Below are 230,686 nucleotides of genomic sequence, written 5' to 3'. Positions count from 1 at the left end.
CCTTCGCCGAACCAGGCGCCGGGCACGGCATCCGACTCGCGCCAGGCCAGGCCGTTGATCACCAGCCCGATTCCATCGCGAATCGCATCGACCGCCGCGATCGACGGCGCAATGTCACCGAGATCGTCGAGCGAATACGGACCGGGCGTTTCGGGGCGGCGATAAAAGAAGTAGTCGGTATTCATGACGCGGCTTCATGAAGGGGGACTCCGAAAATTAGCGCGAGATGCGGTAGGAATGGAATAGGCACGTTGTCATTCTGTGGTGTGGTGGAAACAGCTTCACGAAAATGAAAGCTTTTTGTCATGTTGATGCCCGAAATTCACCGATTTTCGAGATAGAGCGCGGTATCGCCCGCCGTCTCGCGGCGGGTTTGATTGATGTTAGTGGACATTCACATCGAAGCCGGATTTGCTGGCGGGAACCGGCAATCGCGCCGACAATCGCGTCTCGATCCCACGTAGCGGCCGCCCCATCCAACGAGAGGAGACACCCCTTTGAACGGTTCCGATCCGCACCGCGCACCTCGTGACGAAGCCCGTCTGCCATTCGTGCTGGTGCACGGCGCCTGGCATGGCGCATGGGCCTATGAACGGGTCGCCGCGGCGCTCGCGGCGCACGGCCATGCGAGCCTCGCGCGCGACCTGCCCGCTCATGGAGTGAGTGCCGGCTATCCGGATTCATTCGGCGGGACGGACCTCGACGCGTTCGCGCAGGAGCCCTCGCCGGTCGCGGCCGTCACGCTCGACGCCTACGCCGACCACGTTCTCGATTCCATCGAGCGCGCCTGCGCGCTCGGCCACGAACGCGTCGTGCTAGTGGGTCACAGCATGGGCGGGCTGGCGATCACGGCGGCGGCCGAGCGGGCGCCCGAGCGCATCGCGGCCATCGTTTACCTGAGCGCCTTCATGCCGGCCTCGGGCGTGGACGGCCTCGATTACGTACGCGCGCCCGAAAACCGTGGCGAGATGCTGGCCTCGCTGATGTGCGCCAGCCCGCGCGCGGTCGGCGCGTTGCGCATCGATCCGGCCAGCCGCGACCCGGCTTACCAGGCCCGCCTCAAGGAAGCGCTGTTTGCCGATGTCGACGACGCCACGTGCCGCGCAGCGGTGCGCCTGCTGTCGTGCGACGTGCCGGCCGCGCCGTTCGCCACCCCGATCGTCACCACGCCGGCGCGCTGGGGCGCGATCGCGCGGCACTACATCGCCTGCTCGCAAGACCGCGTGATCCTGCCGGCGCTCCAGCAGCGCTTCATCGCCGAAGCCGACGCGTTCACGCCCGCCCGACCGACCCGCGTTCACCGGTTCGACAGCAGCCACTCGCCGTTCCTGTCGCAACCGCAGGCGCTGGCCGACCGGCTGGCGGCCATTGCGCGCGAAGCGGCCGCCTGACGCCCGACACGCGCACGCCGCGCGCATCGCACGGGAATGCCCGGAATCGCCGGGGGCCGCCCGCGAGTCGTTTATGATGGCGATCATTCGATACAGGCCATCCCACGCTGCGGTTCCCATCATCATGACGCCCGACCGGCACGACGCCACACGCTCATCATCCGCCGCCGATTGGCAGGACGAGGAGGCGTCGTTTTCGAGCGGCGCGCCCGAGCAGGATTTCGCGGTACGCCGCATCACGCTGATCATCCTGCTCGCCGCGGCGATCGTGCTGCCGTGCGTCTACGTCGCCGTGATGGCGTACAACGACCTGCGCGCGCGAGAAGCCACCGCGCGCGACGTGACGATGCGCACGGTGCGCGTCGCCGAGGAACACGCGCTGAAGGTGTTCGACCTGACCGAAACGCTCGACGCGCGCATCGTCGATCTCGTGCAGGACCTCGACGACCCGGCCATCCGCAACGCCGAAGCCGACATCCACGACACGCTCAACACGATCGGCGGCGGCTACCCGCAGGTGGCGGCCGTGTCGATTTTCGGCGCGAGCGGCATGCTGCTCGCCAACAGCCTCTATTACCCGGCGCCGCACGCGTCGATCGCGAACCGCGACGATTTCATCGGCGTTCGCGACGGCAAGGTCATCGAGCACATCTCGCGGCCGATGCACGGGCCGCTGCGCTCGACCACGCCGAGCCTCGTCTTCAACACCGGCGTGCCGCGCCTTCACAGCGACGGCAGCTTTGCCGGCATGGTGTCGATCGCGCTGAAATCCTCGTACTTCAACGCGTTCTACCGCGACCTGCTCGGCGGCGACAAATCGCCGATGTCGATGGCGCTCACGCGCAGCGACGGCTCGGTGCTCGCCTCGTATCCGCCGCCGCCCGACACCGGCGACGAAAAGCTCGACGAGCACGACGCGCCGTTCGTCAACGCCGACGCCCGCAATCCGCGCTCGGGCATCATCCACGTCGAGCACGAGAACGGCTCGAACGAGATCGTCGCGTATCGGCAGGTGGGCTCCTATCCCGTCTACGTGACCTGCGCGTATCGCACCTCGGCGATCTGGGGCGCGTGGTACGAGCACCTGAGCGTGCTGTTCATCTCGATGTTCGCGCCGTCGCTGGCGTTGTGGTGCGTGATCTGGCTGTCGCTGAAGCGGCTGCGCGTCGAGGAAGCAGCGTGGGATCGTTGGCAGGCCGAAGCATCGATGCGGCGCTCGATCGAATCCGCCTACCGCCAGTCGCGCAAGATGGAAGCGCTCGGCAACCTGGTGGGCAGCGTCGCGCACGATTTCAACAATCTGTTGATGATCATCTCGAGCAACATCCAGATCGTCCGGTTGCGCGGCACGGCCCTGATCGATACGGAATTGACCGCCATCGAGCGCGCGTTGAAGAACGGCCAGTCGCTGACGCGGCAGTTGCTCGGCGTCGCACGCAAGCAGCCGCTGCGCAGCGAGACGATCGACGTGCCGCAATGGCTCGGCTCGTCGTGCCGCGAACTGCTGAAAACCTCGCTCGGTTCGAAATCGGCGCTGATCATCGAGATGCCGCCCGGGATCTGGCCGATTCGCGTCGACATCGCCGAACTCGAACTCGCGGTGATCAACCTCTCGGTCAACGCGCGCGACGCGATGCCGAGCGGCGGGCGCTTCACGATCGACGCGCAGAACATCACGTTTCGCCGCGAGGATCGCTTTCCGCTGACTGGCGATTTCGTGCGGATCTCGCTGTCGGACACCGGCAACGGCATGGCGTCCGAGGTGCTCGCGCATGCATTCGAGCCGTTGTTCACGACCAAGCCGAAGGGCATGGGCACCGGGCTCGGGTTGCCGCAGGTGTTCGCGTTCTGCGAGCGTTCGGGCGGCATCGCGACGATCGACAGCGAGGTGGGGAAGGGCACGACCGTGCGGCTGTATCTGCCGCGTGCCGGCGAAAGCAAAAGCGACGGCGTATTGGCGGCCGCGCCGTTGGTGCTCGAAGCCGCTGCGCCCGACGCCGAAGCGCCGAACGAAGGCCTGCGAATTCTGCTCGTCGAGGACAACGGCGATGTGGCGGCCGGCACCGAAGCGCTGTTGAGCCTGCTCGGCCACCGCATCACCTACGCGGCGAACGCCGACGATGCGCTCGTGCTGATCGACGCACCCGCCGATCCCGACGACGACGCGCGCCCGTTCGAACTCGTGATCTCCGACATTCACATGCCGGGCAAGCTCAACGGCATCGATCTCGCCGAAGCGATCGAGAGCCGCCCGGGCGCGCTGCCCGTGATCCTCGTGACCGGCTATGCGGAAGAATTGGACCGCACACGGCGCGTCAGCGCGCGTGTGCTGTCCAAACCGTTCGATATCGGTTTGCTCGATGAATTGCTGCGCGAGATCCGGCAGGCGCGCGATGCGCGGAAGGCTGCGGCCAGGGCCTGAGTGGGGGCGTGGTTCGTTGCGTTCGTGGCGCAGCGCGCGGACGCTGAAGCGGGTTTGCCGTCAACGCCCGCCGCGCACGAACCCGGGTCAGGTCAGACGCTCGCGTGACGGCGCACCCAGGCCACGTAGCGATCGACGAACGCCTGCAGGAATTTTCGCGTGTCGTCGTTGACGATCTTCCCATCCGCATCGATGCGGCTCGTATCGTGCTTGATGAACATCTCGGGCTGGCCGAGCGTCGCGATATCGAGGTAGGCCAGCACATTGCGCAGATGCTGCTGCGCCAGCGCCGTGCCGGCCGCGCCCGGCGACGTGCCGAGTATCGCCCCCGGCTTGCCACTCCACGAATTGTGTCCCCACGGACGCGAACCCCAATCGAGCGCGTTCTTCAGCACGCCCGGAATCGAGCGATTGTATTCGGGCGTGACGAACAGCAAACCCTGCGCCGCTTCGATCTGCTGCTTGAACGCGGTGGCCTCGGCGGGAAACGCCGAGTCGTAATCCTGGCTATAGAGGGCAAGCGCACCGATGTCGGCGAACTCGAACGAGAAGTCGTCGGGGGCCAGCGAGATCACGGCCTTCGCGAGCGCCCGGTTGAACGATTCGCGTCGCAGGCTTCCGACAACCACGGCAATTCGATAAGTCATCACGTTCTCCTTCCGTTCATTTGAGAATCCGGCCGGATTCGTTCGCGAATGCGCCGTAGCGGCCCATTTACAGGCAAACCAGCGCAAGTCCTGACCCGCGGGCGATCGGGGCCGGCTTTCCACAAGGTTTTCCACAGAAACTGTGGATAACTTTTCGGCTGCGCATGCCAGGAAATCGGTATTGCCCCGGCGATCGTGGCAGCAGCCCCCTGCGCCGGGACAGCATAGCGCACAAGTTTGACGATGAAATGCGGTGGGAAATCAGGTCGAAAATGGGGGAAGAAAACGGATGAGAAAGCTGCGACGGGCGATTTCGGACCGACGCAGCAGTTTTTTAAAAACTATAAGAATTATTCGAACAAGGCAGCGACGGATTCCGGGGGACGGCCAATCGCGGCCTTGCCGCCGCGCACGACGATCGGGCGCTGCAACAGGATCGGGTTGGCGGCGATTGCCTCATAAATCGCGGCATCACTGACGCCTTCAGCGCCGAGCCCGAAATCCTTGAACGGAGCTTCATTGTCGCGAACCATGTCGATCAGCGGGCGCCCGAGTTGATCGTGGAGCACCTTCAACTCGGCGACGGTCGGTGGCGTCTTCAGATACTCGACGACCCGCACGGCTTCGCCAGCCTTGTTCAAGGTATCGAGCAGCGCCAGCGTTTCGCGGGACTTCGAACAACGTGGGTTGTGGTAGATCGTGATCATTCAGGTGGGCTCGCCAAGGAAAACAGGATGGGCGCCTATTGTAGCGATGCGGCAGGGGAGGGCAGTTTATGCGCATAAACCGATCCATTTTCCACCATCGATACAGCGAGCCAACTGCCGACAGGCGCCAAGCCAGCCATCTTTATGCGCATAAACCTCCCCCGAATGGCTAAATCTTGAGCCGACACACACTTAAAGATTGAAATAAGAAATTCATCGGGTAAAATTTCGACGACCAAAACAGGAGTGAAAATTGGCAGCCGAAATCATTGCGGTCACTCAGCAGAAGGGTGGTGTGGGCAAAAGTACTATCGCCATGCACCTCGGCGCGGCATTTCATGAGAAAGGTAAGCGCGTCCTCGTCGTCGATGCCGACGGCCAAAACACACTCATCCACTGGTCGAGCGCGGCAGGGGAGAGCGACAACGGTATCCCGTTTCCGGTCGTCAACCTCGCTGAAGCCGGTGGGCAGATCCACCGTGAGATCAAGAAGTTCATCAACGACTACGACATCATCGTCGTAGATTGCCCTCCGTCGATCACCGAAAAGGTCTCGGGTGTCGTGCTGCTGGCAGCCACGGTTGCCGTGATTCCGACGTCGTCGTCGCCGGCCGATTACTGGTCGAGCGTTGGCCTGGTGAAACTGATCCAGCAAGCGCAGGTCATGAATGAAGACCTGCGCGCGGTATTCCTGCTGAACAAGACCGAAGAGAAACGCATGCTGACGCGAGAGCTGAAGCGTGCGATTGAAGAACTTGGCTTCCCGCTGCTGAAGACCCAAATCCCGACGCGCGAAGCTTACAAGCAGGCGATGGCGCTGGGGCAGACCGTCCTGCAGATGAACGATCGTGGCGCACGACTTGCCGCAGCAGAAGTTCGCGCATGTGCCGACGAAATCGTCGCCATGCTGCCCTGAGTTTATGCGCATAAAGGACCCTGAATGAAACCCTCCCAATTTGCCAAAGGCTTCCAGGCGCGCCCCGATACCACCACCAGTGAGAAGCGCACGGCGCTCGATCGGCTCAATGCGATCGACGGATTGGTGAAATCGGACACGTCCACACCGGCAAAAGCACCGAAGAAGGACATCCCCGTCACGATCGTCGCAACGCCCGCGACCGAGGAGTCGGCCGACGAATCCGCGCAATATCGCGCGTGGCGCAGCGAGAACCACTATCAGTCAGGCCAGATCATCGAGCTGCCGCTGAAGGCGATCAAGTCCAGCCCGTTCAATCCGCGCCACTTCTATCTGAAGTCGTCGATCGCCGAACTGGCCGTCAATTTGGCAAAGCAGGGGCAGCAGCAGGCGATCCACGTGATCCCCGACTATGAAAACCCCGGCATGTTCTTCGTCAGCGACGGCGGCCGCCGCGTTCGCGCATTGAAGGAAGCGAACAAGGATTCGGTGAAGGCGATCGTGATCGACATCCCGATCGGCATCGAAAGCTACAAGCTTGGCTACGACCTGAACGTCCAACGCGATTCACAGACGGTGTTCGATAACGCAGTCGTCTGGCGACGCTTCATCGAAGAAAGCCATTTCCAGAGCCAGAAGGAACTGGCCGAGCACCTCGGCATCGACGAATCGACCATTGCCGTCGCGCTCTCGATCGGCAAATTGCCGGAAGCCGTGATGCAGGAGATGGTCGCGCGCACCGACCGTTTCGGTTCGAATATGGCGTATCAAGTCGGCCGGTATCACACCGCGCGCGGTACCGATGCCACGCTGCGGTTGATCAGCAAAATCCTGGCCGACGACCTGAGCACACGCCAGGTGGCCGACATCGTGAAGGGCAGGGCGAACGCGCAGGAGAATACGAAACCGGCCGGCCGGCAACGTTACGCGCAACGCCACGAGATCAAGATGAACGGTTCGACGGTCGGGGATCTGAAGTCCTACGGCGACGACCGGCTCGAGCTGCGTCTGCGTGGGCTGTCGCGGGAAAAGCGCGACGAAATCTTGCAGCAACTCGAAAAGATGCTGCTCAACTGAGCGAGCACGGCGCCTGATAACTGGCGCCGGCTCCGCCAACACCCCGAAGTCCGATCGGACCTCGGGGTGTTTTTCTTTGTGGTGTAAAGAAGGGGAGCGGACCCGCCGCACAACGTTGACAGCACGGCACCGCAAAAAGCACAAAGGCCGAGCCTGCCATTCGCAGGGTTCGGCCTCCGGATATTTCGCTACGCGTTTCGGCGCCATCGATCGGCAAGGTGCCGATTCAGCGGCTCGTGAAATCAGGCCGCGCGCGAGTGGGTCAACGTGAATGCCAGCAGATCGCCGTCGGTCGGTTCGCCCCAGGTCTTGAGCGCAAGCCAATCGAAGAATGACGTTTCGACGAGCTTCGATTCGAGACCACGTCGGCGCCAGTCGTCGCGCAGATGCGAGCCGAGCGCCGGCAGCACATCGGTCTCGAACGAGTTGCGCGCGAGATCGCGCGCATCGTCGCCTTGTTCCTCGTACAGCGCCTTGGCTTCCTTGCGGCGGTACGCATCGTATTCGCCACGCAGGCGCGCCTTCGGATCGTCGGCCGCGCCCGACGCCATCGACGTGAGCTTGCCCGCGGCCGTACCCGGCAGCGCATCGGGATCGGCCACCGGCGGGGCATAGCCTTTCTTCAGTGCGTCCTTGAACAGGGCACCGGCGCTGCGCACCGGCGGCAACGTCGTGCTGCGCATGCGTTGCTCGGTCATCTGCAAGGCCGCGCGAATCCGGTTTTCCTCGCTGTCGGCGTAGAGCGTTTGCGCTTCCTTCAACGGGATACCGAGCTTGACCATGCGGTCGACGAGCGTGCTGTCGAACACGTTCGGATGCTCGTCGAGCGCCAGCATCGGCTGCTTGCGCTCGGACACGCGAAACTGGATTTCAGCCACGCGCCGGCCTTCGCGATGTTCGATCAACTCGACGAAGATGTTCGTGACCGCGTTGACTTCGGCGATCGCCGGGCGCAAGTAATCACGCTTGAAATACTTGTACTCGCGCTTTGCCTCGTCGCCGGCTTCCGTATCGGGCGTGCCCGACAGGATCGGGCGCCACCATTCCCACGGCTCGCGCATCGTCAGATGGCTCGGGTTCGTCAGATAGCGCACGCAGATTTCATAGAGCGCCAGGCCGGCGCTGCTGCGCAACTGGCTCTGGAACTGAAGGCTCAGGCGAGCGTACTGCACCGGGTCGAGCAACTTCTTCTTGATCTTCGGCGCGAACGAGAATTCCACCCAGACCCGGCGCGTAGCCGGATCTTCGAGAATTTCCGCATCGGCGATCAACGTGGAAATGCCCCACTTGCGACCGGGCTTCTGGCTCGACGTGCCGGTGCTCCACTCGACCTGGACCGACACCATGCGACGCAGGTGCTCCTTGACGAGCGCGGTGTCGTTGGAATCGAAGGCGGAGTTCGCGACGATATCGGACAGCAAGGCCCGATACGTGTCGCCGGAATCGTCGGCTTGCTGGGCAACGGCGAGCAGCACGTTGAACAGCTTGCGCGTCAGCAGGGTGATCTTGCCGCTCTTGGGCTGGATGGCGATCGCCTCGACCGCCTTTCGCAACTCGGCGGAGCTGGCGTTCACCACATCGACATCGGTTTTCTTCGCGCGCTTGGTGGTCGTGGCCATGCTTCGGATCGGACAGGGTAAGTTTCCCGCAAGGATAGCGACTGTGGTGATACGCGTCTATACACGCCAACTCACCTTGGGGGGTGAAGTCGGGCGATTCGCATCGCCTCACCCCAAGCGAATTCCTGCAAAAGCTCACCGGTGGAAAAGCCGACCGTGCGCGCCTCACCTTTGCTGTCGCGGGTGACGCGGACGCGCATGATAGCCGCACCGATCCGAAGCCGTCGAGACCTCTCCCGGATTTCCTCACCTTAAAAATTTTCTCGTGGACATCCGGGGAAAATTCTGCACAGGAAATCAGGGCAGTGGCGGGATAAATGAGCGCAATCGGAGGGCTGTGTCCGCTATCCGAGGAAGCGCGCTGTGCTGTGGGCACAGGATCGCGGCGCCGGCCGTGCGCGCGGCGGGCTACCGAGGTGATGCAAGCATCACCGACGCAATCGGGAACGCTCGAACCACCAGATCGCCACTCGCGCCGTGGCCCGACACAGGTGACGGTGCCCTGGCGGCGTCACGGCAAGCTCACCCTCAAGCCGTTGCACGCTGCTCCCGCTCCACAGGGCGCAAGTCGCACCGATGCAAGCGAACCGGTTCCCGACCGAGGCTTGTCCCGCTCACCGTTCCTGTGAGAGATCACGAGTGTGTCTTCGCTCTCGCACGGCGCCCTCGGTCGGCCTCTGCAAGCCTGCGGCAATGCCAGGGCCTTCGCCTTGTCTCACCAGCCCGTCATACGGCCCCATAGCGCTCCTCGAACGTAACGGAACCAGGCACGCCCTCACAGGGCTCTCCCCGGGGAGTTCACAGTGCCCCATCGGCCTCACCGTTGGGCGGCCCCTCAGCCCTGGAGTGAGCACGCGCCTCACTCTCGACACCAATCTGCTCCACCGCCTCTCGTTCGGCCGCGATTCGCTCTCCTTGCACAGCCCCGCGCGACAGCCCCGTCCCATCCTCCCAAACCCGCCAAACGCCCTGCCAGCAAGGGTTGTCCACAGCCTCACGGCTTCTCGAAACAACCCATCGCCACCACATCCGCACAACAGCTCCCGAAAAATCTCACCTTTCGCGAATCACAGGTGACCCGGGGCATCCAGGCGAAAGCACCGACATACGGGGCCTCACAGCGCCATCGATCCCGAAAAGCCTCACCTTTGCCACAAACAGCCGATCACCGAAGCGCGTTCCGAACGTCCCGAAAAATCTCACCTTGGCAAGGAGAGGCGATAAAATCATCAATAATTTCATACACTTAACCCGTATCAGGCAATGCAGCAGCCATTTCTCGAAGATCCCGGAAATGCTCACCTCAACGCCAAGCGTCGAGATCCTGGCCACCCCCAATGCCCCCGAAAAATCTCACCTGTCACGAAATTTGCGGCGAAAAGCACAGCGTAAATCCCTGTATCGGCGCGGGTTTACGGCTAAGTGGACGCCCACTGCTCCCGAAAAGCCTCACCTTATGCATTTTTTGGCCTGTGAAACGGTCCCGAAAAGTCTCACCTCAGCCTATTTTTGGCGACTTCCGCACGACTCCCGAAATCCCTCACCTCTGGCCGAGCTGGCGCTGAAATTGCAGGCATCGGCTCCTGAAAAACCTCACCTCAAGCCTGTGCCGGGCCTCAAGACGCCCAAATACGGTACTTTTTCCCGTAAAAGCTCACGTCACCTGGCCGCCGGGTCCCGAGAAACCTCACCTATGCCCAATAAATGGGCAAATCGGCGCTGGAATTCGGCCTCGACCCGCCCCCCGCAAAGCCTCACCTATGGGTTTACGTCACAGAACCGTTCGATTCAGGCACCATGCGGGATCGCCCCGGCAAGGCCTCCCGAAAAGCTTCACCTTTCATACCAGGCCAAAAATGCTGTGCTCCTGAATCCGCTCACGATCTTTCCCGCAAGCCCTCACGCTCGCCCCCGAACTCCATCACTTCGCGTCCCGGAAAAGATCACCATGCATCCCGTAAAGCTTCACCTGATCGGCGGGAATCCCTTGTCCAGTAAGGCTGTGCGGTGGCGTTAACGTTTTTAACAAGGGTTTCAAGGGTGTTTACTTCTATTACTCTCTACTAGGCGCCCCGCGAGTCGTCTGAAACATCTTCCTTCTTCCACCTCCGCTGTGTGAAACATCCCCAAATATTTGGAAAGCACAGCTTAGGTCTATAGAAACAATGGCTTAGCCTCGATTCTTCGTTTTGTTTCACGGATTTTCATGAGGTAGATGGATCCACCGCGACTGTGGAACGCAAGAAGCCAGGCTGTACAGCACCACTGTGGTATTTCGAACGGATCAGTATCAATTGATACGTGTTTCGTTATGATTGACACATTCGTGTTTTCCTACGGCTTCCCTCATGACCCTCGACGACATTCGCCAATCGATACGCGACGAGCTCGATGCCCTGCGCAACAGCGGTGCGCGCCGGCAAGATCTCTCGCTGCACGCCTGCAAGCGCCTCTTTTTCGATCTCGGCATCCGACCGTCGGCCGCCAATGTGCGTGACCTGACCCAAACAGGCAGCGCCAGCGACATTCCGAAAGACATCGATTTTTTCTGGGAGCGAATCCGTTCGGCATCGAAGGTGCGCCTCGACGGCAGCGCCTTACCGAAATCGCTCGAAGGAAAAGCCGGAGAATTGCTCGGTGCACTCTATGAAGCCGCGTTGAGCGAAGCGCGGGTGGCACTTGAAGGCGAACGACAAGCCGCAACCGACGAAATCGCGGCCGCTGCGCAGCAGGTTCGCGACGCACATATTCGCCACGAAACGCTCGAAGCCGCACTGGCGCGAAGCGAGAACCGTGCGGAACAATTGCAGGCGAAACTCACCGAAGCCGAAATCGAGCGCGCCACGGCCTCGACCCACGGCGCCGCGCATCAGGATTCGCTGCAAGCGCTGACCCGACGGCTCGAGAACGAAAACGAATTGCTGAACAAGCGTTTCGAAGCCGAACAGCAACAAAATGCGTCTTTAAGGGAAAGAATTGACGCTTTGCACGTCGAATCTCGCCAAAACACCGAACATTACGCGCAGCAAATCAAGGATGCGGTGGCCGAGGCCGAACGCCGCGTCAAACCGATGCTTGTCGAGCTCGATTCGCTGCGCAGCATGGCTGGCACGTATCAGGCGGGGTTGCGTGACGTGAACCGCAAGGAATTCGAATTCCTGCAGCAATTGAGCGCGACAAAATCGCGGGCAGATCGGCTTGACGAACAACTGCGCAGCCAAGGTGACGAACTGAGCGCCGCCACGCGAGAAATCGAAACCTTGCGCGCGGCACAGGGCATACCGCCCGAAATCGCGGCGCTGTTGCAGCGCCTGGCCGTCGCCGGTCAGCTCGACACAGCGGCGTTTGCCGCAATCGGCGTGTCGGTGGACGCCCATATCGGCGTGCCGGCGCATTGCCCGAAGTGCGAAGAAGGCGAACCGGAACTCTCGAGCACGTCCGACGGCTTCGAATTACTGTGCCCCGAGTGCGACCACACGTCGGGCGACTGTGCTTCGCGCTTCGAAGCCGTCGCACAGTTCAATAGACGGGCCGGTTGATATGCGCTGTGGCGCGAAAGGTGAGGAAAAACGGGAGGCCAAAGGTGAGGTCTTGCAGGACCTGATCGATCACGGATTCAGGCCAGACGCAGGCTTTCGGCCGGCAACGCTACCGATTCGTCCGTGCGGTTCGACACTTTTTCGAGATTTTCCCGCCAGGTTCGCCAGGCGCGATGCAGGCGATTGGCCGACACCGGTTGCATGAAGCCGAGCCAATGGCCGACGCGCTCCGGCTCCACGCCGTTTTCGAACAATTCGGCCGCGAACGTGTTGCGCAGGGTTTGCGGGCTGGCGCGCTCGACGCGCGACGCGGCGATGTCGGCCGCCTCGATGATGGCATCGACGGCGCGCAGCATCGTGGCCTTGTGCATCGGCCCGCCGGCGAGCGAAGACGGAAACACCAATTCGCCGGGAATATTGCAGCGGCGGCGTTCGGCCAGCCAGGCATCGAACAGCGCGATCGCGAACGAGGACAGATGCGTTTCGCGCTCGAAATCCGGATGGGCGGACGGAATCCGCACAGTCGGCTCGCCGGTTTGAATGCAACTAATGGTAATGACGCGTGCTTCGCCGGTTTTCAATCCGCCGCCCAGGAATGCGGCAATCAGCGCCCGGTCGCGGCGCTCTTTCCATTGCGACATGCCGGCCGCCGGCAATGGCGAAAACAGATAGGCGAGCAAGGCCGCGCGTTCGGACGGCAACAGGAAACTGGTGGGCTCGTTATCGCGTGCGCGGCGCCACGTTGCTTCGCCATCCTGAGCGATGAAGCGTGCCGGGTTGGTCGAGCCGAATTCGTTGCGCCGCACGTGATCGAGCACGCGCTCGATCAACCGTAAATAACGGACCCGTTGCGTTTTCTTGATCGGCAGCTCGCCGACGAAACGGGCGATCGCCTGCGTGTCGACAGTGGCCAGCGTTTGCTGCCGTTCGCCGAGCCAGGTCAGAAACGCACCCCACTGCGCACGATAGACGTCGGCCGACGAACGGCGGAAATCCTGCGTGGCGAGCCAGGCGTCGAACGACGCATCCGGTTGGGCGACCCAGTCCGCTTCGCTGCCGTCGAACAGATCGCGTTCGGCGCTCGCGTGCGTTCCGGCAGGGGAAGGTGTTGGGTGAGACATGAGTGTTAATCCGTTAGTTGCTAAATGAGCGTAGTGCATCGCGCCGTGAATATCCAGGGGCACTCGCTCCGACCGCGCGGTTTCAGCCGCCCCAGATCCGCACGCGCCGCGGGCGCGAGGTCGGCACCGGATCGGCTGGGCCGAGCAGCGGTTGCCGCAGCGAGGCCTCGAACGCCGCCACGGCGTACGACAACACCGCCGGCAAGGCATTCGATTGCGCGACGTCGATGGGATCGTCGGTTTCGGGAAATTCGAAATCCACCGGCCGTTCGAACAGGCAGCGGATGAATGGGTCGTGCCGCGCGGCAAAACCGAGATCGGCCAGCGCTTCGGCCTCGATGGCGTGCAGCAGCCGCCAGGTCAGCGGCACTTCCAGCCGGATGTAGCGCGTGGCGATTGCGCGGACGATCGTCTCCATATCTTGCGCCGCAGCCTTGAAGCTGAGCGCGGCCAGGTCCTGTTCGGTCATAGCGGCTCCCTCGTGAGCATGTACTGTACAAACATACAGTACATTGCGCAACTGCCGGATACGACAGGACGGGCGCGGGATCTCAGCGATGGATCACGATCAGCAGGGCCTTGGCCTCGCCGCGGCCGGCGTTGCGGATGGCGTGCGGCGCGTCGGCCGCGTAGCGCGCGGTTTCGCCCGTCTTGAGCCGGCGCGCGTGGCTGCCGGCCTCGATTTCGACCGAGCCGGCCAGGACCGTCAAGTGCTCGCGCGTGCCCGGCTCGTGCGCGTTGGACACCAACGCGCCGCCGGCCGGCAGCGTCAATTCGTACCACTCGAAGCGGCCGGCCAGCTCGATCGGCCCCCACACGCGCAACTGATATTGGCTGTCGTGGCCGGCCAGCGTCGGAATGTCGTGCTGCCCATCCACGCGGATCGTTTCCGGCGATTTCGGCGGTGCGAACAGCTCGTCGAGGCTGATGCCGAGCGCGTTGGTCAGGCGCCAGGCCACGGCGATGGTCGGATTGGCCTTGTCGCGTTCGATCTCCGAGAGCATCGATTTCGACACGCCGGCCGCACGCGACAGGTCGTCGAGCGTGAGCTTGCGTTCGTTGCGCAACCGCTGGATCGTCTCGCCCACGCGCGGTGGCGTGGTGGCGGCGTCGGCCGGGGGCAGCGACGCGCGGCGCGTGCCGGAAGAACTTGCCATTTAGATTCCGTTCGCTTAGAGTCCGTTCGATATCTCGAACTCGTGTTCGAAATACAGGAAAAATACGATAAACCCAACGGGCGACTATAACAGTAGCAGGCCGCGCGGCCGCCGCCACGAGCGCAAGCGCCGCGCGCCACGACCCATTCAGGAGCGAACAGATGCGTGATGCCTTCCTCGCCCACGTGCGCGGGACAATCGACCAGATCCGCGCGGACGGTTTCTACAAGACCGAGCGCGAGATCGCCAGCCCGCAGGCCGCCGACGTGACGCTGGCCGGCGGCGCCGGTGTGCTGAATTTTTGCGCCAACAACTATCTCGGCCTCGCCAACGACCCGCGCCTGGTTGCGGCCGCACGCACCGGCCTCGAGCGCGACGGCTTCGGAATGGCCTCGGTGCGCTTCATCTGCGGCACGCAGACGGTGCACAAGCAACTGGAAGCCGCGCTGTCCGCATTCCTCGGCACCGACGACACGATCCTCTATTCGAGCTGCTTCGACGCGAACGGCGGCCTGTTCGAGACGCTGCTCGGCGAGGAAGACGCGATCATCAGCGACGAGCTGAATCACGCCAGCATCATCGACGGCGTGCGCCTGTCGAAAGCCAAGCGTTTCCGCTACAAGAACAACGATCTTCAGGATCTCGAAGCAAAGCTGATGGAGGCCGATGCGGCCGGCGCGCGCTTCAAGCTGATCGCGACCGACGGCGTGTTTTCGATGGACGGCATCATCGCCGACCTGAAGGGCGTGTGCGACCTGGCCGACCGCTACGGCGCGCTGGTGATGGTCGACGATTCGCACGCGGTGGGCTTCATCGGCGCACAGGGGCGCGGCACGCCCGAGCATTGCGGCGTGGCCGATCGCGTCGACATCATCACCGGCACGCTCGGCAAGGCGCTGGGCGGCGCATCGGGCGGCTACGTGGCGGCACGCAGGGAAATCGTCGAATTGCTGCGTCAACGCTCGCGCCCGTATCTGTTCTCGAACTCGCTCGCACCGAGCATCGCCGAGGCGTCGCTGGCCGTGCTCGAACTGCTCGCCAGCGGCGAAGGTGCGCGGCTGCGCACGCGCGTGCGCGAAAACGGCGCGCATTTCCGCCAGCGCATGAGCGAGGCGGGCTTCACGCTGGTGCCGGGCGAACACCCGATCATCCCCGTGATGCTCGGCGACGCGCAGGTCGCCACACGCATGGCCGATGCGCTGCTGGCCGAAGGCATCTACGTGGTCGGGTTCTCGTTCCCGGTGGTGCCGCGTGGCCGCGCCCGAATTCGCACGCAGATGAGCGCGGCGCATTCGCTGGAGCAAATCGACTGCGCCGTCGATGCGTTCGTGCGCGTCGGCAAGACGCTCGGCGTGATCTGAGGAGAACGAAGCATGAAAGCGCTGGCGAAACTCGAACGCGGGCCGGGCCTGCGGATGACCGACGTGAAGAAGCCCGAGGTGGGCCACAACGACGTGCTGATCAAGATCCGTCGCACGGCGATCTGCGGCACCGACATTCATATCTGGAAGTGGGACGACTGGGCGCAGAAGACGATCCCCGTGCCGATGCACGTCGGTCACGAATACGTGGGCGAGATCGTCGAGATGGGGCAGGAGGTGCGCGGCTTCGAGATCGGCGATCGCGTGTCGGGCGAAGGGCACATCACCTGCGGCTTTTGCCGCAATTGCCGCGCGGGGCGGCGGCACTTGTGCCGCAACACGGTGGGCGTGGGCGTGAACCGCGAAGGCGCGTTCGCCGAATACCTGGCGATCCCGGCGTTCAATGCGTTCAAGATCCCGCCCGAGATTTCCGACGATCTGGCCGCGATCTTCGACCCGTTCGGCAACGCCACGCACACCGCGCTGTCGTTCAACCTGGTGGGCGAGGACGTGCTGATCACGGGCGCGGGGCCGATCGGCATCATGGCCGTGGCGATCGCCAGGCATGTGGGCGCGCGCAACGTGGTGATCACCGACGTCAACGATTACCGGCTCGGCCTCGCGCGCAAGATGGGCGCGACGCGTGCCGTGAACGTGTCGCGCGAATCGCTGCGCGACGTGATGCACGAACTGCACATGACGGAAGGCTTCGATGTCGGCCTGGAAATGTCGGGCGTGCCGAGCGCGTTCACGAGCCTGCTCGATGCGATGAACCACGGCGGCAAGGTGGCGTTGCTCGGCATTCCGCCCGCGCAGACGGCGATCGACTGGAACCAGGTGATCTTCAAGGGCCTGGAAATCAAGGGCATCTACGGGCGCGAGATGTTCGAGACCTGGTACAAGATGGTCGCGATGCTGCAAAGCGGGCTGGATCTGTCGCCGATCCTCACCCACCGCTACGCCGTGGACGATTACGAAGCCGCCTTCGCGGCGATGCTGTCGGGCGAGAGCGGCAAGGTGATTCTCGACTGGACGGTGTGATCGGCGCGTGGCTTGCCGTTGACGAAAAATGCCGGTGCATCGCTGCACCGGCATTTTTCATTGAAGCGCGGCGTTTTGCGATGCGTTCAGCCGCGCCGCTTGCACGACGACACGGTCACGACGCGCGGCCCCGTGTCCTGCAGCGCGATCGGCAGCGCCGTGGGCCGGCACAGCAGTGCGCTGTCGTAGCCGCGCCCGGCGAAGCGGACGATGTCGGCGATCTCGAAACCAAGACTGCGGTAGAACGCGATCAGGTGCGAGGCCGGATGCGGCGTGTCGAGCGCGAGCCGCGCATGGCCGCGCGAGGCGGCCCAGCGCAGCGCGAACGCCACCAGCGCACGGCCCACGCCGCGCCCCTGCCACACCGGATCGACGCCGAACTGGCGCAGGCTCGCCACGTCGCGGCATCGGTAGACATCGTTGGTGGCGGCGGCGTCATGGTCGTGCAGCGTCATCGTCGCGACGATATGGCCGCGGCAGATCGCGACGAAGCAGGTGCCCGCCAGCGCGCGCTGGCGCGTGGCCGAGGCGGGCTGATCGATGCATGGGCAGTTCAGCCCCATCGCGCCGAGCCGCGCGAACGCGCGATGCAGCAGGTCGGTCAGCGTGTCGTAACCGTCGAGCGCGGGATCGAAGCGCCGCAGCACGATGCGATCGTGCGGGGTCGGCACGTAGCCGGCGGGCCGGGCGGTGGACGGAACGGGGGCGAGGCGGGGCGTCGACATGGCGTTTCCTGAACCGGGATCGATGGTTCGCAGTGTAGGAACGCGCGGCCGCGGTGATCAAGAAAAAATGTCGTAAACGCGGCGGCGTGAAAAGCCCCGCCGCCGCGCCCGCAAGCCTTACTGGGCGGCGCTTGTCGCGCTGCTTTCGGCTTCCGGCGGCAGGCTTTCGAATTCGCCCTCGATTCGCACGCGCACGTCGTCGCCGACGGCCGGATACCAGGTCGGGATGCCGAACGCCGCGCGGCTGAAGCTGCCGCTCGCCGAGAAGCCGAGCGTGGGCGCCTTGGTCAGCGGATTGCGGCCGTAGCCGTTGAAGGTGGCGTCGAGCGTGACGGGTTGCGTCGTGCCGCGGATCGTCAGGTTGCCGCTCAGTTTGCCGGTGTGGTCGCCGGTCGGCGTCCAGCCGGTGCTCTCGAAGCGGATCACCGGATAGCGCGCGACGTCGAGCGCATCGCCGCCCTTCACGATGGTGTCGAGCGCCGGCACGTTGGTGTCGAGGCTGGCGGCGTCGATGCTGGCCGACACCTGGCTGGCGGCCAGGCCGCCGGCGCGCCAGTCGAGCACGGCGCTGGCCTTGTCGAAGCGCATCGTGAAGCGCGAATAGCCGAAGTGCGAGACGTCGAAGCTGACGCTCCAGTGGTGCGGATCGAGCGTGTAGCGGCCGGCCGGCACGTTCGCCACGTCGGTCGACACATGATGCGTGAGCACCGCCACCGGCGTGCAAGCCGCCGCCAGCGCCATCGCGCCGGCCAAAACGCCCTTCAGCGCAAGCCTGCGCGTGTCGGAATACCAAGCCATGCCGTCTCCTTGAAGTGTCTGCGCACCATAGCGCGAGCCGCACGGCTTGACAAAGGAGAATGATCGTTCTACCTTGTGCGGCATGAACGATACGACACGACGATCCTCAGCGCTTTCTCAAGGCGCCGACGCGCCATCGGGCGGCGCGCGCGAGCGACTGCTGGAGGCGGCCGAGCAACTGGTGTACGCGGGCGGCATTCATGCCACCGGCGTCGACGCGATCGTCAAGCGCTCGGGCGCGGCGCGCAAGAGCTTCTACGCGCATTTCGAATCGAAGGAAGCGCTGGTGGAAGCGGCGCTGTTGCGACGCGACGATCGCTGGATGGCCTGGTTCATCGGCGGCACGCAGCAGCGCGGCGCGACGCCGCGCGCGCAGTTGCTGGCGATGTTCGACGTACTGCACGAATGGTTCGAGCAGCCGAATTTTCACGGCTGCGCGTTTCTCAACGCGGCCGGCGAGATCGGCGACGTCGAGGACCCGATTCGCGGCGTGGCGCGTTATCACAAGGAGCGCCTGCTGGCGTTCGTGCTGGAAACGTGCGAGGCCTATGCCGACGTGCACGGCGTGGCGGCGAGCGAAGCAGCACCGTTGGCGCGCCAATGGCTCGTGCTGATCGACGGCGCGATCGGCGTGGCGCTCGTCAGCGGCGAGGCCGCGGCGTCGCGCGACGCGCTCGCGGCCGGCGAGGTGCTGCTCGACGCGTTCGAGGCGCGCGCGGCACGGGCCGCCTGACGGTTTGATGCAGAGGCCTTGCCGCGCTGGATACCGGTGGCAAGGCAGGAATATCTGCCGGCGGTTGCGCGGCAGTCTATTTGGTAATCCTTACTAAAAACGCAGTCCCACGAAACCAGGAGCAAGCGATGTCCGAAGTCAGCGAAGTCCGTCCGCCGGTGCCGCCGTTCACGCGCGAAACCGCCATCCAGAAAGTCCGTGCCGCCGAAGACGGCTGGAACTCGCGCGATCCGCAGCGCGTGTCGCTCGCCTATACGCGCGACAGCAAGTGGCGCAACCGCGCCGAATTCGTGACGGGCCGCGAAGAGATCGTCGGCTTGCTCACGCGCAAGTGGGCGCGCGAGATCGACTATCGCCTGATCAAGGAGCTGTGGGCGTTCGAAGGCAACCGCATCGCGGTGCGTTTCGCCTACGAATGGCACGACGATGCGGGCAACTGGTTCCGCTCGTACGGCAACGAAAATTGGGAGTTCGACGAGAACGGCCTGATGGCGCATCGCCACGCCAGCATCAACGATCTGCCGATCCGCGCGCAGGACCGGCTGTTCCACTGGCCGCTCGGCCGTCGCCCCGACGATCACGCAAGCCTGTCCGATCTCGGTTTGTAAGGTGCGCGGGCGTGTTGCCGGCGGCTCACCCGAGCGAGTTTCGCGGCAACACGTTCAGCGCAACTAACGACTTGCCTATCGATGCGCGCGCAAGCATTGTCGGTGCGCGTTGCATGACGATGCCACTTCACCTTTCGCAGTGCGCGCATCGTTATCCGTTAGCAATTCACGCTGACGCAGCTCACCTTGAATCGCGCCAACACCGCGTCGTGTCGTTTAAAGGTGAGGGAATTCGGGAGTCGGCCTCGGTTGAGGTGAGGTTTTTCGGGATATGGTAAGCGGTGCGTGATAAACAGCGTTGCACGTCACCGCTCGCATTTGCGCACCGTGCGGCACAGAAAAAGGGCGAATCGTTGCAAAACGATTCGCCCTTTTTGCTGCGCGTGAAACATGAAACGTGAAACGCGTCAGGCTCTCATCGCTTCATGCGATCACGCCAGCAATTGCGCGACCACCGCCTCGCCCACTTCCTGCGTGCTGGCCTTGCCGCCCAGGTCGCCCGTGCGCGGGCCGTGCTTGAGCACATGCTCGATCGCCGCGAGGATCGCGTCGTGCGCCTCGCGTTCGACGCCGGCGCCGTGGCCGAGGAAGTCGATCATCATCGCCGCCGACCAGATCATCGCGATCGGGTTGGCGATGTAGCGGCCCGCGATGTCGGGCGCCGAGCCGTGCACCGGCTCGAACAGCGACGGGAAATCGCGGTCCGGGTTCAGGTTCGCCGACGGTGCGATGCCGATCGTGCCCGTGCAGGCCGGGCCCAGGTCGGACAGGATGTCGCCGAACAGGTTCGACGCCACCACCACGTCGAAGCGGTCCGGGTTCAGCACGAAGCGCGCGCAGAGGATGTCGATGTGCTGCTTGTCGACCTTGATGTCGGGATACTGCTGCGCCATTTCGGCCGCGCGCGCGTCCCACCACGGCATGCTGATCGCGATGCCGTTGCTCTTGGTCGCGACCGTGAGCTGCTTGGCGCGCGTTTGCGCCAGGTCGAAGGCGAACTTCATGACGCGTTCGGTGCCGATGCGCGTAAACACCGCCTGCTGCACGACGAATTCGCGCTCGGTGCCTTCGAACATGGTGCCGCCCACCGCCGAATATTCGCCCTCGGTGTTCTCGCGCACGATCATGAAATCGATGTCGCCGGGCTTGCGGTTCGCGAGCGGGCTGGGCACGCCCTCGAACAGGCGCGCCGGGCGCAGGTTCACGTATTGGTCGAATTCGCGGCGGAACTTCAGCAGCGAGCCCCACAGCGAGATGTGGTCGGGCACGGTGTCGGGCCAGCCCACCGCGCCGAACAGCAGCGCATCCATGCCCGACAACTGGGCCTTCCAGTCGTCCGGCATCATCTGGCCGTGCTGCGCGTAGTAATCGCAACTGGCCCAATCGATATGGGTGGCCTCGAAACGAATCCCGAACCGCTTGGTGACCGCATCCAGCGCGCGGATGCCTTCCGGCATGACTTCGCGGCCGATGCCGTCGCCCGGAATCACCGCAATCTTGTAGACCTTCTCGCTCATCGCCAGCGCTCCTCGTCCTGATGGTTCGCAGCCCGATGCCATCGGGCGAAAAGTGCGCGGCAACTGGCCGTGTCGCGCACCGCATGACTGCATTCTATTGATTCCGTTACGGATTAGAATCGAGTTCCGGTTAAACGACCTTACACACTTCGTGAATAATCCCGTGACCAAGGCGCCCAATCTCGACGACCTGCGCGTGTTCAGCGTGGTCGTGCGCTTCGCCAGCTTCAGCGCGGCGGCCGAGCAATTGGGCGTGTCGCCCGCCTATGTCAGCAAGCGCATCGCGCTGCTCGAAACCCAGCTCGGCACGCGGCTGCTGCACCGCTCCACGCGGCGCGTGGCCGTAACCGATTCGGGCGAGCGCGTGGTGGCCTGGGCCGAGAAGATTCTCGACGATGTCGATCATCTGGTCGAGGACGTCTCGATCACGCGCACGGTGCCGCGCGGCACGCTGCGCATGTCGAGCAGCTTCGGTTTCGGGCGGCACGTGCTCGCGCCGGCGCTGCTCGATTTCAGCGAACGCTATCCGCAGATCAATGTGCGGCTCGATCTGTTCGACCGGCTCGTCGATGTGGCCGCCGAGCGTTTCGATCTCGACGTGCGGATCGGCGACGAGATCGCCGAGCACCTGATCGCCAAGCGGCTCGCGTCGAACTACCGCGTGCTGTGCGCGTCGCCCGCGTACCTCGCGCGGCACGGCGCGCCGCGCCAGATCGCCGATCTCGGCGCGCATCAGTGCCTCGCGATCAAGGAGCGCGATCACCCGTTCGGCGTATGGCGGCTCACGCAGCGCGGCGAGACGAGTTCCGTGAAGGTGGGCGGCGCGCTGTCGACCAATCACGGCGAGGTGGCCGTGCAGTGGGCGGTGGCCGGGCGCGGCATCGTGCTGCGCTCGATCTGGGAAGCGGGGCCGCTGCTCGATAGCGGCGCGCTGAAGCGCGTGCTGCCCGACGTCACGCAGCCCGCCAATGTGTGGGCGGTGTATCCGGCGCGGCTGGCGACCTCGGCGAAGGTGCGCGTGTGCGTCGATTTTCTGACGGAAGCGTTCGCGAGCTGGAGCGCGCAGGCCTGAGGCCACGCGTGGGGCGCGACGAACGCGGTTCGCTGGCGAGGCGCGCGGTGAAGAAACCCTTGGCAAACACGTCACCATCGCGCTTCACCGCAGTGTGAGGCGAGCGGGTTTCGCGCCGTGCCACGCGCGAATTCGCTTGCCGACCCACAGGCGATGATTGCCACCGGCCCCAGCGTGCGCATGCGTCATCCGCTGTCTGCGGGCGCAAAGGTGATACTTTTCGGGACCCCATCGGCATTGCCGTCGTGGAGTGCGTCAGGATGCGCACGCCGGCTCACCGCAACGTTTCGGGATGCGCCCGCACGACGAGGCAATCTGCCTGCCAAGGCCGTCTGGCGGGCGTTAGCGCCGACTGTTGCACAGCAGGCCGTGCGATGCGTGCCGGGAACAGGGTGAGCGCACTCACCGTTGCGCGCGCACGCAAATCGCCGCGCGGGCGCGAAAGGTGAGGTTTTTCGGGAGCTTGAAACGCTGTGCTTTCAGGCGTCGGGATGGCTCGTGTCGTGCGCCTGTTGCAGGCGTTCGCGGCTCTTGCTCAGGTGCACGCGCATGGCCGCGCGCGCATCGTCCGGGTCCTGCCGCTCGATCGCGTGATAGATCCAGCGGTGCTCGTCGAGCACGCTGCGCAGCCGGTCGATCTGATCGAGTTCGGCGATTTCCGCGCTGCCGAGCCGCGTGCGCGGGCTGACCGAACGGCCAAGCTGGCTCAACACGTCGACGAAATAGCGGTTGCCGCTCGCCTGTGCGATATGCAGATGGAATTCGATGTCGTGCGCGAGCGTGTCGGTGCTGCCGCGTTCGAGCTCGGCCGCGAAGCGTTCGAGTGCGAGCTGCATCTGCCGCAGGTTCTGATCGGTGCGCCGCTTCGCTGCGTGCGCCGCCGACGCCGCTTCCACGTCCATCCGGAATTCGATCACGGCCATCGCGTCGAGCATGTTCGACAGATCGGCCACGGGCAGCCGCATGGGCGCGTCGTTTTGCGGCGCGAGCACGAAGGTGCCCACGCCGTGCCGCGTCTCGACCACGCGCGCGGCCTGCAGGCGCGAGATCGCCTCGCGGATCACCGAGCGGCTCACCGACAGCTGTTTCATCATCGCGACTTCGGTCGGCAGCCGGTCGCCCGGCCGCAACGCGCCGCGGCGGATTTCTTCGGACAGGGAGGTGACGACCTTCTCGGACAGGCTGCTCATGGACGGGTGTGGGCGGAAGCGGTGTTGAAACGGATTGAGGAAAACGGGACGGACCGCAATGTCATCGGATGTCCCGAATCCCGGCATCATAGCCGCAAACCCTGGCAATGAGGCCGTTGCAGGCCGATTCGACGGCAGATATGGGGAAATCACGGACAGATCGCTGCCGTTCAAGCGCCGGCCACATCATGCGATCTCATCGGACAACATCTCGCCTTCGTTGTCAGACGAGATCATACGAGCTATCGGTAATTCGATGTTGTCTGATGTCCTAGCAGGGCAATGGGTGAACCCCTGTCAACGCCCTGAAAGCGTCCTGTCATACCCTTCAGCGTTGAATCGAACGATTTCAGGGTTAACGCTGCTAACGAGCGAGAAGGTTGTCCGACTACAATGTTGTCAGACGACGTATCACAGAAAATCGCCAGCGTGCGACTCACGGTGTTGCGTCCTGTCGTTCAGGCCGGTCACGGCCGATTCAGGAGACATCGTTGACAGCAGCTCTCGGTACGGCAGCGGCCCCGCTCGATTCGGCGGTCGCGAAGGTAATGCGGCATGTCATGCCGCTGTTTCTGATCATGTTCATCGCGAACTACATCGATCGCGTGAACATCGGCTTCGTCAATTCGCACATGCATGCCGATCTCGGCATCGGCGCGGCGGCCTACGGGTTCGGCAGCGGCTTGTTCTTCGTCGGCTATGCGCTGTTCGAGGTGCCGTCGAACCTGCTGATGCAGAAGTTCGGCGCGCGGGCGTGGCTCACGCGGATCATGGGCACCTGGGGCATCGTCGCCGCGGCGATGGCGTTCGTGCAGAACGAACAATCGTTCTACGTGCTGCGCTTCCTGCTGGGCGTGGCCGAGGCCGGCTTCTTCCCCGGCGTGGTGTACTACTTCACGCAGTGGCTGCCGCAATCGTCGCGCGGCAAGGCCGTGGCGATCTTCCTCGGCGGCTCGGCGTTTGCGTCGGTGCTGTCCGGCCCGATCACGGGCAGCCTGCTGTCGATCAGCGGCTTCGGGCTGAAGGGCTGGCAGTGGATGTTCCTGATCGAAGGCGGCTTCTCGATCCTGCTGTGCGGCGTGAGCTGGATGATGCTGAAGTCGCGCATCGACGACGCGCCCTGGCTGACGGGCGACGAAAAGCAGGTGCTGCGCACCACCATCGCGGCCGAGCAGACGGCGCGCGACGCACGCGGCAACGCGCACGTGCCCACCCTGAAGCTGCTGCGCGATCCGCAGATCCTCCTGTTCTGCTTCCTGTATTTCGCGATCCAGTTGACGATCTACGCGGCCACGTTCTGGCTGCCGACCATCATCCGCAAGATCGGCGGGCTGTCCGATTTCCAGGTCGGGCTGCTCAATGCGATTCCGTGGCTGATCGCGATGGTGGCGATGTACGGTTTCGCGATGGCGTCGGCACGCTGGCGCCACCAGCGCGCGTGGATGGCCACCGCGCTGGTGATCGCCGCGTGCGGGCTGTTCGCGTCGACCACCAGCGATCCGACGCTGTCGTTCGTGGCGATCTGCTTCGCGGCGATCGGCTTCAAGGCGGCCTCGTCGCTGTTCTGGCCGATTCCGCAGGGCTATCTCGATGCCCGCGTGGCGGCCGGCGTGATCGCGCTGATCAACTCGCTCGGCAACCTCGGCGGCTTCTTCGCGCCGGCCGCGTTCGGGTATCTGCAGCAGCACACCGGCTCGATCAAGGGCGGCCTGTACGGGCTGGCGGTCGCCTCGCTGATCGCGGCGGTGGCGGGCTTCTTCGCCCGCAGCCGGCCGGCCGATTCGACGCAGGGCGGCGGCACGCTGCAAAGCCGCTCGCAGTAACGCCCGGCTCATGCATTCATGAACGAGTGGCGGCGCGCGAGCCGCGCCGCCGATTTTCAAACCGTTTTTCCAGCGCCGATGCCGGCGCCTTTTTCAGGTAACGCACCATGTCATCGAATTCCGTCCAAGCGAACGCCACCCCTGTCGTGACCGAGCTGCGCGTCGTGCCGGTAGCCGGCCGCGACAGCATGCTGATGAACCTGAGCGGCGCGCACGGCCCGTTCTTCACGCGCAACATCGTGATCCTGCGCGACAGCAGCGGCCACACCGGCATCGGCGAAGTGCCGGGCGGCGAGGCGATCCGCAAGACCATCGACGATGCCCGCGAGATCGTGGTCGGCCAGTCGATCGGCAACCTGCAGGCCGTGCTGAACCGCGTGCGCTCGACGTTTGCCGATCGCGATGCCGGCGGCCGCGGCCTCCAGACGTTCGACCTGCGCACCACGATCCACGCCGTCACCGCGCTCGAGGCCGCGCTGCTCGACCTGCTCGGCCAGCACCTGAACGTGCCGGTGGCGGCCCTGCTCGGCGAAGGCCAGCAGCGCGACGAAGTGGAAATGCTCGGCTACCTGTTCTACATCGGCGATCGCAACAAGACCGACCTGCCCTACGAGAACGGCGCCGCCGGCCGCGACGATTGGGAACGCCTGCGCACCGAAGTCGCGCTGACGCCGGACGCCGTGGTGCGCCTGGCCGAAGCCGCGCAAGCCCGTTACGGCTTCAACGATTTCAAGCTCAAGGGCGGCGTGCTGTCCGGCGACGAGGAAATCGAGGCGGTGACGGCGCTGGCCGAGCGCTTCCCGAACGCGCGCGTGACGCTCGACCCGAACGGCGCGTGGTCGCTGGCCGAAGCCGTGCGCCTGTGCCGCGACATGCACGGCGTGCTGGCCTACGCGGAAGATCCGTGCGGCGCGGAAAACGGCTACTCGGGCCGCGAGGTGATGGCCGAGTTCCGCCGCGCCACCGGCCTGCCGACGGCCACCAACATGATCGCCACCGACTGGCGCCAGATGGGCCACGCGATCCAGTTGCAATCGGTCGACATTCCGCTGGCCGATCCGCACTTCTGGACCATGCAGGGCTCGGTGCGCGTCGCGCAGATGTGCAACGACTGGGGCCTGACCTGGGGTTCGCATTCGAACAACCACTTCGACGTGTCGCTGGCGATGTTCACGCACGTGGCCGCCGCGGCACCGGGCAAGATCACGGCGATCGACACGCACTGGATCTGGCAGGACGGCCAGTTCCTGACGCAGGACCCGCTGCAGATCGTCGGCGGCAAGGTCAAGGTGCCGGCCAAGCCGGGCCTCGGCATCGAGCTGGACATGGATGCGCTCGAACGCGCCAACGCGCTGTACGAACAGCACGGCCTCGGCGCGCGCGACGACGGCATCGCCATGCAGTACCTGATCCCCAACTGGAAGTTCGACAACAAGCGCCCGTGCCTGGTGCGCTGAGCGCCGCCCACGACCGTTCGAATTTGCCCATCACTCTCGACTTTGAAGCAGGCAACGCCATGACCACGCCGCAAGAACTGAAGCAGATCATCTCCGAAGGGCTGCTGTCCTTCCCCGTTACCGATTTCGACGCGCAAGGCAATTTCCGCGCCGATACGTTCATTGAACGCCTCGAATGGCTTGCCCCGTACGGCGCCTCGGCACTGTTCGTGGCCGGCGGCACGGGTGAATTCTTCTCGCTGACGCAAGCCGACTATTCGAATGTGGTTCGCACTGCCACGGAAACCTGCAAGGGCAAGGTGCCGATCCTGGCTGGCGCCGGCGGCCCGACGCGCGTGGCGATCGAGTACGCGAAGGAAGCGCAGCGCCTCGGCGCGAACGGCATCCTGCTGATGCCGCATTACCTGACCGAAGCGTCGCAGGACGGCATCGCGCTGCACGCGGAAGAAGTGTGCAAGGCCGTGCCCGATATCGGCGTGATCATCTACAACCGCGCGAATTCGAAGCTCAACGCCGACATGCTCGAGCGCCTGGCCGAGCGTTGCCCGAACCTGATCGGCTTCAAGGACGGCGTGGGCGAGATCGAACCGATGGTCACGATCCGCCGCCGCCTCGGCGAGCGCTTCGCCTACCTCGGCGGCCTGCCGACCGCGGAAGTGTACGCAGCGGCCTACAAGGCGCTGGGCGTGCCGGTGTACTCGTCGGCCGTGTTCAACTTCATCCCGAAGACGGCGATGGATTTCTACCGCGCGATCGCCGCGGACGATCATGAAACGGTCGGCAAGCTGATCGACGATTTCTTCCTGCCGTACCTGAAGATCCGCAACCGCCGTGCAGGCTACGCGGTCAGCATCGTCAAGGCCGGCGCGAAGCTGGTCGGCCATGACGCCGGCCCGGTGCGCGCACCGCTGACGGACCTGACCGAAGAAGAAGTGGCCGAACTCGACGTGCTGATCAAGAAGCTCGGCGCGCAGTAAGCCAGGCATTCGACGCCGACGTCACGGGACGCCCGGCCGCCGCTGCGCGTCATGCAGCGTGCGGGCCGGGCGTCCCGTTTTTCATTGGCGGTGCGCTGGCTGGCAGAGCGGCAGGGGCTACAGCTTGCCGGCCTTCGCCAGCGTGATCACGCGCGCCCAGCGCTTCGCCTCGCGCTCGCTCGGCATCGGCAGCGCCCACGCCGGATGTTGTGTATCGCGCAGGTCGATCGCGAGCTGCCAGCGCTCGCCGTCGGGATGCGCGCGGCAGCCGGCCACGTCGGTGAGCGTGTAGGTGCCGGTGGCGCCATCCTGCGACAGCGCCAACAGCCCCTGCGTCGACGACAGCTTCAGTTCCACCGCGCCGTGACGCACCGCATGGGTCCAGCCGCCTTCCTTGGTGTTCGATGCGATCTCGCGCCGACTGCGCAGCCAGGCCGCGACGGCCAGTGCGAGCAGCACCGCCGCCACGCACGACACGCCGATCGCCACGCCCGCGCCGAATTGCGCGGCCAGGGCATGAAACGCGGCAATCGCACCCCAGACGAGCGCGGCGAACACGATAAGAACGATCAGGATCGGCATGGCGAGAGGCGGCGAAACGAAAGCAGGGAGAAGGAGAGACATCGCATGGCCGACGAAGCCGCCGGCCATGCGATGTGAGGGCAGGCCGCGCGCGGGGCGCGGCTTGCCTGAACGGCTTCAGCGCGGACGGTGGATGTCGTGCGTGACGAACCCGGCGTCGTTGGTCGGCAGTTCGAGCGCATCGGGCACGCCGAGCGTGTTGCGGATATCGACGAGGCCCGCCGACCAGTGGTCGCGCATCGTCGAGGTGCCGAACTGATAGTCCTTGTAATCGTGCTCGTAGGACTTCTGCTGATAGATCAGATGCTGGACGTTGTAGCGCTTGCCGGTGGACAGCACGTCGGCCTGCTGGCACCACGGATCGCTGTTGCGCACGTCGTCCGGCACCAGGTCGAGCACGCGGCGCAACACGTTGCGGAAGCGCTGTTCGCGTTGCAGCGTGTCGGTCACCAAACGCGTGCGGCTCGAATACTGCACGTCCTTGGTTCGCTCGGCGACATCGGCGAGCGTGCCCGGCAGCGGCCCGCGCGCATTCCACAGGTCAACCTGGAACGCGAGCGTGTCGCGGCGCGGCGAGGCGCGCAGCACTTCCATCAGCGGCGTGTTCGACACGATGCCGCCATCCCAGTAGTACTGACCATCGATCTCGACGGGCGGGAAGGCCGGCGGCAACGCGCCCGAGGCCATGAAATGCTCGGGGCGCAGCGTGATCTTCGTGTTGTCGAAGTAGGTGAAGTTGCCGGTGGCCACGTTCACCGCGCCCACCGACACGCGGATATTGCCCGAGTTGATCAGATCGAAATCGCAGAACTCGAGCAGCGTTTCGCGCAGCGCCGACGTGTCGTAATAGCTGACGCGGGTCGGATCGTCGTCGCGCACGCCGGGCAGCGGCGGCGGGAAGCGCGGCACGAAGAAGCCGCGCTGCCCCTGCAGCATCGCGCTGGCCGCCTGCGAGGCGGTGAACGCCTGCCGGATCGACTCGATGCTGTTGAACAGCGCGAATTCGATCGCAGGCGGCAGCGCCGGGAAGAACGCCGGCTGGCAGATCGTGTTCCAGAACTCGCGCAGCCGCTCGACCTGCCGCTCGGGCGGATTGCCGGCGATCAGCGCGGTGTTCAGCGCGCCGATCGAAATGCCGGCGATCCAGTTGAGCGGAATGCCCGCTTCGTGCAAGCCTTCGAACACGCCCGCCTGATACGAGCCGAGCGCACCGCCGCCTTGCAGCACGAGCGCGACGGTTTCGTACGGCAGCGTGCGCGCGACCGGCTTGCCGGCTTCGTGACGGAGGTCGGGGTCGCTCGCTTGTTTCTCGGTACGGGCGTGGGGCTTCATTGCATGAACCAGCCGTGGCTGACGACGAACGACTGGCCCGTGAGCGCGGCGCTCGGGAATGCCGACAGGAACAGCACCGTTTGCGCGACGTCCTGCACCGTGGTGAACACGCCGTCCACCGTATCGCCCAGCATCACGTTCTTGACGACTTCTTCCTCGGTGATGCCCAGTTCCTTCGCTTGTTCCGGGATCTGCTTGTCGACCAGCGGCGTGCGCACGAAGCCCGGGCAGACCACATGCGAGCGCACGTTGTGCTTCGCGCCTTCCTTGGCGAGCACGCGGGCCAGACCCAGCAGGCCGTGCTTGGCCGTGACATAGGCCGACTTCAGCGGCGACGCTTCGTGCGAGTGCACCGAGCCCATGTAGATCACCACGCCGCCGCGATCGCCCTTGTACATGTGCTTGAGCGCGGCCTTCGTCGTCAGGAACGCGCCGTCGACGTGAATCGCCTGCATCTTCTTCCAGTCGGAGAACGAATAGTTCTCGATCGGGTTGACGATCTGGATGCCGGCGTTCGACACCAGGATGTCGACCGAGCCGAATTCGGCGGCCACCTTGTCGATGCCGGCGTTCACGGCGTCTTCGTTGGTGACGTCCATCGCCACGCCGATCGCCTTGCCGCCCGCTGCCTTGATCTGTTCGGCGACGGCGTTCGCGCCGTCCTGGTTCAGGTCGGCGATCGCCACCGCCGCGCCGGCCTTGGCCAGCTCCAGTGCGATTTCCTTGCCGATGCCGCTTGCGGCGCCCGTCACGACAGCGGTCTTGCCTTTCAGATTGCTCATGATCGTTTTCCTGATGAGTGGTTGGAGGAGTTCAGGTGAGGCGATGCGTTACTTCGCGAGGTAATCGTGGACGACTTCGCCGAGGCCCAGCGTCAGGTCCGCCATGATGTGGCGGGCCTCGACGATTTCGAGCACCGGCAGGTCGGCCACCGGCGCGAGCGCGTGCGGCGCGAGATGCAGCGAGGCCGGGCCGGTCCACGCGCCCTTCATCTTGATGTCCTGCAGGTAGTAGCGAACCAGTTCGCAGATGCGCGGGCTGCCGTCGACGTGCGGAATGATCTTCAGCAGATAGTTCGCGCCGGCCAGGCGCTGCTGCTGTTCGACGAGATCGAGTTCCTTGTGCTTGTAGCCCATCGTGCCGGTGGCCACGCGCACCGGGCCGTAGTCGAGCGTGCCGAGCAGCGTGTCGATGTGGGTTTCCAGCGTGGGCTGTGCGAGTTTCTTCGGGAATCCCCACAATTCGCGGCCGCCGGCGATCGGCGGGTGATCGTTGAGGTACATCGCGAGCGTGTAGCTGCCGGGCTTGCCGTCGAACTCGACCGGGATCACCTGGCCGCTTTCGGTGTAATCGCCGAAACCCGTCGAGTCAGGCATGCGAATGAATTCGTAATGCACGAACGGCTGCGTGACCTTGAGCGGTTCGGGGACGATTTCGCGCAGCCGGTCCAGATCGGTGCGATACGTGATGATCAGAAACTCACGATTGATGAAGCGGTACGGCCCCATCGGAAAAGCCGGACTCGTGAGCGGCATCGCGAACGCATTGGACAGGACTTGACTCGGATTCATGCGGGCTCCTTGTGGATCGCTGCTGATGGATGAGTGTCGCTATCCTATGCCGTTGCAGATCGATTGTGCGCCGCCGCAAGCGGAAAAGATTATTGCTTAATTCGTAGCGTTTCGGCAGGAAAACGCAAAATCGATTTAAAAATTCGATGGAATCAAACGACTTAACTCGCATCTTCCGGTGTGCCGATGACGTTCTTGTGAGCGCCGACGGTGAGCCTTTGCGGGATATGAGGTGAGAGGATACGGGATCGCGAGGCAATCTGCATCGACGCGTGCATCGAATGTTTGATGAACTTTTTGCAGTGCGCAATAGGCGAAGCGCCATGCCTCGGCATGGCATTTCGAAATGCTTTCGTTTCGGCTTTCAAATGCGACGCAATGCGGCGGTGCAATGCGCGTGCGAGGCGGCAGCAATCAGCCCGGCGATTTCGCGGCGGCGGATTCGGGCGCCACGTCCGGCGAGCTGCCGGTGCCGCTGTGCAATTCGGGGGTGTCGGTGGCCGAGCCGCGGGCGATTTCGCGGTCGAGTTCGCCGTCGTGCAGGATCGCGCACATCGCCACGAACAGCGCGAGCACGATGGCGGCGAGCACGCCGTAGCCGAGGATTCGAAGCGACCGGGCGAGCGTAGCGTGCATGGTGTGATCCGTGTTCATGGTCGTGCGCCGAAGCGATGAACGCGTGTTCGCGAAGGCGAACACCGGTTGTCGTTCGCAGCGATCGCGGCCGGCCCACGTGCCGTCGCGCCCTGCGTACCGGCTGCGCCGTGGCCCACATCGGCCCGAGCGGCGAGCAATCCGACGATATATACCACGGCGGCGGGGCCGGCAGAGGGCGGCAAGCCGGCTGCGATGCCGATTTATCACACGCCGTTTCAGATCTCCACAAGCTTTCCATGCGAAAGCCGGCCCGAGCGGCCGGCTCGATCACGCTCGCCGTGGCGTCAGTCGTCGAGCGATTCGTGGACGCCTTCGGCGCCGCGCTTCCAGTACGCCGAGGCGCGGATGCGCGACTTGTGCACGCCGCGGTCGTCGCACAGGTGCTGGCGCACCGCGCGCATCGCGGCGGCTTCGCCGGCCGCCCACACGTAGCCGTCGCCTTGCGGCAGCGGCAGGTCGCGCAGGGCCTCGACCAGTTGCGCGCCGGCCGCGCCGTTGCCGGCCGCCGGGTTGTCGCGATAGCGCCAGATCGCGTAGACCTCCGCCTGCGTCGCGAATTCGAGCTGCGCCGAGGCATCGGCCACTTCCACCACCACGGCGGCGCGCGTGCCGGCCGGCAACTCTTCGAGGCGGCGCGCGATGGCCGGCAGCGCGGTGTCGTCGCCGATCAGCAGATGCCAGTCGAAATCCGTCGGGACAACGAACGACCCGCGCGGCCCGCCGATCGCGAGCGGCTGGCCGACGGCGGCCAGCGCGGCCCATTGCGAGGCCGGGCCCGGGTGATGCAGCACGAATTCGAGGTCGAGCTCGCGCGCCGCGCGATCGTAACGGCGGGGTGTGAAGTCGCGCATGATCGGCTTCGGCGCGCCTTCGGGCAGCACCAGGCCGTTCGGGCCGAGTTCGGGCAGCGGCGCGCCGGCGTCGCCCGGCGCGGGGAAGAACACCTTGACGTGATCGTCGAACGACGCGCTGACGAAGTCGTCGAGATCGTCGCCGGTCAGCGTCACGCGCAGCAGGTGCGGGGTCACGTGCGTGACCTGCTTGACGGTCAGTGCGCGGCGTTTGAGGGTATGGCGTACGCGCGTCACGGCGCGTTCAGTCGGGTTCTGCATGGTTCGATTCTCCGGGTTGGGTCGGGCCGCGCTCAGGCTTCGGGCGTGCCGTCGATGTCCGCTGCCGCGCGGCGCAGGATCGCGGCGATGCGTTGCTGTTCGTCGGCGGCCACGGCGCTCTTGCGGAACAGCGCCGCCTTGAGCGCCATGCGTGCCTCGACGAATTCGGGCAGCCAGCCGCCGTCGGGCGTGCCGTCCGCCGCGTCCGTCTGGCCGGCCATCGCGCGGCGCATGAATTCCATCTTGCGGCCGAGGTGTTCGAGCTTCGCGAACAGCAGGTTCACGCGCTCGCGTTCCGTATCGAGTTGCGCGCGGCCGGCTTCGGCGAGCGCGTAACGCTTGCGGTTGCCGTCCACTTCCACGGTGACGTAGCCGACTTCCTCGAGATAGGTCAGCGCCGGATAGACCATGCCGGGGCTCGGCACGTAGAAGCCTTGCGAGCGCGTGTCGAGCGCCTTGATCAGCTCGTAGCCGTGGCTCGGCTGCGCGGCGAGCAGCGACAGCAGCATCAGTTGCAGATCGTCGGAATTGAACTGACGGCCGCGCGGCATGCGCGGATCGTCGAAGCCGCCAGGGCCGCCGAAGCCTTCGGGAAAGCCGCCGCCGAAGCCGTGACGGCCGCCGCCGCGCCGGCCGCCGGCCATCGCCCAGAGCTTGTGCAGGGCGTGGCGGTGGCCGTGGTGATGGCCGTGGCCGTGATGGGGGTGCTCATGGCCGTGGGCATGGCGGGTGTCGCCGTCGAAGGCCTCGTGGCTCGGGTGGTGGTGGGAACGACGCATGGTGTTCTCCTTCGTACATGTCTAAAGATGTATCGAAAGATATATATCGAAAGATATACGGTCAAGAGGAAAAATGAGGGAGCGAGCGGGGGAGGGAAATGAGGCGGCGATGATTGCCGCCTGGAGAGAACGTCGGCCGGGAGGTCGGCCAGCGGGAAATCGCGCGCCGAGGGCCGGCGCGCGGGCGACACATCCGTCAGCGAGAAGCCGCCAACCCCGCCGCCTGCTCCGCCACCCCTCGCAGAATCGCCGCGAATTCCTCCGGCGCTTCCGCACAGCTCGTATGCCCCGTCTGCAACACATGCAGCGTCGCACCGGGAATCGCCGCGGCCAGTTCCTCGGCGTGGGCGAGCGTGCGCGCGACGTCGAACTGCCCGTGCACCACCGCCACCGGAACCGGCGGCAGGCCCGGCAGCAGCGGCAGCAGGTCCGTCTCGATCTGGCTGCGGATCGCCTGCGCCACCGCCTCGCCGCGCAATTGCTTGGGATAACCGACGATCTCGTCGAGCAGCGGCGGCGCGGGCAGCGTTTGGAAGCAGCGCGTGGCGAACGCCTGCCACATCGGCTCGCCCCATTCCGCCTCGATGCGCCGCACGATGCCCGACGCGTCGCCGTGCCCCCTGGTGTTCGCGCCGCTGTTGGCGAGCACGAGGCCGCGAATGCGCACGTCCGCGCGCCGGTGCGCGGCGAGCGCGCTCAGGACGGCCAGCGGCGTGCCGAGCGAATGTCCGACCAGCACCAGATCCCGCCCGGCCGGAACGGCATCGACGATGCGCCGCGCGATCGAATCGAGATCGAACGCGCCGTCGTCCTCCATCCATGCCAAGGCGGCGGCATTCAGCCCCGACAGCCGCGCGGCATCCGCGTAGACGAGCGGGCTGCACATCGCGCCGGGCAGGCAGATCAGGGTGGGCAGGGCGGCGGAGGACTGGGCCAGCGGAACGATGCGCATGGGAGCGGTGGAAGACGGCGACGCACGAGCTTACTGCACACCGGCGCCCGGCGCGCCCCGCTTGTTAGAATGGCGACCTTTTCCTGGGAGAAAACCATGTCCTGGTTCATCTACGAAGTGCCCGAGTATCACGAAGACGGGGCGCGGATCGAGCCCTTCACCGATCTGCGCAACCGTGTTCTGAAAGTCAGCGGCCAAGGCATGGCCGACGAGCTGGAAAGCGTGCGCGAGAACGCGGCGGCCACGGCGAACACGCCCGAGCATCCGCTGCGCAACGCGGACAACCCGCACGTGTTCCCGATCCCCTATGCCGATTCGATGATCCTGGTCGGCTTCATCTTCGAGACGAAGCGCGATGGGCAGCAACTGGTGGTGTCGCCGGTGGACATGCCCTGGCTCGACGACGCCGACACCGACGCATAAGCGATGACGTCGGCAATCACGCGAGCGAAACACCCCGCATGAAATCGTTCGACGGCAAGCTCGCCGTCATCACCGGCGCGGGCTCGGGCATCGGCCGCAGCCTCGCCCGCGCGCTGGCGAATGCCGGCTGCCGTCTGGCGCTGTCGGATCTCGATCCGGCCAGCCTGGCCGACACGGCCGCGCTGTGCGCCAAGGCCGGTGTCGCCGTCTCGCAGCACTGCGTGGACGTGGGCGACCGCGACGCCATGATGGCCTGGGCGCGCGACGTCAAGGCGCGCCACGGCGCGATCCATCTGGTCTTCAACAATGCCGGCGTGTCGCTCACGGCGCTGGCGGCCACGATGTCGATCGACGATTTCGAATGGCTGATGCGCGTGAATTTCTGGGGCGTGGTGAACGGCACCCAGGCGTTCCTGCCGTACCTGATCGAATCGGGCGACGGCCACATCGTCAACCTCTCCAGCATCTTCGGGCTGGTGGCCGCACCGACGCAAAGCGCCTACAACGCGAGCAAGTTCGCGGTGCGCGGCTATACGGAATCCTTGCGAATGGAACTGGAGCTGATGCGCGTGCCGGTCAGCGCGACCTGCGTGCATCCGGGCGGCGTGGCGACCAATATCGTCAACGCGTCGCGCATCGACCCGCGCGTGGCCGAACTGACCGGTCGCGACGTGGCGATGCATCGCCAGAGCGGCAACCAGACCATCAATGTCACGTCGCCCGACGCGGTGGCCGAGCGCATCCTGCGCGGCGTGCGCCGCAACGCGCGGCGCGTGGTGATCGGGCGCGATGCGCGCCTCGTCTACTGGCTCAGTGCGTGCCTCGGAGCGGCGTATCAGCGGATCTTCGTGAAGGCGTATCGGCGCGGTTCGATGGCCGGCGGGCGCGACGCCTGATGCCGCGCGGCCTCACTTCCCGGGATCGAGCAGATTCGACGTGAAATCGCATGACTGCGCCGCGAGCTTCGCCACGGCGGCGCTCAGCGTATGCGGCTCGTCGCCGCGATGCATGGCGAGATAGCGGATCGGCGGCAAGGCCGGCGTGGTGGCCACCTCGACCAGCGCGCCCTGTTCGAGCATGCGCGAGAGGCAGGCGCGCGGCAGGTAGGTGATGCCGAGCCCCGACAGCGCCAGCCCGATCTGCGCGATCAGGCTGCTGCTGGCCAGCGTCTTCTGCAAGGCCACGCCCTGCGTTTCGAGGAAACGGCTGTAGACATGGCCGGTGCCGGACAGGCCGCCCTGCAGGATCAACTGGAACTGCGCGATGTCGGCCAGCGCGATGCGCCGCTTGCGCGGCGCGAGGTGGGCCGCGCACATCCACGCGTTCTCCACGTGGCCGACGAGCGTGGCCGAGAACGCCTCGACCTCGTGCGTCTGCGGCACGATGATCACGTCCACCGTGCCCGCCGCGAGCCGCTCGCGCAGCGTGGCGTTCAGGTCCACCTCCGCTTCCACCGTGACCTTCGGATATTCGGCCTGGATCGCCGCGATCAGGCGCGGCAGCCAGGTCAACGCGGTCAGCTCCGTCACGCCGATGCGGATCTGGCGCACCAGCGACGTTTTCGAGCTGATGCGCTCGACCACCCGGTCGCGCTGTTCGAGCAGCGCCTGCGCGTAATCGAAGAATTCGCTGCCCTTTTCGGTCAGCCGCGCGCTGCGGTTCGCCCGGTCGAACACGGCGATGTCGAACGCGCGCTCCAGCTCCTGCACGCGCTTCGAGATCGCCGATTGCGTGGTGTTCAGCCGCGCGGCGGCGGCCTCGAACGAACCGAGCTTGACGATCCAGTACAGCGCTTCCATTTGCTTGAAAGTCAGCATGGCGAACACATGGATGAATTAAAGCGATAGTTTCCCATAACTAAATATCGCTTTTTTCGTTTCTTTTGGCTGCTTATGTTTGGCCCATCGCATGCCGCATGCATGCCAACCGCCAGCCTCTGGAGACACCATGGACTCCGTCATCGACACCCCTCACTCCGCCCGGGCCGAGCGCAAGCCGCGCATCAGCCTCGCCTGGCAAATCCTGATCGGCCTGGTGGCCGGCATTGCGGTGGGGGTGGTGCTGAACCACATGCCGCAACTGCGCGCCCAGGCGATCGACGGCCTGCTGCAACCGGCCGGCGACATCTTCATCCGCCTGATCAAGATGGTGGTGGTGCCGATCGTGTTCACCAGCATGGTGGTGGGCATCGCGGGCGTGGGCGACGGGCGCTCGCTCGGCCGCATCGGCCTGAAGACGCTGATCTACTTCGAGATCGTCACGACGCTCGCGATCGTGATCGGCCTGGTGCTCGGCAACCTGCTGCATCCGGGCGTGGGCACCGACCTGTCGCCACTCTCGCACACCGATATCGCGCGCTTCCAGCAGACCTCGCAACAGACGCAGGGCCATCACGGCTTCATGGCGCTGTTGCTCGGCATCATTCCCGACAACATCGTGATGTCGATGGGGCGCGGCGACCTGCTGCCGGTGATCTTCTTCTCGGTGCTGTTCGGGCTCGGCCTGCAGACGGTGCCGGCCGAATATCGCGCGCCGGTGCTGGCCACCTTCAAGGGCATCGGCGACACCATGTTCAAGGTGACCGGCATGGTGATGCGCTACGCGCCGATCGGCGTGTGCGCGCTGATCGCGATCACGGTGGCGAACTTCGGTTTCGGCTCGCTGCTGCCGCTGATCAAGCTGGTGGCCGTGACCTATCTGGCGATCGTGCTGTTTGCCGTCTGCGTGCTCGGTGTAACGGCCCGTTTGTTCGGATTCCGTATCTTCACGCTGCTGCGCGTGATCAAGGACGAACTGATCATCGCGTTCTCTACCTGCAGTTCGGCCTCGGTGCTGCCGCAACTGATGAAGAAGATGGAGGACTACGGCGTGCCCAAGAGCATCACCGCGTTCGTGGTGCCCACCGGCTACACGTTCAACCTCGACGGCGCATCGATCTATCTCGGCATCGGCACGCTGTTCGTCGCGCAGCTCTACGGCGTGCACTTGGGCCTGCAGGAGCAGCTCGTGCTGGTGCTCACGATGGTCGTGACGTCGAAGGGCGCGGCCGGCGTGCCGGGCTTCATGTTCGTGATCCTGCTGACCACGCTCGCCAGCGCCGGCCTGCCGCTCGAAGGGCTGGCGTTCATCGCCGGCGTCGATCGCATCATGGACATGGGCCGCACCGCGCTGAACGTGGTCGGCAACGCGCTGGCCCCGCTCGTGATCGCGAAATGGGAGCGCCAGTACGACGCCGAAAAGGGTCGGGCCTACCTCGCGTCGCTGGACGCCTGAGGCGCGCCGCCCGCGCTTCGTGCCGACTTCGTTTTTACCGGATTCACTTTCAGGAACCACTCAGATGAACAGCCAGGGACACCTGTTTTCCGATTCCCTCATGGAGCAGATCAAGCAGCGCTTTCATTACGTCGATCGCGATATCGACGGCAGCGAGCGGCTGTTTTTCGACAACGCCGGCGGCTCGTTCCGCCTGAAGGCGGCCTCCGAGGCGTTCGCGCGCATCGACGCGCTGCCGGATTGCCCCGAACGCATCCATGCGCGCGCGCGGTTCCTGCAGGACGTGCAGGCGAAGGGCGAGGCCGACGTGCGCCATATCTTCAACGCGCGCGGCGGCAGCGTGTACCTGTCGCTGACGGCGTCGGCCGCGATGTTCGAGATGGTGCGCGCGGTCATGGAGAACGTGCCCGGCAACAACGCCGTGACCACGATCCTGGAGCATCCGTCGTCGTTCGACGCGATGCAGCGCTACTGCGAACGCACCGGCAAGGCGCTGCGCGTCGCGCCGAGCAACCCCGAAACAGGCGGCGTGGATGCGGACGCGATCGTCTCGCTGATCGACGACGACACCACGCTGTTGAGCGTGATGTATGCGTCGAACATCTCGGGCGCGAAGCTCGACATCGCGGCAATCGTCGAGCGCGCCCGCGCGCGCAAGCCGGACTTGTTCATCATCGTGGACGCCGTGCAGCACGCGCCGCACGCCGCGATCGACCTGCAGAAGACGCCGGTGGACGGCATCAACTTCGCGCCGTACAAGTTCTTCGGCTGCCGGGGCGCGGGCGTGACCTGGCTGTCGGAGCGGCTCGCGACGCTGCCGCATCACCGGCTCGACGCGAAGGCGCCCGACGTGTGGGAACTCGGCAGCCCGACGCCGGCGCATTTCGAGGTGGTCAGTGCGATCGTCGATTACGTGGCGTGGATCGGCGCCCAATTCAGCGATGCGCACGAGCGCCGCGAGCAATTCGTGCAGGGCATGCAGCGCATCGAGGCGCACGAGCGCGCGTTGCTCGTGCTGCTGCTCGACGGCACGCCGGTGCAGCGCGGGCTGCGCGCGATTGACGGCGTGTCGGTGTTCTGGGATCACGACGACCTGACGCGCCGCGACCTGATCGCCGGCATCGGCTTCAAGGGGCTGGACCCGACGGCCGCCGTGCGCGAATACGCGAAGCGTGGCGTGATTGTCTACGAGCGGATCGGCACGAGCCTTTACTCGGGCCGCATGCTGCGGTCGTTCGGCCTGGAAGGGGCGGTGCGCATCTCGCCGCTGCACTGCCACGCGCCGCGCGACATCGAACGCTTCCTGGCCGTGACGGCCGAGATCGCCGCCGCGATCTGAACCTGCCTCACCCCCGCGGCCCCGCCGTGGACCCCCGCACCACCAACCACGGCGCCGACGTCACGCGCGTGCGCGCCGGCCCGGCCTGCGGATCGGCGCCGTTGGCTTCGGCCTCGATCAGTTCGCCGAGCAGTTCCACCGCCAGCGCGGCCGCCTCGGCCGTGGGCACGGCCACCGTGGTCAGCGCGGGCCGCGATTCGCGCGCGAGCTGGATGTCGGTGATGCCGACCACCGACAACTGCGCCGGCACCGCCAGCCCCGCATCGGCGGCGGCGTGCATCGCGCCGAGCGCGGGCAGGTCGTTGGTGGTGAACAGCGCGGTCAGCTCCGGGTGCGCGTCGAGCAGCGCGCGCGCGGCCTCGTAGCCGCCCTGGATCGTGTCCGGCCCGTAGCGCAGCGGCGCGGCCGCGCCGTCGAGGCCGGCCGCCGCCAGCGCGTCGAGAAAGCCCTCGTAGCGCGCCGCATGGATGCCCGTCACCTTGCTGCCGACGATCGCGCCGATCCGGCGATGCCCGAGTTCGAGCAGATGCCGCGCGGCCAGCTCGCCCGCGCGCCGGAAATCCACCGCCACGCTCGGCAGCGCCGGCGCGGCCTCGGGGCGCTCCCACATGCACAACACCACCGGCGTGCCGCGCTCCATGGTGCGGTGCAGGTCGTCGAGATCGAGGTTGGCGTTCATCACCAGCACGCCCTCGGACAGCGTGCCGGCGATCTGCTGCAGATACGCGCGCCCGATGTCGGGATCGTTCTCGGTGTTGCAGATGATCAGGAACCGCCCGCTGCGGCGCAGCGCGTGCTCCACGGCGAGCGCGAACTCCGGGTAGAACGGGTTCGCGATGCTCGACACCATCAGCGCGAGGGTGGGCGCGCGCCCTTCGGCCAGCGCGCGCGCGGCCAGGTGCGGGCGGTAGCCGAGCGCCTCGACGGCGGCCAGCACGCGCTCGCGGGTCTTCGCGCCCACCCGGCCGCGGTTGCGCAATACGTTGGAGACGGTCGCGGGCGTGACGCCCGCCGCCTGGGCGACTTCGTTCAGCGTGGTCATCGAGGTGTTTAGTATCTGGGACGGCGTGTTCAGTATTTGCATGGCAATGCGGCGCCGTTGCATCATGGCCCGGCAATCAGAACGCATGACAAGCAATACGGAGACGAAACAACCGATCGGCCACAGGTCGGTTTTTTCGATTGCAAGTGATTAAGCGCTTAACCAAGATGAGCGCGATTACATCATGGAGACGCAGCAATGGCGAGCATTTCGTTGGCCGGCGTGCAAAAAGCCTACGGGCACGGCGCGCCCGTCATCCACGGGATCGACCTGGAGATCGGCGCGCACGAGTTCTGCGTGTTCCTCGGCCCGTCGGGCTGCGGCAAATCCACCTTGCTGCGGATGATCGCGGGGCTGGAGGACGTGACCGAGGGCGACGTGCATATCGACGGGCGGCGCGTGAACGACGTGCCGGCCGCGCAACGCGGCGTGGCGATGGTGTTCCAGAGCTACGCGCTGTTTCCGCACATGACCGTCTACGAGAACATCGCGTTCGGCCTGCGCCTGGCGAAGACGCCGAAGGCCGAGATCGACACGCGGGTGCGCGACGCGGCCCGCATCCTGCAACTCGACGCGCTGCTCGAGCGCTATCCGAAGGCGCTGTCGGGCGGCCAGCGCCAGCGCGTCGCGATCGGCCGCGCGATCGTGCGCGAGCCGGGCGTGTTCCTGTTCGACGAGCCGCTGTCGAATCTCGACGCGACGCTGCGCGGCCAGACCCGCATCGAAATCGGCCGCCTGCACCGGCAGTTCAAGGGCGCGAGCGTGGTCTACGTGACGCACGACCAGATCGAGGCGATGACGCTGGCCGACAAGATCGTGCTGCTGCAGGCCGGCGCGGACGCCGAGCGCCACGGCAGCATCGCGCAGGTGGGCGCGCCGCTGGCCTTGTATCACCGGCCGGCGAGCCTGTTCGTGGCGGGCTTCATCGGCTCGCCGCGCATGAACTTCCTGCGCGCGACGGTGGAAGCGTCGGCGCCCGGCGCGGTGACCGTGCGGCTCGACGCGAGCGGCGAGACGGTGGCGTTGCCGGTGGATGCGGCGCGCGTCGCGCCCGGCGACGCCGTGACGTTCGGCGTGCGCCCGGAACATCTCGAATTCGACGGCGCGGCGGCGCGCCCGCACGCCGCGCCGGGCCTCGCGCTGACGCGCCGCGTGGCCCTCGTCGAAGCGCTCGGCGAGCACAGCTACGTGCACCTGGAGCAGCACGACGGCGGCACGCTGATCGCCAAGGCCCCGGGCGAATGGCGCGTCGCGCCGGGCGACACCGTCACGGTGCGCGCGCCCGCTACCGCCTGCCACCTGTTTGCTGCCGACGGGTTCGTCGTTGCGCCGCTGGCGGCGCGCGCGCTCGAACCGCTTCCCATCATCTGACGCTCACCAACGAGGATCGACCGATGCGCCTTGGCGTTTGCTATTACCCGGAGCACTGGCCCGAAGCCATGTGGAAAGACGATGCCGCGCGCATGAAGGCGCTCGGCATCGAGCAGGTACGAATCGCGGAATTCGCGTGGAGCCGGATCGAGCCGTCGCCCGGCGAATTCGACTGGGGCTGGCTCGACCGTGCGATCGACACGCTCGGCGCGGCGGGCCTGCAGGTGGTGATGTGCACGCCCACCGCGACGCCGCCGAAATGGCTGATCGACCGCCATCCCGAGATCCTGCCGGTGGGCGCGGACGGCCGGCGGCGCGCGTTCGGCTCGCGGCGTCACTACGATTTTTCGTCGCCCGATTACTTCGAGGCGTCGCAGCGGATTTGCGAGGCGGTGGCGCAGCGCTACGGGCAGCATCCGGCCGTCGCCTACTGGCAGACCGATAACGAATACGGCTGCCACCACACCGTGCTCAGTTATTCGCCGGCCGCGGTGGCGCGCTTCCGGCTCTGGCTGCGCGAGCGTTACGGCAGCGTCGATGCGCTGAATCAGGCCTGGGGCACGGTGTTCTGGAGCATGGAATACCGCAGCTTCGACGAGATCGACGCGCCCGTCGGCACGGTGACCGAGGCGCAGCCGTCGCACCGGCTCGACTACCGCCGCTTCGCTTCCGACGAAGTGCGCCGCTACAACCGCATGCAGGTGGACATCATTCGCGCGCACTCGCCGCAGCGGCCGGTGGCGCACAACTTCATGCAGTTGTTCACGGAGTTCGATCACTACCCGGTGGCCGCCGATCTCGACGTGGCGAGCTGGGACAGTTACCCGCTCGGCGCGCTGGAGGAGCAGTGGTACGCGCCCGAGGTCAAGGCGCGCTACCTGCGCACCGGGCATCCCGATTTCGCGTCGTTCAATCACGACCTGTATCGCGGCATGTCGAAGCTGCCGTTCTGGGTGATGGAGCAGCAGCCGGGGCCGGTGAACTGGGCGCAATGGAACCCCGCGCCGCTGCCCGGCATGGTGCGGCTCTGGAGCTGGGAGGCGTTCGCGCACGGTGCGGGCTGCGTGTCCTATTTCCGCTGGCGGCAGGCGCCGTTCGCGCAGGAGCAGATGCACGCGGGGCTGAACACGCCCGACAACCGGCTCGACGTGGGCGGCAGCGAGGCCGCGCAGGTGGCCGACGAGTTGCGCGCGCTGCTGGCCGAACACGGCGGCGATGCCACGGCGGCGGTGCCGGCGCGCGTTGCGCTGCTGTTCGATTACCCGGCCAAATGGCTGTTCGAGATCCACCCGCAGGGCGCCGATTTCCACTATCCGCGTTTCGCCGTGGAGTATTACTCGGCGCTGCGCTCGCTCGGCTTCGATGTGGACGTGGTGCCGGTCGACGCACCGCTCGACGGCTATTCGATGATCGTCGTGCCGCCGCTGCCGATCGTGTCCGACGCGCTGGCGCAGCGGCTCGCGGCCAGCGGCGCGCAGGTGGTGCTCGGGCCGCGCACCGGCTCCAAGACGCCGAGCCTGCAGATCCCCGCCAACCTGCCGCCCGGCGCGCTTGCCGCTGGCCCGCTGCCGATCCGCGTATGGCGCGTCGAATCGCTGCGGCCGAACGTCGAAGAGCCGGTGCGGATCGCAGCGGCCACCGACGACGCGGCGTTCGACGGCCGCGTGCGCCACTGGCGTGACCTGCTTGAGGCAGGCGACGCTGCCACCGAAACCCGCGCGCAGTTCGGCGACGGCCATCCGGCCTACGTGCGTCACGGCGCGTTCCACTACCTGGCGAGCCTGTTCGACGACGCCACCACCGCGCGGCTGTTCGCGCGCATCGCACGCGAAGCGGGCCTCGCGCCGGCGGCGCTCGGCGACGCGGTGCGCGTGAGCCGGCGCGGCGCGCTGACCTGGGTGTTCAACTACGGCCCGGCCGCGCACGAACTCGACGCGGCGGTGCCCGACGCGGCGATTCTGATCGGCACGCGGCGCATCGAGGCGGCCGGCGTGGCCGTCTACCGTTCGCCCGACGCCGCCTCGGCCCGATGATCTTTCGCGGCACCCACAACAACCGAAACAGGAGACAACCGATGAAAACCCAGCTTCGCTTGCGTACCACCGTCGCGGCGCTCGCCGTGGCGGCCCTGGCCGGCGCCTGGACGGCGAGCGCCGCGGCCGGCACGCTGACGATCAATATCGCGTTCAAGGGCGCGAGCCAGCGCACCGTGTGGACGCAGGTGATCGAGCAGTTCCGCAAGGCGCACCCCGGCACCGAGGTGAAGACCGCGTTCGTCGACGAGGAAGCCTACAAGGCGCAGTTGCCGAACTGGCTGATGACCGCGCCGCCCGACATCGTCACCTGGCACGACGGCGAGCGCATGGCCTACTACGCCAAGCGCGGCCTGTTCGAGGATCTGTCGGCCGACTGGCAGGCCAATCATTGGGACGGCATGTACGCGTCCACCAAGGAGGCCTCGTCGTACAACGGCAAGCCGTACGCGGCGCCCACCGTGTATTACGCGTGGGGCATGTTCTATCGCAAGAACCTGTTCAAGAAGGTCGGGATTGCGAACGAACCGGCCACCTGGGCGGAATTCCTCGACGATTGCAAGAAGCTGAAGGCGGCCGGCATCACGCCGATCGCCGTGGCCGGGCGCGATGCGTGGACGCTGGCCGGCTGGTTCGACTATCTCGACCTGCGCCTGAACGGCAACGCGTTCCACCAGCAACTGATGGCGGGCACCATCCCCTACACCGACGCGCGCGTGAAGAAGGTTTACACGGCGTGGCGGCAACTGATCGACGCGGGCTACTTCATCGACAACGCACTGTCCTACGATCTGGACGCCGCGCAGCCGTTCCTGTTCCAGGACAAGGCCGCGATGATGTTGATGGGCACCTTCATCACCGGCGGCTTCACGCCGGCGGTGCGCCAGGACATGGGCTTCTTCCGCTTCCCGGTGATCGACCCGAAGGTGCCGACCGCCGAGGATGGCCCGGTGGAATCGCTGCACATTCCGTCGAAGGCGAAGAACAAGGCCGACGCGCACGCGTTCCTCGCGTTCACGCAAACACCCGCGATCAGCGCGCAACTGGCCAAGGGGCTCGGCTCGCTGCCGGCCAACAGCCAGTCGCCGGAGCCGGACGATCCGATCTCGAAGATCGGCTTCCATATCCTGTCGAGCACGACGGGCGGCATCGCGCAGTTCTACGATCGCGACATGACCAAGGAGATGGCCGACGAGGGCATGAAGGGCATGCAGCAGTTCCTCGCCGATCCGTCGAAGATCGACGCGATCCTGGCCCAGCTCGAAGCCACGCGCCAGCGCATCTACAAAAAGTAAGCCGCACCGGCCGGGCGCGCGCCCGGCCGCCCAGGAGGTGATTCGTGACCCGTTCCGTGCTTCATACCCACGCCGACACCCGCGCCCCGGTGCAGGCCGGGCCGCGCAGCGACGGCGCCCGGCCCGAGCGTCCGGCCGCGCCCCACGTGGCGCGGCCTCGTCGCCGCCGTGCGTCGCCCACCGAGCGCCGCCAGCGCCTGACCGCCGCGCTGTTCCTCGCGCCCGCCTGCGTGATGTTCGCGTGCTACGTGGTGTGGCCCGTGCTGTCGACCCTTCGCCTGTCGTTCTTCCAGTGGGACGGCATGAGCGATCCGGCGTTCGTGGGCCTGGCGAACTACGTCGAGCTGCTGCACGCCGACACGTTCTACACGGCGCTCAGGAACAACCTGATCTGGCTCGTGCTGTTCCTGCTCGCGCCGCCGTTCGGGCTGGCCGCCGCGCTGTATCTGAACCAGGCCGTGCGCGGCATGCGGCTCGTCAAATCGCTGTTCTTCGCGCCGTTCGTGCTGTCGGGCGTGGTGGTCGGGCTGATCTATTCGTGGTTCTACGATCCGACCTTCGGCCTGCTGCGGCTGATTTTCGGGCACGGCATTCCGGTGCTCGGCGACCCGCGCTACGCCACCTTGGGCGTGATCTTCGCGGCGCTGTGGCCGCAATCGGCCTACTGCATGATCCTTTACCTGACCGGGCTGACCACCCTGAGCAGCGAGCAGATCGAGGCGGCGCGCATGGAAGGCGCGAAGGGCTGGACGCTGCTGTGGCACGTGATCCTGCCGCAACTGCGGCCCACCACCTTCATGGCGATCGTGGTGACCGTGATCGGCGCGCTGCGCAGCTTCGACCTGATCTCGGTGATGACCTCGGGCGGCCCGTTCGACAGCTCCACCGTGCTGGCCTATTACATGTACGACCAGGCGATCAAGTATTTCCGCTTCGGCTATGCCTCCGCGATCGCCGTGGTGCTGTTCGCGATCATGCTGCTCTACATCGTCTATCACCTGCGCCATCTGCTGCGCAGCGAACACTGACCGTTGCCGGGAGACGCCCATGTATCCGTTGCCGATCGACCGCTGGAAACCGGCCACGCGCCGCCTCTACCGCCTGTCGCTGCCGCTCGCGCTGCTGCTGTGGCTGCTGCCGCTGATCGCGGTGCTGGTGACCTCGGTGCGCTCGTCCGAGGAGCTGGCCGCCGGCCATTACTGGGATTGGCCGCACCGCTTCGCGCTGGTCGAGAACTACCGCGAGGCGCTGACCGCCTCGCCGATGCTCCATTACTTCTGGAACAGCATCCTGATCACGCTGCCCTCGGTGGCCGGCGCGATCGTGCTGGCGGCGATGGCCGGCTTCGCGCTGGCGATCTACCGCTTTCCCGGCAACGCGGCGCTGTTCGGCACGTTCGTGGCGGGCAACTTCGTGCCGATCCAGGTGCTGATGATCCCGGTGCGCGACCTGACGCTGAAGCTCGGCCTCTACAACTCGGTGGGCGGGCTGATCCTGTTCCATCTGTCGTTCCAGACCGGCTTCTGCGCGCTGTTCCTGCGCAACTTCATCAAGCAACTGCCGTTCGAGCTGGTCGAGGCGGCGCGCATCGAGGGCGCGAGCGAGTGGACGGTGTTCTTCCGCATCATCCTGCCGCTGATCCGCCCGGCGCTCGCGGCGCTGGCGATCCTGGTGTTCACGTTCGTCTGGAACGATTACTTCTGGGCGCTGTGCCTGACGCAAGGCGACGACGCCGCGCCGATCACGGTGGGCGTGGCCGCGCTGCGCGGGCAATGGACCACCTCGTGGAACCTGGTGTCGGCCGGCTCGGTGCTGGCGGCGCTGCCCTCGGTGGCGATGTTCTTCGCGATGCAGAAGCATTTCGTGGCGGGGCTGACGTTCGGGGCGACCAAGGGCTGACGGGGTGGTGACGGGGTGGTGACGGGGTGGTGACGGCGGGGCGGTCCGCAGCGGCGGCGGCACCCACCGCTGCACTGCCGCAAAAAGCCGATGCCGGTAAGTCCGCGGTAAGTCGTCCGTTTCTACAGTCACGGTGTTTCTTCCACCCTTGGGCGCGATACCGTGACATTCCCTTTCCTTCGTACTGCTTGCCTGCGTGCCGGCGCGATCTGCCTGACCTGGTCCGCCACCGTTTCCCTCGCTTCGGCGCAATCGCTGTCGGCTCCGCCGCAGGACGCCGACGCCGACGGCTTCACGATCCTCGGCAACGCCACCAACGTCACGCATTGGGGGCTGGGCGCGGGCGTGGGCGTCGAGGCTTCGCCGTATCGCGGCGACGGCGCGAAGGTCTCGCCGATCCCGCTGCTCTATTTCGACGACAAATGGGTGCACGTGCTCGGCACCACGCTCGACCTGAAGGTGGGCCAGTGGAGCGGCCTGAGCGTCGCGCTGCGCGCGCGCTTCGGCCTGTTCGACGGCTACAGCGGCTCCGACGCGCCGATCCTGAACGGCATGCAGGACCGCAAGGGCGCGCTCTGGTATGGTCCTGCGCTGGCGTGGCGCAACGCGTTCGGCACGTTGTCGGGCGATTTCCTGCTGGGCGGCAACAAGGGCGAGCAGGCCAAGCTCGAGTTCTCGCGCACGTTCCACGCGGGGCGGTTCTCGATCGAGCCGCACGTGGGCGCGCAATGGCTCGACCATAGCTACACCGATTACTACTACGGCGTGATGCCGTCCGAGGCCCGTGCGTGGCGGCCCGCCTACACGGCCGGCTCGACCTGGCAATATTCGCTCGGGTCGCAGTTCACCTACGCGCTCGATGCGCATCAGCGCGTGCTGCTCGACGTGGGCGTGACGCGGCTGGGCGGCAGCGTGGCCGACAGCCCGCTGGTCGGGCGGCGCTACGTGCCCGATGCGCGCATCGGTTATCTGTATCAGTTCAAGTGAGTCGTCCGAAATATGTCGAGAGTCGCGATCGTTGAGGATCATGAACGGCTGGCCGGGATGGTGCGCCAGGCGCTGGCCGCCGCCGGGATCGAGGCCGACCTGTTCGGCAGCGTGTCGGAGGCGCGCTACGGCGTGAATCGCGCCGATTACACGGTCGTGATCGTCGATCGCGGCCTGCCCGACGGCGACGGCCTGAGCCTGGTGCGCGACCTGCGCCGGGCCGGCACCATGACGCCGTGCCTGATGCTGACCGCGCGCGACGCGCTGCACGACCGCGTGGAAGGCCTGGAAAGCGGCGCCGACGACTATCTGACCAAGCCGTTCGCGATGAGCGAACTGGTGGCGCGGGTGCGCTCGCTGATGCGTCGCCCGGCGGTGCTGGCCGACCTGACCGCCGGGTTCGGCGACCTGGGCGTCGATCCGCAGCAGCAGACGATGCGCTGCGGCGAGCGCGCCGTGCAGCTCGGGCCGGCCGAGCTGCAGGTGATGCTGTGCCTGATGCGCGCGGGCGGTCGCACGGTGCGGCACGCCACGCTCGAACATGCGGCGTGGGGGCTGGGCGAGAGCGTCACGCCGAATGCGCTGGAGGTCACGCTGCACCGGCTGCGCCGGAAGCTGCAGGCGATGGCGTCGCGCACGCGGCTGGAAAACGTGCGCGGCGCGGGCTTCGTGCTGCGCACCGACGCTCCGGGCGCGGCCGATTCCGCCACGCCGAGCGACGCCCCGGAGGATCGCGCATGAACACCTCGAATCGACCCGCCGGCCGGCGGCTGCGCACGCTGTCGGCGCGGCTCTGGCTGACCAACGTGATGGCGCTGGCGTTGAGCCTGGGCGTGCTGGCGAGCGTGGTGCTATGGGCCTGCGACCGCAATCCCCAGCACGTGCTCGGCCGCGCCGAGCAGATGGATGCCGTCAACGACATCGTGCACGGGCTGCGCTTCGACGCGACCGGCGCGCCGGTCGGTGTGCAACTGTCGGAACGGCAGACCTGGCTGTTTCGAGTCGCGCCGACCGAGGTACGCTACCGCGTGCTCGACGCGCATGGCGCGGTGGTGGCCGCATCGGGCACCGGCGCGGCCGACGCGGCGTGGCTGCCGGGGCCGCCGAGCGAGGTGCCCGACGGCTACCGGCGCACCGTGATCGACGGCCGGCCGTTCATCGTCGCGATGCGGCGCGTGCCGTGCGGCGCGGCCACCTGCTTCGTGCAGACGGCCACCAGCGTGCAGTTCCTCGACGCGCTCGCGAGCCTCAAGATCAAGCCGATTCCGCGCGTGGTGGCGGTGATCGTCGTGATCGCGACGATCGTGTTCGGCCTGACGCTGCCGCTGACGATCCGCCACGTGTTGCGGCCGTTGCGCGACGTGTCGGCGGCGGCGGCCGCGATCACCCCGCAGAACCTGCGCGCGCGGCTGCCGGTGGCCGACGTGCCGGGCGAGATCCGCCCGCTGATCGACGGCTTCAACGACGCGCTGGCCCGCCTCGAAGCAGGCTTCACGGCGCAGCAGCACTTCCTCGCGTCGGCCGCGCACGAGTTGCAGACGCCGCTCACGCTGCTGCGCGGCCAGATCGAGTTGCAGCCCGAGATCGCCGACAAGGCGCTGCTGTTTCGCGAGATCGATCTGATGGCGCGCCAGGTGCGACAACTGCTGCATCTCGCGGAAGTGCGCGAGTCGCAAAACTTCAGCTTCGAGCCGGTGAATATCGGCGACGTGTTCCATGACGTGCAGGCCTATCTGACGCGCAAGGCCGACGCGAAGCGGGTGACGCTCGGCATCGACGAGCATGGCGCGGGCGCGTCGATCCGCGCCGACCGCAGCGCGCTGTTCATCCTGCTCAAGAACCTGGTCGAGAACGCGATCAACGTCTCGTCCGATGGCGCGATCGTGCTGATCCGCTGCACCGACGACGGCCTGCACGTGATCGACGAAGGGCCGGGCATCGACGCCGCGCATCTGCCGAAGCTGTTCGAGCGCTACTGGCGCGCGCCCGGCGCCGGTTACGACGGCGCGGGGCTGGGCCTGGCGATCTGCCAGGAGATCGCGCTCGCCCACGGCTGGACGATCGGAGTGCGCAGCTCGCCGATGGGCACGCGGTTCTCGGTCGCGCTGCGACCGGCCCCGCTGGTGGTGGGGCGGGATGCAGGCCGCGATGCGCGCGATGCCGCCCGCGCCGACGAGGCACACGGCGCCACGCCGGGCAGGTCGGCCGCGATTCCAACCTGATGGCGTTCTGACAAAACGCCGCACCGCCTTGGCGGCCGTCACGCCCGCCGCACTTTCAGACACATTTCCGAGTCGCTTCGGAATCGGCCCGCACCGAATTTCAGATGCGGCTGATTGTGCGCGCTCGGGCCGCACGCAGACAATGGCGTTCATCGAGATGCCCTGCCTGCAGGGCGCTTCGAGTTCTCTCACCCGGGATCCACACCGCGTATGCACGCCCCGCTCGGGGCGCCGTGTGTCACGCATGCCGCGGCACGAAGCGGTACGGGCGGGTCGACAGCGATGAGTGCCCTGCGGCGGCCGGTGGGCGCGGTCGCACGGCTGTTCTCCGTGAAGTTGATTGTCGGAATCACGCTGCCATATGCGAACGCAGGGCACTCATCGCTGTCCGCCCGCTGTCCGATCCCCCATCAAGGACACGCTCATGAACACCCGCACCCTCGCTTCGGTGGCGCTCGCCTGCGCGGCCGCCACTTCCACCCTGTCCATCGCTTCCGCTACCACGGTGCCCGCTCCCATGCCCCTGTCACCCCACATCAACCACACGCCGATCACCAGTTCCGCGCCCACGCGGCTGCCGCCGAATGTGGCCGCGATCGTCAACCATGTGCCGATTTCGCAGCACCGCCTCGACGAGGCCGTCAAGGCCAGCGGCCAGGCCGATACGCCGGTGCTGCGCGAGCGCCTCAAGCGCCAGATGGTGGTCGGCCAGCTCGTCGAGCAGGCCGCCGAGCACGACGGCTACGACACGCGGCCGGAAGTGCTGGCCGTGGCGGCCCGCGCGCGTTCGCAGGCCGCCGCCGATCTCTATTTGAGGGAGCATGCGCGGCCCGAGCAGGTCACGGCCGAGCAGGTGATGGCCAGCTACCAACGACTGGTGGCCAGCGCCGGGCAGTTCGAATATCACCCGCTCGTGATCGCCGTGGGCGATGCCGCCACGGTGCAGGCCGCGCAAGCGGAACTGCGCGGCGGCGCCGATTTCATGGCGGTGGCGCAGAAGTACAACACCGCCGCGAACGGCGGCGTGACCACGCCGCTGTGGCTGAAGACGCCGCTCGTCGACGGCCACACCGGCGGCTTGCCGCTCGCGCTGGCGCAGCAGATCGTCTCGATGGACAGCGGTGCCGTCAGTGCGCCGATCGCGCTCGGTGGCGCCTATGTGATAGTCCGCCTCGACGACAAGCAGCCGACCGTGGTGCCGACCTTCGAGCAAGCCTCCCCGGTGCTGCGTCGCAACCTCGAAGTGGCCGCGCAGACGCACGCTTCGAGCGCGTTGATCGAGCGGCTGATCGCGCAGGCCACGATCGAGCAGTAAGCCCCCGCGCGCGGCGCGTTCTGCGCCGCGCCATTCGAATCGTTCCTGTCAGCACGCGTCAAACTGGCAATACCGCCGCTTCGGCGGCCAGTGCGGCCTGCACCGCATCGCGTTGACCGACGCGCGCCATGAAGCGCGCAAGCGCCGGCCATCGTGCGATGTCGATCGAGAACGCCGGCAGCCACGTCAGCACCGTGTACAGGTAGGCGTCGGCCACGCCGAAGGTTTCCATCAGGTAATCCCGTTCCGCCAGCGTGGCGGCCAGCAGATCGAGGCGCTTGAACAAGCGCGCCTCGATCTGCGTTGTCACGCGCTCGGGCAGTTCGCGGTCGAACAGCGGGCTGCAACCGGCGTGGATTTCGGTGCTGATGAAGTTCAGCGTTTCCTGGAGCCGCACGCGCGCCCAACTGCCGTTCGGCGGTGCGAGTCCGGCCTCGGGCTTCAGGTCGGCCAGATACTGGACGATCGCCGGGCCTTCGGTCAGCACCTCGCCGTTGTCGAGCGTCAGCGCGGCCACATAGCCCTTCGGATTCACGTCGAGAAAGCTGCCGCCTTCGGCGGTACGCTTGCTGCGGTTGTCGACGCGGACGAGTTCGAACGGCAAGCCCAGTTCCCGCAACACGATGTGCGGCGACAGCGAGCAGGCGTGCGGAGCGAAGTAGAGTTTCATGGCGCGGCATCCTTCATTTGACGGGGTATCGGCGTGCATCCGGCGTACAGGATCGCAACGATTCGACGGCCCGGCAAACGACATCTCGCGTGCTAGGATATGAAAAATTCTCATGCCGGCCCGCCCGGCGCCGCTTTCTTCCCTCTCCCTCCGCACGCACGTCATGGCAGGCAAGCTTCCTTCGCTGAACGGCCTGAAGGCCTTCGAATGCGCGGCGCGCCATATGAGTTTCACGCGGGCCGCCGCCGAACTGAACGTGACGCAAACCGCGGTCAGCCACCAGATCAAACGTCTCGAAGATGAACTCGGCGTGCGGCTGTTTCTGCGCCTCAAGGAACGGCTCGAACTGACCGTGCCGGGGCAGGCCTACCTGCAAGGCGTGAGCCTCGCGTTCGCGCAACTGCGCTTCTCGACCGATCAACTGCGCGCCGGCACCGATGCGCCCACGCTGACGCTGTCCACGCTCGCGAGCTTCGCCTCGAAGTGGCTGCTGCCGCGCCTCGGTGCGTTTCGCGCGGCGCATCCGGGGATCGATCTTCGCGTCGGCGCGTCGACCGATCTCGTCGATTTCGCGGCGGGCGGTGCGGACGCGGCGATTCGCTACGGCAGCGGCGACTGGCCGGGCCTGCGCTGCGACCGCCTGATGGACGACGAGATTTTCCCGGTGTGCAGCCCGGCCTTGCTGGCCGGTCGCGATCCGCTTACCGAGCCGGGCCGGCTTGCGCGGCACACGCTGTTGCAGGTGGGCGGCATGACGCACGACGATTGGCCCGTCTGGCTCGCGGCGGCGGGTTTGCCGACCGATCTCGCGGGCCGCTCGTGCGAGCGGCTCGATTTCGATCTCGCGCTGCTGGCCGTGCAGGCGGCCGTGGATGGCCTCGGCGTCTGCATCGGGCGGCGTGCCTACGTGGAAGACGATCTGCGGGCGGGGCGCCTGGTCGCGCCGTTCGACACGCGCGTGGCGACCGGGCGCGGTTTTTATCTCGTGTCGCCGCCCGAGCGGGCCGACAGCCGCGCGGTGGCGGCGTTGCGTGAATGGCTGATCGACGTGGCGGCGGCGTGACCCGCTAAACCGGCCACACCCCCGAACTGCCGCGCCGGTGACTCTCGACCAGATGCGTATCGACGATGCCGATCGCCTCCATCAACGCGAACATCGTGGTCGGGCCGACGAAGCGGAAGCCGAGCTTGCGCAACTGCTTGCTCAACGCGGTGGATTGCTCGGAGACGGTCGGCACCTCGGCCATGGTGCGCGGCGTGGGCGTGAGCTCCGGCTTGAACGACCAGACCAGCTTCGCGAGGCCGCCCTGGTCGCGCAGCGCGAGCGTGGCGGCGGCGTTGCCGATGGTGGCGAGGATCTTGGCGCGATTGCGGATGATGCCGGCGTCGGCCATCAGGCGTTCGACGTCGGCATCGGTGAAGCGCGCGACGCGCTCGGGATCGAACCGCGCGAACGCCGCGCGGAACGCCTCGCGCTTGCGCAGGATGATCGCCCACGACAGGCCCGACTGAAACCCTTCCAGGCTGATCCGCTCGAACAGCCCCTGTTCGTCGCGCACGGGCATGCCCCATTCGGTGTCGTAGTAGGCGCGCAGCATCGGATCGCTGACGGCCCAGGGCGGGCGCATCAGGCCATCTTCGCAGCGCACGGCATCGGTGGGTTTGTCCTTGCCGGGGGGGCCGGCGGGGGCGGTGGCGCGTTTCGCATCCATGGCGGGGAGGGGCGGGCATTGATCGAAGCGGCCAAGCCTAGCATGGCCTTCGCCGCCCCGGATTGCGGACTTATGGGTGGATGGATTGGCGCTCGGGCAGGAACCAGTTCATCAGCAGCGCGCACAGGCCGCCGGTGGCGACACCCGAGGCCAGCACGTTGCGCAGCGCTTGCGGCAGGCTGGTCAGGATCTCCGGCACCTGCGCGACGCCGAGCCCGAGCGCCAGCGACACGGCGATGATCAGCAGCGCGCGGCGGTCGAGCGCGACGCCGGCCAGGATGTTGATGCCCGAGGCGGCCACCGCGCCGAACATGACCATCGCCGCGCCGCCGAGCACCGGCTCCGGCACGGCCTGCAGCACGCCGGCCACGGACGGGAACAGCCCCAGCACCACCAGCATCGCCGCGATCCAGATGCCCACGTGGCGGCTTGCGATGCCGGTCAGCTGGATCACGCCGTTGTTCTGCGCGAACACCGAGCTGGGGAACGTGTTGAACACCCCCGCGATCAGCGAATTGACGCCGTTCACGAGCACGCCGCCCTTGATCCGCTGCATCCACAGCGGCCCTTCCACCGGCTCGCGCGACACCTTGCTGGTGGCCGTCACGTCGCCGATCGCTTCGAGCGAGGTGACCACGTAGATGATCAGCATCGGCACGAACAGCGACCACGAGAAGCCGAGCCCGAAATGCAGCGGCGCGGGGATCTGGAACAGCGCGGCCTCGCGCGCGCCGGTGAAATCGAGGCGGCCCATCGCGGCGGCGGCCAGATAGCCGATCGCCAGCGCGATCACCAGCGCCGTGCTGCGCACCCACGCCACCGGCACGCGGTTCAGCACGACGATGGTGCCGAGCACGAGGCACGACAGCGTCAGGTTCTGCACGCTCGCGAACGTGCCCTTGGCCATCGCGCCGTAGCCGCCGCCCATGCTGATCAGGCCGACCTTGATCAGCGTCAGGCCGATCAGCAGCACCACGATGCCGGTCACGAGCGGCGTGATCAGCCGCTTGATGAACGGCAGGATGCGCGACACCGCCATCTCGACGAACGAGCCGGCGATCACCACGCCGAAGATCGCCGCCATCACCGTTTCGACCGGCGTGCCCTGCTTGACCATCAGGCTGCCGCCCGCGATCAGCGGCCCGACGAAGTTGAAGCTGGTGCCCTGCACGATCAGCAGCCCCGCGCCGAGCGGGCCGAGGCGGCGGCATTGCAGGAACGTGGCGATGCCCGAGATCACCAGCGACATCGACACGATCAGCGTGGTGTCGCGGGTCGGCACGTTCAGCGCCTGGCAGATCAGCAGGCCCGGCGTGACGATCGGCACCAGGATCGCGAGCAGATGCTGGAGCGCGGCGACGAACGCGACGGCCGGCGAGGGGCGATCGTTCGGGCCGTAGACGAGATCGTGGGCAGGGGCGGGGGCGTTTGCGCCGGAATGTGCGGGTTGCATCGCTCGGAAGGCCGCTCGAAAGAAGGAAAGTGCGCGATTTTAACGGTTCCGGCGCGGGCGATCGATCACCCGCGCCGCCGCGCCGTGCCGTGCCGTGCCTTTCCGGATGCAACGTCAATCCTCGTCGCGGTGGCCCGGCTTCAGGTGGTCGGGCACCACCAGCAGCAGCGCCTGCATGTCGACGCCTTGCAGCGGGCCGCCCGGCTTCATCATGTCCAACGCCTTGCCGACCGTGTCGGTGATGAACGCGCCTTCCTCCGGCGGCAGCTTGCCGGCCTCCTGCATCAGCTCGTGCACCAGCGGCTGCCAATGGCTCGGCGGGGTGTTCGCCATCATGTCGGGCATCCAGCCGGCCATCGTGTCGAGCACGATGGCCGTTTCGTGGGGCGTGCGCATGTCGGGCGGCACGTGCGCGAGATGGTTCATCACGGCGCGCATGTTGGCGGCGGCATCCTGGCCGGCGCCGGGCGAGTCGGCGAATTCCGGGTGGAACGCGTTCAGGGCCAGGCCGTTCAGCACCTGCATGCGGTCTTGCGGCGGCAGCAGGTGGACCTGATCGCTGATCGCGCGGAATGCCGACTGGTGCGCGCCGCGCGAATCGACCTTGTTCAGCATCTTGGCCAGATCGCCGAGCAGCACCGCGCGCTGGGCCAGCGGCGTGACGTGCTGCGCGGCCGCGATCGCGCCGTGCACGTCGCGCGCCTTGAGCGTGTTGGGGGGCATCGATGCGATCGTCTTGCAGAGCGTCTGCACGGCTTGCTCGGCCACGGCGGCCCGTTGCGCCGGGGGCAGGTCGGGCAGGCTCACGTGGCCCGCGTTGGCCTCGCTGATCGGACGGCTGCCCATCAGCTGCAGCAGGTCGTCGATGTGGGCGGCCGGGTCCGGCGCGTAATTGCTCATCACGTTGAGCTGGCCCGCCCACAGGTGGGCGTTCTGCACCGGGTCTTGCGGCAGCGCCGTGTAGGCCGGCGGCGCGTCGCCGGCGGGCGCCAGATCCTCCTGGAGCAGCGCGGCGAGGTCGTTGTCGGGGCGTGGTTGAGCGGCCGCCGGTGGCGCGCCTTGCGGACGCGTGGCGTGCGGAATCGGCGGCGGCGCGCTTTGCGGGCGCGTGGCGTGCGGGATCGGCGGCGGTGCGCCTTGCGGGCGCGTCGCGTTAGGAATTGGCGGCGGCGCGCCTTGCGGACGCGTGGCGTGCGGGATGGGCGGCGGTGCGCCTTGCGGACGCGTGGCGTTTGGAATCGGGGGCGGTGCGCCTTGCGGACGTGTGGCGTTGGGAATCGGGGGCGGCGTGCCTTGCGGACGCGTCGCGTTGGGAATGGGCGGCGGCGTGCCCGACGGACGCGGACGTGCGGGAAGCGGGGGCGGTGTGCCGGGCGGACGCGATGAGGCCGATGGCGGGCGCGGCGGCGAACCGGGGCGCGGCGGCACGGCCGGTGCGGCCGATTGCGATGCCGTGGGGCTCGCCGACGCGGTGGCGGCGGCCGATTCCGGGCGCTGCTGCATGGCCGGTGCCGAATCCTGCGAATCCGGCTTGGATTCTGCCTCCTGCTTGGGCGGCGTCGGCGTGGCGGTCGTTTTGTCTTCCGCGCCCGCCTTGCCTTCCGAACCTGCCAGCAGCGCGGCCATGTTCGCCGGCATCGACAGTTGCGCGTGATCGCCCGATGACGACGCTTCCTCACGCGCCTCGCTGCCCGCCTTCGCCTGCCCCGCGCCGGACGTCTTGGCACGCTGGGGCCGCCGCACCGCGCCGAGCCGTTGCAGCGTGACCGAACCGGATGCCTGCTGGCTTGCCGCGCCGGTGGGCGTTGGCGTCGGCGCGCCGGCATGCCCGTTGCCCGGGCCGGTCGTCGGCGTGGACGGCCGGTCGATTCTGGACGAATTGTTCAGCGAGTTGAGGGGCATCGGGCGTGATTCCGGTAAAGAGCCGGGTGGCGCGGTCTCGCCCGGCCGATGCGTTCGATGCAATCGAGGCGGGGCGCGGCAGTCCGGCGTCTTGCGGCGAGACAAGTTCGGTGACTTAACACGTTTAACCCGGCCGCGCGCCTCGCGCCGGCCGAAAGCCGAACCCCGATCCCGAAACCCGAAGTTTCCCGGCAGCCAGGCTCGACCCGCCGACCGCCGACCGCCGACCGCCGACCGCCAACCGCCAACCGCCAACCGCCAACCGCCAACCGCCAACCGCCAACCGCCAACCGCCGACCACCGACCCGCCAACCCGCCAACCCGCCAACCCGCCAGAATCGCGCCCCCGAAACCCCTCAGACCACCCCAGTCGTCATCGGCAGCGCCTTCACCCCACGCAGCGTGTTGCGATGACGCCATTCGAGCGCGTCGAGGTTCACCGGCTGCAAGTTCGGGAAGCGCGCGAGCAGCGCGCCGATCGCGATCTCCATTTCCATCTGCGCGAGCCGCGCACCGAGGCAGTAATGGATGCCGCCCGCGAACACCGGCGCGGCCTTCGCATTCGCGCGCCGGATATCGAACCGGTCCGGCTCGGGGAACACGGCCGGATCGCGGTTGGCCGAACCGATCAGCATGAACACCATCGTGCCGCGCGGCAGGATCTGGCCGGCCACCTCGATATCGTCGAAGCTGGCGCGCACCGTCAGTTGCACCGAGCTGTCGTAGCGCAGGCATTCGGCGATCGTCGACGGCAGCAACGCCGGGTCGCCGCGCAGCTCGGCCAGGCTGTCGGGGTGGCGGAACAGCGCGATCATCGCGTTGCCGAGCGCGTTCGAGGTGGTTTCGTGGCCGGCGATGAACAGCAGCATGACGTTGGCGATCACTTCCTTTTCGACGAAGGTCTCGCCTTCGTCCTCCACGCTCAACAGCGCCGAGATCAGGTCGTCGCCGGGCTGGCCGCGCCGCGCCGCGATCACGCCCTCGAAATAGCGTTCGAGCGCGAGCGCGCCTTCGTTGGCCTCGTTCAGCATGACCGCATCGAGCGGCGCCAGCTCGAACGCGGCGGCCATGCAACTGGCCGCGTGGCCGAGCCGCGTGCCGTCGTCGAACGGGATGTCGAGCAGGCGGCAGATGATGTTCAGCGGCAGCGGCTGCGCGTATTCGGCCACGAAGTCGAACGCGGGCTTGGCGGCGATCGCGTCGAGCAGCTCGTGCGTCGAGACCTCGACGATCTCGCGCAGGCTTTCGACCTGCCGCGCGTTGAACGCCTTCATCAGCAGCGTGCGCAGGCGTGTATGGCTCGGCGGATTCATCATCAGGAACATCCGGCTCAACATCTGGAACACCGGCATGTCGACCTTGTCGTCGCCGTAGCGCACGCGCACGCTCTCCAGATAGGTGCGGCCGGCGCGGCGCTCGCGCAGCAGCGTGTCGATCACGGCGTAGTCGCCGGTCACGCGCGCGTTCGGCGCGATTTCGAGCAGGGGGCCCTTGGCGCGCAACTGCGCGTAGAGCGGATACGGATCGGCGAAGAACGCCGGCGACGAAAACATCGAAAAATTCATGGAATGGGCAGGCGCGGAGGGGGACGGTGACCTCTATAACACCAAGCCGGGCCGATTTATTCCATCGTCACATCAATTTTCGTATGGCAGGCCGGCGCTTCGCATGGCGTGCGTATCCCGCATCGCGGAACCGCGCCACGCACCCCGCCATTTCCGCCGTGCCCGACGACATCCCCGCTTGTAAAAACCGCCCGCGCGGATTCCGCCGCGAATCCGGAGCAGTGCAGCATGCGTCGCAAACCTTTGCCGGACAAGGCTCGCCGGCTGTCGCCCGAGCGGGCCTGCGATTTGCTGCGCAGCCCCCATGCCGCCTCGCGCACGACCGTGCGAGGCGATCCTGCCCTGGAGTGCCGTGCGATGTCCGAAGTCATCCTGTTTCCGTTGCCGCCCGATCCGGCCGCTGCCGCGCGCCGCATGCTGGCGTGGCTGGCCGCCCTCGTCATGCCGCGCACCACGAACCGCGACGACGAGGCCGACGGCCGCCCGGCCCCGCCCGGCGGCGCGCGCGCTCACGATGCGAACGACGGCCCCGGGCGCGAGGCCGAGGCGCACGACGGGGGCGGAGGCGGCCGCCGCGACGGGCCGCGCGACGGCGACGACCGCCGCCACACCGGCGGCGATGGCGATGGAAATGGCGGCGGAAATGGCGATGGCGGCCGCGACAGCGGCAAGGCCCGCGACGGCGATGGAAAAGGCAACGACGGCAACGGCAACGGCGACGACAACGACGACGCCCCCAAACGCAAACGCCCCGGCAAGAAGCCGCTGATCATTCTCGCGATCGTGGTGGTGGTGCTCGCGATCGGCGCGCTGGTCTGGTGGTTCCTGACGCGCAACGAGGTCAGCACCGACGACGCCTATACCGACGGCAACGCGATCACGATCGCGCCGCATGTGTCCGGCTACGTGACGCGCCTGAACGTCGACGACAACCGCTTCGTGCATCGCGGCGACGTGCTGGTGCAGATCGATCCGCGCGATTACCGCGCCCAGCTCGAATCGGCCGACGCGCAACTGGGGCTGGCGAAGGCGCAACTCGATTCGGCGCGCGTGCAGCTCGACATCGCGCGCGTGCAGTACCCGGCGCAGTACGCCCAGGCGCGCGCGCAGATCGAATCGGCCGATGCGGCCTACAAGCAGGCGCAGGCCGCGCAGCAACGCCAGCACGCGGTGGACGCCCGCGCCACCTCGAAGCAGCAGGTGGACGCGGCCGACGCGCAACGCGCCAGCGCCGATGCGAACGTGGCGATGGCGCGCGCGCAGGCCCGCACCGCCGCGCTGGTGCCGCAGCAGTTGCGCCAGGTGGAGAGCACCATCGAGGAGCGCCGCCAGCAGGTGCTGCAAGCACAGGCGCAGCGCGATCAGGCCGAGTTGAACCTGTCCTATTGCGAGATCCGTGCGCCGTCCGACGGCTGGGTCACGCGCCGCAACGTGCAGCTCGGCGCGTTCCTGCAAACGGGGGCGTCGCTGTTCTCGCTGGTCACGCCGCGCGTGTGGATCACGGCCAATTTCAAGGAATCGCAGCTCGAACGGATGCGCATCGGCGACAAGGTGGACGTGTCGATCGATGCCTATCCGAGCCTCGACCTGCACGGCCACGTGGACAGCATCCAGCTCGGCAGCGGCTCGCGCTTCTCGGCGTTCCCGGCCGAGAACGCCACCGGCAACTTCGTGAAGATCGTGCAGCGCGTGCCGGTGAAGATCGTGCTCGACGGCACGCCGCCGAACAATCCGCCGCTCGGCCTCGGCCTGTCGGTGACGCCGACCGTGCATCTGCCGTGAGCGCCGCCATGCCGCTGTCTTCCCTGTCTTTCCTGCCGTTTCTGCCATTGCGTCGCGAGGATTGCCGATGAGCACCGCCCACCCCGCCGCCAACGAGCGCGCCTGGCGGCCCGCCGCGAACCCCTGGCTGATCGCGATCGCCGTCACGCTGGCGGCGTTCATGGAGGTGCTCGACACCACCATCGTCAACGTCGCGCTGCCGCACATCGCGGGCACCATGTCGGCCAGCTACGACGAGGCCACCTGGACGCTGACCTCGTACCTCGTCGCCAACGGCATCGTGCTGCCGATTTCCGGCTTCCTGGGCCGGCTGCTCGGGCGCAAGCGCTACTTCGTAATCTGCATCGCCGCGTTCACGGTGTGCTCGTTCCTGTGCGGGATCGCCACCAACCTCGGCCAGCTGATCGTGTTCCGCATCCTGCAGGGCCTGTTCGGCGGCGGTCTGCAGCCGAACCAGCAATCGATCATCCTCGACACGTTCCCGCCCGAGCAGCGCAATCGCGCGTTTTCGATTTCGGCCATCGCGATCGTGGTCGCGCCGGTGCTCGGGCCGACGCTCGGCGGCTGGATCACCGATACGTTCTCGTGGCGCTGGGTGTTCCTGCTCAACGTGCCGGTGGGGATCCTGACGGTGCTGGCCGTGATGCAACTGGTGGAGGACCCGCCGTGGCGGCGCGACGGCGAGCGCGGCATCCGCATCGACTACATCGGCATCGGCCTGATCGCGATCGGGCTGGGCTGCCTGCAGGTGATGCTCGACCGCGGCGAGGACGAGGACTGGTTCGGCTCGAACTTCATCCGGATCTTCGCGGTGCTGGCGGCGGCGGGGATCACCGGCGCGATCCTCTGGCTGCGCTACGCGAAAAAACCGGTGGTCGATCTCGCCTGCCTGCGCGACCGCAATTTCACGCTCGGCTGCGTCACCATCGCGATGTTCGCGGCCGTGCTGTACGGCAGCGCCGTGATCGTGCCGCAGCTCGCGCAGCAGCAGCTCGGCTACACGGCCACGCTGGCCGGGCTGGTGCTGTCGCCCGGCGCGATCCTGATCACGATGGAGATCCCGATCGTCAGCAAGCTGATGCCGCACGTGCAGACGCGCTACCTGGTGGCCACCGGCTTCGTGCTGCTGGCCGCGTCGCTCGCCTATTCGCGCATCCTGGTGCCCGACATCGACTACCGGCACCTGATGTTGATCCGCTGCGCGCAATCGATGGCGATCGGCTTCCTGTTCGTGCCGATCACCACGCTCGCCTACCTGACGATCCCGCCGCGCCTGAACGACGACGCCTCGGCGCTGTTTACCATGTTCCGCAACGTGGCCGGCTCGATCGGCATTTCGGTGTCCACGGCGATGATCCGCGAGCGTGCGCAGGCGCGCATGGCGCACCTGTCCGAGCACATGTCGCCGTTCTCGCAGAACTTCCAGGACGCCTTGCAGCGCAACGCGCAGCAAATCACCGCGCTGACCGGCGCGTCGCCTTCGGCGGCGTTGCAGACGGCGAACGGGCGGCTCTACGAAACCTTTGTCTCGCAGGCCACGATCCTCGCGTATATCGACGTGTTCGCGATTCTCGCGATCTTCTGCGCGGCCTGCATTCCACTGACATTCCTGTTCACGCCGGCGAAGGCGGCGGGCGGACCGGGAGGACATTGACGATGAGGCACGGCATGAACCTGCGCGCGATCGCCGCCGCCGCTACTGCGGCCATGGCCGGATGCGCCCTGCTGGGGGCCTGCACGGTAGGGCCGGATTTCAAACCGCCGCACGCCAACGCGCCGGCGCAGTGGCACGACCTGGGCGTGGCGAGTGGCGCGGAACCGAACGCGGGAGCATCGGCTTCCGCTTCGGCACCGGCTTCGGCACCCACCTCGACCACCAACGTCGCCTCCACCCCCGTGGTCGATGCCGATCCGGACCCGCGCTGGTGGCGCGCGTTCCACGATCCGCTGCTCGACCAGTTGATCGAGCGCGCCGCGCACGACAACCTCGACGTGCGCACGGCCGTGACGCGCATCGCCGAGGCCCGCGAGCAACTGCATCAGGCGGCGGCGCAGGGCCTGCCGAACGTGCGTGCGACGGCCAGCTACCAGCGCGAGCAACTCGGCGTGAAGGGGATTCTGGAGGACGAGGGCATCAACGACCGGATCGACAGCCTCAGCGCGCCCGGCTCGGCGCTGGCCGGCGCGGTGCCGGGCGGCGGCGCGGCGGTGCGGCAGGGTGCGCAGAGCGCGCTCGATTCGATCTCGTCGCCAACCAATCTCTGGCAGGCCGGCTTCGATGCGTCGTGGGAACTCGACCTGTTCGGCCGCGTGCGGCGTTCGGTGGAGGCGGCCGGCGCGCAGGCGCAGGCCGCGGTGGCCGGCCGCGACGACGCGCTGCTCTCGCTGGAGGCCGAGGTGGCGCAGACCTACCTCCAGTATCGCGGCGCGCAGGCGTTGCGCGCGCTGACACTGTCGCTGGCCGATTCGCAGCAGCAGTTCCTCGACCTGACGCGCGAGCGCGCCGCGCACGGGCTGACCAGCCAGCTCGACGTGCGCAGCGCCGACGCGCGGCTCGCGCAGATTCGCGCGCAACTGCCGCAATACGAGCAGCAACTGGCGACCTTGCGCAACGGCCTGGCCTATCTGGTGGGCGGCGCGCCGGGGGCGCTCGACGACGTGCTCGACGCGTCGGGCGCATTGCCCGCGCTGCCGCCCACGGTGCCGGTCGGCATGCCGTCGACGCTGGCGCGCCGGCGGCCCGACGTGCGCCGCGCCGAACTCGACCTGCACGCGGCCACCGCCGAGGTCGGCGTGGCGGTCGCGCAGTTCTATCCGGATATCTCGCTGACCGGGCAGATCGGCCTGCGCTCCACGCACGCGCGCGAGCTGGCGCAGTGGTCGCATCTGTTCTACTCGGCCGGGCCGGCGATTTCGTTGCCGATTTTCCAGGGCGGCGCGCTGATCTCGAACCTGCGGCTGTCGAAGGCGCAGCAGAAGGAGGCGGCGCTGGCCTACCGGCGCGCGGTGCTGGTGGCGCTGCGCGACGTGGACAACGCGCTGGCCGTCTATCGCACCGATCAAGGCCGGCGTGCCGCGCTCGACGACGCGGCGCAAGCCGAGCGCGGCGCGCTCGATCTCGCGAACGACAGCTATCGCAAGGGGATCGTCACGTATCTCGACGTGCTCGACGCCGAACGTCAGTGGTCCGAATCGCGCCAGCAGGCGGTGCAGGGCGAATTGCAGGCCACCACCGATCTGGTCGCGCTGTACAAGGCGCTCGGCGGCGGCTGGCGCACCGGCGACACGCGCGAGGTGGCGACGGGCGGCACGCCGCCCGAGGCGGCCGGAAGCGGGAGCGGAGACGGAAGCGGGACCGGGGGCGATGCGGCGGCGCATTGACCGTCAGGCGCCAGGCCGCTCGTTCGAAGCGGAGGCCCGGCGGATGGCCCGCGCCCGCTTCTGCCCGTTACTCCTTGACCGACCAGCTCGCGCCGCCGTGGCTGTCGCGCACGAAGGCGTCGATGGCATTTTCCACGGGATCGGGGCCGTTGCCGGCGCGCGCGGTCCAGGCCAGTTCGAAGCGGCGGCAGATCGCGCCGGTGGCGGCGTGGCATTGCGTGCCGGTCAGCCGGATGCGGCAGCGCAGGCCGCCGAGCCGATCCAGCATGATCGTGGTGCGCGGCGTGTCGCCCGCGTCGCCGCGCGTCTCGTCGATCGACAGCCACGCGTGACGCCGGTGCGGCAGGTGCAGTTCGAGCCGCTTCAGGCCGACCAGCACCGCCAGCCCCAGCGCCGTGCCGAGCCCGGCCAGCACCAGTTGGCCGCCGCCCGCGCACAGGCCGATCATCGTCACGAACCAGAGCGTGGCGGCGGTGGTGATGCCCTTCACCAGCCCGTCGCGGCGCAGGATCGCGCCCGCGCCGATGAAGCCCATGCCCGACAGGATGCCCAGCGGCAGGCGCATCAGGTCGAGCACGGCGAACGACTGCGCGCCCTTGCCCGATTGCATGAGCAGCGCGTTGACCTCCAGCATCGCCAGGCACGCGGTCAGACACACCAGCATGGTGGTGCGCAGGCCGGCGGCCTTGCCCGATTCCCCGCGATTCAGGCCGATCAACAGGCCCGCGACGAGACAGACGGCAAGCCGGGCGGCGATATCGGCGAAATCGAGGACGAGCGGCATCGGATGCATGGGCGAGAACCTGTTGCGAAGAGATAGCGTTGTTCGCGCAAGGGGCATGCCCATCGTGGCTTCGCCCCGAAGCTTGCCGGCACGGCAGCCGCCCACGAAAAAAGGGCGCCGCGCAAGACGACGCCCATCGAACGCCTCGCTGTCGACACGAGGCGGCAGCGGCGCCGGAGCGCCGCCTGAGAGACTAGTTCGGCCCGCGCGGGTTGCGCACCGGCGAGCGCAGGCCCAGCTCCTCGGCGAAGCTGCGCGCGCGCGAGGCGGGGGGCGCGTTCAGGCCTTCGTAGTGGCGCACCACCTGCGCCTCCCACACGGCATCGGCGGAACTGAGCCAGCCGTTCAGGTCGAGTTGCGGCGCGCTGCGCACGGTGGCGGCCGGCGCCGCGATCATCAGCGTGGCCGCCTCGGTGTCGAGCGTCACGTAATCCCACGGCACGGCCGCGAGCTGGCGCACGTGCGCCAGTTCGGACGTCGGCGCGAGCGCCACCAGCGCGTAGGCGATGCGGCCGGTGCGCAGGTCGAGGATCGCGTCGCTGACATGGCCGATCGCCTCGCCATCCGAGGTGCGCGCGATGGTGCCGTCGAGCAGATGGGCCAGCGCGGAGCCGCGGTGGGCGTAGCGCGCGTCGGGATGCACGGCGTCGCGTTCGGGTTCGGGACCAAGGGGAATCATGCGGGCCTCCTGTTCAAATCAACGATGACGGGATGAAGTTGCCTCGGGCGCGGCCGCATCAGCGCGGCTGCGAGACGTAATCGAGTGTTTCGCCGATCGCGCTGCGCGCCGACACGTCGCAACGCGTGGCCACATCGCCGATCGACACCATGCCGACCAGCCGCAGGTCGGGAGAGATCACCGGCATGCGGCGCATTTGCGTGGACGCCATGCGTTGCAGCACGACATCGACGGCTTCGTGTTCGCGGCAGGTCGCGATCGGCACCGAGGCCACTTCGCGTACGCTCGCGCCGCCGTCCTTGCCCGAGGCCAGCGCGCGCGTGACGAGGTCGCGGTCGGTCACCATGCCGACCACGCGCGGGCCGTCGCACACGGGCAGCGCGCCCACGTCGTGTTTCGCCATCAGTTGCGCGGCGTGATGAATCGTGTCGTTCGGCGCGACGTGCACGATGTCCTGCGACATGATCTGGCGGATGCGTTGCATCGCGGTCTCCGTTGTCGGGCTGGTGAACAACAGGACTATGCAAGGGCCGTGCCGGGCGGTGAAATGCTTCGAAACGCCCTGCATTGCGTTGAAAAACCGTCAGCCGCCGCGCTGAGAGGCACAACGGCACGAACGATTTACAAGCGATGGTAAGGATTGCGTGGTACCGCCGGATACGGGGGCGGATTATTTCGGATGCCGCATGATGGGAAATCGGCCAGGACACCGATAAGTTTTCGTGCGATGCTTGGCATCCCGAAACGCGCGGAAATCGCCGCCGGGTGATCGGGTACTGTCGCGAAATGATGTGCTGCGCGCGGCTTCGATCGTTTTGCCGGCCGGCACGATCATGTAAAGATGCCGATCGGGAATTGATTTTTACAATGTGTTCGCGCTACCCAAATAGAAATAACTGATCGCAAGCCGCGGCGCGATCTGCTTTCCTTTAGGCTGTGCTTGTTCTTTCACCGATTGCGCCTTCCGGCGCGATGCCCATTTGTCCGTGTCGCCTGTTCCACTGGCTTCCCCGAGCGTTCGTGCCTGCCGCGTCGTCGTGCGGGCCGGCCGTCATGCATCGGACAAGGAGATCTCATGCCCCGTCTGCTCATCGTCGATGACGATGCCGACACCCGTGAAATGCTCGTCGCGCTCGCGCAGACGCGCGACTTGCCGTGCGACGCCGCCGCTTCGCTCGGCGAGGCGCGCTCGCGCATGCTGACCCAGCGCTACGACCTCGTGCTTTGCGACCTCGTGCTGCCCGACGGCAACGGCATCGAACTGTTCGACGATTTCCCCAAGCAGGACAAGCCGTTCGAGCTGGTGTTCGCCACCGGCCACGCCACGCTCGACACCGCGATCAACGCGATGCGCCAGGGCGCGTCCGATTACCTGATCAAGCCGTTCAACATGGCGCGCCTCGATACGCTGTTCAAGCGCGTCGCGCACGTGGAGGCGCGGCTCGACGAAGTGCAGGCGATGCGCGCCGAACTGGAGCGCGCCGGCCGTTTCGGCCGCCTGATCGGCAATTCGCCGGTAATGCGCACCATGTACGACGCGCTGGCGCGCGTGGCCGCCACCGAGGCCTCGGTGCTGCTGACCGGCGAATCGGGCACCGGCAAGGAAGTGGCCGCGCAGACCATCCACGAACTGAGCTACCGCAGCCGCAGCCCGTTCGTGGCCGTCAACTGCGGCGCGATTCCGGCCAACCTGGTCGAGAGCGAGCTGTTCGGCCATGACCGCGGCAGCTTCACGGGCGCCGACCGCCAGCACAAGGGCTTCTTCGAGCGTGCCCACGGCGGCACGCTGTTCCTCGACGAAATCACCGAAATGCCGGTGGAATTGCAGGTCAAGCTGCTGCGCGTGCTCGAAACGGGGCAGGTGATGCGGCTCGGCTCGTCGCGCGAAACGCCGGTGGACGTGCGCATCGTGGCCGCCACCAATCGCGATCCGTCGGGGGCCGTCGAGGCCGGCACGCTGCGCGCCGATCTCTATCACCGCATCAACGTGTTCCCGCTGGCGATGCCGCCGCTGCGCGAGCGCGGCGACGACATCGTGTTGCTGGCCGATACGTTTCTCACCAAGCTCAACCTCGATAGCGGGCGCGAGATGGCGTTCAGCGCCGGCGCGAAGGCCGCGTTGAGGCAGTACGCGTGGCCCGGCAACGTGCGCGAGCTGCGCAATTTCGTGCAGCGCGCCTGCATCTTCAGCGACGGCGCGCAGATCGACGTGCTGCCGCCGCCCGTCATGAACGCAGGCGGAAAGCACGAGCACGACGGCACGGTCAAGGCGCAGGCCGAGGAGATTCTCGGCGAGGGCCTGCGCACCGTGCAGGACGGCATGGCCGCGGCGCATCGCGGCGGCGGCGAGCGCGACTGAGCGTTGCCGCGCCGCCTTCGTCGGCATTTGTCGGCATCCGTCGGGATGCGAGCGGCGCGCCCGCGCCGCGCGCGTTCAAGGCTGCGCCGGCGTGTCTTCGTGGGCGCGCGCCAGATATGCGTTGACGATCTCGGGCAGGTGCTGTTCGAGCCAGTGCGCCATCGCGATTTCTTCCGGCAGGATTCGTTCGCACACGGTCAGCGTGGCCGTGTCGCCGGCCGTGCGCGCGGTGGAGATCAGCGTGCGATACGCGGCGATCTGAAAGTTCTCGAAGGCGAAGCACGAGATCGCGTTCTTGATCGGCTCGTCCGCCGAGAACATCGCCGTGAAGGCCTGCAGCGCGGCCAGGCTGCGCGCGCCGAAATCCTTGATTGCCGAGACGTCGCTGCCGCGCCGCCCCACGCATTCGCGAATCAAACGAGCGTGTTCCTGCGTTTCGCGCAGATGCTGCTCGAGGCGCGCTCTCAACGCCGGATAGTGTTCGAGCCGCCGCGCCATGGCGGCCAGCATCGTGCCGGCCTGTTCTTCCATCGCGTGCGCGTCACGCAGCCATTCGTCCAGATGCTCGTCGACCGAGCGCTTCGTTTGGGCCATGTCGGACTCCTGTCGATTGAGGTTCGGGCCGGCGAGCGGCGCCGGCAAGCGCGGCGGGGCGGGATCGGCCGGTCGTGCGCAACGGGATCGGACACGCCGGCTCCTCCGGGAAAGCGCCAAGCGCGCCACGCGTGAGAGGACGCAAGCGGCGGGCCCGACTACGGCACGCGGTGAGCGCGCGATCGGGCCGGCGCTTTTTGCAATCGCTTGTCAAAGTCTCCCGGCGGGGCCGGCATGCGCGGGGCCTGCGGGCCGGGCATGGCCTATGCGGCCCGGCAGGATGGCCGCGTGCGGATGAAGGCGTCCGCCTGCATGCCGACGATGGTGGATGGCCGCCGCGCGCGCCGGCTCGTGATGGCCGCCTGCGTCGCGCGAATCGCCTGACCGCCATCCCCGATCCCGTTTACGCACAGGAGCATCGATGACCGCCAACCCGTTGCCGTTGGGCCGCCGCCTGCACAGCCCCGAACCCGGCATTCCCGAGATTCCCGAAACCGATCCCGAGCCGTCGCCCGATCCCGGCCAGCAGCCCGACGAGGTGCCGCCGCCGTATCGCGAGCCGGACGGCGACCCGGTGCCGCCGGTGCGAGGCGCGACCACGCCGTAACGTCGTGACGCCACGCCGGGTGGCTGTCGAGCGCGCCTTTCGATGCTCTCGCGCGTCTTGCGTCGCGCTCGGCATGGCCCCGTTTGTTCCGACAAAACCCTCAGGGTCGCCAGCCGTTCGTTCTGCGTAGTTTTTGCACGGCACACGGATTACCGCCGCCGCGTCGCTGCATTGCCGTTTGCGCAGCAAAAACTGCCGGGCGGAATTGCCGCCCGCCGTCTCCTTCTTCTCTCGCCTGCCGGTCACTTCGACCGTTTCCCGCTCAAACCGAAAACGCACGCCCGGCGCGGCATCCGGAGCTTCCCTTACGTCCGCTTATTTTGGATTTTTTTATATTTTTTTCTCCCGATCATGTCGTCCGATAGAAAGCTTCTTTGCAGAAGGCCATCGTTTTCCTTTCGAGCGGATGTGCATGATGAGTCTCTCCCATCTCAAAGTTTCAATCTGCATTCCTACCTACCGGCGTGCCCATCTGATCGGCCAGTGTCTCGATTCCTGCCTGGCGCAGACCCATCGCAACCTCGAGATCGTGATCGGCGACGATTCCCCCGACGACCATACGGAACGCCTGATTCGCCGCCGCTACGGCGAGGACCCGCGCATTCGCTACACACGCAACCAGCCGGGGCTCGGCCAGGCGCACAACGTCACGAACCTGTTCCGGCGCGCGACCGGCGACAAGATCCTGCTGATCCACGACGACGATTTCCTGCTCGATTTCGGTGTGGAGCGGCTGCTTGCGGAATGGACGCGCCATCCCGATCTCGACGCCGCGTTCGGCAACCAGTACGTGGTCGATCACGACGGCCGCATCAACCGCGCGGCCACGCGCCGGCTCAACCAGATGTTCCATCGCTCGCGCGCCACGGCCGGCTTGCAGGCGCCGCCGGGCCGAGTGGGCCTGGTGCAGATGTTCCCGAACAACGGCTGGCTCGCCAATGCCGAGCTGGTCAAGCGGATCGGTTATGAGGATACCTACGGGTCCTGTTGCGATTACGTGTTCAATACACGGCTGTGTCTGGCCGCGCGGCGCATCAGCTTCGTCGATGCGTTCGTGTCGTGCTATCGCGAAACCGATGCGTCGATCTCGCAGGCCACGCGCCACACGATGCGCTCGGCCTCGCTGATGGCCTGGCACTTCGTCACGGAACTGGATCTGCCGCCCGATCTCGAACCGGCGCGGCGGCTGGCGTTGCGGCGGCTGGTGCCGATCGTGGTGTCGCTGTACGCGCGCAATCACGAGCCGCGCACGAGCCTGGAGATCGCGCTGGGCAACCTCGATGCGTATCGCTTCGGCTTCAGCCCGCGCCTCTATTACCACTTGCTGATGATGTGGCGCGGGCGGCATGGGCCGGTGGCGGCAAGCCTGCCCTGACGACGGCGCGCGGCGCGCGCAAAAAAAACGCCGACCCGAAGGTCGGCGGCGTGGCCGGTGGAGGCGCGCAAAGGCCCGCGATGCGTCAGGCGAGGCGCATCTTCCGCCGTTATTTCGGCCAGCGCCAGGCCGGTTCGCTCAGATGTTCGGCGAAGTAGTCGGACAGCGCGCCGACCTTGGCCGGCCGCGCGCGCGCCGACGGCGTGACGAAGTACAGGCCGCCCTTGGTGAGCGACCAATCGGTGAGCACCGCTTCGAGCCGGCCGTCGGCCAGATATTCGCCCGCGATGAATTCGGGCAGCTCGGCGAGCGCCATGCCGTCGAGCAGCATCGGCAGCAGCGCATCCGCGTTCGTCACGCGCAGCGGGCCGTTCGGCATCACCGGCTCTTCTTCGCCGGCCTCGTTGGTGAAGCGCCAGACATCGCTGCGCGCGCGATACGCGTACGACATGCAGGGCCGTTCGGCCAGATCGCGCGGATGCGCGGGCCGCCCCTCGCGTTCCAGATAGGCCGGCGACGCCACCACGTATTGGGTGACCGCGCACAACCGCCGTGCCACCAGCGACGAATCGGGCAGCGCCGCAATGCGCAGCGCCGCGTCGAAACCGTCGGCCACCAGGTCGACGGTCGAATCGGCCAGATGCAGATCTACCGATACTTCGGGGAACTGACGAAAGAAGCCCGGCATCAGCGGCGCGACCCAGCGCAGCCCGAACGACATCGGCACCGCGAGCCGCACCAGGCCGCGCGGCTGCACCGACAACTCGCGCGCCGCGCCCTCGGCCGCCTCGGCCAGCCGATAGATGTCGCCGGCGCGCTCGCACAGCGTGCGGCCGAACTCCGTCAGCGCGAGCTGGCGCGACGTGCGATTGAACACGCGCGCGCCGAGCCGGTCCTCCAGGCGCGCCACGCCGCGCGACACCGTGGCCACCGAGACGCCCATCGCCCGCGCGGCGGCGGCGAACGAACCTTCCTCCGCCACCTTGGCGAACATCGCGAGTCCTTCGAAATCAGGCAGTTTCGACATGGGCATTCATCATTTCAATTTTGCAACGTTGGTTTGCGATCCATTCTATTTCGGAAGTTCAGGGGCGTCGATAAGCTTCATCCATCGCAGCACACAAGCCGCCGCGAACGCCGCCAACCGGTGGCGTCAACCGATTCGACCGAACTCAGGAGAAACATCATGGCACGCAAGCTCGACAACAAAATCGCCCTCGTCACCGGCGGCACCAGCGGCATCGGCCTGGCCACCGCGCAACGTTTCGCCGCCGAAGGCGCGCACGTCTACCTGACCGGCCGCCGCCAGGCCGAACTCGATGCGGCGGTTGCCTCGATCCGCGAAGCGGGCGGCGCGGCCACCGGCCTGCGCGTCGATTCCACCCGGCTCGACCAGCTCGACGCGCTGTATGCGCAGATTCGCGAAGCGCACGGCCGCCTCGACGTGCTGTTCGCCAACGCCGGCGGCGGTTCGATGCTGCCGCTCGGCGAGATCACCGAAGCGCACTTCGACGACACGTTCGACCGCAACGTCAAGGCCGTGCTGTTCACGGTGCAGAAGGCGCTGCCGCTGCTGGCCGACGGCGCGTCGGTGATCCTGACCGGCTCGACGGCCGGCAGCGCGGGCACCGCGGCGTTCAGCGTGTACTCGGCCTCGAAGGCAGCGGTGCGTGCGTTCGCCCGTAGCTGGATTCTCGACCTGAAGCCGCGCCATATCCGCGTCAACACCCTCAGCCCCGGCGCGACGCGCACCCCCGGCCTGCTCGATCTGGCCGGCGACGACGCCGCGCAACGCCAGGGCCTGGCCGATTACCTCGCGGCGCAGATCCCGTTGGAACGCCTCGGCGAGCCGGAGGAAATCGCCAGCGCGGCGTTGTTCCTGGCCTCCGACGACGCCAGCTTCGTGAACGGCGCGGAACTGTTCGTCGATGGCGGCCAGCAGCAGATCTGACGGCCGGGGCCGGGCATGCACCACGCGTTGCCCGGCTCTTCAGGAGTGCGACACATCATGATCGAACATCGTCCCTTTATCGAACATCGTCCGTTTACCGCGCTTGGCGCGATCTCGCGCGACTGGCTCGCCGCGCGGCTGCATTTTCGCCACGGCGAGATCGGGCGGCCCGAGCACGGGCCGCTCGGCCCGCTGCATGTCTGGAACGACGACGAATTCGCGCCGCATGCGGGCTTCGGCCTGCATGCGCATCGCAACGTCGAAATCGTGACCTGGGTGCGTTCGGGCGCGATCACGCACGAGGACGACGCGGGCAATCGCGCGCGCATCGTGGCGGGTTGCGTGCAGGCGATGAGCGCGGGTGCGGGCGTGCATCACGCCGAACGCAACGAGGAGGACGTGCCGGCGCGGCTGTTCCAGATCTGGCTGCACCCGCGCACGAGGGGCGGGGCGGCGCGCTGGGCGAGCTGCTGCTGCGCGCCGGCGCGGCGCGAGGGCCGCTTCGTGACGCTGGCCAGCGGCTGCCCCGACGACGTGAAGGCGGGCGCGCTGGCCGTCAATGCCGACGCGCGTGTGCGGATCGCCACGCTGCGCGAAGGTGCGAGCCTGCCGTATGAAGTGCCGCCGGGCGGCGCGGCCTATCTGGTGACCGATCACGGGCCGCTCGAACTGGGCGGCGTGCGGCTCGCGGCGCGCGACGGCGCGGCGATTCGCGGTGGCCCGGCGCTCGTGCTGACGGCGCGGGCCGATACCGATCTGCTGATCGTCGAGTGGCGGCCGTCGGTTTGACTGCGTTGTTCCCGCCGGGGCCGTCCGCCGCTGTGCGGTCACGACGGCAGCGTCAGATCCTCCAGCCCCATCTGCTTGAGGAAGGCGGCCTGCTTCTCGTGATACACGGCGTCGATCGCCTCGGTGCCCTTGCGCTGGCCGTCGATCGTCACGCGCAATGGCCGCTGCCCGCGCGGCATCGCCAGTACCTCGACGGCGGCTTCGCCGACCGCGGATACGTCGAGCGGCCCGCCGTGGGCCGCGTCGATCGCCTCGAGCCGCGCGCCGAGCGTGGCGGCGCGGCTGGGCAGCGTGCCGTATTGCTGCTCGATGGCGGTGTAGGCGGGCGGGTTCGCGTCGGCGAAATGTTCGGTTCCCGAAGTAAAGGCGCCGGGCACGAGGATCGTGCTGTCGATGCCCGAGGGCTGCACTTCCATCGCCATCACCTCGGCCAGTGCGTCGCCGGCCGCCTTGCTGGCGATGTACGGGCCGAGGAACGGCTCGTGCAGGCGCGCCGTGGTGCTGCCGACATACATCAGCAGCCCATGCCCCTGCCGCCGCATCGCGGGCAGCGCCGCGCGATTGACGCGCAGCCACGACAGCGCGTTGGTATCGACGATGCGCGCCACCTGTTCCACCGAGAACGCTTCGGTCAGGCCCGTCATCAACATGCCGGCGTTGTTGACTACCGCGTCGAGGCGCCCGTGCGTCGCGACGATCCGGTCGACGGCCGCGCGGCAGCCTGTCTCGCACAGCACGTCCAGTTCGAGCACATGCAGCGCGAGCCGTTGCGCCTCGGCGATCCGCAGCAGCGCATCGCTGCGCGCCCGGTTCTTGCCGAGCGGATCGCGCATGCTGGCGTGCACGCAGTGCCCGGCCCGCGCCAGCGACAGGGCGATCGCGCGGCCGATGCCGGAACCGGCACCCGTCACCAGCACGACCTGTTGCGTATCGTGTGTCATGGTGCGTGCCTCGCTCAGGGCCGCGTGCGGATCAGCACCTTGCCGCGCGCGTGGCCGGTGGCCAGCTTTTCGAGCGCGGCGCGGGTGTCGTCCAGCGGGAAGATCGAATCGGTCACGATCTGCAATTGCCCCGCCGAGAATTGGCGCGCGGCTTCCGCGAGGAACGGCGTGGCGCTCGCGAAGAACACGGCTTCGCCCGTCAGGTCGCCCCGCGATTCGATGCCGAACGCCACCAGCGTCACGATCCGGCCGCCCGCGCGCAGCACCTGCCATGACCGAGCCAGCGTGTCGCCGCCGTGCATGTCCAGCACGAGGTCGATGTCGCGCAGCGCCGATACATCCTGCGTGCGGTAGTCGATCACTTCGTCCGCGCCGAGGCTCCCGACCAGCTCGACATTGCGCGCCGACGCCGTGGCGATCACGTACGCGCCGGCCAGATGCGCCTGCTGCACGGCCATGCTGCCCACGCCGCCCGCGCCGGCATGAATCAGCACGCGCTGCCCGCGTTGCAGGCGGCCGCTGTCGAACAGCGCCTGACGCGCGGTGCCGAACGCGGTGGGCATCGCGGCGGCCTGCTCGAAGCTCATGCTGGCCGGAATCGCGTGCACATCCGCCGCCGCGATCGTGATGCGCTGGGCGAATGCGCCGCCGGCAGTGGGCGCGCTGCGGCCGAATACGCGCTCGCCCACTTGCAGGCCGGTGACCTGCCGGCCCACCGATTCGACCACGCCGCTGAAATCGCTGCCCGGCACGTACGGGAATGCGATCGGAAACACGGTTTGCAGCGTGCCGGCCAGGATCTTCAGGTCCAGCGGGTTCGCGGCGGCGGCCTCGATGCGCACGACTACCTCGTCGTGGCCCGGCTCGCGCTGCGCGGTGTTGCCGATGACGACCCCGTCCGGGCCGCCGAAGGCGGTGACGATGGCTGCTTTCATGGTGCGCTCCTCGTTATGCCGATCGATCAGGACTGCTGCGGAAACTGGCCAAGCTGAAGGAACAGGCCGAACCAGTCCTCCATGTGCCAGGTGGTGGTCACGCGCTGGCCGTCCAGCTCGTGGAATTCGTGCAGGCGGAAGCTGACGTGCTTGCCGCTGGCCGGAATGCCGAACAGCTCGCCCTGGTGCGTGCCGGTGATTTCGGCGCGCACGCCGATCCTGCCGGGCACCTGGATCAGGTCGTGAATCACGATCTTCACGTCCGGGAACGCTGCGCCGAAGCTGCGGATGATCGGCTTGATGCCTTCGGGGCCGGCGCCCTGGCCCGGGGCCAGCGGGATGTCGTCCCAGTCGGGGGCCAGCACGGCGTCGACGAGGTCGGGGTTCTTGTCGCCGAACGCGCGGTACAGCGTTTCCACGGCGTGGCGCTCGGCGCTCAGGCGGTCGGAGTCGGACAAGGCGAGTTCATGGGAGGTGGCCGTCATGGTGGGTCTCGTTTCGCTTCAGGGTGGGAGTGACTGAAGTGTGCTGGCGGCTGTAAAATCCGTCCAACAAATGAACGATATAAATGATTATTTGAATCATGGATTTTCATGGCATCGACCTGAACCTGCTGGCGGCCTTCGACGCCCTGATTAACGAGCGCAACGTCACGCGCGCCGCGACCCAGGTTGGCGTGAGCCAGCCGGCCATGAGCGCGGCGCTGGCGCGGCTGCGCCGGCTGTTCGACGACCCGCTGTTCCTGCGCAGCGCGGGCGGCCTGCTGCCCACGCCGCGCGCCCGTGACCTGGCCGAGCCGATTTCGCAGGCGCTGCGCCAGATCGAGGCCACGCTGGTGAGGAAGCCCGCGTTCGAGCCGGGCCACGCCGCGCTGCGCTTCAACCTCGGGCTGGCCGATTACCCGGCGTTCGTATTGCTGCCCGCGCTGTTGCAGGCGCTCGGCGAGCAGGCGCCCGGCATCGCGGTGGACGTGCACGCGTTCAACGATCGCGATCACGCCGTCGACCTGCTCGATGCGGGCGCGATCGACGCGGCCATCGGCGTGTCGCCCACGCGCGCCGATGGCCGGATCATGGTGCGGCCGATCCTGCGCGACGCGTTCGTCACGATCGTCGCGCGCGATCACCCCGCTGCGCGGCGGGGCATGGACATGAACACGTATCTGGCGTTGCCGCATGTGCTCGCGTCGCCCGAGGGCGAGCGGCACGGGCTGGTGGATCAGGTGCTGGCGCAGCAGGGCAGGCAGCGCACGCTCGCGCTGACGCTGCCGCAGATGTTCGCGGTGCCGCTGGTGGTGGCGCGCTCGCGCATGACGGCCACCGTCATGAAGCGCGTGGCGCTCAGTTCGCCGGCCGGGCGGGAACTGGTGCTGTTCCCGCCGCCGGTGGCGCTGCCGGAGATCGTGATCCATCTGATCTGGCATCGCCGCAGCGATGCCAGCCCGGCCCAGCAGTGGCTGCGCGCACTGATCGAATCGATCGCCGCGCAACTGTGAGGCGCGTGGCGGGTCAGCCGAGCGTCACGAGCGCCTTGCCGGAGAACGCGCGCTGACGCAGCGCGTCGAGGTGCGCCGGCAGCGCGTCGAACTCGACGGCCACCTGCGCCTCGGTGGCGAGGCGGCCCGCCGCGATCTGCTGCAGGATCGCCTCGCCGGCCTTGACGACGCGTGCCCAGTCGTCGTCGCTGCCGTGCGGATGCAGCGCGGCGAGCGCGACTTCGTGCATCGACAGCGCCTGGCCGAACGGCGGATTCGGCCAGGTCGCGGTGCGCCCCTGAATGCACACCAGATGGCCGTTCGCGCCGAGCACGGGCGCGAGCTGCGCCGCGTGCTCGTCGTTCACGCTGTCGATCACGGCGAAGTAGCGGCCGGCGTGGGCGTCGGGCCAGCGGCTGCTTGCGTCGAGCGGGCCGTCGAAGCGGCGTTGCGCGCCGAGCGCGCGCAAGCGCGCTTCATGGCGCGGGTGGCACATCACGTCCACCTGAAAGCCGAGCGCCACGGCGAACTGCACCGCATACAGCCCCACCGCGCCACCGGCGCCGCTGATCAGCACGCGGCCCTGCTCGCGCAGCGGCAGCTTGTCGAGCGCGAGCCAGGCCGTCAGCGCCGGGCAGGGCATGCCGGCGGCCGTCGCCAGATCCACGCCGTCCGGCACGCGCAACACCGCGCGCGCCGCGACCGGCGTGTATTCGGCGAAGCTGCCGGGCGTGGCCAGATCGGTGTGATAGGCCACGCGCGTGCCGATCCAGTCGGCCGGCACGTCGTCGGCCACCGCCACCACGGTGCCCGCGCCATCGACGCCGGGCACCTTGCCGGGCGCCCAGTCGACCAGATCGCCGCCGAGCACCTTCCAGTCCACCGGGTTCAGGCCGATCGCGGCGTTGCGCACCAGCATCCGGCCGGGCGCGAGCGGCTCGGCCGCCACGTCGGCCAGACGCAGCGCGAGGGGATCGGCGCTGCCGGCCCAGGTCCAGGCGCGCCAGGTCGCGGGGGCCGCTGCGGTTGCGATTGGGGTTGGGGTCGTCATCGTCGTGGTCATCTCAGCAGTAGGCCCCGGCCGAAGAGGTCGGCTTCTCGGTGTGGAACGTGACGGCGGCGTCGACGCTGGTGACTGGCAGGCCGATATGCGAGAACGAACGGCGGGAGGTGACGGACATCCTGGGCTTTCCTTGCGAGAGAGAAGGCGTCAAGGGTAGGGCGCGGCGAGCCATAAGGAAACGCAGGTTTCATGATCGATTCGATGAATTTTGCTTATCGGTGGGCGCCCCGAATCGATGAAAAGTTGTCTCCCAGGCAACCACAGTGTCGTGGAGATTAATTTTGACGCGAATTTTCCACGTGTACCATGGCGACACTTTTGTTGCTCCCGGATACGTACACCGCATGCCCCGCAAACCCGTCACCGCCGATACGCCCAGCCTGCCCGACGAGCCGTCCGCCGCCATCGACGCCGCGCGCCGGCCCGCCGGCCCGCTGCGCCCCGTGCGCGAGGAGATCAACCTCGGCGAACGGCTGCGGGCGCTGCGCAAGGCGCGCGGGCTGTCGATCGAGCAGGTGGCGAACAGCGTCGGCGTGACCAAGTCGTTCCTGAGCCGCTTCGAGCGCGACGCCGTGTCGGCCTCGGTGGCCACGCTGCTGAAGGTGTGCGACGCGATCGGCGTGCGGCCCGGCACGCTGTTCGATCCGCCGGCCACCAACCTCGTGCGCGCCGGCGAAGGCCGCCCGATCAGCCTCGGCGGCGAGGGCATGCACGAATACCTGATCGCGGGCGTCGGCAACGAGCACCTGATGGCGCTGCTGTCGGTGATCGAGCCGGGCGGCGGTTCGGGGCCGGAGCCGTACAAGCTCAACGCGGCCGTCGATTTCGTCCACCTGAAGGAAGGCGAACTCGACATGGTGGTGGACGGCGAAACCTATTCGATGAAGGCCGGCGACACGCTGACCTTCCCGCCCACGCTCGCGCACACGTGGCGCAACCCGTCGGCGACGCAGCCGGCCATCGCGATCTGGGTGATCGCGCCGCCGATCTGAGCGAGCCCGCCATGACGCGCCTTCATGCCGGCCCGGCCGGCGCACCGAGCCTCGACCGGATCGATCACGCGATTCTCGACGTGCTGCGCCGCGATGGACGGATCACCTACCAGCGCCTGTCGGAGTTGGTGAACCTGACGCCGCGCCCGTGCCTCGAACGCGTGCGCAAGCTCGAAAAGCTCGGCGTGATTTCGGGCTACGGCGCGCTGATCGACATGAAGCGCGTGGCGCCGAACCTCACGCTGTTCGTGCAGGTGGCCCTGTCGAACCAGAGCGGGCGCGCGGCGCAGAAGGCATTCGAGACGGCGCTTGCCGGCGCGGCCTGGGTGCTCGACGTGTATCTGGTCAGCGGCCAGTTCGATTATCTGATTCGCATGGAGTGCCGCGACATGAGCCATTACCGCGAACTGACCGAAACCTGGCTGGCCGACGCGCGCTTCCATATCGACAAGATCGCGAGCAGCCCCGAGCTGGCCGCGCTCAAGCGCACGCTCGCGTACTGAGGCGACGATGCGACAAGGTTCATCGTGCCTCGTGAAAATAGATTCGTTCTGCGAATCATTTGATCGACGGAATCGGCTGGACTGCGCCGAAATTGCGACAGAAAACGGCGGCGCGCCGCGCCGATTTCGACAGATCCGGCGCTTTTTTCGATCCAATAATGTTCGCCCGCAGCCGGCCTCCGGCGCAGTGGCGCACCGACTGCCCAACCACCCTGCCCTGACCTCGTGAGATGACCATGAAACGCCTTGCCCGCACCCTGCTGATTGCCGCCGCCTTCTGTTCCACCTTCGCGCAGGCGAAGGAGTGGACGCAGGTCAACGTCGCCACCGACGCCACCTTCCCGCCGTTCGAATCGGCCGCGCCGGACGGCAGCCTGACCGGCTATGACATCGACCTGATCCACGCGCTGTGCGATCGCGCGCAACTGAAGTGCAACGTGATCAACGCGGCCTGGAGCGGCATGTTCCCGGGCCTGCTCGGCAAGAAGTACGACGCGCTGATCTCGTCGCTGAACATCACCGAGGAACGCAAGCGCGTGATGGCGTTCACCGACGTGTACGAATTCCCGGTCTACCGGTTCGTCGGCCCGAAGGCCGAGCATCTGCAGATCACGCCGGAAGGGCTGAAGGGCAAGACGATCGCCGTGCAGACGGGCACGCCGATGGACAACTTCATCACGCAGCGCTTCGGCAGCGTCGCCACGATCAAGCGCTACGAATCGGGCAGCGAGCCGTACCTGGACCTGGCCGCCGGCCGCGCGGATCTGCACTTCTCGTATCAGGCGCAGATCGACGCGAGCTTCCTGTCGAAGGCCGACAACGCGAAGCGCTTCGAGCTGATCGGGCCGTCGTATACGGGCAAGGACAGCAAGGCGCTCGGCGAAGGCGTGGCGATCGCGGTGCGCAAGCAGGACGACGACCTGCGCATGAAGTTCAACGCGGCGCTCGCGCAGCTTCGCAAGAGCGGCGATCTGAAGAAGATCAACGACAAGTGGTTCGGCGCCGGCTCGAACGTCACGCAATAAATCGCAGTCCTTACGCTTACCGGCCGCCTCGCGCGGCCTTATCGGCATCGACCATGATTCAGGAATACTTCCGCACCGTCCTCGCGGCCGGCACCGTCACGCTGGCGCTGGCCTTCGTGTCGATCGCGCTGGCCACGGCCTTCGGCCTGCTCGGCGCGATCTGCAAGCTTTCGCCCGACCGCCGCGTGGTCTGGCTCGCCACGATGTACACCACGGTGGTGCGCGGCATTCCCGATCTGGTCATCATGTTCATGGTGTTCTACAGCCTGCCGGGCCTCGTCAACCAGGTGCTGACGGCGCTCGGCAGCGACGCGAGCTTCGAGCTGAACCCGTTCGTGGCCGGCTCGCTGACGCTCGGGCTGATCTTCGGCGCCTACATGACCGAAACGTTTCGCGGCGCGCTGTTGCGCATTCCGCGCGGGCAGGCCGAGGCGGGCTACGCATACGGCATGACCGCGCCGCAGGTGTACCGGCGCATCCTGCTGCCGCAGATGGTGCGGCTCGCGATTCCCGGCTTCACCAACAACTGGCTGGTGCTCGTGAAGGGCACCGCGCTGGTGTCGCTGATCGGCCTGCACGATTTGATGTTCCGCGCGCGCGGCGCCGCCGAGGCGACCCGCGAGCCGTTCACGTTCTACGTGTTGGCCGGTGCGTTCTATCTGGCCGTCACGATCGTCTCGCTGGCGGCGCTGCACTGGATCGGCCGCCGCTTTTCGGCCGGCACGCGCGAGGTGCGGGGATGAACTGGGACCTGATCTGGGATAACGCCCCGATGTATGCGCAGGGGCTGCTGGAAACGCTGTGGCTGATGTGCGCCTCGGTGGCGATCAGCTTTGCGATCGCGGTGCCGCTGTCGATCGCGCGCGCCTCGCACCAGCGCTGGATCGCGTGGCCCGTGGCCGGCTACACGCTGGTGATGCGCGGCACGCCGTTGCTCGTGCAACTATTTATCGTCTATTACGGCTTCGCGCAGTTCGACTGGATGCGCGAATCGTTCGTATGGCCGTGGTTTTCGAACGCGAGCTTCTGCGCGATCCTGGCGTTCGTGCTGAACACCACCGCCTACAGCACCGAGATTTTCGCCGGCGCGATCCGCACCGTGCCGCGCGGCGAGGTGGAGGCGGCGCTGAGTGTCGGCATGAGCCGGCCGCTGCTGATGCGCCGCATCGTGTTGCCGTCGATGCTGCGCGCCTCGATCTCGCAATACGGCAACGAAGTGATCATGATGCTGCAGGCCACCTCGGTGGCGAGCACGGTGACGCTGCTCGACCTGACGGGCGTTGCGCGCTACGTCAGCATGAACTACTACATCTCGTTCGAACCGTACGTGACGGCCGGCGCGCTCTATCTCGCGCTGACGTTGCTGCTCACGCGCCTGTTCCGGTTCGCCGAGGCGCGCTGGCTGCGCCATCTCGCGCCGCGCGCGCACTGAGGTCCCGCCGATGCGTGCACCGCTTCATCTCGACCGGGTCGGCAATTGCATCGGTGCGCATGCCGTGTCGAGCGCGCCGCGCCGCGAGCGCCCGCGTCAGTTTCCGAGCGGCGCGCTGACGTAGCGTGCCGTCGCGCGGCCCGGCACGCCGGCCGCATTTCCTCACCGATTTATCAAGGAGTCCTGCCATGTCTTCCGTTCCGTTCACTCAATGCGACTTGTGGGGCGTGCCGTTCGACGGCGAATCCTCGCTCGGCTACCCGGGCTCGCGCTACGCGCCGGAGCGCGTGCGCAACGCCGCGCGCTGGATCAACATGCGGATTCAGGACGGCAAGGTTTACTGCCTGGAAACCGACGGTTTCTTCGAGGTGGGATCGAGCCTGCTTGTCGATCGCGGCGACGTGACGGTGTCGAACGACACGCTGGCGACGTTCGCGGCCACCGAGACGGCGGTGCGCGAATCCTTGGCGAACCGGCGCATGCCGATCGTGATCGGCGGCGACGACAGCCTGCTGTTCCCGGTCGCCAAGGGCGTGCATGACGCGCTGCCCGGCAAGATCGCGATCGTCCACTTTGATGCGCACCTGGACCTGATGGATTCGAGCGAGGCGCAAGGCCGCTTCAGTCAGTCGAGCGGGATGCGCCGCGCGCTCGAACTCGATCGCGTGGATTCGGATCACTGCATTCAGGTGTGCGAACGTCATTTCAACTTCCCGGCATCGGGCCGCTTCAAGCACGACACCGGCCTCGTGCATCTGTCCGCGCGCGAAGTGCTGCGCCTGGGGCCGGCGGCCACCGTGGCGAAGATCCTCGAACGCACGAAAGGCGCCGATCACATTTTCCTGTCGTTCGACATCGATGCGATCGACCCCGCGTACGCACCGGGCGCCGGCGCGCACGAGCCGGGCGGCATCAGCTCGGCCGAGGCGCTGGAGATGGTCGAGATGCTCGCGCCGCATTGCGTGGCGATGGCGATCACCGAAGTCAACCCGACCACCGACGTGGGCGACATGACCTCGACGCTCGCGGCCTATCTGGCGTTCTCGTTCGCGGTGTACGGGAGCCAGCGCGGCGCCTGATTCCGGCGCAGCGCAATCGGCTGCGCAAGCCGCTTGCAACAGCGGTTTCAGGCAGGGCGGAGCGGGGAAAACGCCACGAAACGCGAGTGGGGATCTGCAAGAATGACCGGTATCGATCGCACGGATAAAGCGCATGAATCGATCAGTCATCCCAATCAGTTTTCGCTCCGCCATGTCCCGACAAACCACCGATACCGTGCTGATGGTGCGCCCCGCGCGCTTCGCGTTCAATCCGCAAACGGCGCAGGACAACGCGTTCCAGCACGACGAACCGGCGCACGAACACGTGCATCGCGCCGCGCTCGCCGAATTCGACGGCTATGTCGATGCGCTGCGCGTGCGCGGGGTGGAGGTGATCGTCGTCGACGACACGCCCGAGCCGCCCACGCCCGATTCGATCTTCCCGAACAACTGGTGGTCGTCGCACGACGACGGCACGCTCGTGCTGTATCCGATGCGCGCGCCGAACCGGCGACAGGAGCGCGACGGCCCGGTGCTCGGCGCGCTGGCGAACCGCGTGGCGTGGCCGCGCACGTTCGACCTCAGCGCCTACGAGCGCGAGAATCGCTTTCTCGAAGGCACCGGCAGCGTGGTGTTCGATCGCGACGCGCGGCTCTGCTATGCGTGCCGCTCGCCGCGCACCGATGCCGGCCTGCTCGACGCACTGGCGCGCCGGCTCGGTTATCAGGCGTTCGCGTTCGATGCGGCCGACCGGCACGGCACGCCGATCTATCACACCAACGTCATGATGTGGGTGGGCACGACGCTGGCCGGCGTGTGCACCGAGGCGATCGTCGACGACACCGATCGGCGCGCCGTGCTCGGCGGCTTGCGCGCGGCCGGCAAGGTGGTGATCGAACTGAGCCTCGCGCAGCTCGGTGCGTTCGCCGGCAACATGCTGGAGGTGCGCGGCCGCGATGGGGCGCCGCTGGTGGCCGCATCGCGCACCGCTTGGGCGGCGCTCGACGGCGCGCAGCGCGACACCCTCGCCCGTCATGCCACGCCGATAGTGGTGGCAATCGACACGATCGAGCGGGTGGGCGGCGGCAGCGCGCGCTGCATGCTGGCCGAGGTGTTCGCGCCGGCCGGCCGCATGCAAGGGGCGCCGCGATCATGATGACGGTGCGCATGGCGCGGCCCGGCGATGCCGGCGCATTGCTCGCGCTGGCTCGAACCACGGGCGTCGGCATGACCTCGTTCATGCCCGATGCGGCGCTGATCGAGGCGCGCATCGCGCGCAGCGTGGCGACCCTGGCCGGCAGCTTGCCGCCCGCGCAGCAGGGCTACCTGTTCGTGCTGGAAGACACCTGCAACGGTTGCGTGGCCGGCGTGTCCGGCATCGAGGCGGCCGTCGGGCTCGACGCGCCCTGGTACAACTACCGGATCGGCCGCTTCATTCATGCGTCGAAGGAGACGGGCGTCAGCAGCGATGCCTCGGCGCTGTTCCTGTCGAACGACCACACCGGCCACAGCGAGCTGTGCACGCTGTTTCTCGCGCCCGATTACCGGCGCGACGGCAACGGCGCGCTGCTCTCGAAAGCCCGCTTCATGTTCATCGCCGCGTTCCGCGAGCGCTTCGCACGCTCGCTGGTGGCCGAGATGCGCGGCGTGACCGACGCGGCGGGTCGTTCGCCGTTCTGGGACGCCGTGTGCCGGCCGTTCTTCCAGATGGAGTTCCCCGCGGCGGATCGATGGGTAGGACTCGGCCGCAAGTCGATCATCGCCGAACTGATGCCGAAGCATCCGCTGTATCTGGCGCTGCTGCCGGCCGAGGCGCGCGCCGTGATCGGCGCGGTGCATCCGCACACGGCCCCGGCGCGGGCCTTGCTGGAATCGGAAGGACTCCGATTCAGTCAATACGTCGACATCTTCGACGGCGGCGCCACGCTGCAGGGCGAGATCGACCGGTTGCGGATCGTGGCCGACAGCACGCACCGACCGCTCGACGCCGCGCTGAGTGTGCGACACGGCCCGCAATTGCTGGCCAACGACGCGTTGCACGGGTTCCGGGTGGTGATCGGCAGCGCCGATGGCGATCCGGCGCGGCTTGGCGATGCGCTGCAATGCGAGCGCCATGCGCCGGTGCGATGCGCGGCGCTGCGCGCCACGCCCTCGAACGGTGCGGGCCGCGCACCGGCGCGGCGTGCGGCCTGAGTGTGTGCGGCGGCCCGCCTTGCCGGGCGGGGCCGCCGCCTTTGGTTCGATTCTTGCGTAACAAAAAGGCGCGGCAGCCGCTTCGGCCGGCCCGATCCAAACCGGGAGGACTCCGATGTATCGATCGCCCCAACTCACGCCCGAGCTGTTGCTGCTCCAGCACGCGTCGAACGGCGGCGCGCCCGTCGAGCGCGCGCTGTTCGTCCGCCTGTTGCAACTGATCGGGCTGCGCCGCGCGGGGCAAGCCGCCTGAGCGGGGCCGCTCGCGCTTTCACTGCGTGCGCCGGAAGCGCCGATCGAGCCGTTGCGACGCGCGATCGACAGCGCGAGCGAGAACTGAATAAGGGAAACCACTCGTCAGCGTTTCTACCAGGTGTGAATCAAGTCTGATCATTTGGGGCCGTAATAACGACGTGCGCCGGAGAATGGGAACAACCATTCGTATATCGAACCATTTCACGGACCAAGAATGAGAACCGCACGGGTCCGGCGTCCGGGTTTCGTTCGACCAATCGATCCATTCACATGCTTAAAAACCTGTCGATTCGCCATTGTGTGAACGCGATCATCGGCCTGTTCGGCCTTGCATTGATCGTCGGTGCGTTGCTCGGTGTGGTGTCACTGAACGCGGCGAATCACGACCTGAAGCAGATGTACACGGTCGATACGCCGGCCGTGGCCAACCTCGAAGGCAGCTCGGGCCAGTTGCTGCGCCTGCGCCTGTCGCTCGCCACCTACGACTCGCTGACGAACATCGGCGACGCGGCCGGCGCCGATTCGGCGTTCAAGCGTTCGGACCAATACATCAAGCTGTCGAACGAGCGTTTCGCGGCGTATCGGGCGCAGGTCGGCGACGATCCGGGCGCGCGCGGCCTGATCGACGACATGCAGAAGCGCCGCGACGACTTCATCCATCTGGGCATCGAGCCGGCGATGGCCGCGCTGAAGGCCGGCGACAAGGCCGCGTTCGGCGAGATCCAGGGCCACAAGCTGTCGCCGCTGTATTCCGCGTACGAAAAGGCGATGCTCGCGCTGGAGAAGCATCAGGTCGATATCGGCGAGGCGCGCTACGAGGCCGCGCAGCGGCAATTCTCGATGGTCATCGTGGCGGTGGCGGTGGGCCTGGTGCTGGCGCTCGCGCTGTCGCTGTTCGTGCGGATCTGGCTCGTCAAGGCGATCGTCAAGCCGGTGGATGCCGCCGTCGAGAGCTTCGGCCGCATCGCCGACGGCGATCTGACCGGCAAGGTCGAGGTCACGGGCCGTAACGAAATGGGCAAGCTCAGCGAGGCGCTGCGCAATATGCAGGACTCCCTGACATCCACGGTGGGCGCGGTGCGCAGCAGCACCGAATCGATCAACGTGGGCGTGGGCGAGATCGCGGCGGGCAACACCAACCTGTCGCAGCGCACCGAGGAACAGGCCGCCTCGCTGGAGGAAACCGCCGCCAGCATCGAGCAACTGACCTCCACCGTGAAGCAGACCGCCGACAACGTGCGCCAGGCCAGTTCGCTGGCCGAGGGCGCATCGGGCCTGGCCGCCGAGGGCGGGCAGCTCGCGCGCGACGTGGTGGGCACCATGCAGGAGATCGTCGGCGATTCGCGCCGGATCGGCGACATCGTCGGCGTGATCGAGGGCATCGCGTTCCAGACCAACATCCTCGCGCTCAATGCCGCCGTGGAAGCGGCCCGCGCCGGCGAGCAGGGCCGCGGCTTCGCGGTGGTCGCCAGCGAGGTGCGCTCGCTCGCGCAGCGCAGCGCCACCGCCGCCAAGGAGATCAAGGGCTTGATCGTCGAATCGACGCAGCGCGTGCAGACGGGCGCCGATCTCGTGGAGCGCTCGGGCACCACGATGAACGAGATCGTCACCGCGATCGGCCGCGTGAGCGGCATCATGAACGAGATCGCCGTGGCGTCGAGCGAGCAGAGCGACGGCATCGATCAGATCAATATCGCCGTGTCGCAGATGGACGAGGTCACGCAGCAGAACGCCGCGCTCGTCGAGCAGGCGGCGGCGGCCGCCGCTTCGCTGGTCGATCAGGCGCAGCGCCTGGGCGATGCGGTGTCGGTGTTCCGGATCGAGCAGCAGGCCGGCGCGGCGTCGTTCGCGCAGGGTGGGGCGGCGGTGCGAGGCGGGATGCGGGCGGGCGTGCCGCAGTTCGCCTGAGCACGAGCGGCGTATCGAAAGCGGCGGCAAAAGAACGATAAAAGCGAGGAACGATAAAAGCGAGTTTTTCTTGCGAATCGCGTGCCGCTTTCGCTCAAAAATTGATCGGCCGGGCTTTTAACATGAGCGTCGTGAATCGCCGGGTTGCCGGCGATGCCGACTCATCGTGAAGGAGCCTCACCATGCTGGTTGTGAACGCGCGCGCCGAACGGCGCGCCTACCCGGACGCGCTGAAGGCGCTCATGTCGGTCGAACGCGCCGAGGAGAGCCGCAACTGGATCGCCAACTGGAGCGGCGTGTCGCGCCACGCGACGCCCTTGTACGACCTGCCCGATCTGGCCGCGCGCATCGGCGTGGCGCAGGTGTGGGTCAAGGACGAATCGGTCCGCTCCGGCCTCGGCAGCTTCAAGGCGCTCGGCGCGCCCATCGCGCTGGTCAGGCTCGTCATGCGGCTGAACACCGATGCGCAGCTCGATCCGGCCGGCTTGTTTCGGGGTGCTTATCGCAGCCGGCTCGACGGCCTCACGGTGGTGAGCGCGACCGACGGCAATCACGGCAAGGGCCTGGCCGCGGCGGCGCGCAGCATCGGCTGCCGGTGCGTGATCGTGCTGCATGCGAACGTCAGCGTCGAGCGTGAAGCGGCGATCGCGGAGCAGGGCGCACGGATCGTCCGCATCGCGGGCAACTACGATGCCTCCGTGGCGGAAGCGGCGCGGCTGGCCGGAGCGAACGGCTGGCACGTCGTGTCCGACACGTCGTACCCCGGCTACGAGATCATTCCGCGCGACGTGATGCAGGGCTATGGCGCGGTGGCGGCGGAAGTCGTCGAGGCCACGCGCGCGCCGCAGGGCGGCGGCGCGCCCGCGTTCAGCCACGTGTTCCTGCAGGGCGGCGTGGGGGGCCTGGCCGCCGGCATCTCCAGCTACTTCTGGGAAGTGTTCGGCGAGCAGCGGCCCACGGTGGTGATCGTCGAGCCGGAGCAGGCCGATTGCCTTTACCAGAGCGCCCTCACCGGCGTGGCGGAGAAGGCAACCGGCTCGGTCGATTCGATCATGGCGGGCCTGGCGTGCGGGGAGACCTCGCCGCTGGCGTGGCGCTTCCTGGCGACCGGCGCGGATTACTTCATGACGATTCGGGATGCCGACGCCATCGCCGCGATGCAGGTGCTGGCGGCCGGCTCGGGACGCGATATCCCGATCGTGTCCGGCGAATCGGGGGCGGCCGGGCTGGCCGGGCTGTGCGCGCTGGCGGCGGACGGTGCGCTGGCGAAGGTGGGTGTCGGCCGCGCGTCGCGGGTTCTCGTCATCAACACCGAGGGGGCGACGGCGCCGACGGTGTTCAGAGATCTGGTGGGGGAGCGGGCGGAGGATGTGTTGGGGCGGCAGGGGGCTTGGGCGAGAGCGCGGGTGGCTTGAGGCTGAGGCACCCGCTGCGGCGACCGCTGATCGAACCGGGCCGGCTAGGCGTTGCCGTGCGGCCTTTCTGCCGTTGCAATGAGATGCCACGGCAGCGACTCGTAATACTGGCGCACTGTCGTGAACGCGACGTCGAAGGGCGGAAGCTCACCTTCGATCGTGGGTGCGAGATCCGCATACTCCCGTTGCGAGCGCTCGCGGATCGCCGGAGCGGCCATCGACTGGCGATCGATGCGAAGCCCGCGCGATTCCGCCTTTTCGATCAGCAACCGCAGCACCCGCTCGATACGTTCGCGATCGGCACCCCAGTGAGTCAGAAAATAGTGCAGGTCGTAGATATCCTGACGCCGGGATCGTTGCCGTTCTTCCTGTTGCAGGATTGCGCGGAGCTTCTCGGCGAGCAGTGTGGTTTCGCTATATGTCTGGATTTCGAGCTCGCCATCGACTCCGAGGAAATCGACGTCGCCGATGATTTCATTGAAGCTGTAGTCGATCTGGACAATTTGCGGAGACTGCCGATCTGCCAGACGCTTCATCGCGCTTGCGTTGCCTTTGGGCGCGTAGCCGATACGAATTCTCAGCGTTTGAAAATTGCCTTCGGCGCGTGGTTGCAGGTCGGTGCTCTGGATACCGCAGGCGATGCCGTAGTTCAGCGCCTCCGCAGCTTGCCGGATGGCGGCGTTCAGGCGTTCGATGAAGGCGTCCTGGCCAGCGGCGAACTCGCGGTAGTGGGCTTGCGTCGAGAAGTCGACGTCGGTCGTGTGGCGCCCCGTGGCGTAGCGGATCGCCATCAATACGCCGCCTTTCATCACCATCACCGGTTTCAATTCGTGCGATGCGCCGATCGCGGAAAGCACGATGTGGACGACGTTGCGAAAGGCTTGTTCGCGCGCGTCGGCGGCGCCGGTTACCCAATCTTCTACAGTGGTCATCAACGGCTCACGTTAAGGGAAATCATCCATTTTTCCGAGAACGCTGGCCAGTACGCTTCAGCGGGATCGAGTTTGCGCGAGCCGCCACGTTGAGCGAACTGCGTCCAGGCCTCGATGCGCGGATTGCCTCGGATTTCGCATCGATCCTCCAAGATATATCCGCCGCGGACTTTTTCGATCGGTTCGCCGTGCCGATCTAACTCATCGATGATCAAGGGCAAATAAGCGCGTGCATGTTCGACAAACGTGTCGATTACATGATGAATGCCGCCGCACAGATCGGGGCGCCGCAGCATGTCGAGAAAGGTCCGGCCGACGCTGGCGACGCGTACCGGGCGATCGCGAAGCGAGATGAATGAGCCGGCTGCCTTGCTGGCAAACAGGTTGAGCTTGCGCTTGCCTGCCGTATCGAACGCAAGCCTTTGCAGGGGGGGCATGCGGGCCGCCTGGTAATCGGCCAGGCTGTCGCCCAGGTCCGCAGTCATTCGATCGGCTGCCTGTTTGCGCCACTCGGTTGCCGGGGAGGTGGTCGCGAAAATCAGCCGGGGTACCAGCTCGGTCAGGCCGTGATATTCCATGGCCGACAGATGGGAGAGATAGCTGAATGGATCCAGTCCACACAGGATGTCGGCGGGGTCCTTGAACGGCGACAAGGTCATGAGCCACGTGTCCTCGGGCAGGTCGTTGCGGTGTTCGAGGACACCGTTTTCGATCAGATCGTCACGGCATTTGAACAGGCTCGAACGGCTCGGTCGCGAGCTGCGTGGATTCTTGATGCGGTGCCCGGCATGCTCGCGCGTGGCATGAAGCTGCCAGAGCATCGCGCCAAGATCGTAGAGCGTCACGACACCGGAGCGATGCGCCTTGCCGAGCCGCAACGTGAGTGCACCGACGACTGAGAGAGTGGGTTCCATGAGAATGGGATGTAAAAAAGCACTGCTTGTCCTAAGGACAAGCAATGCTTTAATAGCATTGATTTCGCAAATCGTCAAGAAAATAACTAAATGAGACGTTAAAAACAGAGAGAAATTTGTTGATTTATTTAACCACGGCGTTTACGATGCGTCCTTAGGACGCATCGTAAACGCCGTGATAGAAAAAAATTGGTCCTGACCGTAACTGGACCCGTATTCGGCGGCGTCAAAGGCCGCTCGCAACTGCCGGGCACGGTGGAGGACGCGCTGCCCGGCAAGATCGAACTCGCGCCGTTCGTCACCCCTCCTTGCCGCTGTCGGACATCAACGCGGCCTTCGTGCTGATGCACGAAGGCCGCGTTGATCCGCACCGTCGTCAGTCTCGCGGCATGAACGCCGCGCTCACACCATCTCGTCGCCGGTCGGCTCCGCTGCGGGGCCGCGATGGCGCGACCGCGCGAGCCGGCTGACCGCCTCGGTGCCGCTCGCTACCGCCTGGCCGACCAGGCGCGCACCGGCGCCCGGCGCGCGCACCACGCCGTCGACGGCCATCGCCGTGGCGTTGGCGGTCGGCTTGACCACATAGGTGCCGGCCGCCGCCGCGCCCGCCAGCATCGCTCGGCCGGCCGGCGTGAGCACCGGCGCGAGCGCCTCGCCCGTCTTCTGCGCCGTCCACGCGATGCCCTGCCCCACGGGCTTCAGCGCATGTTCGTAGGCCGCGCCCGGCAGCGCCTGCACGCCCTGGCCGACCGCGCCGGCGTAATGCATGCCGTATTCCGCGCTTTTCTCGACCAGCCCCATCGCGCTGCCCAGTGCCACCGTGACGGCGTAGCCGAGTTGCGCGTTGCGCTCGCCGTACGGCCGCGCGATATGGTCGAGGTCGGCCAGCGATGTCTGGTCCGATTTCGCGATCTGGCCGAGCATGCCGCTTTGCTTGGCGGCGTCGGTGGTGATGCGCGCATCTTCCTGGCTCGAATCCGCGCCCACCCATTTTTCGGCTGCCATCGTCGACACCATGCTGATGACTTCGGTCGGCGTGGAGTACATCAGCGTGATCAACTGCTCGACCGTGCCCGGCAGCACGCCCGCGTGCGACAGCAGTGACAGCATCAGGCCGAGCGTCGCGGCGATCTCGCCGCCGGTGGCCATCGAGCGGATCGCCGAGCCGGTGCCGCGCCCGGCGCGCAACGTGGCGAGCGCTTCGTCGCTGACGTGCTTGAGCACGTCGTCCACTTGCGGGCGCGGCAGGGTGCCGGCCTCGATCATCGCCATCTTCTGCTCGACCAGCGCCTGGTGATCCTCCATCACTTCGAGCGGCACCATCGCGCCGGAGGTCCAGGTGGCGAGCAGGTTGGTGACCTGCTTGGCCACCAGCAGGCCGACCGCCAGCTTGTCGTGGCCGCTTTCCTTTGCGGCCTTCGCCAGCTCGCGCACGAAGTTGTTCGGCAGCGAGCCAACCGCCGCGATCGAGCCGGAGAACGCCGCGCCCTTGAGGTCGCCGAGCGCTTCGGACAACTGAGCGGGCATGAAGCTGCCGCCCTTCATCACTTCCATGAGCCGCTTGATGACCATCGAGTCGAAGGTTTCGGCGAACAGCGGCGTGAGCGAATCGAGCAGCGGGCCGTATTTGGCGGCGGCGGCCGGCCCGATCGCCGTCTTCACGCTGGCCCAAATGCCGTAGTCGAACGTCGCGCCGATCGCGCCGGTGCCGACCAGGCTCGCGCCGAGGCCGTAGGCCAGCTCCTTGTTGAAATCCTTGTTGGTGGCGAGCGACAGCATCGACATCGCGCCGAAATCGCCCCGGAATTTCGCGAGCCGTGCCTGCTTGGCCGGATCGTTCGGCTGGTGCGTGAGTGCGGCCTGCAGGCGCGCGCTTGCGCCGTGGTCGGGCGTCACGCGGATCTGGATGCCAACCTCGCGCAGGAAGGCGCTCGGATGCTGATCGGTGCCCGGCATGCGCGCCTCGGGCGTGAACGCGTTGTCGCCCTTGGCGATCGCGTCGCGCAGCAGATCGGTGGCCACCAGCATGTTGCCGCCGCAAAGCTTGCGGAAGCTGCCCATCTTCTCCATCAACTGCGCATCCCACTCGACATGAATCTGCGCGCCGGGCGCGATGTTCAGATGCTTGAGCGCTTCGGGATCGAGTTCACCGATCAGGTTCAGCACGCTCTGCACGCCGTGATCTTCCTTGCAGACGGGTGTGCCGTCGCTGCCGACGGTCAGTGCGCCGCCGCACGGCGACGGCAGCTTCAGCGTGATTTCGTCATCCTCATCGTCGCTCGATGCGATGCTCGGCGCCGCGCTGGCATGCGTGCCGGCCGCCGAGTGCGTGCGCGACAGGCGCGCCAGTTCGATCGATGGGTTGTCGCCGTGCGCGCGCGAGCTGGTCGGCGAGCCGGGGCGGTGCGGCGGCAGTGCGCCCTTGCGCAGACGCGAGGCGGTCTTGCTTGCGGTGGAGGCGGCATCGGAGCCGGCGCTTTCGCTCGGGCGGCGCGATTTCAGGGCCGAGAACTGGGCCGATGCGGCTTCCGCGTGCTTGCCCGTGGGGCGGCCGGCATCGGGCGTGGACGCGGTGTCGGGCGAGGGGGCATCGGTTTGGGCGGCGTGGGTGGACGGGGCGGGAGAGCCGGAACGAATCGAGGAGGGCATGGTGAATGCGCGTTGAGCGAAGGACGAACGTGGCCCGAACACTACGCGCGCCTCGCCGCGGTGCGCGGCGAGGGGGCGAAACGAGAGGTGGGTTTGCGAAGTGTTGAGGATTGGTCAGGATCGAGCGGGCAGGTGCCTCATCCCTGATCGTTGCGCAGTGAAAATATGAAAGGAATACTGACTTTTTCCCGCATCGCCCGGCCGTTCACGAGATACGGCTTGCAGGTCATGGCCAGCACGGCCTGGCGCGCGGCCTCGTCGAGGTCGTCGTGCTGGCTGCTCTGCACGATCGAGACGGATTCCGGCAGGCCCTGGGGCGACAGCACCGCGCGAATCACCACGCGGCCGCTCAGGCCGTGGCGGCGCGCGGAGGCCGGATACTCGGGCGCCGGAACGTGGCAGTCGGGGCGGTTCAGCGCGGCGGCGGCGGGCAGGTCGATCACGCTCGATGCGCCAGCCGGCGAGGCGCGGCTCGTGAGGGTGTTCGCGGTGTCCGTCGCGGCCGGATGCAGCAACAGCATGTCGAGCTTCTGCGTGGGCTGCGTCACATTCGATGTGTCGAGGCGTGCGGGCCGGTGAGCGTTGGCATCGGGCTTGAACGACGCGTAGCCGAGATTGAACGAGACGAAGGCGGTCAGCATCCAGAGCACGATGAAGGTCAGCAGGGTCACCCCGAGGCGCAGCCGCATCGAGGTGACGGGGCGATGCCAACCGCTGCGTACCCGATACCGGTAGGGGCGGCCGGCCAGCCATTTGGCGCGGAGTTCGGCGGCGTGCGCGGTCGAGCCGTGCGCGAGCGCATACGTCACGCTGATGGCCGCCACGATGGGCCACGCGAACAGCACGCCGAATTCGACGGGAACCAGCATGTTCAACGGAATCAGCGCCGCGAACAGCAACCACTGCTTGCGGGGCCGGCCCCACTCGACGATGGAGATGCTGGTCAGCGCGGCCGCCACGAGGAGCGGCAGGGCGAACGGCGCGGCGGCGTGAACCACCGCAGCCATGCCGAGCATCGATGCGGCCGCGCCCAGCAGCCCGGCCACGATCCACCACGCTGCCGCCGCCAGTTTCATGGTGTGGCGGTTCGTCCTGAGCGCGAGGGACAGCGAGGTTTGCACCGGCAGGAGCGCGAGGATCAACGGGCCGTTGATCAGGCTCCAGAGCAGGCTGCGCGCGCCGAACACCTCTGCATGAAAGGCCTGCGTGCCCAGCACCGGCGCCAGCATCAGGCTGCAGACGAGCGACATCGAATAGAGCGAAGCGGGCACGGCGGCCATCGCCCAACCGAGCGCGGCGATCAGGCCGAACAGGCCGCCAAGCTGGATGCCCTGCAGGTCGTGCAGCCGTCCTTCCATGAGCGTGATCGAGGCGATCGTCCAGAGTCCTATCCATCCATAGCGGAACGGCGGGCGATCCTCGACGCGCCGATACCATCGACGGGCACGGTCGGGCCAGAACAGCAGGGCGAGAGCCGGCACCAAGAGCGCCGTGGCGGCGAAAATCGGCAGCGCGGCGAAGGTCACCCAGGGCGGCGCCCACATCAGCAGCCGGAACGGGCCGGCGGCCACCCACACGATCGCCGCAAACCAGCCGGCCAATACGACGCCGGCCTGCCAGGCGGGTGCCTTCAGGCGCGAGTCGTATTGCGCTTCCCAGAACGCGAGCGTGGCCAAGTCGAAGCGATGCACCACGACATGCCGCGGATGGCCGCGCAGTGCCGCGAGTGCCTTGTTCAACTGGGTGGCGCGTCGGCTCGACAGCAGCATGAGCCGGGCGCGTTGCGGCGACACGGGCGCGTTGCTCAGGAGTGCGAATGCCTTGGGCAGATCGTGTTCGATGCGGCGGGACAGGCGATCGGCCTGCACGCGCGCCATCGCGAGGTGACCGACAGTCTGCAGCGCGCGCAGGATGAAGCTCGAATCGCGCTCCCATTGCATGATGTCGGCGATTTCGATGCGCAGCGCGGGGTCGGCGTTGTCGCGGGCGCAATACTGCGCGCACAACAGTTCGAACGCGTCGCGGGCCGCCAGATGGGTCAGCGCGTCGTCGCGGAGCATGGCGGCCAGCGCGATGGGTTGCGCTGGCGGGCCGCGTCGCGAGGCGATGAAGCGCTGCCACGCGGCCGTGGCGATCTCGTTGGGGGAGACCGGGGGCGTGGGTGGCGGCTCTGGCGGCTCGAACCGGGGTGGCGAGGGTGGGCTCGGGTCGGCCGGGATGGCGGGCGTCGTGGGCGGTGGAACGACTGCCGGCACCACCGGTGCCGCAGGCGGCTGAATTGCCTCCGGGATGACCGGTGCCGCAGGCGGTTGAATCGCTTCGGGCACGACCGGAGTCGCAGGCGGCTGAATTGCCTCCGGGATGACCAGAGCCGCAGGCGGTTGAATCGCTTCTGGAGCGACCGATGCCACAGGCGGCTGAACCGCCTCCGGCACGATCGGAGCCACCGGCGGCCGAGTCGCTTCGGGATCGTCCGCCACGTCAGGCGCTTGAACCTCATCCGTGCCTACCGGCCGTACCGGCTCCGCAGCCGCCCGAACCTCGACGTCATCCCTACGCGGTTCATCACGCGCTTCCCGTGCCGCCCGCGCCTGCGCGATCTGCCGCGCCCGCTCGTAGGCTTCGCGCAGTGCCTGGAACGCCACCGGATCGTCGTCGGGCCGCGTGGTCTTGAGCCGTTGGGCGTAGGCGCGCCGGATATCGGTTTCGGTCGCGTGGGCGGGCACGCCGAGCGTGTCCCAGATCGATGGTACGGAAGAATTCATGCGCGCCGGGTCAGAAGATCTGGCGGGTTTCGAAGTGCTCCAGCACCCGCTTCAGCGCGGCCTGCGCCTGGACGATCGTTTCGGGGTCCTGGGTTTCGAGCACGGACTGGAACGTCACGATCTGCTGCCCGATGAAATGGCGCGGATCGCCCAGCAATTCCTGGAACAGGCGATCGGCGCGCGCCAGCAGCGTGCGGTTCTCGGTGGTCTCGCGCGGATGGATCTTCATCTTGTTCAACGCCTGCAAGCGCGCGGCGATCTCGTCCGGGCTCAACACGCCCGGGTTTTCCTCGATCACCAGCGTGTGCGCCTGGCCGTCGGGCAGTTGCCGGGCGATTACTTCGAGCAGCCCGTTGACGTCGTACGTGAAGCGCACCTCGATCTTCACCGAGCCCGCCGGGGCGGCCGGCACATCGATCGGCAGGCGGCCCAGCAGGATGTTGTCGGCCACCGCGTGCGATTCGCCCTGATACACCTTCAGGTTCACGCGCGTCTGGTTGTCGTGCATCGTGTAGACCGTCTTCGCGCGGCTCGCCGGCACGGTGGTGTTGCGCTCGATGAGCGGCAGGAAGCTGCCTTCGCTGACGTGATTCGGCGTGACCTGCGTGGCGACCTCGACGCCGAGGCTGTACGGCGCGACGTCGGTCATCACGATTTCCTCCAGCGCCGCGTCGCGTTGCTTGAGCCCGGCCTGGACCGCCGCGCCCAGCGCCACGGCCTCGTCCGGATTCAGCGAACCCGCCGGCAGCCGGCCGAACAGCAGGCTCGCCATGCGCCGCACCACCGGCATGCGCGTGGCGCCGCCCACCAGGATCACGTCGTTGAGTTCGGCCAGCGGAATCCGGGCGTCGCGCAGGGCGCGCGTTACCGGTTGGCGCAGCCGGTCGAGCAGCGACGTGCACAGCGTTTCGAATTCGGCCGACGTGACGGCCATCTCGTAGGCGGTGCCGTCGAGCGTCGCGCGCATCTGCGCGCTGCCGCCCGCCGTGAGCGCGCGCTTGGCGCTTTCGGCTTCGTGCAGCAGGCGTTGCAGTTCGACGGGGTGCGTGCGCAGCCGTTCCGCGTCGAGCCGGTGCCGCGCGAGGAACGCGTCCACCAGCACGCCGGTGAAATCCTCGCCGCCGAGCATGTTGTCGCCGGCACTGGCGCGGATCTCCATCACGCCTTCGAAGATGTCGATGATCGAGACGTCGAACGTGCCGCCGCCCAGGTCGAAGATCAGGAATTTGCGCTCGGCGTCGCGCTCGTGCACGCCGTAGGCCAGCGCGGCGGCGGTCGGCTCGTTGATGAGCCGCGCGACGTTCAGGCCGGCCAGGTCGCCGGCCGCGCGCGTGGCCTTGCGCTGGGTGTCGTTGAAATAGGCCGGCACGGTGATCACGGCCTGCTCGACGGGGTGGCCGAGATACGCCTGCGCGTCGGCCTTCAGCGCGCGCAGCACGAATGAGGACAATTCCTCGGGCCGATAGCTGGCCTGCCCGAGCCGCAGCTTGCGGGCCGTGCCCATGTAGCGCTTGAAGTTGGCGGCGGTCAGATCGGGGTGCGTATGCAGCCGGTGCAAGGCGGCGCGGCCGACCAGCACGCTGCCGTCGTCGTCGATGCCGACGCAGGACGGAGTGAGAAACTCGCCGAGCGCATTGGGAATCAGAACCGGCGCGCCGTCTTTCCATACGGCGGCCAAACTATGCGTCGTACCGAGATCGATACCGATAATCGTATTCACCCCATTCCCTCGCACGATGTTCTCTCATTCACGGCATGGCCTGTGGCGGCACGCGCGTATTCGGCCTGACGCGCGAGGCTACCATGGAACGCGAAAGGCTTAATCTTCAATTTGATCGATTGTTTCGCGATTCAAACAAGGTTGAAGCCATTTGTAAAAATATTCTCTGCCTGTCATTAAGACGAAGCGTGTCGCGCGTCATGCCGGTCATTTATAGTCGAACGCGCGCGGGCCGACGTTGCGCCGTCTACGGGGATGCACCGACGGCCGTCACGGCGGCTCCGCGTATCGGCAGGCTGGACACATGCGCGCCGTGGGCCGGGGCGCATCGATCGTCGTTGGCCTGATTCGATGGGATTTTATTCGATCGTTATAAAACAGAACGTAAAAGGAAACGAATCATGTCGGAAACCGTTCATTTTGGCTGCGCATGCTGCAGCCCGCATATCATGCCGTCGTTCGATCACGCCTCACCGGAATGGAAAACGCATATCGCCGGTTTGCCGCCATTGCGTGATGGCGATGGCCGGGAGCCGGTTATCTTTTACGGCGGCGCCATTTATCCGGACCCCGAGCGGCCGGAATGGCGTGTCGAGGCGATCGGTATCGCCGACCGCAAGGTCATCGCCGTCGACAGCCTCGAGGCGGTGCGTGCGCAGATGCACGACCAGCAGTTCGCCGAGCCGGTGACCGAGTACGCACTCGCCGCCGGCCAGGCCTTGCTGCCGGGCCTGATCGATCCGCACGCGCACCTGATGACGAGTGCGCTCGTCAAATCGTGGACCGACCTGAGCCCGTTCAAGGGCCAGGAACTGCTGCACCCGTACAACAAGGACGTGATCGGCACGCGGCTTGTCGATGCGGTGAAGGCCGCGAAGGAGGTGACCCCGCCGGCCAATGTCCAGCGCTGGGTGTGCGGCTTCGGCGTGGACCCGTCGCTGATGCAGACGTGGGAGGAGCCCGATGCCGAATGGCTCGACGGCTTCGCGCCGGATACCGGTTTGCCCGACGATGTCGGCATCTTCCTGCTCAACGCGTCCGGCCACATCAGCTATGTCAACACGGTCGCGCTGAAGCGGGCGGGCATCGACAAGATCTATCCGACAGGTGTCCTGACCGAAGAGCATTCCAAGCTCGTGTCGAATCTGCTGCCGGTCGATCCGAAGCTCATGTTGGCGAACCTGCTGAAGGTGTTCGCGGAGGCCAACGAGCGCGGCATCACCACGATCTTCGACGCGGGCCTCGGCATGTTGAGCGGGCCTGCCGAGGTCGATACGATGCGCGCCCTGGCCAGCACGACCGCGTTGACGGTGCGGGTGGGCGCCGCGTTGTACGGCAACGATCCCGACGCGCTGGGCGGGTGGCTCGCGTTTTACCGGCCGGAACTCGACAGTCATCCAGAGGTGTTGTTCAGCCTGCGTGCGATCAAGCTGATCGCCGACGGGTCGAATCAGGGTTTGACGGGCCTGCAGAGCGCCCCGTATCGATGCTGCAACGAGCATGCGGTGCCGGGCGTCGGCAAGTACGGCCTGTTCAATTTCACGCCCATGCGGGGCCTGGCGAAACAGATGGCACGGGCGGCCGATGCGGGATGGCCGATCCTCACCCACGCCAACGGCGACGACGGGATCGTCAATGTGCTGGCCGCCTATCAACTGGCGCTCGACAAGGTGCCGCCGCCGGGCGCCGATCGCGACCCGGCGCCCATCAAGGCGCGCCACCGGATCGAACATGCCTCGCTGCTGCACGACAACGCGTTGCAGACCATGAAGCGCATGTCGATTTCGCCGAGCTTCCTGATCGGCCACGTCGGTTATTGGGGCAAGGCGTTCTGCGACACGATCCTGGGCTACGAGCGCGCGCAATTGCTGGATCGCTGCGCGTCCGCGCTGGCGGCCGGCATGCGCATCAGCCTGCACAGCGATCACTTCGTCTCGCCGTTCGGGCCGCTGCGATACATGGAGCAGGCGGTCGGCCGCGTGATGGAAGCCACGCGCGTGCCGCCCACGGGCGACGCCGCGACCGGGCCGGTGGAAGTGCTGAACCCGTCGGAGCGCCTGAGCATCGCGCAGGCGCTGCGCGCCGTGACGATCGACGCCGCCTGGCAATGTCACCTCGACACGCAGATCGGTTCGCTGCTGCCGGGCAAGCAGGCCGACCTGGTGATCCTCGACCAGGACCCGCTGACATGGCAGGCGCTCGACGCGGCAGGCATGCGCGACATCGTGGTGCGGGAAACCTGGGTGAGCGGGCGGCGCGTGTATCCGGCCGCGCAGTAAGCGCGCCGGCGGCCGCCGATCGAACGAGCGGCCGGCGCGGCGTGCGAAATGCGCCGGGCCGGCCGCATCGCATCGGGTCGCACCGCATCGCAGCGGGCGCGTCCGGCCGAAGCCCCGCTATACTCGCGTCGTCGCGCGCTGTGAGGCACCGTGCCTCGGCCCGCCGGAACCAACAATCGAAAGCGATGTGGAATCTTACTGTCGTCAGGCGGCTCGCCGGGGCCGCCGCCTTGGTCGTATCGGGCGTGGCGGCCGCGCACCCGCATGTGTGGATTCGCTATGCGGCGCGCGTGCAGATGCAGGGCACGGCCGTCACCGCCATTGCCGAAAGCTGGCGCTTCTCGGAAGGGTTCCCGGTGCAGATCGTCGGCATCGATTCCCTGCCCGAGAACGGGCCGCTCGATGCCAGGCAAACTGAAATCTTCCGTAAGCAGGCGTTTTCCTCGCTCGCGGGCGCGCAATATTTCAGTCACCTTTACGTCAATGGCGAAGCGCAACCGTTCGGCGAGCCGACCGGGTTCCGCGTGTCGATCGATCACGGCAAGCTGGTCTACACCTTCATGCTGCCGCTCAAGGCGCCGGTGGATGCCGGCAGTGCGCGCAAGGTGTCGCTCGGCATCTGGGACGAATCGTTCTTCGTGGACTACGAACCGAATGGCGCGACGCCCGTGACGCTCGAAGGCCATCCCGCCGCCGCCTGCACCGCGAAGGCGTTCCAGGATCGCACGCACCCCATCTTCAACGGCCTCTATCTGCCGCAGGCATTTGCTTTGTCATGCTGAGATTCTCACGGCCCGCGATGGCCTTTTTTTTCGCGTGTTGCGTGGCGTTGGCGGGCTTCGGCTTGGCCGTGCCGTGTTACGCCGCCGCGCCGACCGTCGATGTATTCGGCCAGCCGATCCGGCCGGCGTCGTCGGCGCCCTCCACGCAAGCTGCCGCGCCCGTACCGGTTCCCGAACCGCGGCACACGGTGGTGTTGCCGGAATTCGCGCGCACGCTGCTGGTCACCACGCTGATCTGGCAGGGCAAGCTCAATGCGCATATCGCCGACGTCGCCGCGCAATTGCGGCGCGACGCGTCGCCGTTGGCCTGGCTGACGCTGCTCGCCGTGTCGTTCGCCTACGGCATGCTGCATGCGGTCGGGCCGGGACACGGCAAGCTCGTGGCCGGCGCTTACCTGGGCTCGCGGCGCACGCGGGTGGCGCAGGCCATCGGCCTGGCAAGCTGGGGCGCGGCCGTGCAGGCGATGAGCGCCATCGTGCTGGTGTTCGGTGCGGCGTGGTTCGCGCAGGCGGGCATGTCGAACGTGCTGTCCAACGCGGCCTCGCTCGATGTCGTCAGCTACCTGCTGCTGTGCGTGGCCGGCATCTTCACGCTTTACAACACGCTGACGCGCCGCGATTGCTGCGTGGACCCGGTCGCGATCAAGCTGGTGCCCGACGCGCGCGACACCCCGGACGACGCGCCCGCCTATCTCGGCGCGAAGCTGCGGGTGCATGCCCGTTCGTCGCGCCGCGCGATGGTGGCCAACCCGTCGAGGTGGACGGTGACACTGCAGATCCTCGCGACCGGTTTCGCATCGGGCGTGCGGCCCTGCGTCGGCTCGATCTTCGTGTTGATCGCGTCGGTGGCGGCGCGCGCGCCGTGGATCGGCATCGCGGCCGCGTTCGCGATTGCCGCGGGCGTGGCCGTGACGGTGACGCTGTTCGGCCTCGGCGCGATCGGCGCGAACCGCTTCATCATGGGGCGCGGCATCCGCCTGCGGGCGCGGTTGCAGACGGCGCAGCGCGTGGTGGGGATTGCGGGGGCGGCGGCGATCGTGTTGTTCGGGGCGGTGCAGGCGGCGTTGATTTTGACGGGTTATGTGCAACCCGAGTTGACCTGAATTTTTTACGATTGCGCGCCATCGCGAATCATCACGGCCGTTTCTTCCCACCGCTACAAAGCCGCACCGAAGCTCGGTGCGACTAGAACTCGAGCGCGATCGCACGCGCCTCTTCGATTGCACCGATTCGATCGGCCTTCCCTTCCGCGCCGAGCAACGTGCGCTCGACGACAATCCCGACGACGTCCTCCACCCCCACGAACTTGAGCCAGGTTTCCATGTAGGGCCGCTGGAGGTCGAACTCGCTGGCCGGCGTGAATGAACCGGGAGACGTAAAGTTGAGCCCGCGCGCGTAGACGACCGCCGCCTTTTTCCCACGCAACATGCCGGTAAAACCCGAGCTGTCGAACGAGAACAGCACGTCCTTCTGCGAGATGGCATCGATCAGATGTTTCAGCTTGTAGGGAATGCTGAAGTTCCACAGAGGCACCCCGAACAGCAGCTTGTCCGCCGCGAGAAAGGGGGCGGCGAGTTCCTTGATGCCTTGCCATGCCTCGGCTTGTGCCGGCGTCAGGGTCACCCCGTTCAGGCCGGCGTATTTAGCGGCCAAGGCGTCGGCGTCGAACTCAGGAATCCTCAGATTCCAGATGTCGAGCTTTTCTATTACATGTTCTGGATGCGCCAGCCGGTACGCATCCAGAAAGGCATTGCACACTTCGATCGACGCCGAATGGGCCTTGTTGGGTGAACCTTCGATATAGAGCACGCGAGTCATGTAACCGGTCCTTGTCAGGGGGCGGCGACGGGCGGAATGCGCGGTCGCTCACCGTGATTCGCAGCGTACCGGGCGACGATATAATTTGGAAACGCTATTAATTTGTCGAATTAACCTGATTTGGTGATCAATGAGCCATCCGCTCGATACCGCGCTCCTCCACACGTTCGTCGCCGTTGCGGAGGCTCGGAGCTTTACCGGGGCCGGTCGTCGGCTGCATCTGAGTCAGTCGGCGGTCAGTGCCCAGGTGGTTCGGCTGGAACAGCAAATCGCGCGCACGCTTTTCGTCCGCAACACGCGCAGCGTCGCGCTCACCGAGCATGGCCAGACGCTGCTCGGATACGCGCGCGCCATGCTCAATCTCAGCGAGGAGGCCAGAGCGCGATTGGGAACGGGCAATATCTACAGCGGCAAGCTTCGGATCGCCGCTTCGGAGGACATTGCCGGGGATTGGCTGCCTGACGCGATGCGCCGCTTTCGCGCCGCGCGCCGTGGCTTGCAACTGGATCTGACGGTCGACATCGGCGACAGCTTGTTTCGACGACACGCCAAGGGCGATTTCGATCTCGTGATCGGCAGCCGGTGTTCCGCCTCGAACAAGGGCGCGACCTTGTGGCGAGAACCGCTCGCCTGGGCGTTTGCGCGTCATGAGCCGCTCCCCGAAGGCGAGCTGGCGTTGGCGTGTTTTCCGGACCCGTGCCCGTTTCGAGAGGCTGCCGTCAAGGCGCTCGCGTTGGCCGACACACCCTATCGAATTGCGTGCGAAAGCCCGAGTGTCACGGGTATCAGGGCGTTCGCGCGAGCCGGCATTGCCGTGGCGCCCGTGCCGCGCAGCGCGATCGACGGCGAGCTGCGCGAACTCGGCCCGGCAGACGGCTTGCCGGTGCTCCCGGATATCGAATTCGTCATGATGTACGACGCCGAGATTCCGGCTGCGGTGGAATTCGCCGAGACGATTTTCGACGAAATCGCACGCCGCACGGGCAGCGTCAAACGCTGAACGCTGCTCGATCAGCCGATAGAGAGATTCGCGCTTCCGCGCGCCACGGTAATCAGGACTGCCGGATACATTCCAGCAACGAAACTCCGCCGACCAACACAAGGCTCGACGCCCACACGGCATCCAGATTGAACCAACTGCGCGCGACGAAGCGCAGCCCGAGATAGCGGTAGACGAGCCACGCCAACAGGCCACCGGCGCCGATCATCGCGAGCGCATGCACCAGCGACACCAGCAGCGCCATCCGCAAATCGAAGCCGATCAGGGTTTGCGCCGCCCGATGCGCGGTGTCCATGGGCGTGGCGCGGCACAGGCCCAGATAGATCGGCAGCAGCATCAGCGCGGCGCCATGGCCCAGTGCGACCAGACACGACCACAACGCAAGCCGCGCAGGCGGAATGCGCGCAAGCACGCGCAGATGACGGCGCCGGATCAACAGCATCGCGCCAAACGCCATCACCAGCAGGCTCGCCCCGATCTGGATGCGGGTTTGCCAGCCGGCCAGCATCGTCAACAACGCGAACGGCACCATCACCATCAGCATCGCCGAAAGATGCCCCGCTGCAAGATACGCCAGCGCCGAAAGCAAGGCACGCGGCCGTCGCGCCATCAGCCCGTTCGACACCGCAAGCGGCCAGCCCATCGCCGGATTGATGCCGTGATAGACGCCGCTTGCGAGCACTGCCAGCCACAGGCCGTCCTGCACGCTCACCGGCAGCATCAGGCTGCCGATGGATAGCAGAACGAATCGGTCGAGCAGTCGCCGCCTTCGAGGCGGATCTGATGCGCGCGATAACCGTCGGGAAACTCGACGAAATAGTCGCTCGCAAGCCTCAGGCCGCCATCGGCGCCGGCGTACGCCATGACTTGTGCGCCGGGCACGCCGTCCGGGTAGAACTGATCGTCCCACGTGGAATACAGGGAGTTGGTCCAATACACGCGCTTGCCATCGCGGCTGATCTCGACCATTTGCGGGCCGCCCGCGAACGGCTTGCCGTTCGGATGGCCTTTGCGTTCGACAATGCCGCCGATTCGCACGGACCCGGCCAGCCGAGGCTTGCGCGGGTCGCTGACGTCGTATTGGCGCATTTCGCCGGTGCCCCAACACGCAACGTAGAGAAAGCGGTCGTCGAGTGACAGGTCGATGTCGGTGACGAGCGGCGGCACCGCGCCGAACGCTTTCAGTATCGGCGGCAATTGATCTGCCGCGGCGGGCTCCGCGGGGATCGTGATGGTCTTTTCGATGTGGAAGCGGCCGCCTTCGCGCCACCAGGTCCAGATCGACCCTTCGAGGTTCGTGGTGTCGACGACCACGCCGACGAACCCGTACTCGCGCACGGGATCATGCGCGGGCCGCACTTCGAGCGCCATTTGATGCCGGGGGCCGAGGTCGATCGTCTGCACGTTGCGGCGTGCGCGCAGATCCCAGAAATGCAGCTTGTGCCCGTATCGGTTCGCCAGCAGCTCTTCCGGCACGATGCCGTTCTCGTACTGCGGCGGCAGCGCCCACTCGCTCGACACCATGTAGTTGCGCGGCAGATTCCACCAGAAATCGTAGTGCTTCTCCTGCGCGCCGCGTTCCATCTCCCAACGGCCGAGCACCTCGAACGTTTCGCAATCGATGATGAAGATGCCCGGCGGGCCGTCGGTGCCGTCCTTGCCGCCGCCTCCGAGCGTGCTCACGTAAATGCCCTCCGGCCCGCAGTGCACCGTGTGCGGACGCGAATAGCCCGTTTTGGCGAATACCTCTTTCGGCTCGATGATCTTGTGAATGCGCGCCTGCGTCGGCTCGGGCTTCGTATCGATGATGTAGATGCGGGACGAACGCAGGCCGGGGATGATCAGGAAACGCCGCTCGAGAAACGCGTGCCCCGAGAGCGGCGACAACGACGACGAACAGGCATTCCAGCCGAAGTGATGAAATTCGTCGCCGGCTTCGGGCATGGTGACCGTGTGCACGACCTGGCCGTAGGTGGGCGATTCAGGCTTCACGTCGACCACGGCGAGCGCGTCGGGCTTCGAAAAATCCGGACTGAGCAACAGCGTGTACGCAAAGTTCTCCGTCGGCGCCTCCATCGCGAGTTTTGGCGATGCGTGAAAAGTGGGGTCTGGACGCATACCCATGGTGCATTCTCCTTGGTCATGACGTTGATCACGCGGCTCGACGACGAGCCAGCGCACCGTGGGCAAGCGGCAATTGCGGCCGTAGCCATGCCTGCATTCCGTGCCTGCAACAGTACGGATCGACCGGGTATGTGTCCAGTCGTGCGGGTGGTTCCGGCCGTGTCATCGAGTCGCAAAACCGGGTGGCTCGTCGCACGGACTTCGTCGCGCTGCTGGCCTGAGGCGAATCGTGTCGTGAATCGACAAATGAGTTTTCGTATTGGCGCATGCTTGCACAAACTCGGAAACATCACGGCCATGCCTGCGCGTGTCCAGGCACGGAGAGCGGGTCAGCGGGGGCCGGCTCGTGGTATGAGCCGGCATGCTCCTCGATAGGACGAGCGCGCCCGATCAGAACGAATGGCGCATCCCGACCATCAGGCCCAGTTGTCCCATGCCGGGCGCGGGCGTGGTGCCGCCGCCGCCCTGGCTGATCGTGTAGGCCGCATGCGCGCTGTTGAACAGATAGCCGCCCTGCAGGTAGACGGCGGTCTGCTTCGACAGCGCGTAGGTGGTGCGCCCCATCACGATGGTGCCGCGCGTGTCGTGCGCGGCATTGACGATGCGGTACACGCCACCGTCGAAGGAGAGGTCGGGCAGCAGCGAGTACGAGGCGGTCAGATAGAACAGGTTCGAGCGCACCGTCGACGGCGCCGGCCCCTGGAATTCGACGTGTCGTCCGAGCCAGCCGCCGCCCACTTTCACCGGGCCGAGATTGGCATAGCCGGTCAGTTGCGCGCGCGCATCCACATCGCCGGGCGCGGTGAGCGCGGCCGGCGCGACGCCGTCGAAGAAGTTCGCAGCCGCACCGGTGCCGCCGTGCTGCTCGTCGTAGGAGGCCGCCACGCCGAATCCGTTGGCGTCGTAACGGAGCATCGCCGACCACTGGCGGCATGGCTCGAAGCTGCCGGCCACCTGGCCGGCGCAGGTGCCTTGCCCCGGCGAGTTGCCGGTGCCGCCGGAATCGCGCCCGAACGAATAGGTCGCGCCGGCCGTCACGCCGCGATACGTGCCTTTCCAGGCGACGGTGTTGTCGCTGCGCGCGTTGGGAATGTAGAGGTCCAACGAACTGAGGCCGCCGTAGATGTCGGGGCCGAGCAGATCGGAATCCTGTATCGCCCAGAGCGTCATGGTGTATTGCCGACCGAAGCTCAGGGTGCCGAACGGCCCCTTGATGCCGACCCAGGCCTGCCGGCCGAACAGGCGTCCGCCCTGGTTCGAGGAACCCGAGGCGACGTTGAAGCCGCTCTCGAGATCGAATACCGCGGACAGGCCGCCACCGAGCCCTTCCTCGCCGCGTACGCCCCACCGCGAGGGCAGCTCGCCGGTGATCGACGGCATCCGCACCACGCGGTCGCCGTTCTTGTCGGCATGCGTGACGAGTTCGACGCCGGTATCGAGAATGCCGTATAGCGTGACGCTGCTTTGCGCGACGGCCGCCGAGCAGCCGGCCATGCCGATCAAGGCGCCCGTCAGGGCGTGTTTTGCTTTCATCGTCTCCTCCTGGGTTGTCGTTGTGGGTTGGGGCGTGCATCGCCCCGCTCTGGCGGCGGGTGCGACGCGCCCCACGCCGCGAGCGCTCGCGGCGTGCGTGCAAGGCGAAAGGGGGTTCAGGCCGAGCGTGTCGCCGGCGTGTCGGCCACTGGCGAGCCGCCGCGCAGGCGCGGATGCCGTGACAGGGCGAAGCTGCCCGCAGCCGCGATGGCGAGGCACAGCGCCATCAGGCCGAACATCGCGCCGCTGGGCCAGTGCCCGGCCAGCATGTAGCCGCCGGACATCGAGCCCACCACCGACCCGACGCGGCCGACGCCGAGCGCCCAGCTCATGCCGGTGGAACGGCTGGCGGTGTCGTAGAAGCTGGTGGTCACCACATGCGCGCCGGTCTGTGCGCCGCCCGTACCGATGCCGATCAGCACCAGCACGGGCACCCACGCTGCGCTGGCGGCGCCGATCGAATCGATGCCGAGCAGGGCGAGCGCCCCCGCGAGAAAGGCGGCTGTCAGCACCAGGCAGGCGCGGTAGCGGTCCATCAGGTAGCCGAGTGCGATCGCGCCGAACGTGCCGCCGAGCTGGAACGTGGCGGCCAGCATCGAGGCCTTGGCCAACGGCACGCCCATGCCGAGCAGCAGCGTCGGCAGCCAACTGTTGAGGAACAGCAGCACCAGCAGGCTGGACACATAGACCACCCAGATCAGCAGCGTGCCGCCGCGCATATCGGGGGCGAGCAGACGTTTCAGGGTCGGGCGCGCAGCGGGTGCGGGATCACGCGACGGCAGCCGCAACGAAGCGAGATCCGCCGCCGGCGCGATGCGCGCCAGGATCGCCGCGATCGCGGCGTGCCGGCCGGGCTGCAGGGCCAGGAAACGCACCGATTCGGGCAGGTACGCGAGCATCGCCACGACCAGCGCGAGCGGCAGCACGCCGCCCGCCACCAGCACCGCCCGCCAGCCGAAGTCGCCGATCAGCCAGGCGGCCAGCATGCCGCTGATCGCGGCACCGCCGGTGAAGCCGCAGAACATCGCGGTCACCACGATCGCGCGATGCCGGCGCGGGCAGTATTCGGCGGTCAGCGTGATGGCGCCCGGCATCGCCGCGCCGAGCCCGAGCCCGGCCAGCAGACGCAGCACGATCAGCACCGGCAGCGACGGCGCGGCGGCCGAAACCAGCGTCAACAAGCCGAACGCGGCCACGCTCGCCACCAGCACGGTTTTGCGGCCATGGCGGTCGGCCAGCGGTCCGATCGCCAGCGCGCCGATCATCAGGCCCACCACGCCGGAGCCGAACAGCGGCGCCAGTTGCGCGGGCGACAACTGCCATGCCGCGCGAATCGACGGCGCGATGAAGCCGACCAGGATCGAGTCGAAGCCGTCGAGCAGCACGGCCAGGAAACACAGCACGGCAATCAGCAACTGCCTGGCCGATAGCGGACGCGCGTCGATGAATTCTTCCAACGAGGGGCCGGGGTGTTCGCTCACGATGTCTCCTGATGTCGTTGTCGTTGTCGTTTGGTGTGTCGCGGTGGCACGTCACGTGAGGCGCGAGCGTTCCGCCTCGCGCTTCCACAGGCTCCAGGCTTTTTCGATCACGCCGATATTGGTCTGGTCGGCGAGCCGTCCTTCGCCTTCGTCGAGATAGGTCACGGTGCCGCCCAACTGGATCGCTTTCTGCTGCGAGGCCGCATTGAGATCGGTATAGATCGCGCGATAGACCGCCACCGCCAGCGTCTCGCCGGTGGTCACGAAGCCGTGCCCGCGCATCAGCGCGACCGCGGCCTGGCCGAGCGAGGCCGCCAGCGCCTTGCCCTGCTCGCCGTTGCGCACCAGCATGTCGGTGCAGCCGAAGCAGGTTCGGATATCGAATACCGGCGCGCCCTTCGAGAGAAAACCGGCCATGTGATAAACGGGTGCGAGCGCAACCGTTGAGGCCGCGAACGGAATCACGGACGGCGCATGGCTGTGCACGATCGCCATCACGTCGGGGCGCGCGCGATAGATCTCGGCGTGGATCGGCGCTTCGAGATAGGGTGTTCCCCGATATCCGTCCATCAGCCTTGCGTCAAGATTCATGGCCACGATGTCGTCGGGTTCGACCAGCTCCGCGGCGCGCGAGCGAGAGATCAGGAACTGCTCGGGCCGTGCCGGGTCCCGCACGCTGACGTGGCCGAACGCATCGAGTACGCCGCGTTGCGCGAGGATGCGGTTCGCCATGACCAGCTCGTGCCGCAATTCGGGCGAGGGGGCAGGGGAAGGAGTGAGATCGGTCACGGGGCTGCCGGGTCGGGTTGCAGGGTGAGCGAAGCCTATCGATGCGCGTTGCCGGCGTCACGCGAGAAATCCTTGCCGACCCGACAAGAATTTCTCGTGTGCCGCGTCGATGTTTTTATGTTGTCCTGACGAACCGCCATGCCAAACTACCTGCCACCGCTGAATGCCCTGAGAACCTTCGAATCGGCGGCTCGCCACCTGAGTTTCCGGCAAGCCGCCGAGGAGCTGAATGTCACGCCGGCCGCCGTCAGTCACCAGGTGCATGTGCTCGAGGAATTCCTCGGCATCGAGTTGTTCGAGCGCACCCGCAAGGGGCTGACGCTGACGCCGGCGGCGCGCGCCTGCCTGCCCAAGCTGCGCGAAAGTTTCGAGGCGATGCGCGAGTCGATGCTGCAACTGAGCCACTATCGCGACAAGGAGACGCTGACCATCAGCAGCCCGCCCTCGTTCGCCAACCGCTGGCTGATGCCGCGCCTGCATCGCTTCCTGGTGCATCGTCCCGATCTCGATGTGCATCTCATCTCGCGGATGCATGGCTTCGGGCATTCATGGACGAGCAGCGAAAGCGAGCGCGACAGCGTCTACCAATGGGCCGAGGAAGTGGACGTGGTCATGATGCTTGGCGACGGCCGTTACCCCGGCCTGGAAGCGGCCGCCGTGATGCCACTGAGTGTTACGCCGATGTTGAGCCCGGCCTTGTGTTCGGCGGACTTGCTGGCCGAGCCGCAGCGGCTGTTCGGCCTGCCCTTGCTGCACGACGATCGCGGCCTGTTGCATGGCGGCGAATCGTTCTGGCAACGCTGGGCCGATAGCCGCGGCCTGGCGCTGCCGCCCGATGCCGACGGGCGGCATTTCTCGCACGCGATGTTCGCGATCGAAGCCGCTTCGGATGGGCTCGGCGTGGTGGCGAGTTCCCCGGCGCTCGCGCTGGCCGCGCTGGAGAGCGGCCGGCTGCTCGCGCCGTTCGCGCCGGCCGAGGCGCTGGGCGTGGCCTATCACGCGGTCGTGGCCGAACGCGCGGCCGGACGTGAAAGCATTCGAGCATTTCTTGATTGGGTGCGCCGCGAGGCGGACCTGACCGCGCAGGCCCTGGGCGCGTTGTTGCCGATCGGCCCGCGTATTCCCTGAATCGAGGCGGTTGGGTGGTCCGGGCGCCGGCAATCGACAGGAAATCCTGACGAGCCCCTCGGGCGATCATCCATTGAATCGATCTTGGTCGTCTGGCGGCTCATTCTTTGCTCATTCTTCTCGCCCAAAATACGGTCCATCAGTCCAACTGATCGAACGATGCATGCACCGAATCAGTCCACTGCCTGGCACGCGCGCTCTGGCGCCGATTCTTCATTATTCAAATTTTTTTGAGCCTTCTTTCTCACCAATCCAGACAATTTTATTTATTGCAGGAAATTAATTGAAAATTAAAAAATTCCCCCTGCGCGTCGTGCAGATGGCGGCTCTCGTTATGCTTCCGGTGTTTGCACATGCGGACCAATCAGTTGCTGCAGTTTATAACTCGACATCTCAAACCCTGCGCTTCCCGGCGGAGCATAACCTGTCGATGCGCGAAGAGCTCGCCTTCGCCCACGGCGCAGAGCCGAAATCTGCCGACACGTTCCCAATTATTTTCCCACTCAAGCTGCGCAACAAGGCTCAATTTGATGAGCTGATAAATGCGTTAACTTCTGATTCTGGATATGGCAAGCCTCGTCATCTCAGTGTCGAAGAATTTCGCTCAATTTATGCACCAAGCGACGATCAAGTGCGGCGTGTTGTGGATTATCTGAATCGTCACGGATTTACGCGCATCGAAGTCGCGCCAAACAGGCTGTTTGTTTCCGCCCGAGGAAATTCCTCCAGCATTCAAAGCGCCTTTCAGACTGGAATGCATGTGTTCGCCATGGATGATGGGCGCTCCGTCCATGCGAATACGTCGGCAGCACTGCTTCCGCCCTCGATCTCGTCCATCGTCGACGGCGTGATCGGGCTGGACAATGTCACGTTGCTGCACACAAACGGTCGGCGATCGCCCAACCCCATCAATGATTCGGTGCCGTCACCAGCGGAACTGCGCCGGTCGGCCGAGACAGCGGGGGCTATTCCTTCCGTGACCGGCCATTGGCCGAGCGACTTCGTCGGTATCTATCACGCCGGCAAGCTGCCAAGCGGTGCGGATACGACAGTTGGCGTGATTTGCGCTGGCGACAACATCCAACAGGTCGTCAGCGACTTGAGTGCCTACACGAACTTGAGCGATCTTCCCCCGTCAACACGAAGATCATCCAGACCGGCTCGTTTCGGTCGGACTATGACGGCAACAACGATCTCGATGAATACGCCATGGACAGCCAAACCATTGTCGGCGTCTCCGGCGGTGTGAGTAACCTGTTGCTCTATGACGCCCCTTCATTGACCCCGCAAGATCTCTCGGTCGCGCTCAACCGTGCGGTCTCGGACAACACTGCAAAGATCATCAGCATGTCGATCGGCGGCAACGAACTTACTTTTGGCGTGGCCGCGAAGCAGTTGATGGACGAAATCTTCCAGGAAGGCATTGCACAGGGCCAAACTTTCGTGATTTCTTCCGGTGACAATGGTGTCTATTCGCGTACAAATGCCAACAAACTGTTCCATCAAGATCCAGGCGAGCAGCCGATACTCGACACCAACGTCGAAACGGCCCAACTCGCCAACTACAGCGTCCAGTACCCGGCAAGCTCGCCTTATGTGATTTCGGTGGGGGCCACTACGCTCTATACACGTTTTAACAGCCAGTATGTGGAAGAAGTGCCGATGAACTGGTGGTACAACTACACGTACTTGGGCCGCAATACGGCGCCCCGATTGCAGAGGAATGAAAGCAGCCAGATTTGGGATACGGTATGGGCAAGCGGTGGTGGTATCAGCCACTTAGAGAACGCGCCCGCGTGGCAACAGTGTGTTAATGGCGGTTCTCGTATGCGAACGGTACCCGATGTCTCGCTCGATGGTGATCCGCAGTCGGGTGTGTTCGTAATCGAGCAAGGCAAGCGGATACAATACGGCGGCACCAGCCTGTCTGCACCGATCCTCGCAGGGTTTCTCGCACGCTTGCAGACTCAGAACAAAAATCGGCTCGGTTTCCCCGCGCGTGGGCTTTATACGGCGTTCTCAGGGCTCGACCGGTTCGCGCTGCTTAACGAGGTAAAGCCTGCCGGAGCAAACGGCACTGGTAACGGTGTGACTTGGAACGGCGTTAACTACGGCTACCCCTTGACGACGGGCTTTAATTCCGTCTCCGGCTTGGGCAGCATCAATGTGGGCAATTTGGCGAACTATATCAACGCCAATCCAGCCTTATTCAAGTAAGTCGGTAATTCCCCGAGGTTACTCATTGAGGTGGCCTCGGGGTGGGCCGCGCAGGGAATGCTGAACGCCGCTGATCGATGATTGGTCGATGTGCCGCTTCTTCGTCGAGTTCTCCTTGGTCGATAGGAGAAGAGAACTCACTTGCAGTTTGGCTGCACGATTCGACTCAGGTCATATCCTCGAAGGTCGCTAAGCTCTGGCGCCGGCGGTCCACGATCAGCCGCGTGACATCGGGGCGTGCATAATGCCCAGCCAGATCGAAGTTCTGCCTTTCACGCCGTACCGCGCGATGATCCAGCGTGGCGACGATCAGCTCCTCTCGTCCCTGGACGGGCTCCACCACCCAGGCGCCGTCCGGTCCCGCGATGCACGACCCGCCATTGGCCGGCATTTCGGGGCAATGCTCGTTGTTCAGCATGGCCGCCACGGGGCTGTCCAACGGCACATCCTCGCGCCTGAGCAGACCGCTTACGGCAAGCACGTAGCTGCGTCCTTCTCGCGCCAGAAAGCGTGTCGTGCTCTCCGTATTGCGCACATTGCCTGGCCAGAGGGCAACGTGCAGATCCTCGCCTTGCGCGTAGAGCGCCGCACGCGAGAGCGGCATCCAATTCTCGAAGCAATTCAGGCCGCCCACCATGAACGGCCCGACCGGGTGGGTTTGCAGCCCGTGGCCGTCACCCGGCGCCCAGCTCAAGCGTTCTTCGTAAGTCGGCAACAATTTTCGATGCACCGAGGCGATCCGGCCATCGGCGCCGATATGCACGCGCGAGCAATAAACACTGTGGCCGCCCCGGTCCAAGGGGCGTTCGATCACGCCGAGCATGACGGCAATCTTATGCCGCGCGGCGGCGGCGCAGACACCGGCTAAATGTCCTGCCTCCACTTGAACGGCCTGGTCCAGATAGTGCGCATGAATTTCCTTCTGAAGCGGCGACTCGAAGCGCGCGCCATCCGTGTGTTCGATCCAAAAAGGATAGCCGGGCGCCAAGGCTTCACCGAAGGCCACGAAGCCGCAGCCCGCCTGCGCTGCGCGGCCGATCCAATCCTCCACCTTGGCCAGGGTGGCCTCGCGCTGGAGCCAAATCGGCGCGATCTGCGCCAAGCCGACGGTCAAGCCATCTCTATCCGACATCGCAATTTCCCTCCTTTGACTTATGCACGTTTTGACTGATTTGCATTGTCATCATCGATTCGTATCGCGATAATCCCCCGGGCCGGAACAGGATTTATGTTTGAAATGCACAAATGAGCCCCCATGACACGGCCGCCTACCGATGACCCCAAGTGAGCTGCATTCTCTGTTGCCCGATCTGGCCACCTTCGCTTCCGTGGTCGAGGCCGGCAATTTCTCGTCGGCCGCGCGGCTGCTGGGTACCACGCCCTCGACAGTAAGCCGCCAAATGCAGCGGCTCGAGCGGGCGCTCGGCGTCAAGCTGCTGGAACGCTCGACGCGCAGCCTCCGCCTGACCGAATCCGGTACGCAGGTTTATCACTACTGCCACAACATGGTTCACTCGGCCGCCGATGCGGTCGATACCGCCGGGCATCTCAGCGCCGAGGCACACGGCCGGGTCAGTGTCAGCGCGCCGATTGCCTACGCCAAGAGCGTGGTGCATCCGTTGATCGATGGGTTTCTGCGCGTACACCCCCGGGTTCAAGTCCAGTTGTTTTTCGAGGATCGCGAGGTCGATCCGGTGCGCGATCCGATCGATCTCGTGCTTCGGCCCACACCCACGCCGCCGCCGGGTTTAATCGCGCGCCAGCTCGGCACCGTACGTTGGCTGCTCTGCGCATCGCCTGCTTACTTGCATGAGCGAGGGATACCGGAAGAACCCGAGGCGCTGCGTCAGCACGATTGCTTGCAGCTTGGCGATCACGCCAACGACGGCAAATGGATTTTTCGGCGCGGCACGCAAATGCATACCGTGGAAGTTCACGGGCGCTACATCGTCAACGACGTGAGCGCGCGAACCGACGCCACCTTGTCGGGCTGGGGCATCGCCAGCCTGCCGGATTATGCCGTCAAGGATTTCCTGCGTGAGGGCTCGTTGCGGCAAGTGCTGTCCGACTGGTCGTTCGAACCGCGCGTCTACAGCGGTCCGGTCTGGCTGCTGTATCCGCGTAACCGCTTCCTGCCGCTGAAGGTGCGGGCCATGATCGATTGGTTGACGGAAAGGCTATCGGGTTCGTAAGTTCGGCAAGCGACGGGTGAGACGGTGAAACTCGCTTTCGCAGTATCCAGGTGCACAACTGTGTGGCCAGTCGCACATACTCTGTCACCCTATGTGTGGCTCCCCCAAAAAAATTTCCAACACCCCCTTGACCATCTACCTTCCAGTAGATATATTACGACCCATGGAAACGAAAACACCCGTCCGAGACCAACTGCTGGAGCACGCGATCGAGCTGATCATGCTGCGCGGCTTCAACGGTTTCAGCTACCGCGATCTGTCCGAGCGGGTGGGTGTGAAGACGTCGAGCATCCACTACTACTTCCCCGCGAAGGACGACCTGGTGCTCGAAGCGGTGCAGCAGTACAGCGAGCGTGTGATGGCCGGCATCGATACGATCGATGCTTCGCTGGCCGCGGACGCAAAGCTGAGCCGCTACACCAGGCTGTTCGGCAAGACGCTCGGCGATGGCAACCTCATCTGCCTGTGCGGCATGCTGGCAGCCGACATCGAATCCTTGCCGGAAACGGTGCGGCACGCCGTGCAGGCCTTCTTCAGCGCGAACGAGCGCTGGTTGGCGGCACTGCTGGCGCAAGGGGCGAAGGAAGGCACGCTGGCATTCAGCGGCAAGCCGGAGCACGCGGCCCGCACGCTGTACGCGGCCTATCAGGGCGCGGTGCTGGCAAGCCGGTTGTTCCAGCAGAAGGCACGGCTGGATGAAGTCGAAAAGGCGTGGAAAGCACGCGCCTGACGGCGGAGGTCACACAAGAAGACACAAGGCGGTCCACCGCCTTTTTATTGAAGCCGGTTATCTATCTATGAGTAGATAAAATTGGCGGGCAACACCAGCAGGACACGTCGTTCGCAACACCCAGCGCAGGCCACCCGGTCTGCATTTTTTGAGCTGTTATGTCTACCTTGTAGTAGATAGATTTAAAAACCGTTCACTTACTCATCAGGAATCAGGAGCCCATCATGTCGATCGAAAACGTTCTCTACCGTGCCCACGCTCACGCAACCGGCGGCCGCGACGGCCGTGCCGTGGTGCCCGAAGGCAAGCTCGATTTCAAGCTGGTCACGCCGCGCGAGCTCGGCGGCGCGGGCGGCGAAGGCGCGAACCCGGAACAACTGTTCGCCGCCGGCTACAGCGCATGTTTCCTCGGCGCGATGAAGTTTGTCGCGGCGCGCGACAAGATCAAGATCCCGGCCGACGTGGCGATCGACGGCAGCGTGGGTATCGGCGCGATCCCGAACGGCTTCGGCATCGAGGTGGAACTGAAGATCGCGTTGCCGGGCATGGAGCGCGAAGCCGCCCAGGCGCTGATCGAGAAGGCGCACATCGTCTGCCCGTACTCGAACGCCACGCGCGGCAACATCGACGTCACGCTCACGCTGGTCTGAGCGCCGTCCGCACACGCTGTTCACCATTACGCCATCGCCATCGTCACCCATATTGCTGAGGAATCCATCATGAAGATCGTCAAATTCGCCCTGATCGCCACCGCGATCGCCGCCGCCACCTCCGCCTTCGCCGCCGGCCCGGCCAACCCGGCCGTGCCGGCCAATCAACCGGATGCGGTCACGAGCCGCTTCCTCGCGGCACTGAACGGCTCGAAAGGGCCGGGCCTCGAAACGCTGTCGCCCGAAAAGGCGCGGCAGGTGCTGGTGGGTGCGCAGAACAGCGTGAAGGTGGATCTGTCGGGCATCGAGGTGACGAACCGCACGATCGAGCAGGACGGCCTCAGCGTGCCGGTCACGATCGTGCGTCCGGAAGGCGTGAAGGGCACGCTGCCGGTGTTCATGTTCTTCCACGGCGGCGGCTGGATTCTCGGCGACTTCCCGACGCATGAACGCCTGGTGCGTGACCTCGTGGTGCAATCGGGTGCGGTGGCGGTGTTCGTCAACTACACGCCGTCGCCGGAAGCGCGCTATCCGGTGGCGATCAATCAGGCGTACGCAGCAACGAAGTGGGTGGCCGCGCACGGCGATGAAATCGGCGTGGACGGCAGCCGCCTGGCGGTGGTGGGCAATAGCGTGGGCGGCAACATGGCGACGGTGGTGGCGTTGATGGCAAAGGACAAGAGCGGCCCGGCGATCCGCTTCCAGGGCCTGCTCTGGCCGGTGACGGATCACAACTTCAACGACGGCTCGTATCTCGCGTATCAGAAGGATCACTTCCTGACGCGGCCGATGATGAAGTGGTTCTGGGATGCCTATACGAAGCAGGAAGCCCAGCGCAACGAAATCTACGCCTCGCCGCTGCGCGCCTCGACGGATGAGCTCAAGGGCCTGCCGCCGGCGCTGATCGAAGTCGCGCAATTCGACGTGCTGCGCGACGAAGGCGAAGCCTACGGCCGCAAGCTCGATGCGGCCGGCGTGGAAGCGACCACCACCCGCTACAACGGCACGATCCATGATTTCGGATTGCTGAACGCCCTGGCCGAAGACCCGGCGACCCGCTCGGCGATGAAGGCGATGGCGGACCAGTTGAAGGCGCGCCTGAACTGAGCGGTATCGCATTGCCCCCTGCACCTTGACGCAGGGGCCGCGCGACAGGCTATCCTTGGCGGTTTCGAATCTCACGGATGCCCGCCATGAAATCAACGCCTGAATCGCGCGGCGCCGGCCCCGACGCCGCCGCGCCTGCAGAGGCCGGCGGCGAGCGCACGGAATCGGTTGCGGCGGTCGGCAAGGTCTTCACGATCCTGTCGGCCGTCGGTGCGCGCGGCGCGTGCGACGCGGCCGAGCTGTCGCTGCAACTGGGCATGTCGCGCACGGCCGTGCAGCGGCTGCTGCACACGCTCGACACGCTCGGTTACGTGGTGCGCGAGGCCGGCACCGAACGTTACCGCCTCGGCATCCGCCTGTTCGAACTCGGCGCAAAGGCGCTGGAGAGCGTGGATCTGGTGCGCGAGGCCGATCTGGAGATGCGGCGCATCGCGGCCACCACGCGCGAGGCGATCCATCTGGGCGCGCTCGACGAGGACGCCATCATCTACATCCACAAGATCGACGCCGATTACGGCCTGCGCATGCAATCGCGCGTGGGGCGCCGCAATCCGCTGCACAGCACCGCGATCGGCAAGGTGCTGCTGGCCTGGATGCCCGAGGACGAACAACGCGAAACGCTCGCGCGCGTGGAGTTCAAGCTGTCCACGCCGCGCACGCTGGCCTCGGCCGAGGCCTTGCTGGCGGTGCTGCCGCAGGTGCGCCGGCAAGGCTATGGTGAGGATGACGAAGAACAGGAGGAGGGGCTGCGCTGCCTCGCGGCGCCGATCTTCAACCGCTTCGGCAATGCGGTGGCGGGCTTGTCGATTTCGTTTCCGACGATCCGCTGCGGCGCGAACACCACCACGCATTACGTCGCGCTGCTGCGCGAGGCGGGGCAGGCGATTTCGGCGCGGATCGGCTATCGCGGCGAGTGGCCGGGGCCGAAGCCGGGCGCGCCGCGCTGAACGCGCGCGTCGTCAGGCCGCTGTTTTACGCAGCGCACCGCGCATGAACGACACGAAGCGCGCCGTCACGGCATCGTGACGCGCCTCGGGCCAGCCGAGGCCCACGCGCCATTTCGCATCGCGATCACGTAGCTCCTGCACGGTGGCGTCGCGCAGCAAATGCCGCGCGCCCGACGGGATGAACGCCACGCCGGCTCCCGCGGCCACCGACGCCAACACCGATTGCACATCCTCCGCCTGCTGGCTCACGTTCGGCACGAAGCCGCGCGCGCGGCACCAGCGGTCCACCTGCGCCGCGAGGCCCGCGCCGCGCGAGCGCTGCAGCATCACGAAACCGAGATCGTTGAGCGCGTCGAGTTGCGCGGGCACCTTCACTTGCTGCCATTGCGGCGGCAAGGCCAGCGCGAGCCGTTCGTCCAGGACACCGAACGAAGCCAGGCCCGGCGCCGACGGCAGCCGCAGGAACCCCGCCTCCAGCTTGCCGGCCAGCATGCGCCGCGTCTGCTCCGCCGACGACAGATCGCTGAGCGTGATCGACACCAGCGGATGTTGGCGCCGGAATTCGGCGATCAGCGGCGGCACCAGCGTCAGCACCGACAAACAGATGCCGATGCGCAGATGCCCGCGCTTGCCGCCGCTGGTTTCGCGGGCGCGCGCGAGGATCTCGTCGGCATCGCGCACCAGCGATTGCGCGTCGGTCACGAAGGTTTCGCCGAACGTCGTCAGCTCCGCGCCGTGGCGGCCGCGCTCGAACAGCCGGCCGCCCACGCTCGTTTCGAGCGCGCCGATCTGCTTGCTCAGTGCCGGCTGGCTCAGGTGCAACGCGTCGGCGGCGCGCCCGAAATGGCGCAGTTCGGCGACGGTCAGAAAGGCACGCAGTAGTTTCAGTTCCATTCCGCTGGGTTATCGGATCGATCGAAACATTCATTTTACGGATCGATGGCGAACGCGTTCAATGACATCTCTTTCGATGCCGGCATGCCGGAAAGGAACCGCGATGCGTGCCCGACGCCCGAACCCCTGTTGCCCCGCCGACGAAGCGATGCCGGATGCGCTGCCGGTGCAGCCTGCATCGCCGGCCGGCAAGCGTGCGCGAGGGCGATTCGCGACGGTCGAGAGCGAGGCATCGCAGCCGGCGGCAAGCGGCTCGATCGCCGTGAGTTTCGCGATCGTCTCGTTCCGCAACTGGCCTCGGCGCGGCCTGTAAGGTCCGAGCTCGCTCAGGCCGTGCCGGTTTTGCGATCCAGCCCTGCCAATGGCGCGCCGGCCAGTTCGCCGAGCAGGCGCCGCGCGCAGGTCTGGCCGGTCGGCGCACTGATCCGCCAGCAGCATCGCGGATGCCTGCCTGACGTGCCGGTATCGCCGCTGGTCGGCCAGGGGAGGTTGTAGGCTGTAGAAAAATTGTCGACGAGATTGCCGATTCAGCACGAATTGGCAGGATTAAAAATCGGAAAGACAGTAGAAAATCTACTGAATCGACGCAGATTTGATGATTCGACACGCGCGCCGTGCCGTCCTACAGTGCCGATTGCACGAGGCGGCCGTATCGGCCGCCTCCCATTCATTCGGAATCTCGGGAGAAATCATGTCTGCACAGAAAGTTGCGCTCGTCACGGCCGCCGGCAAGGGCATGGGGGCCGAAATCGCCCGCGAACTGGCCGCGCAAGGCTATCGCGTGGCATTGATGTCGCCGTCGGGCAGCGCCGTGCGTCTGGCCGAGGAACTGGGCGGCTTCGGGCTGGCCGGCTCGGTGACCGAGGACGCCGACATCGAGCGGCTGGTCACAGGCACGTTGGCGAAGTACGGCCGCATCGACGCCGTGGTCAACAACACCGGCCATCCGCCCAAGGGCGACCTGCTGGCCGTCGAGGATGCGCAGTGGCATCTCGGCCTCGATCTGATCGTGCTGAACGTGGCGCGCGTGCTGCGCCGCGTGACGCCGGTGTTCCAGAAGCAGGGCGGCGGCGCGGTGGTCAACATTTCGAGCTTCGCGGCCGACGCGCCCGAGCAGTCGATGCCGGTGTCGTCGGCGCTGCGCGCCGCGCTCAGTTCGTTCACCAAGCTCTACGCAGACCGCTACGCCAGCGAGAACATCCGCATCAACTCGGTGCTGCCGGGCTTCATCGACAGTTGGCCGGAAACGCCGGAAATCGTTGCGCGGATTCCGGCCGGCCGCTTCGGCAAGACGCAGGAAATCGCGAAGACGGTGGCGTTCCTGCTGTCGGACGGCGCCGGTTACATCACCGGGCAGAACATTCGCGTGGATGGCGGGATCGTCCGCTCGCAATAAACCAGCTCGTGTCGCATTGACCACGCCGGCGGCGCCTCGTGCGCGCGCCGGCGTTGTCGTTTGGGGCTGCGTACGTGGCGCCGCAAGAGAACATCAACGCAACTGCACGGCCGCCAGGCACAGCACCATCCCGCCGATCGCGCCGTCGAGCAGGCGCCACGCGATCGCCTTCTTGAACCACGGCGCCAGCAGGCGCGCACCGTAGCCCAGGCCGACGAACCACACCAGGCTGACCACCATCGCGCCCACCGCGAAGGCCGAGCGCGTGCCTTCGGCTTCGCGCGCGCCGGCCGTGCCGATCAGCAGGAACGTGTCGAGATAGACGTGCGGATTGAGCCAGGTCAGCGCGAGCGTCGCGACGATCACCGTCCATGCGCTTTGCGGCGGCGGCGCGACGCCGCCGGCCGCGCCGGTGTCGAGCGTGGCATGGCCGGGCTTCAGCGCGCGCCGCAGCGCGCTCAGGCCGAACCACGCCAGATAGGCGAGCCCGGCGTAGAGCACGCCGTGGATGAAGGTCGGGTAACGCACCACCAGCGCCGAGGCGCCGCCGACGCCGGCCGCGATCAGCAGCATGTCGGAGAGCGTGCAGAGCACGACGATCTTGCCGACGTGCGCGCGCTGAATACCCTGGCGCAAGACATAGGCGTTCTGCGCACCGATGGTGACGATCAGCGAGGCGCACAGCGCCACGCCGTGGGAGAAGGCGATCCAGTTCATATAGATAAGGGACAGTAGACTTGGGCTTCGGATGGCGCTAGTCTGCGGCTTCGGTATGGCTAAGAAAAGCTAATTTCCCTAATGTGGATGAAGGAAAACTCATGCTCGACTATGCGTTGCTCGACGCGCTGGCGGCGGTGATCCGGCACGGATCGTTCGAACGCGCGGCGAAGGACCTGAATGTGTCGCCGTCGGCCGTCTCGCAGCGCATCAAGCTGCTGGAGGAGCGCGTCGGCGCAGTGTTGGTCAAGCGCGGGCAGCCGTGCGTGGCGACCACCTCGGGCGCGCTGCTGTGCCGCCATACCGAGCGCGTGCAGTTGCTGGAGGCGGAGCTGTCGGGCCAGGCGCCCGAGTTGCCGGGCATCGGCGGCGCGTGGCCGACCTTGCGGATCGCGGTGAACGACGACAGCGTGGCGACCTGGTTCATCGATGCGGTCGGCCCGTTCTGCTCGCAAAGCGGCACGCTGCTCGATCTGGTGATCGACGATCAGGATTACACGGCCGAGCGGATTCGCGACGGCAGCGTGCAGGGCGCCGTGACCGCGCAGGCCGAGCCGATTCAGGGCTGCCGCTCGACGCGGCTCGGCAGCATCCGCTATCACGCGGTTTGCTCGCCCGAATTCCATGCGCGCTATTTCTCGGACGGCCTCACGCGCGATGCGCTGCGCCGCGCGCCGTGCGTGACGTTCAGCCCGAAGGACAGCCTGCAATCGCGCTTCATCCGCCGCGCCACGCGCGCCGATCTCGATCCGCCGAAGCACTGGATTCCGCACGTGGCCGGTTATTTGCGCGCGTGCGAGACGGGGCTGGGCTGGGGCATGTGCCCTGATCGGATGATCGAGCGGCAGGTGGCGGCGGGCGAGATGATCGATTTGTCGGCAGGACGCAGCATCGACGTGGAGCTTTACTGGCAAAGCTGGCGGCTGTCGATCGGCTGGCTCGACGAATTCAGTCGGGCCTTGAAGACCGAGGCGGCGCGCTGGCTCGATTGATATCGATCGATGCGCGCGACGGCGGTGATGCAACGACACGGCGCCCCGAAGGGCGCCGCGCGGTATTGCTGAGGACAACCGATGAAGCCGTGATGCACGGCCGCTTTCAGACGGCGCGCAGCCCGTCGAAATCGAGCACGCGCACGATGCGGCCTTGCATCGACAGCAGGCCGGCGCGCTGGAACTTCGACAGCGTGCGGCTGACCGTTTCGAGCGTGATGCCGAGGTAGCTGCCGATTTCCTCGCGCGTCATGCGCAGGTTGAATTCGGACGACGAGTAGCCGCGCAGCCGATAGCGCGAGGAGATGTCGATCAGGAAGGCCGCCACGCGTTCGTCGGCATTCAGCGAGCCGAGCAGCACGGATTGGGACGTTTCGCGCACGATCTGTTCGCTCATCAGCTTGAGCACGCGCGCCTGCAGCGTGCTGGCTTCGGTGCACAACGAACGCAACGGCGAGTAGGGGATCACGCACACGGTGCTGTCTTCCAGCGCGACGGCAGTGCGCGGATGCTGATCGCCGGCGATGCCGTCGAAGCCGAGCGCCTCACCGGCGAGGTGCAGGCCGGCCACCTGCTCGCGGCCATCCTGGCGCGTGGCGACGGTTTTCAGTGCACCGGAGCGCACCGCATAGAGGCTGTCGAACATATCGCCTTCACGGAACAGCGTTTCGCCACGGCGCACCGGACGCGCGGCGCCGATGACCGATTCGAGGCGCTCGACCGCCTCGTTGCTGAGGCCCTGTGGCATGCAGAGATGGCGCATCGAACAGGTCGAGCAATGGGCGGCCTGGTGAGGTGCCCAGGAGGTGGTGGAGCGGGGGCGGGCGGGTTGCCGCGTGATGGGGGTCAGCATGGTGGTGCTCGCTCAAGAAATCACAACCGAAACATTTTCCCACCGGGGTTTCCCCGAACTGAGCGGCAAAACGCCGCGACGCAGCGTGCATTCCCGTTGCGCCACGGCAAAGCAATCAATTTTCCGAATTGTCTTATGCGTCGTCCTGATGCGCGGCGGCCGTCGGGATCAGCAAAACCGGCAACGTGGCCTGCCGGATGCATTGCTCGGCGATGCTGCCGAGCACCAGCCGCTTGAAGCCGCGACGGCCGTGCGTGCCGAGCACCAGCAGGTCGGCGCCGTATTCCTTGGTGGCGTCGAGGATCAGCGACGCGACGTCGGCCAGTGTGGTGGCCTCGCCGGTGATCACGTCGCCCTGCACGCCGGCCGCGGCGATCAGGCGCGCGAATTCCTGGGTCAGGTCGCCGCCCTGCGCGATCAGTTGCTGGCGCAGCACCGACGGGTCGTAGCCCGGCACGTTGTAATAGAGCGCGGCGTTTTCGATCGCGTAGAACGCGCGCAGCGTGGCGCGTTCGGAGCGCGCGAGCGCAAGCGCGGAATCGAATGCATGACGCGAGGTTTCACTGCCGTCGACGGCGACGAAGATGCGCTGATACATGATGGCTCCGGGGTGCGGTAAGGGAATCGTCCGGCCTGCGCCGGACGTGTCGTGCAGGCGCTGACCGTCTGGAGGATAACCGAGCGCATCGGCGCTTGCATCGGCCCGCGACCGCGACATTTTCACGATGTGGAGATGCCGGCGCGACGGCGCGGTTGGGCCGTGTTGCGTGCCGACGGCGCAACATCGCGCTGCCCGATCGGGATAAACCCGCGCTGCGGCGCCGCAATGCTTGGCTGTAGCGGCATGTGCGCCGCCGGCCGATCCGAACGCTTTTATTTCGGTTGGATGACGCCGGAGCGACCGAGTATGATGCTTTTTCGAGATGGCGCGGTGAGATCGCGCCGGCCGTGCGAATCCTGCCCGCAACGGGCGCCGCGGCACCCTAACGACGTGTAGTGAAGAAGAACGCAAGGGACCTAAGGTGGGGCAGCTCATGCACTCGACGACAACGGCATTCACGCATCGCGGTTACCTGTTGAACTGCGCGCCGGCGCGGATCAGCGACGGCTTGTTCCAGCCCTATGTGGTGATCTCCCGATCGAGCGATGGTGAATTGGTCGCGAATCGTTTTTTCCCTTCGGATCTCCATTTCGGCGACGAAAGCGACGCCATCGCGCATGCGCGCGACTGGGCCGTGCGCTGGATCGACGCGAGCAACAAGACCGTCTAGCCGGGTGGCGTGGATACGCATCGGCTCGCCCGTGCTGGCCGGGTTTCGCGGGCGCAGGCGAAACGCGGTAATCTTGTCGGTCCTGCCATCCCTCTTATTTCACCAGCGCGGCTGTCCCCGGCCCCTCGCGCGCCGGGCACGGCTGTCTGTGTCATGTGCCATGTCGAATTCGTCTGCTGTCCGTACCTGGGATCTCGAACAGATCGTTGCCGAACTGCGCGAATCGCGCGAAACGCTGCACCGCACGCGGCATCCGCGCGGCATTCGCGAGCTGCCTTCGCGCGACGCGATCTGCCAGATCGTCACCGGCCTGCGCGCCTCGCTGTTTCCGACGCACTACGGCGCGCCGGACCTGACCGACGAGAGCGTCGATTTCTATGTCGGCCACACGCTCGAGAAGACGCTGCGCGTGCTGCACGAGCAGATCCGCCGCGTGTTGCCGTTTCTGCCCGAATACGCCGATGCGCCCGCCGCGCAACTCGACGAACGTTCGTTCGAGATCGCCCACACGCTCGGCCGCCAGTTGCCGTCGATCCGCGCGCTGCTGGTCAGCGACATCCATGCCGCCTACGCGGGCGACCCGGCCGCGCAGCACATCACCGAAATCCTGCTCTGCTACCCGGGCGTGCTGGCGATGATGCATCACCGCCTCGCGCACGCGCTGCACCGGCTCGGCGTGCCGCTGCTGGCACGCTTCGTCAACGAGATCGCGCACTCGGCCACCGGCATCGACATCCACCCCGGCGCGACCATCGGCCCGAGCTTCTTCATCGACCACGGCACGGGCGTGGTGATCGGCGAGACGGCGATCATCGGCGAGCGCGTGCGTGTTTATCAGGCGGTGACGCTCGGCGCGAAGAGCTTCCCGTCGGACGGCGACGGCACGCTCGTGAAGGGCAACGCGCGCCATCCGATCGTCGAGGACGACGTGGTGATCTATGCCGGCGCAACCATCCTCGGGCGCGTCACGATCGGGCGCGGCTCGGTGATCGGCGGCAACGTGTGGCTCACGCACAGCGTGCCGCCGGGCAGCAGCGTCGCGCAGGGCAAGGTGCGCGAAGGCGGCCGGACCGAGAACAACGGGCAGGACTGACCGCGGCGCGGCGCCCGAAGGTGAGCGTTTTCGGGAGCTGCGCCGTGGCCGGTGCCCGGCATCGAATCGTTGGGATTCCGCATCGATCGATGCGGTCAGGGGCTCAGTGCTCGCGCACCGGCGAGCGATGCTTGTACAGCACGTCCTGATCCACGCGGATCAGGTTCTGCCCCGCATCCACCACGAAATCCACGCCGTTGTAGGCGCTGCCCGTGAGCAGCAGGATCGCGTTCGCCACGTCGTCGGGGCCGGCGATGCGCGCGAGCGGCGTGGAGGCGCGGCTCGCGTGCGCGAAATCGGCCGCGGTCTGGTCGTCGCTCGGCAGCATCAGGCCCGGGAACACGGCATTCACGCGCAGCACCGGCGCGGCCGACATCGCCAGCATCTGCGTGAGGTTGCCGAGCGCGGCCTTCGCGACCGTGTAGCTGAAGTGGTCGCGGTGGAAGTTTTCCTTGATCTTCTGGTCGATCACGTTGATCACCACGCCCTGCTGGCCGAGCACCTTGGCGCGCGCGTAGAACGTGCGCGCGAGCAGGATCGGCGCGCGGCAGTTGATCGTCCACGCGCTGTCGAGCGCGGCCAGGTCGAAGCCGGGGAAGTGATCCTGCCAGAACACCGAGGCGTTGTTGACGAGCACGTCGAGCCGCCCGAAGCGCGTGTACACGGCGTCGATCAGCGCGGCGCAGGCGTTCGCGTCGGCAAGGTCGGCCTGCAACGCCACCGCCTCGCCGCCGGCCGCGCCGATTTCATCGGCGGCGTCGGCGGCCGCGTCGGCCGAGCGGTCGTAGTGGATCGCGACGCGATAGCCGTGCGCGCCGAAGTGCCGGGCGAACGCGCGGCCGGCGCGGCGCGCCGCACCCGTCACGAGCACGACCGGGGTGTCCGGCCCATCCGGCGTGGGCGCTGGCGCGGCCATCACGTATTGGCGAGGTTGATCGCCGACGAATTCGACACGATCGAGAGGAATTCGCGACGCGTCGCCGGATCGGTGCGGAACGTGCCGAGCATCCGCGACGTGACCATCTCCACGCCGGGCTTGTGGATGCCGCGCGTGGAGATGCACTGGTGCGCCGCTTCGAGGATCACGCCGACGCCCTTGGGTTGCAGCACCTCGAACAGCGTGTCGGCGATCTGCACCGTCATCTTTTCCTGGATCTGCAGGCGCTTGGCGAACGCGTCGACCAGGCGCGCCAGCTTCGAGATGCCGACCACGCGGGAGTTCGGCAGATAGGCCACGTGCGCGCGGCCGATGATCGGCACCATGTGGTGCTCGCAATAGCTCTCGAAGCGGATGTCCTTCAGCACGATCATCTCGTCGTAGCCTTCGACTTCGCTGAAGGTGCGCGCGAGGATGTCGCGCGGTTCGAGCTGGTAGCCCGCGAAGAATTCCTCGTAGGCGCGCGCCACGCGCGCCGGCGTATCGAGCAGGCCTTCGCGTGCGGGATCGTCGCCGGCCCAGCGCAGCAGGACGCGCACGGCATCTTCGGCTTCGGCGCGGCTCGGGCGCGTGACGGGTTCGGCGGCCGCGACGGCCACCGGCTCGGCTGCCGCCTTGCTGGCGGTCTTGCGTTTGGACATGCTGAAAGGCTCCGGTTGGCGCCGCTTGGCGCGGCTGACCGGGCATTGTTTCATGGATTCGATGCGTTCGCCGGCCGGCGCATCGGCCGCGAGCAGGCGAAATCGGACGCCGGGCCGCTCATTTCGGCCATTCGTCGAGCGCGTCGTTGAACAGCCCGGCCACCACGCCGCGCAGCCACGCGGCGCGCGCGTCGTTGTGATATTTGCGATGCCAGTGCTGGCGCAGATCGAAACGCGGCAGCGGCAGCGGCGGCTCCACCAGCGTGATCGACGCATGCTCGGCCGCATAGGCATAGCCGATCGCGTGCGGCACGGTGGCGATCAGGTCGGTGCGGCCGAGGATGAACGGCAGGCTCATGAAGTGCGGCGTTTCGAGCACCGCGCGCCGTTGCAGCCGCGCCTTCGCGAGGTATTGCTCCAGCACTTCTTGGCTGCGCCCCTCGGCGCGCACCACGGCGTGGCCGCACGCGAGGTACTGCTCGACCGTCAGCGGCATGCCGGCCAGCGGATGCTCGCGGCGCATCAGGCAGATGAACCGATGCGTGAACAGACGCTGCTGGAAGAAGTTGCTGCCGTCGAGATCGGGGAAATAGCCCACCGCCAGATCGACCGCGCCGGCCTCCAGCCCGCGCTCCACCTCCGCGTGCGGCAGCGACACCGAACGCAAGTTCGCATGCGGCGCGAGGCGCGCCAGCGCCTGCAGCAAGCGCGGCAGGAACACGATCTCGCCGACGTCGGACAGCGCGATCGAGAACGTGCCGGTCGTGGTGGCCGCATCGAAATCGTGCGGCGTGTCGAGGCCGCGGCGGATTTGCGCGAGCGCGTCGCGCGCGGCCGGCACCAGCGCCAGCGCGCGCGGCGTGGGCTCCATGCCGCGCGAGGTGCGCACGAACAGCGGATCGCCGAAGTGCTCGCGCAGCCGGCCGAGCGCGGCGCTCACGCGCGGCTGGCTCACGCCGAGTAGGTCGCCCGCACGGCTCACGTTGCGCGCGTCGTCGAGCGCGACGAGGTAGGGAATCAGGTTCAGATCGAGTTCGGACACGGGGGCGCACTATCGGAAATCGATATGAAACATATCTCCAAAATGGGATTGCCGCATAGTCGGTGAAGCCCGAACATCCGATTCATTACTCGAATCAATGTTCAGGAGACGAACAATGCGTACCCAAGTCGCGATTGTCGGCGCCGGTCCCGCCGGGCTGCTGCTGTCCCATCTGCTTCGCCTGCAAGGCATCGACGCGGTGCTGATCGAAGCGCGCTCACGCGAATACTGCGAGAACCGGATTCGCGCCGGCGTGCTGGAGCAGGGCACCGTCGATACGTTGAACGAGGCGGGCCTCGGCGAGCGGATGCGCCGCCAGGGGCTGGTCCACCACGGCATCGAGCTGCTGTTCTCGGGCGAGCGGCACCGCATCGACCTGTCGGCGCTGACGGGCGGCCGCGCGATCACCGTCTACAGCCAGCACGAGGTGGTGCGCGACCTGATCGCGGCCGGCGTCGAACACGGCCACGCGATGCATTTCGAGGTCAGCGACGTGGCGCTGCACGACGTGACGGGCGAGCGCCCGGCCGTCACGTTCACGCGCCAGGATGGCCGCGCCGAGCGCATCGATTGCGATTTCATCGCCGGTTGCGACGGCTTCCACGGCCTCGCGCGGCAAACCATCCCGGAAACGCTGCAACGCTGCTTCGAGCGCGTGTATCCGTACGCGTGGCTCGGCATCCTGGCCGACGCCGCGCCGTCGCTCGACGAACTGGTGTACGCGCACCACGACAACGGCTTCGCGCTGTTCTCGATGCGCTCGCCGAGCGTGACGCGCCTGTATCTGCAATGCCGTCCCGACGAGGATCTGGCCGACTGGTCCGACGCGCGGATCTGGGACGAACTGCACACGCGCTTCGCGAACCGCAGCGGCTGGACGCCCACCGAGGGCACGATCACGCAGAAGAGCGTCACGCCGATGCGCAGCTTCGTGTGCGAGACGATGCGCCACGGCCGCCTGTTCCTGGCCGGCGACGCCGCGCACATCGTGCCGCCGACCGGCGCGAAGGGCATGAACCTGGCCGTGGCCGACGTGCGCGCGCTGTCGCGGGCGCTGGCGGCCCACTACGCCGGCGACGACGCGCCGATCGACGCCTATTCGGCCACCTGCCTGGAGCGCGTCTGGCGCGCCGAGCATTTCTCGTACTTCATGACCAACATGCTGCATCCGTCGGCCGAGGACACGCCGTTCGTCAACCGCCTCAAGCTGGCCGAGCTCAAATACGTGACGCGCTCGCCCGCCGCCGCGCAGGCGCTGGCCGAAAACTACGTGGGCTTGCCGTTCGACGACGCCCGCGTCTCGGTAGCCCCCCGCCTTGACAACGCATTGAGCGAGATTCTATGATCGCCGCATCGTTCGCTAATCGAATCTGAGTTCGAATAACGAACAAAACCGGATCGGGAGACGATCCGGTGCGGCGCGGCCCGAGCACAATCCGGCGCGCTGTCCGGCCGTCGCATGCTGCGACGCGGATTCCCCCAGGATGAGCCATGGTCAACAAGATTTTCGAATCCCTCCAGTCGGCGGTTGCCGACATCCACGACGGCGCGACGGTCATGATCGGCGGCTTCGGCACGGCAGGCATGCCGTCCGAGCTGATCGACGCTTTGATCGAACACGGCGCGCGTGATCTCACGATCGTCAACAACAACGCCGGCAACGGCGAAACCGGCCTGGCCGCGCTGCTGAAGGCCAAGCGCGTGCGCAAGATCATCTGCTCGTTCCCGCGCCAGGCCGATTCGCAGGTGTTCGACGCGCTCTACCGCGCCGGCGAGATCGAGCTGGAACTGGTGCCGCAGGGCAACCTGGCCGAGCGCATTCGCGCGGCGGGCGCCGGCATCGGCGGCTTCTTCACGCGCACCGGCTACGGCACCAAGCTGGCCGAAGGCAAGGAAACGCGCGAGATCGACGGCAAGCACTATGTGTTCGAAACGCCGATCCACGCCGATTTCGCGCTGATCAAGGCGTTCAAGGGCGACCGCTGGGGCAACCTGGTCTATCGCAAGACGGCCCGCAACTTCGGGCCGGTGATGGCCAGCGCGGCCAAGACCAGCATCGTCCAGGTGTCGCAGGTCGTCGAGCTGGGCGGCCTCGATCCCGAACATATCGTGACGCCGGGCATTTTCGTGCAGCGCGTCGTCGAAGTGCCGCAAGCCGTGCATGCGGCCGAACTCGCCGCGCAAGCCGCCTGACCCCGGAGAACACCAAGATGAAACGACTGACCCGCGATGAAATGGCCCAGCGCGTCGCGCAGGATATTCCCGACGGCGCGTACGTGAACCTCGGCATCGGCGTGCCGACGCTGGTGGCGAACCACCTCGACGCCAACAAGGAAGTGTTCCTGCACAGCGAGAACGGCGTGCTCGGCATGGGCCCCGCGCCCGAGGCCGGCCATGAGGACGACGAACTGATCAACGCCGGCAAGCAGCACGTCACGCTGCTGACGGGCGGCGCGTATTTCCATCACGCCGATTCGTTCGCGATGATGCGCGGCGGCCATCTCGACTACTGCGTGCTCGGCGCGTTCCAGGTGTCCGCCAAGGGCGACCTGGCGAACTGGCACACCGGCGCGCCCGACGCGATTCCGGCCGTGGGCGGCGCGATGGATCTGGCGATCGGCGCGAAGCAGGTGTTCGTGATGATGGATCACCTGACCAAGCAGGGCGAAAGCAAGATCGCCGCCGAATGCTCGTACCCCGTCACCGGGATCGGCTGCGTGACGCGCATCTACACCGATCTGGCCGTGCTCGACGTGACGCGCGATGGCCTGGCCGTGCGCGAGATCTTCACCGACCTGTCGTTCGACGAACTGCAGACGCTCACCGGCGTCCCGCTGATCGACGCGACCGAACGCGCGACCGCGTAAGCGCGCGCGACCTTCCTGCCGCGATGGCCGCCGCGCGAGGCATCCGCCGTTCCACGCGCGGCGCCCGCGCCGGCGGGCGCGCACACCGCCGCGCTTCGGTGGACAATACGCGCTCCCGGCCCCTCCCGATCTGCTGATCATTCCATGTTCGAAGACAGTGCCCGATTGACCGCCCTCATCGGCGGCGACGCCTCGCTCATCCGGATCTGGTCGCCCACCGCGACGCTGCAACGGATGCTCGACGTCGAGGCCGCGCTCACGCGCGCGCTGGCCGCCAATGGCGTGATTCCCGACTCGGCCGTTGCGCCGATCGTGGCCGCCTGCCGCGCCGAACGGCTCGACGCCGACGCGCTGGCGCGCGACGCCGCGCTCGGCGGCAACCTCGCGATTCCGCTCGTCAAGCAACTGACCGCCCGTGTGAAGGACGACGACGCCGACGCGGCCAAGTTCGTCCATTGGGGCGCGACGAGCCAGGACATCATCGATTCCGGCCTGATGCTGCAACTGCGCGACAGCTTCGACGCGATCGCGCCGCTGCTCGACCGCGTGTGCGCCGCGCTGGCCGAACTGGCGCGCGCGCATCGCGCCACGCCGATGATCGGCCGCACCTGGCTGCAACAGGCGCTGCCGATCACGCTCGGCCTGAAATTCGCGCAATGGCTCGACGCGCTCGGCCGCCATCGCCAGCGGCTCGACGCGCTGCGCCGCGACGTGCCGGTGCTGCAATTCGGCGGCGCGGCCGGCACGCTGGCGAGCCTGCGCGAGGCCGCGCCGCGCGTGGCCGCGTCGCTGGCCGACGAGCTGCAACTGACGCTGCCCGACGTGCCGTGGCACACCCAGCGCGATCGCATCGCCGAAACGGCCGCGTTCTTCGCGATGCTGATCGGCACGCTCGGCAAGATCGCGCGCGACATCTCGCTGCAGATGCAGACCGAAGTGGGCGAGCTGGCCGAACCAGCCGCGGCCGGCAAGGGCGGTTCTTCCACCATGCCGCACAAGCGCAACCCGGTCGGCTGCGCCGCGGTGCTGACCGCCGCCGTGCGCGCGCCGGGCCTGCTGGCCACCGTGTTCGCCGGGATGGTGCAGGAGCACGAGCGCGCGCTCGGCGGCTGGCAAGCCGAATGGGACGCGCTGCCCGAACTCGCGCGCATGGCCGGCGGCGCGCTGGCCACGCTCGCGCCGATCGCCGAAGGGCTGAACGTGGACACCGCGCGGCTGGCCGCGAACCTCGGCGCCACGCGCGGCCTGGTGCTCGGCGAGGCCGTGATGCTGGCGCTCGGCGACAAGATCGGCCGGCTCGACGCGCATCACCTGGTCGAAGCCGCCTCGAAGGAAGCGGTGCGCTCGAACCGCACGCTGCACGAGGTGCTGGCCGCCGACCCGGCCGTCACCCATCATCTCGCACCCGAGGCGCTCGCGCGCCTGCTGGACCCTGCTCAATACGTCGGCGAGGCTGCAGCCTTCGTCGATGCCGTGCTCGCGCGCTACGCGAGCGGCCATTAAGGAGAACTCTCGATGCCTTTTGCGACCGTCAATGGTGTGAAGCTGCATTACCGGATCGACCGTGCCGCCAGCGCCGATGCGCCCTGGCTGGTGTTTTCGAATTCGCTCGGCGCCGATCTGTCGATGTGGGCCGCGCAGCGCGATGCGCTCGGCGCGCACTTCAACCTGCTGCGCTACGACACGCGCGGCCACGGCCATTCCGAGACGCCGGCCGGCTCGTACACCGTCGAGCAACTGGCCGGCGACGTGATCGGCCTGCTCGATCACCTGAACATCGCGCGTGCGAACTTCTGCGGCATCTCGATGGGCGGCCTGACCGGCGCGGCCCTGGCCGCACGCTTCCCGCAACGCATCGTGCGCGCCGTGCTGGCCAACACGGGCGCCAAGATCGGCTCGTCCGAAGTGTGGGGGCCGCGTGCCGCGAAGGCGCGCGACGAAGGCATGGCCGCGCTGGTCGACGTCGTGCTGCAACGCTGGTTCAAGAAGGAATTCTTCGCCGCCGAGCCGCGCCTGATCGACGCCGTGCGCGACACGTTCGTGCATCACGACGCCCATGGCTACGCCGCGAACTGCGACGCGCTGAACGCCGCCGACCTGCGCGAGGAAGTGAAGGGCATCGCGCTGCCGGTGCTGGTGGTAACGGGCGCGCACGACACGTCCACGCCGCCCGATCTGGGCCGCGCGCTGGCCGCCGCGATTCCGGGCGCGAAGCATGTCGAATTCGACGCCGCGCACATCTCCAATATCGAATGCGCTGAGGGCTTCAATCGCGCGCTGATCGAATTCCTGACCGCCTGACGGAGCCGCAGATGGACGACAAGCAACGTTACGAAGGCGGCCTGAGCGTGCGCCGCGCCGTGCTCGGCGAGGCCCACGTGGATCGCTCGCTCGCGAACCGCAGCGAACTGACCACCGAGTTCCAGGACCTGATCACGCGCTATGCGTGGGGCGAGATCTGGACCCGCGAGGGCCTGCCGCGCCATACGCGCAGCCTGCTGACGATCTCGATGATGGTGGCGCTGAACCGCAGCGAGGAACTCGCGCTGCACTTGCGCGCGGCCAAGAACAACGGCGTGACGCGCGACGAGATCAAGGAAGTGCTGATGCAGACGGCGATCTATTGCGGCGTGCCGGCGGCGAATTCGGCATTCCACCTGGCCGACAAGATCTTCAAGGACGAGGATGCGGCAGCGGCTACGGCTGCTGCTGCGGAGTAGGGCGCTGCGGCGTGCATGAAAAGGAAGGCGGTGCACGATGCGCCGCCTTCGCTGCTTTGATTCGACGACGGCCCTTGCGGCCGTCGTGTCGTTTACGGCGATGCTCCGCCGTCACTCCGCCGCGTCGTGCGTCTTCGCGAACTGCCGCAAATACGCGCGCAGCGCCGCCTCGATGCAGCGCCGGTCGGCGCAGGTGGCCGCGCGCAGCGTGTGCTCGTCGCCGAACAGCGTGCGCGGCGCGATGTAGGTGCCGACCTCGCTGTGCTCGCGCATCACGCGGATGTGATGCGTGTTCGGATGATATTCGGCGAGCCAGTGCAGGCCTTCGATGCGGTCGCCGGCCTTCATGATGGTGTTCATCGGATCCCTCCCGCCCGGGCGGGCGCGCCCTCGACGCGCCAGCGTCCGGAGCGCTCAGGCTACGCCGCGCCGAAGCGGCCCGCAAGCGCGCATCGATGCGAAATGCGGGGCCGGGTCGGGCCGCCGCGCGCCGTCGTGCGAGGTGCGCGCTTTACAGTTCGAGCGTCGGGGCGGAGGTCGGGCGGCTGCAGCACAGCGTGACGAACGGAAGCGAGATGGGAAATGCGGCAGGGCGAACGTTCAGGTTTCCTGCGCTTTGCTGTCGTAGTCGAGCTGCGCATCCTCGATCCGGCCGCCGTGCCGGCCGGCCCACGAGATCAGCGCCACGAACGGTTCCCGCAAGGTGAGGCCGAGCGGCGTGATCGAATATTCCACGGCCACCGGCGACGATGCGATCACGCGCCGGTTGACGAGGCCGTTGCGTTCGAGCCGTCGCAACGCCTCGGTGAGCGCCTTGTGCGTGATCGGATCGAGCCGCCGCTTGATCGCGTTGAAGCGCGACGGTTCGGTGCAAAGCACCGCCAGAATCAACACCGACCACTTGTTGGCGATCTGTTCGAGCACGATCCGCGTCGCGTTGATTTCGGCGAACGGATCGCTCGCTTTTGCATCCATGTCGGTATCCCTTCGTATATCTGCGCTATGGGTGGTGCGTAATTGACAGCAAATATACACCGTATATCTTGTCGGACACTCAACCCATTCGACGAGGTGGCAAGTGTTGAAACTCGAAGGCAAGACCGCGCTGGTGACGGGCGGCAACAGCGGCATCGGCCTGGCGATCGCGCGGAAGCTGGCCGAGGCCGGCGCGCAGGTGTTCATCGCGGGGCGCCGGCAGGCGCAACTTGATGAGGCATGCGAACAAATCGGCGGGCGTGTGGAAGCGGTACAGGCCGATGTCACGCGCGCCGAGGATCTGGCCCGGCTGTTCGGGGTGATCGAGGCCAAGGCGGGCGGCCTCGACATTCTGGTGACCTCGTCGGGCGTGGCGGGGCAGACGACGCTGGAGGCCACCACCGAGGCGCATTTCGATCAGGTGTTCGATCTGAACGTGCGCGGCCTGTTCTTCACGGTGCAGCGCGCCGTGCCGCTGATGCGCGAAGGCGGCAGCATCGTGCTGGTCGGCTCGATCGCGGGCTCGGTCGGCAATGCGGGCTTCGGCACCTATTCGGCCTCGAAGGCGGCGGTCAGGTCGTACGCGCGCACCTGGGCGAAGGAGCTGGCCGGGCGCGGCATTCGCGTGAACACGTTGAGCCCGGGGCCGATCGATACGCCGATGATGGCCAGCGCCGGTGAAGAGGTGACGCGCATGCTGGCCGGCATGATCCCGCTGGGCCGTATCGGCCGGCCCGACGAGGCGGCCGCCGCGGCGCTGTTCCTCGCCGGCGACGACAGCTCGTTTGTTTCGGGTGCCGAACTGGTGGTGGACGGCGGAATGATCGCGTAGGCGCGTTCAGTGGCGGGCGGGGTGATCCTTCGCGTACAGCAGCAGCGCGTCGTCCTGCGCCCGCGCCGCATCGTTGCTGAACGGCCGGTTCGGCTTCATCGCGAAACTGAGCAGGATTCCGCAGGCCATCACGCCGATCGACAGGATGAACGTCAGATCCCAGTTGTGCAGGCGGTCGGCGATCAGCCCCGCGATCACCGGGCTGACGATCGCCGCGATGAAGCCGTTGCCGCTCATGATGCCGCTGGCCGTGCCCGCGCGGTCGTAGGCCACGTCCATCGGGATCGCCCACATCGGGCCGATGTTCATCTCGTTGAAGAACATCGCCGCGCCGAGGAAGATCAGCGAATACACCGGGTCGTGCAGCAGCACCACCGGCACCAGCGAGAGGCCGGTCAGCGCCATGCAGGTCGCCACCAGGTAACTGCGGGCGCGCTTCAGGTTGCCGGTGCGGCGCAGCAGCCGGTCGCTGACCATGCCGCCCGCCAGGTCGCCGATCACGCCCGCGATGAACACGCCCGACGTGAAGATCACCGCCTTCTTGATGTTCAGGTGGAACGTGTGCATGAAGTACAGCGGCATCCAGTCGAGCATCAGCCAGAGGATCCAGTTGTAGCAGAAGTAGACGGCCGAGATCGGCGCCATGCGCTTGTAGAGGCGCCACCAGGTGCCGGGCGGATCGACCGGATGCGTTTTCGGCGGCGGCAGGATGTCGAGTTCGGCGCGCGTGATGCGCGGATGGTCGGCCGGCTTCTCGGTGTAGGTCAGATGCCAGACCACCAGCCACACCGCGCTCAAGCCGCCCAGCAAGTAGAACGAAAAGCGCCAGTCGAAGGTGGTCATCAGCGCGAGCACCAGCATCGGGGCGATGGCGTTGCCCAGCCGCGCCGACGAATGCGTGATGCCCTGCGCCATGCCGCGCTTGTCGCGGGCGATCCACGAGGCCATCGCGCTGGTCGAGGCGGGGAACGTGGCGCCCTCGCCGAGGCCGAGCAGCAGGCGCGCCGCGATCAGCGAGACGAAGCCGCCGGCCATGCCGGTCAGCGCGGTGGCGACGGTCCAGATCGCCGCGCAGGCCAGCAGCGTGCGGCGCGCGCCGAAGCGGTCGCTGACCCAGCCGCCGATGAACTGGAAGATCACGTACGGATACGCGAACGCCGAGAACACGATGCCGAGTTCGGTGTTCGACAGCCCCAGTTGCGTCTTGAACTGGCCGGCCGCCGTGCTGATGTTCACGCGGTCCACGTAGGTGATGAAGTACATCAGGCAGAGCATCACCAGGACGGTGGTGCTGGCCTTGAGCGTTACGCGCTTCATGTCGTCTCCTGATCGTTGCTTTTTTTCGTCGTGTGGCTATTTCGCGGGCGAGCCGAACGCCGCCACCGCGTCGCGAAAGCGCTGGCTGCCGTATACGTGCTCGACCAGATCGTCGTCGTCGAAGCGATGCTCGACCACCAGCCGCCGCAGGCTTTCCTTCACGGCGTGCTGCGTGACCGGCGACAGCGCGGCGAGCCGTTGCGCCAGGGCCGTTGCGGACGCATCGATGTGCTCCTTCGTCACCACCTCGTAGGCATAGCCGCAATGCTTGGCTTCGGCCGCGTCGATGAAATCGGCCAGCAGCAGCATCTTCTTGACGCGCGGCACGCCGAATGCGGCCGCGAGGCGGGCCAGGTTGCGCGCGGCGAGCGTGTTCGACAGCGTCTTCGCGATCGGCGCGCCGAAGCGCGATCCTTCGGTGCAGACGCGGAAGTCGCAGGCCGTGGCGATCGCGAGGCCGCCGCCCACGGCCCAGCCGTCCACGACTGCCACCGTGGGCGCCTCGATGCGCTCGATCGCGTCGATCACGCGCTCGACCTGCGCCTCGTAGGCCACGCCCTGCCGGCCGTCGTGGAAATCGTGGAAGTAATCGATGTCGGTGCCCGATACGAACGATTTGCCGCCCGCGCCGCGCAACAGCACGCAGCGCACGCTGCGGTCCTCGCGCACCTGCCCGATCAGGTCGAGCAGCGTGGCGTACATCGGCATCGACATCGCGTTGTGGCGTTGCGGCCGATCGATCACGATCGTGGCCAGCGCCGGTTCGGGCCGTTCGAGCCGGACGAGTTCGCTCATTGTTCGGCTCCGGCGCGCGCCTGGCGCAGGGCAGCCAGTTCGGCGCGCAATTCTTCGTTGTGCTCACCGAGCAGCGGGGGATGGCGTCGCACGCGCTGCGGCGTGCCGAGCAGCTTGACGGGGAAGCCGATGTTCTTGACCTTGCCCTCGTTCGGGTGATCGATTTCCATGCACATGCCGCGGTGCTGCGCGTGCTCGCTACCGAATGCTTCGGGGTACGACAGGATCGGGCCGGCCGGGATGCCCACATCGAGCATGGTGGCGATCCAGTCCTCGCAATCGCGCGTGCCGAACGAGGTTTCCAGCGATTCGATCAGCGCCTCGCGGTGCTTCAGGCGCAGCGACACCGTTTCGAACTGCGGATGCTCGAACAGGTCGGGGCGGTCGAGCAGTTCGCATAAGCGCGCCCACAGCTTCTGGTTCGTCGCGCCCATCACGAAGTAACCGTCGCGCGCCTTGACCGCCTGATACGGCGCGCTCATCTTGTTGCTGGTGCCGAGCGGTTGCGGCTCGACGCCGGTTCCCCAGTAGTCCGACATATCCCAGATCGAGAACGCCATCGCCGCATCGAACAGCGACGCGTCGATATGCTGGCCCTCGCCCGACTTCTGCGCGCCGATGTAGGCCGACAGCACGCCATACACCGCGAACAGCGCGCAGCCGATATCGGCCACCGGCACGCCGGCCTTGACCGGCTTGCCGCCCTTGTAGCCTGTCACGCTCATCACGCCCGACATCGCCTGCGCCATCAGGTCGAAGCCCGGCCGCGCCGACCACGGGCCGCTCTGCCCGAACCCGGAAATGCTCGCGTAGACGATCTTCGGATTGATCGCGCGGATGGTGTCGTAATCGATGCGCAGCCGCTGCACCACGCCCGGCCGGTAGTTCTCGACGATCACGTCGGCGCTTTTGGCCAGTTCGTAGAAGAACTCGCGGCCTTCGTCCGTCTTCAAATCGAGCGCCACCGAGCGCTTGTTCCGGTTCATGTTCAGGAATCCCATGCTGTCCGGGCCTTTCATCTTGAAGCCCATCGCGCCGCGCGTCTGGTCGCCTTCGAGCGGCTCCACCTTGATCACGTCGGCGCCGAGGTCGGCCAGCATCATGCAGGCGAACGGCCCGGCCATGACCTGGCTGACGTCGAGCACGCGAATGCCGTCGAGGGGAAGGGCGGGGGATTGCGTCATGAGTGTCTCCGTGCGGGTGTCTCGGGGCCGCGCGGCGGGGGGATCGCCGGCGGTCGTGCTGTCAGGAGACTGTCGCGCACGGGGATGGCAGCGGCAAGCCTGTAACGGTCATGGCTGGTTTCGCGGATCGCGAAGGCTGCGCGAGGGCGGCAAGAGGGTGGCGCGCGCTGCGCTGCGGGTTTACGCCGCTGCGTTGCCCACCAGCGCCTGCACGATGTTGGCGAGCGTTTGCGCCTGCGCGTGGCCTTCGACGAACGACAGCACGTAGCTGCGCTGCGGCCAGTCGCCTTCGAGTTCGGCCGTGACGATCTCGGGCTCGGGATGGAAGCTTCGCAGTACGGAAGGCGGCATCAGGCCCACGCCGAGGCCGTGACGCACCACGGCCAGCATCGAATCGAAGCCCGTGACCGAGTAATCGTTGTCGAAGCGCCGGCCGCTGCTGCGGAACGCGCGCTGCACCGCCGTGAGCACCGCCGAGCCCTTGCCGAGGCTGACGATCGGCACGTCGAACAGGGCGTCGAGCGGCACCGGCGTGGTGGCGAACGTGAAATGCGAGCGGTGGTAAACGAGCACGAGGCGATCCTCGCGATAGCGGATCGGCGGCAGATCGAGAAAGCCGCTCTTCCTTTCGTAGATGCCGATGTCGATCACGCGGTCGCGCAGCATCTGCTGGACGATCTTGCTGTTCTCCTCGACGATCTTCAGCGAGATGCCCGGGTAGGCGCGCTGGATCGCGGCGATGTCGGCCGCCAGGAATTCGATCACCACCGCCTTCGGCGCACCGATGATGATGCGGCCGCTGAGGCCGCCGACCAGCGTGCGCGCGTCGCCGGCCAGGCGCTCGACGAGGTTGTCGATCTGCTGCAGGTAGCCCACCAGCTTGTGGCCGGTTTCGGTCAGCTCCACGCCGTGCGCGACGCGCCGGAACAGGCGCGCGTCGAGCTGCGTTTCGAGATCCGTCACGCGCCGCGAGGCCGCCGCCACCGCCAGCCCGAGCCGGTTGGCGGCGCGCGAGATGCTGCCTTCTTCGACCATCGCGACGATCAGGCGGACGGTGGTGGTATCGACTTTCATCGGCGGGAGGGCCGGGGCCGCGGCCTCGCAGGGGGAGGACGGCCATACTAACCCGGCGCGCCGGGGCGCCTGCTCGCGGCGGCCCGGAACGGACAGGATGCCGAACGATCGAGCGGCGCGTGCCCGGAGCGTGCCCCGTTCAGGCCGCGACGAGCTTCGCCACGAGCGGGTAGAGCGAGGCCACCAGCAGCACGGCCATCGTCACGTTGAACATCCGCAGGCGGCGCGGGTTCGACAGGAAGCCGCGCATGCCCTGGCCGAACGCGGCCCACACGCTGATGCACGGAAAGCCCACCAAGATGAACACCACCGCCATGCCGATCGCGCTCGCGCCGTAGCCTTGCGAGAGCTGAACGGTGGTGGCGGCCGTCAGCACCATCATCCAGGCCTTCGGGTTGACGAGCTGGAACAGCGCGGCCTCGACGAACGTCATCGGGCGTGACTTGCCGTTGTTGGCGTTTACTTCGCCCGACGTGCCGATGCGCCAGGCCAGATACAGCAGGTAGGCGATGCTTGCGACCTCCAGCACCGTGTAGAGCACCGGCAACCGCGCGAACGCTTCGCCGAGGCCGAAGCCCACCGCCACCATCATGAGCGCGACGCCGGTGCTGATGCCGACCATGTGCGGCAGCGTGCGGCGGAAGCCGAAATTGACGCCCGATGCGAGCAGCATGGTGTTGTTCGGGCCGGGCGTGATCGACGTGACGAGGGCGAACAGCATGCCGGCGGGAAGGGCGCTCAGGGTCAGGAAATTCATGGTGGTGCCTCTTGAGACTGTTGCGGGAATCGAGTCGGTGAGGAGGCAGTGTAGCGACAGTTGTCTGTACGGTACCGGTACAGTTTGGCGGGAAGGAGCCGGTACGAGGTGGGTGGGGATTCATTCATTTCGGGGGGAGGTCAGAAAGGAAACACCCTGCAGCGTAGTCCGCTTGCAGCGGTGGGAGTGACCATCTCATTACTCCACATGCAGTTCGTCGATGCTCGGCGTCGCTCACCGGCTGAGGCCGGTAATACGCACTCGATCTGGCGATACCGATCAGTCGGACTTGCCGCGACACCGGCAACGCTTGGCTACGGTCGATCATCGCTTTGCGCTCGGCCATCCCGTCTTGGTGAGCGCGCTGCTTGAAAAATCATTTTCCAGAGACAACTGCCCAATCTTGGCGTGCAGGGTCTTCACGTCTACCGGTGGCTCGCTCGAAACGGTGCCCGCGGTGCCGAACACGTCGGCTGCACGCTCTGCAGCTGTCGTCTCCATTCGGTGATCGGGTTCGGATGCACATCGAACTGCTGCGCCAGTTCGGCCAGCGTGCGCTCGCCCTTGACTGCCGCCAGCGCCACTTTCGCTTTGAACGCCGCTGAGTGCGTGCGTCGGGTTTTCTTCGTCATCTTTTCGGTTCATTTGCCGGCATTGTCGCTGGCTCAGGCCCCGGCCGTTCCGCTTACCCGAATATCCGAATTTGCGCGGCCACCTCTGACGAACCGGCGAGCCTGGTCTGCGCCGCCGGTTCGTGGCTCAATCGGCCTGCGACGCTGTACCCGGTAGGGCGTCGGGCACCGCGCGCGTCAGTTCGTCGAGCCACGCGCGCGCCACCGAGTCGCTCGGCGCGCGCCAGTCGCCGCGCGGCGACAGCGAGCTGCCGGTGGCCACCTTCGGGCCGTTGGGCAGCGCGGAGCGCTTGAACTGGCTGCCCTCGAAGAAACGCTTCACGAACACGCCGAGCCAGCGTTTGATGGCGGCCAGATCGTAGGCGGGACGCGCGTCCATCAGCGGCGGCCAGTCGCCGGCCTCGGCGTCGTGCCAAGCATGCCATGCGAGGAACGCGATCTTCGCGGGGCCGAAGCCATAGCGCGTCACGTAGTAGAGGTTGAAATCCTGCAACGCGTAGGGGCCAATCGCCTGCTCGGTCGACTGGCTCGGTTGGCTCGTGTTGCCTGGCACGAGCTCCGGCGAGATCTCGGTCTCGACGATACGCCGCAGGATACCCGCAGTATCGGCGCCGAAGCGCCGCCGGTCCGCCAGCCAGCGCACCATGTGCTGGATCAGCGTCTTCGGCACGGAGCCGTTCACGTTGTAATGCGACATCTGATCGCCGACGCCATAGGTGCACCAGCCGAGCGCCAGCTCGGACAGGTCGCCAGTGCCTATCACGATGGCGCGATTCGCGTTCGCGAGCCGAAACAGATAGGCGCTGCGGGCGCCGGCCTGGACGTTCTCGTAGGTCACGTCGTAGCGCGCCTCGCCCTGTGCGGCCGGATGGCCGATGTCTGCCAGCGTGCGGTCCGATACCGGCTTCATGTCGATCTCGCGCGCGCTCACGCCGAGCGCATGCATCAGCGCCCAGGCATTGTCGAGCGTGTGCCGGCTGGTGGCGTAGCCGGGCAGCGTGTAGGCGAGGATGTTGCGGCGGTCCAGGCCGAGCCGGTCCATGGTCAGGGCGCAGACCAGCAGCGCATAGGTGGAGTCGAGCCCGCCCGACACGCCGATTACGACCTGCTCGAGCCCGGTCGCGCGCAGCCGCTTGGCGAGCCCGTGGCTCTGGATCATGATGGTTTCCTCGCAGTTCGCATCGAGCATCGCCACGTCGGCCGGCACGAACGGAAAGCGGTCGAGGCGGCGCTGCAGCGGCCCGCTCGGGCCGCCCGGCGGAGCGAGCTCGAAGCCGACGTTGCGGAACGCGCTGCCGCCGAGCGCGCGCGCGCAATCGTCGAAGGTCTGCACGCGCAGGCGCTCCTGCATGATGCGCTGCAGGTCGAGATCGGCCACCAGCAGTTGGGCGGTGTCGGCAAAGCGCTCGGTTTCGGCCAGGATCTCGCCGCTTTCGCAGACGAGTGCGTGGCCGTCCCAGGCCAGGTCGGTGGTGGATTCGCCGCAGCCGGCCGCCGAATAGAGGTAGGCGGCCTGGCAGCGCGCGCTGTGCGAGCGCACGTGCAGCCGGCGATACTCGGACTTGCCGACGGTGATGTTGCTGGCCGACAGGTTCGCGATCACGGTCGCGCCCGCATGCGCCGCGTAGGTGGACGGCGGCACCGGCGCCCAGAGGTCCTCGCAGATCTCCACGCCGAGCACGAGCTCCGGATAGTCGTCGGCGCGAAACAGCAGGTCGGTGCCGAACGGCACCTCGGCGCCGTCCAGACGCAGCGCGCCGCCCGTCACGCCGAGTCCGGAAGCGAAGTAGCGCTTCTCGTAGAACTCCCCATAGTTCGGCAGGTAGCTTTTCGGTACCACGCCGAGGATCCGGCCGCGGTGCAGCACCACTGCGGCGTTGTAGAGGCGGCCGCTCCATTCGAGCGGCGCGCCCGCCACGATCAGTCCGGGGAGCTCGGCCGAGGCGGCGCGCAGCTCGCCGATCGCCCGCTTCACGCCGTCGAGCAGCGCGCGCTGGAAGAACAGCTCGTCGTTGGTGTAGGCCGACAGGCCGAGTTCGGGCAGGATCGTCACCAGCGCGCCACGCCCGGCGGCGTTGCGCGCGAGGCGCAGCGTCGCCTGGAGGTTGGCGGCCGGATCGGCGACGACCACGGGGGGGATGGCGACGGCCACACGCAGGAAGCCGTGGCGGTACATCGAGAAGAAATCGTTCATGGGCGAGGGCGGACGGGTTGGGCGGGCGGGGTGCGACGGGGGGCGTCGGCCGCGCTGGCGGCGAAGGTAACCGATGCGGCCCTCGCGCGTAATTCGCAGCGCGTGACCGTGGCGGCCTGCACCTGCGCGGTCTCGAACGCGAAGTGGCTGGCCGGCGTGCCGAGCGGCGGCGGCGGCCGGCCGTCGCTCCACGCGGTGCCGGGCCGGCTGCGCTGCGCCTGCGGCAGCACGCTATGCACGAGCGGGCGTCCGCCGTCGAACACGATGCTGGCGAGCCAGGTGGTGCCGAAGTTCACGGCATAGCCGTGCGGCGCGAGGCCGGTGGGCAGCGGCACGCGCCCGCGCACGAACTGGGCGAGCCGCTCGCGGGGCGTGAGCGCGCCGACCTGGCTGACGTTGAGCGCGCCGGTCAGGTTCGGGCCGCCGTCAAGCGGTGCGCGCGTGCCGTCGGCGCGCAGCCGGAACTGGAGGTCGCGCAGCGTGGCGTTGGGCGGGAAGCCGGCCGCCGCGAGCTGCTCGACGGCCGTGGCCAGCGCGACGAGCGCCGGCGCCGGGCCGCTGCCCCGCCAGTACGGCAGGCCACGCGGCGTGTCGAGCGGCGCGGCGGGATCGAAGTCGTGCGCGTAGCCGTGCGCGCCCGCGAGCCATGCCTGCGCGAATTCGCGAAACAGCGGTGCGCCAGGCGCGTCGAGCGCGTCCTCGCGACACCACGCGCGCAAGATCGCGAGCGCGGGCGCGAGATCGACCCGCGTGCCGCCGCTCGTGGCCACCGGCTCGCGACAGGCCGCGCCGAGCGTGAGCAGGTCGTCGAGCAGCAGGTCGCTTATCGGCACGTGGTTGTCGAGTGTCAGGCGCGCGAGCGCGGCGACCCCGATCGGCCGCACGAGTTCGCGCGTGAGCCGCAGGCCATGCCGCGCGCGCGGCGTGAGCGGCGCGTCGAACGCACCGAACAGCGGATGGTGAGCGGGCAACGCGGCGTCGCAATCGATGCGCTGGTACGGGTTGTTGAAGTTGGCGAGCACGCCGCGCGTGCGACGCGCCGGGCGCTGCCCTACGGCACGCGGGCGGCGCGGCGAGAGCGCATGGCGCGGATCGTCGCCGGGCAGCACGACGAGGCCGTGGCGCCTGCGCGCTTGCGCGAGCGGGTGGTCGCCCGCCAGCGCCGCGAGCGTCGCCGCGTCGAGTTCGGGCACGTTGCTGCCGTCGACGTAGCAGGCCTGCCCGGCTGCGTCGATCGCGAGCAGGTTCACCCAGCTCGTGCCGGCCCACTGCGCGAAGCTCTGCTCCAGTTCGTCGAGCGAGCGCGCGGCGCCGATCGCGAGCCAGTGGTCGAGCACATCGGCGTTGCCGGCGTTCGCATTGCCTAGGCAGAACACCCACTCGGCATTCCATTCGGCGAGTCCCGGCACGCTGAGCAGCGGACCGTGGCGCGTCTGCCAGAGATCGCGCTCGTGGGGCCGTGCCTCGCCGCGGATCTCGATCGCGACGCGGCGCTGTTGCATCGGCTCGGGCCGGCCGTCCCAGAAGTAGACGGTCGGGTCGCCCGGCACGAGCCGCAGCCGCTGCAGCACGAATCTCTCGGCGGACGACACCGTGTGCGTCCAGGCCAGCGACGCGTTGAAGCCGAGATTGACGGTTGGGCAGCCGAGGATCGATACGCCGGCCACGTCGAGCGCGCCGGGGATCGTCAGATGCACCTGGTAGAGGCGCAAGCCGTCGTTGAAGCCGAAGTGCGGATTGGCGAGCAGCACGCTCGCACCGCCGGCTGCAGCCTCGTCGCCGATGGCCCAGGCGTTGCTGCCGAGCGGCAGATCGGTGTGGGCCGACCAGGACGGGTCGGCGCGGCTGGCGTCGTCGGCGCCGGCCGCGGCCTTGCCATGCGCGTCGGGCGCCGCAGTCCGCGCCGGTGGTTGCGCCAGCGCGAGCGCCTGCACGAAGCGCCGGCCGCTCGCCTCGTCGGCCAGCGCGAGCAGCAGCGCGGCGATGTCGTTTCGCTGCAGCACGCGCGGCGTGCCGGGAGGCACCAGCGCGAGCGGTTCGCCGGCCTCGACGAGTTCGCTCACGCGCCGGTTGAAGCCGGCCGCGAAGCCGTCGATCAGCGCGTTGGCGTGGCGCGACATTCTCGCCAGGGCGCCGGCGGCCTGGCCGCCGTAGTCGAGCGCGCGGTAGCCGAGGTCGCTGTCGAGGTTGGCGTTGTCGCCGGGTGTTTCGTCGCGGCCATAGTGGCGGCTGCGCTCGCCCAGCAGCGTGACGAGGTGCGCGAGCAGCACGGCCGCGTGATCGTCGGCCACCACGTAGCCGTGGCCGTAGCCAAGCGACTCGAAGTCGTGCGCGTGGATATGCGGCGTGCCGTCGGTGGTACGCGCGATCTCCACCACGATTTCCGCCGGCGCATAGGCCGGCACGGCGGCGAACGACGGGTGCTCGGGAAGATGCGCCAGCGGCGGCGCGGCGGGCGGGGGCGGCATGGGCGGGATCGACGACATGGGCCGCGGCGTCAGGCCAGCTTCAGCGCGTGCGCGCTGTGGTTGGCGACGAAGGCGTCCACGCGCTCCTGCGCGATCGCGTAGTGGCCGCAGTGCAGCGGCGCGGCGTCGAAACCGTCGTCGCAGAGTCCACGGTAGTGTGCGAGCGCGTCGGCCAGTTTCACGTCGCCGCGCGTGGACGGATACTGTCGCGCCGCCGAGAGCAGGCTCGACAGCACGCAGCCGGTGATGCGCCGCTCGGTGCCCGGCGTGGTGTCCACCGGCAGTTGCCGCGCGAATTCGGTCGGGATGTAGGCGAGGTGCTCGAACGGCGCCGGCGCGGCCAGCGCGCCGCCTTCCGAGAACAGGATGTCGCCGTGCGCCTCGAGCCGCGCGATCGCCTGCTCTGGGTTGAAGCAGTGGGGGTCCGAATCGTCGACGATCAGCGTGCCGGGCCGCAGCCGGCTCACCTCGACGACGTCGGGCGCGTTGGTGGCGCCGACGATCAGCGTGGCCTCGTAGGCTTGCGGCGCCACGCCCCGGCTTTCGTGGTGGAACGACAGCTCGCCGCGAAAGCCCAGCTCGTCGCGCACTTCCTGCATCAGCCGCTCGACGTATTCGCGCTTCTGGTAGATGTCGCAGAGGATCAGCCGGCGCGGGTGGGGCAGCACGCTCAGCAGCAGGCGCAGCGTCGACGAGCCGATCGAGCCCAGGCCGATGAAGGCCAGCGTCTCGTCCTCGAGGCGGCGGCCGGCGGTGGCCAGCAGCCGCCGCACCGACAGCACCACGGCCGAGGTGGTGGTGGCGTGGCCGGTGGTGACGGGGGGCAGCGTGTCGTCCTCGGGCACCGCGCGGCCATAGTCGGTGGCCGACGGGATCAGCCCGGTCAGCGATACCATGCGCGCGCCGAGTACCTTCGCGAGCGACTGGCACTGGCGAACCAGACGGACGATGTCGGACTGATCGAGATAGATCTGCGAGTAGAAGCGCGGCAGGATCACCGAGGCGATGCGCCCGGCCGCGAGCGTGCGCACGTTCGCGAAGATCGGCAGGTCGTGGCAGAGCGCGTGCGTGAAGTGGTGCGTGTCGAGCTGCGGATTCTGCCGCAGCAGGCGGTCCGACAGGCAGCCGACGGCCACCGCGTCCACCGGTTCGAGTTCGCCCGCCGCGTAGAGCGACAGCAGCGGGCGGCGGTCGACCGACAGGTGGGGCGTGACGGCCTCGCGCAGCGCGGCCGGGGCGGCGGCCGTCTCGCGTTTCATGGCGGTCAGGCGTTGCAGCAGCAGGGCTTTCTTCTCGGCGGACAAATCGGCGAATCGGTCAGTGTTCATGTTCGGGAGCGGGTACGGGTTGACGGGGGGCGCGCTGGGCGGGTGCGGCTCGGGGCGCGCTCAGGCGACCGGCGCAGCGGCGGCCGGCGATGCCTGCGCCTGCGCGTCGGCGAATTCGCGGCGCAGCGCGGCAAGCTTGCGCAAGCCGGCCATCACGGTGTCGGCGGACAGGCCGAAGTCGACCAGACAGGCCACCTCGTCCACGCCGGCCTCGGTGAGCTGGTTCAGCATCTCGATGCACTTGGCGCGATCGCCGAGCAGCGAGCTGAAATTGAAGTAGCGCTCGAACGCGAAATCGAGGATCGACTCCTTCGCGCCCTCCAGCCGCGCGACTTCCTCTGCCGGCATCAGGCTGCGGAACTGGCGCACGTAATCTTCCAGATAGTCGGTCAGCGGCGCGCGCACCTGCCGCTTGACCGCGGCCAGATCGTCGTCGATGAAGGTGTGCAGCGTCACGGTGATCTTGCCGCCGGCCGGGTCGAACCCGGCCGCGAGCCGCTCCTCGCGGTACAGCTTGATCTTCTCGCGCAGGTCGGCCAGCGATGGCCCCATCAGGCACAGCACGTTGGCGCCGAGCCGCGCGGCGCGGCTCCAGGTCTCGCGCGAGGCGCCCGTGAGCCAGAACGAGAAGGCCGGCTGGACCGGGCGCGGGAACGTGCGGATCTCGGTGGACTTGCCGCCCACGCCGGCCAGCGTGAGGGGTTCGCCGGCCCACAGCCGGCGGATGGTGTCGATCGCGGGCTCCAGCGTCTCGCGCCGCGTCTCGAACGCGTCGGGACGGAATGCGAAATCGTCGCGGTGCCAGCCACTCGCGAACGACAACGCCACGCGCCCGCCCGACAGGTTGTCGACGATCGCCCATTCCTCGGCCACGCGTACCGGATCGTGCAGCGGCACCACCACGCTGCCGGCGCGCAACTGGATGCGGCGCGTGACCATGGCGAGCGCGGCGGCCAGCACGGCCGGGTTGGGATAGAGCCCGCCGAAGGTCTGGAAATGGCGCTCGGGCGTCCAGATCGCGCTGAAGCCCTCGGCGTCGGCAAGCCGCGCCGCGTCCATCAGCAGGTCGTATTTTCCGGCCGTCCCGCCGGAGCCGTCGGACGAAAAAAACAGCAGGCCGAAGCCGAGCGGACGGCCGGCCGGCCGGATCGTTCGCTTCTGTTCGAGCCGCGCCTGCAGCGCGGCTTTCTGCGCATCGCTCAACTGATTGATGCGTTCGTGCAGGTTGGTCATGGCAGGGTTCCTCGCTCGGGCCACGGGTCGCGCGGCCTTCGGTTCGCGGTCATGGGGCCGTTCAAGTCTGCTTCAGCAGTTCGCGCACGTCGTCGTCCGACAGTTGCGACATCTCGTTGAGCAGCGCGTCCAGATCGGCGTCGTCGGTCTTGCCGAGCAGCTTGCCGGTGATCACGTCGGACAGCTCCGCGACGGTGGGCCGCCTCAGCATGTCGGACGGGTTGATCGCCACGCCGAACGACTGATTGATGCGGCCGACGACCTGCAGCGCCAGCAGCGAGTTTCCGCCGAGGTCGAAGAAGCTGTCGTCGGGCCCGATCGGGCGATCGCCGAGCGCGTCGCGCCAGATCGCGGTCAGTTGTTCGTGCAGCGCGGCGGTGCCGTCTTCTTCTGGAGAGGCCATGGGCAGTCCTTCATCGGTGGGTTGAACGGAAGCGGGAACGGGCTCGGCCGCGTCGGCCGGGGCCGGCGTAGCGGCTGCGGCCGGGGTGAGCGGGCCGGACGGCGCGAGCGGTGCCGCCGTGGCAGGCGCGGCGGCCGGCACGACACGCTCGATCCAGGCGCGCCGGCGCGTGAACGGCATGGTCGGCAGCGGCGCGAGCGGGGCGCTGGCGGCGGCGTCGAGCACGCGCCAGTCGAGCCGGACGTCGAGGCACCAGAGTTGCCCGAACGCCTGCAGAAGGGCGCGTGCCTCGTCGTCGGGCGCGCCGCCGAGACTCGGCAGCACCGTATGGCGTGCTTCGACGAAGCCGCGCGCGGCGCTCGTCAGGGTGCGGCTGGGGCCGAGTTCGAGCACCACGGCGGCCGCGCCGGCCAGATCCGCGAGCGCGGCCTGCAAAGCCTGCTGGTAGCGCACCGGCGCGCGCAACTGGCCGACCCAGTAGGCCGGGTCGATCGCCTCGGCGTCGGTCAGCCGGCGGCCGGTGACGGTCGAATGGATCGGCAGCGCCGGCGCGCGCAGCGCGATGCCGTCGAAGGCTGCGCGGAAGCGTTCGAGCACCGGTTCCATCAGCGGCGAATGGAACGCGTGCGAGGTGTCGAGCCGCTTGTGGACGACGCGTTGCGCGGTCAGTTGCGCCTCGAGCGCGGCAATGCCGGCGAGGCTGCCCGACACCGCGCAGGCGGCCGGGCCGTTGACGGCGGAGATCACGCAGGTCTTCGCCTCGGCAGGGCTGGCGGCCAGCAGCGTGGCGAGCGCGGTCTCGCCGAGCGGCACGGCCAGCATCGCGCCGGCCGGCGCCTGCTGCATCGCTGCCCCGCGCGCCACCACGAGCCGCAGCGCGTCGCGCAGGCTCGTCACGTTGGCGAGCGTGGCGGCCACCAGCTCGCCGAGGCTGTGGCCCACCAGCGCGGCCGGCACGATGCCTGCGTCGAGCCAGAAGCGGCCGAGTGCCCATTCGAGCGCGAACAGCGCGGGCTGGGCGCCGGCGGTGGCGTCCAGGCGCAGGCCCGAGCGCGGGTCGTGGCCGTCGGCGACGAGCGCGGCCAGCTCGATGCCGTGGTCCTCGCGCAGCCAGCGCGCGGCCTCGTCGAGCCGGGCCGCGAGGTGCGGCTGCCGGCTCGCCGCCAGCATGCCCATGCCGCGTTTCTGCGCGCCCTGGCCGGTGAATTGCAGTACCACCGGCGGCGCGCCGGACGCGGGCCGGCGGGCGCCTTCGGCCGGCACCGCCGGCGCGGCGCGGGCGGCCAGCCGCTCGAACTCGCGCACCGCCTCGGCGGCGTCGGCGGCCACCACGAAGCCGCGATGGCGCCGCGCGCGGCGCTGGTGCTGCAGCGTGCGCGCCGCGGCGTCGAGCGAGGGCGGCGCCGTGGCGCGCCAGACCTCGGCCAGGCGCCGCGCATAGTCGGCGAGGCCCGCCTCCGAGGTCGCGCTGAACGGCAGCAGGCGCGCGCGCGGCGTGCCGGCGTCGGCCTGCGGTGCCGCGGCGGCGTCCGGTGCCTGTTCGAGGATCAGGTGCGCGTTGGTGCCGCCGATGCCGAACGAACTGACGCTGGCGCGGCGCGGCAGCCGGTCCGCGGGCCACGGGCACGCGTCGCGGATCACGTAGAACGGGCTGTCGGCGAGCCGCAGCTCCGGGTTGGGTGCCTCGAAGTTCAGGCTTGGCGGCAGCACGCCGTGGCGCACCGCCTGCACGGCCTTGATGAGCCCGGCGATGCCGGCGGCCGCGCCGACATGGCCGATATTGCTCTTCAGCGAGGAGATGCCGCAGAAGCCGATGCGATCGGTGTCGAGCCGGAACGCCCGGGTCAGCGCGGCGATCTCGATTGGGTCGCCGAGCGGCGTGGCGGTGCCGTGCGTCTCGACGTAGCCGATCGTTTCGGCGCCGACGCCGGCGGTGGCCATCGCCTCGGCGATCACGCGTGCCTGGCCGTCCACGCTCGGCGCCGTGTAGCCGATCTTGATCGCGCCGTCGTTGTTCACCGAGGTGCCGCGGATCACGGCCAGCACCGGCACGCCGCGTTCGACGGCATCCTCGAGTCGCATCAGCGCGACCACGCCCACCCCGGCGCCGTCGAGCGTGCCCTTCGCGGCCTGGTCGAACGGCCGGCAGTGGCCGTCCGGCGAGAGGATGCCGCCCGGCGTGTGCAGATAGCCCTCTGGATCGAACGCGGGTATCGCCGCCGAGCCGGCCAGCACCATGTCGCATTCATGGTTCAGCAGCGCACCGCAGCCGAGATGCACGGCCACCAGCCCGGTCGAGCAGGCCGTGTTGAGACTGATGCTCGGGCCGGTCAGGTCGAGCCGGTATGACAGCAGCGTGGCGGCCGAGTCCTTGCGGTTGATCATCTGCAGCGACTCGATGCCGACCGAGCGGACCACGTCGGGGTTCGGCAGCAGGTGCTCCTCGAGGTAGCGGCTCAGCCGCACGCCGGCGTAGACGCCCACCGTGAGGTCTCCGCCGGGCACGTGGCCGGCCTGTTCGAGCGCCTCGTGCGCACACTCCATCAGCAGGCGCAGCTGCGGGTCGGTGATCTCGGCCTCGCGCGTCGTCATCCCGAAGCACTCGGCGTCGAAGCCCTTCACGTCGTCGATCAGCGGCCGTGCCTTCACATAGTGCGGCGCGTCGCTCGACTCGCGCGGCACGCCGGCCGCCGCGAGTTCCTCGTCGGAGAAGCGCCGGATCGATTCGCGCCCCGCCACCACGTTGTGCCAGAGCGCGTCCGCGTCGGCCGCGCCGGGAAAGCGCCCGGCGATGCCGACCACCGCGATGCCCTCGAGTTCATGATTCATGTTCGTTTCTCCCCTGTCGGCGCGCGGTGGCGCCGGTGTTGCGGTGTTTGCGCTGTTCGATTCGGCGGCGCGCGGCGGCCGACAGCAACGGTTCGCGTGCGCCGTGATCGGCGCCGCCTGGCTGGCCGCCGGGCGGGGCGATGCCGCCGCCCGCGTCGAGGAAGGCGGCCAGCAGCTCGACGGTCGGATGGCGGAACAGGTCGACGATCGGCAGCTCGCGGCCGAAGCGTGCGAGCAGTGCCGCTTGTACCGAGATCAACTGCATCGAGTTGCCGCCCAGCTCGAAGAAGCTGGTCCGGGTATCGATTTCGTGATGGCCGAGCGCATGTGCCCAGATCTGCGCGATGCCCGCCTCGGTGGTGCTGGCCGGCAGATGCCGGACCTCGCGGGAGCCGGTCCGTACCACGGGCTCGGGCAGCCGGCGGCGGTCGATCTTGCCGGTGATGGTGGTCGGCATCGCGTCGATCACCTGCAGCGAGACCGGCACCATGTAGGACGGCAGCTCGCGTTCGAGATGGCGGCGCAGCGCGCGCTCCGGGTCGTCCGGCGCCGTGCCCAGCACCACGTAGGCGGCTAGTTGCGGCAGGCCGTCGGCGTCCTCGAACACCTTGACGGCCGCGTGCTCGACGCCGCTCATGCGCCCCAGCGCGGCCTCGATCTCGCCGGGCTCGACGCGGTTGCCGCGGATCTTCACCTGCGCGTCGGTGCGGCCCATCAGGTCGATGCTGCCGTCGTCGAGCCGGCGGCCGATGTCGCCGGTGCGGTAGAGGATCGGGCCGTGAGCATCGGCGCTCGCCGCGAACGGGTTCGGGATGAATGCCTCGGCGGTGCGCCCGGTGTCGTTCGCATAGCCGCGCGTGATGCCGATGCCGTCGATATGAACCTCGCCGAACGTGCCGATCGGCACCTCGCGCCGATGCGCGTCGAGCACCCGCACCTGCGTGTTCGGATTCGGCAGCCCGACCGGCAGGCGCGGCTGCCGCAGGTCGCCGCGGGTCACGAGGTGGTTGGCCGAGGTCATGGTGGCCTCGGTCGGCCCGTACTGGTTGACGATGCGCAGGTCATCGCCGAACACGGCCCAGGCGCGCGTGCAGTCCTCGGCACTCAGCCGCTCGCCGCACGGCATCAGCGTATCGAGCCGCAGTTCGCCGGGCGCGCCGCGCGTCTCGGCGACCGTCAGGATCGAGCGCAGCAGGGTGGGCGTGATGCTGAACACCTTGCTGATGCGCTCGCGCGCGAGCCGCGTCAGCAACGCGGCCGGATCGCGCGCGACCTCGGGCGGCAGCAGCACGGCGGCGGCGCCGGCGGCCCAGGCGCCGAACAGGTCGCGCACCGACGGATCGAAGTTGAAGTTCGTGATCTGCAGCACGCGATCCTCGGGCCGCACCTCGCGCGACTCGACCAGGAACACGAGGTCGTGGGCGACACCGCGGTGCGGCACCATCACGCTCTTGGGCGTGCCGGTCGAGCCCGAGGTGGTGATGACGTAGGCCAGATCGCCGGGAGCCGGATCGCGGCGCGCGCCCATCGCGCCCGGCGCGGGCCGCGAGGCCGCGCACGGGTCGATCACGGTGCCCGCGAAGCCGAGCGCCGCGGCGCGTTGGCCGGCCTCGGCCAGCAGTACCGTGATGCCGACCGAGTGCAGGATCTGGCGAATCCGCTCGTCAGGCCATTCGGGATCGAGGGGCACGTAGGCGCAGCCGGCCACGAGCGTGCCGAGCAGCGCCACCGCGCGGGTCATCGAGCGTCCCATCAGCACGCCGACCGGGGCCTCGCGCGGTACGTTCTCGGCCAGCAGCGCGCCAGCCAGCCGTTCGGCCGCCTCGAGCAGGCCGGCGTAGGGTAGCGAGGCGTCGCCGTCGATCACGGCAGCCCGGTCTGGCCAGCGCGCCGCGCTGGCCCGCACCAGCTCGACGATGGTGGCTTCGCGCGGCGCGCGCGAGACGCGCGCCGGCAGTGCGGAGAGTTCGTCGGCGAGCGCTGGCGAGAGCAGCGCGAGCTCGTGCAGCGGGCTGTGCGGGGCGGCGGTGACCTGTTCCAGCACGAAGCGGTACATCTCGATCAGGCGCCGGATGGTGGACGGCGCGAACAGCGCCGTGTCGTATTCGACATAGCCGGACAGCCGGCCGTCGCGCTCGAGCAGGTGCATGTTCAGGTCGTACTTGGCCGAGCCGGGCAGCGCATCGATCCGCTCGACGGCGAGCTCGGGCATGTCGAGCCCGTCGAGCGCGCCGGTGTCCATCACGAACAGGATCTGGAACAGCGGTGCGTAGGCCAGGTGGCGAGCCGGCTTCAGTTGCTCGACGAGTCGCTCGAACGGCATGTCCTGGTGCGCGTAGGCATCGAGCAGCGTGCGTCGCGTGGCATTGAGCAACGCATTGAACGGCTGCGTGTCGTCGACCTGCTGGCGAATCACCAGCGTGTTGACGAACAGCCCCACCAGATCCTCGAGTTCGGGGCGAAGCCGGTTCGCCACCGGCGTGCCCACCACCACCTCGGCGCGTTGCGTGAGCCGTGCGACGAGCGCCTGGAACGCGGCCAGCGCGAGCATGAAGGGCGACGCGCCGTGCTCGCGCGCGACCTCGGCGAGCTTGGCCGAAAGCGCGTCGGGCAGCACGAACGGCTCGGTTCGCCCCGCGTGCAGCGCGACCTCGGGGCGCCGGTAGTCGGTGGGCAGCGTCGAGAGTTCGGGCAGCCCGGCGAGCTGGCTGGTCCAGTAGGCATCGAGCCGCGCGAGCCGCTCGCCGGACAGCCAGTCGCGGTGCCATTGCGCGTAGTCGAAGTAGCTGACGGGCAGCGGCGGCAGCGCGGCGTCCGTGCCCGCGCGTGCCGCCGCGTAGAGCGGGCCCAGCTCGTCTCGCACGATGCCGGCCGACCAGCCGTCGCAGACGATGTGATGCATCGACAGCACCAGCACGTGCTGGTCCGCGCCCGTGGCGAGCAGATGGGCGCGCAGCGTGGTGTCGCGCGCCAGGTCGAACGGCCGGTTCGCCAGTTCGCGAACCGTGGCGGCGAGCGCGTCCGGCGCCACCGGCACCGCGGCCAGCGCGGCGAACCCGGGTGCGCACGGCGTCTGGACGGTGCGTTCGCCGTCCGCCGAGAACGCGACCGACAGCACCGGGTGGCGCGTTACCAGCGCGTCGAGCGCGCGCCCGAGCGCGGCCACGTCGAGCGGCCCCACGAGCTTCAGCGCGATCGACATGTTGTAGGTCGAGGCGCTGCCCTCGACGCGCGCGAGGAACGCCATGCGCTGCTGCGCGGGCGAGAGCGGATACGGGGCCGCCGCGTCGCGGCGCGCGATCGGCGCGCCGTCGAATCGGCCGGCGGCTTCCGCGGTCACCTCGCCGGCCACCTCGCGGCCGGCGTCCGGCACCGCGACGCCGCGCGCCGCGAGCCGTTCGGCCAGCTCGCGCACGGTCGGTGCCTCGAATACGTCGCCGATGTCGAGCGCGAGGCCGTGATGGTTCACGAGCCGGGTCACGGCCCGGGTGGCGAGCAGCGAGTGGCCGCCGAGTGCGAAGAAGCTGTCGTGACGCCCCACGCGCGCGAGGCCGAGCAGCTCGCGCCAGACCTCGGCGATGCGGGCCTCCAGCGCGCCCTGCGGCGCCTCGTGGGGCGGCGCGTCGGCCGTGGGCAGGGTGCCGGCGTCGAGCGCGGCCAGCGCGCGCCGGTCGAGCTTGCCGCTCGGGGTGAGCGGCAGCGCCGCGAGCGGCACGATCGCCTGCGGCACCGCGAAGGCCGGCAGCCGGCCGCGCACGGCGCCGAGCAGGCGCGCGGCGTCCAGGCCGGTAGCGGCGCCCGGCTCGGCGACGACGAACGCGAGCAGCCGCTCGTCGCCGGCCTCGCCGCGCCTCACGCTGGCGGCGGCGCGCGCCACGCCAGGCTGTGCCTCGAGCACGGCCTCGATCTCGCCCAGCTCGATGCGAAAGCCGCGCAGCTTGGTCTGCAGGTCGCGGCGGCCGAGGAACACGAAATCGCCGTCGGGGCGCCGCCGCACCCGGTCGCCGGTGCGATAGAAGCGCTCGCCGGGCGCGGCGAACGCGGGCACGAAGAAGCGCTCGGCGTTCAGCTCGGGGCGGCCCACGTAGCCGTCGCCGACGCCGATGCCGCCCACCAGCAGCTCGCCCGCCATGCCGTCGGGCACCGGCCGGTCGTGTTCGTCGACGGCCACCAGCTTGAAGCCGGGCAGGGCCGCGCCGATCGGCACCACGGCCGGCCAGTGGTCGAGCGACGTGGGCAGGCGCTTGTAGGCGCAGACGTCCGAGCATTCCGTCGGCCCGTAGGTGTTGACAATCTCGGTGCGCTGCGGCGCCTCGCGCAGCCAGTCGTCGAGCGGCCCGAGCGAGATCGGCTCGCCGCCGAGGAACGCGTGGCGCAGGGTCTCGATGCCACGCCAGCCGTTGGCCGCGTCCGCCTCGACGATCGCGTAGAACATGCTCGGCGTGCAGTTGACCACGCTCACGCGCTGCCGCGCGATGTCGGCCACCACGCTCGGCGCATCGAAATCGGCGCGGCTCTTGATGATGAGCGTGCCGCCGTGCAGCAGCGGCGCGAACAGGTTCTTCTGGGTCAGGTCGAAGCTGAGCGCGCTCAGCAGCAGCACGCGGGTGTACGCGTGGAAGCCGAAGGTGTCGGCGTACCAGTGCAGCAGGTTGACGAAGTTGCGTTGTGTGACGACGGCGCCCTTGGGGCGGCCGGTCGAGCCCGAGGTGAAGATTACGTAGAGCGGCAGCGCCATCGGGTCGGCACCGGGCGCGAGCGCGAGTTCGGGCGCGTGCGCCGGCTGCGCGGCCGCCTGCGCGTGCAGCTGCTCGAGCGCGAGCACGGTGGTGCCGCCGAGCACCGGCGCGGGCGGCTCGACGATCGCGAGCGTGGGTCGCGCGTCGTCGATCATCGCCTGCAGGCGGTCGGCCGGGTAGGCCGGGTCCATCGGAATGTAGGCGGCGCCTGCCATGCCGATCGCGAGCACCACGGCGACCAGGCGTGCCGAGGGCGGCAGGCAGACGCCCACGCGGTCGCCCGGTGCCACGCCGGCGGCTATCAGCGCATGCGCGTAGCGGTTCGCGAGCGCGTCGAGTTCGCCGTAGCGCAGGCTGCCGCCGGGCGCGACGATCGCCAGCGCCTGCGGCGTGCGCGCGGCGGCGGCGGCGACCAGCGCGTGGACCGGCACGGGCGGCCGCTCGACCGTGTTGTCGCGCCATCCGCGCGAGAGGCGCGCGAAGTCGGCGGCCTCGCTCGGATCGAGCTGGCCGAGCGGCCGTTCGGGCGATGCCGAGGCATCGGCCACGAGTCGCTCCAGCAGCAGCAGGTAGCGGCGCGCGAGGTCGGCGATCCAGCCGCCGTCGAAGCGGTCGGCACGGTATTCGAAGGCCAGTTCGGCGTCGTCGCCGTCATCCTCCACCAGCAGCGTCAGGTCGAACTTGGTCTGCGACGGCGCGAGCGGCAGCGCGGCGACCGTCAGCGCGTCGAGCGCGAACGAGGCGGCCGAGGCCGGCTGCATCGCGAACATCGCCTGGAACAACGGCGCGCCGGCCGGCCGGTCGATCGCGCGCAGCACCTGTTCGAACGGCAGCTCGGCGTGGATCAGCGCATCGCGCACGGTGCTCGACGCCGCCTCCAGGAACTGGCCGATCGGCCGGTCGAGCGCGCAGTCGAAGCGCAGCGCCACGGTGTTGGCGACGAAGCCGACGAGGGCCTGCCATTCGGCGTGGGTGCGGTTCGCGATCGGCGTGCCGATCACCACGTCCTCCTCGCCGGCGTAGCGGCTGAGCAGCGCGGCGAAGCCCGCCACCAGCAGCGTGAAGCGCGTGAGCCGGTGTTGCCGCGCATGTGCGTCGAGCGTCTCGCGCAGCGCGGCCGGCAGCGCCAGGCGCAGCGTGGCGGCCGGCTGTTCGGCCGAGCCGGGCCGGTCGGCCGGCAGCGCGAGCGCGGGCGCGGGCCGCGCGAAGCGCTCGCGCCAGTAGTCGCGCGCCGCGCGCTGCTCGCGCGAGCCGAGGCGCCGCTGCTGCCAGCGCACGAAATCGGCGAAGCGGCGGGCCGGCGCCGAGCCCCGGCCCGTGCCGTCGCCATGGCTGCCGTGGTTGCCGGTTCGGGCGGACAGGCCGGACGTAACGGACGTAACGGACGTAACGGCCTTCGCGCGGGCCGCCGCGTAACCGGCGGCGATCTCCTGCATCAGCAGGCCCACCGAGACGCCGTCGCAGCAGACGTGATGCAGCACGATTACCAGCAGATGGCGCGCGTGGCCGGTGCGCAGCAGGCGCACCCGGCACGGCCATTCGGCGGCCAGATCGAAGCGGCGGTCGGCCTCGCCGCGCGCGAAGGCGAGCGCGTCCAGCTCGCTCATGCGCGTCACCGGCAGCGAGAACGCGTCCGCCGCGTCGACGCGCGCCAGCCATTGCCCATCCACCTCGACGAAGCGCGTGCGCAGCGCCTCGTGGTGCCGCAGCACGGCCGCGAAGGCGTGCGCGAGCGCGTCCGTGTCGAGCGCGCCGTCGATCGCGAACAGGGCCGGCAGGTGGTAGGCCGCGTGGTGGGCGAGCCGGCTGGCCAGCACCATCTGCTGCTGGCCGTCCGACAGCGGGCCGTCGCCGGCCGTGTCGCCGCCATCACCGCCATCGGCTGCCGCCTCGGGCGGGGCGACGTCGCGCGCGCGGGCCGCCTGCGCGTCGAGCGAGTCGAGCAGGTCGAGGATCTCGGCCTTGCGGTCGCGGATCTGCTCGATCAGGCCCGCCGTCAGCATGCCGGGTGCGGCGTCGGCCGCCAGCTGGCCGGCCTTCGCGTAGAGGCGGATGCCGCGCTGCTGCAGATCGGCCACGAAGCTCACGGTACTCACAACAGCACCTCCTCCCGGGCGCCGCCGGGCTCATCGGCGGCGCCGGAGCGCGCCGCCAGTAACGTGATGTAGGCGGCCAGGTCGGCCACCGTGGTGCGCTCCAGCACCTCGCGCAGGGGAATCTCGACGCCGAAGTGCTCGCTGCAGCGCGTGAGGATCCGGATCGCCTGCAGCGAATGGCCGCCGAGTTCGAACAGGTCGGCATGAATGCCGAAGCCCTGTAAGCCGAGCACCGCCTCCCAGATCGCCAGCACCGCGCGCTGCGCGTCGCTGGCCGGCGCGGCGGCGGCGTCATGCGCGACCGGGTCGAAGCGCGGCAGCGCGGCGCGGTCCACCTTGCCGCTCGCGTTGCGCGGCAGCGCCTCGAGCAGCACATAGCCGGCGGGACGCATGTAGCTCGGCAACGAGGCGGCCGCGAACTCGCGCACCGCGTCGATGCCGCCGGCCTCGCCCGGCACGTCGCCGCTGGCCAGGTAGGCGACCAGCAGCGCGTCCTGGCCGTCGCCGCCGTCACCGGCCGGCGCGGTGTGACGCGTCTGCACCACCACGGCATCGCGCACCGCCGGGTGCCGCAGCAGCACGGCCTCGATCTCGCCGAGTTCGACGCGGTGGCCGCGGACCTTCACCTGGTGGTCGCGCCGGCCCGACAGCACGATGCGGCCGTCGGCCAGCTGGCGGCCGATGTCGCCGGTGCGGTAGAGCCGTGGTTCGAGGTCGGCCAGCGCCGGCACCGGGACGAACGCGTGTTCGGTCAGGTCGGGCCGGTGGCGGTAGCCGCGCGCCTGGCCGTCGCCGGCCAGGTACAGCTCGCCCGCCACGCCCACCGGCACCGGCTCGCCCTGCGCGTCGAGCAGGTAGACGCGCTTGCCCGGCAGCGGCGTGCCGATGGTGTCGAAGCCGCCCGGCTCGCGCAGCACCGCAGTCGAATAGACGGTGTCCTCGGTCGGCCCGTAGAGGTCGTAGACCTTGCCGATCGTGCCGCGCGCGTACAGCGCGTCCACCAGCGACTGGCGCAGCGGTTCGCCGGCAAGGTTGACGGTCACCACGCTGGCCGGCAGCCTGCCCGTCTCCAGCAGTGCCGCCGCCGCCGACGGCACGGTGTTGATCAGCGACACCGGGGTGGCGGGCGGCGTGGCCGGGTTCTCGCCGATCACCACGCAGCCGCCGTGCGCGAGCGGGCCGAACAGCTCGAACACCGAGATGTCGAACGCGATCGAGGTGCCCGCGAACACGGCGGCCAGCTCGTCGGCCGAGTAGCTGGCGGCGATCCACGCGAGCAGCGACAGCACGTTGCGATGCTCGATCTCCACGCCCTTCGGGCGCCCGGTCGAGCCGGACGTGAACAGCACGTAGGCAAGGCTGTCGCGGCCGGCGCCAGCGTCGGGCGCGACCGGCGAGGCGGCCGCCGGCGCATCCGCCGCGAGCGCCTCGGGCGTGACCCAGGTGCAGCCGTCGTCGCAGAGCGCGCTCTGCAGCGCGGCGGGCGCGACGATCAGCGTGGCCTGCGCGTCGTCCAGCATCTGGCGCACGCGTTCGGCCGGCACGCCGAGGTCGATCGGCAGATAGGCGGCACCGGCCTTCCAGATCGCCAGCAGTATCACCGGCAGGCGTACGTCGCGCGGCAGGCCCACGCCCACCACGTCGCCGTGGCGCACGCCGCGCGCGTGCAGCGCGGCGGCCAGCGCGTCGGAGTCGTGCCGCAGCCGCGCATAGTCCAGGTGCTCGGTGTCGGTGCGCACGGCGATGCGCTCGGGCACGCGACGCGCCATTGCGTCGATCATCGCGTGGACCGTGGTGTGCTCCGCCGCCACGTTCGTGCCGGCCGGCGCGGCCGGCAGCGGCCGGTGGTTCCACGTCACGAATTGCCGCTCGCGTTCCGTCGCCTCCAGCAGCGCGGCCCGCGCGACCGGCTGGTCCGGCCGGGCGATCAGCGCGCCGAGCAGCGTGAGGAAATGCGCGGCCATGCGCTCGACCGCGGCGCGCGAGGCGAGCGTGGCGTCGTACTCGAAACGCAGCACGAGCCGCTCGCCGGCCTGGATCGCGACCAGCGTGAGGTCGGTTTGCGCGGCCGGGGTGGGCACCGGGAAGCTTTCGAGCGCGAGCGTGCCGACCGTGAGCGGCTGGCCCGCCGCGCCCGCCAGCAGGTCGGCGGCCTGCGGCAGGCGGTTCAGGTTGTGATAAGCGAACAGGATGCGCGAGAACGGATGGCGCACGTCGGCGTCACGCCGCGCGAAGCGCCGCGCCAGGTCGATGAACGGCGTGGCGCGGTGGGCGAGCGCGCCGGCCACGGTCTGCTTCATCGCGGCGAGCAGCGCGGTGAACGGCAGCTCGCCGTCCACCGCCTCGCGGATCACCAGCAGGTTCACGCCGTAGCCGACCCAGTCGTCGAACTCGCCGCCGGGCCGCACGGCCGCCGGCGTGACCACCGCCAGGTCGCGCTGCGCCGTGTAGCGGTGCAGGAACGCGAAGAACGCCGCCAGCAGCGCCATGTTGCGCGTCACGCGCTGGCCGGCGCAGAGCGTGTCGAGCGCGCCCGTCAGCGCGGCGTCGAGGTCGATGTCCACGCTCATGCCCGCGCCGGCCACGTGACCCGCCGGGGTTTCGCCGGGCAGTGCCAGCGGCAGCGTCAGCGGTTCGATCGGGGTGGCGAGGCGCGCGGCCCAGTATTGCCGGTCGGCCTGGGCCCGCGGTTCGTGCAGCAGCGCGGCGAGCCGGGCGCGATAGTCGGGCACGGCGGCCGCCGCGGTGGCGCGCGCCGGCAGCGGACGGCCCTCGGCGAGGCACGCGTGGAATTCGGCGAAGTCGGCTAGCACCGTCTGCAGCGAGCCGAGATCGGCAACCAGGTGATGGGCGATCAGCACCAGCACATGATCGTCGGGCGCGCGGCTCAGCAGTTCGGCGCGGAACACGGGGCCGCCGAACAGGTCGAGCGGCACGCCGGTGGAGGCGACAATGCGCGCGCGCAGCGCATCGTCGGACTGCCCGGCGCAGTTGATCACGTCGAGCAGCCCGGCCGACGCCGTTGCCGGCTGCTGCCGCACCTCGCCGTTGCCGTCCTCGACGAAGCGGCTTGCGAGGTTCGGATGCGCGACCGTCAGCGCCGCGAGCGCCTCGCGCACCTGCGTGGCCGAGAGCGGCATCCGGATTCGCAGCGGCAGCACCAGGTTGAAGCAGGGCGAGGACGGGTCCCACAGCTGCGCCGTCCAGATCGCTTCCTGGTAGGGCGTCAGGGCGGTGGGGTCGACGGCGGGCGGCGGGGGCGCGGCCGCCTCGCCGCCGGTTGCGCCATCGGTCGCGCCCCCGCCGTCGAGCGCACGTGCGGCCAGCTCGCGCGCGAGTTCCGCCACGGGCCGGTCGTCCATCAGTTCGTCGAGTGCCACTGCCACGCCGAACTCGCGCGCCAGGCGGGTCTGCAGATCGACGAGCGCGAGGGAATCGAGGCCGAGCGCGAGCGCGGAGGCGGCCCGTACCTCGGGGCGCGCCGCGCCCGCCGCGCCGAGCATCGCGGCGATCACGCGCTCGCTCAATGCCTCGACGCTGTCGACCGGCACGAGCGGCGCGGCCGGCATCGCCGCCGCGGGGGCCTCGGCGCCCGCCCCCGGCCGCGCGCGCGCGAGCACCGGCAGCTCGCCGTTCAGGTAGTGCTGGCGCACCAGCGTGCGCTGGTTCTTGCCGCTTGACGTCTTGGGCACCACGCCGGCCTGCACCAGCACCAACTCGTGAAGCGGGATGCCGTGCGCGGCCGCCACCGCGGCGGCGGCACGCCGCCCGGCCTCCTCGGCGTCGAGCGATTTGCGCACGGCGCGCTGGATCTCCTGCACCACCACCAGGCGCTCGCCGTCCTCGCCGTCGATCGCGAATGCCGCGCCGCAGCCGGCGCGGAAGTCGGCGCTGCTCTGCTCGACGGTCTGCTCGATGTCGGTCGGATAGTGGTTGCGCCCGCGGATGATGATCAGCTCCTTGAGCCGGCCCGTCACGTAGAGTTCGCCGCCGTCGAGCAGGCCGAGATCGCCGGTGCGCAGGAACGGTGGCGAGTCCTCCCCGGCGATGCGGGCGTCGAACTGGGCGCGCGTGTCGTCCTCGCGGTTCCAGTAGCCGTCGGCGACGCTGCCGCCGCGCACCCAGATCTCGCCGATCTCCCCGGGGCCGCTCACGCGCAGGCCGTGCGGATCGACGATGCGCACCTGCTGGTCGCCGCCCACGCGCCCCGAACTCACCAGCTCGGCGGCAGGCTGCCCGTCGACCGCGTCGATGCAGCGCCCGGCCTGCAGCGCGAGCGCGTCGACGCGGCGCGTGAGCGCGCCGGCACCGGGCACGGCGCCCGACACGAACAGCGTGGTCTCGGCCATCCCGTAGCACGGGAACATCGCGCCCGCATCGAAGCCGTAGTCGGCGAACGCCGTCGCGAACTTGTCGAGCGTCGAGGCGCGGATCGGTTCGGCGCCGTTGAACGCGACGCGCCACGAGGACAGATCGAGCCCGGCCTTGTCGGCCTCGGCGATGCGCGTCGCGCAGAGTTCGTAGGCGAAGTTCGGGCCGCCGCTGGTGGTGGCCCCGTAGGTCGAGATCGCGCGCAGCCACTTGAGCGGCTGCTGCAGGAACTCGAGCGGCGACATCAGCACCGACGGGATGCCGAGATAGACGGGCTGCAGCACGTTGCCGATCAGGCCCATGTCGTGATACAGCGGGCACCAGCCGACGAACACCGTGTCCGGACCGTGGCGGAAGCCCTCGCGGATCGCGCGCTCGTTGGCGAGCAGGTTGCGGTGCGTGACGCGCACGCCCTTGGGGCGGCCGGTGGAGCCCGAGGTGTATTGCAGGAACGCCAGATGGCTGGCGGGCAGCAAGGCCCCTTCGGCGTCGGATACCTCGCCCGGCGCGGCCAGCAGCGCGTCGGTGCCGATCACGCTCGCGCGCGACGGCAGGTCGGCCTGCGCGATCTCTTCGCTGATCGCCTCGACCAGATCGTCGCTGGTCAGGATCGCGCCAGCGCCGCAATCGGCGATGATCGCCGTGAGCCGGTTGCGTCGCGTGGCGCGACCCGACGGCGGATAAGCCGGCACAGCCGCGCAGCCCGCGTAGAGGCAGCCGAAGAACGCGGCGATGAAGTCGAGCCCGGGCCGATAGAGCAGCAGCACGGGCCCGCCGCTCGGGCATTCGCGCGCGAGGCGGGCGGCGATCGCGGTGGCGCGCCGGTCGAGTTCGGCGAAGCTTAGTTGCGGTGCCTCGACGACACCGTCGGTCAGGAACCGGAACGCGGTGTCGTACGGCTTGACGGCTGCCCAGTGACGCAGGCATTGGCCAAAGTTGTGAAGATGATCGAACCGACTCATTGTGGCTTCAAAGGCATTCATCGTCGCGCTCCGGTGCGGCATCGAGGTAATTCGCTTGAGAAGGAAAGGGCGTTCTCGGGCCGCTTGCGCGGACCCGATGTCACGGCGTGTCGGACGGGAGTCGGCCTCGGCGCGCGCGCTCGTCAGACGGTGCCATCGGACTGCCGCGAGAAGGCCGGATGCCGGCGCCGCGCGGCCCAGCCGAGCGCCACGCAGGCGGCCAGCGAGAGGGCCGCGTAGCCGCTCCAGTAGAGCGACTTGCTCGCGAGCCGCGCATAGTATTCGCCGCCGAGCGTGCCACCCAGCAGCGAGCCGAGCAGCGCGGTCAGGCCAAGCATGCCGAACACGGTGCCGGCGTACTGGCGCGGGATCGAACGGTTGGCCGTCACATCGATGGTCGGGTCGATGATCATCTCGCCGATCGTATAGACGGCGATCATCAGGCCGAACCACAGCGGCCCACGCAGGCCGGCGAAGCCGGCGAAACTCGCGCCCACGATCGCGAAGCCCGCCGCCAGCATCGCGTGCGCGGACCAGCGCCGCGCGAGCCACTGAGTGAGCGGCAACTGCAGCGCGATGATGACCACTGCGTTGATCGTGAAGATCAGGCCCGAGGCGGCCGTCCCGTACTGCTGGTTCGCGTGCAGCGGCAGCGTCAGCTCGAGCTGCATGTAGATCGCGTAGAACACCACGTTGACCAGCGACATCGCGAGAAAGCCGCGGCTTCGCAGGATCTCGCGCACCGCCGCGCCGAACGAATACGTCGGCGCGGCCGGCCGTGACCGGGCCGATTCCGGCCGCGAACGCGTCGCGCCGCGCGCCGCGACGACGAAAAACGTCAGCACCATCGCCTGGATCGCCGCCGCGGCGAGGAAGATCATCGTCGGCGAGAGGCGCATCAGCACGCCGCCGAGGATGCCGCCGGCCGCCACGCCGAGATTGTTGAAGACGTTGCGCGTGGCATAGGCGAAGTGGAGCTGGTCGTCGGTCACGACCTTGGCCAGTACCGATTTCGAGGCCGGGATGAAGAGCGCGGCACTGCCGCCCAGCAGTGCCGCGCTGACCAGCAGCCCGACGTCGTGCGTGAACAGCGCGAGCCCGAGATAGGACGCGATCCGCAACACGTTGCCGAGCACGATTGCGACGAATTCGCCGTGGCGGTCGGCCAGGTAGCCGCCATAGAGGATCAGCCCGCGCTGGCAGGCCGATTTGACGGTCAGCACGATGCCGGCGAACGCGACGCTCAGGCCAATGTCCTTGACCACATAGACGGCCAGGTACGGGATCACCATGAAGCTGCCGGCATTGATCAGCAGTTGGAATAACAAGATCAGCCGCGCGACGGGCGGCAGCGCGAGGATCCGGGACAGCGTGGACATGGAAGGACTCCGGGATTCGAGGGCTAGGCGGCCGGGCTCGCAGCCATCAGCGTCAGGCGGTGGATTTGCCCACGCACGTGAAACACCTCCGGACCACGCTGCATCGACAGGCTGCGTGCCGCGCGCTCGACCAGCGTGTCGTCGACGCGGTCGGGTGCGGGCCAGTGCAGCACCAGGCGATTCACGCCGGGCACCAGCGCATCGGCGGGAATCATCGTTTCGGCACGGCTCCAGGCGGTGCTGACGGCAAGCGTGCCGACCGTGCGTCCGTTGACGCTGACCAGGCAGCGGGCCGGCCCGTACAAGCCGCGCGGGGCCCGGATCACGGAGCGCAGCACGGCGCCGGCACGGCCGTCCGAGATCACGGCGAAGTCCGATTCGCCGCCAACGGCCTGGTAGTAGCCCGGGTTCTCGTGAAACGGGCGAAGCGCCGCGTGGTGCCGTGCCGCGTGCTGCGGCTGCAACAGGTCCTGCGTGGTGCCGGGCCGCAGATAGGCGTCGAACAGCTGCGCATGCCAGGCTTCGCGCACGCCGGTCTCGCCGTGGCGCGCCAGCGCCTGAACCATCGCCGACTTCAACTCGTGGTCAGCCAGGTGCGGGTTGAGCTTGAAGCCCATGTAGCGCTCCACTTGCGCGATGTCGAGATCGTCGAATGCCTGGTGCGTCCAGCGCGGCTGCAGGCAAGTCTCGAACGCGAGGAACGAGCGGTACCAGCGCCTGACGTCGTCGGGCGCCGTGTCGATCGCCGAGTCGACCCAGTGCGCGACGATCTCGCCCGATTGCCCCCAGTTCGCGTTGTGGATCGCCGCGAGAAACATGGCGCTGGCCCGGGCGCGCGCCGACAGCGCATAGGCCGGCTTGTCGTCGGCCTTGTCGGCGCCAGGCTTGCCGCAGCCGAGCGCGGCCACCACGGCCGCCGCCGCATGCCGCGCGAGCGTATCGATACCGAGTTCGGTCAGGTGGCAGTAATCGAGGAAGTGCTCGCGGCCCGGCAGCGCCCCCTCTTCGGCGATGCGCTGTGGCAGATCCACGACGGCGATGCCGGCCGCAGCGGCGTGCCGGCGCAGGGCGTCGATCGAGCGCGTGTGCATGCCGGGCGCCTGCGGCACGGGCAGGATCGCCGCCATGTCGCGTGCCTTTTCGAGCCAGGGCCGCGCGGCCGGCGCGCCCTGTGCGTGCAGCAGCGCCTGTGCCTTCAGCCACAGGCTGTGCGAGGCATGGCCGCCGTCGAGCCCAAGCATTGCGTCGGCCGCGCGTTCGAGGCGCGTATCGTCGCCGGCCTCGCGGGCCGCCTCGGCCTCGGCGCGCAGCGCCTCCCATTGCGCGAGCGCCGGCCCCGACAACAGGGGCGGCGCCTGCGTGAAGCCGGGCTTCCAGTCGCGCAGGTTGAATTCGGGGATCGCGAGCACCAGCTTCGCGCCGGTACTCGTGCCGATCCGCGCGAGCGTGCCGACGAGCCGGGCGGCGAAGCCTTCCAGCGCTTGCTCGAGCGTCGCGACGAGGCCCGCGATCCCGTCGGCGCGCAGCGCTGACGACAGGCCCACCAGATCGACGTAGCCGAAGATGTCGCCGGCCGACAGCCAGTTGTTACCGGCGAACAGCACCAGTGCGTCGGGCTGCAGCAGCTCGGCGGAGAGCGTCGAGATCTCGACGCTCTCCGTGAAGCTCATGTTGGTGCGCGCCAGGTCGAGCACCTGCACCGAGGATGCGGAGAGTCGCTCCAGGTGCTTGTGCAGCACGCCGGCGGGCGTCAGGTAGGGGTCGTAGAGGAAGCCGCGTCCGGCCGACTCGCCGACGAACACCACGCGCCGCGCCGCGCCGTCCAACTCGAAGTGCTCCAGGTCCGCCCAGGTGCGCCAGTTGCCCTGCGCGTCCTTGATGCGCTCGAAACGCTGCGGATGATCGGCGACGCGCCGCCAGCAGCCGATCGTGTCGCCGGCCTCGGCCGGCTTCGATACGGCAAGCCCGGCGGGCGGCTTCGTCGTGGTGGCAGCCGGAAGGGCAGTGGCTTCGCCGAGCACCAGCGACTTGACGAGGTCGATGATCTCGGGTGCGTCTCGATTATCACCAATTAGTTGTGCCAAACGAATTAGGGTGGGAGATGTCATCGGCTACTCGCCTCCTAGATGAAACTGTAGACGTTGTGGGCGATGCCCGACGAGACCAGCGGGGCGGTGTCGCCGAAGCGCTTCAGCCAGATTTCGGGCACTTCGTCGCGATCGATCAGCGCGTCCTCCACCACCAGGCAGTCGATCGCCGAGCGCAGGAAGCAGATCAGCGCGTCCTCGACGGTGCGCACGATTGGCTCGTCCTTCAGGTTGAACGAGGTGTTGAGCAGCAGCGGGCAGCCGGTGCGCTGGTGAAACGCCTCGATCAGCCGCGCGTAACGCGGGCTGACCGCCTCGTCCACGGTCTGCACGCGTGCAGAGCCGTCGACGTGCGTGATCGAGGGCAGCTCGAGCGGCGAGCGCGTCTGGCAGGTCTCCAGCATGAATGGCGACGGATAGGCCAGATCGAAGTGGCTCGACGCGTGCGCCTTCAGCACCGACGGCGCGAACGGGCGGAAGCCCTCGCGCTTCTTGACGGCCCGGTTGATTCGCTCCCGCATGTCGGGTACGCGCGGATCGGCGAGGATCGAGCGCGCGCCTAGCGCACGCGGGCCGAACTCCATCGCGCCCTGCACCCACCCGATCACCTTGCCCGCAGCGAGCCGTTCGGCGACGGCATCGACCAGCGCGGCCTCGTCACCGGTGAATGATTGCCAGCGTGCGGGCGAGTTCTCCAGCAGACGGCTCACCTCGGCGCTCTCGTTGGCGCTGCCGAGATAGACGTGACGCAGCTCTCCCAGGCCCGGCGCCTCGCCCGTCAGCAGCACGTGCCCGAGCGCGGCCGCACCGAATGCGCAGCCGGAATCGTTGGAGGCCGGTTGCACGAACAGGTTGCGGAACGGCCCCTCGCGGTGGATCCGCCCGTTGGCGACGCAGTTGAGCGCCACGCCGCCCGCCATGCAGAGGTTCTCGGACGGCACCAGCGCGTGCAGATAACGGACCTTCTCGAGCAGCAGTTCCTCCAGCACCAGTTGCAGGCTGCGCGCCACGTCGTAGTGGAAGCTGTCGAGCGTCGCGCCGCGCTGGCGCGCCGGGCGGCCGAACAACGCCTCCAGCGCGGGGCTGTACATCACATCCTCGCCGATGAAGGCGAAATATTGCAGGTTGAGCTCGAAGCTGCCGCCCTCGCTGCACCTCACCAACTGCCGCATCGGCTCGGTCAGCGTCGGCTTGCCGTACGGGGCGAGGCCCATCACCTTGTATTCGCCCTCGTTGACCTCGAAGCCGAGATAGGCGGTGATGGTGCTGTAGAGCAGGCCGATCGAATGCGGAAAATCGACTTGCCCCAGCAGATCGAGACGGCTGCCTCGACCCTGCGCGAACGACATCGTGTTCCACTCGCCGACGCCGTCGACGGTCAGCACCGCCGCGTCGTCGAAGCCGGCGTAGTAATAACTGCTGGCCGCGTGCGAGCGGTGGTGTTCGAAGCACTCGACGCGGCCCTCGAAGCCGAGCACCTCGCGAATGTCGCGCATGACGATGGCCGGATCGACCTGGCGGCGAAACGACAGGTTCGGCCGCGCGTGCAGATGCGGCAGGCTCATCGCCAGTTGCCGTTCGAGCTTGCGGTGCGGGTTCTCGTAATAGGCGATGCAGTCGATATCGACGATATCGAGGCCGGCGGCATCGAGGCAGTGGCGCAGCGCGTGCCGCGGGATCGACGGATCGTGCTTGAGTCGCGTGAAGCGCTCTTCCTCGGCCGCGGCGACGAGCTTGCCGTCGACCAGCAGACAACAGGCCGCGTCGTGATAGTGAGCCGATATGCCGATAACGTTCATCTAGCGTTCCTGGTGAAGGCGGGCGTGAGCGCGGCTCATTCCGCGCGCGGCTCGGTGGCGAGCACGCCGAGCTGGATGAACAGCTCGCGTACCGTGTAGATGGAACTGATCGCGTACGGGTAGCCGGCGAACAGCGAGTTCTGTTCCAGCGCGGCGAAGATCTCATCGGGCGTCCAGCCCACCTCGAGCGCGGCCTTCGCATGGAACTGGATCAGCCCCGAATACGCGTTGATCGCCGCCAGCGTGGTCAACGTGATCAGCGTGCGCAGCTTGATCGATAGCCGCTCGTCGCCGAAGTAGTCGCCGTAGGACTCGACGTTGATGTCGTGATAACGCGGCGACACCTCGCGCAGCTTGTTCAGCACGAGGTCACCATTGTCGGGTTCCAGGGCCTTGATGGCAGCCAACCCCAACTTGTACCGCTCACTCCACGCCGATCTGTCAATCATGAATCACTCCCGTTGGTTGTCGATTGAGACTCGATTTCAAGGTGTCACGAATAGCCGGATTCGAGGTTCGGCACCTGCGTTCCGAAGGCCGTCAGGGTTCTCGCCACCTCCTTGCGCAGCACGTTGAGCAAGGTCAGCTTCGAGATCTGGACGGCGAGCCAGAGCACGATCACGCCGAGCAGATAGCTGAGCGGAATCGACACGAACGGGTTCGGGAAGCGCTCGCGCATGCTGAGCGCGACGATCGCGATCAGTGGCGTGGCCAGCAGCACGATCAGCAGCAGCTGGTAGAACAGGATCTTGCCGTGCATCGCCTTCTTCATCGAGTAATGCCAGACCCGATGCTTCTCGTCGGCCGTGCAGGCGCGTAATTCAGGTATCGAACGGTAGTTGAAGTAAATCATGCTCGCATTTTGAATTTCAGCGTGAAATAAATCGGGTGAATTGAAGCAAATTTTGCTCCAATTGGAGCTGGCAATTGCACTTCTTAAATGCCAAGGTTGCGATGAAGGTTAATCGATTGCTTACGAATCAATTAAATCGGCTCAATATCACAAAATGCGAACTGGCCGCGATCATGGCACAGCGTGGACCAGTAGCGGCTTCGTAAGCGACGCTACCCGCGAGCCACCGCTGGTGGTGGAGCACCGCCGTCCAGACGCCGAATTCGCGGAGACCCTCCGGCGGCTTCGGCAGGCATGCGACGCGGATACAACTGAGCACTCGCGCGTCGTCGGTCGTCAGCACCCAACCGCACTGCAATGGTGCGCCGGATGCTTAATCAGGTAATGCTGAACTGTTTATTGATCTTCAGCCGCTTTTCAAAACTATATTCACCAAGATTGTGCATTAATTGACTGAGATTAGTTTAGCAGCAAATTCCGATAGGCGTAAATGCAAAATTAAACGGTTGGTATAAATTTATGGATTTAAGCCGATACCAGTAAATATCAAAATGAAACGCCGCACCGGCACGCGAGAGCCGGTGTGGCGCCGAGGCGAAGGGGGCGGGAGGTTCGGCAGAGGAGCACACGCCGCGAGACCGCGGCGTGCGCATGAAGGCGTTCAGTTCGCGGCCAGATCGAGATGGAAGAAACGGTTGAAGCCCGTGGAGGTGTAGTCGCCGAAGCGTTCGCCCTTGATGAAGCCGTGGCGCTGGTACAGCGTCACGGCGGCCTCGAACGCATCGCCTGAACCGGTCTCCAGGCTCACACGCGTATAGCCGCGCTCGCGTGCAAGATCGAGTAGGTGCGTGAGCAGTCGGGAGGCCACGCCGCGGCGCAGGTGCGCCGGATAGGTGCGCATGGACTTGATTTCACCGCGGGTGGGCGAGAGTTCGCGCAGTGCGCCGCAGCCGAGCAAGGTGTCGTCCTCCCAGGCGGTGAAGAACGCGATGTCCGGCCGCTTGAGGCCGGATAGGTCGAGCGCGAACACGCTGTCCGGCGGAGAGTTCGCATGCATGCCCTGCAGGTGCAGACGCAGAAGATCCTTGACCTGCGGATGTTGGAAGTCGGCTGGTTTGATGATCATGGAAAGAGTCCCGTCGTCTTTCGGCAGTAGAGGGGCGCCGCGCAGAGGATGCCGCGCGGCGGGCAGATGTACGGTGCGTATCGGAGCTCGGGCGCGGCGTCAGTATCGCATTCACCAAAATGGCTGGGCAGCCATGGTCATTCTGTTTTCGCGCCGGCCATTGCGCGTCGGTTCGATTCATTTTCCTCGGTAAGGATGCTTGACCTGAGCTGAATCGTGTAGCCAAACGGCACGTGAGTTTCCGTGCTGCTTTCTGCTGCGGACAACTTTTCTGATAACCCACACGTACAAAGGTACAGTGCTGCATGGTCAAGAAAACATCTCCCGAACAGCGGCGCGAACTGGGCGCCTTTCTCACCAGCCGGCGTGCGCGACTGCAGCCGAAGGACTTCGGCCTCCCGGATGGCCCGCGCCGCACGCCCGGCTTGAGGCGGGAGGAAGTCGCCGTCCTGGCCGGCGTCAGTGTCAGTTGGTACACCTGGCTGGAGCAGGGGCGCGATATTCAGCCGTCGGTCGATGCGCTGGAGCGCATCGCCAAGGTCATGAAACTCGATCGCGTGGAGTCGTCCCACCTGTTCGCGCTGTCGACGCGGGAGGCGCCGACCGCCGCGTCGTCCGGCGAGACGGAAGTGAGCGCCGGGCTCGAACAGCTGGTGCGCGCCATCAATCCGATCCCCGCCTATGTCCGAAACGCGCGCCTCGACATCCTCGCGTGGAACGACGCGATTGCCGACTTGTTCGTCGATTACGGCTCGTTGAAGCCGCACGAGCGCAACACCTTGCGCTTGCTCTTTCTCTATCGGCCGTATCGCACCTTGATTCTCGACTGGGAGCAGATGGCGCGCGGCATGATTTCGGCGTTCCGAGCCGCGCGTGCCCGTGCCACGGACAAGGCCCCGTTCGACGAACTCGTCGAGGAACTGTCCGTCGAGAGCGCGGAGTTTCAGGATTGGTGGAAGGACATCGACGTGAAGGGCTTCGACGAAGGCAGCAAACGGCTTCAGCATCCGACCGCCGGGCATATTTCGTTCACCTACGTCGCCTTGACGCCGGAGGGGCGGCCGGACCTCTCGCTGGTGACGTATATCCCCAAGATCGCTGCCTATGACCGGCAGTCATAGGATTACAGGACGCCTTCTTCGCTGAATCGAGACTCCCTACACTGACCTTCATCGCAGCACTGAACGCTGCTCAATCAAAGGTCATGGAGGTCGTCGATGTCAGTCCCCGCCACGCTGTCGAACCCGCAAGCAGCCGCTGTCGCCGTTTCCCGCAATCCCGCCACCGGCGAATGGATTGAAAGCTACCCGTTCCAGACGCCGAGCGACGTCGAACGCATTCTCGACGAGAGCGCGGCAGCGTTTCGCCTCTGGCGTGCCACCCCGATGCGCGAACGCGTGGCCGCCTACGGCCGTCTGGCGGCCGAGTTGCGAGGCAGGACCGACACGCTCGCCGCCCTGATCACGGCCGAGATGGGCAAGACGCTCGCCGCCGCCCACGCGGAAATCGAAAAGTGTGCGAGCACCCTCGACTGGATCGCCCAGAACGGCCCGGCGATCCTCGCGGACGAACCGGTCGACGTCGATGGCGACGATCAGGTCCACGTGTCCTATCTGCCGGTCGGCACGATCCTGGCCGTGATGCCCTGGAACTTCCCGTTCTGGCAGGTGATTCGCGCATCGGGGCCGATCATGCTGTCCGGCAACGGCTTCCTGCTCAAGCACGCGCCGAACGTGATGGGCTGCGCGTATGCGCTCCAGGCGGCATACGAGGCGGCCGGCTTCCCGAAAGGCCTGTTCGCCAACCTGAACACCGACAACGACACGGTGGCCCGCGCAATCCGGGACGACCGGATCGCGGCCGTCACGCTGACCGGCAGCATGCGCGCCGGCGCCGCCGTGGCCGCCACCGCGGGGCAGGCCCTGAAGAAGAGCCTGCTCGAACTGGGCGGCTCGGACGCGTTCATCGTGTTGGCCGACGCGAACCTCGACCTGGCCGTGAAGGCCGCCATCGAGGCCCGCTTCCAGAACGCCGGGCAAGTGTGTCTGGCGGCCAAGCGCTTCATCCTTGAAAAGCCGATTGCCGAGGCATTCACGCGCAAGTTCGTGGAGGCCGCGAAGCGATTGATCGTCGGCGATCCGCTCAACCCGGACAGCGCGATCGGCCCGATGGCCCGCGCGGATCTCCGCGACGAACTGCATGGCCAGGTCGAGCGGACGATCGCCGCCGGCGCGACGCTCCTGCTCGGCGGCACCAAGCTGGACGGTGCCGGCAACTTCTACGCGCCCACCGTGCTGGCGAACGTGATGCCCGGGATGGCCGCGTTCGACGAGGAGACGTTCGGCCCCGTGGCTGCCATCACCGTGGCCGAGAACGTGGAGCACGCGATCGAGCTGGCCAATACGAGCGACTACGGGCTGGGCGGCAACCTGTGGACGCAGGACGTCGCACGCGCCCAGCGCATCGCGCGTCGTCTGGAAACGGGCGGGGTGTTCATCAACGGCTTCTCCGCGTCGAACGCCCGGATTCCGGTCGGCGGCGTGAAGAAGAGCGGGTATGGCCGCGAGCTGTCGCATTTCGGCCTGCGCGAGTTCACCAATGCCCAGGCCGTCTGGGCCAAGACCGTGAACTGAGCGCATCGCTCGACAACCCAACCCTGAACCTTGAAACCGAAGAGAGCCCACATCATGTCCCATTCCACCACCAGCCCCGTCTTGCAACCGGTGACGATCGGCGGCCTGTCGCTCAAGAACCGCATCGTGATGGCGCCGATGACACGCAGCCGCTCGGACGACGCGGGCGTGCCGCCCGACTATGCCGCCGACTACTACGCGCAACGCGCCAATGCCGGTTTGATCATCACCGAAGCGACCAATATCTCGGCGCAGGCGCGCGGCTATCCGCGCACCCCCGGCATCTGGACGGAACCCCAGATTGCCGGCTGGAAGCGCGTGACCGATGCCGTGCATCGCCAGGACGGGAAAATCTTCCTGCAGCTGTGGCACACGGGGCGCATGTCCCACCCCGACATGCACGATGGCGGCCTGCCGGTGGCGCCGTCGGCCATCAAGCCGGCGGGCCAGATCCGCGTGCATGACGGCATGAAGGATTTCGTGACGCCGCGCGCGCTCGAAACGAGCGAGATTGCGCCGATCGTGGACGATTACCGGCGCGCCGCGGAAAACGCCAAGCGGGCGGGCTTCGACGGCGTGGAAGTGCATGCGGCGAACAACTATCTGCTGGAGCAGTTCATTCGAGACAGCACCAATCACCGCACCGACGCGTACGGCGGCTCGCTCGAAAACCGCCTGCGCTTTCCGCTCGACGTGGTGCGCGCCGTGGTCGACGTATGGGGCGCGGAACGGGTTGGCATCCGCATCTCGCCCGTCACGACCGCGCCCGGCGATACGCCGCTCGACAGCAACTCGGCCGACACCTTCGGGGCCTTCGTCGATGCCCTGTCGCAGCTTGGTTTGCTCTACATCCACGATATCGAAGGCGTCACGCAACTGAGCCGCGAGGCCTCCGACGGCATGAGCTTCACCGCGTTGCGCAAGCGCTTCAAGGGCGCCTACATCGCCAACAACCAGTACACGCTGAACCTGGCGGAAACCACGCTGGCAGCGGGCGATGCGGATCTGTTCAGCATCGGCCGGCCGTTCATCGCGAATCCGGATCTGGTTGGCCGGCTTGCCAGTGGGGCGCCGCTCGCGGAAGCACCGAAGCAGTACTGGTATGGCGGCGACGCGACCGGCTATTCGGACTGGCCCGCGATGAAGGCTTGAACGCGATACCGAACACTTTTTTACCTCGTAGTGACTTTTCCTTAAGGAGTCTGAATCATGTTTTCGATGAACCGATTTGCATCCGGTGTTGCACTCGCGGCCGCGTTGACGGCAAGCCACGCGGCTGTCGCGGAACCCGTCAAGAACGTCGTGCTCGTTCACGGCTTCTTCGCCGATGGTTCCGGCTGGCAGGGCGTCGCGGATATCCTGACGCGCGACGGCTTCAAGGTCTCGGTCGTGCAGCAGCCGGAAACCTCGTTCGAGGACGACGTGAAGGCGGCCCGCAATGCGATCGACGCGACGGATGGGCCGAGCATCGTGGTGGGGCACAGCTATGGCGGCATGGTGATCACGCAGGCGGGGGACGATCCGAAGGTCGCGGGGCTGGTGTACGTGGCCGCGTTCGAACCGGACGTCGGCGAAACCTTGCGCGACCTCGCCGAGAAGATGCCGCCTGCCACCAAGGGCATCAAGCTCACGAAGGACGGCCATCTGTACTTCGACCAAGCCAGCTTTGCGGCCGATTTCGCGGCCGGCGTTCCGCCCGCGGCCGCCAGCTTCATGGCGATCTCGCAGGTCCTTCCCGCGGTGCAGACCGCCAATGCCCCGGTGACGCAAGCCGCGTGGAAGTCGAAGCCGAGCTGGGCCGTGGTCTCCAAGGAGGACCGGACGGTCAATCCCGACCTGGAGCGATTCATGGCGCAGCGCGCGGGCAGCACGGTGACGGAAATCCATGGCGGTCACGTGGCGTTTATCGCGCATCCCGCGCAAGTCGCGAACGTCATCGAGCAGGCGGCGCGCGACGCGGGTCGCGCACGGTAAGCCGAGGAAAACCGGTCGGCGTCGTTCGAGAAAGTTGTAGACGACTGGTCTAATCGTGGCTATAGTGGCCGACATGGAACACCCACGGTTGGCTTGTGAAGCGATCGTGCACGTGCGTCGTTGCTTGTGCCGGCACGGCAGGAACAGCGAGCACGCTTTTTTTTACATTGAAACTAGACGACTGGTCTACTTAATGACGCAGTCGTTTTTGACAGGAGCAGCGAAATGAAAGTGCTGATGGTTTTGACCTCTCACGACGAACTGGGCAACACCGGCAAGAAGACGGGCTTCTGGCTCGAGGAACTGGCCGCGCCTTACTACGCATTCAAGGACGCCGGCGCGGAAATCGTCCTGGCGTCGCCGAAGGGCGGTCAGCCTCCGCTGGACCCGAAAAGCAATGAGCCGGCCTTTCAAACCGAGCTGACCCATCGCTTCGAGGCCGATGCCACCGCCAACGCGCAACTCGCCGCCACCGTGCGTCTGAGCAGCGTGTCCGAGTCGGACTTCGACACGGTGTTTTATCCCGGCGGCCACGGCCCGCTGTGGGACCTCGCCGAGGACGCCCATTCCATCGCATTGATCGAGGCGTTCCTCGCCGCCAACAAACCGGTGGCGCTGGTCTGCCATGCGCCGGGTGTGCTGCGTGACGTCAAGTCGCCGGACGGACGCCCCGTCGTCGCAGGCCTGCAGGTGACGGGCTTCACCAACACCGAGGAAGACGGCGTCGGGCTGACCGATGTGGTGCCGTTCCTGGTGGAAGACATGTTGAAGGCCAACGGCGGCGTGTATTCGAAGGGCGCGGATTGGGGCTCGTACGTGGTGGCGGACGGCCTGCTGATTACCGGCCAGAACCCTGCGTCGTCCGCCGAGGCCGCCGCTCGCCTGATGGCGGAACTCGCGCGCTGAACGCAGGCGCAAGCCAACCCAACCGAAACCCGGAGAACCCCATGTCCACCACCACGCAAGTCAATCGGTCCCACGCCATGTTCGATGGCCCCTACACCCTGAGCATCGCAGGCAGGCAGGTTGCCGCGACCTCGTTTTTCGATGTCATGAATCCCGCCACCGGCGCGGTCCTGGCGCGAGCGCCGGCTGCCACGCCGGAGCACATGGAAGAGGCCATCGCCGCAGCGAAAACCGCTTTCAAGACGTGGTCCGCCTTGCGCTACGAGGAGCGGCAGGCTTACCTGAACGCGTATGCCGACGCGCTGGAGGCGCATCGCGACGAGCTGGCGCGCCTGCTCACGCAGGAACAGGGCAAGCCGCTCGCGACGATGGCCGAACCCGAGGTCGATCAGTCGATTTCGTGGATTCGCCAGATCGCGGCGCGCCGGATTCCGGTCGAGATCGTCGAGGAGACCGATACGCACGTCGTCGAACTCCATCACACGCCGCTTGGCGTGATCGGCGCGATCACGCCGTGGAATTTCCCGGTCCTGCTGGCGTTGTGGAAGGTGGCGCCGGCACTGATCACGGGCAACACGATGGTGATCAAGCCGTCGCCGTTCACGCCGCTGTCGACGCTGCGTTTCGGCGAGATCGCGCAGACGGTATTGCCGGCCGGCGTGCTCTCCGTCGTGTCCGGCGGCAACGAGCTGGGGCCGCAACTGACGGGCCACGCCGACATCGCGAAAATCAGCTTCACCGGATCGACGGAAACCGGCAAGCACGTGCTGCGTTCCGCCGCCGGCACCATCAAGCGCGTGACGCTGGAGCTGGGCGGCAACGACGCGGCCATCGTGCTGCCCGATGCCGACTATCGCTCGATCATCCCGCAACTGTTCTGGGGCGCCGTCGGCAATTCCGGCCAGTGGTGCGTCGGCATCAAGCGGCTCTACGTCCACAGTTCGTTCCATGCCGATTTCGTCGCGGCGTTCGTCGAGTATGCGAAGCAGCAGAAGATGGGCGACGGGCTCGATCCCGCCGTGACGGTCGGCCCGGTTCAAAACAAGATGCAGTTCGACAAGGTGAAGACCTTCCTCGACGACATCAAGGCCAACGGCCAGAAGGTGGTGCTCGGCGGCGAAGTCGATGCGTCGCGGCCCGGCTACTTCATCCCCGTGACGGTGGTCGACAACCCGCCTGAAACCTCGCGCATCGTTCAGGAGGAGCAATTCGGGCCGATCGTGCCGATCATCGCCTACGACGACGTGGACGACGTGGTCGAGCGCGCCAACAACAGCCCGTATGGGCTCGGCGGATCGGTCTGGGGGCGCGACACCCGCGCGGCCGCGGCGGTGGCCCATCGCCTCGAGACCGGCATGGTGTGGGTCAACGAAATTCACACGCAGGGCGTCGACATTCCGTTCGGTGGGCAGAAGCAGTCGGGCCTGGGCACGGAACACGGCAGCGAAGGGCGTTTGCTGTTCACGAATCCGAAAACCGTCCTGATTCGCAAGTGAGGGCCGCCATGAGCGCTTGCGTCGTGATGATCCGGGAGCGAGTGAACGACCCCGGTGCCGCGTAAGCCGAGCCGCGATTGAACCGCATGAAGCAGTGGTCGCGACCCGGGGCGGGCCGCGACCGATCACGATGATCGATTGAATTTGAGAGGTGATTCCATGAGCAACAACATCGAAGGCAAGGTGGTCCTGATTACGGGCGGCAGCACGGGCATCGGCGAGGAAACGGCGCGCCACCTGGCCGCACTCGGGGCGAAAGTGGCGATCGCGGCGCGACGCAAGGACAAGCTGGACGCGATCGCCGCCGAGATCGGCGCGGCCGGACATGCCGTGCGCGCCTATGCGCTCGACGTGACGGACAAGCAGCAGGTGGAAGCGGTGGTGGCCGGCGTCGTCGCCGATTTCGGTCGCCTCGACGTCCTGATCAACAACGCCGGCATCATGCCCATTCGACCGATGTCCGAGGTCAACACCGACGAATGGGATGCGATGATCGATGTCAATGTGAAGGGCACGCTGTATGGCATCGCGTCGGTATTGCCGCGATTCATCGCGCAGCAGGGCGGGCACATCATCAATTTGAGTTCGGTGGCCGGCATCAAGGTGTTCGCGCCGGGGGGCACCGTCTATTCGGGGACCAAGTTCGCCGTGCGCGCCATCTCGGAGGGTTTACGCCAGGAGGTTGGCGAACATATCCGCGTGACATCGATCGAGCCGGGCGCCGTTGACAGCGAACTGAAGCACAGCACCTCGGGTGGCGCACGCGATACCGTGCTCGATTTCTATCGGCAGGCGATTCCCGCCTCATCGGTGGCGCGGGCCATCGCGTTTGCGATCGAGCAACCGAACGACGTCGATATCAACGAGATCGTGTTGCGCCCGACTAAACAGGAATTCTAGTTCCGGAGGGGGCGGGGGAGGTCAAAGTCGCAAACCCGTTGCTCGACAAGGGCCAGGGCCCGGTGGAGGCGGGCCGCCCGGTCTGCGCGGCAGACGGTGCTGCGCGAGTCAGTGGCGGGTAAGTCGAGGTTCGTTATCGTGGCCGTGCTGGCTTCGCCGACTATCCAGGATTAAGGTTTCCTAATTTTCCGAGGCCGATCGGAGGTGCATCGCGAACATCTGACGAATCCGCCGATGCCCGCGGAGCAAAAAGTCACAATGTAGATACGTATCGCGCACACAAGACCTATATGATGCGGATCGAGCGTTCCGTGTCGCAGGGTTCGTCATGATCAGTAATGCTCAGTAATGTGGTGGGGAAAGCCATCGATGTATCTTCCGGCGGTGGCGATGTCCTGTTTTACCAAGCCGCCTTGACAACCTGCGGCGCTTCGAGGCGAGACGCCCGACCCCTCCAAAAACGGAAGTCCATCATGAATGCTTTGGGGTACTGGCTGATGCTCGGCCTGCTGCGGCTCCTGTCCGTCCTTCCGTATGCGTTGGTCGCGAGAATCGGCAGCGGGCTCGGTACCGTGCTTTATCGCATTCCGAGCCGGCGCAGACACGTCGTGCGGGTCAACCTGCTCCTCTGCTTTCCGCTGAAGACCGACGAAGAGCGCGAACTGCTGGCGCGCATGCATTTCGAGCATGTCGTGCGCAGTTACCTGGAGCGCGGATTCCAATGGTTCGGCAGCGCGCGATCGATCCAGCGCCTGGTCGTGTTGGACAGCCATATCGATCTCCATGACCCGAATGCGCCGCCCACGATTTTCATGGGCTTCCACTTCGTCGGCATCGAGGTGGGTTGCATGCTTTATTCGTCGTCGCTGCCTGTTGCGGCGCTTTACACGCGCATGTCGAACCGTCGCGTGTGCGATCTCGCCAAACGTCAGCGCGGACGCTTCGGCGCCGAGATGATCGAACGCAGCGTCAGCGCGAAACAGCTCGTCAAACTGCTGCGTGCCGGAACGCCGGTGATGCTCGCGGCGGATATGGACCACGGCATCGCCGGCTCGGTGTTTGCGCCGCTATTCGGCGTTCAGGCTTGCACCTTGACGTCGGTGTCGCGCCTGGCGAAGTTGAGCGGCGCACGCGTCGTTCCGTTCGTCACGGAAGTGCTGCCGGATTTTCGCGGCTACAAGCTGACGATCTTCGAAGCGCTGGAGGGCTATCCGACCGATAACGCGTTGATCGACGCGCGGCAGATGAATGCCTTTCTCGAAGCGCAGATCGTGCGGTTTCCGGATCAATACTATTGGGTGCATCGACGGTTCAAGAATCGTCCGGCGGGTGAGCCCGGCGTGTATTGACGACGCCGGTCGCATCGGACGATCGCCGAATTCCCGATGGCAAGGCAGGGGATCTGGCGCTGCCCGCGTCACGCTGAATCCATCGAGCATCGAAGCTTGACCCGACGGTGACCTTTCCTCCGTGACGACGCAGCGGCCGAGGCGCCGCATGCGCATCACCCGAACCATGCGCTTTGCATTCAGCCGCGCCTGTGTTCCCCCTGCACGCCGAAAACTCCACACAACAGTTTTACGGGTCGTCCTCCGGCAGCGAGGCCGAAACGGTGTTGCAGCAGGGCTACCCCACTCGAGCAAGCCGGCCCAACAGCCGCATCGTCTATTTGTACGATGTGTGACATCTGTTTACCTGAATATTAGTGTGTGTTACGTTTCTGTCCGAATAGAAGCGTCGATCGCCATTGTCAATTAGAGATTGTGCGGATGCTTCCCATCGTCGATACCAGAAATTTTCCTCACATGTCATCAGACGTCGCGATCTCTAGACGCAAATTCCTGCTAGGCGCCGTGCTGGCGTTGCCCACGCTGGGCGTGCTCGTCAATACGCTGAGTGCTGCGGATGCCGCCGACATGGCAGCCCCCGATCTCGCCGCCTATCGCCCCGAGTTTCTCTCTGCCGACGAGTGGTCTTTCCTGCTCTCGGCGTGCGACCGGCTGATCCCCGCGGATGGGCGTGGCCCCGGCGCGCTCGAAACCAATGTGCCGATCTTTATCGATCAGCAACTGCACGGCGACCTGGGCGCAGAAATCTATCTGCAAGGGCCGTTCAACACGCACGCCCCCAAGGAGCTCGGTTATCAGTTGCCATATACGCCGCAGGAGATCTACCGGCGCGGCATCGCCCTGACCGACAGCTATTGCCGCCGAACCTTGCACAAGCGCTTCCACGAGCTCGACACGGCCGCTCAGGACACCGTGATGGCGGCCTTGGCCGCCTCGCAGGTGGCATTTTCCGACGACGGCGAACCCGCGCTCACGGCCGGGCAATTCTTCGGGCAGATGCTTGCGGATTCAAAGAACGGTTACCTGTCCGATCCGATGTACGGCGGCAACAAGGGCATGAAGGCATGGATTGCCATCGGTTTTCCCGGCGCACGCGCCAGCTTTCTCGAATGGGTGTCGCAGCACAACGTCAAGTATCCGCTCGGGCCGGTGAGTCTGAACGGCCAGCGGGCTTGAGCGGCACTTTTGATACGGCGCAGCGATGCGCCATCGACGCAGAATTCAACGAGGAACACCGTGGCAAAGATCACTAATGATGCCGTCGACGTTGTCGTCGTCGGGCTCGGCTGGGCCGGCTCGCTCATGAGCATCGAGCTTGCCCAGGCGGGGCTGAAGGTCCGGGCGCTGGAGCGCGGAGAAGATCGCAGTAACGCGGATTTTGCCTACCCCAAGCCGGCGGACCAGTATGCCTATGGCGTGCGAAACAAGATCATGGTGACGCCGCGAGACGGCGCCCTGACCGTGCGCCACAGCACCAACGACACCGCATTGCCCACCCGCAAGTGGGGCGCCTTCGTGCCGGGAACGGGCGTGGGCGGTTCGGGCCTGCACTGGACCGGTGTGCTGATTCGCCCGACACCCACCGACCTCAAGCTCAAGACGTATGCCGACCAGGCGTACAAGAAAGGCCAGCTCGAAGACGGCATGCAGGTGCAGGATTTCCCGTTTTCCTGGGACGAGATCGAGCCGCACTACGACTTCTTCGAAAAGGTGTGCGGCATGTCGGGCGTCACCGGCAACCTTCGCGGCAAGCTTCAGGAAGGCGGCGATCCGTTCGAGGGGCCGCGCTCCAACCCGGTGCCGCTGCCGCCGCTCGAAGATACGCTGAACAACACGATGTTCTCTGACGCCGCGCGCAAGCTCGGTTATCACCCGTTCTCGAACCCGTCCGCCAATGTCTCGCGCGCGTGGACCAACCCGTACGGCAACCAGATCGCACCGTGCAACTACTGCGGTTATTGCAGCAAGTACCCGTGCCTCAACTTCTCCAAGGCATCGCCGCAAACGGCCGTGCTCGATGCGCTCAAGCGCATGCCGAACTTCTCCTACCGCGTGAATGCGAACGTGCTGCGCGTGGAGCTGCATGCGGATGGCAAGACCGCCAAGGGCGTGACCTATGCCGACGCCCACGGCAACGAAGTGTTCCAGCCGGCGAAGATCGTCGTGTTGGCCGGCTTCCAGTTCGTCAACGTTCGTCTCATGCTGCTTTCCGGGATCGGCAAGCCCTATGACCCGGTCAGTGGCAAAGGCGTCGTCGGGCGTAACTACGCATTCCTCAGCAACGGGGGAGCCAGCCTGTTCTTCAAGGACAAGCATTTCAATCCGTTCGCGACCGCCGGTGCGACGGGGCAACTGTTCAACGACATTTCGCCCGGCAACTTCGACGGCCCGTCGCTCGGCATTTTGGGTGGCGCGAAGATCCAGAGCGCGCAATCGACGGGCGCGCCCATCGGCACCGCGCTGCCGCATGGCACGCCATCGTGGGGCAAGGGCTGGAAGGAAGGGATGCAGGACTGGTATGGCCACTCGATGCGAATCAGCATCACGACGAGCTGCATGTCGTACCGCGATCACTACGTCGATCTCGACCCGACGTACAAGGACCCCTGGGGGCAGCCGCTGCTTCGCATCACGTTCGACTGGAAGCAGAACGAACTGAAGCTTCAGCAGTATCTGCGCAAGATCGTCCTGAACCTCACCCAAGAGCTGAATCCCGACAGCTACAGCGAGAGCTTCCTGGCGATGGATTCGCATTGGGACATCACCAAATACGTGTCGACGCACAACGTGGGCGGCGCGGTGATGGGCGATTCGCCGGAAACCAGCGCGCTGAACCGCTACCTGCAAAGCTGGGACGTGCACAACGTGTTCGTGCCGGGCGGCAATGCGTTCCCGCAAAACTTCCAGGCGAATCCGACCGCGACGATCGGGGCGATCACGTTGTTTGCCGCGCGTGCGATCAAGGAGCAGTACCTCAAGAATCCGGGCCCGCTCGTCCAAGCATGAACGCCATGACCTCATTCAAGACTTTCATTGCGGCGGCGCTGGCTGCCGCCGCATTCGGCGCCACCTCGGCGCAGGCGCAGCCGGCCGGTTCCGCCGATGCGGACCTGATCAAGCAAGGTGCATATCTGGCGCGTGCCGGCGATTGCATGGCCTGTCATACCGTCAAGGGCCGCGCGCCGTATTCGGGCGGGTTGCCGATTCTGAGCGACCTCGGCACGATCTATTCGACCAACATCACCCCCAGCAAGAAGAGCGGGATCGGCGACTACACCGAGCAGCAATTTGCCACGGCGTTGCGTCATGGCATTCGCGCCGACGGCTCGCATCTGTATCCCGCGATGCCGTATCCGTCCTACGCGAAAATCACGGACAGCGACGTTCATGCGCTCTACGCGTACTTCATGCACGGTGTGGCACCGAGTGATGATGCCGCGCCCATCACCCGCTTGAGCTTCCCGTTCAACCAGCGCTGGGGTATGGCGCTCTGGAACTGGGCATTCACCTCCGACAAGCCGTTCACCGCGCCGGATGGAGCGAGCGAGCAGGTGCGACACGGCGCTTATCTCGTGGAAAGCCTGGGACACTGCGGCAGTTGCCACACGCCGCGTGGCGTGGCGATGAACGAGAAAGCCTTCGACGGCAGCGACGCCCGCTTTCTGTCCGGTGGCAAGCTCAACGGCTGGAACGTGCCGTCGCTGCGCGGCATGCCCCAGTGGAGCCAGCAGGATGTGGTCGACTATCTTCAGACCGGACGCAATGCCCGCGCGGCCGTGGCGGGCGAGATGACCTCGGTGGTGGAGAACAGCACGTCGCATCTGAGCGACGCGGACCTCTCCGATATCGCGGCCTATCTCAAGACGCTGCAGGCAAAGGATGGCGCCGGGGTTCAAGGTGCGGCGATCGGCGCGAGCGGCGCCGACGCGACGACCGCGAAGTTGACCGCGGCGCAAAATCTGACGCTCGGCGAGCGCCTGTATATCGACAACTGCAGCGCCTGTCACTTCGTAAACGGCCGGGGCGCGCCACGCGTGTTCCCTCATCTCGACGGTGCGACCGTGGTCAATGCAGCGGACCCGACCGGCCTGATCCACGTGATCCTGGCCGGCGCGAGCACCCCTTCCACGCAGAAGGCGCCGTCGGTCCTGCCGATGCCGGGCTTCGCCGCTCGCCTGAGCGACGACGAGGCGGCGCAACTCGCGAGCTTCGTGCGTGGTGCGTGGTCCAATCATGCGGGTGCCGTCAGCGCGCAGGATGTCGAGAAGGTTCGGCGCACGTTGGGGCCGGTGGCTGCTGCCGGGCGGTGAGTCGTAGGGGGGCTTGGATCGCATCGTCACGATGCCGATGAAGCACATCGCTCGTTGTCGAACCGACATCCCCCCGACTGTCATGCCCAGCCCGTCATGACAGTCGGCCAACCCAACGCGTCACTGGCGTGATCCGCGGGAACGCACGGCATTAAGCTGCCTTTCCCGTCGCCGCGTGTCGCGGCGGCATTCCGGATCGCGCCACGCGGGCATGCCGCCGTGCGTGCGCGGGTCCGCTTTCTGCGAGCCCCAACATGACCACGCTCACGCCGCCCGTCACGGACGACAGCTTCGCGCAAGCCGTCCTTCAATCGCCGATTCCGGTGCTCGTCGACTTCTGGGCCGACTGGTGCGGCCCCTGCAAGATGCTCGCCCCGGTGCTCGCGGAACTGGCCTCCGCCTATGCGGGCCGCCTCGCTGTCGTCAAGATCAATGCCGACGAAAACAAGCAGACCATGAGCGAGCATTCGGTGCGCGGCCTGCCCTCGCTGCTGCTGTTCGCGAACGGCCGTGAGCTCGCGCGCGTGGTCGGTGTGCAATCGCGCACTCGCCTCGAAGTGTTTGTCGACGCGCACCTCGAAGCGCTGGAGGGTGCACGATGATGCGCGCCTATCACGACGACGCGGCGCTGAAGGCTGTTGCGCTCGAACGCCTCGCGGCCGGTGCCGAGTCCGGCGCTTTGCGTCCCGGCCCGTTCGCCTGGCACGGCGATGGTGGCAGCGCCGCCGGCTGCGTATTGTGCGATGCCGACCTCGACGCGTACCCGCGCGTGCTTGGCCTGCCGGCCTGGCTCGCGCTGGCGATCGATCACCTGAGCGCCATGCAGGCTTCGCGCGAAGCCGCCGTCGATATCGCCAAAACGCTGTTCGAGGCGGTGCCGGTGGGTGCCGATCTGAGTGCGCTGGGCAGCGAAATGATGGGCGCATTGTTGGCCCGGCTGGTTGAAGCGTTACCGGCCGGACAGGCCCCGCGCCTGGCGCACTTGCTCGGCGAGGTCGCCGCCGCGCACGCGGCCCGGGCAAACGGCGACACGGTTTCGCCGGCCGCGTGGAAAGCGCTGCGGCGCGCGGCGGTCGAATTGACCGACGCGACGCCGGGCGACGGCTTCGTCGCGGCGATCGCGGCTGGCGTGGAAGCCGCTGGCTGGGACCCGGAGGCCTCGCCGGCGGCGCTGATCGATACCTTGCGGGCCTTGACCGGCGTGTGCGACCTGCAGGCCTTGCGCGCGTTCGGTTGGACCGAGGACGACGACACCCGTGTGAAGGCCGCGCTCGACGACATTTATCAACGCCATCTGGCCGACAAGCCGGACGACACGCGCACCGTATTTGAAATCTACGCGATCGAGGCGCCGGCGGACGAGGCGCGCCTGCGCGAGCGCATGAAGGTGGGGCGCAGCGGCGTGCGCGAGGCCACCCGCTGGGCAGTCGAGCGCCTGCTGGCGCTGCTCGCGCGCTACGCCGCGCCGGCCAATGCCTGAGCGAGCGCGCGCCACGCCTGAACGTCGCCGGCGGAGGCGACGTTGAAGCGCATGAAGGCGGCCGCCTCGCGCTGATGCGAGAACATCGCGCCCGGCGCGCACAGATGCCCCTGCGCCAGCAGCGCGGTGGCAATCTGGCTGGCGTCGGGCGCGGCGCCGGGCAGCCGTCCCCACAGATACATGCCCTGCTCCGCGCGATGCGCGACCTCGATGCCGAGCGCGTCGAGCGCCTGCCGCAGCAACGGCCGCGCCGCATCCAGCCGGGCCCGCAATTGCTCGCAATGATGGCGATACGCGCCTTCCGACAGCAGCCGATAGACGATCCGCTCCGACAGGCTGCCGTTCGAGGCGCGGCTGACCGACTTGTAGCGCGACAGCCAGGCGATGCGTTCGGCATCCGCCGCGATATAGCCGACTCGCAGCCCGGCGCCGAGCGTCTTCGAGAAGCTGCCCACATAGATCACGCGCCGCAACTGATCGAGTGCCGCCAGCCGCGTCTGCGGCAGCGGGCCGATGGCAGGCAGCAGGTCGGCGTAGCAGTCGTCCTCCACCACCGTGAGGTCGTACCGTTCGGCGAGCTGCAACACACGGAACGCGCGGTGCGTCGACAGCCCGCCCGAGGTCGGGTTGTGCAGGCCGGTGTTGCAGATGTACATGCGTGCACCGGTGCGCTCGCAGGCGTCGCGCAGGGCCTCCGGGTCGGGGCCGTCGGTGTCGCGCGGCACCGGCACGGCATTCAGGCCGGACGCCATCAGGCGGTCCAGCAGCAGATACGATGCGGGGTCGTCCACCAGCACCGGCTCTCCCGGCGTGCGCAGATAGGCCATCACGATCAGGTTCAGCGCGTCGGTGGCGCCCACCGTGGTGGCGATCCGGGCCGGCGTCGTGCCGATGCCGAGCGCATCGAGCCGCAGCGCGATCTGCGCGCGTAGCGGCAGGTAACCCTGCGGCTCGCCGTGATCGTGAACCCAGTCGAGGTTGCCGCGCGCCACGCCGCGAAACGCGTCCGCCACGGCCGGCGTATTGATCCAGGCGGCCGGCAGCTCGCCGGCACCGAGCCGGCTCGCGAGCGGCACTTGCGGGTCGAGCAGGCGTTGCCGCCAGTCGATCGAGGCGGGCAGCGGCAGGCCGCGCCGAATGGCGGCAGCGGGGGGCGCGCGTTGCGAACCCGGCGCTTCTGCGCCGCTCGTGCCTGCCGCGTTGCCGGCGCCCGCGCGCACGTAGAAGCCCGCGCCGCGCCGCGTGGTCAGGTAGCCGTGCGCGACCAGCCGGTCGTAGGCGCGCGCGGCCGTGTCGCGGCTGACGCCGCAATTTGCCGCCACCTCGCGCAGCGACGGCAGGCGCGCGCCTTCGGCGAGCTGCCGGGCGCGGATCGCGCGCTGCACTGCCGCGAAGATCTGTTCCACCAGCCCTGGCTTCGACGCATCGGGCAGCGCCGCCAGCGCGGCGCGGTCCAGCACGAAGCCGGCTCCAGCCCGGCGCGCGCCGACGGCGACGAGAGGAGGCGGGTTCACGCTTCGCGGATCAGCACGAGGTAGTCGCCGTACATGTCGATGCGCAGCGGCAGCGCTTCGGCCAATTGGCGCAGTACGCCGTCGGGATCGCGCAGGTTGAACACGCCGCTCACGCGCCGTCGCGCAGCCGCCTCGCTGGCGCGAATCACACCGGTGCGGTAGCGACGCAACACGCTGAGCACGTCGCCCACCGCCTGGTCGGAGGCCATCAGCATCGAGCCGGTCCAGGCCAGTGCCATTGCCACCGATTCGCGCGCCTCGCGCAGCCGCTCGCCGGAGAAGCGCAGCGTCTGCCCCGCGCGCAGCACATGTCGGCTGCCATCGCGCAGCGCAAGTGTGCCTTCGCCTTGCGCCACCGCCAGCATCGAGTGATCGTCGAACACGCCGAGGCTGTAGCGGCCGCGCCGCAGCGCGAACGAACCATGTGCGGTGGCGGTGACCAGCGTGGCGTCGTCGGCCCGCAAGGCCGCGTCCACCAGCACGCAGCCGGCGTCGAGCCGCCAGGCGTCGCCGGCCGAGGCGCCGACGCGATACAGCGAACTGCCGGCGTCGAGCCGCGCGTTGGCATCCGGCCCGAGCGCGATGGTGCGCTGTTCGCCGATGCCGGTGCGGAAGGTTGCGTCGTAGCCGAGCGAATGCAGCGAGCGATAGCCGAACGCGCCGAGCAAGGTCAGGCCGAGGCCCGTCTTCAGGCCGGTCTTCAATGCGCGCCGGCGCGGCAGGTCCGCATGCAGCAGCGCATCGCGGCTCGCGTGCGCACCGCCGTCCGCCAGTTGCCGGAACGGCCCGAGCTTGCGCTGCAGCGATTGCCACGCCGATTCGTTGGCAGCGCTGGCCTGACGCCAGCTGTCGAAATGCGCGCGTTCGGTGGCGGTGGCTTCGCCGGAGCGCAACAGCACTTCCCAGGCAATGGCGGACTTGACGGGATCGTTCAAGGGGGCGGGTTGATCGTGTCGTTATGGAATGCGAATCAGTTGCTTCAGGCGGCCAGGATGCACGCCAGCGCCTGCGCGATGTACTTGCGCACCATGCTGGCGGACACGCCGAGCAGCTCGGCGATCTCGCGGTAGGTCAGCCCGTCCAACTGGCTGTACAGGAACGCCTGGCGTGCCTTGCGCGACAGGCCGCGCAGCAGGCGATCGACGTTGACGAGGGTCTGCACCACCTCGAGCACCGATTCGGGCGAGGGCGTGCTGGGTTCGTCGGCGGCGGCCAGTGCGGCCAGATAGGCGGTTTCCAGATCGCGGCGCCGCCACATGTCGAACACCAGGCGTCGCGAGATGGTGGTGAGCAGCGCACGCGGGTCGCGCACCGCGCGCACATCGGGCAGCGTGGCCAATTCGACGAAGGCCGACGAGGCCACGTCCTCGGCTTCCGAGGGGCAGCGCACCTGGCGGCGCAGCGTCTGCTTGAGCCAGCGATAGCTGTGCGCGAACTCGGCGGCGAGAAACTGGTTGCGGTACGCGAGATCGCCGGCTTCGGCGGCGCTGGCGTTTCGAGGCTCGTCCGCGCTCGCGCAGGGCGCCTGCAGTGCTACCGCGTCTGAGACTATCGCGTCCATACCGTAACCGTTCCGATCCTGCAGTTCGTCATTACTTTACCGTGAGCAAAAAAATACACGGCAAGTCGTTGCGCAATTTCGTGACGGCGTTGCGTGCGTCGCACGCCGCCGATCCGCGCGACGACGCAGTATAAGGACGCCGGCTCGCCTGTCGAAATAAGGATTCCTGCGTTCGTTATCAGTCTGCGGATTCATCGCGCATCTCCACTCGGGGATCGTCGGGACGCCTGGCCGGACGCATCGTGCGACGGCCGCCCGTGGCCTGACGATGCGAGCCGATCTTAGCGCGCCGTATTTTTGACGGGCCGGTTGCTGTGCGGCTTTGCGCGATTCGCGCGTCGTCAAGATATGGCATGCCCTTTTTGCCGGCAAATCGTTGCTTGTCGAGCATGAAATTCCATTGCTCGCGCATTGGCCGTTGCGTATTTGCCGCAAGCGGCGCGTCTGCATGCGCCGCGCGGGCCGATTCGCGGAATTTTTTTTCGTCTGACGGTATCACTTTGGTTCGCCTCGTTCGACATACCCGGTGAAGGCGCGCCGCGATCCCCGCGCGCCCATCCCGGAGCCGCGCGCGGCGGAGGACATCGTGATAGACCGAACCGATCGACACATACTGGAAATCCTGCAGGAAGACGGCACCTGTTCGGTGGCCGAGATCGCGGAGCGCGTGAGCCTGTCGACCACGCCATGCTGGCGGCGCATCCAGCGCCTCGAGCAGGACGGCGTGATCCGCCGCCGCGTGGTGCTGCTCGACGCGGCCAAGCTCAACCTGGCCGTGACGGTGATCGTGCTGATTCGCACCGCGCATCACGGCACCGCCTGGCTCAAGGCGTTTCGCGACGCAGTGGTGGAGATTCCGGAAGTGGTGGAGGTGCACCGCATGAGCGGGCAGGTCGATTACCTGCTCAAGGTGGTGGTGCCGAACATCGCGGCCTACGATGCCGTCTACAAACGGCTGATCGGCATCGTCGAACTGCACGACGTCAGTTCGAGCTTCTCGATGGAAACCATCAAATCCACCACGGCGTTGCCGCTGGTATACAGCAGCGGGGTGCCGGCATGACGCTGGCCACTTCGCCTCGCCAGGCCGGGCGCGCCATCCCGCGCGCGCTGCCGAGGCCGAAGCCGCGCGACGCGGTGATCGCGTTGGTGATCGCCGCGCATGGGCTGCTGATCTGGCTGCTGGTGCACCACACCCGCATCGAGCTCGAATCGTCGGCGTCGGCCGCGAGCGGCGGCCGGTCGATCGCGGTGCAACTGGTCAGCCGCCCGGCCGCCGCTGCACCGGTATCGCCCGCACCGCCAGCGCCGGTGCCCGTGCCACGTCCGGTGGCGACGCCGCGCAAGGCACCGGCGCACACCAAGGCGCCGCCGGTGCTGAACACCGAGGCGCCGTCCACGCGCGAGGTGGCGCGCCGCGCGCCGCCTGCCGCTGCGGCTCCGCCGCCATCGGTCACCACGTCCGCAACGGTGCAGCCCGCTGCATCGGCCACCCCGGCCGCCGCCGCGACACCCTCGAACGACGCGACGCATCCGCCCGCGCCGGGCGCCAGCCGCCCGAGCCTCGACACCAAGCAGATCAGCAGCGGCGACATGGCCCGACTCGGTTGCCGGATTCCGCCGCCGGTCTATCCGGCCAAGGCCAGGCGGCTGGGCCAGGCCGGCGTGGTGACGCTGCGCGTGACGGTGGCCGCCGACGGCCATGTCGCCCGCGCGCTGGTGAGCCGTTCCAGCGGCTACCCCGCGCTCGACGATGCCGCGGTCGAAGCGCTGCAGGCCGGCCGCTGCCAGCCCTATCTCGAGAACGGCATGCCGCGTCAGGTCGAAGCGAGCCAGCCGATCGCCTTTCATCTGGATGACTGAACGTCGTCCGCCTTCTGGAGTCGCACATGGAACATTACGGGCTTGCCAACGTCTGGCAACAGGGTGATCTGATCACCCGCTTCATTCTGATCTTTCTCGGCGGCATGTCGGTGGTGTCGTGGGCGGTGATGATCGTGAAGGGGCTGGCGAACCGGCGCCTCGCGCGCCTGGGCCTGGCCGCGCACACGCGCTTCTGGGCCGCGCGCTCGATCGACGAGGGCATCGAGACGCTGGAGCGCAGCACGCACGACAATCCGTACCGCCAGCTCGCGCTGGCCGCGCGCGAGGCCAGCGAGCAGAAGCATCAGCCGCTGCTGGAGGACGGCCTGGGCGGCGGCGAGTGGATTGCCTACTGCGTGCGCAACGCGCTCGACGAACAGGTGGCGCACCTGCAAAGCGGCCTGGCGGTGCTCGCCTCGATCGGCAGCACCTCGCCGTTCGTGGGGCTGTTCGGCACCGTGTGGGGCATCTATCACGCGCTGGTGGCGATCGGTGCCTCCGGGCAGGCCAGCCTCGACCATGTGGCCGGGCCGGTGGGCGAGGCGCTGATCACCACGGCGGTCGGCCTGTTCGTGGCGATTCCCTCGGTGCTCGGCTACAACTTCGTGGCGCGCGGCAACAAGAACGTCGGGCAGAAGCTGCTGCGTTTCTCGCACCAGCTCAACGTGTTCTACGTCACGGGGCACCGCAAGCAGCAGGACCGCCTCGATAGCCGGGCCGCCCGGCTCGGTGCCTGAGGCGCGGCCATGTCGATCCTCAACGATCCCTCCGCTTCGGGTGCCGACGACGGCTTCGTCAACGACATCAACATGACGCCGCTGATCGATGTGATGCTGGTGCTGCTGATCGTGTTCATCATCACGCTGCCGGTAATGAACCAGGCCGTGAAGGTGGCGTTGCCGAAGGCCACCGCGCAGGCCGCCGACCCCTCGCCAAAGGACATCGACGTGTCGATCACGGCAGACGGCACGGTGCTGTGGAACCGCACGCCGGTGGATGCTGCCGATCTGGCCGCACGGATCGCCGCCGCAGCGGCCGGCGCCACCGGTGCGGGCGGTGCGCCGCCGCCGGCCGTCAACGTCTACGCCGACGAAGCCGTGCCCTACGGGCGCGTAGCCAAGCTGCTGGCGAGCGTGCAGGCCGGCGGCCTGTCGCGCATCAACTTCGTGACCGATCCGCCGGCTGCCCCGGCCACGTCCTCGCCGGCCGCCGCGTCGCACTGATTTTCCCGCATTGCCCGACGGCTCCGCCTTGCGCTCCCGCGCCTTCGCGCGCCGGAGCGGGCCTTCGTGCGCGCACGCCGTGCCGGCCGTTCGCGGCCCGGCGTGCTCCCTTATATCGTTCGTACTCCGGAGCTTCCGTATGTCAGACCATGCCCCGCCCGACACTGTGGCCGCCCAGGCCACGGTGCCACCCGAACACGCCGCCGAACATGTGCTCGCGCTCGCCCTGACGGCCGGCGCGAGCGCGGCCGAAGTGCGTGTCAACGACAGCGAATCGCTGTCCGTCACCATACGCGGCGGCAAGCCCGACGAGCGTGCGTTCCGTCATGCGCACGGCATCTCGGTCACGCTGTATCGCGGCCAGCGTTGCGCCACCGTGGCGTCGTCGGACCTGTCCGGCCCGGCGCTGCAGGCGCTGATCGCGCGTGGCCTGGAGATCGCGGCGATCACCGCCGAGGACGCTTGCGTCGGCCTACCGTCGAGTGCCGATGTCGCCGCGCCGTCGAGCGCCGACGCGCTCGATCTCGATCACCCCTGGGATTTGAGCCTGCACGATGCGGTGACGCTGGCCTCGCGCATCGAAGCCGCGGCGCTGGCAGTGGACCCGCGCGTGCCGCAAACCGAGGGCGCTTCGGTGTCGAGCGCGCGTACCCGCCACTGGTTGGCCAACAGCGACGGGTTGGCGCTGGCCGGCAGCTCGACCTCGCATTCGCTGGCCTGTTCGCCGGTGGCGATCCACGACGGCCAGAAGCAGGTGGACGGGTGGTGGGACACCTGCCGCCGCGCGACCGATCTGAGCGATCCGGAAGCGCTCGGCCGCCATGCCGCCAAGCGCGCGCTGGCCCGGCTCGGCGCGAAGCCGGTGCCGACCCGGACCTGCCCGGTGCTGTTCGATCCATCGAGCGCGATCGGGCTGCTGGGCGATTACCTGTCGGCCGCGACGGCGGGGCGGCTGTACCTGCACCGCTCGTTCCTCGGCGGCGCGCTCGGCAAGCCGTTGTTCGCGCCGCACGTGCGCCTCGACGACGATCCGTTCGTGGTGCGTGGCATCGGGAGCCGTGCCTGGGATGGCGCCGGCCTCGCCACGCGTGCACGCACGGTGGTGCGCGACGGCGTGCTCGACGCCTATTTCGTCGATCTGTACGGCAGCCGCCGGCTCGGCGTGGCGCTCGCCGACCACTGCATCGGCCCGACCAACCTGCGTCTGTCCAGCAGCCTGACCCGCGCCGGGGACGACTGGCCGGCGATGCTCGCGCGGCTCGGCACGGGGCTGGTGGTGGGCGGCATGACGGGGCAGGGCGTCAATCCGCTGACGGGCGATTTCTCACGCGCGGTGCATGGCTTCTGGGTCGAGGGCGGCGAGATCCGCCATCCGGTGGCGGGCGTCACGGTGGCCTCGAATCTGCTGGAGATGGCGTGTGGCCTGGTGGCGGTCGGCGCCGATGCCCTGACGCGCGGCAACGTCACCACCGGCTCCTGGTTGATCGACGCCATGCGCGTGGGCGGTGCCTGACATGACCTTCTCCTCACTTTCCTCCTCCGAACCCATCACCATGCCCGATACCGTTGCTTCTTCCCGCACGGCCCCCGTGACCCCCGAGGCGGCCGCCCATGCCCTGCTGGCCGCGCAGGGCCTCGATCTCGGTGGCCTGTTCGGCTGCGTGTCGCAGGCGATGGGCGCGCATGCCGACTTCGCCGACCTGTTCGTGCAAGCGTCGGTGTCCGAACACTGGGCGCTCGAAAAGAGCGCCGTCAAGCGCGGCGTCTATCACGCCGAAACCGGCTTCGGCCTGCGCGCGGTGCATGGCGAGCAAGCGGTGCTGTCCACCTCGCAGCGCGTCGATGCCGAAGCGCTGCGCCGCGCGGCCGGCATCGTCTCCGGCGCCACCGCGCAGGGCGGCGCGCCGGCTCGCGCGATTGCGGTGGCGAACCGCGCCGAGCCGACACGCTATTACCCGGCGGACGATCCGCTCGGCACGCTCGATTCGGCGGCCAAGATCGCACTGCTCGAACGCGTGGACCGCCACGCGCGCGCTTGCGATCCGAGCGTGGCCGAGGTCGAGGCGAGCCTGTCGGCCACCCACCAACTGGTGGTGATCGCGCGCAGCGACGGCCGCCACGCGGTGGACGTGCGGCCCCTGGTGCGGCTCGACATCAACGTGCAGGTGCTGCGCGGTGGCGCGCGCGAAAGCGCTTCGCGCACGCTGGGCGGCCGGGCCGGCTACGCGATGTTCACCGACCCGGCGATCCGCGCGGCCGCGCGCGAGGCGGTGGAGGCTGCGCTGGGCAAGCTCGACGCGCGCGCCGCGCCGGCCGGCGTGATGAGCGTGGTGATCGGCCCGGGCTGGAACGGCGTGTTGCTGCACGAAGCGGTGGGCCACGGCCTCGAAGGCGATTTCAACCGGCGCGGCGCCTCGGCGTTCGCGGGGCGGATCGGCGAGCGGGTGGCCGCGCCCGGCGTCACCATCGTGGACGACGGCACCGTGCCCGGCAGCCGCGGCTCGGTGTCGGTGGACGACGAGGGCACGCCGGGGCGCTGCACCACCTTGATCGAGGACGGCATCCTGCGCGCCTATATCCACGACGAGACCAATGCGCGCCTGATGGGCACCACCTCCACCGGCAACGGTCGCCGCGAGTCGTATCAGTCGCTGCCGATGCCGCGCATGACCAATACCTACATGCGCGCGGGCGAGCGCGACCCCGAGGAGATCGTGCGCTCGGTCAAGCGTGGCATCTACGTGGCGCATCTCGGCGGCGGCTCGGTGGACATCACCAGCGGGCGCTTCGTGTTCTCCGCTTCGGAAGCCTTCCTGATCGAGGATGGGCGGCTCGGTGCGCCGATACGTGGCGCTACCGTGCTCGGCAACGGGCCGGAATCGTTGAAGCAGGTGCGGCTGATCGGCAACGACCTCGCGCTCGACACTGCGATGGGCGTGTGCGGCAAGGCCGGCCAGAGCGTGCCGGTGGGCGTCGGTCAGCCCACGCTGCGGATCGACGAGATGACGGTGGGCGGCACGGCCTGAGCATCCTGAGCCTCGCGTCGACGAAAACGGCCCCGCGCGATTCAGGTCGCGGGGGGCCGTTGTGTCGTGTGCAGCGGCTCGTGCGATCTCTCGGCTGCGAGCACGCGGCGATCAGCCTTCGTCGATCGTCTCGCGTTTCGTCGCGGCGTGCACGCCGAGTTCGATCACATGCTCGTGGAAGGCCGCGACGCCGGGCCGATGCGCGACGCTGATCACGGTTGCGTGCGGCAGCGCGTCGAGCACGGTGCGGTACAGCGTGCGCTCGGAGGCCTCGTCGAGCGCACTGGTGGCTTCGTCGAGGAACAGATAGGCCGGCCGCTGGAGCAGGATGCGAGCGAACGCAAGCCGCTGCTGCTCGCCGCCCGACAGGCGGTGCGCCCAGCGGTCCACCACGTCGAGCGAATCGGCATAGTGCGCCAGCCCGCAACGGCGCAGCACCGCGTCGGCGCGCGCCGCATCGAGCGTGTCGCCGGTCAGCGGATAGGCCAGCGCGTCGCGCAACGAACCGATGGCGATATAGCTGCGCTGCGGCACGAACATCAGCGCCTCGCGCGGCGGCATCGACAGTTGCCCCTCGCCGTACGGCCAGATTCCCGCCATCGCCCGCAGCAGGGTGCTTTTGCCGCTGCCGGAACGGCCGCGAATCAGATGATGGCTGCCGGCGGCAATCGCGAATGCCGGCGTGCCGGCCAGCGTCGCGCCGTGCTGATCGGTCAGGCGCAGCGCGCCGACCGCGATGCCGGGGCCGTCGTGACGGCGCAGCGTGAGCCGCGGCGCGGTTGCTTCACCGGGCGCGGCCGGCGAAGCGGGCAGTGAAGTGGTCTGTGAAGCGGGCAGTGAAGCGGCCTGCGCATGAGTCGCGTCGAGCAGGGTCAGCAGCCGGCGCGTGACCGCGCGCAACGTGGCGAACTCCTGGTAGCACTGCGGGAAAAAGGCCAGCGTGCCCGCCACCGAACCGAACGCCGACGACACGCGCATCAGCCAACCCACCGTCAGCCCGTGCGCGGCCATTTGCGGCAGCGCGAGCAGGGCGGGCAGGATGCTGCTGATCTGTCCCGGCACCTGGGTCGAGAACATCACCATCGAGGTCACGCGGATGATGTCGAGCGCATTGCCGCGCACCAGCGCGAAGCTGCGCTTGAGCCGGGTGGCCTCGGTGGCCGCGCCGTCATAGAACGCCACCTGCTCGGCGCCGTCGCGAATCTGCAGCATCATGGCGCGGAAGTCGGCCTCGACGCGTTGCTGGTGCGCGTTCAGGAACATCAGCCTGCGCCCGGTCACATGCGTGATCAGCAGCGTGGCGCCGGTATAGGCGAACACCGCGAACACCATGTAGCCGGGAATCGACAGCGTGGTGCCGCCCGCATGCAGCGTGTACGTGCCGGTCAGCCGCCACAGCACCACGCTGAACGTGAACGCCGACACCGGCACGCTGATGATCGAGAAACTCAGCCGCAGGGTGGTGGAGACGAACAGGCGCACGTCCTCGGCGATCCGCTGGTCGGCGTTGTCGAACAGCTTGTCGCGTTCGATGCGGAAATAGCTGTCGCGGGCTGTCCAGGCGTCGATCAGATGGCGCGTGAGCCAGGTGCGCCAGCGCAGCACCAGCAGTTCGTGCAGCACGTACCCGATCAGCACCAGCGTGGCGGCCACCAGCACCACGCCGAGAAAGCTCAACAGCAGGTGCGGGATGGTGGCGAAGCGGGCCGCGCCGATCGCATCGTAGAAGCGGCCCGACCACTGATTGCTCCAGACGCCGATATAGACGCCGGTAAAGCTCAGGCCGATGATGACGGCCGCCATCGCGGCGGACAGCGGCGCCTCGGACGAGCGCCAGTAGGGCGAGACGAGTTCGCTCACGCGGGATTGCGGGCGGCTGCCGCGCGTTTCGGATTCGCGGTAGTCGAGATCGGTGGGGGGCAGGGCGGACATGGGTTCGGCTGGGGGGCAAGACGGGGAGGAACGGCGCGCCGCCGGCATCGCGACGTGGCGCGCCGGCGGCGGGGGAGACTCAGAAGTCGTAGGTGCCGGTCAGCAACACGGTGCGCGACGGTCCCATCGGGATGAAGCTTGCGCTCGTGCTGCTGTAGTACAGGTTGCGGTTGAACACGTTCTTGATCGACAGGTTCAGGCCGTAATGCTTCTTGCGGTAGAACAGGCCGACATCGGTCTCGATCTGGCTGGGCAGGTGGTAGGCCGGCACGGCGGTGTAGCCGGCGTCCTGGCCGCTGGCGTAGTACAGCCCCACGCCGAAACCCACGCCTTGCAGCGTCGCGTTCTGGAAGTTGTAGGTGGTCCACAGGCTGGCGGTGTGTTTCGGGAAATTCACCCGCAGCGTGGGGTTGTAGCTCTGCTGGTAGTTGTTGTAGGTGTACTGGCCAATCACGTTGAGGCCCTTGGCCACCTGCCCCTGGAATTCCAGTTCGAAGCCGCGGCTCACCGAACCGGTGGTGCCGAGCGAATAGCCCGAGTGCACCGGATCGGTGACCGGCTGGTTGGTGTACGAGGCGCGGTAGGCCGCCATCGTCACGGCGAGCTTGTCGTCGAGCAGGTTCATCTTCACGCCGATTTCGGCCTGGTCGCTGCGCTCGGGCGGCAACAGCGCGCCGGAAAACGTGATGGCCGTGGCGGGCACGAAGCTGCGGTTGTAGCTCGCATAGGCGGCAAGCTCGTCGGTCAGTTGATACATCAGGCCGAGGCTGGGGCTGTAGGCGGACTGATGCGTGCCGGCGTTCTGCCGGCTGTTGCCGATGATGTCGAGCGTCGAGAGGTAGTTGTCGCGACGAATCGAGCCCAGCGCGTGGAATCGGCCGATATTCAACTGCTCCTGCAGGTACAGGCCGCTGCGGGTGGTCGCGTAATTCAGGCTCGGTTGCAGGTCCGCCGAGAGCGGCGGCACCGAATAGCCTCCCCAGATGTTGGGGATATTGAAGATGTTGAAGTTGTTTTCGTCGAACTGCGACACGCGGCTGTAGCCATAATCGAAGCCGATCAAGGTGGTGGACTTCACCGAGCCGTAGTCATACTTGATGCGCGCATAGCTCTGCGTGCTCAGCGTGTAGTAGATCGAGGATGAATTGAAACCGATCAGCGTGAGCGAATTGCCGGGGCCGATTGTGGAGCCGGTGCCCCAGCCGAGCTGGTGTTGGTACGATCGCAGGTAGTTCGCGCGGTTCACGAAGCTCAGATGATCATTGATCTTCTGTTCCCACTTGCCCTCCACCTCGTCGGAACGCGTTGTGAAGGCATCCTCACGATTGCCGAGCGCCTGACGAAAATAGCTGTTGTAAAAGCCGCCGCTCGCGTAGCCGACCGTGAACTGCGGGAACGGATCGCGCGTGACGATGTGCGTGTAGCCCAGTTGCAGATCGGTGTGGGCGTCCTTCCATTCGATGGTGGGTGCGAAGTAGACATGCCGGCCGCCGTCGTAGCCCATGGCGGATTCGGTCGATTTGTCGCCGGACAGCACGAAGCGGTACAGCAGCTTGCCGTCCTGGGTCAGCGCGCCGGTGCTGTCGAACGCGAGCTGCTTGTAGCCGTACATGCCGATTCCCATCTGGATCTCATGGAACGGTTCGGCCTGCGGCTGCTTCTTCGTGATGTTGATCACACCGCCCGGCGGCGAGTCGCCGGCCAGGATCGCCGACGGCCCTTTCACCACTTCCACGCTGGCAATCGCAATCGAGGGGATCAACGAGGTGGCGGCCGGGTTGGTCGAATTCGCGCCGGCCATCGACATGCCGTCGAGCATCACCGGCGCGCCGGTAAAGCCGCGTATCGAGAAATCGGGCACGCCATAAGGGCCCGGCCGGGTGATCACGCCCGAGGCATTGCGCAGGATGTCGGCCAGGGTCGTGTCGTTCTGACTCTGAATCACCGCTGCGTTGATTTCGGTGATCGACTTCGGCGTTTCGCTCAACGGGGTGTCGGTGCGCGTGAACGTGCTGGACGACTCGGTCAGAAAGCCGGTGCCGCCCGAGTCGCGGGTTGCGGCCACGCTGATCAACGGCAACTCCGCCGAGGCTTCCTCGGCCTGGGTGGCCGCGGCTTGCGGGGCGGGCGCGGAGACGGGCGCCTTGGCCGGCGATGTGGCGCGCCGCAACGTCAGATGATTGCTGTCGGTGACGACCAGTTCCACGCCGGTGCCCGCGAGCGCCTGACGAATCGCCTCGATCGGCGCGAGCCGGCCCTCGACCGGCGCCGAGCGCGCCGAACCGACCAGCGCCGGATCGAACGAGAGCGGCAGGCCCGTGCGCCCGGCGATCTGGATCAGCACCTGGTTGAGCGGACCGCTGGGCAGGTGGTAATCCTGCGCGGCGGCGACAGTCTTGCCGGCCGTCTGGGCGTGCGCGCCTGCCGCCGCGAGACATTGAGCGGACGCGATCGCCAGGGCAATGGCGCGGGGGCGGAGCAGCCTGCGGGGACGAGAAGTCACGTTCATCATGTGCGGTTCTGATCGAGTGATGTTATCTGTCGGGCGTCACGCGCAAGCACCGGGCTGGTCTCTCGCGCGACCGCCTGGCGGCAGTCACACGTCGCGTTTTCATCAGTTATGTCGAACGACGCAAGTGAAAGTGATACCGTCCCGAAGAAATTTTTTAGGCCACCTGTCGTGACCGATGCGTGACCGATTTCGGCCGCCTGATTGGCGGATTCGGGCTGGGTGACAGGGATGGCAGGCCGACGCTCGGCCTGCGCGTTGGTGGGGTGTCGATACGGATGGCCCGCCGGAATGCGTGCTTTGCTGCACACGACGTGTCTGCAGCGAAAGGTGTGCAATAGCGCCCGCCGGTCCGGCGGCCATGCATCGAGCCCTGGCATGAAGGCCCGATTTGTCCGATCGATACCCCTACTTCAACCAGCCATCCACCGTGCTCCGGTTGGCATCGACCCACTTCATCACGCCTTTCTGCGGATCCGATTCGCCGCCGTCGCGAATCGCCTGCATCAGCGAGCCGAGCGTGTGGTCGTCCATCTTCCACGTGTTCATCCAGCGCGCGATATCGGGGTGGCGGCCGCCAAAGCCTTTGGTCGCGATCGCATAGATCGCGTCGGGCTGCCCGTACACCTGCTTCGGATCCTTCAGGTAGTGCATCGGGTATTTCGCCCACACCCAGTGCGGATTCCACAGCGTGACGACGATCGGCTCGTGGCGCTTCTCGGCGCGATCCAGCGCCAGCAACATGGCCGCCTCCGACGAGGGCAGCACCGCGGCGTCGAGCCCGTATTCCGTGCGCGCCTTGGCCGTCAGCTTCATCAGGCCGCTGCCCGGTTCGATGCCGAAAATGGTGGGCTTGCCGTCGTGCTGGAATTGCGCGGCGTTGGCGTTCAACTGATCGATGCTGTCGATCTTCACGTAGTCGGGCACCGCAAGCCCGAGCGCCGCACGCGGAAACCACGGCCCGATCTTCTCGACGCGCGACTGCACGGACGCATAGGGCGCGCCATCGGCCGAGGGCAGCCAGACCTCGAAGGTCAGGTCGAGCTTGCCCTGCGCCACACCGCTGTAAATGATCGCCTTGTCGCCGGGCTGCAGCGTGACGTGATAGCCCTTCTGCGTCAGCAGCGCCTGCCACAGATTCGCCACGGCAATGTTCTCGGCCCAGTTGTTCACGCCGATCACGATGTTGTGCTCGTCGGCGTGGGCGAACGCGGCCGGCGACAGCAGGCAGGCGAGCAACAGCCGCTGCAGGCTGCGCCGGAAAGCGCGAATGAAAGGCGGCAAGCAGACGTGGAAGCGGGAAAGCAGCGGCGGGAGCAGGCTCATGGCGGCACTCGGACGAAGTGGGTAGGGTGAGGGCGGCGAGCAGGAGGCGATCGTCTCAAGGACGTGCCACGGGGTGCTCGCTCGACGACATCTTCACGACGCCAATTTGGTTTTGACAGCGAGGAATTCCGATGAAGCCCATCGGAGAAGCCGATCGATCGGCCGCGCGCCGCGCCCGCTGCCGCACGCTCAGACCGGCACGGGCTCGCTGCGGGTGCGCCGCCGCTCTTCCACCATGGCTTCGATCAGCGAAGCCAGATCATCGGTGGCGGGGTTGCGGCTTTGCGGCGACCGAAGCAGTTCGAGATCGGCCGGCGGCAACGGCGGCAGGCCGTGTTCCGCGCCGAGCACGCGCCAGTGCGCCGGCAAGGTGCAACGGTCGATGATGGTGACGGCCGCGCCGTGGTTGACGGCGACCTTGATGCCGGTCGGGCTCTGGCTCGTATAGATCACGTGATACGGCCGCCCTGTCGCCGCCAGCGCGGCCAGCCCGCGCTGGCGGTAGCAGCAGGTTTCCGGAAACAGCGCGAGCGGCACCGGCGCGCCCTCGGCCAGCGTGAAGCCCTGGTGTGCGGCCCACACCACTTCCTCGCGGCCCAGGTGCCGCCCGTCCGACTGCGCGCCGTGCCGCACCACGAGCGCCAGATCCAGTTCGCCCGCCTCCAGCCGCTCGATCAGCTCCAGCGACATCCGGCAATCGATATGCGGCCGCGCGCCGGGGCGCAGCCGGTAGAACTTCTCCAGCAGGTCGGGCAGCCACAGCTCGGCGTAATCCTCAGGCAGTCCGAAACGAATCACGGTTTGGGTGCTGCTGTGCTTCAGCGCGGTGATCGCCTCGTTCTGCACCTGAATGATGCGGCGGGCGTGAATCAGGAAGTTCTCGCCGTCGCGCGACAGGGCGAGGCGGCGGCTGTCGCGCAGGAACAGGTGCGTGTCGAGCCGCTCCTCGAGGGTGCGGATTCGCAGGCTGATGGTGGATTGCGTGCGGTGCATCTGCTTGGCGGCCGCGGTCACGCCGCCGCTGTCGACCACGGCGATGAACGCGCGCACCAGCTCGCCGTCGAGCGAGCGGAGTTGAGACCAATCGGGTTCGCTGATGGTGGTCATCGGAATTACTCGCTTTCCAAACGAAATTGTCGGTCGAATCATGCGGACGTCGCTGGGCCGATTGTTGTCGAAAACAATTCCGGCCACAAACCCGCCCACTTTTTTTCGAAACCGGAGCCCGCCGTGTCAGTTAGCCTGCCTCTCGCCGACGCAGAATGCATCGATCTGAGCGATATCGTCGATACCGACCGTTACCCCCTGCATGACCCCGATCACCCGCGCATGCGTGAGCTGCTCGCGAATTGCCGCGCGGAACTGGCCGGCAACGGCAGCGCCGTGCTGCACGGCTTTCTGCGCCCCGAGGCGCTGGCGCAAGCCGGCGCGCAAGGGCGCGAATTCGCGAAGAAAACCTACTTTTCGCACCGCAAGGTCAACGCCTATTTCACGGCGGACGACCCGGCGCTGCCGCCGGGCGACCCGCGCCGTGTCTTCATGGATCGCACCAGCGGCTTCGTCACGCGTGACGTGATCCCGGCCGATGCGGTGGTCCATCGGATCTACGTGGCGCAGGCGATGAAGCGTTTCGTGGCGGCCTGCCTCGGCGAAGCGCGGATCTGGGAATACGCCGACCCGTATGCCGGCCTGGTGCAGAACGTCATGCCGCCGGGCACCGAGCAGCCTTGGCACTACGACACCAACGAATTCATCGTCTCGATGATGACGCAGCAGCCCGAAGCGGGCGGGGATTTCGAGTACTGCCCGAACATTCGCTCGCCGGAAGGCGAGAACTACGGCGGGGTGGGCGAGGTGGTGCGCGGCGAGACGCGCGCGCCGATCAGCGTGATTACGCTGCAGCCCGGCGATCTGCAACTGTTCAAGGGCCGCTTCTCGCTGCACCGCGTGACGCGTGTGGCCGGTGCGATCGACCGGCACACCGCGATCTTCGCCTACTCGAAGCGGCCCGGCGTGGTGGGGCGGCTGGAGCGCACGCGCCAGCTCTACGGGCGCGTGTCGGAAATGCATCTGGAAGCCGAACGCAACCTGGTGCGGGCAGACAGCCTGGTCGACTGAGCCGATCCTGACGCCACGCCTCGAAGCCCGTTTCATTATTCGTTGTACTGATCGATAACCATTACCCCCACTATCATGACGATCCTCCGCCCGACCCGCCGTCCCGAAGATTGCGAACCCACCGCCGACGAGATCGCGCAGATCCAGCGCGACCGGCTTGCCGCGGTGCGCCGCGAATTGAAGAAGCGCGATCTGAGCGCGGCCATCCTGTTCGATCCCACCCACATGCGCTATGCCACCGGCTCGCGCAACATGCAGGTGTATTCGATGCGCAACCCGGCGCGCTACGTGTTCGTGCCGGCCGAAGGCAAGGTGGTGCTGTTCGAATATGCCGGCTGCGAATTCCTGGCGGCGGGGCTCGACACCGTCGACGAAATTCGCCCGGCCACGGCGATTTCCTATTACTTCTGCGACGACATGCTGCGCCAGGTGACGGAGCGTTGGGCCGACGAGATCGACGATCTGGTGCGCGCCAACGGCGGCGGCAAGCGGATCGCGATCGAGAGCGCCACCTCGGCGGCCGCGTTCGCGCTGCAGGCGCGGGGCTACGAGATTTCCGACGCGCAGGAGCCGCTCGAACGGGCACGCGCGATCAAGGTGAAGAACGAGATCAAGATGATCCGCGCCTCGCTGCGTGCCGCCGAGGAGGGCGTGCGCAAGCTCGAGGCGGCGCTGGTGCCGGGCATCAGCGAGAACGAACTGTGGTCGCATCTGCATCAGCACGTGATCGCCAGCGACGGCGACTATGTGGAGACACGCCTGATCAGCTCGGGGCCGCGCACCAACCCGTGGTTCCAGGAAAGCAGCCCGCGCAAGATTCAGGCTGGCGAACTGGTGGGACTGGACACCGACGTGGTGGGCCGCTTCGGCTACTACGCCGATTTTTCGCGCACGTTCCTGTGCGGCGACGGCCCGGCCACGGACGCGCAGAAGACGCTGTACCGGCTCGCCTACGACCAGGTGCACGCCAACATGGAGAACGTGCGGGTGGGCACCACGTTCCAGGAGTTCATCGCGCGCGCCTGGCAGATTCCGCAGCCGTACCGGGCGCGGCGCTATTTCGCGCTGGCGCACGGAGTGGGCATGACCGGCGAATATCCGTACATCTGCCATCGTGAGGACAACGATGCAAAAGGCTATGACGGCGTGATCGAGCCGGGCATGACGCTGTGCATCGAGAGCTACATCGGGCACGAAGCCGGCGGCGAGGGCGTCAAGCTGGAGGAGCAGGTGTATGTGCGCGACGACGGGCAGCTCGAACTGCTGTCCGATTACCCGTTCGAGGCGCGCTTGCTGGCCTGAGCCTGCACGAGCGTTGCGCAGCGCCGCCGGGCGGCCTGCGCAGGCCGACGATCCATTCGTCGCAATTGGCAGTAGACGACTGGTCTAATCACTGCTACAGTGCGCTCCATGAACTCAGCCGCCGTCCGCGAAACCGCTTCCGATACCCGTGAGGGCATCCTCTCCGTTGGCCAGACCTTGATGGCGAGCCGGGGGTTTTCGGCCGTCGGGTTGAACGAGATCCTGGCCGCCGCGGGCGTGCCGAAGGGCTCGTTCTACCACTACTTCGGCTCGAAGGACGCGTTCGGCGAAGCCTTGCTGAACCGCTATTTCGAAGACTATCTGGCCGATCTGGACATCACGCTGGCCGCGCCGAAGCAAACCTCGGCGCAGCGCCTGATGACCTACTGGCAGCAATGGCGCACGAATCAGGGGTCGTTCGATTGCCAGGGCAAGTGCCTGGCGGTCAAGCTGGCGGCCGAGGTGGTGGACCTGTCCGAAACCATGCGCGCCGCGCTCGATCGCGGCACCTCGGGCATCGTGGCCAGGCTGACGGGCGCGATCGAGGCCGGGCGCGACGACGGCTCGCTGTCGTTCGACGGCGAGCCGGCGCAGGTTGCGCAAAGCCTCTACGAGTTGTGGCTGGGCGCGAGCATTCTGGTCAAGATCGTCCGCAGCATGCAGCCGTTCGAAACGGCGCTCTCGACCACCCGCAAGATCCTGGGCATCGCCGGCTGACCTGTATGCCCGCAACAGCACTTCTCGCGAAGTGCTTTTTTTGACGCTGAAACTAGACGACTGGTCTAATTCAAAGGCGCCGTTTATCTCGATGGAGCGATACACCATGAAAATCCTGATGGTTCTCACCTCGCATGACCAACTGGGCAATACCGGGCTCAAGACCGGCTTCTGGCTGGAAGAGCTGGCGGCGCCGTACTACGTGTTCAAGGACGCGGGCGCGGAGATCGTCCTGACCTCGCCGCAGGGCGGCCAGCCGCCGCTCGACCCGAAGAGCAACGAGCCGATGTTCCAGACCGAGCACACGCACCGCTTCGAGGCCGATGCGGCCGCCACCCGGCAACTGGCCGCCACGCTGCCGCTGGCGGGCATCGATCCGGCCGGTTTCGACGCGGTGTTCTATCCGGGCGGCCACGGCCCGCTGTGGGATCTGGCGGAAGACACGCATTCGATCGCGCTGATCGAGGCGTTCATCGGGGCCGGCAAGCCGGCGGCGCTGGTGTGTCACGCGCCCGGCGTGCTGCGCCACGTGAAGGCGGCCGACGGCCGCCCGCTGGTGGACGGCAAGCAGGTCACCGGCTTCACGAACACCGAGGAAGACGCGGTGCAGCTGACCAACGTGGTGCCGTTCCTGGTGGAAGACGAACTGAAGAAGCACGGCGGCCGCTTCTCGCGCGGCGACGATTGGGCCTCCTACGTGGTGCAGGACGGCTTGCTGATCACCGGGCAAAACCCCGGCTCGTCGGCCGAAGCCGCCGCGCGGCTGCTCGCGCACCTCGCGCCGGGCAGCCAGGCCTGAGCCGGTCCGCCCGCCATCCGGCGGGCGCGGGCGGCACGCCGCGCCCATCCGCCTTAATTGTTTCGTCATCCGAATCGAAATCATCATGCAACGACACGCACTCTTCGAACCGGTCGCGCTCGGCCCGTTCACGCTCAAGAACCGCATCGTGTTGCCGCCGCTGACGCGGCAGCGCGCGAGCCGCCACGGCGACGTGGCCACCGACCTGATGGCCCGCTATTACCGGCAGCGCGCTGGCGCCGGGCTCGTGATCAGCGAAGGCACGCAGATCGAGCCGCGAGGCCAGGGCTATGCCTGGACGCCCGGCATCTACAGCGATGCACAGATCGCCGGCTGGCGGCAAGTGACCGAGGCCGTGCACGACGCGGGCGGCCTGATGTTCGCGCAGCTCTGGCACGTGGGCCGCGTGTCGCATCACGCGCTGCAGCCGGGCGGCCAGGCGCCCGTCGCGCCGTCCCCGATCCAGGCCGCCAAGGTGCGCGCGTTCATTGCCACCGGCCCCGACACGGGCACGCTGGTCGAGCCGCCCGAACCGCGTGCGCTCGAACGGCAGGAGGTTCGCGAACTGGTGGCGATGTACGCGCAGGCCGCGCGCAACGCGATGGCGGCCGGCTTCGACGGCGTCGAGATCCACGCGGCCAATGGCTATCTCGTGAACCAGTTCATCTCCGAGCATGCGAACCATCGCGACGACGAATACGGCGGCTCGCTCGAGAACCGGCTGCGCTTCCTGCGCGAGATCGTCGAGGCGGTGGCGGCGGAAGTCGGCGCGGAGCGGATGGGCGTGCGCTTCACGCCGCTGTTCGAGAGCACCGATCAGGATCGCGTCTATATCGGGCTGGTCGAGGCCGATCCGCACGCAACCTATATCGAGGCGATCAAGGTGCTCGAAGCGGCCGGAGTGGCCTACGTGTCGATCGCGGAAGCCGATTGGGACAACGCGCCCGATCTGCCCGACGGTTTCCGTCGCGAGGTGCGGCGCGTGTTCTCGGGGCGGATTCTGTATGCGGGCCGCTATACGGCCGAGCGCGCGGAGCGGCTCGTTCAGTCGGGGCTGGCGGATCTGGTCGGCTTCGGGCGCCCGTTCATCGCGAACCCCGACCTGCCCGAGCGGATCGCCAACGGCTGGCCGCTCAATGCGCTCGATGCGCCGACGCTGTATGGCGGCAGCGAGAAGGGCTATGTCGATTACCCGGCGCATGAAGCGGCGGAGTGCACGATCGGATCGGAATCCTGACTATCGCGCGCGCTCACGGCACCGCGCTCGGAAGGTGATCGTGAAACAGCGTGTAGACCAGCGCGCGCAGCCACCGGTGGCCCTCGTCGCGCTGGTAGCGCTCGTGCCAGAACTGGGCGATGTCCACCGGCGCGATGTCGAACGGCAGCGCCACGGCGCGCACATCCTGGCGGCTCGTCAGCACGCGCGCGAGACGGCTCGGAATGCAGGCCACCAGGTCGCTGGCCGAGACGATGTGATCGAGTCCGAACGAATGCGCGACCTGCAATGACACGCGCCGCGCTCCGCCGCGATGCGGCGAGCGCGCGTTCAGTTCGGCCTCGAAATGCGCGTGGCTGCCGGCGGTGGGCGTGTAGATCACCTGATCGGCCGCGAAGAACTGCTCGGCCGACAGCGTGTCGCCGATCGTGGGGTGGCCGTTGCGCACCAGCACCACGTAGGTTTCGTGGAACAGCCGCTGCTGATGAAAATCGGCGTGCAGCCCGGCGAACATGCCGAGCGCGAGATCGATCTGGCCGAGCTTCATCATCTGCTGCGCGGCGTCGAGCGGCGGATCGATCGTGACGATGCGGATGCCCGGCGCCACTCTGCGCAAGTGCGCGACGAGCGGCGGGATGAAGATGGCCTGCCCGAGATCGCTGACGTACAGGTGGAACGTGCGCGTTTCCGAAGCCGGATCGAACGGGCGCCCGGCCTGCAGCGCGAGCCGCAGCGAGGCGAGGCCGCCGTCGACCAGCGCCGCGATGTCGTCGGCGCGCGGCGTGGGCTGCATGCCGTCGGGCGTCTTCACGAACAGCACGTCGTCGAACAGCGTGCGCAGCCGCTTGAGCGCATTGCTGACCGAGGGCTGCGTCAGATGCAGCGCCTGCGCCGCGCGCGTGGTGCTGCGCGTGCGATACAGCACGTCGAACACCAGCAGCAGGTTGAGGTCGATGTTGCGCAGCAACGTGTCGGGAGTGGTGGGCATGCGAGCGGGGAGCTAGGGTAATCCTGGGGCATTCATGCGCTGAATACCGGCATTCAGTCGATCAATTTAACAGAGGTCCGGGCCGTCCCTATGCTGGGGTTCGACGCAGCCGCAACGATGCGATGCGGTTGCCTTCGCTAACCCAACAACATTCGGGACACCTCAATGGACAACAAGATTGCACTCGAGGAACACTTTGCCTCGCCGGATACGATCGGCGATTCCGAACGCTTCTTCACCCACGACCTGTGGCAGGTGCGCCGCCGGCAGTTGCTCGACATCCAGGACGAGCGGATCGAGCGGATGGATGCCTGCGGGATCGGCTACGCGATTCTCTCGCTGAACGCGCCGGCCGTGCAGGCGATCACCGACCGGCAGCGTGCGATCGACGTTGCGCGCCGCGCCAACGACCTGCTGGCCGAGCACGTCGCGCGTCGCCCGGACCGCTTCGGCGCGTTCGCGGCGCTGCCGCTGCAGGACCCGGAGGCGGCGGCGCGCGAACTCGAACGCTGCGTGAAGGAGTTCGGTTTCAAGGGCGCGCTCGTGAACGGCTTCTCGCAGATCGGCAGCGAGGACGATTCGACCTACTACGATCTGCCGCAATACTGGCCGTTCTGGGCCGAGGTCGCCAAGCTCGACGTGCCGTTCTACCTGCATCCGCGCAACCCGTTGCCGAGCCAGCAGCGCTCGATCGAGGGGCACCCCTGGCTGATGGGGCCGGCCTGGGCGTTTTCGCCCGAAACCGGCGTGCACGCGCTGCGCCTGATCGGCAGTGGCCTGTTCGATGCCTATCCGAACCTGCAGATCGTGCTCGGCCATCTCGGCGAACTCGTGCAGAACAATATCTGGCGCACCTCGCACTGGGCCTCGGCCGATGGCAAGAACCCGCTCGGCGTCAAGGCGAAGCGGCCGTTCATCGATTACTTCCGCGAGAACTTCCACGTCACGACCAGCGGCAACTTCCGCACCATCGCGATGCGCAACGCGATGGAGGAAATCGGCAGCGACCGCGTGCTGTTCTCGGCGGACTACCCGTTCGAGGCGATGGAGGAGGCCGGCACCTGGTTCGACCGCGCCGAGATCGGCGAGAACGACCGGATCAAGATCGGCCGCGACAACGCGCGACGCCTGTTCCGGCTCGACTGAGCGGCCCGCCGTGACCGCCGCCCGCGCGTCGCCCGACAGAGGCGGCCCGGGCGGCGTCGGCCGCTTTCCACGAATAAAAACCGATAACGGAGACACCTCTTGCAACCCGCTCACGCATTCGACGTGCCGCGCTGGATCGACGCGCAGCCGTTTTCCCGCTTCCAGTTCTCGATTGCCGCGCTCTGCTTCGCGGTGGTCGCGCTCGACGGTCTCGACACCGCGCTGATCGGCTTCGTCGTGCCCGCGCTGCGCGCCGATTGGCATCCCGGCACCACCGCCGTCACGCTGCTGGTGGCGTCCGGCCTCGCCGGCCTCGCGCTCGGCGCGTTTTTCGCCGGGCCGCTCGGCGACCGGATCGGGCGCCGCCGCCTGCTGCTGGCCTCGGTGTTCGGCTTCGGTCTGTTCAGCCTGCTCAGTGCGCTTGCGCCTGACATCCGCGTGCTGACGCTGTGCCGTCTGCTGACCGGCGTCGGCCTCGGCGCGGCGATGCCGAACGCGATCACCATGACGTCCGAGTACAGCCCGCGAACGCGCCGCGCGCTGATCGTCACGACCATGTTCTGCGGCTTCACGTTCGGCTCGGCGGCGGCCGGCTTCGTGGCCGCGAAGGTGATCCCGCTGTACGGCTGGCATGCGATGTTCGTGATCGGCGGCCTGCTGCCGCTCGCGCTCGGCGCGTTGATGCTGGCGGCGCTGCCGGAGTCGATCCGCTTCCTGATCCATCGCGGTGCGCCGGCCGACACGATCGCGGCGCTGCTCGCGCGGATCTCGCCCGGCGCGCCCGGTGCCGATCATCGCTTCGTGGTGGACGAGCCGGCCGTGGAGGCGGCGCGCTCGCCCGTGGCGCAACTGTTCGCGCCGACGCTGCGGTTCGGCACCGTCGCGCTCTGGTGCGTGAGCTGGATGAACCTGCTGGTCGTGTATCTGGTCACCAACTGGATGCCGAGCCTGTTTCGCGAGGCCGGTTTCGATCTGTCGCAGGCGGCGGTGGTCACGGCGATGTTCCAGGTCGGCGGCACGGTCGGCTCGATCCTGATCGGGCGGGCGATGGACCGCCGCAACGCCTATGTGGTGCTCGCGCTCGCCTACTGCGCCGGCATGTTGTGCGTGCTGCTGGTGGCCTGGCGCTACGACGATCTGCTGCTGCTGTGCGCCGGCATCTTCGGCATCGGCTTTGCCGTCGCCGGTTCGCAGACAGGCGCGAATGCGCTGTCGGCCGGCTTCTATCCCACCGCGAGCCGCGTGACGGGCGTGAGCTGGTCGCTCGGCGTCGGCCGGCTCGGCGCGATCTCGGGCTCGTTCGTCGGGGCGCTGCTGCTGGGCAGCGCGGTGGGGCTGTCCGGCGTATTCCTGCTGCTGCTCGTGCCGGTCGCCTGCGCGTGCCTCGCGATCGGCGCGATGGGCCTGCACTATTCGCGCGGCCACCGCGTCGCACCGGCTGTCGAATCCGTCGAATGACGGCGCGCGGCGGCCCGATCCGCCGCGCTTTCCCGCCGCGCTTTTCCGCTTCGTATCACCCCATAACAAATTTCAGGAGATCTTCCGATGCCTTCGTCCATCGGCCGCCGCGGCGCGGCCTCATCATTCGCATTACTGAGCATTATGACGGCCCATGGCGCGGCCGCGCAAAGCAGCGTCACGCTGTACGGCAGCGTGGATGCCGGCATCGCCTACGTCAACAATCGAGCGGGCAGCCCGCAGGTGGCGATGCTGCAAGGCGTGGCGCAGCCCGACCGTTTCGGGCTGCTCGGCACGGAGGCGCTGGGCGGTGGCTGGCAATCGGTATTCCGGCTCGAAAGCGGGTTCGCGACCAACACCGGCGCGTTGTCGCGCGCGAACACGCTGTTCGGCCGGCAGGCCTATGTCGGGCTGTCGTCGGCGCGTTTCGGCACGCTCACGCTCGGCGAGCAAAGTTCGTTCAACTACGATTGGGTCGCGCCGCTCGGCAACAACTTCCAGGGCGGCAATCTGCTGTCCGCGCACCCGGGCAATCTCGACGGCCTGGTCGAAACCAGCGCGGCGCAGGAGGCGAACGTGATCAAGTACCGCTCGCCGGTGCTGAACGGCTTCGCGTTCGGCATGTTGCTGGGGCTGGGTGGCGTGGCCGGCAATTTCTCGGCGGGACGGATCGCCGGCGCGGGGCTCAGTTATACGCACGGGCCGCTGGCGCTGACGGCGGCCTACGAGAACGAACACAATCGCGCGATCGGCGCGCAGCTTGGCGACACCACGGCCGGGCTCGGTTTGACGACGTTCCAGGGGCAGCCGGCGCTGGCCTATGTGGCCGACAAGGTGGAGAACGCCGCGTTCGGTGCGCGCTACGATATCGGCCCGGTGCGGCTGCATGCCGTGTATACGTATGTGAAGCTGGCGGCGGGCGGCCAGTCCAATTCGTATCGCACGGCGGAAACGGGCTTGAACTGGCTGACCACGCCGGCCAATTCGATCGGCGCCGGCATCGCGTCGACGAGCTTCATCGGCCGGCGTTACCTGACGGCCACGCTCGGCGACGTGTATTCGCTATCGAAAGCCACCCAGCTTTATCTGCACGTGATCGCGCAGCAGGCCACCGGCACCGGCGATGCGCGCGCGGCGATCTTCTCGGTGGGGGCGTCGGGCACGAATCGGCAGATGGCGGTGGTCACCGGCATCCATCATTTGTTTTGAGGCCGGCGGCGCGCTCGCTCACAACCGGCGGCGAGACAGCACGAACTTCTCGAGTTCGGCGCAGGCGTGATCGATGTGCTTCTTCAGCAGCGCCGCCGCGCCGCGCACGTCACCGATCTTGCAGAGGCGCACGAGTTCGCCGTGCTCCTCTTCGGCGCGGCGGCAGCTTTCGGCACTCAGCGACAGTTGCAGCCGCGTATAGCGGTCGGTTTGCTGCAGCAGGCTGGTGACGATCGCCAGCGTGCGCGGCTGCTCGGCGCGCGACATCAGCACGTCGTGCAGCTTGCTGTTCAGTTCTCCCCAGCGATTCGAATGCTGGGCGTCGAGTTCGTGCTTGTATTCGGCGAGGATCGCGTCGAGTTCGAGAAAATCGGCAGGCGTGAGCCGGGGCGCGGATTTCTTCAGCAGCAGCGGTTCGAGCAGCCCGCGCAGCATGAACAGTTCGCTGATCTCGTCGATCGACAGTTCGGATACCACAGCGCCCTTGTGCGGCACGATCCGCACCAGCCCTTCGCCTTCGAGCTGCACCAGCGCCTCGCGCACGGGGATGCGGCTGATGCCCAGCTCGGCCGCGAGCGCATCCTGCCGAAGCTGGAAGCCCTCGGGCAACTCGCCCGACATGATCTTGCGGCGAAGCTCGTCGGCCGCCCGTTCCGCGACGGTGGTGGCCGAAAACCGGGGGGCGGTAGCTGTGGAATTCATTGCGGAAGATCGTCCGTATCGTAGGGCCGGGGCAGGCGTGCGCCAAAGGCGCCGCCATGCGAAGCGCATATTGTATAAAAACGCGGCCGCCGCCCGCGAGCGGCCCGGGCGGCAAAGCAAAACGGCCAGCTTGCGCTGGCCGTCGGGAAGGGCACGAGGCGGTGCGGCGGCCTCGATCCTTATGCGCTGACTTCCTTCGACCAGCCCGCGTACCACGTGCGGAACAGCGTGTACTGCGCTTCGGCGTAGCGGCGCTGGGCTTCGCTCAGCACGTCCGTTTCGTTGAAGTGCAGCGTGTATTCCGTGTCGCCGTTCAGGACCATCAGGTACTTGTAATAGAGGACCAGGTCAGTGCCTTCGTCGAACGAGGACAGCACGGCCAGCGCGGCTTCCAGCTCGCGCGCCTGGCGGCGGGCGACCACGTCGCCCTTGGCGGCCTTGCCGCACAGGTCCACCAGTTGCAGCACTTCGCGCGGCAGCGCGTTGCCGATGCCGGTGATCGCGCCGGTGGCGCCGCAATTGACGAAGCCATGGAACACCTGGGTGTCGACGCCGGCCATCAGCGTGACGCTGTCGTCCTGGCTCGTGATGTGCTCGGCCGCGTAGCGCATGTCGGCGGCGCCGCCGAATTCCTTGAAGCCGATCAGGTTCGGGTATTTCGCGCGCAGTTCGAAGAACAGGTCGGCGCGCGTGGCGAAGCCGTAGTACGGGCTGTTGTAGATCACGGCCGGCAGGGCCGGCGCGGCTTCGAGGATCGCCGAGAAGTGCGCCTTCTGCGCCGTGGCCGACGAGCCGCGCGACAGCACGCGCGGAATCACCATCAGGCCGCCCGCGCCGACCTTGGCGGCGTGCGCGGCGTGCGAGACGGCTTCCTTCGAGTTGACCGCGCCGGTGCCGACGATCGTCGGGATGCCGGCGCCCACCAGGCGCGCGACGCCTTCCTGGCGCTGCGCTTCGCTCAACAGCGGCCAGTCGCCCATCGAACCGCAATAGACCACGGCGCTCATGCCGGCGTCGATCAGCTTGCGGCCCGTTGCGACCAGCGCGTCGTAGTCGGGCTGGCGATCGGCGGTGCAGGGCGTCATGAGGGCGGGAATGGTGCCCTTGAAGATGTTGTCGCTCATGGTGTTTCCTTCGGCATTCGTTAGAGGATTCGGCTGCTGCGGCAAGAGGCAATCGGTCTGCCCCGGTTGGCTCGGTGGGGCATGCGTTGCACGTCGTGATCCCACGCCGGGATAGTAGCGTACGTGGATATTTTATACAAAATATTTGTGATGGCGGGATCGCAGGGTGGCGTGAATCCTTTTCATGTAGTTGATTATTATGGATTTGTTGTGCTTGCTCGATGATCGTCGTCGGCGAGATTCTAAGAATATTTTATGCAACATGATGCGGCGAGCCATTCGGATCGCAGGCAATCCGGGTTTGCCGGTATGATCCGCGGCCGGCCACGTTCACGGCTGCCGGCATGCCTTCCCCCTCACATTCAACGCACCCCGATGGTTCGATGACGGATAGCTTTGCCAAACGAAAGCGCGCGATCGCGCTGCTGATTCTGCTGCTGTTGGTGTTGGCCGCCACGACGGCCTACTTGCTGAGCCCGCGCTACACCCCGGCCGAGCGCGATTACTACACCGCACTGTTCTGTCATGTCGTGACGACCGGCGGCAGCCACGATGCAGACAAGACCATGCGTGCCATCGTCGAAAACGGCAACGCCGATTACGCCTTGAGCAAGATCGAATACAACGCGGCGGCGGCACAGGATGTGATCTCGCGTTTCGCGAAGCTCGATGCCGGGCAACAACACCAGGCGCAGCAAAACAGCGCCGATTGCGAGCGTCTGCTGGGCTTGGCGGCCCGCTGAAACGGGCGGCATCGAAACCTGCGCGAAAGCCTCGTTTATGCTCGATGGGGAATTAATAGCATCCTCTCGTTCAGCATTGCCAATCGTTGGTTTTGAGCTGATCAATCGGCTTCGCGCGATCGCGCAGGTTGGCCTCAAGTCCTCCCTTTCCGCGCCGTTATGCGTGAGGTGCGGTGGTGCTCTGTCGATGCACCGGCCGCGAACGACGCGCTGCCTTCGGCATTCGACATGCCACGGCCACCGCGTCCCGCTCCACTTTTGACGACCCGACATGCGTTGCAGATCCACGGCCTGGCCGCTCGCTTCGGCGGCTTTCGCCGCCCTTGCCATTCACGCTCCGGCGGCTCTTGCCGACGAGCCCGACTTCCTGACGCCACGGCTGACTTCCGGCAAGCTGCTGCTGACCGGCGGCGTGTCGCAGATCGAGGGCTCGGCGGGCGGCGGCCTGGCGCCGTGGGCGGTGATCGGCGGCTACGGCACCGCTTCGCAGGTCGGCGCCAACGTGCATGCCACCTATGTGCGCACCCAGGATTTCGCGCTGACGACGTACGGCGCGATGGTCGGCATCGGCAATCGCGTCGAGCTGTCGGTGGCGCGCCAGGAGTTCAACACGCGTCAGGCCGGCGCGCAGCTCGGGATCGGCTCGGGGTTCAAGTTCAGGATGGACACCATCGGCGTGAAGGTGCGCCTGTTCGGCGAGGCGATTCTCGATCAGGACACCTGGGTGCCGCAGGTCTCGGTGGGCGTGCAGTTCAAGCACAACGAACAGGGCAACCTGGTGAAGGCCTTGGGCGCGACCAGCGATTCCGGCACGGATTTCTACTTGTCGGCCACCAAGCTGCTGCTCGCGCAGAGCCTGCTGCTGAACGGCACGCTGCGCTTCACGAAGGCCAATCAGTTCGGCCTGCTCGGTTTCGGCGGCGACAAGTCGAACAACTATCACCCCGAATTCGAAGCATCGGCCGCGTACCTGTTCTCGCGCTACTTCGCGCTCGGCGCCGAATACCGCACCAAGCCGAACAACCTCGGCTTCGCGCGCGAGCAGAACGCCTACGATGCGTTCATCGCCTGGGCGCCGAACAAGCTGGTTTCGCTTACGCTGGCTTACGTCATGCTCGGTGATATCGCGACGTTCCAGAGCCAGCGCGGCCCGTATGCCTCGGTGCAGTTGGGGTTCTGATCATGACGCTGACGACACTGAACCGTTTCGCCGCCTGCGCCTCGATCGCGCTGGGCCTGATGTTTTCGCCCGCGGTGCACGCCGACGACGCGCTGTACCAGCAGTTCGGCGGCCAGCCGGGCCTCGTGAAGATCATCGACGATTTCTACGACCTGCTGCTGGTCGATCCGCGTACCAAGGCCTACTTCGACGGCGCGCCGATCAAGCGCATCAAGCAAAAGCTCGCCGAGCAGTTCTGCGTGCTGCTGGGCGGCCCTTGTGTCTACACGGGCCGCACCATGAAGCGCTCGCATGAAGGCCAGAACATCGATCGCGCCGCGTTCGATGCGCTGGTGGAGGATCTGCAGACGTCGATGGACAAGCACGGCGTGCCGTTCCGCGCGCAGAACAAGCTGCTGGCGAAGCTCGCGCCGATGTATCGCGATATACAGGATCGCGAATGAACGCTCCGACGCGCGCATGCCGGCCGTTGCCTGCACAACCTATTTCGTTTTTCACCGGCACCATGGCAAAGCATTCTGACAATCGGCGGTTCTTCGGGCGCGGCGCGATCGGCGCGGCGGCCTGCTGGCTCGCGCTGCACGCGGCGGCGGCCAGCGCCGCGAGCATCGAGGTGAGCGTGGTCGATCAAAGCGGCGCGCCACTGGCCGACGCGATCGTCTATGCCACGCCGTCGAGCGGCAAGCTGCCGCCGCCCAAGCCGGCCAACGCCGTGATCGACCAGTACAAGCGGCAGTTCGTGCCGCTGGTGTCGGTGGTGCAATCGGGCACGTCGGTCAAGTTTCCGAACAAGGACAACTTCGAGCACGACGTGTATTCGTTCTCGCCGGCCAAGAAGTTCGAACTGCATCTGTATCACAGCACGCCGTCCAGCCCCGTGGTGTTCGACAAGCCGGGCCTGGTCGTGATGGGCTGCAACATTCACGATTCGATGGTGGGCTACCTGATGGTGGTCGACACGCCGTGGTTCGCCAAGACCGATGCCGCCGGCCACGCCACCATCGACAAGCTGCCGGCCGACGACTACACGGTCACGGCCTGGCACTATCGCCTCGCCGATACCAAGACGCTGCCCGTGCAGAAGCTGCCGGCCGGCGCCACCACGGCGTCGTTCAAGCTGAACCTGTCGGCCCAATAGGCGCTTCATGCAATTTCAAAGCCTGCGCGCTCAGATCGCAATCGTTGTCGTGGTGCTGATGCTGGTGGCCCAGCTCGCGGCATTCGGCGTGATCAGCACGGTCATTCGCGAGAATGCGCGCAGCAACGTGAATCAGCAGCTGGTGCTGGCGGAACGGGTGTTCCATCAGGTGCTGCGCTCGAACGGCGAAAAGCTGACGCAGGCCGCCAGCGTGGTGGCCGCCGATTTCGGCTTCCGCGAGGCGGTGGCCACGCACGACGAGAACACCGTGGTGTCGGCCTTGTACAACCACGGCGCGCGGATCGATGCCGACGTCGTCATGCTGGCCGATCTCGACGGCAAGCTGATCGCCGACAGCCGCGGCGACACGCAGGCGAGCGTGCGGTTTCCGCTGAGCAGCCTGATCCAGGCGGCGCGTGCGCAACACGATGCCTCGTCGATCGTCGCGGTCGACGGCAAGCTGTATCAGGTGGTGGCCGTGCCGGTCAAGGCGCCGATCACGATCGCCTGGGTGGCGATGGGCTTCGTGATCGACGATGCGATCGCGAAGGAAACGGCCACGCTCACGTCGCTCGACGTGTCGTTCCTCGACCGCCGCCCCGATGGCCTCTGGAACCTGCTGGCCACCTCGCTGCACGACAAGGAGCACGTTCACGCCGGCATTGCCAATACGGGCGACCGCGATTACGCCACGCGGCTCGTGATGCTGCAGTCGAGCGGCGAACCGGTGGCGGTGATGCTGCAGCGCTCGCTGCACGACGTGATGGCGCCGTATCTGCGTTTGCAGACGGCGCTGCTGGTGATCACCGCGCTGGGCGTGATCGTGTCGGTGGTCGGCAGCATGCTGACCGCGCGCAGCGTGACGCGACCGCTGACGATGCTGGCGCACCTGGCGAGCCGGGTCGGACAAGGCGAGTACAACGAACCGATCGAGGTGAAGCGCCACGACGAGGTCGGCAAGCTGGCGACCGCCTTCAATCGCATGCAGGCCGCGATTTCCGAGCGCGAGCGGCATATCGTCGAGTTGGCCTATACGGATCAACTGACCGGGCTGGCGAATCGCGCGCGGTTCAACGATCGCCTGCAGGAAGCCATCGACCTGACGGACCGGGGCCGCGAGGCGTCCGAACACGTGTTCAGCGTGATGATGATGGACCTCGACCGCTTCAAGCTGGTCAACGACACGCTCGGCCATCCGATCGGCGATCGTCTGCTGTGCGAAGTGGCGGTGCGCCTGCGGGCCGCGCTGCGCAGGATCGATCTGGTCGCGCGCTTCGGCGGCGACGAGTTCGCCGTGCTGCTGCCCGGTTATTCGAGCGCCGACGCGGAGCGCGTGGCCACCGGCTTGCTGAAGACGCTCGAACAGCCGATCACGATCGAGGGGCAACTGGTGGACGTGGGGGCGAGCATCGGCATCGTTGCCTACCCGCAGCACGGCACCGACATGAACGCGCTGATGAGTCGCGCGGATATCGCGATGTATGTCGCGAAGCGCGCCAACACCGGCTACGCGTTGTACGACAAGAAGCACGATCAGAACAACGCGGAACGGCTGTCGCTGATGAGCGAGCTGCGCCAGGCCGTCGAACACGATCAACTGACGCTGTTCTATCAGCCGAAGCTCGACCTCGCGACCGGCACGGTGAAGTACGTCGAGGCGCTGGTGCGCTGGGAGCACCCGACGCGCGGCTTCATCGCGCCGGACCAGTTCATTCCGTTTGCCGAACAAACCGGCTACATCAAGGTGATTTCGCAATGGGTGGCCGACAAGGCGATCGGCCAGATCGCCGCGTGGCAGGCGGCGGGCATGCCGCTGGCCGTGTCGGTCAACGTGTCGGCGCGCGAACTGATTCTGTCCACGCTGCCCGACACCTTCTCCGCGCTGCTGAAAAAGCATTCGGTTTCGCCGGACATGCTGTGGATCGAGATCACCGAAAGCGCGATCATGGACGATCCGAATCACGCGATCGAAACGCTCGACCGCCTGCACGCGCTCGGCATTCATCTGGCGGTGGACGATTTCGGCACCGGGTATTCGTCGTTGTCCTATCTGAAGCGCATGCCGATCGACGAACTGAAGATCGACAAATCGTTCGTGATCGGCATGGCAGACCATAAGGATGACGAAACCATCGTGCGTTCCACCATCGACCTTGCGCACAACATGGGGCTGAAGGTGGTGGCCGAAGGCGTGGAGAGCGAGGCGGTGCTGACGCGCCTGCGCGAATTGCGCTGCGACCTGGTGCAGGGGTATTACCTGACGCGCCCGCTGCCGCCGGTGAAGCTCGAGGCCTGGCTCGAGGATTGGGCGATTGCTTGACGCCCGGCGCGTGACGATCAAAGGCTTCGACAAGCCTTTGATCTGCTTGCGATTGAATTCGAATTCCGGCGATTGTTAATCTGTTGGAAAGACAATCGCTTTCATCTGTAGGAAACCTCAACGATTTAGCAACATCCCTCAAACAACGCTTCTTTTTACAAAAAGATACGTTATATCATTTCGCGCCATTACCCGCTCATTACCCGATCCGGCGCGTGTGATCTGTCCTGCATGCCGCCGAGGTCGCTGCCGAACCTACCGTTACCGCGCGCCTTCGACCATGAAAACACCTGCTCCCAACCCTCGCGCCATCCTGCTGGCCGTGGCGGCCCTCGTTTCGCAGTACGCTCACGCGGCCTCGCCGGCCGCTGCGTTGGGCGGCGTCGTCGTGGATACGGCCGGTGCGCCGGTCGATGCGGCCAACGTCGTGCTGAAGGATGCCGGCGGCCACGACATCGCGCATCTGGCCACCGATGCGTCGGGCCGGTTTTCGCTGGCGGCCGTGCCGCCGGGCACGTACACGCTGGAGGTGTCGTCGTCGGGCTACGACTCGGTCAAGCGCACGGTCAGCCCGTCGGATGCGCACCCGGCCGATATTTCGGTCACCTTGCCGTTCGATGCCGCGCTGGTCGACATGAAGGCGGTGCAGGTCACGGCGAAGCGGCTCGACGCCGCGCGCAACGGCCTGCTGCCCGAAACGGGCAGCAGCATCTACCGCATTTCGAGCGACGACATCGACGCGATGCCGCAAGGCGCCGATACCCCGCTGAACCGCGTGCTGCTGCAGGCGCCGGGCGTGGCCAACGATTCCTACGGACAACTGCACGTTCGCGGCGATCACGCCGATCTGCAATACCGGATCAACGGCATCCTGATTCCCGAGCCGATCAGCGGCTTCGGCCAATCGCTCGACACGCGCATCATCGATCACGTCAACCTGCTGACGGGCGCGCTGCCGGCCGAATACGGCTACCGCACGGCGGGCATCGTCGACATCCACACCAAGTCGGGCGAGGAGCTGGGCGATGGCGGCTCGGTCGACGTGTTCGGCGGCAGCCACCAGACGCTGAAGACCAGCGCCGACGTGTACGGCAACCAGGGCAAGCTCAGCTATTACTTCTCCGGCTCGCTCGGCGTCAACAACCTCGGCATCGAGGCGCCCACCTCGTCGCCGAGCCCGCTGCACGATCACACGCGCCAGGGCGACGCGTTCGGCTACCTGTCGTACGTGCTGAACCCGCAGACGCGCGTGAGCTTCATGTTCGGCACCACCTCGAATCAGTTCGAGATCCCGAATACGCCGGGCCTCACGCCGAACTTCTCGCTGGCCGGCACGCCGAGCTTCGATTCGGCCAACCTGAACGAAACGCAGTCCGAACTGAACAACTTCGCGGTGGTGGCGCTGCAAGGCACCAACGGCGCGGCGCTCGATTATCAGGTGGCGTTCTTCACGCGCTACACGCGCACCCAGTTCAACCCCGATCCGGTTGGCGACCTGATCTACAACGGCGTGGCCTCGCAGGATTTCCACAGCGACACCGCCAACGGCATCCAGGCCGACACGACCTATCGCCTGAACGAGCATCACACGCTGCGCGCCGGCTTGTTCCTGCAACAGGAGCACGCCGAGTTTCGCGACAACGTGTCGGTGTTCCCGACCGACGCGGACGGCAACCAGAGTTCCGACGTGCCGTTCTCGATCCCCAGCGCGGACAGCAAGACGGGCTACCTGTACAGCGCCTATCTGCAGGACGAGTGGAAGATCAATTCGCGGCTGACGATCAACTACGGCGTGCGCTACGACGGCATGGACCAGTACGTGACGGCGAACCAGTTGAGCCCGCGCATCGGGCTGGTGTTCAAGGCGGCCGAAGGCACGACGCTGCACGCCGGCTATTCGCGCTACTTCACGCCGCCGTCGTTCGAGCTGGTGTCGAGTTCGACGATCGGGCGCTATGCGGGCACCACCAACGCCAGCGCGATCACGCAGAACGATGCGGTGCAGCCCGAGCGTGATGACTACTTCGATATCGGCGTGATCCAGCAAGTGGGTTCGGACCTGACGCTCGGCATCGACGGCTATTACAAGAAGGCGCACAACCTGCTCGATCTCGGCCAGTTCGGCAGCGCGCTGATCTACACGCCGTTCAATTACCAGTACGGCAAGGTGGCCGGCCTCGAACTGACGGCGAACTACAAGCACCGCAACCTGTCGGCCTATCTGAACGTGGCGTTCAGCCATGCGATGGGCAAGAACGTCGATTCGGCGCAGTTCAATTTCGATCCCGACGAGCTGGCCTATATTTCGAACCACTGGGTCAACCTCGATCACGATCAGCGCGTGACGATTTCGTTCGGTGGCGCCTACACGTATCGCCAGACGACGTTCTCGTTCGACGGCATCGTCGGCAGCGGGCTGCGCGAGGGCTTCGCGAACACGGGCAAGCTGCCGTGGTACGAGCAGGTGGATGTGTCGGTGGTGCAGCGTCTCGACCTGCCGTGGATCGGCAAGGTGGATGGCCGGCTGGTGCTCGTCAACGCGTTCGGCGATTCGTACGCGCTGCGCGACGGTTCGGGCATCGGCGTGTTCGCGCCGCAATACGGCCCGTATCGCGCCGTGTATGCGGGTGTAACGAAGTACTTCTAAGCAACATGGCTTGCGGCGCGACGGCCTGTAGCCGCGCCGCGTGCGCTTTCAGGCCGTCGTGGAGCCTGGCGAGCAAGGTGTCGAGCCGGACGACAGGCGGCGTCGGCATCATCGCCGTGCGCTGTGGTTCGTGCCATCACGGTGCCGTGGAGGGACGTGTGAACGACGACGGCCGGCCCGACATGGCGTCGGGCCGGCCGGTGTGGCTGGAGCCGTGGCCGGTCAGTGCTTCGGCGGGCGGCCCGTCTTCACCGTATCGACGGCGCCGATGGCGGCCACCAGTGCTTCGGTCGATGCGGCTTCGAGCAGCAACAGGCCGGCGCGCAGCAGTTCGCTCTTCGATACCGATACGCCCGCTTCGAGCGACTTGCTCTTGAGCACGTCGATCTTCGCGTAGTCGGACTTCGGCATCGTGAAGCTGTCGCGGATCACCTTCTCGCGCTTCGCGGGCTTGGTCGGGGCTTCCACCGGCGCCTTCTTGTCGGTTTTCGCGCCGGCCTTGGCTTTTGCCTCGGCCTTCGCGTTGGTTTTCGCCGCGGCCTTGTCGTCGGGCTTGGTTTCCGCCTTGGCTTCGGGCTTCACGTCGGCTTTTTCTTCGACCTTCGCGACGGCCTTTTCTGCCGCCTTCGCCTTCTCGTTGCTCTTCACGTCGACCTTCGCTGCGGCCTTGCCGGCCTTCTTCGCGGGTTTCTCCGCAACCGGTGCTGCCGGTGCGGCGGCTGCCTTGCTGCTCTTCTTGGTGGTTTTCTTCGCGGACTTGTCCACCTTGGCGGTGGCTTTCTTCGGCGCGGCGGCGACGGTGTCGGCTTGCGCGGCGTCGGTTTGCGGGGTGGCGGCGTCGGGCGTGGTCGGCGTGTTCATGGAGGCTCCAGTCGGATTAACAATATAAACAGTATATATCGTTTATATTGTTGCGCTGCCCTAGGTGCGGACCCTTGGGTCGTCGACTGCGTCGCTTTGCAGGGCGCCCCTTCCATGCAAGCCACGCTCATCCCGCGCACGCCGATGCGCGAAGGCCGGCCAACCTTGGATGAACGGCGATCGGCCCGGATGCGTGCCCGAACATCGAACCTAGGCGGAATCGGGTTGACTCACTCGGTGCCGACGATGTCAGCGCGCAAAACGGCGCGAGCCTTGCTTCCACACAGGCTCATCCTCGCTCGGGGGGGGCGCTGAAAACTCGTCCACCCAGGCTCTTCGTGATACACAACGCCAATTCGGAATCGTTTGATTGCGATTCGACTCCCGAGTCAGTTAGATTCCGGCGGGGTATCGCGCCACGGCCTGGCAGGGAGGAATCGTGTGGCATCGAAACCAGCCGTTTTTAATTCGTCCGCACATGCGGGCGCGAATATTCATCAGTTCTACCGCCTGGATATACCGCAAGCCGCGAAGCGCGGCGCTCGCGGATATTTATGCGTTCGAAGGCTCACGCGGCATGGGCGAGTCGGACGAAATACACGATTCGGTTTACCCATCTGCTGCCCGATCTGTCGTGCGCCGAATACCTGAACAAGCGCGCCGCGTTCGTGATTCAACCTCCCCCGCGCGATCGCTGGAGCGAACCGGAACGTGCGCGTCGCGTGCACGGCGTCGTGACTTGCTTTGCTTTAGTACTACAGTCGTAGATATAGAAAATCGGGAGGTACGCAGCCGCGTCGTCGATAATGGCGTTGCTGGGCGCGATACTGGTGCCGTCTACGCTATATGAACCACGCCAGCACGTACTCGACCGAGTAAGCGCCTCGCCACATCAGCCTGCGTATCTCTTGCACGCTCAGCGGTACCGAACCTTCAGGTGTTTTTTTGCCGCGTACCCTCAGGACCACGAGCACGGCATGGGCCAGCAAAGAGAGCGTGATGTGGCGATACCCGCCATGCCATCGGCGTACCTCGTATTGATCAAGCCCGCATTCGCCTTTGGTCGCCTCGAAGCCGGTTTCGATTTCCCATCTGCGACCCGCGACGTTGGTCAAGGTTTGCCGTGTCGCCTTGCTGCGCGGCGCGTACACGACGTAATACGCATGTTCGCGTTTCTCATCAAGGCTGCGCCGCACCAACAATTAATGCCCGAAGCGGCGCTCTTCGACGATGATCCGCAAACGCGATAGTGGGGTTAGTGCCCAGTCATACAGGTGCTCCTTGGCACCAGCGCCCGCTGACAGGCGTCGCCACGCCCGTGCCGACAGGGATTTAGCGATCTGGTCAGCGCGTACGTAGTCGGGATCCTGCCACCACAGCGGTTCGTTCTTAGCGACGGCCAGCACAAACGACTGGCCGCGCGATTCGAGCCACAACTTCAGGTGACGATCACCGCCGTAAACTTCATCTCCCGTGACCCAGCCACACGGCACGCCTGCGTCCGGCGCACGTTCAAGCATGCTGCGCGCGAGCTGCGGCTTCGTTGCAAACTCCACCGATTCGGGAATGCCAGCTGCTTCGCAGCGCACACGGTCATCGGTCCACGTCTTTGGCACATACAGTTCGTGGTCGATAAACGCGCTACCGCCACGACCGGCATAGCAAAGAAACACGCCGATCTGACTGTTCTCGATACGGCCTGCGGTGCCACTGTACTGGCGTTGAACACCAACTGAGTGCTGCCCCTTCTACGAAACCGGTTTCATCCACGATCAGTACCGCGTCACGTTCACCCAGTTGCTCAACAACATACTCTCGCAATACATCGCGTGCACCATGGGCATACCATTGCGCCCGCTCAAGCTTCTCAAGTCTCAGCTGGTCCGAAAATCGGTAGGCAGGTCAGTCGGACTATCTACGAACGGCTGACCGGTCCATTCATTCAATTTTCCGGCATAGAGAGTTGCTCCATCGATTTTCTTTACAAACAAGAATGTCTCATTTCTTCTTCCCTGTCGAAACCAAGCAAAATAATTGTTCGATTTCGATAAAATTTCATAAATTTGATGCTTGTAAGAATAAATTGATCCAATCGGCAATATCAAGTCCAAGATGCAGGGAGTGTCGCCCTCATTCCAATCCGATGGATGCAATACAGACGCTACACTTGACAGACTACTTAATGAGCGGTTTGTCAATAGCCCCCATGCAACGTATCCGACTGGCTCATCATTTCTAAAAAAAATTTCCACTTGATCAAGATCTATGGCCGGCTTCAGTTTGAGCAGCGCATGCTCAACAGTCCGCACCCTCGCCACCTTATTTGAGCCAATGATTTTAATCAAGCATCCCAATTTCTCAATGGCAATTTTTTGCTCTTCATTTTTAAATTTCATTTGAAAGAAACCCAAACTTTCCCATTAATTTTCCGATATTGACAGCAGCGTCGGATAAAATATCGAAGCAACATACGATATTCCCATCTATTTTTTTTATTAAGATATTCTCCCTCCAACGCAACTCCACCACGCCATCGTCTTGCTCGACAATTAGACTCGACATTGAGACGATATCGAGTCTAAATTTTTTTTCGATTTCGGCCCCTTTTTTATCAACGCCATCTCGAATAAATTCGATGCTTTTTTTATAATTTTCTTCACAATCATCAATAAGTTTAGAAAAAAACTCACTTAATGAATCAAAATCCAATCTGCCTTTATTGCCGGCACGTAGAATTGCATTTATGGAAATTGCGATTCTCAGCGCCTCTTTGCTTACCCCCATTTCCCCTGCTCTTTCAGTTGTAATTGCAAGTATTTGAGAAAACAGAGAGGATAGTCGCCCGACGACATGCCTTCCGATGTTCCCGTTCCTGACCCAAGGTTCATTAAACTCCCTGGCAAAAGTGTAGTGAAATAAATTCAAACACTGCGAACCGGAAGAGTCCCCCCTTGATTTTATGTAACCGCGATTAATGACGTGACTCCCAAGAGAGTCGCGCATGTGTTTTGAAACCCCCTTTGCCCATTCTTGGCAAACATCAAATCCACACATCACATCAGCCAGAAACATTGGAAGCCCTGCAAATGCGAGCATATACCTCGTCAGTTCGATTGAAAAAATATTTTGCGAGGAAATCATTGTTCTCTCAAAAATTCCACCGCTAATTTTCTCTCCGCGGAATAGATATTTATCCGCTTGAATGCAGACTCCTAGTATTCCCCGATAAATGGGTGACATTTGCCATTGCAATGCACTCCATGCGATATCGAAGTTTTCTTCGGAATATCCTTTATCAGGATGAAGCGAGACAGTTGAACCAAGATCTAACCATCGTGCGTCGAGAGCAATATTTGACGGCGAACTATTATGTAACAACAGATTTGCACCGGCATACGCCCCCTGAATGCAGGCTCGACGAGCAAATTCTTGCAGCCCAGACTCAAGTTTCTCACGGGAATCCAATGTTTTCCATTCATCAATAGAGACAGATTCCTGCCGCGGCAGAAGTTCAGGAAGCAAATTAATCATCTGCTCAACCCGGCGCACATCTGAAAATCGATGCGCATCTCTATCGTGCGAGGGGCGAAAATATGTTGCCCTATCAAAGTGCGCCAGCCTAAGAGCCGGCTCTCGCAGAATCAATGCTCGATCATTCGATTTAAGAGTTAGACGTGAGTTCGCGGAATGGAAGTTTACTGCTAAAACAGCCAGACAACAAACGGTACCAAATGGAAGAACCTTCTCTAACCCCTTGCTCCAAGCAAATTCAGAAAGAGCGGACTTGAGACTGCAACGGCCATTTCGATGGTGCGGATCTGCCGAAGGGCTCGTTAAAGGATTTACGCCGATGCCTTTTATTTGAATTTCTCCATCATACCCACACCGAGCCCCTCCCCCATGAAAAGAAATCCCATCACCGCCATAACGCTCCGCATAAAATATCTTTTCAGGTTTGTGTTTTTTATTAACTCCATCTGAAACGTACGAGTAATTTTCTTTTATCTCGGAATCTGAAATATAAAGCTTGGGGTGCTTTGCGATAATATCTGAATTCTCGCTTGGTTTAGCGGAAAACGGCACCATGAGGTAATCGCAGTTGAATTTCAGAAAATCGTTTTTTATCATAACTCCCTCGAGCACATCCATCTATTTTAAATTTTCACAAACATTGGTCCAATAGTTGATTTCTAGACCTCTTCTCTCAGTGAAAATTAGTGGCTGAAATGGTGGTGATATTGTCAAAAAATGGGCAACACGATGCAAAGCAAGGTGTAAAAAAGATGGAGATAATGGTCAGACTTGCTATTATGTCGAACTTGTATACTTGCCGGACCTGGTCTTTGGCGAGGCATATTCCATCTCCGTACATACAGCTTGCCTTTTCCCGTCAGGCTCTGCAGGCACCCTCCAGGGGGGCGCCAAAAAAGGTCTCCGGTATTTACTTGGTTGGTCCGGTTGAGTTTCATGCCGGCCAGATCTGAGCCTCGCATTGTGGCGGCTTGTATCAGGCTTGCAGTACAGCGGCTCCATGCCCACGTGCGTCTCAGCATGCGACTCGCGGCGCGGCCAACTTCATCGCCCTCCTGACGCAACAGGCGCGCCAGCATCCATGCCTCGGCAAACGGAAACGCTAGATACAGCTCATCGATTTGCTGCATCAGCAATAGATCGGTTTCGCTGACTGGCTGCGTCTGGTAACACGCGCTTCGATCTCGCGATGCCGACGAGTTTTGCTTGCTGTTATATCAGCAAAGTACGGCTACGATCGATCATCGTTTTGTGCCCAGCAAGCCCGCCTTGGTGAGCGCACTGCTTTAATAAGCATATTCCGGGTTAAGCTTGCCGATCTTGGCATACAGGGCCTTCACGTCTACAGGTAATTTTCTCGACCCAGGACCAGCGGTACCGAACACGTCGGCCGCGCGCTCCTGCAATTGCCGTTTCCACTCTGTGATCTGATTCGGGTGCACATCTACTGCTGCGCCAGTTCGACCAGCGTACGCTCGCATTTGACAGCCGTTAGAGTCGCTTTTTCGCTTTAAACGATGCCGAGTGCGCGCGTCGGGTTCGTTTTCGCAATTTACTCGGTTCCTTGACCAGCATTATCGCTGTCTCAGGCCCCGGCAACTCCAATTATCCCGTTATCCGATTTTGCACCGCCATCTCTCTCACTCTTGGCCTCATAAATTCATCTCGCCTACTAGTTATACTTATAATTGCGCAGCCAATTTTCGGATTTCTCTCGCTCGTTCAATTACGTTAATTAAATATCAGTGACCACAGAGACAAATCCCTGCGGCCATTAAATTTACTTGATTTAGATGTTACGAAAGTTGATTTGCAATAAATCCGCCTTGAAGTCCATCGCCTACAGCGACGCCCCCATAAAAACTAGCAAGCGCCGCTCCGGCAGCACCCACCCAGCCGACTGGCGTGCCAGCAACACCTACACCAAGAGCAATCGCACCGAGTCCTGCACCGACCTCCCCCCAATCAACGCCTGCTCCGGAAATCATATCAATTTGCTCATCACTCAACACACAGATATTGGATCTCATTGAATATCACCCTTTAGTGAATTTTGCTTAATATGGTAGCGGTGATACATCCAAATGCCGCAGCCAACATGAAAAAAATAATACCGATTTTGTTTTTCCGAATCGACTCCCCCGATGAGACAATCTTCGATTTGGTCAGGACTGCGACAACAATCGCAGCGCCAACCCCAAAAAAAACGAGAAAAGCAATTAATCGCTCGTTCATAACGGTTGCTTCGTTTGAGGATGAAACTTAGTCATATGAGTCGCTTAATTGCCATTCTGACTCACCACTTTTTATTTTTCTCGCGAAATTAGCTAAGGCGCGAATTTGGATCTTCCGATTCGCTCACCCTGCGCAAGGATTTGCCAATTTTAATTGCCCCACGATCTTCCCTCTGTTCACGAATAGATGCTTCGAAGTCAATCATAGATACTTCGAAGTCAATCGGCATCGATTTGAGAAAAATAAAACAATTTTTATTGAGCGAGAGCAATGCAAGTTATTTTGCAATAATGCTTTTTTTCTAAGCAAGCAAGCTGTAAATTATTACAGGTTTGCGCGCGATGTTCATCTCAGATGACCATCCATCTCAACCGACCGTTATCCAATGATGCCAAACTTGAGGCCGATGCGCCGACCTGCTAGGATCGGCCTTCTATGCGCATCGTCGCTTTTTCTCGTGTAGGTACTTCAAGAAAATTAATAACTTCCAATTGACTTTTCCATTAAATTGCACGACTTTCTTTGTCGATTTCAATTAAATAAACGTGATTGGAAGTACACAACAATGACTCGCACTTCCCTTTATCGGCTGATGACGCAGCTTGTCTTGTCGATTCTTTCGGCGTCAAGTCTGACTGTACATGCCGCCGAATACCGTGCCAATTCGACCGTCCTGTCCCACGACATCATCTACGACGTACACGCCGACGGCAGCTATACCAAGGACGTCATCGAACTCGACCGCATCGACACCGAGCAGGGCGTGCGCGAGGGCGGCGAATCCTCGCTGGGCTACAGCACCTCGCTGCAGGCTCTCGAGATTGTCGAGGCTTATACGCTGACCAAGGATGGCCGTCGCATCGACATAACCCCAGATCAGATCCGCGAGCAGCAGAGCCCGGCCAGCGCACGCGCGCCGATGTTCGTCGACCAGCGCCTCAAGGTGGTGGTGTTCCCGGCGGTGGAGGTCGGCGCGAAACTGATGCTGCATTACCGCCTCACGCAGAAGACGCCGCTGTTCCCGGGGCAGTTCTCGGCGCTTGAGCAATTCAGCGACAATGTGCCGCGCGAATCGATGCATCTGACGGTGCGCGCGCCAATGGCGATGCCACTGCAGGCCGACGCGGTCGATCTCCCGGGCGGCCGCCAACCTGGTGGCGAGGCCGACACTCAGGTTTGGCGCTGGTCGCTGTCGAAGCAGCCGGCGCGCACGCCAGAACTGTATTCCACTGCCAGCCTCGACCGCAGCCCGCGCGTGGCGATCACCAGCTTCGCCGACTATGCCGCGATCGGCGCAGCATACCAACAGCGCGCGATGCCGAAGGCGGCCGTCACGCCGAACGTGCAGGCCCTGGCCGATTCGCTGACGGCAGGCGTGAGCAACCGGCGTCATCAGGCCGAGATTATCTACAACTGGGTCAGCACACATATCCGCTATGTGGCGCTTTATCTCGGCCTGGGTGGGGTGGTGCCGCGCGACGCCGATGCGGTCGTGGCTACTGCCTACGGCGATTGCAAGGATCACGTGAGCCTGCTCGAGGCCCTGCTGGCCGCCAAGGGAATCGCCAGCCAGCCAGTGCTAGTCAACAGCGACAACATCTACTGGGTGCCAAAGGTCGCGCTGCCGCTTGGCGTATTCAATCACGCGATCACCTATATCCCCGAGTTCGACTTGTATGTCGATTCGACCGCCATGCTGGCGCGCTTCGGCGTGCTACCGTCGTCCGAACTCGGCAAGCGTGGCCTGGTGGCCGGCGCCGACAAGCGGGCGGGCGG

General features: G+C 66.7%; 196 protein-coding genes and 3 pseudogenes (2 of these 199 only partly in view). 107 read left to right on the top strand and 92 right to left on the bottom strand.

The window, feature by feature from the left end:
* Positions 1-185, bottom strand: partial view of a hypothetical protein gene (locus AB4851_RS05495; RefSeq protein WP_414440574.1) — the 5' portion only. It extends 148 nt beyond the left edge of the window; the window shows 185 of its 333 coding nt (coding positions 1-185); it begins with the start codon at positions 183-185; the stop codon falls past the left edge of the window.
* 312 nt (positions 186-497) lie between these two features.
* On the opposite strand from AB4851_RS05495, the gene AB4851_RS05490 reads away from it, so the two are divergent.
* Complete coding sequence (locus AB4851_RS05490) at positions 498-1,391, top strand: alpha/beta fold hydrolase (RefSeq protein ID WP_414448769.1); 894 nt, start codon at positions 498-500, stop codon at positions 1,389-1,391.
* A 124-nt stretch (positions 1,392-1,515) separates the two neighbouring features.
* Complete coding sequence (locus tag AB4851_RS05485; protein WP_414448768.1) at positions 1,516-3,813, top strand: ATP-binding protein; 2,298 nt, start codon at positions 1,516-1,518, stop codon at positions 3,811-3,813.
* 92 nt (positions 3,814-3,905) lie between these two features.
* Here AB4851_RS05485 and AB4851_RS05480 read toward each other — a convergent pair whose 3' ends face one another.
* Positions 3,906-4,460 carry an NADPH-dependent FMN reductase gene (locus AB4851_RS05480; protein ID WP_414440577.1) on the bottom strand — a complete coding sequence of 185 codons (555 nt, stop codon included), beginning with the start codon at positions 4,458-4,460 and terminating at the stop codon, positions 3,906-3,908.
* A 350-nt stretch (positions 4,461-4,810) separates the two neighbouring features.
* Positions 4,811-5,167, bottom strand: a complete 357-nt coding sequence (gene arsC, locus AB4851_RS05475; protein ID WP_414448767.1) for an arsenate reductase (glutaredoxin) — start codon at positions 5,165-5,167, stop codon at positions 4,811-4,813.
* Between the two features lie 253 nt (positions 5,168-5,420).
* Between arsC and parA the strand changes: the two genes are divergently transcribed.
* Together parA and AB4851_RS05465 are read left to right on the top strand one after the other, a co-directional pair.
* On the top strand, positions 5,421-6,083 hold the full coding sequence (gene parA / locus AB4851_RS05470) for a ParA family partition ATPase (RefSeq protein ID WP_414440579.1): 663 nt from the start codon (positions 5,421-5,423) through the stop codon (positions 6,081-6,083).
* Positions 6,084-6,107: 24 nt separating this feature from the next.
* Complete coding sequence (locus AB4851_RS05465) at positions 6,108-7,160, top strand: ParB/RepB/Spo0J family partition protein (protein WP_414448766.1); 1,053 nt, start codon at positions 6,108-6,110, stop codon at positions 7,158-7,160.
* Positions 7,161-7,402: 242 nt separating this feature from the next.
* On the opposite strand, the gene AB4851_RS05460 is transcribed toward AB4851_RS05465, so the two are convergent.
* The gene (locus tag AB4851_RS05460) at positions 7,403-8,779 is read right to left on the bottom strand and encodes a replication initiation protein (protein ID WP_414448765.1); all 1,377 of its coding nucleotides are present in this window, start codon (positions 8,777-8,779) and stop codon (positions 7,403-7,405) included.
* A gap of 2,348 nt (positions 8,780-11,127) precedes the next feature.
* Here AB4851_RS05460 and AB4851_RS05455 point away from each other — a divergent pair.
* A complete protein-coding gene (locus tag AB4851_RS05455) occupies positions 11,128-12,318 on the top strand; it encodes a DNA-binding protein (protein WP_414448764.1) in 1,191 nt (396 codons plus the stop codon).
* A 77-nt stretch (positions 12,319-12,395) separates the two neighbouring features.
* On the opposite strand, the gene AB4851_RS05450 is transcribed toward AB4851_RS05455, so the two are convergent.
* From AB4851_RS05450 to AB4851_RS05440, 3 genes are all read right to left on the bottom strand, one after another.
* On the bottom strand, positions 12,396-13,439 hold the full coding sequence (locus AB4851_RS05450; RefSeq protein WP_414448763.1) for a tyrosine-type recombinase/integrase: 1,044 nt from the start codon (positions 13,437-13,439) through the stop codon (positions 12,396-12,398).
* 82 nt (positions 13,440-13,521) lie between these two features.
* A complete protein-coding gene (locus AB4851_RS05445; RefSeq protein ID WP_414440583.1) occupies positions 13,522-13,908 on the bottom strand; it encodes a DUF2471 family protein in 387 nt (128 codons plus the stop codon).
* 82 nt (positions 13,909-13,990) lie between these two features.
* Positions 13,991-14,596 carry a helix-turn-helix domain-containing protein gene (locus AB4851_RS05440; protein ID WP_414440584.1) on the bottom strand — a complete coding sequence of 202 codons (606 nt, stop codon included), beginning with the start codon at positions 14,594-14,596 and terminating at the stop codon, positions 13,991-13,993.
* Between the two features lie 161 nt (positions 14,597-14,757).
* Here AB4851_RS05440 and AB4851_RS05435 point away from each other — a divergent pair, with 161 nt between their 5' ends.
* Complete coding sequence (locus AB4851_RS05435) at positions 14,758-15,957, top strand: glycine C-acetyltransferase (RefSeq protein WP_414448762.1); 1,200 nt, start codon at positions 14,758-14,760, stop codon at positions 15,955-15,957.
* Positions 15,958-15,969: 12 nt separating this feature from the next.
* The gene (gene tdh, locus AB4851_RS05430; RefSeq protein ID WP_414440586.1) at positions 15,970-16,998 is read left to right on the top strand and encodes an L-threonine 3-dehydrogenase; all 1,029 of its coding nucleotides are present in this window, start codon (positions 15,970-15,972) and stop codon (positions 16,996-16,998) included.
* Between the two features lie 86 nt (positions 16,999-17,084).
* Here tdh and AB4851_RS05425 read toward each other — a convergent pair whose 3' ends face one another.
* Both AB4851_RS05425 and AB4851_RS05420 read right to left on the bottom strand, forming a co-directional pair.
* A complete protein-coding gene (locus AB4851_RS05425) occupies positions 17,085-17,723 on the bottom strand; it encodes a GNAT family N-acetyltransferase (RefSeq protein ID WP_414448761.1) in 639 nt (212 codons plus the stop codon).
* A gap of 117 nt (positions 17,724-17,840) precedes the next feature.
* Positions 17,841-18,464: a YceI family protein gene (locus tag AB4851_RS05420; RefSeq protein ID WP_414449139.1), complete on the bottom strand. Its 624-nt coding sequence runs from the start codon at positions 18,462-18,464 to the stop codon at positions 17,841-17,843.
* 139 nt (positions 18,465-18,603) lie between these two features.
* Between AB4851_RS05420 and AB4851_RS05415 the strand changes: the two genes are divergently transcribed.
* Positions 18,604-19,254, top strand: a complete 651-nt coding sequence (locus AB4851_RS05415) for a TetR/AcrR family transcriptional regulator (RefSeq protein ID WP_414448760.1) — start codon at positions 18,604-18,606, stop codon at positions 19,252-19,254.
* Positions 19,255-19,382: 128 nt separating this feature from the next.
* Positions 19,383-19,862, top strand: coding sequence for a DUF1348 family protein (locus AB4851_RS05410; RefSeq protein WP_414448759.1), 480 nt, complete (start codon positions 19,383-19,385; stop codon positions 19,860-19,862).
* 431 nt (positions 19,863-20,293) lie between these two features.
* On the opposite strand, the gene AB4851_RS05405 is transcribed toward AB4851_RS05410, so the two are convergent.
* Positions 20,294-21,379, bottom strand: a complete 1,086-nt coding sequence (locus AB4851_RS05405; RefSeq protein WP_414448758.1) for a tartrate dehydrogenase — start codon at positions 21,377-21,379, stop codon at positions 20,294-20,296.
* A gap of 163 nt (positions 21,380-21,542) precedes the next feature.
* Here AB4851_RS05405 and AB4851_RS05400 point away from each other — a divergent pair, with 163 nt between their 5' ends.
* Complete coding sequence (locus AB4851_RS05400; RefSeq protein ID WP_414448757.1) at positions 21,543-22,451, top strand: LysR substrate-binding domain-containing protein; 909 nt, start codon at positions 21,543-21,545, stop codon at positions 22,449-22,451.
* A 479-nt stretch (positions 22,452-22,930) separates the two neighbouring features.
* Here the strand turns inward: AB4851_RS05400 and AB4851_RS05395 are convergent, their stop codons facing one another.
* Complete coding sequence (locus tag AB4851_RS05395; protein ID WP_414440592.1) at positions 22,931-23,641, bottom strand: FadR/GntR family transcriptional regulator; 711 nt, start codon at positions 23,639-23,641, stop codon at positions 22,931-22,933.
* A gap of 491 nt (positions 23,642-24,132) precedes the next feature.
* Between AB4851_RS05395 and AB4851_RS05390 the strand changes: the two genes are divergently transcribed.
* The 3 genes from AB4851_RS05390 (at position 24,133) to kdgD (ending at position 27,898) form a co-directional block, all read left to right on the top strand.
* On the top strand, positions 24,133-25,464 hold the full coding sequence (locus tag AB4851_RS05390; RefSeq protein WP_414448756.1) for an MFS transporter: 1,332 nt from the start codon (positions 24,133-24,135) through the stop codon (positions 25,462-25,464).
* 107 nt (positions 25,465-25,571) lie between these two features.
* The gene (gene gudD / locus AB4851_RS05385) at positions 25,572-26,921 is read left to right on the top strand and encodes a glucarate dehydratase (RefSeq protein ID WP_414440594.1); all 1,350 of its coding nucleotides are present in this window, start codon (positions 25,572-25,574) and stop codon (positions 26,919-26,921) included.
* Positions 26,922-26,980: 59 nt separating this feature from the next.
* Complete coding sequence (kdgD, locus tag AB4851_RS05380; RefSeq protein WP_414448755.1) at positions 26,981-27,898, top strand: 5-dehydro-4-deoxyglucarate dehydratase; 918 nt, start codon at positions 26,981-26,983, stop codon at positions 27,896-27,898.
* 117 nt (positions 27,899-28,015) lie between these two features.
* On the opposite strand, the gene AB4851_RS05375 is transcribed toward kdgD, so the two are convergent.
* The 8 genes from AB4851_RS05375 to AB4851_RS05340 all read right to left on the bottom strand — a co-directional run bounded on the left by AB4851_RS05375 (position 28,016) and on the right by AB4851_RS05340 (position 34,883).
* Positions 28,016-28,480 (bottom strand): signal peptide protein, encoded by a 465-nt coding sequence (locus tag AB4851_RS05375; RefSeq protein ID WP_414448754.1) that lies wholly within the window; start codon positions 28,478-28,480, stop codon positions 28,016-28,018.
* 117 nt (positions 28,481-28,597) lie between these two features.
* Positions 28,598-29,812, bottom strand: a complete 1,215-nt coding sequence (locus AB4851_RS05370; protein ID WP_414448753.1) for a DUF3734 domain-containing protein — start codon at positions 29,810-29,812, stop codon at positions 28,598-28,600.
* On the bottom strand, positions 29,809-30,594 hold the full coding sequence (locus AB4851_RS05365) for a 3-hydroxybutyrate dehydrogenase (protein WP_414448752.1): 786 nt from the start codon (positions 30,592-30,594) through the stop codon (positions 29,809-29,811). Before AB4851_RS05365 ends, AB4851_RS05370 begins: the two co-directional genes overlap by 4 nt.
* Before the next feature lie 48 nt (positions 30,595-30,642).
* Positions 30,643-31,383, bottom strand: coding sequence for an acetoacetate decarboxylase (locus AB4851_RS05360; RefSeq protein WP_414440599.1), 741 nt, complete (start codon positions 31,381-31,383; stop codon positions 30,643-30,645).
* 414 nt (positions 31,384-31,797) lie between these two features.
* Positions 31,798-32,037, bottom strand: coding sequence for a hypothetical protein (locus tag AB4851_RS05355; protein ID WP_414448751.1), 240 nt, complete (start codon positions 32,035-32,037; stop codon positions 31,798-31,800).
* 287 nt (positions 32,038-32,324) lie between these two features.
* Positions 32,325-33,152, bottom strand: coding sequence for a siderophore-interacting protein (locus tag AB4851_RS05350; protein ID WP_414448750.1), 828 nt, complete (start codon positions 33,150-33,152; stop codon positions 32,325-32,327).
* Between the two features lie 32 nt (positions 33,153-33,184).
* Positions 33,185-33,931 carry a PadR family transcriptional regulator gene (locus tag AB4851_RS05345; protein ID WP_414448749.1) on the bottom strand — a complete coding sequence of 249 codons (747 nt, stop codon included), beginning with the start codon at positions 33,929-33,931 and terminating at the stop codon, positions 33,185-33,187.
* A gap of 196 nt (positions 33,932-34,127) precedes the next feature.
* On the bottom strand, positions 34,128-34,883 hold the full coding sequence (locus tag AB4851_RS05340; protein WP_414448748.1) for an alpha/beta fold hydrolase: 756 nt from the start codon (positions 34,881-34,883) through the stop codon (positions 34,128-34,130).
* Positions 34,884-34,979: 96 nt separating this feature from the next.
* Between AB4851_RS05340 and AB4851_RS05335 the strand changes: the two genes are divergently transcribed.
* Both AB4851_RS05335 and AB4851_RS05330 read left to right on the top strand, forming a co-directional pair.
* On the top strand, positions 34,980-35,306 hold the full coding sequence (locus AB4851_RS05335) for a helicase (protein WP_414448747.1): 327 nt from the start codon (positions 34,980-34,982) through the stop codon (positions 35,304-35,306).
* 38 nt (positions 35,307-35,344) lie between these two features.
* Entirely contained in the window at positions 35,345-36,202 is an 858-nt protein-coding gene (locus AB4851_RS05330; RefSeq protein ID WP_414448746.1) for an SDR family NAD(P)-dependent oxidoreductase, read from the top strand.
* 12 nt (positions 36,203-36,214) lie between these two features.
* Here AB4851_RS05330 and AB4851_RS05325 read toward each other — a convergent pair whose 3' ends face one another.
* Positions 36,215-37,123, bottom strand: coding sequence for a LysR family transcriptional regulator (locus tag AB4851_RS05325; RefSeq protein ID WP_414448745.1), 909 nt, complete (start codon positions 37,121-37,123; stop codon positions 36,215-36,217).
* Positions 37,124-37,253: 130 nt separating this feature from the next.
* On the opposite strand from AB4851_RS05325, the gene gltP reads away from it, so the two are divergent.
* Positions 37,254-38,579, top strand: a complete 1,326-nt coding sequence (gene gltP / locus AB4851_RS05320) for a glutamate/aspartate:proton symporter GltP (RefSeq protein WP_414448744.1) — start codon at positions 37,254-37,256, stop codon at positions 38,577-38,579.
* Between the two features lie 64 nt (positions 38,580-38,643).
* Positions 38,644-39,918, top strand: a complete 1,275-nt coding sequence (locus tag AB4851_RS05315) for an aminotransferase class V-fold PLP-dependent enzyme (protein ID WP_414448743.1) — start codon at positions 38,644-38,646, stop codon at positions 39,916-39,918.
* Between the two features lie 7 nt (positions 39,919-39,925).
* Here the strand turns inward: AB4851_RS05315 and AB4851_RS05310 are convergent, their stop codons facing one another.
* Positions 39,926-40,960 carry a LacI family DNA-binding transcriptional regulator gene (locus AB4851_RS05310; protein WP_414449138.1) on the bottom strand — a complete coding sequence of 345 codons (1,035 nt, stop codon included), beginning with the start codon at positions 40,958-40,960 and terminating at the stop codon, positions 39,926-39,928.
* A gap of 198 nt (positions 40,961-41,158) precedes the next feature.
* On the opposite strand from AB4851_RS05310, the gene AB4851_RS05305 reads away from it, so the two are divergent.
* From AB4851_RS05305 to AB4851_RS05265, 9 genes are all read left to right on the top strand, one after another.
* On the top strand, positions 41,159-42,331 hold the full coding sequence (locus AB4851_RS05305; RefSeq protein WP_414448742.1) for an ABC transporter ATP-binding protein: 1,173 nt from the start codon (positions 41,159-41,161) through the stop codon (positions 42,329-42,331).
* A 23-nt stretch (positions 42,332-42,354) separates the two neighbouring features.
* Positions 42,355-44,364: a beta-galactosidase gene (locus tag AB4851_RS05300; RefSeq protein WP_414448741.1), complete on the top strand. Its 2,010-nt coding sequence runs from the start codon at positions 42,355-42,357 to the stop codon at positions 44,362-44,364.
* A gap of 41 nt (positions 44,365-44,405) precedes the next feature.
* Positions 44,406-45,659 (top strand): ABC transporter substrate-binding protein, encoded by a 1,254-nt coding sequence (locus tag AB4851_RS05295; RefSeq protein ID WP_414448740.1) that lies wholly within the window; start codon positions 44,406-44,408, stop codon positions 45,657-45,659.
* A gap of 56 nt (positions 45,660-45,715) precedes the next feature.
* Entirely contained in the window at positions 45,716-46,687 is a 972-nt protein-coding gene (locus AB4851_RS05290) for a carbohydrate ABC transporter permease (RefSeq protein WP_414449137.1), read from the top strand.
* A 19-nt stretch (positions 46,688-46,706) separates the two neighbouring features.
* On the top strand, positions 46,707-47,558 hold the full coding sequence (locus AB4851_RS05285) for a carbohydrate ABC transporter permease (protein ID WP_414440611.1): 852 nt from the start codon (positions 46,707-46,709) through the stop codon (positions 47,556-47,558).
* A 162-nt stretch (positions 47,559-47,720) separates the two neighbouring features.
* The gene (locus AB4851_RS05280) at positions 47,721-48,545 is read left to right on the top strand and encodes a MipA/OmpV family protein (protein WP_414448739.1); all 825 of its coding nucleotides are present in this window, start codon (positions 47,721-47,723) and stop codon (positions 48,543-48,545) included.
* A 12-nt stretch (positions 48,546-48,557) separates the two neighbouring features.
* Positions 48,558-49,286, top strand: coding sequence for a response regulator transcription factor (locus AB4851_RS05275; protein ID WP_414448738.1), 729 nt, complete (start codon positions 48,558-48,560; stop codon positions 49,284-49,286).
* Positions 49,283-50,767 (top strand): sensor histidine kinase, encoded by a 1,485-nt coding sequence (locus tag AB4851_RS05270; protein ID WP_414448737.1) that lies wholly within the window; start codon positions 49,283-49,285, stop codon positions 50,765-50,767. The genes AB4851_RS05275 and AB4851_RS05270 overlap by 4 nt, the downstream gene beginning before the upstream one ends.
* A gap of 424 nt (positions 50,768-51,191) precedes the next feature.
* Positions 51,192-52,082, top strand: a complete 891-nt coding sequence (locus AB4851_RS05265; protein ID WP_414448736.1) for a peptidyl-prolyl cis-trans isomerase — start codon at positions 51,192-51,194, stop codon at positions 52,080-52,082.
* 58 nt (positions 52,083-52,140) lie between these two features.
* Here the strand turns inward: AB4851_RS05265 and gstA are convergent, their stop codons facing one another.
* The gene (gene gstA, locus AB4851_RS05260) at positions 52,141-52,752 is read right to left on the bottom strand and encodes a glutathione transferase GstA (protein WP_414448735.1); all 612 of its coding nucleotides are present in this window, start codon (positions 52,750-52,752) and stop codon (positions 52,141-52,143) included.
* A 163-nt stretch (positions 52,753-52,915) separates the two neighbouring features.
* Here gstA and AB4851_RS05255 point away from each other — a divergent pair, with 163 nt between their 5' ends.
* On the top strand, positions 52,916-53,815 hold the full coding sequence (locus AB4851_RS05255; protein WP_414448734.1) for a transcriptional regulator GcvA: 900 nt from the start codon (positions 52,916-52,918) through the stop codon (positions 53,813-53,815).
* 4 nt (positions 53,816-53,819) lie between these two features.
* On the opposite strand, the gene AB4851_RS05250 is transcribed toward AB4851_RS05255, so the two are convergent.
* The 4 genes from AB4851_RS05250 to AB4851_RS05235 form a co-directional block, all read right to left on the bottom strand.
* Positions 53,820-54,464: a DNA-3-methyladenine glycosylase I gene (locus AB4851_RS05250; RefSeq protein WP_414448733.1), complete on the bottom strand. Its 645-nt coding sequence runs from the start codon at positions 54,462-54,464 to the stop codon at positions 53,820-53,822.
* A gap of 70 nt (positions 54,465-54,534) precedes the next feature.
* Positions 54,535-55,917 carry a uracil-xanthine permease family protein gene (locus tag AB4851_RS05245; RefSeq protein WP_414448732.1) on the bottom strand — a complete coding sequence of 461 codons (1,383 nt, stop codon included), beginning with the start codon at positions 55,915-55,917 and terminating at the stop codon, positions 54,535-54,537.
* A 114-nt stretch (positions 55,918-56,031) separates the two neighbouring features.
* Positions 56,032-57,819, bottom strand: a complete 1,788-nt coding sequence (locus tag AB4851_RS05240) for a hypothetical protein (protein WP_414448731.1) — start codon at positions 57,817-57,819, stop codon at positions 56,032-56,034.
* Between the two features lie 356 nt (positions 57,820-58,175).
* Complete coding sequence (locus tag AB4851_RS05235) at positions 58,176-59,384, bottom strand: cytochrome P450 (RefSeq protein WP_414448730.1); 1,209 nt, start codon at positions 59,382-59,384, stop codon at positions 58,176-58,178.
* A gap of 357 nt (positions 59,385-59,741) precedes the next feature.
* On the opposite strand from AB4851_RS05235, the gene AB4851_RS05230 reads away from it, so the two are divergent.
* The 3 genes from AB4851_RS05230 (at position 59,742) to AB4851_RS05220 (ending at position 64,547) form a co-directional block, all read left to right on the top strand.
* Positions 59,742-61,166: an HlyD family secretion protein gene (locus AB4851_RS05230; protein ID WP_414448729.1), complete on the top strand. Its 1,425-nt coding sequence runs from the start codon at positions 59,742-59,744 to the stop codon at positions 61,164-61,166.
* A 67-nt stretch (positions 61,167-61,233) separates the two neighbouring features.
* Positions 61,234-62,820, top strand: coding sequence for a DHA2 family efflux MFS transporter permease subunit (locus AB4851_RS05225; RefSeq protein ID WP_414448728.1), 1,587 nt, complete (start codon positions 61,234-61,236; stop codon positions 62,818-62,820).
* 14 nt (positions 62,821-62,834) lie between these two features.
* A complete protein-coding gene (locus AB4851_RS05220) occupies positions 62,835-64,547 on the top strand; it encodes an efflux transporter outer membrane subunit (RefSeq protein ID WP_414449136.1) in 1,713 nt (570 codons plus the stop codon).
* A 67-nt stretch (positions 64,548-64,614) separates the two neighbouring features.
* On the opposite strand, the gene AB4851_RS05215 is transcribed toward AB4851_RS05220, so the two are convergent.
* The 3 genes from AB4851_RS05215 to AB4851_RS05205 form a co-directional block, all read right to left on the bottom strand.
* Positions 64,615-65,340, bottom strand: coding sequence for an MgtC/SapB family protein (locus AB4851_RS05215; RefSeq protein ID WP_414448727.1), 726 nt, complete (start codon positions 65,338-65,340; stop codon positions 64,615-64,617).
* 184 nt (positions 65,341-65,524) lie between these two features.
* Positions 65,525-66,010: a PRC-barrel domain-containing protein gene (locus AB4851_RS05210; RefSeq protein WP_414448726.1), complete on the bottom strand. Its 486-nt coding sequence runs from the start codon at positions 66,008-66,010 to the stop codon at positions 65,525-65,527.
* A gap of 58 nt (positions 66,011-66,068) precedes the next feature.
* The gene (locus AB4851_RS05205) at positions 66,069-66,494 is read right to left on the bottom strand and encodes a CBS domain-containing protein (RefSeq protein WP_414448725.1); all 426 of its coding nucleotides are present in this window, start codon (positions 66,492-66,494) and stop codon (positions 66,069-66,071) included.
* A gap of 591 nt (positions 66,495-67,085) precedes the next feature.
* On the opposite strand from AB4851_RS05205, the gene AB4851_RS05200 reads away from it, so the two are divergent.
* Positions 67,086-68,369, top strand: a complete 1,284-nt coding sequence (locus AB4851_RS05200; protein WP_414448724.1) for a sigma-54-dependent transcriptional regulator — start codon at positions 67,086-67,088, stop codon at positions 68,367-68,369.
* Between the two features lie 75 nt (positions 68,370-68,444).
* Here the strand turns inward: AB4851_RS05200 and AB4851_RS05195 are convergent, their stop codons facing one another.
* The gene (locus AB4851_RS05195; RefSeq protein ID WP_414448723.1) at positions 68,445-68,963 is read right to left on the bottom strand and encodes a ferritin-like domain-containing protein; all 519 of its coding nucleotides are present in this window, start codon (positions 68,961-68,963) and stop codon (positions 68,445-68,447) included.
* A gap of 207 nt (positions 68,964-69,170) precedes the next feature.
* Between AB4851_RS05195 and AB4851_RS05190 the strand changes: the two genes are divergently transcribed.
* From AB4851_RS05190 to AB4851_RS05180, 3 genes are all read left to right on the top strand, one after another.
* Complete coding sequence (locus AB4851_RS05190; protein WP_414448722.1) at positions 69,171-69,347, top strand: hypothetical protein; 177 nt, start codon at positions 69,171-69,173, stop codon at positions 69,345-69,347.
* Positions 69,348-69,384: 37 nt separating this feature from the next.
* A complete protein-coding gene (locus AB4851_RS05185) occupies positions 69,385-69,570 on the top strand; it encodes a hypothetical protein (RefSeq protein ID WP_414448721.1) in 186 nt (61 codons plus the stop codon).
* A 412-nt stretch (positions 69,571-69,982) separates the two neighbouring features.
* Complete coding sequence (locus AB4851_RS05180) at positions 69,983-70,945, top strand: glycosyltransferase family 2 protein (protein WP_414448720.1); 963 nt, start codon at positions 69,983-69,985, stop codon at positions 70,943-70,945.
* A 109-nt stretch (positions 70,946-71,054) separates the two neighbouring features.
* On the opposite strand, the gene AB4851_RS05175 is transcribed toward AB4851_RS05180, so the two are convergent.
* Complete coding sequence (locus tag AB4851_RS05175) at positions 71,055-71,972, bottom strand: LysR family transcriptional regulator (RefSeq protein WP_414448719.1); 918 nt, start codon at positions 71,970-71,972, stop codon at positions 71,055-71,057.
* Positions 71,973-72,131: 159 nt separating this feature from the next.
* On the opposite strand from AB4851_RS05175, the gene AB4851_RS05170 reads away from it, so the two are divergent.
* Together AB4851_RS05170 and AB4851_RS05165 are read left to right on the top strand one after the other, a co-directional pair.
* Positions 72,132-72,896 (top strand): SDR family NAD(P)-dependent oxidoreductase, encoded by a 765-nt coding sequence (locus AB4851_RS05170; RefSeq protein ID WP_414448718.1) that lies wholly within the window; start codon positions 72,132-72,134, stop codon positions 72,894-72,896.
* A gap of 57 nt (positions 72,897-72,953) precedes the next feature.
* The gene (locus AB4851_RS05165) at positions 72,954-73,685 is read left to right on the top strand and encodes a pirin family protein (protein WP_414448717.1); all 732 of its coding nucleotides are present in this window, start codon (positions 72,954-72,956) and stop codon (positions 73,683-73,685) included.
* A gap of 38 nt (positions 73,686-73,723) precedes the next feature.
* Here AB4851_RS05165 and AB4851_RS05160 read toward each other — a convergent pair whose 3' ends face one another.
* The 3 genes from AB4851_RS05160 to AB4851_RS05150 are packed head-to-tail and all read right to left on the bottom strand — an operon-like array spanning position 73,724 to position 76,046.
* The gene (locus AB4851_RS05160) at positions 73,724-74,626 is read right to left on the bottom strand and encodes an SDR family NAD(P)-dependent oxidoreductase (RefSeq protein WP_414448716.1); all 903 of its coding nucleotides are present in this window, start codon (positions 74,624-74,626) and stop codon (positions 73,724-73,726) included.
* 14 nt (positions 74,627-74,640) lie between these two features.
* Positions 74,641-75,561, bottom strand: coding sequence for an NADP-dependent oxidoreductase (locus tag AB4851_RS05155; RefSeq protein ID WP_414448715.1), 921 nt, complete (start codon positions 75,559-75,561; stop codon positions 74,641-74,643).
* A gap of 26 nt (positions 75,562-75,587) precedes the next feature.
* Entirely contained in the window at positions 75,588-76,046 is a 459-nt protein-coding gene (locus AB4851_RS05150; RefSeq protein ID WP_414448714.1) for an ester cyclase, read from the bottom strand.
* A gap of 98 nt (positions 76,047-76,144) precedes the next feature.
* On the opposite strand from AB4851_RS05150, the gene AB4851_RS05145 reads away from it, so the two are divergent.
* Positions 76,145-77,056, top strand: coding sequence for a LysR family transcriptional regulator (locus tag AB4851_RS05145; protein WP_414448713.1), 912 nt, complete (start codon positions 76,145-76,147; stop codon positions 77,054-77,056).
* Positions 77,057-77,069: 13 nt separating this feature from the next.
* Here the strand turns inward: AB4851_RS05145 and AB4851_RS05140 are convergent, their stop codons facing one another.
* Entirely contained in the window at positions 77,070-78,086 is a 1,017-nt protein-coding gene (locus AB4851_RS05140) for a zinc-binding dehydrogenase (protein WP_414448712.1), read from the bottom strand.
* 356 nt (positions 78,087-78,442) lie between these two features.
* Between AB4851_RS05140 and AB4851_RS05135 the strand changes: the two genes are divergently transcribed.
* The 11 genes from AB4851_RS05135 (at position 78,443) to AB4851_RS05085 (ending at position 88,861) form a co-directional block, all read left to right on the top strand.
* Complete coding sequence (locus AB4851_RS05135) at positions 78,443-79,090, top strand: helix-turn-helix domain-containing protein (protein ID WP_414448711.1); 648 nt, start codon at positions 78,443-78,445, stop codon at positions 79,088-79,090.
* 11 nt (positions 79,091-79,101) lie between these two features.
* On the top strand, positions 79,102-79,593 hold the full coding sequence (locus AB4851_RS05130; RefSeq protein ID WP_414448710.1) for an Lrp/AsnC family transcriptional regulator: 492 nt from the start codon (positions 79,102-79,104) through the stop codon (positions 79,591-79,593).
* Between the two features lie 236 nt (positions 79,594-79,829).
* A complete protein-coding gene (locus AB4851_RS05125; protein ID WP_414448709.1) occupies positions 79,830-80,618 on the top strand; it encodes a transporter substrate-binding domain-containing protein in 789 nt (262 codons plus the stop codon).
* 53 nt (positions 80,619-80,671) lie between these two features.
* Positions 80,672-81,361, top strand: coding sequence for an ABC transporter permease (locus AB4851_RS05120; protein ID WP_414448708.1), 690 nt, complete (start codon positions 80,672-80,674; stop codon positions 81,359-81,361).
* Positions 81,358-82,050, top strand: a complete 693-nt coding sequence (locus AB4851_RS05115; protein WP_414448707.1) for an ABC transporter permease — start codon at positions 81,358-81,360, stop codon at positions 82,048-82,050. The genes AB4851_RS05120 and AB4851_RS05115 overlap by 4 nt, the downstream gene beginning before the upstream one ends.
* Before the next feature lie 188 nt (positions 82,051-82,238).
* Entirely contained in the window at positions 82,239-83,129 is an 891-nt protein-coding gene (locus AB4851_RS05110; RefSeq protein WP_414448706.1) for an arginase family protein, read from the top strand.
* Positions 83,130-83,301: 172 nt separating this feature from the next.
* The gene (gene ctlX / locus AB4851_RS05105) at positions 83,302-84,246 is read left to right on the top strand and encodes a citrulline utilization hydrolase CtlX (RefSeq protein ID WP_414448705.1); all 945 of its coding nucleotides are present in this window, start codon (positions 83,302-83,304) and stop codon (positions 84,244-84,246) included.
* Entirely contained in the window at positions 84,243-85,283 is a 1,041-nt protein-coding gene (gene astA / locus AB4851_RS05100) for an arginine N-succinyltransferase (RefSeq protein WP_414448704.1), read from the top strand. Before ctlX ends, astA begins: the two co-directional genes overlap by 4 nt.
* A 115-nt stretch (positions 85,284-85,398) precedes the next feature.
* On the top strand, positions 85,399-85,536 hold the full coding sequence (locus AB4851_RS05095) for a hypothetical protein (protein ID WP_414448703.1): 138 nt from the start codon (positions 85,399-85,401) through the stop codon (positions 85,534-85,536).
* A 272-nt stretch (positions 85,537-85,808) separates the two neighbouring features.
* Positions 85,809-87,446, top strand: a complete 1,638-nt coding sequence (locus tag AB4851_RS05090; RefSeq protein ID WP_414448702.1) for a methyl-accepting chemotaxis protein — start codon at positions 85,809-85,811, stop codon at positions 87,444-87,446.
* A 182-nt stretch (positions 87,447-87,628) separates the two neighbouring features.
* On the top strand, positions 87,629-88,861 hold the full coding sequence (locus tag AB4851_RS05085) for a diaminopropionate ammonia-lyase (protein ID WP_414448701.1): 1,233 nt from the start codon (positions 87,629-87,631) through the stop codon (positions 88,859-88,861).
* Positions 88,862-88,905: 44 nt separating this feature from the next.
* Here the strand turns inward: AB4851_RS05085 and AB4851_RS05080 are convergent, their stop codons facing one another.
* Together AB4851_RS05080 and AB4851_RS05075 are read right to left on the bottom strand one after the other, a co-directional pair.
* Entirely contained in the window at positions 88,906-89,793 is an 888-nt protein-coding gene (locus AB4851_RS05080; RefSeq protein ID WP_414448700.1) for a nucleotidyl transferase AbiEii/AbiGii toxin family protein, read from the bottom strand.
* The gene (locus tag AB4851_RS05075) at positions 89,793-90,707 is read right to left on the bottom strand and encodes a type IV toxin-antitoxin system AbiEi family antitoxin domain-containing protein (RefSeq protein ID WP_414448699.1); all 915 of its coding nucleotides are present in this window, start codon (positions 90,705-90,707) and stop codon (positions 89,793-89,795) included. The genes AB4851_RS05080 and AB4851_RS05075 overlap by 1 nt, the downstream gene beginning before the upstream one ends.
* Positions 90,708-90,914: 207 nt before the next feature.
* Between AB4851_RS05075 and AB4851_RS05070 the strand changes: the two are divergent.
* A pseudogene (locus AB4851_RS05070) lies at positions 90,915-91,066 on the top strand (S-(hydroxymethyl)glutathione dehydrogenase); the annotation flags it as partial.
* A gap of 43 nt (positions 91,067-91,109) precedes the next feature.
* Here AB4851_RS05070 and AB4851_RS05065 read toward each other — a convergent pair.
* The 3 genes from AB4851_RS05065 to AB4851_RS05055 form a co-directional block, all read right to left on the bottom strand.
* A complete protein-coding gene (locus tag AB4851_RS05065; protein WP_414448698.1) occupies positions 91,110-93,356 on the bottom strand; it encodes a hypothetical protein in 2,247 nt (748 codons plus the stop codon).
* A 137-nt stretch (positions 93,357-93,493) separates the two neighbouring features.
* Positions 93,494-96,082, bottom strand: coding sequence for a TonB family protein (locus tag AB4851_RS05060; protein WP_414448697.1), 2,589 nt, complete (start codon positions 96,080-96,082; stop codon positions 93,494-93,496).
* Between the two features lie 49 nt (positions 96,083-96,131).
* The gene (locus tag AB4851_RS05055; RefSeq protein WP_414448696.1) at positions 96,132-97,841 is read right to left on the bottom strand and encodes a molecular chaperone HscC; all 1,710 of its coding nucleotides are present in this window, start codon (positions 97,839-97,841) and stop codon (positions 96,132-96,134) included.
* A gap of 449 nt (positions 97,842-98,290) precedes the next feature.
* Between AB4851_RS05055 and AB4851_RS05050 the strand changes: the two genes are divergently transcribed.
* The 3 genes from AB4851_RS05050 (at position 98,291) to AB4851_RS05040 (ending at position 102,005) form a co-directional block, all read left to right on the top strand.
* A complete protein-coding gene (locus tag AB4851_RS05050; RefSeq protein WP_414448695.1) occupies positions 98,291-100,120 on the top strand; it encodes an amidohydrolase in 1,830 nt (609 codons plus the stop codon).
* 185 nt (positions 100,121-100,305) lie between these two features.
* Positions 100,306-100,902, top strand: a complete 597-nt coding sequence (locus AB4851_RS05045) for a DUF1007 family protein (protein WP_414448694.1) — start codon at positions 100,306-100,308, stop codon at positions 100,900-100,902.
* Positions 100,903-100,919: 17 nt separating this feature from the next.
* Complete coding sequence (locus AB4851_RS05040) at positions 100,920-102,005, top strand: nickel/cobalt transporter (protein WP_414448693.1); 1,086 nt, start codon at positions 100,920-100,922, stop codon at positions 102,003-102,005.
* An 82-nt stretch (positions 102,006-102,087) separates the two neighbouring features.
* Here the strand turns inward: AB4851_RS05040 and AB4851_RS05035 are convergent, their stop codons facing one another.
* The gene (locus AB4851_RS05035) at positions 102,088-102,720 is read right to left on the bottom strand and encodes an FMN-dependent NADH-azoreductase (RefSeq protein ID WP_414448692.1); all 633 of its coding nucleotides are present in this window, start codon (positions 102,718-102,720) and stop codon (positions 102,088-102,090) included.
* A gap of 130 nt (positions 102,721-102,850) precedes the next feature.
* Between AB4851_RS05035 and AB4851_RS05030 the strand changes: the two genes are divergently transcribed.
* Positions 102,851-103,720: a LysR substrate-binding domain-containing protein gene (locus tag AB4851_RS05030; RefSeq protein ID WP_414448691.1), complete on the top strand. Its 870-nt coding sequence runs from the start codon at positions 102,851-102,853 to the stop codon at positions 103,718-103,720.
* Positions 103,721-103,772: 52 nt separating this feature from the next.
* Here the strand turns inward: AB4851_RS05030 and AB4851_RS05025 are convergent, their stop codons facing one another.
* The 5 genes from AB4851_RS05025 to AB4851_RS05005 form a co-directional block, all read right to left on the bottom strand.
* Positions 103,773-104,441 (bottom strand): hypothetical protein, encoded by a 669-nt coding sequence (locus AB4851_RS05025; RefSeq protein WP_414448690.1) that lies wholly within the window; start codon positions 104,439-104,441, stop codon positions 103,773-103,775.
* The gene (locus AB4851_RS05020; protein ID WP_414448689.1) at positions 104,441-105,844 is read right to left on the bottom strand and encodes a selenium-binding protein SBP56-related protein; all 1,404 of its coding nucleotides are present in this window, start codon (positions 105,842-105,844) and stop codon (positions 104,441-104,443) included. Before AB4851_RS05020 ends, AB4851_RS05025 begins: the two co-directional genes overlap by 1 nt.
* Positions 105,845-106,234: 390 nt before the next feature.
* Positions 106,235-107,377: a porin gene (locus AB4851_RS05015; protein WP_414448688.1), complete on the bottom strand. Its 1,143-nt coding sequence runs from the start codon at positions 107,375-107,377 to the stop codon at positions 106,235-106,237.
* A gap of 116 nt (positions 107,378-107,493) precedes the next feature.
* On the bottom strand, positions 107,494-108,858 hold the full coding sequence (locus tag AB4851_RS05010) for an MFS transporter (protein ID WP_414448687.1): 1,365 nt from the start codon (positions 108,856-108,858) through the stop codon (positions 107,494-107,496).
* Between the two features lie 51 nt (positions 108,859-108,909).
* Positions 108,910-109,590, bottom strand: a complete 681-nt coding sequence (locus tag AB4851_RS05005; RefSeq protein ID WP_414448686.1) for a class II aldolase/adducin family protein — start codon at positions 109,588-109,590, stop codon at positions 108,910-108,912.
* A 195-nt stretch (positions 109,591-109,785) separates the two neighbouring features.
* On the opposite strand from AB4851_RS05005, the gene AB4851_RS05000 reads away from it, so the two are divergent.
* The 3 genes from AB4851_RS05000 (at position 109,786) to AB4851_RS04990 (ending at position 112,992) form a co-directional block, all read left to right on the top strand.
* Positions 109,786-110,775 (top strand): LysR family transcriptional regulator, encoded by a 990-nt coding sequence (locus AB4851_RS05000; protein WP_414448685.1) that lies wholly within the window; start codon positions 109,786-109,788, stop codon positions 110,773-110,775.
* A 283-nt stretch (positions 110,776-111,058) separates the two neighbouring features.
* On the top strand, positions 111,059-112,024 hold the full coding sequence (locus tag AB4851_RS04995; RefSeq protein ID WP_414448684.1) for a protease pro-enzyme activation domain-containing protein: 966 nt from the start codon (positions 111,059-111,061) through the stop codon (positions 112,022-112,024).
* Entirely contained in the window at positions 111,985-112,992 is a 1,008-nt protein-coding gene (locus tag AB4851_RS04990) for a S8 family serine peptidase (RefSeq protein WP_414448683.1), read from the top strand. The genes AB4851_RS04995 and AB4851_RS04990 overlap by 40 nt, the downstream gene beginning before the upstream one ends.
* A gap of 166 nt (positions 112,993-113,158) precedes the next feature.
* Here AB4851_RS04990 and AB4851_RS04985 read toward each other — a convergent pair whose 3' ends face one another.
* The gene (locus AB4851_RS04985; RefSeq protein ID WP_414440657.1) at positions 113,159-114,106 is read right to left on the bottom strand and encodes a carbon-nitrogen hydrolase family protein; all 948 of its coding nucleotides are present in this window, start codon (positions 114,104-114,106) and stop codon (positions 113,159-113,161) included.
* A gap of 160 nt (positions 114,107-114,266) precedes the next feature.
* Here AB4851_RS04985 and AB4851_RS04980 point away from each other — a divergent pair, with 160 nt between their 5' ends.
* The 5 genes from AB4851_RS04980 to kdgR all read left to right on the top strand — a co-directional run bounded on the left by AB4851_RS04980 (position 114,267) and on the right by kdgR (position 118,618).
* Positions 114,267-115,184: a LysR family transcriptional regulator gene (locus AB4851_RS04980; RefSeq protein WP_414448682.1), complete on the top strand. Its 918-nt coding sequence runs from the start codon at positions 114,267-114,269 to the stop codon at positions 115,182-115,184.
* Between the two features lie 163 nt (positions 115,185-115,347).
* Positions 115,348-115,914, top strand: coding sequence for a TetR/AcrR family transcriptional regulator (locus AB4851_RS04975; protein WP_414440659.1), 567 nt, complete (start codon positions 115,348-115,350; stop codon positions 115,912-115,914).
* A gap of 224 nt (positions 115,915-116,138) precedes the next feature.
* Positions 116,139-116,564, top strand: coding sequence for an organic hydroperoxide resistance protein (locus AB4851_RS04970; RefSeq protein WP_414440660.1), 426 nt, complete (start codon positions 116,139-116,141; stop codon positions 116,562-116,564).
* A 69-nt stretch (positions 116,565-116,633) separates the two neighbouring features.
* Positions 116,634-117,671, top strand: a complete 1,038-nt coding sequence (locus AB4851_RS04965; protein WP_414448681.1) for an alpha/beta hydrolase — start codon at positions 116,634-116,636, stop codon at positions 117,669-117,671.
* A gap of 86 nt (positions 117,672-117,757) precedes the next feature.
* Positions 117,758-118,618, top strand: a complete 861-nt coding sequence (kdgR, locus tag AB4851_RS04960; RefSeq protein ID WP_414440662.1) for a DNA-binding transcriptional regulator KdgR — start codon at positions 117,758-117,760, stop codon at positions 118,616-118,618.
* Between the two features lie 12 nt (positions 118,619-118,630).
* Here the strand turns inward: kdgR and AB4851_RS04955 are convergent, their stop codons facing one another.
* The gene (locus AB4851_RS04955) at positions 118,631-119,512 is read right to left on the bottom strand and encodes a LysR substrate-binding domain-containing protein (RefSeq protein ID WP_414440663.1); all 882 of its coding nucleotides are present in this window, start codon (positions 119,510-119,512) and stop codon (positions 118,631-118,633) included.
* A 103-nt stretch (positions 119,513-119,615) separates the two neighbouring features.
* Between AB4851_RS04955 and AB4851_RS04950 the strand changes: the two genes are divergently transcribed.
* Complete coding sequence (locus AB4851_RS04950; RefSeq protein WP_414448680.1) at positions 119,616-119,825, top strand: hypothetical protein; 210 nt, start codon at positions 119,616-119,618, stop codon at positions 119,823-119,825.
* Between the two features lie 378 nt (positions 119,826-120,203).
* Complete coding sequence (locus AB4851_RS04945; RefSeq protein ID WP_414448679.1) at positions 120,204-120,908, top strand: SDR family oxidoreductase; 705 nt, start codon at positions 120,204-120,206, stop codon at positions 120,906-120,908.
* A 93-nt stretch (positions 120,909-121,001) separates the two neighbouring features.
* Here the strand turns inward: AB4851_RS04945 and AB4851_RS04940 are convergent, their stop codons facing one another.
* Positions 121,002-121,625: a LysE/ArgO family amino acid transporter gene (locus AB4851_RS04940; protein ID WP_414448678.1), complete on the bottom strand. Its 624-nt coding sequence runs from the start codon at positions 121,623-121,625 to the stop codon at positions 121,002-121,004.
* Between the two features lie 101 nt (positions 121,626-121,726).
* Between AB4851_RS04940 and AB4851_RS04935 the strand changes: the two genes are divergently transcribed.
* Positions 121,727-122,617: a LysR family transcriptional regulator ArgP gene (locus tag AB4851_RS04935; protein ID WP_414440668.1), complete on the top strand. Its 891-nt coding sequence runs from the start codon at positions 121,727-121,729 to the stop codon at positions 122,615-122,617.
* 106 nt (positions 122,618-122,723) lie between these two features.
* On the opposite strand, the gene fnr is transcribed toward AB4851_RS04935, so the two are convergent.
* Both fnr and AB4851_RS04925 read right to left on the bottom strand, forming a co-directional pair.
* The gene (gene fnr, locus AB4851_RS04930) at positions 122,724-123,470 is read right to left on the bottom strand and encodes a fumarate/nitrate reduction transcriptional regulator Fnr (RefSeq protein ID WP_414448677.1); all 747 of its coding nucleotides are present in this window, start codon (positions 123,468-123,470) and stop codon (positions 122,724-122,726) included.
* Between the two features lie 133 nt (positions 123,471-123,603).
* Positions 123,604-124,068: a universal stress protein gene (locus AB4851_RS04925; RefSeq protein WP_414448676.1), complete on the bottom strand. Its 465-nt coding sequence runs from the start codon at positions 124,066-124,068 to the stop codon at positions 123,604-123,606.
* Positions 124,069-124,504: 436 nt separating this feature from the next.
* Between AB4851_RS04925 and AB4851_RS04920 the strand changes: the two genes are divergently transcribed.
* Positions 124,505-124,741, top strand: a complete 237-nt coding sequence (locus AB4851_RS04920; RefSeq protein WP_414440671.1) for a hypothetical protein — start codon at positions 124,505-124,507, stop codon at positions 124,739-124,741.
* A gap of 160 nt (positions 124,742-124,901) precedes the next feature.
* Positions 124,902-125,834 (top strand): serine O-acetyltransferase EpsC, encoded by a 933-nt coding sequence (gene epsC, locus AB4851_RS04915; protein ID WP_414448675.1) that lies wholly within the window; start codon positions 124,902-124,904, stop codon positions 125,832-125,834.
* 103 nt (positions 125,835-125,937) lie between these two features.
* Here epsC and AB4851_RS04910 read toward each other — a convergent pair whose 3' ends face one another.
* From AB4851_RS04910 to AB4851_RS04900, 3 genes are all read right to left on the bottom strand, one after another.
* The gene (locus tag AB4851_RS04910) at positions 125,938-126,750 is read right to left on the bottom strand and encodes an SDR family oxidoreductase (RefSeq protein ID WP_414448674.1); all 813 of its coding nucleotides are present in this window, start codon (positions 126,748-126,750) and stop codon (positions 125,938-125,940) included.
* Positions 126,750-127,412: a GTP cyclohydrolase I FolE gene (gene folE, locus AB4851_RS04905; RefSeq protein WP_414440674.1), complete on the bottom strand. Its 663-nt coding sequence runs from the start codon at positions 127,410-127,412 to the stop codon at positions 126,750-126,752. Before folE ends, AB4851_RS04910 begins: the two co-directional genes overlap by 1 nt.
* A gap of 118 nt (positions 127,413-127,530) precedes the next feature.
* Positions 127,531-128,454, bottom strand: a complete 924-nt coding sequence (locus AB4851_RS04900) for a LysR family transcriptional regulator (RefSeq protein ID WP_414448673.1) — start codon at positions 128,452-128,454, stop codon at positions 127,531-127,533.
* A 115-nt stretch (positions 128,455-128,569) separates the two neighbouring features.
* Here AB4851_RS04900 and AB4851_RS04895 point away from each other — a divergent pair, with 115 nt between their 5' ends.
* From AB4851_RS04895 to pcaC, 6 genes are all read left to right on the top strand, one after another.
* Entirely contained in the window at positions 128,570-129,799 is a 1,230-nt protein-coding gene (locus tag AB4851_RS04895) for a 4-hydroxybenzoate 3-monooxygenase (RefSeq protein WP_414448672.1), read from the top strand.
* 146 nt (positions 129,800-129,945) lie between these two features.
* The gene (locus AB4851_RS04890) at positions 129,946-130,647 is read left to right on the top strand and encodes a 3-oxoacid CoA-transferase subunit A (protein ID WP_414440677.1); all 702 of its coding nucleotides are present in this window, start codon (positions 129,946-129,948) and stop codon (positions 130,645-130,647) included.
* A gap of 17 nt (positions 130,648-130,664) precedes the next feature.
* A complete protein-coding gene (locus AB4851_RS04885; protein ID WP_414448671.1) occupies positions 130,665-131,321 on the top strand; it encodes a 3-oxoacid CoA-transferase subunit B in 657 nt (218 codons plus the stop codon).
* A gap of 144 nt (positions 131,322-131,465) precedes the next feature.
* Positions 131,466-132,824 (top strand): 3-carboxy-cis,cis-muconate cycloisomerase, encoded by a 1,359-nt coding sequence (locus AB4851_RS04880; RefSeq protein WP_414448670.1) that lies wholly within the window; start codon positions 131,466-131,468, stop codon positions 132,822-132,824.
* Between the two features lie 12 nt (positions 132,825-132,836).
* Entirely contained in the window at positions 132,837-133,622 is a 786-nt protein-coding gene (gene pcaD / locus AB4851_RS04875) for a 3-oxoadipate enol-lactonase (RefSeq protein WP_414448669.1), read from the top strand.
* 11 nt (positions 133,623-133,633) lie between these two features.
* Complete coding sequence (pcaC, locus tag AB4851_RS04870; RefSeq protein ID WP_414448668.1) at positions 133,634-134,041, top strand: 4-carboxymuconolactone decarboxylase; 408 nt, start codon at positions 133,634-133,636, stop codon at positions 134,039-134,041.
* Positions 134,042-134,152: 111 nt separating this feature from the next.
* Here the strand turns inward: pcaC and AB4851_RS04865 are convergent, their stop codons facing one another.
* Both AB4851_RS04865 and AB4851_RS04860 read right to left on the bottom strand, forming a co-directional pair.
* Positions 134,153-134,401, bottom strand: a complete 249-nt coding sequence (locus AB4851_RS04865) for a hypothetical protein (protein ID WP_414448667.1) — start codon at positions 134,399-134,401, stop codon at positions 134,153-134,155.
* 240 nt (positions 134,402-134,641) lie between these two features.
* Positions 134,642-135,016, bottom strand: a complete 375-nt coding sequence (locus AB4851_RS04860; protein WP_414448666.1) for a winged helix-turn-helix transcriptional regulator — start codon at positions 135,014-135,016, stop codon at positions 134,642-134,644.
* 103 nt (positions 135,017-135,119) lie between these two features.
* Between AB4851_RS04860 and AB4851_RS04855 the strand changes: the two genes are divergently transcribed.
* On the top strand, positions 135,120-135,848 hold the full coding sequence (locus AB4851_RS04855; protein WP_414440684.1) for an SDR family NAD(P)-dependent oxidoreductase: 729 nt from the start codon (positions 135,120-135,122) through the stop codon (positions 135,846-135,848).
* Between the two features lie 6 nt (positions 135,849-135,854).
* On the opposite strand, the gene AB4851_RS04850 is transcribed toward AB4851_RS04855, so the two are convergent.
* From AB4851_RS04850 to AB4851_RS04760, 19 genes and pseudogenes are all read right to left on the bottom strand, one after another.
* Positions 135,855-137,165 carry an MFS transporter gene (locus AB4851_RS04850; RefSeq protein ID WP_414448665.1) on the bottom strand — a complete coding sequence of 437 codons (1,311 nt, stop codon included), beginning with the start codon at positions 137,163-137,165 and terminating at the stop codon, positions 135,855-135,857.
* A 36-nt stretch (positions 137,166-137,201) separates the two neighbouring features.
* Entirely contained in the window at positions 137,202-137,960 is a 759-nt protein-coding gene (locus AB4851_RS04845; RefSeq protein ID WP_414448664.1) for an enoyl-CoA hydratase, read from the bottom strand.
* Positions 137,957-139,144, bottom strand: coding sequence for a CaiB/BaiF CoA transferase family protein (locus AB4851_RS04840; RefSeq protein ID WP_414448663.1), 1,188 nt, complete (start codon positions 139,142-139,144; stop codon positions 137,957-137,959). The genes AB4851_RS04845 and AB4851_RS04840 overlap by 4 nt, the downstream gene beginning before the upstream one ends.
* A gap of 180 nt (positions 139,145-139,324) precedes the next feature.
* Entirely contained in the window at positions 139,325-140,218 is an 894-nt protein-coding gene (locus AB4851_RS04835; RefSeq protein WP_414448662.1) for a LysR family transcriptional regulator, read from the bottom strand.
* A 139-nt stretch (positions 140,219-140,357) separates the two neighbouring features.
* Complete coding sequence (locus tag AB4851_RS04830) at positions 140,358-140,975, bottom strand: LysE family translocator (RefSeq protein ID WP_414448661.1); 618 nt, start codon at positions 140,973-140,975, stop codon at positions 140,358-140,360.
* Between the two features lie 232 nt (positions 140,976-141,207).
* Positions 141,208-141,607 (bottom strand): annotated as a pseudogene (locus tag AB4851_RS04825) (transposase); the annotation flags it as partial.
* Between the two features lie 127 nt (positions 141,608-141,734).
* Complete coding sequence (locus AB4851_RS04820; protein WP_414448660.1) at positions 141,735-143,801, bottom strand: NAD(+) synthase; 2,067 nt, start codon at positions 143,799-143,801, stop codon at positions 141,735-141,737.
* Positions 143,798-146,269, bottom strand: coding sequence for a penicillin acylase family protein (locus AB4851_RS04815; protein ID WP_414448659.1), 2,472 nt, complete (start codon positions 146,267-146,269; stop codon positions 143,798-143,800). The genes AB4851_RS04820 and AB4851_RS04815 overlap by 4 nt, the downstream gene beginning before the upstream one ends.
* Positions 146,270-146,298: 29 nt before the next feature.
* Positions 146,299-147,597 (bottom strand): amino acid adenylation protein, encoded by a 1,299-nt coding sequence (locus AB4851_RS04810; RefSeq protein ID WP_414440704.1) that lies wholly within the window; start codon positions 147,595-147,597, stop codon positions 146,299-146,301.
* A gap of 60 nt (positions 147,598-147,657) precedes the next feature.
* Entirely contained in the window at positions 147,658-148,830 is a 1,173-nt protein-coding gene (locus tag AB4851_RS04805; RefSeq protein WP_414448658.1) for a MupA/Atu3671 family FMN-dependent luciferase-like monooxygenase, read from the bottom strand.
* Positions 148,831-148,891: 61 nt separating this feature from the next.
* On the bottom strand, positions 148,892-152,062 hold the full coding sequence (locus AB4851_RS04800) for a beta-ketoacyl synthase N-terminal-like domain-containing protein (protein WP_414448657.1): 3,171 nt from the start codon (positions 152,060-152,062) through the stop codon (positions 148,892-148,894).
* Positions 152,052-158,897, bottom strand: coding sequence for an amino acid adenylation domain-containing protein (locus AB4851_RS04795; protein WP_414448656.1), 6,846 nt, complete (start codon positions 158,895-158,897; stop codon positions 152,052-152,054). The genes AB4851_RS04800 and AB4851_RS04795 overlap by 11 nt, the downstream gene beginning before the upstream one ends.
* Positions 158,894-164,230, bottom strand: coding sequence for an amino acid adenylation domain-containing protein (locus tag AB4851_RS04790; protein WP_414448655.1), 5,337 nt, complete (start codon positions 164,228-164,230; stop codon positions 158,894-158,896). The genes AB4851_RS04795 and AB4851_RS04790 overlap by 4 nt, the downstream gene beginning before the upstream one ends.
* Positions 164,231-164,373: 143 nt before the next feature.
* Positions 164,374-165,609 (bottom strand): MFS transporter, encoded by a 1,236-nt coding sequence (locus tag AB4851_RS04785; RefSeq protein ID WP_414448654.1) that lies wholly within the window; start codon positions 165,607-165,609, stop codon positions 164,374-164,376.
* Positions 165,610-165,632: 23 nt separating this feature from the next.
* Positions 165,633-167,717, bottom strand: a complete 2,085-nt coding sequence (locus AB4851_RS04780) for a hypothetical protein (RefSeq protein ID WP_414448653.1) — start codon at positions 167,715-167,717, stop codon at positions 165,633-165,635.
* A 14-nt stretch (positions 167,718-167,731) separates the two neighbouring features.
* Complete coding sequence (locus AB4851_RS04775; RefSeq protein ID WP_414448652.1) at positions 167,732-169,495, bottom strand: carbamoyltransferase; 1,764 nt, start codon at positions 169,493-169,495, stop codon at positions 167,732-167,734.
* 35 nt (positions 169,496-169,530) lie between these two features.
* Positions 169,531-169,944, bottom strand: a complete 414-nt coding sequence (locus AB4851_RS04770) for a carboxymuconolactone decarboxylase family protein (protein WP_414440713.1) — start codon at positions 169,942-169,944, stop codon at positions 169,531-169,533.
* A 44-nt stretch (positions 169,945-169,988) separates the two neighbouring features.
* Entirely contained in the window at positions 169,989-170,348 is a 360-nt protein-coding gene (locus AB4851_RS04765) for a hypothetical protein (protein WP_414440714.1), read from the bottom strand.
* 661 nt (positions 170,349-171,009) lie between these two features.
* Positions 171,010-171,474, bottom strand: a complete 465-nt coding sequence (locus AB4851_RS04760) for a GNAT family N-acetyltransferase (RefSeq protein WP_414448651.1) — start codon at positions 171,472-171,474, stop codon at positions 171,010-171,012.
* Between the two features lie 305 nt (positions 171,475-171,779).
* On the opposite strand from AB4851_RS04760, the gene AB4851_RS04755 reads away from it, so the two are divergent.
* From AB4851_RS04755 to AB4851_RS04695, 13 genes are all read left to right on the top strand, one after another.
* On the top strand, positions 171,780-172,595 hold the full coding sequence (locus AB4851_RS04755; RefSeq protein WP_414448650.1) for a helix-turn-helix transcriptional regulator: 816 nt from the start codon (positions 171,780-171,782) through the stop codon (positions 172,593-172,595).
* Positions 172,596-172,691: 96 nt separating this feature from the next.
* Positions 172,692-174,107: an NAD-dependent succinate-semialdehyde dehydrogenase gene (locus AB4851_RS04750; protein ID WP_414448649.1), complete on the top strand. Its 1,416-nt coding sequence runs from the start codon at positions 172,692-172,694 to the stop codon at positions 174,105-174,107.
* A 54-nt stretch (positions 174,108-174,161) separates the two neighbouring features.
* On the top strand, positions 174,162-175,259 hold the full coding sequence (locus tag AB4851_RS04745; RefSeq protein WP_414448648.1) for an alkene reductase: 1,098 nt from the start codon (positions 174,162-174,164) through the stop codon (positions 175,257-175,259).
* A 66-nt stretch (positions 175,260-175,325) separates the two neighbouring features.
* On the top strand, positions 175,326-176,081 hold the full coding sequence (locus AB4851_RS04740) for an alpha/beta fold hydrolase (protein ID WP_414442041.1): 756 nt from the start codon (positions 175,326-175,328) through the stop codon (positions 176,079-176,081).
* Between the two features lie 225 nt (positions 176,082-176,306).
* Positions 176,307-176,987 carry a type 1 glutamine amidotransferase domain-containing protein gene (locus AB4851_RS04735; RefSeq protein ID WP_414448647.1) on the top strand — a complete coding sequence of 227 codons (681 nt, stop codon included), beginning with the start codon at positions 176,307-176,309 and terminating at the stop codon, positions 176,985-176,987.
* Positions 176,988-177,028: 41 nt separating this feature from the next.
* Positions 177,029-178,483: an aldehyde dehydrogenase family protein gene (locus AB4851_RS04730; RefSeq protein ID WP_414448646.1), complete on the top strand. Its 1,455-nt coding sequence runs from the start codon at positions 177,029-177,031 to the stop codon at positions 178,481-178,483.
* A 159-nt stretch (positions 178,484-178,642) separates the two neighbouring features.
* Positions 178,643-179,383: an SDR family oxidoreductase gene (locus tag AB4851_RS04725; RefSeq protein ID WP_414442042.1), complete on the top strand. Its 741-nt coding sequence runs from the start codon at positions 178,643-178,645 to the stop codon at positions 179,381-179,383.
* 473 nt (positions 179,384-179,856) lie between these two features.
* Positions 179,857-180,732 (top strand): lipid A biosynthesis lauroyl acyltransferase, encoded by an 876-nt coding sequence (locus AB4851_RS04720; RefSeq protein ID WP_414448645.1) that lies wholly within the window; start codon positions 179,857-179,859, stop codon positions 180,730-180,732.
* A 420-nt stretch (positions 180,733-181,152) separates the two neighbouring features.
* Positions 181,153-181,908 (top strand): gluconate 2-dehydrogenase subunit 3 family protein, encoded by a 756-nt coding sequence (locus AB4851_RS04715; RefSeq protein WP_414448644.1) that lies wholly within the window; start codon positions 181,153-181,155, stop codon positions 181,906-181,908.
* Positions 181,909-181,968: 60 nt separating this feature from the next.
* Positions 181,969-183,738: a GMC family oxidoreductase gene (locus tag AB4851_RS04710; protein WP_414448643.1), complete on the top strand. Its 1,770-nt coding sequence runs from the start codon at positions 181,969-181,971 to the stop codon at positions 183,736-183,738.
* Positions 183,739-183,743: 5 nt separating this feature from the next.
* Positions 183,744-185,042 carry a c-type cytochrome gene (locus tag AB4851_RS04705; RefSeq protein WP_414448642.1) on the top strand — a complete coding sequence of 433 codons (1,299 nt, stop codon included), beginning with the start codon at positions 183,744-183,746 and terminating at the stop codon, positions 185,040-185,042.
* A 254-nt stretch (positions 185,043-185,296) separates the two neighbouring features.
* Positions 185,297-185,644 carry a thioredoxin gene (gene trxA / locus AB4851_RS04700; protein WP_414448641.1) on the top strand — a complete coding sequence of 116 codons (348 nt, stop codon included), beginning with the start codon at positions 185,297-185,299 and terminating at the stop codon, positions 185,642-185,644.
* Positions 185,641-186,522, top strand: a complete 882-nt coding sequence (locus AB4851_RS04695; protein WP_414448640.1) for a hypothetical protein — start codon at positions 185,641-185,643, stop codon at positions 186,520-186,522. The genes trxA and AB4851_RS04695 overlap by 4 nt, the downstream gene beginning before the upstream one ends.
* On the opposite strand, the gene AB4851_RS04690 is transcribed toward AB4851_RS04695, so the two are convergent.
* The 4 genes from AB4851_RS04690 to AB4851_RS04675 all read right to left on the bottom strand — a co-directional run bounded on the left by AB4851_RS04690 (position 186,498) and on the right by AB4851_RS04675 (position 190,096).
* Positions 186,498-188,036, bottom strand: a complete 1,539-nt coding sequence (locus AB4851_RS04690; RefSeq protein WP_414448639.1) for a PLP-dependent aminotransferase family protein — start codon at positions 188,034-188,036, stop codon at positions 186,498-186,500. The genes AB4851_RS04695 and AB4851_RS04690 overlap by 25 nt on opposite strands.
* Positions 188,033-188,971: a DUF4880 domain-containing protein gene (locus AB4851_RS04685; protein ID WP_414440728.1), complete on the bottom strand. Its 939-nt coding sequence runs from the start codon at positions 188,969-188,971 to the stop codon at positions 188,033-188,035. The genes AB4851_RS04690 and AB4851_RS04685 overlap by 4 nt, the downstream gene beginning before the upstream one ends.
* Before the next feature lie 44 nt (positions 188,972-189,015).
* On the bottom strand, positions 189,016-189,597 hold the full coding sequence (locus tag AB4851_RS04680) for a sigma-70 family RNA polymerase sigma factor (protein WP_414440729.1): 582 nt from the start codon (positions 189,595-189,597) through the stop codon (positions 189,016-189,018).
* A 178-nt stretch (positions 189,598-189,775) separates the two neighbouring features.
* Entirely contained in the window at positions 189,776-190,096 is a 321-nt protein-coding gene (locus tag AB4851_RS04675; protein ID WP_414448638.1) for a hypothetical protein, read from the bottom strand.
* Between the two features lie 90 nt (positions 190,097-190,186).
* Between AB4851_RS04675 and AB4851_RS04670 the strand changes: the two genes are divergently transcribed.
* The 6 genes from AB4851_RS04670 (at position 190,187) to tldD (ending at position 195,709) form a co-directional block, all read left to right on the top strand.
* Entirely contained in the window at positions 190,187-190,660 is a 474-nt protein-coding gene (locus AB4851_RS04670; protein WP_414442043.1) for an Lrp/AsnC family transcriptional regulator, read from the top strand.
* Complete coding sequence (locus AB4851_RS04665; RefSeq protein WP_414448637.1) at positions 190,657-191,460, top strand: energy transducer TonB; 804 nt, start codon at positions 190,657-190,659, stop codon at positions 191,458-191,460. Before AB4851_RS04670 ends, AB4851_RS04665 begins: the two co-directional genes overlap by 4 nt.
* Before the next feature lie 26 nt (positions 191,461-191,486).
* Positions 191,487-192,197, top strand: a complete 711-nt coding sequence (locus AB4851_RS04660; protein ID WP_414440732.1) for a MotA/TolQ/ExbB proton channel family protein — start codon at positions 191,487-191,489, stop codon at positions 192,195-192,197.
* 9 nt (positions 192,198-192,206) lie between these two features.
* Positions 192,207-192,683, top strand: a complete 477-nt coding sequence (locus AB4851_RS04655) for an ExbD/TolR family protein (RefSeq protein WP_414448636.1) — start codon at positions 192,207-192,209, stop codon at positions 192,681-192,683.
* A 139-nt stretch (positions 192,684-192,822) separates the two neighbouring features.
* Positions 192,823-194,196, top strand: coding sequence for a TldD/PmbA family protein (locus AB4851_RS04650; protein ID WP_414448635.1), 1,374 nt, complete (start codon positions 192,823-192,825; stop codon positions 194,194-194,196).
* A gap of 40 nt (positions 194,197-194,236) precedes the next feature.
* A complete protein-coding gene (gene tldD, locus AB4851_RS04645; protein WP_414448634.1) occupies positions 194,237-195,709 on the top strand; it encodes a metalloprotease TldD in 1,473 nt (490 codons plus the stop codon).
* Positions 195,710-195,820: 111 nt separating this feature from the next.
* Here tldD and AB4851_RS04640 read toward each other — a convergent pair whose 3' ends face one another.
* From AB4851_RS04640 to AB4851_RS04625, 4 genes are all read right to left on the bottom strand, one after another.
* The gene (locus AB4851_RS04640) at positions 195,821-197,641 is read right to left on the bottom strand and encodes an ABC transporter ATP-binding protein/permease (protein WP_414448633.1); all 1,821 of its coding nucleotides are present in this window, start codon (positions 197,639-197,641) and stop codon (positions 195,821-195,823) included.
* Between the two features lie 79 nt (positions 197,642-197,720).
* Positions 197,721-200,150 (bottom strand): TonB-dependent siderophore receptor, encoded by a 2,430-nt coding sequence (locus AB4851_RS04635; RefSeq protein WP_414449135.1) that lies wholly within the window; start codon positions 200,148-200,150, stop codon positions 197,721-197,723.
* Positions 200,151-200,558: 408 nt separating this feature from the next.
* The gene (locus AB4851_RS04630) at positions 200,559-201,476 is read right to left on the bottom strand and encodes a glycine betaine ABC transporter substrate-binding protein (protein WP_414448632.1); all 918 of its coding nucleotides are present in this window, start codon (positions 201,474-201,476) and stop codon (positions 200,559-200,561) included.
* Positions 201,477-201,665: 189 nt separating this feature from the next.
* Positions 201,666-202,583 (bottom strand): LysR substrate-binding domain-containing protein, encoded by a 918-nt coding sequence (locus tag AB4851_RS04625; RefSeq protein WP_414448631.1) that lies wholly within the window; start codon positions 202,581-202,583, stop codon positions 201,666-201,668.
* Positions 202,584-202,706: 123 nt separating this feature from the next.
* On the opposite strand from AB4851_RS04625, the gene AB4851_RS04620 reads away from it, so the two are divergent.
* The 5 genes from AB4851_RS04620 (at position 202,707) to AB4851_RS04600 (ending at position 207,649) form a co-directional block, all read left to right on the top strand.
* Positions 202,707-203,594, top strand: a complete 888-nt coding sequence (locus AB4851_RS04620; protein WP_414448630.1) for a hypothetical protein — start codon at positions 202,707-202,709, stop codon at positions 203,592-203,594.
* A gap of 75 nt (positions 203,595-203,669) precedes the next feature.
* The gene (locus AB4851_RS04615; RefSeq protein WP_414440740.1) at positions 203,670-204,896 is read left to right on the top strand and encodes a M24 family metallopeptidase; all 1,227 of its coding nucleotides are present in this window, start codon (positions 203,670-203,672) and stop codon (positions 204,894-204,896) included.
* Between the two features lie 108 nt (positions 204,897-205,004).
* Positions 205,005-205,613, top strand: coding sequence for a TetR/AcrR family transcriptional regulator (locus AB4851_RS04610; RefSeq protein ID WP_414448629.1), 609 nt, complete (start codon positions 205,005-205,007; stop codon positions 205,611-205,613).
* 106 nt (positions 205,614-205,719) lie between these two features.
* On the top strand, positions 205,720-206,412 hold the full coding sequence (locus tag AB4851_RS04605; protein ID WP_414448628.1) for a type 1 glutamine amidotransferase domain-containing protein: 693 nt from the start codon (positions 205,720-205,722) through the stop codon (positions 206,410-206,412).
* A gap of 85 nt (positions 206,413-206,497) precedes the next feature.
* Complete coding sequence (locus AB4851_RS04600; protein ID WP_414448627.1) at positions 206,498-207,649, top strand: alkene reductase; 1,152 nt, start codon at positions 206,498-206,500, stop codon at positions 207,647-207,649.
* Between the two features lie 13 nt (positions 207,650-207,662).
* Here the strand turns inward: AB4851_RS04600 and AB4851_RS04595 are convergent, their stop codons facing one another.
* A complete protein-coding gene (locus tag AB4851_RS04595) occupies positions 207,663-208,616 on the bottom strand; it encodes a LysR family transcriptional regulator (RefSeq protein ID WP_414448626.1) in 954 nt (317 codons plus the stop codon).
* A gap of 165 nt (positions 208,617-208,781) precedes the next feature.
* Between AB4851_RS04595 and AB4851_RS04590 the strand changes: the two genes are divergently transcribed.
* The 3 genes from AB4851_RS04590 to AB4851_RS04580 all read left to right on the top strand — a co-directional run bounded on the left by AB4851_RS04590 (position 208,782) and on the right by AB4851_RS04580 (position 212,429).
* Entirely contained in the window at positions 208,782-209,762 is a 981-nt protein-coding gene (locus tag AB4851_RS04590; RefSeq protein WP_414448625.1) for an amidohydrolase family protein, read from the top strand.
* Between the two features lie 99 nt (positions 209,763-209,861).
* On the top strand, positions 209,862-211,220 hold the full coding sequence (locus tag AB4851_RS04585) for an MFS transporter (RefSeq protein WP_414448624.1): 1,359 nt from the start codon (positions 209,862-209,864) through the stop codon (positions 211,218-211,220).
* An 87-nt stretch (positions 211,221-211,307) separates the two neighbouring features.
* Positions 211,308-212,429, top strand: coding sequence for a porin (locus AB4851_RS04580; protein WP_414448623.1), 1,122 nt, complete (start codon positions 211,308-211,310; stop codon positions 212,427-212,429).
* An 18-nt stretch (positions 212,430-212,447) separates the two neighbouring features.
* Here the strand turns inward: AB4851_RS04580 and AB4851_RS04575 are convergent, their stop codons facing one another.
* Positions 212,448-213,131: a GntR family transcriptional regulator gene (locus AB4851_RS04575; protein WP_414440748.1), complete on the bottom strand. Its 684-nt coding sequence runs from the start codon at positions 213,129-213,131 to the stop codon at positions 212,448-212,450.
* 179 nt (positions 213,132-213,310) lie between these two features.
* A complete protein-coding gene (locus AB4851_RS04570; RefSeq protein ID WP_414448622.1) occupies positions 213,311-214,255 on the bottom strand; it encodes a dihydrodipicolinate synthase family protein in 945 nt (314 codons plus the stop codon).
* Between the two features lie 383 nt (positions 214,256-214,638).
* On the opposite strand from AB4851_RS04570, the gene AB4851_RS04565 reads away from it, so the two are divergent.
* The 6 genes from AB4851_RS04565 (at position 214,639) to AB4851_RS04540 (ending at position 222,283) form a co-directional block, all read left to right on the top strand.
* Positions 214,639-214,998 carry a hypothetical protein gene (locus AB4851_RS04565; protein ID WP_414448621.1) on the top strand — a complete coding sequence of 120 codons (360 nt, stop codon included), beginning with the start codon at positions 214,639-214,641 and terminating at the stop codon, positions 214,996-214,998.
* Between the two features lie 271 nt (positions 214,999-215,269).
* The gene (locus AB4851_RS04560) at positions 215,270-216,178 is read left to right on the top strand and encodes a DUF3034 family protein (RefSeq protein ID WP_414448620.1); all 909 of its coding nucleotides are present in this window, start codon (positions 215,270-215,272) and stop codon (positions 216,176-216,178) included.
* A gap of 2 nt (positions 216,179-216,180) precedes the next feature.
* Positions 216,181-216,621, top strand: coding sequence for a group I truncated hemoglobin (locus AB4851_RS04555; RefSeq protein ID WP_414448619.1), 441 nt, complete (start codon positions 216,181-216,183; stop codon positions 216,619-216,621).
* 62 nt (positions 216,622-216,683) lie between these two features.
* On the top strand, positions 216,684-217,316 hold the full coding sequence (locus AB4851_RS04550) for a methylamine utilization protein (protein WP_414440753.1): 633 nt from the start codon (positions 216,684-216,686) through the stop codon (positions 217,314-217,316).
* 7 nt (positions 217,317-217,323) lie between these two features.
* Positions 217,324-219,636, top strand: a complete 2,313-nt coding sequence (locus AB4851_RS04545) for a putative bifunctional diguanylate cyclase/phosphodiesterase (RefSeq protein ID WP_414448618.1) — start codon at positions 217,324-217,326, stop codon at positions 219,634-219,636.
* 280 nt (positions 219,637-219,916) lie between these two features.
* The gene (locus AB4851_RS04540; RefSeq protein ID WP_414448617.1) at positions 219,917-222,283 is read left to right on the top strand and encodes a TonB-dependent receptor; all 2,367 of its coding nucleotides are present in this window, start codon (positions 219,917-219,919) and stop codon (positions 222,281-222,283) included.
* A 222-nt stretch (positions 222,284-222,505) separates the two neighbouring features.
* Here the strand turns inward: AB4851_RS04540 and AB4851_RS04535 are convergent, their stop codons facing one another.
* From AB4851_RS04535 to AB4851_RS04510, 6 genes and pseudogenes are all read right to left on the bottom strand, one after another.
* The gene (locus AB4851_RS04535; protein ID WP_414448616.1) at positions 222,506-223,144 is read right to left on the bottom strand and encodes a hypothetical protein; all 639 of its coding nucleotides are present in this window, start codon (positions 223,142-223,144) and stop codon (positions 222,506-222,508) included.
* 842 nt (positions 223,145-223,986) lie between these two features.
* Positions 223,987-225,007, bottom strand: a pseudogene (locus AB4851_RS04530) (IS701 family transposase); the annotation flags it as partial.
* An 11-nt stretch (positions 225,008-225,018) separates the two neighbouring features.
* Complete coding sequence (locus tag AB4851_RS04525; protein ID WP_414448615.1) at positions 225,019-225,540, bottom strand: toxin-activating lysine-acyltransferase; 522 nt, start codon at positions 225,538-225,540, stop codon at positions 225,019-225,021.
* Positions 225,530-227,230, bottom strand: coding sequence for a hypothetical protein (locus AB4851_RS04520; protein ID WP_414448614.1), 1,701 nt, complete (start codon positions 227,228-227,230; stop codon positions 225,530-225,532). Before AB4851_RS04520 ends, AB4851_RS04525 begins: the two co-directional genes overlap by 11 nt.
* Before the next feature lie 155 nt (positions 227,231-227,385).
* On the bottom strand, positions 227,386-227,805 hold the full coding sequence (locus AB4851_RS04515; RefSeq protein ID WP_414448613.1) for a hypothetical protein: 420 nt from the start codon (positions 227,803-227,805) through the stop codon (positions 227,386-227,388).
* A gap of 666 nt (positions 227,806-228,471) precedes the next feature.
* Positions 228,472-228,705 (bottom strand): hypothetical protein, encoded by a 234-nt coding sequence (locus AB4851_RS04510; protein ID WP_414448612.1) that lies wholly within the window; start codon positions 228,703-228,705, stop codon positions 228,472-228,474.
* A gap of 770 nt (positions 228,706-229,475) precedes the next feature.
* Between AB4851_RS04510 and AB4851_RS04505 the strand changes: the two genes are divergently transcribed.
* A protein-coding gene (locus AB4851_RS04505) for a DUF3857 domain-containing protein (RefSeq protein ID WP_414448611.1) crosses the window boundary here: on the top strand, positions 229,476-230,686 show its 5' portion. 673 nt of this gene lie beyond the right edge of the window; 1,211 of the gene's 1,884 nt are visible here — the first part of the coding sequence; it begins with the start codon at positions 229,476-229,478; its stop codon lies beyond the right edge, outside the window.

This window comes from Burkholderia sp. 22PA0099, assembly GCF_047497165.1.
GTDB lineage: Bacteria > Pseudomonadota > Gammaproteobacteria > Burkholderiales > Burkholderiaceae > Burkholderia.
This window is presented reverse-complemented; position numbering and strand designations above follow the sequence as displayed.

Excerpts from the sequence above, each read along its gene's own strand:
- epsC (WP_414448675.1), top strand. The coding sequence starts at position 124,902 with ATGTCGAATTCGTCTGCTGTCCGTACCTGGGATCTCGAACAGATCGTT.
- AB4851_RS04510 (WP_414448612.1), bottom strand. The coding sequence starts at position 228,705 with ATGAGATCCAATATCTGTGTGTTGAGTGATGAGCAAATTGATATGATT.
- AB4851_RS05245 (WP_414448732.1), bottom strand. The coding sequence starts at position 55,917 with ATGCAACCCGCACATTCCGGCGCAAACGCCCCCGCCCCTGCCCACGAT.
- AB4851_RS04740 (WP_414442041.1), top strand. The coding sequence starts at position 175,326 with ATGAACCGATTTGCATCCGGTGTTGCACTCGCGGCCGCGTTGACGGCA.
- AB4851_RS05035 (WP_414448692.1), bottom strand. The coding sequence starts at position 102,720 with ATGACTCGCGTGCTCTATATCGAAGGTTCACCCAACAAGGCCCATTCG.
- AB4851_RS04520 (WP_414448614.1), bottom strand. The coding sequence starts at position 227,230 with ATGGTGCCGTTTTCCGCTAAACCAAGCGAGAATTCAGATATTATCGCA.
- AB4851_RS05230 (WP_414448729.1), top strand. The coding sequence starts at position 59,742 with ATGTCCGAAGTCATCCTGTTTCCGTTGCCGCCCGATCCGGCCGCTGCC.
- AB4851_RS04950 (WP_414448680.1), top strand. The coding sequence starts at position 119,616 with ATGCGTGCCCGACGCCCGAACCCCTGTTGCCCCGCCGACGAAGCGATG.
- AB4851_RS04935 (WP_414440668.1), top strand. The coding sequence starts at position 121,727 with ATGCTCGACTATGCGTTGCTCGACGCGCTGGCGGCGGTGATCCGGCAC.
- AB4851_RS04990 (WP_414448683.1), top strand. The coding sequence starts at position 111,985 with ATGGACAGCCAAACCATTGTCGGCGTCTCCGGCGGTGTGAGTAACCTG.
- gudD (WP_414440594.1), top strand. The coding sequence starts at position 25,572 with ATGTCATCGAATTCCGTCCAAGCGAACGCCACCCCTGTCGTGACCGAG.
- AB4851_RS04910 (WP_414448674.1), bottom strand. The coding sequence starts at position 126,750 with ATGGCCGCGCCAGCGCCCACGCCGGATGGGCCGGACACCCCGGTCGTG.
- AB4851_RS05435 (WP_414448762.1), top strand. The coding sequence starts at position 14,758 with ATGCGTGATGCCTTCCTCGCCCACGTGCGCGGGACAATCGACCAGATC.
- AB4851_RS05160 (WP_414448716.1), bottom strand. The coding sequence starts at position 74,626 with ATGACACACGATACGCAACAGGTCGTGCTGGTGACGGGTGCCGGTTCC.
- AB4851_RS05005 (WP_414448686.1), bottom strand. The coding sequence starts at position 109,590 with ATGGCGAACCGCATCCTCGCGCAACGCGGCGTACTCGATGCGTTCGGC.
- AB4851_RS04590 (WP_414448625.1), top strand. The coding sequence starts at position 208,782 with ATGGACAACAAGATTGCACTCGAGGAACACTTTGCCTCGCCGGATACG.
- AB4851_RS04955 (WP_414440663.1), bottom strand. The coding sequence starts at position 119,512 with ATGGAACTGAAACTACTGCGTGCCTTTCTGACCGTCGCCGAACTGCGC.
- AB4851_RS05395 (WP_414440592.1), bottom strand. The coding sequence starts at position 23,641 with ATGAGCAGCCTGTCCGAGAAGGTCGTCACCTCCCTGTCCGAAGAAATC.
- AB4851_RS04745 (WP_414448648.1), top strand. The coding sequence starts at position 174,162 with ATGTCCCATTCCACCACCAGCCCCGTCTTGCAACCGGTGACGATCGGC.
- AB4851_RS04885 (WP_414448671.1), top strand. The coding sequence starts at position 130,665 with ATGAAACGACTGACCCGCGATGAAATGGCCCAGCGCGTCGCGCAGGAT.
- AB4851_RS05265 (WP_414448736.1), top strand. The coding sequence starts at position 51,192 with ATGAACACCCGCACCCTCGCTTCGGTGGCGCTCGCCTGCGCGGCCGCC.
- AB4851_RS05065 (WP_414448698.1), bottom strand. The coding sequence starts at position 93,356 with ATGCCCTCCTCGATTCGTTCCGGCTCTCCCGCCCCGTCCACCCACGCC.
- AB4851_RS04965 (WP_414448681.1), top strand. The coding sequence starts at position 116,634 with ATGAAGATCGTCAAATTCGCCCTGATCGCCACCGCGATCGCCGCCGCC.
- AB4851_RS05340 (WP_414448748.1), bottom strand. The coding sequence starts at position 34,883 with ATGCGCATCGTTCCGCTGGCCCAGTCCTCCGCCGCCCTGCCCACCCTG.
- AB4851_RS05465 (WP_414448766.1), top strand. The coding sequence starts at position 6,108 with ATGAAACCCTCCCAATTTGCCAAAGGCTTCCAGGCGCGCCCCGATACC.
- AB4851_RS05225 (WP_414448728.1), top strand. The coding sequence starts at position 61,234 with ATGAGCACCGCCCACCCCGCCGCCAACGAGCGCGCCTGGCGGCCCGCC.
- AB4851_RS04640 (WP_414448633.1), bottom strand. The coding sequence starts at position 197,641 with ATGTCCGCCCTGCCCCCCACCGATCTCGACTACCGCGAATCCGAAACG.
- AB4851_RS04830 (WP_414448661.1), bottom strand. The coding sequence starts at position 140,975 with ATGAATTTCCTGACCCTGAGCGCCCTTCCCGCCGGCATGCTGTTCGCC.
- AB4851_RS04605 (WP_414448628.1), top strand. The coding sequence starts at position 205,720 with ATGAAAATCCTGATGGTTCTCACCTCGCATGACCAACTGGGCAATACC.
- AB4851_RS05095 (WP_414448703.1), top strand. The coding sequence starts at position 85,399 with ATGTATCGATCGCCCCAACTCACGCCCGAGCTGTTGCTGCTCCAGCAC.
- AB4851_RS05140 (WP_414448712.1), bottom strand. The coding sequence starts at position 78,086 with ATGACGACCCCAACCCCAATCGCAACCGCAGCGGCCCCCGCGACCTGG.
- AB4851_RS04535 (WP_414448616.1), bottom strand. The coding sequence starts at position 223,144 with ATGAACACGCCGACCACGCCCGACGCCGCCACCCCGCAAACCGACGCC.
- AB4851_RS05125 (WP_414448709.1), top strand. The coding sequence starts at position 79,830 with ATGAAACGCCTTGCCCGCACCCTGCTGATTGCCGCCGCCTTCTGTTCC.
- AB4851_RS04570 (WP_414448622.1), bottom strand. The coding sequence starts at position 214,255 with ATGAGCGACAACATCTTCAAGGGCACCATTCCCGCCCTCATGACGCCC.
- AB4851_RS05325 (WP_414448745.1), bottom strand. The coding sequence starts at position 37,123 with ATGCTGACTTTCAAGCAAATGGAAGCGCTGTACTGGATCGTCAAGCTC.
- AB4851_RS05480 (WP_414440577.1), bottom strand. The coding sequence starts at position 4,460 with ATGACTTATCGAATTGCCGTGGTTGTCGGAAGCCTGCGACGCGAATCG.
- AB4851_RS05360 (WP_414440599.1), bottom strand. The coding sequence starts at position 31,383 with ATGAATCCGAGTCAAGTCCTGTCCAATGCGTTCGCGATGCCGCTCACG.
- folE (WP_414440674.1), bottom strand. The coding sequence starts at position 127,412 with ATGTCCAAACGCAAGACCGCCAGCAAGGCGGCAGCCGAGCCGGTGGCC.
- AB4851_RS05025 (WP_414448690.1), bottom strand. The coding sequence starts at position 104,441 with ATGCTGCCGGTGAGCGTGCAGGACGGCCTGTGGCTGGCAGTGCTCGCA.
- AB4851_RS04660 (WP_414440732.1), top strand. The coding sequence starts at position 191,487 with ATGGAACATTACGGGCTTGCCAACGTCTGGCAACAGGGTGATCTGATC.
- AB4851_RS05270 (WP_414448737.1), top strand. The coding sequence starts at position 49,283 with ATGAACACCTCGAATCGACCCGCCGGCCGGCGGCTGCGCACGCTGTCG.
- AB4851_RS04880 (WP_414448670.1), top strand. The coding sequence starts at position 131,466 with ATGTTCGAAGACAGTGCCCGATTGACCGCCCTCATCGGCGGCGACGCC.
- AB4851_RS04565 (WP_414448621.1), top strand. The coding sequence starts at position 214,639 with ATGACGGATAGCTTTGCCAAACGAAAGCGCGCGATCGCGCTGCTGATT.
- AB4851_RS05310 (WP_414449138.1), bottom strand. The coding sequence starts at position 40,960 with ATGACCACGCTGAACGAAGTCGCCCAGGCGGCGGGCGTCACGCCCGCG.
- AB4851_RS05155 (WP_414448715.1), bottom strand. The coding sequence starts at position 75,561 with ATGAAAGCAGCCATCGTCACCGCCTTCGGCGGCCCGGACGGGGTCGTC.
- AB4851_RS04560 (WP_414448620.1), top strand. The coding sequence starts at position 215,270 with ATGCGTTGCAGATCCACGGCCTGGCCGCTCGCTTCGGCGGCTTTCGCC.
- AB4851_RS05000 (WP_414448685.1), top strand. The coding sequence starts at position 109,786 with ATGCCAAACTACCTGCCACCGCTGAATGCCCTGAGAACCTTCGAATCG.
- AB4851_RS05020 (WP_414448689.1), bottom strand. The coding sequence starts at position 105,844 with ATGGGTATGCGTCCAGACCCCACTTTTCACGCATCGCCAAAACTCGCG.
- AB4851_RS05455 (WP_414448764.1), top strand. The coding sequence starts at position 11,128 with ATGACCCTCGACGACATTCGCCAATCGATACGCGACGAGCTCGATGCC.
- AB4851_RS05180 (WP_414448720.1), top strand. The coding sequence starts at position 69,983 with ATGATGAGTCTCTCCCATCTCAAAGTTTCAATCTGCATTCCTACCTAC.
- AB4851_RS04765 (WP_414440714.1), bottom strand. The coding sequence starts at position 170,348 with ATGATTTACTTCAACTACCGTTCGATACCTGAATTACGCGCCTGCACG.
- AB4851_RS05335 (WP_414448747.1), top strand. The coding sequence starts at position 34,980 with ATGTCCTGGTTCATCTACGAAGTGCCCGAGTATCACGAAGACGGGGCG.
- AB4851_RS04600 (WP_414448627.1), top strand. The coding sequence starts at position 206,498 with ATGCAACGACACGCACTCTTCGAACCGGTCGCGCTCGGCCCGTTCACG.
- AB4851_RS05355 (WP_414448751.1), bottom strand. The coding sequence starts at position 32,037 with ATGAACACGGATCACACCATGCACGCTACGCTCGCCCGGTCGCTTCGA.
- AB4851_RS04865 (WP_414448667.1), bottom strand. The coding sequence starts at position 134,401 with ATGAACACCATCATGAAGGCCGGCGACCGCATCGAAGGCCTGCACTGG.
- AB4851_RS04785 (WP_414448654.1), bottom strand. The coding sequence starts at position 165,609 with ATGTCCACGCTGTCCCGGATCCTCGCGCTGCCGCCCGTCGCGCGGCTG.
- AB4851_RS05170 (WP_414448718.1), top strand. The coding sequence starts at position 72,132 with ATGGCACGCAAGCTCGACAACAAAATCGCCCTCGTCACCGGCGGCACC.
- AB4851_RS05205 (WP_414448725.1), bottom strand. The coding sequence starts at position 66,494 with ATGCAACGCATCCGCCAGATCATGTCGCAGGACATCGTGCACGTCGCG.
- AB4851_RS04800 (WP_414448657.1), bottom strand. The coding sequence starts at position 152,062 with ATGAATCATGAACTCGAGGGCATCGCGGTGGTCGGCATCGCCGGGCGC.
- AB4851_RS04775 (WP_414448652.1), bottom strand. The coding sequence starts at position 169,495 with ATGAACGTTATCGGCATATCGGCTCACTATCACGACGCGGCCTGTTGT.
- AB4851_RS05485 (WP_414448768.1), top strand. The coding sequence starts at position 1,516 with ATGACGCCCGACCGGCACGACGCCACACGCTCATCATCCGCCGCCGAT.
- AB4851_RS05145 (WP_414448713.1), top strand. The coding sequence starts at position 76,145 with ATGGATTTTCATGGCATCGACCTGAACCTGCTGGCGGCCTTCGACGCC.
- AB4851_RS04895 (WP_414448672.1), top strand. The coding sequence starts at position 128,570 with ATGCGTACCCAAGTCGCGATTGTCGGCGCCGGTCCCGCCGGGCTGCTG.
- AB4851_RS05420 (WP_414449139.1), bottom strand. The coding sequence starts at position 18,464 with ATGGCGCTGGCGGCGGCTTGCACGCCGGTGGCGGTGCTCACGCATCAT.
- fnr (WP_414448677.1), bottom strand. The coding sequence starts at position 123,470 with ATGCTGACCCCCATCACGCGGCAACCCGCCCGCCCCCGCTCCACCACC.
- astA (WP_414448704.1), top strand. The coding sequence starts at position 84,243 with ATGATGACGGTGCGCATGGCGCGGCCCGGCGATGCCGGCGCATTGCTC.
- AB4851_RS05250 (WP_414448733.1), bottom strand. The coding sequence starts at position 54,464 with ATGGATGCGAAACGCGCCACCGCCCCCGCCGGCCCCCCCGGCAAGGAC.
- AB4851_RS04635 (WP_414449135.1), bottom strand. The coding sequence starts at position 200,150 with ATGAACGTGACTTCTCGTCCCCGCAGGCTGCTCCGCCCCCGCGCCATT.
- AB4851_RS04850 (WP_414448665.1), bottom strand. The coding sequence starts at position 137,165 with ATGAAGCGCGTAACGCTCAAGGCCAGCACCACCGTCCTGGTGATGCTC.
- pcaD (WP_414448669.1), top strand. The coding sequence starts at position 132,837 with ATGCCTTTTGCGACCGTCAATGGTGTGAAGCTGCATTACCGGATCGAC.
- AB4851_RS05040 (WP_414448693.1), top strand. The coding sequence starts at position 100,920 with ATGGCCTTTTTTTTCGCGTGTTGCGTGGCGTTGGCGGGCTTCGGCTTG.
- AB4851_RS05220 (WP_414449136.1), top strand. The coding sequence starts at position 62,835 with ATGAACCTGCGCGCGATCGCCGCCGCCGCTACTGCGGCCATGGCCGGA.
- AB4851_RS04695 (WP_414448640.1), top strand. The coding sequence starts at position 185,641 with ATGATGCGCGCCTATCACGACGACGCGGCGCTGAAGGCTGTTGCGCTC.
- AB4851_RS05415 (WP_414448760.1), top strand. The coding sequence starts at position 18,604 with ATGAACGATACGACACGACGATCCTCAGCGCTTTCTCAAGGCGCCGAC.
- AB4851_RS04810 (WP_414440704.1), bottom strand. The coding sequence starts at position 147,597 with ATGAACACTGACCGATTCGCCGATTTGTCCGCCGAGAAGAAAGCCCTG.
- AB4851_RS05090 (WP_414448702.1), top strand. The coding sequence starts at position 85,809 with ATGCTTAAAAACCTGTCGATTCGCCATTGTGTGAACGCGATCATCGGC.
- AB4851_RS04970 (WP_414440660.1), top strand. The coding sequence starts at position 116,139 with ATGTCGATCGAAAACGTTCTCTACCGTGCCCACGCTCACGCAACCGGC.
- AB4851_RS05425 (WP_414448761.1), bottom strand. The coding sequence starts at position 17,723 with ATGTCGACGCCCCGCCTCGCCCCCGTTCCGTCCACCGCCCGGCCCGCC.
- AB4851_RS04820 (WP_414448660.1), bottom strand. The coding sequence starts at position 143,801 with ATGAACGATTTCTTCTCGATGTACCGCCACGGCTTCCTGCGTGTGGCC.
- AB4851_RS05255 (WP_414448734.1), top strand. The coding sequence starts at position 52,916 with ATGGCAGGCAAGCTTCCTTCGCTGAACGGCCTGAAGGCCTTCGAATGC.
- AB4851_RS05240 (WP_414448731.1), bottom strand. The coding sequence starts at position 57,819 with ATGCCCCTCAACTCGCTGAACAATTCGTCCAGAATCGACCGGCCGTCC.
- AB4851_RS04805 (WP_414448658.1), bottom strand. The coding sequence starts at position 148,830 with ATGACCAACCTGCACGAACGCATCAATCAGTTGAGCGATGCGCAGAAA.
- gstA (WP_414448735.1), bottom strand. The coding sequence starts at position 52,752 with ATGAAACTCTACTTCGCTCCGCACGCCTGCTCGCTGTCGCCGCACATC.
- AB4851_RS05330 (WP_414448746.1), top strand. The coding sequence starts at position 35,345 with ATGAAATCGTTCGACGGCAAGCTCGCCGTCATCACCGGCGCGGGCTCG.
- AB4851_RS05115 (WP_414448707.1), top strand. The coding sequence starts at position 81,358 with ATGAACTGGGACCTGATCTGGGATAACGCCCCGATGTATGCGCAGGGG.
- AB4851_RS05215 (WP_414448727.1), bottom strand. The coding sequence starts at position 65,340 with ATGCATCCGATGCCGCTCGTCCTCGATTTCGCCGATATCGCCGCCCGG.
- tldD (WP_414448634.1), top strand. The coding sequence starts at position 194,237 with ATGCCCGATACCGTTGCTTCTTCCCGCACGGCCCCCGTGACCCCCGAG.
- AB4851_RS04790 (WP_414448655.1), bottom strand. The coding sequence starts at position 164,230 with ATGAGTCGGTTCGATCATCTTCACAACTTTGGCCAATGCCTGCGTCAC.
- AB4851_RS05030 (WP_414448691.1), top strand. The coding sequence starts at position 102,851 with ATGAGCCATCCGCTCGATACCGCGCTCCTCCACACGTTCGTCGCCGTT.
- AB4851_RS05445 (WP_414440583.1), bottom strand. The coding sequence starts at position 13,908 with ATGACCGAACAGGACCTGGCCGCGCTCAGCTTCAAGGCTGCGGCGCAA.
- AB4851_RS04630 (WP_414448632.1), bottom strand. The coding sequence starts at position 201,476 with ATGAGCCTGCTCCCGCCGCTGCTTTCCCGCTTCCACGTCTGCTTGCCG.
- AB4851_RS04550 (WP_414440753.1), top strand. The coding sequence starts at position 216,684 with ATGGCAAAGCATTCTGACAATCGGCGGTTCTTCGGGCGCGGCGCGATC.
- AB4851_RS04595 (WP_414448626.1), bottom strand. The coding sequence starts at position 208,616 with ATGCCCACCACTCCCGACACGTTGCTGCGCAACATCGACCTCAACCTG.
- arsC (WP_414448767.1), bottom strand. The coding sequence starts at position 5,167 with ATGATCACGATCTACCACAACCCACGTTGTTCGAAGTCCCGCGAAACG.
- AB4851_RS04755 (WP_414448650.1), top strand. The coding sequence starts at position 171,780 with ATGGTCAAGAAAACATCTCCCGAACAGCGGCGCGAACTGGGCGCCTTT.
- AB4851_RS04920 (WP_414440671.1), top strand. The coding sequence starts at position 124,505 with ATGCACTCGACGACAACGGCATTCACGCATCGCGGTTACCTGTTGAAC.
- AB4851_RS05200 (WP_414448724.1), top strand. The coding sequence starts at position 67,086 with ATGCCCCGTCTGCTCATCGTCGATGACGATGCCGACACCCGTGAAATG.
- AB4851_RS04975 (WP_414440659.1), top strand. The coding sequence starts at position 115,348 with ATGGAAACGAAAACACCCGTCCGAGACCAACTGCTGGAGCACGCGATC.
- AB4851_RS05050 (WP_414448695.1), top strand. The coding sequence starts at position 98,291 with ATGCCGTCGTTCGATCACGCCTCACCGGAATGGAAAACGCATATCGCC.
- pcaC (WP_414448668.1), top strand. The coding sequence starts at position 133,634 with ATGGACGACAAGCAACGTTACGAAGGCGGCCTGAGCGTGCGCCGCGCC.
- ctlX (WP_414448705.1), top strand. The coding sequence starts at position 83,302 with ATGTCCCGACAAACCACCGATACCGTGCTGATGGTGCGCCCCGCGCGC.
- AB4851_RS04705 (WP_414448642.1), top strand. The coding sequence starts at position 183,744 with ATGACCTCATTCAAGACTTTCATTGCGGCGGCGCTGGCTGCCGCCGCA.
- AB4851_RS05150 (WP_414448714.1), bottom strand. The coding sequence starts at position 76,046 with ATGACGGCCACCTCCCATGAACTCGCCTTGTCCGACTCCGACCGCCTG.
- AB4851_RS04940 (WP_414448678.1), bottom strand. The coding sequence starts at position 121,625 with ATGAACTGGATCGCCTTCTCCCACGGCGTGGCGCTGTGCGCCTCGCTG.
- trxA (WP_414448641.1), top strand. The coding sequence starts at position 185,297 with ATGACCACGCTCACGCCGCCCGTCACGGACGACAGCTTCGCGCAAGCC.
- AB4851_RS05315 (WP_414448743.1), top strand. The coding sequence starts at position 38,644 with ATGAACAGCCAGGGACACCTGTTTTCCGATTCCCTCATGGAGCAGATC.
- AB4851_RS05120 (WP_414448708.1), top strand. The coding sequence starts at position 80,672 with ATGATTCAGGAATACTTCCGCACCGTCCTCGCGGCCGGCACCGTCACG.
- AB4851_RS04680 (WP_414440729.1), bottom strand. The coding sequence starts at position 189,597 with ATGGACGCGATAGTCTCAGACGCGGTAGCACTGCAGGCGCCCTGCGCG.
- AB4851_RS04625 (WP_414448631.1), bottom strand. The coding sequence starts at position 202,583 with ATGACCACCATCAGCGAACCCGATTGGTCTCAACTCCGCTCGCTCGAC.
- AB4851_RS04580 (WP_414448623.1), top strand. The coding sequence starts at position 211,308 with ATGCCTTCGTCCATCGGCCGCCGCGGCGCGGCCTCATCATTCGCATTA.
- AB4851_RS05295 (WP_414448740.1), top strand. The coding sequence starts at position 44,406 with ATGAAAACCCAGCTTCGCTTGCGTACCACCGTCGCGGCGCTCGCCGTG.
- AB4851_RS04845 (WP_414448664.1), bottom strand. The coding sequence starts at position 137,960 with ATGAGCGAACTCGTCCGGCTCGAACGGCCCGAACCGGCGCTGGCCACG.
- AB4851_RS04760 (WP_414448651.1), bottom strand. The coding sequence starts at position 171,474 with ATGATCATCAAACCAGCCGACTTCCAACATCCGCAGGTCAAGGATCTT.
- AB4851_RS04725 (WP_414442042.1), top strand. The coding sequence starts at position 178,643 with ATGAGCAACAACATCGAAGGCAAGGTGGTCCTGATTACGGGCGGCAGC.
- AB4851_RS05350 (WP_414448750.1), bottom strand. The coding sequence starts at position 33,152 with ATGCAGAACCCGACTGAACGCGCCGTGACGCGCGTACGCCATACCCTC.
- AB4851_RS05405 (WP_414448758.1), bottom strand. The coding sequence starts at position 21,379 with ATGAGCGAGAAGGTCTACAAGATTGCGGTGATTCCGGGCGACGGCATC.
- AB4851_RS05075 (WP_414448699.1), bottom strand. The coding sequence starts at position 90,707 with ATGGAACCCACTCTCTCAGTCGTCGGTGCACTCACGTTGCGGCTCGGC.
- AB4851_RS04770 (WP_414440713.1), bottom strand. The coding sequence starts at position 169,944 with ATGATTGACAGATCGGCGTGGAGTGAGCGGTACAAGTTGGGGTTGGCT.
- AB4851_RS04730 (WP_414448646.1), top strand. The coding sequence starts at position 177,029 with ATGTCCACCACCACGCAAGTCAATCGGTCCCACGCCATGTTCGATGGC.
- AB4851_RS04780 (WP_414448653.1), bottom strand. The coding sequence starts at position 167,717 with ATGACATCTCCCACCCTAATTCGTTTGGCACAACTAATTGGTGATAAT.
- AB4851_RS04540 (WP_414448617.1), top strand. The coding sequence starts at position 219,917 with ATGAAAACACCTGCTCCCAACCCTCGCGCCATCCTGCTGGCCGTGGCG.
- AB4851_RS05195 (WP_414448723.1), bottom strand. The coding sequence starts at position 68,963 with ATGGCCCAAACGAAGCGCTCGGTCGACGAGCATCTGGACGAATGGCTG.
- AB4851_RS05440 (WP_414440584.1), bottom strand. The coding sequence starts at position 14,596 with ATGGCAAGTTCTTCCGGCACGCGCCGCGCGTCGCTGCCCCCGGCCGAC.
- AB4851_RS04945 (WP_414448679.1), top strand. The coding sequence starts at position 120,204 with ATGTCTGCACAGAAAGTTGCGCTCGTCACGGCCGCCGGCAAGGGCATG.
- AB4851_RS05175 (WP_414448719.1), bottom strand. The coding sequence starts at position 71,972 with ATGTCGAAACTGCCTGATTTCGAAGGACTCGCGATGTTCGCCAAGGTG.
- AB4851_RS05165 (WP_414448717.1), top strand. The coding sequence starts at position 72,954 with ATGATCGAACATCGTCCCTTTATCGAACATCGTCCGTTTACCGCGCTT.
- AB4851_RS04835 (WP_414448662.1), bottom strand. The coding sequence starts at position 140,218 with ATGAAAGTCGATACCACCACCGTCCGCCTGATCGTCGCGATGGTCGAA.
- AB4851_RS04720 (WP_414448645.1), top strand. The coding sequence starts at position 179,857 with ATGAATGCTTTGGGGTACTGGCTGATGCTCGGCCTGCTGCGGCTCCTG.
- AB4851_RS05235 (WP_414448730.1), bottom strand. The coding sequence starts at position 59,384 with ATGAATTTTTCGATGTTTTCGTCGCCGGCGTTCTTCGCCGATCCGTAT.
- AB4851_RS04750 (WP_414448649.1), top strand. The coding sequence starts at position 172,692 with ATGTCAGTCCCCGCCACGCTGTCGAACCCGCAAGCAGCCGCTGTCGCC.
- AB4851_RS04890 (WP_414440677.1), top strand. The coding sequence starts at position 129,946 with ATGGTCAACAAGATTTTCGAATCCCTCCAGTCGGCGGTTGCCGACATC.
- AB4851_RS04840 (WP_414448663.1), bottom strand. The coding sequence starts at position 139,144 with ATGACGCAATCCCCCGCCCTTCCCCTCGACGGCATTCGCGTGCTCGAC.
- AB4851_RS05185 (WP_414448721.1), top strand. The coding sequence starts at position 69,385 with ATGACCGCCAACCCGTTGCCGTTGGGCCGCCGCCTGCACAGCCCCGAA.
- AB4851_RS04610 (WP_414448629.1), top strand. The coding sequence starts at position 205,005 with ATGAACTCAGCCGCCGTCCGCGAAACCGCTTCCGATACCCGTGAGGGC.
- AB4851_RS05045 (WP_414448694.1), top strand. The coding sequence starts at position 100,306 with ATGTGGAATCTTACTGTCGTCAGGCGGCTCGCCGGGGCCGCCGCCTTG.
- AB4851_RS04545 (WP_414448618.1), top strand. The coding sequence starts at position 217,324 with ATGCAATTTCAAAGCCTGCGCGCTCAGATCGCAATCGTTGTCGTGGTG.
- gltP (WP_414448744.1), top strand. The coding sequence starts at position 37,254 with ATGGACTCCGTCATCGACACCCCTCACTCCGCCCGGGCCGAGCGCAAG.
- AB4851_RS04650 (WP_414448635.1), top strand. The coding sequence starts at position 192,823 with ATGTCAGACCATGCCCCGCCCGACACTGTGGCCGCCCAGGCCACGGTG.
- AB4851_RS04715 (WP_414448644.1), top strand. The coding sequence starts at position 181,153 with ATGCTTCCCATCGTCGATACCAGAAATTTTCCTCACATGTCATCAGAC.
- AB4851_RS05370 (WP_414448753.1), bottom strand. The coding sequence starts at position 29,812 with ATGAAGCCCCACGCCCGTACCGAGAAACAAGCGAGCGACCCCGACCTC.
- AB4851_RS05305 (WP_414448742.1), top strand. The coding sequence starts at position 41,159 with ATGGCGAGCATTTCGTTGGCCGGCGTGCAAAAAGCCTACGGGCACGGC.
- AB4851_RS05080 (WP_414448700.1), bottom strand. The coding sequence starts at position 89,793 with ATGACCACTGTAGAAGATTGGGTAACCGGCGCCGCCGACGCGCGCGAA.
- AB4851_RS04980 (WP_414448682.1), top strand. The coding sequence starts at position 114,267 with ATGACCCCAAGTGAGCTGCATTCTCTGTTGCCCGATCTGGCCACCTTC.
- AB4851_RS05375 (WP_414448754.1), bottom strand. The coding sequence starts at position 28,480 with ATGCCGATCCTGATCGTTCTTATCGTGTTCGCCGCGCTCGTCTGGGGT.
- AB4851_RS05345 (WP_414448749.1), bottom strand. The coding sequence starts at position 33,931 with ATGCGTCGTTCCCACCACCACCCGAGCCACGAGGCCTTCGACGGCGAC.
- AB4851_RS05085 (WP_414448701.1), top strand. The coding sequence starts at position 87,629 with ATGCTGGTTGTGAACGCGCGCGCCGAACGGCGCGCCTACCCGGACGCG.
- AB4851_RS05015 (WP_414448688.1), bottom strand. The coding sequence starts at position 107,377 with ATGAAAGCAAAACACGCCCTGACGGGCGCCTTGATCGGCATGGCCGGC.
- AB4851_RS05410 (WP_414448759.1), top strand. The coding sequence starts at position 19,383 with ATGTCCGAAGTCAGCGAAGTCCGTCCGCCGGTGCCGCCGTTCACGCGC.
- AB4851_RS04555 (WP_414448619.1), top strand. The coding sequence starts at position 216,181 with ATGACGCTGACGACACTGAACCGTTTCGCCGCCTGCGCCTCGATCGCG.
- AB4851_RS05135 (WP_414448711.1), top strand. The coding sequence starts at position 78,443 with ATGCCCCGCAAACCCGTCACCGCCGATACGCCCAGCCTGCCCGACGAG.
- AB4851_RS05210 (WP_414448726.1), bottom strand. The coding sequence starts at position 66,010 with ATGATTCCCCTTGGTCCCGAACCCGAACGCGACGCCGTGCATCCCGAC.
- AB4851_RS04860 (WP_414448666.1), bottom strand. The coding sequence starts at position 135,016 with ATGGATGCAAAAGCGAGCGATCCGTTCGCCGAAATCAACGCGACGCGG.
- AB4851_RS04665 (WP_414448637.1), top strand. The coding sequence starts at position 190,657 with ATGACGCTGGCCACTTCGCCTCGCCAGGCCGGGCGCGCCATCCCGCGC.
- AB4851_RS04615 (WP_414440740.1), top strand. The coding sequence starts at position 203,670 with ATGACGATCCTCCGCCCGACCCGCCGTCCCGAAGATTGCGAACCCACC.
- AB4851_RS05285 (WP_414440611.1), top strand. The coding sequence starts at position 46,707 with ATGTATCCGTTGCCGATCGACCGCTGGAAACCGGCCACGCGCCGCCTC.
- AB4851_RS04925 (WP_414448676.1), bottom strand. The coding sequence starts at position 124,068 with ATGTATCAGCGCATCTTCGTCGCCGTCGACGGCAGTGAAACCTCGCGT.
- AB4851_RS05300 (WP_414448741.1), top strand. The coding sequence starts at position 42,355 with ATGCGCCTTGGCGTTTGCTATTACCCGGAGCACTGGCCCGAAGCCATG.
- AB4851_RS05275 (WP_414448738.1), top strand. The coding sequence starts at position 48,558 with ATGTCGAGAGTCGCGATCGTTGAGGATCATGAACGGCTGGCCGGGATG.
- AB4851_RS05110 (WP_414448706.1), top strand. The coding sequence starts at position 82,239 with ATGTCTTCCGTTCCGTTCACTCAATGCGACTTGTGGGGCGTGCCGTTC.
- AB4851_RS04515 (WP_414448613.1), bottom strand. The coding sequence starts at position 227,805 with ATGCAGCAAATCGATGAGCTGTATCTAGCGTTTCCGTTTGCCGAGGCA.
- kdgD (WP_414448755.1), top strand. The coding sequence starts at position 26,981 with ATGACCACGCCGCAAGAACTGAAGCAGATCATCTCCGAAGGGCTGCTG.
- AB4851_RS04575 (WP_414440748.1), bottom strand. The coding sequence starts at position 213,131 with ATGAATTCCACAGCTACCGCCCCCCGGTTTTCGGCCACCACCGTCGCG.
- AB4851_RS04525 (WP_414448615.1), bottom strand. The coding sequence starts at position 225,540 with ATGAAATTTAAAAATGAAGAGCAAAAAATTGCCATTGAGAAATTGGGA.
- AB4851_RS04655 (WP_414448636.1), top strand. The coding sequence starts at position 192,207 with ATGTCGATCCTCAACGATCCCTCCGCTTCGGGTGCCGACGACGGCTTC.
- tdh (WP_414440586.1), top strand. The coding sequence starts at position 15,970 with ATGAAAGCGCTGGCGAAACTCGAACGCGGGCCGGGCCTGCGGATGACC.
- AB4851_RS05450 (WP_414448763.1), bottom strand. The coding sequence starts at position 13,439 with ATGTCTCACCCAACACCTTCCCCTGCCGGAACGCACGCGAGCGCCGAA.
- AB4851_RS05460 (WP_414448765.1), bottom strand. The coding sequence starts at position 8,779 with ATGGCCACGACCACCAAGCGCGCGAAGAAAACCGATGTCGATGTGGTG.
- AB4851_RS04815 (WP_414448659.1), bottom strand. The coding sequence starts at position 146,269 with ATGCCGCCCCCGCCCGCCGCGCCGCCGCTGGCGCATCTTCCCGAGCAC.
- kdgR (WP_414440662.1), top strand. The coding sequence starts at position 117,758 with ATGAAATCAACGCCTGAATCGCGCGGCGCCGGCCCCGACGCCGCCGCG.
- AB4851_RS04735 (WP_414448647.1), top strand. The coding sequence starts at position 176,307 with ATGAAAGTGCTGATGGTTTTGACCTCTCACGACGAACTGGGCAACACC.
- AB4851_RS05130 (WP_414448710.1), top strand. The coding sequence starts at position 79,102 with ATGACGCGCCTTCATGCCGGCCCGGCCGGCGCACCGAGCCTCGACCGG.
- AB4851_RS05365 (WP_414448752.1), bottom strand. The coding sequence starts at position 30,594 with ATGAGCAATCTGAAAGGCAAGACCGCTGTCGTGACGGGCGCCGCAAGC.